This window comes from Bradyrhizobium sp. Gha (assembly GCF_900113735.1).
Taxonomy (GTDB): domain Bacteria; phylum Pseudomonadota; class Alphaproteobacteria; order Rhizobiales; family Xanthobacteraceae; genus Bradyrhizobium.
This window is the reverse complement of the sequence record NZ_FOQM01000001.1, coordinates 397,858-626,946: the sequence shown is the minus strand read 5'-3', so window position 1 is coordinate 626,946 and position 229,089 is coordinate 397,858. Positions and strand designations below refer to the sequence as shown.

The 229,089-nt window shown below is 64.5% G+C and carries 206 protein-coding genes, 6 pseudogenes and 2 riboswitches (2 of these 214 cut by a window edge); of the genes and pseudogenes, 114 read left to right on the top strand and 98 right to left on the bottom strand.

Translation table 11 applies throughout. From position 1 onward, the window contains the following. On the bottom strand, positions 1–694 hold the 5' portion of the coding sequence (locus tag BM222_RS02985; protein WP_092226760.1) for a DUF2336 domain-containing protein. Its footprint begins 284 nt before the window's first position; the window shows 694 of its 978 coding nt (coding positions 1–694); the start codon lies at positions 692–694; the stop codon falls past the left edge of the window. 283 nt (positions 695–977) lie between these two features. On the opposite strand from BM222_RS02985, the gene BM222_RS02980 reads away from it, so the two are divergent. From BM222_RS02980 to BM222_RS02955, 6 genes are all read left to right on the top strand, one after another. Next, a complete protein-coding gene (locus BM222_RS02980) occupies positions 978–1,166 on the top strand; it encodes a hypothetical protein (RefSeq protein ID WP_092226759.1) in 189 nt (62 codons plus the stop codon). A gap of 15 nt (positions 1,167–1,181) precedes the next feature. After that, the gene (locus BM222_RS02975) at positions 1,182–1,943 is read left to right on the top strand and encodes a hypothetical protein (RefSeq protein ID WP_092226758.1); all 762 of its coding nucleotides are present in this window, start codon (positions 1,182–1,184) and stop codon (positions 1,941–1,943) included. 492 nt (positions 1,944–2,435) lie between these two features. Next, the gene (locus BM222_RS02970; RefSeq protein WP_092226757.1) at positions 2,436–5,855 is read left to right on the top strand and encodes a CHAT domain-containing tetratricopeptide repeat protein; all 3,420 of its coding nucleotides are present in this window, start codon (positions 2,436–2,438) and stop codon (positions 5,853–5,855) included. A 25-nt stretch (positions 5,856–5,880) separates the two neighbouring features. After that, positions 5,881–6,324, top strand: coding sequence for a hypothetical protein (locus tag BM222_RS02965; RefSeq protein ID WP_177242967.1), 444 nt, complete (start codon positions 5,881–5,883; stop codon positions 6,322–6,324). Beyond that, entirely contained in the window at positions 6,321–6,518 is a 198-nt protein-coding gene (locus tag BM222_RS02960) for a hypothetical protein (protein ID WP_092226756.1), read from the top strand. The genes BM222_RS02965 and BM222_RS02960 overlap by 4 nt, the downstream gene beginning before the upstream one ends. A gap of 2 nt (positions 6,519–6,520) precedes the next feature. After that, on the top strand, positions 6,521–7,285 hold the full coding sequence (locus BM222_RS02955; protein WP_092226755.1) for a hypothetical protein: 765 nt from the start codon (positions 6,521–6,523) through the stop codon (positions 7,283–7,285). A gap of 32 nt (positions 7,286–7,317) precedes the next feature. Here the strand turns inward: BM222_RS02955 and BM222_RS43215 are convergent. Both BM222_RS43215 and BM222_RS02950 read right to left on the bottom strand, forming a co-directional pair. Then, positions 7,318–7,425: pseudogene (locus BM222_RS43215) on the bottom strand (L-2-amino-thiazoline-4-carboxylic acid hydrolase); the annotation flags it as partial. Between the two features lie 168 nt (positions 7,426–7,593). Continuing rightward, positions 7,594–7,740, bottom strand: a complete 147-nt coding sequence (locus tag BM222_RS02950; protein WP_244546989.1) for a hypothetical protein — start codon at positions 7,738–7,740, stop codon at positions 7,594–7,596. Positions 7,741–8,058: 318 nt separating this feature from the next. Here BM222_RS02950 and BM222_RS02945 point away from each other — a divergent pair, with 318 nt between their 5' ends. Both BM222_RS02945 and BM222_RS02940 read left to right on the top strand, forming a co-directional pair. After that, positions 8,059–8,484 carry a hypothetical protein gene (locus tag BM222_RS02945; RefSeq protein WP_092226753.1) on the top strand — a complete coding sequence of 142 codons (426 nt, stop codon included), beginning with the start codon at positions 8,059–8,061 and terminating at the stop codon, positions 8,482–8,484. 122 nt (positions 8,485–8,606) lie between these two features. Further along, entirely contained in the window at positions 8,607–10,568 is a 1,962-nt protein-coding gene (locus BM222_RS02940) for a hybrid sensor histidine kinase/response regulator (protein WP_177242979.1), read from the top strand. 32 nt (positions 10,569–10,600) lie between these two features. On the opposite strand, the gene BM222_RS02935 is transcribed toward BM222_RS02940, so the two are convergent. After that, positions 10,601–12,691 carry a LuxR C-terminal-related transcriptional regulator gene (locus tag BM222_RS02935; protein ID WP_177242966.1) on the bottom strand — a complete coding sequence of 697 codons (2,091 nt, stop codon included), beginning with the start codon at positions 12,689–12,691 and terminating at the stop codon, positions 10,601–10,603. A gap of 310 nt (positions 12,692–13,001) precedes the next feature. On the opposite strand from BM222_RS02935, the gene BM222_RS02930 reads away from it, so the two are divergent. The 4 genes from BM222_RS02930 to BM222_RS02915 all read left to right on the top strand — a co-directional run bounded on the left by BM222_RS02930 (position 13,002) and on the right by BM222_RS02915 (position 16,952). Further along, on the top strand, positions 13,002–13,820 hold the full coding sequence (locus tag BM222_RS02930) for a chromate resistance protein ChrB domain-containing protein (protein ID WP_092226750.1): 819 nt from the start codon (positions 13,002–13,004) through the stop codon (positions 13,818–13,820). Between the two features lie 187 nt (positions 13,821–14,007). Beyond that, positions 14,008–14,868 carry a DUF1259 domain-containing protein gene (locus tag BM222_RS02925; protein ID WP_244546997.1) on the top strand — a complete coding sequence of 287 codons (861 nt, stop codon included), beginning with the start codon at positions 14,008–14,010 and terminating at the stop codon, positions 14,866–14,868. A 50-nt stretch (positions 14,869–14,918) separates the two neighbouring features. After that, the gene (gene chrA, locus BM222_RS02920) at positions 14,919–16,103 is read left to right on the top strand and encodes a chromate efflux transporter (protein ID WP_092226748.1); all 1,185 of its coding nucleotides are present in this window, start codon (positions 14,919–14,921) and stop codon (positions 16,101–16,103) included. Positions 16,104–16,208: 105 nt separating this feature from the next. Continuing rightward, positions 16,209–16,952: a sulfite exporter TauE/SafE family protein gene (locus BM222_RS02915; protein ID WP_092226747.1), complete on the top strand. Its 744-nt coding sequence runs from the start codon at positions 16,209–16,211 to the stop codon at positions 16,950–16,952. A 76-nt stretch (positions 16,953–17,028) separates the two neighbouring features. Here the strand turns inward: BM222_RS02915 and BM222_RS02910 are convergent, their stop codons facing one another. Beyond that, the gene (locus BM222_RS02910) at positions 17,029–17,268 is read right to left on the bottom strand and encodes a DUF1127 domain-containing protein (RefSeq protein WP_092226746.1); all 240 of its coding nucleotides are present in this window, start codon (positions 17,266–17,268) and stop codon (positions 17,029–17,031) included. A gap of 188 nt (positions 17,269–17,456) precedes the next feature. On the opposite strand from BM222_RS02910, the gene BM222_RS41675 reads away from it, so the two are divergent. Next, the gene (locus BM222_RS41675) at positions 17,457–17,984 is read left to right on the top strand and encodes an ABC transporter permease subunit (RefSeq protein ID WP_210188485.1); all 528 of its coding nucleotides are present in this window, start codon (positions 17,457–17,459) and stop codon (positions 17,982–17,984) included. Positions 17,985–18,445: 461 nt separating this feature from the next. Here the strand turns inward: BM222_RS41675 and BM222_RS02895 are convergent, their stop codons facing one another. Together BM222_RS02895 and BM222_RS43210 are read right to left on the bottom strand one after the other, a co-directional pair. Then, the gene (locus tag BM222_RS02895; protein WP_092226745.1) at positions 18,446–19,273 is read right to left on the bottom strand and encodes a hypothetical protein; all 828 of its coding nucleotides are present in this window, start codon (positions 19,271–19,273) and stop codon (positions 18,446–18,448) included. 455 nt (positions 19,274–19,728) lie between these two features. After that, positions 19,729–20,370 (bottom strand): Crp/Fnr family transcriptional regulator, encoded by a 642-nt coding sequence (locus tag BM222_RS43210; protein WP_502690863.1) that lies wholly within the window; start codon positions 20,368–20,370, stop codon positions 19,729–19,731. On the opposite strand from BM222_RS43210, the gene BM222_RS41860 reads away from it, so the two are divergent. Further along, positions 20,338–20,577: a hypothetical protein gene (locus BM222_RS41860; RefSeq protein ID WP_244546999.1), complete on the top strand. Its 240-nt coding sequence runs from the start codon at positions 20,338–20,340 to the stop codon at positions 20,575–20,577. The two genes, BM222_RS43210 and BM222_RS41860, sit on opposite strands and share 33 nt — an antisense overlap. Positions 20,578–21,102: 525 nt before the next feature. Here BM222_RS41860 and BM222_RS41850 read toward each other — a convergent pair. The 4 genes from BM222_RS41850 to BM222_RS02865 all read right to left on the bottom strand — a co-directional run bounded on the left by BM222_RS41850 (position 21,103) and on the right by BM222_RS02865 (position 26,312). Next, positions 21,103–21,669, bottom strand: coding sequence for a c-type cytochrome (locus BM222_RS41850; protein ID WP_244546988.1), 567 nt, complete (start codon positions 21,667–21,669; stop codon positions 21,103–21,105). A gap of 1,182 nt (positions 21,670–22,851) precedes the next feature. Continuing rightward, positions 22,852–23,436: a DUF1254 domain-containing protein gene (locus tag BM222_RS02875; protein WP_092226742.1), complete on the bottom strand. Its 585-nt coding sequence runs from the start codon at positions 23,434–23,436 to the stop codon at positions 22,852–22,854. Then, positions 23,433–24,011, bottom strand: coding sequence for a DUF1214 domain-containing protein (locus BM222_RS02870; RefSeq protein ID WP_092226741.1), 579 nt, complete (start codon positions 24,009–24,011; stop codon positions 23,433–23,435). Before BM222_RS02870 ends, BM222_RS02875 begins: the two co-directional genes overlap by 4 nt. Positions 24,012–24,020: 9 nt before the next feature. Beyond that, the gene (locus tag BM222_RS02865) at positions 24,021–26,312 is read right to left on the bottom strand and encodes a transglycosylase domain-containing protein (RefSeq protein WP_092226740.1); all 2,292 of its coding nucleotides are present in this window, start codon (positions 26,310–26,312) and stop codon (positions 24,021–24,023) included. Between the two features lie 290 nt (positions 26,313–26,602). Between BM222_RS02865 and BM222_RS02860 the strand changes: the two genes are divergently transcribed. After that, on the top strand, positions 26,603–27,118 hold the full coding sequence (locus BM222_RS02860; RefSeq protein WP_092226739.1) for a YcgN family cysteine cluster protein: 516 nt from the start codon (positions 26,603–26,605) through the stop codon (positions 27,116–27,118). A gap of 163 nt (positions 27,119–27,281) precedes the next feature. Further along, positions 27,282–28,859, top strand: a complete 1,578-nt coding sequence (locus tag BM222_RS02855) for an MDR family MFS transporter (RefSeq protein WP_092226833.1) — start codon at positions 27,282–27,284, stop codon at positions 28,857–28,859. Between the two features lie 6 nt (positions 28,860–28,865). On the opposite strand, the gene BM222_RS02850 is transcribed toward BM222_RS02855, so the two are convergent. From BM222_RS02850 to BM222_RS02830, 6 genes and pseudogenes are all read right to left on the bottom strand, one after another. After that, positions 28,866–30,515 carry an alpha/beta hydrolase gene (locus tag BM222_RS02850; protein ID WP_092226832.1) on the bottom strand — a complete coding sequence of 550 codons (1,650 nt, stop codon included), beginning with the start codon at positions 30,513–30,515 and terminating at the stop codon, positions 28,866–28,868. Between the two features lie 77 nt (positions 30,516–30,592). Next, on the bottom strand, positions 30,593–32,320 hold the full coding sequence (locus BM222_RS41845) for a GAF domain-containing protein (RefSeq protein WP_244546995.1): 1,728 nt from the start codon (positions 32,318–32,320) through the stop codon (positions 30,593–30,595). 161 nt (positions 32,321–32,481) lie between these two features. After that, positions 32,482–34,164: pseudogene (locus tag BM222_RS41840) on the bottom strand (GAF domain-containing protein); the annotation flags it as partial. Positions 34,165–34,259: 95 nt separating this feature from the next. Continuing rightward, positions 34,260–35,990: a thiamine pyrophosphate-requiring protein gene (locus tag BM222_RS02840; protein WP_283810217.1), complete on the bottom strand. Its 1,731-nt coding sequence runs from the start codon at positions 35,988–35,990 to the stop codon at positions 34,260–34,262. Between the two features lie 23 nt (positions 35,991–36,013). Beyond that, positions 36,014–36,403, bottom strand: coding sequence for a hypothetical protein (locus tag BM222_RS02835; RefSeq protein ID WP_092226737.1), 390 nt, complete (start codon positions 36,401–36,403; stop codon positions 36,014–36,016). Positions 36,404–36,489: 86 nt separating this feature from the next. After that, a pseudogene (locus BM222_RS02830) lies at positions 36,490–36,922 on the bottom strand (LysR substrate-binding domain-containing protein); the annotation flags it as partial. On the opposite strand from BM222_RS02830, the pseudogene BM222_RS02825 reads away from it, so the two are divergent. Further along, a pseudogene (locus BM222_RS02825) lies at positions 36,900–36,992 on the top strand ((R)-mandelonitrile lyase); the annotation flags it as partial. The pseudogenes BM222_RS02830 and BM222_RS02825 overlap by 23 nt on opposite strands. 117 nt (positions 36,993–37,109) lie before the next feature. Here the strand turns inward: BM222_RS02825 and BM222_RS02820 are convergent. The 4 genes from BM222_RS02820 to ku all read right to left on the bottom strand — a co-directional run bounded on the left by BM222_RS02820 (position 37,110) and on the right by ku (position 39,102). Beyond that, complete coding sequence (locus BM222_RS02820) at positions 37,110–37,274, bottom strand: Flp family type IVb pilin (RefSeq protein ID WP_092226831.1); 165 nt, start codon at positions 37,272–37,274, stop codon at positions 37,110–37,112. Between the two features lie 186 nt (positions 37,275–37,460). Next, the gene (locus BM222_RS02815; RefSeq protein ID WP_092226830.1) at positions 37,461–37,643 is read right to left on the bottom strand and encodes a hypothetical protein; all 183 of its coding nucleotides are present in this window, start codon (positions 37,641–37,643) and stop codon (positions 37,461–37,463) included. Positions 37,644–37,832: 189 nt separating this feature from the next. Then, entirely contained in the window at positions 37,833–38,069 is a 237-nt protein-coding gene (locus tag BM222_RS02810) for a hypothetical protein (RefSeq protein ID WP_092226736.1), read from the bottom strand. Between the two features lie 58 nt (positions 38,070–38,127). Then, a complete protein-coding gene (ku, locus tag BM222_RS02805) occupies positions 38,128–39,102 on the bottom strand; it encodes a non-homologous end joining protein Ku (protein ID WP_092226735.1) in 975 nt (324 codons plus the stop codon). A gap of 233 nt (positions 39,103–39,335) precedes the next feature. Here ku and BM222_RS40840 point away from each other — a divergent pair, with 233 nt between their 5' ends. The 13 genes from BM222_RS40840 to BM222_RS02745 all read left to right on the top strand — a co-directional run bounded on the left by BM222_RS40840 (position 39,336) and on the right by BM222_RS02745 (position 55,262). After that, a complete protein-coding gene (locus BM222_RS40840) occupies positions 39,336–39,491 on the top strand; it encodes a hypothetical protein (protein ID WP_177242965.1) in 156 nt (51 codons plus the stop codon). A gap of 232 nt (positions 39,492–39,723) precedes the next feature. Beyond that, entirely contained in the window at positions 39,724–40,398 is a 675-nt protein-coding gene (locus BM222_RS02800) for a response regulator transcription factor (RefSeq protein WP_092226734.1), read from the top strand. 94 nt (positions 40,399–40,492) lie between these two features. Further along, complete coding sequence (locus tag BM222_RS02795; RefSeq protein WP_092226829.1) at positions 40,493–41,869, top strand: ATP-binding protein; 1,377 nt, start codon at positions 40,493–40,495, stop codon at positions 41,867–41,869. Between the two features lie 148 nt (positions 41,870–42,017). Next, a complete protein-coding gene (locus tag BM222_RS02790; protein ID WP_092226733.1) occupies positions 42,018–43,421 on the top strand; it encodes a hypothetical protein in 1,404 nt (467 codons plus the stop codon). A 66-nt stretch (positions 43,422–43,487) separates the two neighbouring features. Next, a complete protein-coding gene (locus BM222_RS02785) occupies positions 43,488–43,790 on the top strand; it encodes a hypothetical protein (protein ID WP_502690859.1) in 303 nt (100 codons plus the stop codon). A 131-nt stretch (positions 43,791–43,921) separates the two neighbouring features. Beyond that, positions 43,922–45,037: a c-type cytochrome biogenesis protein CcmI gene (ccmI, locus tag BM222_RS02780; protein ID WP_092226731.1), complete on the top strand. Its 1,116-nt coding sequence runs from the start codon at positions 43,922–43,924 to the stop codon at positions 45,035–45,037. A 37-nt stretch (positions 45,038–45,074) separates the two neighbouring features. Then, entirely contained in the window at positions 45,075–45,584 is a 510-nt protein-coding gene (ccmE, locus tag BM222_RS02775; RefSeq protein ID WP_092226730.1) for a cytochrome c maturation protein CcmE, read from the top strand. Further along, the gene (locus BM222_RS02770) at positions 45,581–47,563 is read left to right on the top strand and encodes a heme lyase CcmF/NrfE family subunit (protein WP_092226729.1); all 1,983 of its coding nucleotides are present in this window, start codon (positions 45,581–45,583) and stop codon (positions 47,561–47,563) included. The genes ccmE and BM222_RS02770 overlap by 4 nt, the downstream gene beginning before the upstream one ends. A 4-nt stretch (positions 47,564–47,567) precedes the next feature. After that, the gene (locus BM222_RS02765) at positions 47,568–48,050 is read left to right on the top strand and encodes a cytochrome c-type biogenesis protein (protein ID WP_092226728.1); all 483 of its coding nucleotides are present in this window, start codon (positions 47,568–47,570) and stop codon (positions 48,048–48,050) included. Positions 48,051–48,301: 251 nt separating this feature from the next. Next, complete coding sequence (locus BM222_RS02760) at positions 48,302–49,879, top strand: Do family serine endopeptidase (RefSeq protein ID WP_092226727.1); 1,578 nt, start codon at positions 48,302–48,304, stop codon at positions 49,877–49,879. 286 nt (positions 49,880–50,165) lie between these two features. Continuing rightward, a complete protein-coding gene (locus tag BM222_RS02755; protein ID WP_092226828.1) occupies positions 50,166–50,846 on the top strand; it encodes a response regulator transcription factor in 681 nt (226 codons plus the stop codon). Then, on the top strand, positions 50,830–52,290 hold the full coding sequence (locus BM222_RS02750; protein ID WP_092226726.1) for a sensor histidine kinase: 1,461 nt from the start codon (positions 50,830–50,832) through the stop codon (positions 52,288–52,290). The genes BM222_RS02755 and BM222_RS02750 overlap by 17 nt, the downstream gene beginning before the upstream one ends. Further along, positions 52,287–55,262 carry a bifunctional [glutamine synthetase] adenylyltransferase/[glutamine synthetase]-adenylyl-L-tyrosine phosphorylase gene (locus tag BM222_RS02745; protein ID WP_092226725.1) on the top strand — a complete coding sequence of 992 codons (2,976 nt, stop codon included), beginning with the start codon at positions 52,287–52,289 and terminating at the stop codon, positions 55,260–55,262. Before BM222_RS02750 ends, BM222_RS02745 begins: the two co-directional genes overlap by 4 nt. Before the next feature lie 247 nt (positions 55,263–55,509). Here the strand turns inward: BM222_RS02745 and BM222_RS02740 are convergent, their stop codons facing one another. The 5 genes from BM222_RS02740 to BM222_RS02720 are packed head-to-tail and all read right to left on the bottom strand — an operon-like array spanning position 55,510 to position 61,496. After that, complete coding sequence (locus tag BM222_RS02740; RefSeq protein ID WP_092226724.1) at positions 55,510–55,749, bottom strand: formate dehydrogenase subunit delta; 240 nt, start codon at positions 55,747–55,749, stop codon at positions 55,510–55,512. Continuing rightward, positions 55,733–56,566: a formate dehydrogenase accessory sulfurtransferase FdhD gene (fdhD, locus tag BM222_RS02735; protein ID WP_092226723.1), complete on the bottom strand. Its 834-nt coding sequence runs from the start codon at positions 56,564–56,566 to the stop codon at positions 55,733–55,735. Before fdhD (BM222_RS02735) ends, BM222_RS02740 begins: the two co-directional genes overlap by 17 nt. Before the next feature lie 4 nt (positions 56,567–56,570). After that, positions 56,571–59,444, bottom strand: a complete 2,874-nt coding sequence (gene fdhF, locus BM222_RS02730; RefSeq protein WP_092226722.1) for a formate dehydrogenase subunit alpha — start codon at positions 59,442–59,444, stop codon at positions 56,571–56,573. Between the two features lie 10 nt (positions 59,445–59,454). Next, complete coding sequence (locus BM222_RS02725) at positions 59,455–61,011, bottom strand: formate dehydrogenase beta subunit (RefSeq protein WP_092226721.1); 1,557 nt, start codon at positions 61,009–61,011, stop codon at positions 59,455–59,457. Then, positions 61,008–61,496 (bottom strand): formate dehydrogenase subunit gamma, encoded by a 489-nt coding sequence (locus BM222_RS02720; RefSeq protein ID WP_092226720.1) that lies wholly within the window; start codon positions 61,494–61,496, stop codon positions 61,008–61,010. The genes BM222_RS02725 and BM222_RS02720 overlap by 4 nt, the downstream gene beginning before the upstream one ends. 225 nt (positions 61,497–61,721) lie before the next feature. Here BM222_RS02720 and BM222_RS02715 point away from each other — a divergent pair, with 225 nt between their 5' ends. Further along, entirely contained in the window at positions 61,722–62,615 is an 894-nt protein-coding gene (locus BM222_RS02715) for a LysR family transcriptional regulator (protein ID WP_092226719.1), read from the top strand. Positions 62,616–62,835: 220 nt separating this feature from the next. Here the strand turns inward: BM222_RS02715 and BM222_RS41835 are convergent, their stop codons facing one another. From BM222_RS41835 to BM222_RS40835, 13 genes are all read right to left on the bottom strand, one after another. Further along, positions 62,836–63,447: an integrase core domain-containing protein gene (locus BM222_RS41835; RefSeq protein ID WP_244546987.1), complete on the bottom strand. Its 612-nt coding sequence runs from the start codon at positions 63,445–63,447 to the stop codon at positions 62,836–62,838. Next, positions 63,345–63,989: a helix-turn-helix domain-containing protein gene (locus BM222_RS41830; RefSeq protein WP_244546986.1), complete on the bottom strand. Its 645-nt coding sequence runs from the start codon at positions 63,987–63,989 to the stop codon at positions 63,345–63,347. Before BM222_RS41830 ends, BM222_RS41835 begins: the two co-directional genes overlap by 103 nt. 167 nt (positions 63,990–64,156) lie before the next feature. Beyond that, positions 64,157–66,487: a PAS domain-containing sensor histidine kinase gene (locus BM222_RS02705; RefSeq protein ID WP_092226718.1), complete on the bottom strand. Its 2,331-nt coding sequence runs from the start codon at positions 66,485–66,487 to the stop codon at positions 64,157–64,159. 224 nt (positions 66,488–66,711) lie between these two features. Further along, a complete protein-coding gene (locus BM222_RS02700; protein ID WP_092226717.1) occupies positions 66,712–68,085 on the bottom strand; it encodes a cation-efflux pump in 1,374 nt (457 codons plus the stop codon). Between the two features lie 175 nt (positions 68,086–68,260). Continuing rightward, positions 68,261–69,229 (bottom strand): zinc-binding dehydrogenase, encoded by a 969-nt coding sequence (locus tag BM222_RS02695; RefSeq protein ID WP_092226716.1) that lies wholly within the window; start codon positions 69,227–69,229, stop codon positions 68,261–68,263. 233 nt (positions 69,230–69,462) lie between these two features. After that, complete coding sequence (locus tag BM222_RS02690) at positions 69,463–70,458, bottom strand: NAD(P)H-dependent flavin oxidoreductase (RefSeq protein WP_092226715.1); 996 nt, start codon at positions 70,456–70,458, stop codon at positions 69,463–69,465. 265 nt (positions 70,459–70,723) lie between these two features. Next, positions 70,724–71,377 (bottom strand): hypothetical protein, encoded by a 654-nt coding sequence (locus tag BM222_RS02685; protein WP_092226714.1) that lies wholly within the window; start codon positions 71,375–71,377, stop codon positions 70,724–70,726. Between the two features lie 57 nt (positions 71,378–71,434). Then, on the bottom strand, positions 71,435–71,638 hold the full coding sequence (locus BM222_RS02680; RefSeq protein WP_092226713.1) for a hypothetical protein: 204 nt from the start codon (positions 71,636–71,638) through the stop codon (positions 71,435–71,437). A 341-nt stretch (positions 71,639–71,979) separates the two neighbouring features. Next, positions 71,980–72,765: a fumarylacetoacetate hydrolase family protein gene (locus BM222_RS02675; RefSeq protein WP_177242964.1), complete on the bottom strand. Its 786-nt coding sequence runs from the start codon at positions 72,763–72,765 to the stop codon at positions 71,980–71,982. Then, positions 72,765–73,784 (bottom strand): 2-dehydropantoate 2-reductase, encoded by a 1,020-nt coding sequence (locus tag BM222_RS02670; RefSeq protein ID WP_092226711.1) that lies wholly within the window; start codon positions 73,782–73,784, stop codon positions 72,765–72,767. The genes BM222_RS02675 and BM222_RS02670 overlap by 1 nt, the downstream gene beginning before the upstream one ends. A gap of 101 nt (positions 73,785–73,885) precedes the next feature. Continuing rightward, a complete protein-coding gene (locus BM222_RS02665) occupies positions 73,886–74,311 on the bottom strand; it encodes a CBS domain-containing protein (protein WP_092226710.1) in 426 nt (141 codons plus the stop codon). A 189-nt stretch (positions 74,312–74,500) separates the two neighbouring features. Then, on the bottom strand, positions 74,501–75,835 hold the full coding sequence (gene oxlT, locus BM222_RS02660; protein WP_092226709.1) for an oxalate/formate MFS antiporter: 1,335 nt from the start codon (positions 75,833–75,835) through the stop codon (positions 74,501–74,503). A gap of 374 nt (positions 75,836–76,209) precedes the next feature. Continuing rightward, positions 76,210–76,347 carry a hypothetical protein gene (locus tag BM222_RS40835; RefSeq protein ID WP_177242963.1) on the bottom strand — a complete coding sequence of 46 codons (138 nt, stop codon included), beginning with the start codon at positions 76,345–76,347 and terminating at the stop codon, positions 76,210–76,212. Positions 76,348–76,645: 298 nt separating this feature from the next. Here BM222_RS40835 and BM222_RS02655 point away from each other — a divergent pair, with 298 nt between their 5' ends. Beyond that, positions 76,646–77,977 carry an Hsp70 family protein gene (locus BM222_RS02655; RefSeq protein WP_092226708.1) on the top strand — a complete coding sequence of 444 codons (1,332 nt, stop codon included), beginning with the start codon at positions 76,646–76,648 and terminating at the stop codon, positions 77,975–77,977. Positions 77,978–78,251: 274 nt separating this feature from the next. On the opposite strand, the gene BM222_RS02650 is transcribed toward BM222_RS02655, so the two are convergent. Next, on the bottom strand, positions 78,252–78,695 hold the full coding sequence (locus BM222_RS02650) for an SRPBCC family protein (protein WP_092226707.1): 444 nt from the start codon (positions 78,693–78,695) through the stop codon (positions 78,252–78,254). Positions 78,696–79,309: 614 nt separating this feature from the next. Between BM222_RS02650 and BM222_RS42780 the strand changes: the two genes are divergently transcribed. The 5 genes from BM222_RS42780 (at position 79,310) to rarD (ending at position 84,447) form a co-directional block, all read left to right on the top strand. Next, on the top strand, positions 79,310–79,432 hold the full coding sequence (locus tag BM222_RS42780) for a hypothetical protein (RefSeq protein WP_283810213.1): 123 nt from the start codon (positions 79,310–79,312) through the stop codon (positions 79,430–79,432). 451 nt (positions 79,433–79,883) lie between these two features. Beyond that, positions 79,884–80,726, top strand: coding sequence for a sugar phosphate isomerase/epimerase family protein (locus tag BM222_RS02635; RefSeq protein WP_092226704.1), 843 nt, complete (start codon positions 79,884–79,886; stop codon positions 80,724–80,726). A 155-nt stretch (positions 80,727–80,881) separates the two neighbouring features. After that, the gene (locus BM222_RS02630; protein ID WP_092226703.1) at positions 80,882–82,636 is read left to right on the top strand and encodes an FAD-dependent oxidoreductase; all 1,755 of its coding nucleotides are present in this window, start codon (positions 80,882–80,884) and stop codon (positions 82,634–82,636) included. Between the two features lie 28 nt (positions 82,637–82,664). Next, entirely contained in the window at positions 82,665–83,498 is an 834-nt protein-coding gene (locus tag BM222_RS02625) for an aldo/keto reductase (protein WP_092226702.1), read from the top strand. A gap of 55 nt (positions 83,499–83,553) precedes the next feature. Beyond that, a complete protein-coding gene (gene rarD, locus BM222_RS02620; protein WP_092226701.1) occupies positions 83,554–84,447 on the top strand; it encodes an EamA family transporter RarD in 894 nt (297 codons plus the stop codon). 306 nt (positions 84,448–84,753) lie between these two features. Here the strand turns inward: rarD and frc are convergent, their stop codons facing one another. The 3 genes from frc to BM222_RS02605 all read right to left on the bottom strand — a co-directional run bounded on the left by frc (position 84,754) and on the right by BM222_RS02605 (position 88,635). Then, positions 84,754–86,031 (bottom strand): formyl-CoA transferase, encoded by a 1,278-nt coding sequence (gene frc, locus BM222_RS02615; protein ID WP_092226700.1) that lies wholly within the window; start codon positions 86,029–86,031, stop codon positions 84,754–84,756. A 63-nt stretch (positions 86,032–86,094) separates the two neighbouring features. Then, positions 86,095–87,828: an oxalyl-CoA decarboxylase gene (gene oxc / locus BM222_RS02610; RefSeq protein ID WP_092226699.1), complete on the bottom strand. Its 1,734-nt coding sequence runs from the start codon at positions 87,826–87,828 to the stop codon at positions 86,095–86,097. Between the two features lie 75 nt (positions 87,829–87,903). Then, the gene (locus BM222_RS02605; RefSeq protein ID WP_177242961.1) at positions 87,904–88,635 is read right to left on the bottom strand and encodes a GntR family transcriptional regulator; all 732 of its coding nucleotides are present in this window, start codon (positions 88,633–88,635) and stop codon (positions 87,904–87,906) included. Between the two features lie 306 nt (positions 88,636–88,941). Between BM222_RS02605 and BM222_RS02600 the strand changes: the two genes are divergently transcribed. From BM222_RS02600 to BM222_RS02570, 7 genes are all read left to right on the top strand, one after another. After that, positions 88,942–91,071, top strand: coding sequence for an acetate--CoA ligase family protein (locus BM222_RS02600; protein ID WP_092226697.1), 2,130 nt, complete (start codon positions 88,942–88,944; stop codon positions 91,069–91,071). Positions 91,072–91,205: 134 nt separating this feature from the next. Beyond that, positions 91,206–92,045 (top strand): IclR family transcriptional regulator, encoded by an 840-nt coding sequence (locus BM222_RS02595; protein ID WP_177242978.1) that lies wholly within the window; start codon positions 91,206–91,208, stop codon positions 92,043–92,045. A 194-nt stretch (positions 92,046–92,239) separates the two neighbouring features. Beyond that, on the top strand, positions 92,240–94,042 hold the full coding sequence (locus BM222_RS02590) for an adenine deaminase C-terminal domain-containing protein (RefSeq protein WP_092226695.1): 1,803 nt from the start codon (positions 92,240–92,242) through the stop codon (positions 94,040–94,042). A gap of 152 nt (positions 94,043–94,194) precedes the next feature. Further along, positions 94,195–95,979, top strand: coding sequence for a glyoxylate carboligase (gcl, locus tag BM222_RS02585; RefSeq protein WP_092226694.1), 1,785 nt, complete (start codon positions 94,195–94,197; stop codon positions 95,977–95,979). Between the two features lie 11 nt (positions 95,980–95,990). Beyond that, complete coding sequence (gene hyi, locus BM222_RS02580) at positions 95,991–96,776, top strand: hydroxypyruvate isomerase (RefSeq protein ID WP_092226693.1); 786 nt, start codon at positions 95,991–95,993, stop codon at positions 96,774–96,776. Positions 96,777–96,787: 11 nt separating this feature from the next. Continuing rightward, positions 96,788–97,675: a 2-hydroxy-3-oxopropionate reductase gene (locus tag BM222_RS02575; RefSeq protein ID WP_092226692.1), complete on the top strand. Its 888-nt coding sequence runs from the start codon at positions 96,788–96,790 to the stop codon at positions 97,673–97,675. A 114-nt stretch (positions 97,676–97,789) separates the two neighbouring features. Then, the gene (locus tag BM222_RS02570) at positions 97,790–98,173 is read left to right on the top strand and encodes a DUF1236 domain-containing protein (RefSeq protein WP_092226691.1); all 384 of its coding nucleotides are present in this window, start codon (positions 97,790–97,792) and stop codon (positions 98,171–98,173) included. Positions 98,174–98,247: 74 nt separating this feature from the next. On the opposite strand, the gene BM222_RS02565 is transcribed toward BM222_RS02570, so the two are convergent. Both BM222_RS02565 and BM222_RS02560 read right to left on the bottom strand, forming a co-directional pair. Then, positions 98,248–98,844, bottom strand: coding sequence for a thiamine pyrophosphate-dependent enzyme (locus tag BM222_RS02565; protein WP_177242960.1), 597 nt, complete (start codon positions 98,842–98,844; stop codon positions 98,248–98,250). Between the two features lie 8 nt (positions 98,845–98,852). Further along, complete coding sequence (locus BM222_RS02560; protein ID WP_092226689.1) at positions 98,853–99,419, bottom strand: thiamine pyrophosphate-binding protein; 567 nt, start codon at positions 99,417–99,419, stop codon at positions 98,853–98,855. A gap of 242 nt (positions 99,420–99,661) precedes the next feature. On the opposite strand from BM222_RS02560, the gene BM222_RS02555 reads away from it, so the two are divergent. Together BM222_RS02555 and BM222_RS40830 are read left to right on the top strand one after the other, a co-directional pair. Then, a complete protein-coding gene (locus BM222_RS02555; RefSeq protein WP_092226688.1) occupies positions 99,662–100,711 on the top strand; it encodes a hydroxyacid dehydrogenase in 1,050 nt (349 codons plus the stop codon). Positions 100,712–100,886: 175 nt separating this feature from the next. Further along, entirely contained in the window at positions 100,887–101,099 is a 213-nt protein-coding gene (locus BM222_RS40830) for a hypothetical protein (protein WP_177242959.1), read from the top strand. A 3-nt stretch (positions 101,100–101,102) separates the two neighbouring features. On the opposite strand, the pseudogene BM222_RS02545 reads toward BM222_RS40830, so the two are convergent. The 7 genes and pseudogenes from BM222_RS02545 to BM222_RS02520 form a co-directional block, all read right to left on the bottom strand. Beyond that, positions 101,103–101,676: pseudogene (locus BM222_RS02545) on the bottom strand (GNAT family N-acetyltransferase). Positions 101,677–101,682: 6 nt separating this feature from the next. Next, positions 101,683–103,041, bottom strand: a pseudogene (locus tag BM222_RS02540) (Orn/Lys/Arg family decarboxylase); the annotation flags it as partial. Next, a complete protein-coding gene (locus tag BM222_RS40825; protein ID WP_177242922.1) occupies positions 103,023–103,220 on the bottom strand; it encodes a response regulator in 198 nt (65 codons plus the stop codon). The pseudogene BM222_RS02540 and the gene BM222_RS40825, both read right to left, overlap by 19 nt. Before the next feature lie 203 nt (positions 103,221–103,423). Next, complete coding sequence (locus tag BM222_RS02535; protein WP_092226687.1) at positions 103,424–105,628, bottom strand: xanthine dehydrogenase family protein molybdopterin-binding subunit; 2,205 nt, start codon at positions 105,626–105,628, stop codon at positions 103,424–103,426. Positions 105,629–105,635: 7 nt separating this feature from the next. Continuing rightward, positions 105,636–106,652 (bottom strand): FAD binding domain-containing protein, encoded by a 1,017-nt coding sequence (locus BM222_RS02530; protein WP_092226686.1) that lies wholly within the window; start codon positions 106,650–106,652, stop codon positions 105,636–105,638. Then, the gene (locus BM222_RS02525) at positions 106,649–107,140 is read right to left on the bottom strand and encodes a (2Fe-2S)-binding protein (protein WP_092226685.1); all 492 of its coding nucleotides are present in this window, start codon (positions 107,138–107,140) and stop codon (positions 106,649–106,651) included. The genes BM222_RS02530 and BM222_RS02525 overlap by 4 nt, the downstream gene beginning before the upstream one ends. Positions 107,141–107,285: 145 nt before the next feature. Further along, complete coding sequence (locus BM222_RS02520) at positions 107,286–107,765, bottom strand: Lrp/AsnC family transcriptional regulator (RefSeq protein ID WP_177242958.1); 480 nt, start codon at positions 107,763–107,765, stop codon at positions 107,286–107,288. Between the two features lie 133 nt (positions 107,766–107,898). Here BM222_RS02520 and ald point away from each other — a divergent pair, with 133 nt between their 5' ends. From ald to BM222_RS02505, 3 genes are all read left to right on the top strand, one after another. Continuing rightward, positions 107,899–109,014 carry an alanine dehydrogenase gene (gene ald / locus BM222_RS02515; RefSeq protein WP_092226683.1) on the top strand — a complete coding sequence of 372 codons (1,116 nt, stop codon included), beginning with the start codon at positions 107,899–107,901 and terminating at the stop codon, positions 109,012–109,014. Positions 109,015–109,310: 296 nt separating this feature from the next. Further along, a complete protein-coding gene (locus BM222_RS02510) occupies positions 109,311–109,529 on the top strand; it encodes a hypothetical protein (RefSeq protein WP_092226682.1) in 219 nt (72 codons plus the stop codon). Positions 109,530–109,640: 111 nt separating this feature from the next. Next, complete coding sequence (locus BM222_RS02505; protein WP_092226681.1) at positions 109,641–110,699, top strand: YeiH family protein; 1,059 nt, start codon at positions 109,641–109,643, stop codon at positions 110,697–110,699. A gap of 49 nt (positions 110,700–110,748) precedes the next feature. On the opposite strand, the gene BM222_RS02500 is transcribed toward BM222_RS02505, so the two are convergent. The 5 genes from BM222_RS02500 to BM222_RS02480 form a co-directional block, all read right to left on the bottom strand. Then, positions 110,749–111,621: an ABC transporter ATP-binding protein gene (locus tag BM222_RS02500; RefSeq protein WP_177242957.1), complete on the bottom strand. Its 873-nt coding sequence runs from the start codon at positions 111,619–111,621 to the stop codon at positions 110,749–110,751. Continuing rightward, entirely contained in the window at positions 111,618–112,529 is a 912-nt protein-coding gene (locus BM222_RS02495) for an ABC transporter permease (RefSeq protein WP_092226679.1), read from the bottom strand. The genes BM222_RS02500 and BM222_RS02495 overlap by 4 nt, the downstream gene beginning before the upstream one ends. Further along, positions 112,526–113,947, bottom strand: coding sequence for an ABC transporter substrate-binding protein (locus BM222_RS02490; RefSeq protein WP_177242956.1), 1,422 nt, complete (start codon positions 113,945–113,947; stop codon positions 112,526–112,528). Before BM222_RS02490 ends, BM222_RS02495 begins: the two co-directional genes overlap by 4 nt. A 181-nt stretch (positions 113,948–114,128) precedes the next feature. Next, entirely contained in the window at positions 114,129–114,902 is a 774-nt protein-coding gene (locus tag BM222_RS02485; RefSeq protein WP_092226677.1) for a Crp/Fnr family transcriptional regulator, read from the bottom strand. Positions 114,903–115,102: 200 nt separating this feature from the next. After that, a complete protein-coding gene (locus BM222_RS02480; RefSeq protein ID WP_177242977.1) occupies positions 115,103–115,399 on the bottom strand; it encodes a DUF971 domain-containing protein in 297 nt (98 codons plus the stop codon). Between the two features lie 210 nt (positions 115,400–115,609). Between BM222_RS02480 and BM222_RS02475 the strand changes: the two genes are divergently transcribed. From BM222_RS02475 to BM222_RS02325, 31 genes are all read left to right on the top strand, one after another. After that, a complete protein-coding gene (locus BM222_RS02475; RefSeq protein WP_092226675.1) occupies positions 115,610–116,383 on the top strand; it encodes a ferredoxin--NADP reductase in 774 nt (257 codons plus the stop codon). Between the two features lie 101 nt (positions 116,384–116,484). Next, on the top strand, positions 116,485–118,227 hold the full coding sequence (locus tag BM222_RS02470) for a fumarate reductase/succinate dehydrogenase flavoprotein subunit (RefSeq protein ID WP_177242955.1): 1,743 nt from the start codon (positions 116,485–116,487) through the stop codon (positions 118,225–118,227). 31 nt (positions 118,228–118,258) lie between these two features. Continuing rightward, a complete protein-coding gene (locus tag BM222_RS02465) occupies positions 118,259–118,492 on the top strand; it encodes a 4Fe-4S dicluster domain-containing protein (RefSeq protein WP_092226673.1) in 234 nt (77 codons plus the stop codon). A 2-nt stretch (positions 118,493–118,494) separates the two neighbouring features. Then, complete coding sequence (locus tag BM222_RS02460) at positions 118,495–119,472, top strand: HEAT repeat domain-containing protein (protein ID WP_177242954.1); 978 nt, start codon at positions 118,495–118,497, stop codon at positions 119,470–119,472. 113 nt (positions 119,473–119,585) lie between these two features. Beyond that, the gene (locus BM222_RS02455; protein ID WP_092226827.1) at positions 119,586–120,758 is read left to right on the top strand and encodes a fumarylacetoacetate hydrolase family protein; all 1,173 of its coding nucleotides are present in this window, start codon (positions 119,586–119,588) and stop codon (positions 120,756–120,758) included. A 336-nt stretch (positions 120,759–121,094) separates the two neighbouring features. Then, positions 121,095–122,060, top strand: a complete 966-nt coding sequence (gene ytfQ / locus BM222_RS02450) for a galactofuranose ABC transporter, galactofuranose-binding protein YtfQ (protein WP_092226671.1) — start codon at positions 121,095–121,097, stop codon at positions 122,058–122,060. A gap of 117 nt (positions 122,061–122,177) precedes the next feature. Then, on the top strand, positions 122,178–123,719 hold the full coding sequence (locus BM222_RS02445) for a sugar ABC transporter ATP-binding protein (protein ID WP_092226670.1): 1,542 nt from the start codon (positions 122,178–122,180) through the stop codon (positions 123,717–123,719). Further along, a complete protein-coding gene (locus tag BM222_RS02440) occupies positions 123,716–124,708 on the top strand; it encodes an ABC transporter permease (protein WP_092226669.1) in 993 nt (330 codons plus the stop codon). Before BM222_RS02445 ends, BM222_RS02440 begins: the two co-directional genes overlap by 4 nt. Further along, a complete protein-coding gene (gene yjfF / locus BM222_RS02435) occupies positions 124,705–125,685 on the top strand; it encodes a galactofuranose ABC transporter, permease protein YjfF (protein WP_092226668.1) in 981 nt (326 codons plus the stop codon). Before BM222_RS02440 ends, yjfF begins: the two co-directional genes overlap by 4 nt. Then, positions 125,682–126,449, top strand: coding sequence for a FadR/GntR family transcriptional regulator (locus BM222_RS02430; RefSeq protein ID WP_092226667.1), 768 nt, complete (start codon positions 125,682–125,684; stop codon positions 126,447–126,449). The genes yjfF and BM222_RS02430 overlap by 4 nt, the downstream gene beginning before the upstream one ends. Continuing rightward, on the top strand, positions 126,446–127,372 hold the full coding sequence (locus tag BM222_RS02425; protein WP_092226666.1) for a Gfo/Idh/MocA family protein: 927 nt from the start codon (positions 126,446–126,448) through the stop codon (positions 127,370–127,372). Before BM222_RS02430 ends, BM222_RS02425 begins: the two co-directional genes overlap by 4 nt. Before the next feature lie 3 nt (positions 127,373–127,375). Further along, positions 127,376–128,452 carry an aldose epimerase family protein gene (locus BM222_RS02420; protein ID WP_092226665.1) on the top strand — a complete coding sequence of 359 codons (1,077 nt, stop codon included), beginning with the start codon at positions 127,376–127,378 and terminating at the stop codon, positions 128,450–128,452. Continuing rightward, positions 128,452–129,330 (top strand): SMP-30/gluconolactonase/LRE family protein, encoded by an 879-nt coding sequence (locus BM222_RS02415; RefSeq protein WP_177242976.1) that lies wholly within the window; start codon positions 128,452–128,454, stop codon positions 129,328–129,330. The genes BM222_RS02420 and BM222_RS02415 overlap by 1 nt, the downstream gene beginning before the upstream one ends. A gap of 75 nt (positions 129,331–129,405) precedes the next feature. Further along, on the top strand, positions 129,406–130,482 hold the full coding sequence (gene chvE, locus BM222_RS02410; protein ID WP_092226663.1) for a multiple monosaccharide ABC transporter substrate-binding protein: 1,077 nt from the start codon (positions 129,406–129,408) through the stop codon (positions 130,480–130,482). Between the two features lie 160 nt (positions 130,483–130,642). After that, positions 130,643–132,220, top strand: coding sequence for a multiple monosaccharide ABC transporter ATP-binding protein (gene mmsA / locus BM222_RS02405; protein ID WP_092226662.1), 1,578 nt, complete (start codon positions 130,643–130,645; stop codon positions 132,218–132,220). Further along, complete coding sequence (mmsB, locus tag BM222_RS02400) at positions 132,217–133,407, top strand: multiple monosaccharide ABC transporter permease (protein ID WP_092226661.1); 1,191 nt, start codon at positions 132,217–132,219, stop codon at positions 133,405–133,407. The genes mmsA and mmsB overlap by 4 nt, the downstream gene beginning before the upstream one ends. Before the next feature lie 212 nt (positions 133,408–133,619). Further along, entirely contained in the window at positions 133,620–134,282 is a 663-nt protein-coding gene (locus tag BM222_RS02395) for an HAD family hydrolase (RefSeq protein WP_092226660.1), read from the top strand. 6 nt (positions 134,283–134,288) lie between these two features. Further along, positions 134,289–135,239: a sugar-binding transcriptional regulator gene (locus BM222_RS02390; RefSeq protein ID WP_092226659.1), complete on the top strand. Its 951-nt coding sequence runs from the start codon at positions 134,289–134,291 to the stop codon at positions 135,237–135,239. A 241-nt stretch (positions 135,240–135,480) separates the two neighbouring features. Then, on the top strand, positions 135,481–136,791 hold the full coding sequence (locus tag BM222_RS02385) for an ABC transporter substrate-binding protein (protein WP_092226826.1): 1,311 nt from the start codon (positions 135,481–135,483) through the stop codon (positions 136,789–136,791). A gap of 89 nt (positions 136,792–136,880) precedes the next feature. Next, positions 136,881–137,753, top strand: coding sequence for a carbohydrate ABC transporter permease (locus BM222_RS02380; protein WP_177242953.1), 873 nt, complete (start codon positions 136,881–136,883; stop codon positions 137,751–137,753). Positions 137,754–137,757: 4 nt separating this feature from the next. Continuing rightward, positions 137,758–138,588: a carbohydrate ABC transporter permease gene (locus BM222_RS02375; protein WP_092226657.1), complete on the top strand. Its 831-nt coding sequence runs from the start codon at positions 137,758–137,760 to the stop codon at positions 138,586–138,588. Between the two features lie 15 nt (positions 138,589–138,603). Further along, positions 138,604–139,611 carry an ABC transporter ATP-binding protein gene (locus tag BM222_RS02370; RefSeq protein WP_092226656.1) on the top strand — a complete coding sequence of 336 codons (1,008 nt, stop codon included), beginning with the start codon at positions 138,604–138,606 and terminating at the stop codon, positions 139,609–139,611. A 20-nt stretch (positions 139,612–139,631) separates the two neighbouring features. Then, positions 139,632–140,405, top strand: coding sequence for an SDR family NAD(P)-dependent oxidoreductase (locus tag BM222_RS02365; protein ID WP_092226655.1), 774 nt, complete (start codon positions 139,632–139,634; stop codon positions 140,403–140,405). Positions 140,406–140,443: 38 nt separating this feature from the next. Beyond that, complete coding sequence (locus BM222_RS02360; RefSeq protein WP_092226654.1) at positions 140,444–142,090, top strand: FGGY-family carbohydrate kinase; 1,647 nt, start codon at positions 140,444–140,446, stop codon at positions 142,088–142,090. A 5-nt stretch (positions 142,091–142,095) separates the two neighbouring features. Further along, positions 142,096–143,031, top strand: a complete 936-nt coding sequence (locus BM222_RS02355) for a carbohydrate kinase family protein (protein ID WP_092226653.1) — start codon at positions 142,096–142,098, stop codon at positions 143,029–143,031. A 112-nt stretch (positions 143,032–143,143) separates the two neighbouring features. Next, positions 143,144–144,565: an amidase gene (locus tag BM222_RS02350; RefSeq protein WP_092226825.1), complete on the top strand. Its 1,422-nt coding sequence runs from the start codon at positions 143,144–143,146 to the stop codon at positions 144,563–144,565. Between the two features lie 85 nt (positions 144,566–144,650). After that, complete coding sequence (locus BM222_RS02345) at positions 144,651–145,601, top strand: ABC transporter permease (RefSeq protein WP_092226652.1); 951 nt, start codon at positions 144,651–144,653, stop codon at positions 145,599–145,601. Beyond that, positions 145,598–146,491: an ABC transporter permease gene (locus BM222_RS02340; RefSeq protein ID WP_092226651.1), complete on the top strand. Its 894-nt coding sequence runs from the start codon at positions 145,598–145,600 to the stop codon at positions 146,489–146,491. Before BM222_RS02345 ends, BM222_RS02340 begins: the two co-directional genes overlap by 4 nt. A gap of 2 nt (positions 146,492–146,493) precedes the next feature. Next, complete coding sequence (locus tag BM222_RS02335) at positions 146,494–147,501, top strand: ABC transporter ATP-binding protein (RefSeq protein ID WP_177242952.1); 1,008 nt, start codon at positions 146,494–146,496, stop codon at positions 147,499–147,501. Next, a complete protein-coding gene (locus BM222_RS02330; protein ID WP_092226649.1) occupies positions 147,498–148,502 on the top strand; it encodes an ABC transporter ATP-binding protein in 1,005 nt (334 codons plus the stop codon). The genes BM222_RS02335 and BM222_RS02330 overlap by 4 nt, the downstream gene beginning before the upstream one ends. A 57-nt stretch (positions 148,503–148,559) precedes the next feature. Next, a complete protein-coding gene (locus BM222_RS02325; RefSeq protein ID WP_092226648.1) occupies positions 148,560–150,053 on the top strand; it encodes an ABC transporter substrate-binding protein in 1,494 nt (497 codons plus the stop codon). A gap of 326 nt (positions 150,054–150,379) precedes the next feature. Here BM222_RS02325 and BM222_RS02320 read toward each other — a convergent pair whose 3' ends face one another. The 8 genes from BM222_RS02320 to BM222_RS02285 form a co-directional block, all read right to left on the bottom strand. Next, positions 150,380–151,480 carry an SDR family oxidoreductase gene (locus BM222_RS02320; RefSeq protein WP_502690862.1) on the bottom strand — a complete coding sequence of 367 codons (1,101 nt, stop codon included), beginning with the start codon at positions 151,478–151,480 and terminating at the stop codon, positions 150,380–150,382. A 5-nt stretch (positions 151,481–151,485) separates the two neighbouring features. Then, positions 151,486–153,192, bottom strand: coding sequence for a GMC family oxidoreductase (locus BM222_RS02315; RefSeq protein ID WP_092226824.1), 1,707 nt, complete (start codon positions 153,190–153,192; stop codon positions 151,486–151,488). After that, positions 153,182–153,832 (bottom strand): gluconate 2-dehydrogenase subunit 3 family protein, encoded by a 651-nt coding sequence (locus BM222_RS02310; RefSeq protein WP_092226646.1) that lies wholly within the window; start codon positions 153,830–153,832, stop codon positions 153,182–153,184. Before BM222_RS02310 ends, BM222_RS02315 begins: the two co-directional genes overlap by 11 nt. Continuing rightward, positions 153,825–154,787 carry a hypothetical protein gene (locus BM222_RS02305; RefSeq protein WP_092226645.1) on the bottom strand — a complete coding sequence of 321 codons (963 nt, stop codon included), beginning with the start codon at positions 154,785–154,787 and terminating at the stop codon, positions 153,825–153,827. The genes BM222_RS02310 and BM222_RS02305 overlap by 8 nt, the downstream gene beginning before the upstream one ends. Continuing rightward, positions 154,784–155,890: an enolase C-terminal domain-like protein gene (locus tag BM222_RS02300; RefSeq protein ID WP_092226644.1), complete on the bottom strand. Its 1,107-nt coding sequence runs from the start codon at positions 155,888–155,890 to the stop codon at positions 154,784–154,786. The genes BM222_RS02305 and BM222_RS02300 overlap by 4 nt, the downstream gene beginning before the upstream one ends. Beyond that, positions 155,890–157,665, bottom strand: a complete 1,776-nt coding sequence (locus BM222_RS02295) for a thiamine pyrophosphate-requiring protein (RefSeq protein ID WP_092226643.1) — start codon at positions 157,663–157,665, stop codon at positions 155,890–155,892. The genes BM222_RS02300 and BM222_RS02295 overlap by 1 nt, the downstream gene beginning before the upstream one ends. A 386-nt stretch (positions 157,666–158,051) precedes the next feature. Beyond that, positions 158,052–158,672: an alpha/beta hydrolase gene (locus tag BM222_RS02290; protein WP_092226642.1), complete on the bottom strand. Its 621-nt coding sequence runs from the start codon at positions 158,670–158,672 to the stop codon at positions 158,052–158,054. Then, complete coding sequence (locus BM222_RS02285; protein WP_092226641.1) at positions 158,669–159,619, bottom strand: ring-cleaving dioxygenase; 951 nt, start codon at positions 159,617–159,619, stop codon at positions 158,669–158,671. Before BM222_RS02285 ends, BM222_RS02290 begins: the two co-directional genes overlap by 4 nt. Before the next feature lie 125 nt (positions 159,620–159,744). Between BM222_RS02285 and BM222_RS02280 the strand changes: the two genes are divergently transcribed. Next, a complete protein-coding gene (locus BM222_RS02280) occupies positions 159,745–160,668 on the top strand; it encodes a LysR family transcriptional regulator (RefSeq protein WP_177242951.1) in 924 nt (307 codons plus the stop codon). Here the strand turns inward: BM222_RS02280 and bluB are convergent, their stop codons facing one another. The 3 genes from bluB to cobU are packed head-to-tail and all read right to left on the bottom strand — an operon-like array spanning position 160,669 to position 162,593. Next, complete coding sequence (gene bluB, locus BM222_RS02275) at positions 160,669–161,301, bottom strand: 5,6-dimethylbenzimidazole synthase (RefSeq protein ID WP_092226640.1); 633 nt, start codon at positions 161,299–161,301, stop codon at positions 160,669–160,671. A 3-nt stretch (positions 161,302–161,304) separates the two neighbouring features. After that, positions 161,305–162,090 (bottom strand): adenosylcobinamide-GDP ribazoletransferase, encoded by a 786-nt coding sequence (cobS, locus tag BM222_RS02270; RefSeq protein ID WP_092226639.1) that lies wholly within the window; start codon positions 162,088–162,090, stop codon positions 161,305–161,307. Next, positions 162,087–162,593, bottom strand: coding sequence for a bifunctional adenosylcobinamide kinase/adenosylcobinamide-phosphate guanylyltransferase (cobU, locus tag BM222_RS02265; protein ID WP_092226638.1), 507 nt, complete (start codon positions 162,591–162,593; stop codon positions 162,087–162,089). The genes cobS and cobU overlap by 4 nt, the downstream gene beginning before the upstream one ends. Before the next feature lie 139 nt (positions 162,594–162,732). Here cobU and cbiB point away from each other — a divergent pair, with 139 nt between their 5' ends. Together cbiB and cobD are read left to right on the top strand one after the other, a co-directional pair. Beyond that, positions 162,733–163,656 (top strand): adenosylcobinamide-phosphate synthase CbiB, encoded by a 924-nt coding sequence (gene cbiB / locus BM222_RS02260; RefSeq protein WP_092226637.1) that lies wholly within the window; start codon positions 162,733–162,735, stop codon positions 163,654–163,656. A gap of 11 nt (positions 163,657–163,667) precedes the next feature. After that, the gene (gene cobD / locus BM222_RS02255; RefSeq protein ID WP_177242949.1) at positions 163,668–164,633 is read left to right on the top strand and encodes a threonine-phosphate decarboxylase CobD; all 966 of its coding nucleotides are present in this window, start codon (positions 163,668–163,670) and stop codon (positions 164,631–164,633) included. On the opposite strand, the gene BM222_RS02250 is transcribed toward cobD, so the two are convergent. Together BM222_RS02250 and cobO are read right to left on the bottom strand one after the other, a co-directional pair. Beyond that, positions 164,622–166,070 carry a cobyric acid synthase gene (locus BM222_RS02250; RefSeq protein WP_092226635.1) on the bottom strand — a complete coding sequence of 483 codons (1,449 nt, stop codon included), beginning with the start codon at positions 166,068–166,070 and terminating at the stop codon, positions 164,622–164,624. The genes cobD and BM222_RS02250 overlap by 12 nt on opposite strands. A gap of 5 nt (positions 166,071–166,075) precedes the next feature. Beyond that, positions 166,076–166,771, bottom strand: a complete 696-nt coding sequence (gene cobO / locus BM222_RS02245; RefSeq protein WP_092226634.1) for a cob(I)yrinic acid a,c-diamide adenosyltransferase — start codon at positions 166,769–166,771, stop codon at positions 166,076–166,078. 40 nt (positions 166,772–166,811) lie between these two features. Continuing rightward, positions 166,812–167,030, top strand: a riboswitch (cobalamin riboswitch). A gap of 96 nt (positions 167,031–167,126) precedes the next feature. Between cobO and BM222_RS02240 the strand changes: the two genes are divergently transcribed. Genes BM222_RS02240 through cobJ form a run of 7 tightly spaced genes read left to right on the top strand, consistent with a single transcriptional unit; the run spans position 167,127 to position 175,028 of the window. Further along, positions 167,127–167,501, top strand: coding sequence for a DUF1636 family protein (locus tag BM222_RS02240; protein ID WP_092226633.1), 375 nt, complete (start codon positions 167,127–167,129; stop codon positions 167,499–167,501). Next, positions 167,498–168,532 (top strand): cobalamin biosynthesis protein CobW, encoded by a 1,035-nt coding sequence (gene cobW / locus BM222_RS02235; RefSeq protein ID WP_092226632.1) that lies wholly within the window; start codon positions 167,498–167,500, stop codon positions 168,530–168,532. Before BM222_RS02240 ends, cobW begins: the two co-directional genes overlap by 4 nt. After that, a complete protein-coding gene (gene cobN / locus BM222_RS02230; protein ID WP_092226631.1) occupies positions 168,532–171,777 on the top strand; it encodes a cobaltochelatase subunit CobN in 3,246 nt (1,081 codons plus the stop codon). The genes cobW and cobN overlap by 1 nt, the downstream gene beginning before the upstream one ends. Continuing rightward, positions 171,774–172,934, top strand: coding sequence for a precorrin-3B synthase (gene cobG / locus BM222_RS02225; protein ID WP_092226822.1), 1,161 nt, complete (start codon positions 171,774–171,776; stop codon positions 172,932–172,934). Before cobN ends, cobG begins: the two co-directional genes overlap by 4 nt. After that, positions 172,934–173,563, top strand: coding sequence for a precorrin-8X methylmutase (locus BM222_RS02220; RefSeq protein WP_092226630.1), 630 nt, complete (start codon positions 172,934–172,936; stop codon positions 173,561–173,563). Before cobG ends, BM222_RS02220 begins: the two co-directional genes overlap by 1 nt. Before the next feature lie 2 nt (positions 173,564–173,565). After that, complete coding sequence (locus BM222_RS02215; protein ID WP_092226629.1) at positions 173,566–174,297, top strand: precorrin-2 C(20)-methyltransferase; 732 nt, start codon at positions 173,566–173,568, stop codon at positions 174,295–174,297. Continuing rightward, positions 174,294–175,028 (top strand): precorrin-3B C(17)-methyltransferase, encoded by a 735-nt coding sequence (gene cobJ, locus BM222_RS02210; RefSeq protein WP_092226628.1) that lies wholly within the window; start codon positions 174,294–174,296, stop codon positions 175,026–175,028. The genes BM222_RS02215 and cobJ overlap by 4 nt, the downstream gene beginning before the upstream one ends. Here the strand turns inward: cobJ and BM222_RS02205 are convergent. Continuing rightward, the gene (locus tag BM222_RS02205; protein WP_092226627.1) at positions 175,004–175,750 is read right to left on the bottom strand and encodes a cobalt-precorrin-6A reductase; all 747 of its coding nucleotides are present in this window, start codon (positions 175,748–175,750) and stop codon (positions 175,004–175,006) included. The two genes, cobJ and BM222_RS02205, sit on opposite strands and share 25 nt — an antisense overlap. Positions 175,751–175,772: 22 nt before the next feature. Between BM222_RS02205 and cbiE the strand changes: the two genes are divergently transcribed. From cbiE to cobT, 7 genes are read left to right on the top strand one after another with little or no spacing between them, the layout of a single operon-like run. Then, on the top strand, positions 175,773–176,954 hold the full coding sequence (gene cbiE / locus BM222_RS02200; RefSeq protein WP_092226821.1) for a precorrin-6y C5,15-methyltransferase (decarboxylating) subunit CbiE: 1,182 nt from the start codon (positions 175,773–175,775) through the stop codon (positions 176,952–176,954). Further along, positions 176,951–177,319 carry a cobalamin biosynthesis protein gene (locus tag BM222_RS02195; RefSeq protein WP_177242948.1) on the top strand — a complete coding sequence of 123 codons (369 nt, stop codon included), beginning with the start codon at positions 176,951–176,953 and terminating at the stop codon, positions 177,317–177,319. Before cbiE ends, BM222_RS02195 begins: the two co-directional genes overlap by 4 nt. Continuing rightward, positions 177,316–178,098: a precorrin-4 C(11)-methyltransferase gene (gene cobM / locus BM222_RS02190; protein ID WP_092226625.1), complete on the top strand. Its 783-nt coding sequence runs from the start codon at positions 177,316–177,318 to the stop codon at positions 178,096–178,098. Before BM222_RS02195 ends, cobM begins: the two co-directional genes overlap by 4 nt. Next, positions 178,098–179,408, top strand: coding sequence for a cobyrinic acid a,c-diamide synthase CobB (locus tag BM222_RS02185; protein WP_092226624.1), 1,311 nt, complete (start codon positions 178,098–178,100; stop codon positions 179,406–179,408). Before cobM ends, BM222_RS02185 begins: the two co-directional genes overlap by 1 nt. After that, complete coding sequence (gene cobA, locus BM222_RS02180; protein ID WP_092226623.1) at positions 179,405–180,136, top strand: uroporphyrinogen-III C-methyltransferase; 732 nt, start codon at positions 179,405–179,407, stop codon at positions 180,134–180,136. The genes BM222_RS02185 and cobA overlap by 4 nt, the downstream gene beginning before the upstream one ends. Further along, the gene (cobF, locus tag BM222_RS02175) at positions 180,133–180,882 is read left to right on the top strand and encodes a precorrin-6A synthase (deacetylating) (RefSeq protein WP_092226622.1); all 750 of its coding nucleotides are present in this window, start codon (positions 180,133–180,135) and stop codon (positions 180,880–180,882) included. The genes cobA and cobF overlap by 4 nt, the downstream gene beginning before the upstream one ends. Positions 180,883–180,892: 10 nt before the next feature. After that, positions 180,893–181,945 (top strand): nicotinate-nucleotide--dimethylbenzimidazole phosphoribosyltransferase, encoded by a 1,053-nt coding sequence (cobT, locus tag BM222_RS02170; protein ID WP_092226621.1) that lies wholly within the window; start codon positions 180,893–180,895, stop codon positions 181,943–181,945. On the opposite strand, the gene BM222_RS02165 is transcribed toward cobT, so the two are convergent. Further along, a complete protein-coding gene (locus BM222_RS02165; RefSeq protein ID WP_092226620.1) occupies positions 181,938–182,510 on the bottom strand; it encodes a histidine phosphatase family protein in 573 nt (190 codons plus the stop codon). The two genes, cobT and BM222_RS02165, sit on opposite strands and share 8 nt — an antisense overlap. Positions 182,511–182,580: 70 nt before the next feature. Further along, positions 182,581–182,784: riboswitch (cobalamin riboswitch) on the top strand. Positions 182,785–182,900: 116 nt separating this feature from the next. Here BM222_RS02165 and BM222_RS40820 point away from each other — a divergent pair. From BM222_RS40820 to BM222_RS02145, 3 genes are all read left to right on the top strand, one after another. After that, positions 182,901–185,249, top strand: a complete 2,349-nt coding sequence (locus tag BM222_RS40820; RefSeq protein ID WP_177242947.1) for a TonB-dependent receptor — start codon at positions 182,901–182,903, stop codon at positions 185,247–185,249. Positions 185,250–185,261: 12 nt separating this feature from the next. Continuing rightward, entirely contained in the window at positions 185,262–186,704 is a 1,443-nt protein-coding gene (locus tag BM222_RS02150; RefSeq protein WP_092226618.1) for a PepSY domain-containing protein, read from the top strand. Between the two features lie 135 nt (positions 186,705–186,839). Beyond that, positions 186,840–188,273: an NAD-dependent succinate-semialdehyde dehydrogenase gene (locus BM222_RS02145; RefSeq protein WP_092226617.1), complete on the top strand. Its 1,434-nt coding sequence runs from the start codon at positions 186,840–186,842 to the stop codon at positions 188,271–188,273. A gap of 51 nt (positions 188,274–188,324) precedes the next feature. Here the strand turns inward: BM222_RS02145 and BM222_RS02140 are convergent, their stop codons facing one another. Then, complete coding sequence (locus tag BM222_RS02140; RefSeq protein ID WP_092226616.1) at positions 188,325–189,461, bottom strand: MFS transporter; 1,137 nt, start codon at positions 189,459–189,461, stop codon at positions 188,325–188,327. Positions 189,462–189,764: 303 nt separating this feature from the next. Between BM222_RS02140 and BM222_RS02135 the strand changes: the two genes are divergently transcribed. The 3 genes from BM222_RS02135 (at position 189,765) to BM222_RS02125 (ending at position 191,317) form a co-directional block, all read left to right on the top strand. After that, positions 189,765–190,187, top strand: coding sequence for an OsmC family protein (locus BM222_RS02135; protein WP_092226615.1), 423 nt, complete (start codon positions 189,765–189,767; stop codon positions 190,185–190,187). 103 nt (positions 190,188–190,290) lie between these two features. Further along, the gene (msrA, locus tag BM222_RS02130; protein WP_092226614.1) at positions 190,291–190,806 is read left to right on the top strand and encodes a peptide-methionine (S)-S-oxide reductase MsrA; all 516 of its coding nucleotides are present in this window, start codon (positions 190,291–190,293) and stop codon (positions 190,804–190,806) included. A 55-nt stretch (positions 190,807–190,861) separates the two neighbouring features. Then, positions 190,862–191,317: an RbsD/FucU family protein gene (locus tag BM222_RS02125; protein WP_092226613.1), complete on the top strand. Its 456-nt coding sequence runs from the start codon at positions 190,862–190,864 to the stop codon at positions 191,315–191,317. A gap of 25 nt (positions 191,318–191,342) precedes the next feature. Here the strand turns inward: BM222_RS02125 and BM222_RS02120 are convergent, their stop codons facing one another. Then, positions 191,343–192,632: an ROK family protein gene (locus BM222_RS02120; RefSeq protein WP_092226612.1), complete on the bottom strand. Its 1,290-nt coding sequence runs from the start codon at positions 192,630–192,632 to the stop codon at positions 191,343–191,345. A gap of 253 nt (positions 192,633–192,885) precedes the next feature. On the opposite strand from BM222_RS02120, the gene BM222_RS02115 reads away from it, so the two are divergent. Genes BM222_RS02115 through BM222_RS02105 form a run of 3 tightly spaced genes read left to right on the top strand, consistent with a single transcriptional unit; the run spans position 192,886 to position 196,451 of the window. Then, on the top strand, positions 192,886–193,851 hold the full coding sequence (locus BM222_RS02115; RefSeq protein WP_092226611.1) for a sugar-binding protein: 966 nt from the start codon (positions 192,886–192,888) through the stop codon (positions 193,849–193,851). 57 nt (positions 193,852–193,908) lie between these two features. Then, entirely contained in the window at positions 193,909–195,435 is a 1,527-nt protein-coding gene (locus BM222_RS02110) for a sugar ABC transporter ATP-binding protein (RefSeq protein ID WP_092226610.1), read from the top strand. Further along, positions 195,432–196,451: an ABC transporter permease gene (locus tag BM222_RS02105; protein ID WP_092226609.1), complete on the top strand. Its 1,020-nt coding sequence runs from the start codon at positions 195,432–195,434 to the stop codon at positions 196,449–196,451. The genes BM222_RS02110 and BM222_RS02105 overlap by 4 nt, the downstream gene beginning before the upstream one ends. Positions 196,452–196,521: 70 nt before the next feature. Here BM222_RS02105 and BM222_RS02100 read toward each other — a convergent pair whose 3' ends face one another. From BM222_RS02100 to BM222_RS02000, 21 genes are all read right to left on the bottom strand, one after another. Beyond that, positions 196,522–197,280 carry an SDR family NAD(P)-dependent oxidoreductase gene (locus tag BM222_RS02100; protein WP_092226608.1) on the bottom strand — a complete coding sequence of 253 codons (759 nt, stop codon included), beginning with the start codon at positions 197,278–197,280 and terminating at the stop codon, positions 196,522–196,524. Positions 197,281–197,453: 173 nt separating this feature from the next. Next, positions 197,454–198,080 (bottom strand): FMN-dependent NADH-azoreductase, encoded by a 627-nt coding sequence (locus tag BM222_RS02095; protein ID WP_092226607.1) that lies wholly within the window; start codon positions 198,078–198,080, stop codon positions 197,454–197,456. 3 nt (positions 198,081–198,083) lie between these two features. Further along, positions 198,084–199,661, bottom strand: coding sequence for an isochorismatase family protein (locus BM222_RS02090; protein ID WP_092226606.1), 1,578 nt, complete (start codon positions 199,659–199,661; stop codon positions 198,084–198,086). A gap of 20 nt (positions 199,662–199,681) precedes the next feature. Further along, positions 199,682–200,530, bottom strand: a complete 849-nt coding sequence (locus BM222_RS02085) for an N-acyl homoserine lactonase family protein (RefSeq protein WP_092226605.1) — start codon at positions 200,528–200,530, stop codon at positions 199,682–199,684. A 30-nt stretch (positions 200,531–200,560) separates the two neighbouring features. Further along, positions 200,561–201,445, bottom strand: a complete 885-nt coding sequence (locus BM222_RS02080; RefSeq protein WP_092226604.1) for an amidohydrolase family protein — start codon at positions 201,443–201,445, stop codon at positions 200,561–200,563. Continuing rightward, complete coding sequence (locus BM222_RS02075) at positions 201,442–202,563, bottom strand: vWA domain-containing protein (protein WP_092226603.1); 1,122 nt, start codon at positions 202,561–202,563, stop codon at positions 201,442–201,444. The genes BM222_RS02080 and BM222_RS02075 overlap by 4 nt, the downstream gene beginning before the upstream one ends. Further along, positions 202,560–203,441 (bottom strand): AAA family ATPase, encoded by an 882-nt coding sequence (locus tag BM222_RS02070; protein WP_092226602.1) that lies wholly within the window; start codon positions 203,439–203,441, stop codon positions 202,560–202,562. Before BM222_RS02070 ends, BM222_RS02075 begins: the two co-directional genes overlap by 4 nt. Before the next feature lie 11 nt (positions 203,442–203,452). Continuing rightward, positions 203,453–204,475: a xanthine dehydrogenase family protein molybdopterin-binding subunit gene (locus BM222_RS02065; RefSeq protein WP_092226601.1), complete on the bottom strand. Its 1,023-nt coding sequence runs from the start codon at positions 204,473–204,475 to the stop codon at positions 203,453–203,455. Next, positions 204,476–206,068 (bottom strand): xanthine dehydrogenase family protein molybdopterin-binding subunit, encoded by a 1,593-nt coding sequence (locus BM222_RS02060; RefSeq protein ID WP_092226600.1) that lies wholly within the window; start codon positions 206,066–206,068, stop codon positions 204,476–204,478. Between the two features lie 12 nt (positions 206,069–206,080). After that, a complete protein-coding gene (locus BM222_RS02055; RefSeq protein WP_092226599.1) occupies positions 206,081–206,557 on the bottom strand; it encodes a (2Fe-2S)-binding protein in 477 nt (158 codons plus the stop codon). A 5-nt stretch (positions 206,558–206,562) separates the two neighbouring features. Further along, a complete protein-coding gene (locus BM222_RS02050) occupies positions 206,563–207,381 on the bottom strand; it encodes an FAD binding domain-containing protein (RefSeq protein ID WP_092226598.1) in 819 nt (272 codons plus the stop codon). Continuing rightward, positions 207,382–207,825 (bottom strand): SRPBCC family protein, encoded by a 444-nt coding sequence (locus BM222_RS02045; RefSeq protein WP_092226597.1) that lies wholly within the window; start codon positions 207,823–207,825, stop codon positions 207,382–207,384. 5 nt (positions 207,826–207,830) lie between these two features. Beyond that, the gene (locus BM222_RS02040) at positions 207,831–208,268 is read right to left on the bottom strand and encodes an SRPBCC family protein (RefSeq protein ID WP_092226596.1); all 438 of its coding nucleotides are present in this window, start codon (positions 208,266–208,268) and stop codon (positions 207,831–207,833) included. Between the two features lie 9 nt (positions 208,269–208,277). Continuing rightward, complete coding sequence (locus BM222_RS02035) at positions 208,278–211,178, bottom strand: flotillin family protein (protein WP_092226595.1); 2,901 nt, start codon at positions 211,176–211,178, stop codon at positions 208,278–208,280. A 26-nt stretch (positions 211,179–211,204) separates the two neighbouring features. After that, positions 211,205–212,038: a phosphoenolpyruvate hydrolase family protein gene (locus tag BM222_RS02030; protein WP_092226594.1), complete on the bottom strand. Its 834-nt coding sequence runs from the start codon at positions 212,036–212,038 to the stop codon at positions 211,205–211,207. A 3-nt stretch (positions 212,039–212,041) separates the two neighbouring features. Continuing rightward, the gene (locus BM222_RS02025) at positions 212,042–214,255 is read right to left on the bottom strand and encodes an ABC transporter permease (RefSeq protein WP_092226593.1); all 2,214 of its coding nucleotides are present in this window, start codon (positions 214,253–214,255) and stop codon (positions 212,042–212,044) included. Next, entirely contained in the window at positions 214,248–215,030 is a 783-nt protein-coding gene (locus tag BM222_RS02020) for an ABC transporter ATP-binding protein (RefSeq protein WP_092226592.1), read from the bottom strand. The genes BM222_RS02025 and BM222_RS02020 overlap by 8 nt, the downstream gene beginning before the upstream one ends. After that, on the bottom strand, positions 215,023–216,111 hold the full coding sequence (locus BM222_RS02015) for a branched-chain amino acid ABC transporter permease (RefSeq protein ID WP_092226591.1): 1,089 nt from the start codon (positions 216,109–216,111) through the stop codon (positions 215,023–215,025). The genes BM222_RS02020 and BM222_RS02015 overlap by 8 nt, the downstream gene beginning before the upstream one ends. Before the next feature lies 1 nt (position 216,112). Then, positions 216,113–217,123: a branched-chain amino acid ABC transporter permease gene (locus BM222_RS02010; protein ID WP_092226590.1), complete on the bottom strand. Its 1,011-nt coding sequence runs from the start codon at positions 217,121–217,123 to the stop codon at positions 216,113–216,115. A 198-nt stretch (positions 217,124–217,321) separates the two neighbouring features. Continuing rightward, a complete protein-coding gene (locus BM222_RS02005) occupies positions 217,322–218,149 on the bottom strand; it encodes an AraC family transcriptional regulator (protein WP_092226589.1) in 828 nt (275 codons plus the stop codon). A 127-nt stretch (positions 218,150–218,276) separates the two neighbouring features. Next, positions 218,277–219,527: an ABC transporter substrate-binding protein gene (locus BM222_RS02000; protein WP_092226588.1), complete on the bottom strand. Its 1,251-nt coding sequence runs from the start codon at positions 219,525–219,527 to the stop codon at positions 218,277–218,279. 322 nt (positions 219,528–219,849) lie between these two features. Here BM222_RS02000 and BM222_RS39775 point away from each other — a divergent pair, with 322 nt between their 5' ends. Beyond that, positions 219,850–220,032, top strand: coding sequence for a hypothetical protein (locus tag BM222_RS39775; RefSeq protein ID WP_143105890.1), 183 nt, complete (start codon positions 219,850–219,852; stop codon positions 220,030–220,032). 11 nt (positions 220,033–220,043) lie between these two features. Further along, positions 220,044–220,919, top strand: coding sequence for a hypothetical protein (locus tag BM222_RS01995; protein WP_092226587.1), 876 nt, complete (start codon positions 220,044–220,046; stop codon positions 220,917–220,919). Between the two features lie 43 nt (positions 220,920–220,962). Here BM222_RS01995 and fdhD (BM222_RS01990) read toward each other — a convergent pair whose 3' ends face one another. Continuing rightward, complete coding sequence (fdhD, locus tag BM222_RS01990; protein WP_092226820.1) at positions 220,963–221,733, bottom strand: formate dehydrogenase accessory sulfurtransferase FdhD; 771 nt, start codon at positions 221,731–221,733, stop codon at positions 220,963–220,965. A 178-nt stretch (positions 221,734–221,911) separates the two neighbouring features. On the opposite strand from fdhD (BM222_RS01990), the gene BM222_RS01985 reads away from it, so the two are divergent. From BM222_RS01985 to BM222_RS01960, 6 genes are all read left to right on the top strand, one after another. After that, positions 221,912–224,233, top strand: a complete 2,322-nt coding sequence (locus BM222_RS01985) for an FdhF/YdeP family oxidoreductase (RefSeq protein ID WP_092226586.1) — start codon at positions 221,912–221,914, stop codon at positions 224,231–224,233. Between the two features lie 43 nt (positions 224,234–224,276). Further along, positions 224,277–224,711 carry a PPC domain-containing DNA-binding protein gene (locus BM222_RS01980; protein ID WP_092226585.1) on the top strand — a complete coding sequence of 145 codons (435 nt, stop codon included), beginning with the start codon at positions 224,277–224,279 and terminating at the stop codon, positions 224,709–224,711. A gap of 12 nt (positions 224,712–224,723) precedes the next feature. Beyond that, positions 224,724–224,915 (top strand): hypothetical protein, encoded by a 192-nt coding sequence (locus tag BM222_RS01975; RefSeq protein ID WP_092226584.1) that lies wholly within the window; start codon positions 224,724–224,726, stop codon positions 224,913–224,915. A 76-nt stretch (positions 224,916–224,991) separates the two neighbouring features. Then, positions 224,992–225,717, top strand: coding sequence for a gluconate 2-dehydrogenase subunit 3 family protein (locus BM222_RS01970; protein WP_177242946.1), 726 nt, complete (start codon positions 224,992–224,994; stop codon positions 225,715–225,717). Positions 225,718–225,726: 9 nt separating this feature from the next. Next, positions 225,727–227,505, top strand: a complete 1,779-nt coding sequence (locus BM222_RS01965) for a GMC family oxidoreductase (protein ID WP_092226583.1) — start codon at positions 225,727–225,729, stop codon at positions 227,503–227,505. Beyond that, entirely contained in the window at positions 227,498–228,727 is a 1,230-nt protein-coding gene (locus BM222_RS01960) for a c-type cytochrome (protein ID WP_092226582.1), read from the top strand. Before BM222_RS01965 ends, BM222_RS01960 begins: the two co-directional genes overlap by 8 nt. 3 nt (positions 228,728–228,730) lie before the next feature. Here BM222_RS01960 and BM222_RS01955 read toward each other — a convergent pair whose 3' ends face one another. Together BM222_RS01955 and BM222_RS01950 are read right to left on the bottom strand one after the other, a co-directional pair. After that, the gene (locus BM222_RS01955; protein ID WP_092226581.1) at positions 228,731–229,006 is read right to left on the bottom strand and encodes a cytochrome C oxidase subunit IV family protein; all 276 of its coding nucleotides are present in this window, start codon (positions 229,004–229,006) and stop codon (positions 228,731–228,733) included. Beyond that, positions 229,003–229,089, bottom strand: partial view of a cytochrome c oxidase subunit 3 gene (locus BM222_RS01950; RefSeq protein WP_092226580.1) — the end only. It continues 558 nt past the right edge of the window; only the last 87 of its 645 coding nucleotides appear in the window; the start codon falls outside the window, past its right edge — the gene reads right to left on this strand; it ends in the stop codon at positions 229,003–229,005. Before BM222_RS01950 ends, BM222_RS01955 begins: the two co-directional genes overlap by 4 nt.

Genomic DNA, 229,089 nt, shown 5'->3' with positions numbered 1-229,089 from the left:
AGTTCGGGCTCGGCATGTCGATCGCGCGCGCAGCCACCGCGAGCGCCTCGCCGCCCGCATCGTCGGCGATCTGCGCCGCGACTCGTGAGGAGAGGATCAGGGTATCGCTGAGCTCGTAGGTGAAACTCTCGACGTCGCCGGCAATCGCGGCCATTTCCAGGATCTGGATCGCGCGCTTGGCGTGCACGGTCGGAATCCGCGGCGCGGCCTTGAGCGGCGACTGCGCCAGATTGTGCAGGATCTGCGCACGTTGGCCCGCATCGGCGCGGAAGAACATGTCGTGGATCTCGGCCGCTTCCTTCGGCTGCATCGCCATGTCGGCGGCCATACGCGCTTCCGCATCGGTTGGCGTGCCGGCAGGCCAGGGGACGGGCGCCGGCTTCGGGATTGCGCGCGCGAGCGGCACCCTGCGGCCTTCTTGCGCCGCGACCAGCCCCAGCTTCTGGAGCACGGGGACGGGGGTCTGCGGATAGATCGCAAGCTTCGCCTTGACGGAAGCGCGTGTCGCGTCGTCGACCTGGTCGATCAGCCGCGTCGCAAGCTCGATGAATTGCCGCTGCTCGTCCTCGCTGTGGGCGCTGGCCTGGACATACAGATCGGTCAACACGCGCAGCAGCGTCGGGCGAACATCGACGCCCTCACGGCGGGAGAGTGTCATCAGCCCGTCGAATCCGGGAAACAGCGACTTGGTCATGGAGGCGTACGCAACTCGGGAACATCTGTTGCCTCAGCCTATCAGCGCTTCGTTTAAAGGCTCCTTAAGGAAAACGAAGTGTGAAGCAAACCCGCTCATTTCGACCGTTTTCCTGCGGCTCGCGGGACGGCGATTTCCTGCGGCTCGCGGGACGGCGACGGGGCCCGGCCCGTGCGGTTACGGTCCAATGCCCGTGTTTACATCCCGTTAACCATAAACTGATCCTAATGACCGTCATGTTGCAGGGGCGCACGCTGGTCGCGCGGCAATTGAGAGAGCTGACATGGGGACCATCATCGAATTTCCGGCCGGTCGCCGGGTGGGCTCGTCGGGGGACGTCACACCGCGCGCGGACATGGGAACGATTTTGATCCTTCCCGTCGTCCGCATCGAGCGCGAAGCGGACGAGACCAGCGGCGATCGTGGGCCGGAAGCGGGCACAGCGCCGGGGCGCCGTCGCCGTCGCCGCTAGGTTGCGGTTTTTGCAATGCCGGACTCCATCCGCCAGGTTCGCAACCTCGCATCGGCCATCCTGCTCGCAGCTTTGGGCGCGACGCTTGCCGCGTGCAGCGGCGGTGATTTCGGCCGCACCCGCGCCGACATGCGCAGCGACGACATGCACCGCTGGCTTGGCCTTGAAGCCACCGGCAGCCTCGGCCTGCAGGCGTCCCAATTCCAGCTCACCGAAGAGGAGCGTCAGCTTCGCGACCTCGCCTATCCCATGATCGAGCCGCCGTTGTCGCGACCGGCCTGGAAGAGCGTGTTCGGCGACTACCAGGCCTTGCCGTCGCCATGGCGCCAGAAGGTCGTGTTCGACCGCACCATGTACGGGCGCACGCTGATCGATGAGCCGCATCGCTCGCACGCCTCGCGCTATGCGCAGCTGATCGAGGACGTCCGCAACGACATCACGCGTTTTGAACCGTTCTTTGCCTCGGCGATCCGCGTCATCGATCTCGACAGGAAGCGCGAGGCCAGCATGGCGCGCGTTTCCGAGCTGTCGCCGAGGGAGAAGGCGGACGCGGTCGCGCGTATGCAGGAGAATTCGCTGATCATCCAGTGGGTGCAGCTATCCCTCGAGCAGCGCGTCTCGTCCTATCGCTGGGCGCTGGAGCGGCTGGTGATCCAGGCGCCAGACGGCATGGCCGCCGACGCCGATCGTCTGATCGGCGAACTCGCCGCCCAGACCGCCAATCCCCCGGTTCAGTCGCAACCCGCCTACGGCCGCGCCGTCGTGTCAAAGGGCTGAGCCTCGGCTGTTACGGCCGTCCTGGCATGGCGATCGAGGAACTCGAACGGCCTGCGCCGGGAATCGTCTGTCACGTCCTCGCGAAAATGGTACTCGACCTGATCGCCGCGGACGTCGATCTTGCGCAAGCCGTCGCGTTGCCGGCAGTCCCAGCAATGTGGTGTGCCGGCATAGAGATGCCATTCGACCGGAGCGCCGCCGCGCCTCGGGACTGCGAGTGTCGAGACAGTCCTGGGCCGGGGTCTCGGTATCTGCATCGCCCGTCAGGACCAGCCATGGTCGTGAGACATCTTCATTGACCAGATCGAACGGCGGCCGTTGCTGCGTCGTGATGCGGAAGCAGCCGGGATAAAGGCTCGCGACAGCCGCAAATTCGCTGCTGCCAACCCTCTTGAGCATTCCGCCATCCTACTGATTGGTGATTGTCCTTCCGGGCAATAGGGGTAAAATTATCGCGTTTCTTCAAGTGATTTCACCAAAAGGCCCTTCGAGATGAGCTTGGACGCCGCGAGTCCGTTTAAGAGCCGCCTGGATGTCACCTTCCCGCGACAAGTGCTGGTCCTCGCGGTCCTGCTCGGATCGACCGGGTCCGCCGCCGCGCTGACCAAGGAGGCGGCGCTCGAGAACTGCCGGATGAGCGTCGGCAAGCCGATCGTGCAGGCCTGCATGCAGGCCCAGGGCGGTCGCAAGGCCGGTGCCGATATCGAGGGGTGCCGCGCCAAGGCCAAACCGCAGGTTCGCGCTTGCGTGATCGCTGCCCTCAATGCCGCGAACGGACGCGCCAACATCGCCGTCGAGGTGCCGAAGGAAGAGGCCCCCAAGCTGGCGGCAGGGACCGCACTGCCCAAGGACTTCATCGCGCCGCCGCGCACCATTTCCGACATCACCGCGATTCTCGACAGCGAAAAGCCGAACGAGAAGCTGATTGCGGAACTGAAGGCGGATGCGGATTCGACGCCCACGGGCAAGGAGTCCCGCGAGGATCTCGCCCAGTTCTATTTCGATCGCGCCAATGCGCGCGCCCAGCTTGGACGGCTTGCCGAATCCATCACTGACGCCAACAAGGCCGTCGAGGTGGGACGCGGCGCCGTCAGCGCAAGCATGATGGGTCGCCTGACGCAGCTTGCCGCCCTGCAATATTCGACCGTCGGCGATCCAAAGCGCGCACTCGAGATCATGCAGAGGCAGTTGCGCGAGGTCGCCACCATGCCGGGCGCGAAGGGGTATCTGTTCAACGCCAATCGCTCGATCGCCGGCATTCTCATTCAAATGGGCGACATCCCGCAGGCCGAAGCCTATCTTCGCCGCAGCTTGGCCGGCATTCAGGAGGCTCGCACCAGCGGTCTCCCCGGATGGCGGACCTCTTATGCGAAGTTGGGGCAGAATTGGGAGGCGGAAATCGAGGCCGCCCGCGCCATGATCTTCGAGGCGCGCGGCCAGTTCAGCGAAGCCGAAGTCTCCTATCGCCTGGCCGAGCAGCGCAAGCGCGCCGGCATGAAGGGCATCATGGACTCGGATAATCCTCCCGCTGAAACCGTCGTCTTGCAGTCAATCGACTTCATGGTTCTGAACCAGGCGCGCATGAAGGCGCGGCAGGGCAGGCTCGCCGAAGCCGAGGTCGATGCGCGCCGGGCGTTGTTGTCGCGCCTGAAGGACACCGGCAAGTATAATCCGGTGATGCCGCGCTATGTGATGGGATTGGCCGGCGTTCTGGTCGACGAGGGCCGTTACGAGGAAGCCGAGCAGCTCGGCCGCGTCGCGCTCGAGATCAACAAGACGGTCGGCGTGCCTGATGACTCGCAGTCGACCGTGCAGCTGCTGTCGCAGCTCGCCGGCATTCTGAACCTGCGGCGCAAGAATGCCGAAGCGAACGAGATGTTCGCGCGGATCGACAAGGCTATCGCCAATTGGGATCCGCAGCGCCGCCAGGTCATCGAGCTCAATCCGGGGCGCATTCTCGCGCTCTACAATTCCGGACAGCTCGACGCCGGCATCGCCGCCGCCGAGCAACTGGTCAAGAAGCAGGTCGGGCGGGTCGGCGAGAACCATTTTGATGCGGCTTCGGCGCGCGGCACCCTGGCGATCGGATTGATGCGCGCGCGGCGCGATGCCGACGCCATCCGGGAGTTCAAGGCGGCCATTCCCATCATGATGGCGAACGCGAACGAGAATGCCGACGACGAGAACACCACCGTGGTGGCCGCGCGCAGCCAGCGGCTGCAGACCATCGTCGAGAGTTACCTGCTGCTGTTCGCGCGGGCCGAGGGCACCGGCGGCGCGGTCGGTGAGGAGACCTTCAGTCTGGCAGATGCCATCCGCGGCCGCTCCGTGCAGCAGGCGCTGGCGGCCTCCAGCGCGCGTGCGGCGGCAAAAGATCCCGCGCTGGCCGAGCTCGTCCGCAAAGAGCAGGATCTGACGAAACAGGTCAACGCCCAACTCGGCACGCTCAACAACGTCCTCGCGATTCCTTCGGCGGAGCGTGACGAGAAGGGGGCGCAGCAGATCCAGGCGTCGATCGCCGCCTTGCGCGGTGAGCGCGACAGGGCGCGCCAGGAGATCAAGCAGAAGTTCCCTGTTTACGCCGATCTGGTCTCGCCGAAGCCGCCGAGCGTTGCGGAGATCCGTGCGACGTTGTCGGACAACGAAGCCATGCTGTCGTTCTATTTCGGACAGAACGGCAGCTTCGTCTGGGCCGTGCCGAAGTCTGGCCCGGTGGCGTTCGCCGCCGTCAACGCCAGGAGTGGAGACATCGAGACCAAGATCCGCAAGCTGCGCGAGGCGCTCGAGCCGCAGGCGGCGATGATCTCCGACATTCCGCCGTTCGATCTCGAGCTCGGTTACGAGCTCTACGCGCTGTTGCTGAAGCCGGTCGAGAGCGGATGGAAGCCGGCCAAGAATTTGATCGTGGTGACCAACGGCGCGCTCGGCCTGCTGCCGCTGTCGCTGTTGCCGACGGCGCCGGTCGAGGTGGCGGCGGACGAGGATCCACTCTTCGTCGGCTATCGCAACGTGCCGTGGCTGGCGCGGACCCACGCCGTCTCGACGGTGCCATCGGCTGCCGCGTTGCGCACGCTGCGGCAATTGCCGCCGGGCAAGCCAGGCCGCGGCGAACTCGTGGCGTTCGGCGATCCCTATTTCAACAAGGACCAGGAAGCCGAGGCCGAAGTGAGCGACGGCAAGGTTCAGGTGGCCGATGTCGGTGGCAACGTCACCCGCGGCATGCCGCTGAAGCGCCGCAGCAGCCCGAAGCTCGACGGCGTCGACAGCGCCGAGCTCGGCCTCTTGCCCCGCCTTCCCGATACGGCCGACGAGCTCAAATCGATCGCGCTGGCCTTGCAGGCAGATCCCTCGAAGGTGCTGTTCCTCGGGAAGAATGCGACCGAGACCGCCGTCAAGACGATGAATCTCTCCGGCTTCAGGATTCTCGCCTTCGCCACGCACGGTCTTGTCCCGGGCGAGCTCAACGGCTTGACGCAGCCGGCGCTCGCGCTGTCGTCCCCGGCGGTGACGGGTGAGGGCGGAGACGGCCTCCTGACCATGGAAGAGATTCTGGGCCTCAAGCTCGACGCCGACTGGGTCATCCTGTCGGCCTGCAACACCGGCGCTGGCGCCGGCGCCGGTGCCGAGGCCGCCTCCGGCCTTGGCCGCGCCTTCTTCTACGCGGGAACGCGGGCCTTGCTGGTGACGAACTGGTCGGTGCATTCGCAATCGGCCCGGCAGCTGGTGACCGATCTGTTCAAGCGGCAGGCCGACGATCCAAAACTGTCGCGAAGCGAGGCGCTGCGGCAGGCGATGATGGCCTTGGTCGATGGTCCCGGTTATCTGAACAGCGAGGGCAAGACCGAGTTCGCCTATGCGCATCCGCTGTTCTGGGCGCCCTATACGATCATCGGTGATGGCGGCGTGCGTTGATCGACGTGAGAAGGTTGGAAGGACAATGATGCGGAATGTCTTGCTGGGGCTGGTTGCGGCGGGTCTCCTGTTTTCGGGAACGTCGCGGGCCACGCAATTGATCACGGAGGAGGAAGCCAAGCTGCCACCGCCGAAGGGGGCGGTCGCGGCTGACCGGCGTGGTATCCTGCGCGGTCCGAAAGTGGAGTTCGTCTCGCCAGGCGAATCGGTCGCCTCACCCTTGAAACTTCAACTGAAGTTCGAGTCGTTCGGCGGCGCCAAGATCGATCCTGATTCGGTCAAGGTGACCTTCCTCCGCACACCGAACGTCGACTTGACGTCGCGGGTCAAGCCGTTCGTGCAGGCTGACGGGATCAACATGCAGGATGCGGAATTGCCACCCGGCGATTACACCGTGCGGGTCGACATCAAGGACAGTGACGGGCGGCCCGGCACCGCCATCTTCACCCTCAAGGTCGCACCGAAGTGACGTGTCCTTACTGCCAGGCCGAGAATGCGGATAAAGCGCTGGTTTGCGCGTCCTGCGGGCGCGACATCGCTGTCCCTGCGACGCTGATTGCGGAGCGCGACGATCTCCTGCGCAAGCGGGATCAGCTGCGCGACGAGCTGACGCGGGCCAGGGACGAGGTCGAAGCCCTCATGCGGCGCAGGAAGTCGCGCTGACGATGGAGTGTCCCTTCTGCGCCGAGACGATCAAGGACGAGGCCATCGCCTGCAAGCACTGCTCGCGCGATCTGCGCGTCGTGCGGCCGACGCTTCTGGAGATCGATGAGATCGTCGGCGAGCTGGACAGGCTGAGGCGCGACCTCGATCGCGTCAACGTCCGGCTCGAGCGCTACAAGAACCCGCTGCGCTATTTCGCAACGCATGCCTTTCTCTACGTCGTCACTCCGGCCGTCCTGCTGACGATCACCCATATTCTGATCACCATCACCTTCAACCTCTCTCCGATCCCGCTCCGGATCGCGTCGATCGTGGTCCCCCTGCTATTCGGGTTCGCAGCCTATCCCCTGCATCGGGTCTCGGCGCTGGGAGCGCTCGTGCTGGCCTTGCTGCTCGCCAGCGTCAGCATCCAGGCAATGCTGACCGTGACGGGCCTTCACGATGGCGTTCCGATCCTGCCGACGGTGTGGGTCGAATGGCGCGAAGTGTTCGAATACGGTGCAAGTATCCTGCTGGCCTTCGTGTCCGGAAACATTCTGGGAGTCGTGGTCTTCCAGGTTTTGCCGCGCGTTCTAGGCCAGGGCGGGAAACCCAATGCTTTCGCCTTTCGGCTGGCGCGCCTGCTCGGGCAGCATGTCGGCGAGGAGCAGCTCCGCCGCCGTGCGCGGTTGATCCAGGATCTGATGCAGACGGTCGGCCCGCTGGCCGGCGTCGCCGCGACGGCGGTCGGCTCGATCTATGCCGGCCTGAAGGGCTTGCTCGGATAGCAAGTCGCCGACGGGCGCTGTGGCCTCGGGCGTCAATCGTCCTGGTTGGACGGGAGCCGCGAGAAGCGGAAATTGCAATGGCTGGCGCCGCCGGCCAGCGTCTGCGTCCGTTCCAGATGGACGCCGCGCACAACGTAGGCGTAGCGCCTAGGCTTCGGTCGCCACAAGACGCGTCGTCTTGGCTAGCGCCACCTGACATTCGCAACGTGCAACGGGGGCGCACTGGCAGCCTGTGCGCGTCCAGGCCTTCTGCGGGTGCTTTTCGCAAACCCAACCCTGTCCCTCGCACACGCGGCAATTCGGATTGATCATTGCTGCCCTAGAAAAGCATTGAGGGGTATTTGCGCCTCGTACTGGCGAGCTTTTTCCAGAAGAACGTCTCGCAGCTGCCCCTTCGGCAGAAGCTCTGCCTGCGCGCGCGCTTCGCGAGCTGCCTCAGCGAGTCTCTCGCTCAAGGTCTTCTCCTGCCGAACTCTTCGTCGTACTTGGCTCATTTCGGCCTTAACGCAGTCGGCGTCTTCGGGTTCCTTCAGGGGAGGACGGCTCCGGGCCTGATCTCCTCGGCCTGGATTGGTGAGCCGAGTCGATAGTCTTACCCGCCTTGATCGCTGAACCACAGGAGCGGGTGATCGGAGCGTGGAGCGCCGCGACCGGGCCCCCGCGACCCGCAGCGTCCGTTGTCCACACCCACGATACGCAGTACCGGCTTGAGGATCCGACCTACCAGCCATCGATAATTTGCCAACGCGCCTCCGCGTCGCTTTGATCGCGGCATGAGCACCAAATCACGCGAAGTCATCTGGAGCGGCCGCATGATGGGCGCGGAAATCTCCGCCAAGCACGCCCGTGAAGAGGCGAAAAAGGCCGTGCGTGAGGCCGACCGGGCCGAAGCTGAAGCCTGGTCGGTCCGCATGGAAGGTTACGGCGGTCCCGCGCAGCCGTCGCCGACGGTGGCGCAATGTCTCAACGGCGGCCTGGGCTGGCTCGAGGTCGAGTGCGTCAGATGCAAGACGCGCGCGAGCCTGCCGCTCGACGCGATCCGTCGTCCGCGCGACACGCCGATCTGGAAGCTGGAGGCCTCGCTGAAGTGCCGGTCATGCCGGAAGGGACGGTCCGCGCCGCCCGTTCACATGATCAAGCTGACCGCAACGCGGAGCATCACGCCCTACAAATGGGTGCACCCGACCGAGGAGCGTTAGCACCGCGACCGCAACGCCATGCTGAACCATCGCCGGCCGCCGTGAGCGGTACCATTGTGTGTTCGGAAGGAACATTTGCCGAATGCGAAGCGTTTGGACCAATCCCTCCCTTGAGTTCGATCATGCAAATGACATCCGGCGAAGATCCCCGCAGCCTCGAACTGCTGATCAACGCGATTGTCGATTATGCCATCTTCATGCTCGACATCGGCGGTGTGGTCAGGACCTGGAACAAGGGAGCCGAGCGCCTCAAGGGGTATGCCGCCGAGGAGATCATCGGCAAACATTTTTCGACTTTTTATACCCCGGAAGACCGGGACAAGGGTTTGCCCGAGCGAGTGCTGGCAACAACCGCCGAGACTGGCCGCTTCGCGTCAGAAGGCTGGCGTGTCAGGAAAGATGGCACCCGGTTCTGGGCGCTCGTCGTTCTCGACGCCATTCGCGACGAGGAGGGCGCCCTGATCGGATTTGCGAAGGTCACGCGCGACATCACTGAACGACAGCAGGCTCATATCGATCTCCTGGAGAGCGAAAGACGATATCGCCGCCTTGTTGAAGCTGTGGTCGACTACGCCATTTTTCAGCTCGATCCCTCCGGGCGGGTCGCGACGTGGAATCCCGGAGCCGAGCGCATCAAAGGCTATCGGCCGGAAGAGATCATCGGCCGGCATTTCAGCACGTTCTACACGCCCGAAGATCTTGAAAAAGAAGTGCCGAAAAAGGCCCTGGCGGAGGCCGCCGAAAACGGACGGTTCGAAGCCGAGGGATGGCGCATGCGCAAGGACGGAACGCGCTTCTGGGCCTCCGTCGTCATCGACCGGATTACCGACGAGAGCGGTGCGATCGTCGGTTTTGCGAAAGTCACGCGTGATCTCACCGAGCGCAAGCAGGCCCAGGACGAACTTCAGCGGGTCCAGGAACAGCTTGTCGCGTCCCAAAAGCTGGAGGCCGTCGGACAGCTCAGCGGCGGCATCGCCCACGACTTCAACAATCTGCTGATGATCGTCCTGGGAAACCTCGAGAACGCCGAACGCAACAGCCGCAACATCGGAGGGCCCAACCTCCACCGCGCGCTGGCGAACGCGAAGCGTGGGGCTCAACGCGCCGCGGCGCTGACAAGCCGGTTGCTCGCTTTCTCGCGCCGCCAGGCTCTCGATCCCAAGCCGATCAACCTCAACGGCTTCCTGAGCGGCCTGCAGGAGTTCCTGCAACGCACGCTGGGCGAACGTATCGAGGTGCAGACAGTCGGCGGCGCCGGCCTTTGGCAGATCGAAGCGGACGTGAACCATCTGGAATCGACCATCGTCAATCTGGCGATCAACGCCCGCGACGCCATGCCGAACGGCGGAAAGCTGACCATCGAGGCGGCGAACGTCTCCGCTGACGAAGACTATTCGCGTGTCAACCCGGAGCTCGCGGCAGGCCAGTATACCGTGATCAGCGTGAGTGACACGGGCTCGGGCATGACCCCGGAGGTTCTAAATCATGCATTCGAGCCCTTCTTCACGACGAAGGAGCCGGGGCAGGGAACCGGACTCGGTCTCAGTCAGGTTTATGGCTTCGTCAAACAGTCCGGCGGACACGTGAAGATCTACAGCGAGGTGGGGGAAGGGACCAGCATCAAGATGTATTTCCCCCGCTACTTCGGCCATATGCAGCCAGCGCCGGACGAAACCGACGAGTTCATGGCGGAAGGCACCAGCGTCGAGACCATTCTCGTGGTTGAAGACGATGCCGATCTCAGGGGCTACGTTTCGGATGTGCTGCGAGACCTCAACTATCGGGTTTTATCTGCCGCAAGTGCTCAGGCCGCTTTGACCATCCTGTTGCAGGAGGATCAGCAGGTTGACCTCGTTCTGACCGATGTGGTCATGCCCGGCATGAACGGCCGCGAGATGGGAAGGCGAGCGCAGCAGATCAGGCCGCATCTCAACATTCTCTACATGACCGGTTACTCGCGCAACGCCGTCGTTCACCAGGGACGGCTCGATAAGGGCGTCGATCTCCTGGAAAAGCCGGTCACTCAGGCCAAGCTGGCGCTGAAGGTGCGCGAGATGCTGGATCGACGAAATCCGGGTGAATGACGCAACGCCCGCGTGCGGGAGCACGATGATCGCTACAAGAAGAGATCGTGCGCGTGTGCGTGATGAAGGGCGGCTTGCTCCGCGCCTGGAGGGCCAATCAGGTCGGAGGCCTGGACGGGCGGCAGAACGTCGTTACCGGCTGTGTGCGGACCATGGTCAACGAAATCCGGTGCGTGACTACCATGGACATCAGAAACATCTGAAGCTCCGGAAGCCGCATTTTCATTCTTGAAATGAAAGGAATCTCCAAGCTCCGGCGCGGCTGTCTTGTGGGCCTGACGGGAGTTATCGATCGTTGGGTCGTCGGCTCCAGCGTGCTGGCTCAAACTCGCGTGCGGGTTTCCAGGGGCATCTTGAGACGCCTGGTGCGACTCGCGGTGAGATTGGTCGGAATTCGTGCCGCCCGCCGGCTTCGCCTCATCATCGGCATGCTGCCCGGCACCGGCTGGACGGCCTTGCGAACCGTGTAAATCAGGCTGCGTTTGCCCAGGATTGGAGCCGCCTCCCGTCGTGTCGTGCTTGGAATGCTGCGTGGCAGTAACCGGGCCGTCTTTCGATTCGTTCAAATCACGCTGCGATTGTCCGTGAGTGGAATCGTCGTCCGCTAAGTCCTGCTTTGCGTCCTCCTTGCCGTCCTGCTTGGCGTCCTGCTTGGCGGCTTCGCCGCCGTCCTCACCCTGCGAACCCTGTTGCGATTGAGCGGGATTGGACTCGTCTGCCACGCTCGCTTGCATTCCGTCATGTTCGGTATTTCCAAGCACGCCGGTCGCGGCCACCTGCTCGAAACCGCCGTGATCGATCGGTGCGTCGATGAATCCGGATCCGACATGCGGATTGCCGTTGCCGCCCGCGCCATCGTCGCGCGCATCTGCGCCGATGATCCGAGGGGTGTCGTCATTTCTGACAAGGGTATCGTTCAGGGGGGCCACGAAAGCAAATGCTTGATGGTCTGTTTCAGGATGCCACCAGGCGAGGTTGTTGGGGCTGTCGAGATTTGCAGCGACGCTGCCAAGCGAACTGACGGGAGAATGGGGGGTTGCCAGTTCGCCCGTACCGCTTCCCGTCGCTGATGCAAGAACGGTCAGGCTATCGTCAACGTTGGACGCATGCACGACGCTGTTGAGCAGGTCGGAAATCCAGACCGCGGCCGCCGTCATCATGAAACTACCGAAACTGCTCAAGGCAGGTCGTGCAGAGCTGGCCGACGGCAGTGTGATCGTGCTGAAGGCACTATCGACACTGGATTGGATGGCTTTGCTGGCCCGCGCCGGCGTCTCAGCGATGGAATTCTCGATGCGGCCGCCCTTGAATAGGGATCTGGCCGTCTTGTCCGAAGCGGACGTCGTCGTTTTGGGGCTGATTTTGAGGGTGATGACGCCGGCGCTGCCGTCCGGGGTCATCATCGTGAACGTATCGGTGGGCTCGTGGCCGAATGCGGCTGCGTTGGCCGGCTGAACGTCGTCCAGCGCGGCGTAAAGCAAAGCCGCAAGCGCGCCGATTCCGCCGTAAAGCCGCGACAGTGCGAACACTGCCATCTCGGCGCGGGTTCTGATCTCGAGCTGTGCCGAGATGTGATCGAGCCGCGCCTTGATGATTTCCGGGGAGACGTTGAGCTGGCGTGCGATCTGCTTGTTCGACATGCCGTAAGCGACCAGGCGCATGATCTTGCGCTCCTGGTTCGTCAGCGCCGCCGCTCCATTTTCATATTCGCCCAACGCACCATTTTTCTTCCGGCCGGCAGTCGTCCGAACGGGCGTGGGTGCCACCAGCCGCAGCGATTGCACCAAGGTTTCGGGCTCCTCGCGCATCGAAATCGCGCAGCAAGAACCCGCTGCGATGGCGGCGGCGAGGTCGCCATGGGCAACGGATGCGGTGTAGAAGACCAGCCGTGTCGGAATATGTTCGGCCTTGACGATCGCGAGCAAGTCAGAGGCCGTCACGTCAGAAAATCCGTCCTCGACGAGCACCAGATCCGGCGTCAAGGTCCGAACTGCCTTGAGGCAACCGGCTCCATCGAGACACGACGCGACGATCGCGAAGTCGCGCTCTGCCGCAAACAGCGAGTCAAAGCCCTGCAGAACGATCGGGCGCCGATCTGCGATCACCAAACGGATGGGAGCCATGTGCGCTTTCATCGCCTGCAGCTCAATGAACGCGTTTTGAAGTTCAGCGGCGCGCCACTTTCAAGAACAGCGCGGCAACGTATGATATCCCTCGGGGTTCCTGAGGAAAAGCCCCCACCTTCGGGAAGGTGCCACGAGAGCGCGCCCCGACGCCGGGATCACGGACATCCTGGCCGTTGATTTGCCCTCTTTTGGCTGGAGCCGGGTTGACAGCCCGGTCATCAGGGCCTTTATTCATGCTACGGGGAATTGCGATCTCCCCGCGAGGCGACATGCCAAAGAATCGCGTCCTGTTCACCAAGGGCGCCGCATGTCATCATATACCTCTATCTCACCCGACAAACTTTCCCGCCTGATCGGCACGGCAAACGCGCCGACGCTCATCGATGTCCGCGTCGACGAGGATTTCGCGGCCGATCCGCGCTTGATACCCGGCGCGGTCAGACGCTCCCATCTCGATATTCAGGACTGGAGCTCGCGCTTGACGGGGCAGTCCGTGGTCGTCGTCTGCCAAAAGGGGCAGAAGCTCAGCGAAGGAACGGCCGCGTGGCTCCGCTATGGCAAGGTGGCGGCGGAAGTCCTGGAAGGCGGCCATCTCGCCTGGACGGAAGCGAAGCTTCCAACAGTTCCGACGGACAAAATCCCGAAGCGTGACGGTCGGGGCCGCACGGTCTGGGTCACACGGGCGCGGCCCAAGATCGACCGCATTGCCTGTCCCTGGCTGATCCGGCGCTTCGTCGATCCGGCCGCCGTCTTCCTGTACGTGGCATCCGCGGAAGTCGAGGCCACGGCCGAGCGCTTCAACGCCACACCGTTCGACATCGAGAACGTGTTCTGGAGCCATCGCGGCGAACGCTGCACCTTCGACGTGATGGTGCAGGAGTTCGGTCTGTCGACGCCGCCGATGGAACGGCTCGCGGAGATGGTGCGGGCCGCGGACACGGCGCGGCCCGATCTCTCTCCGGAAGCTCCAGGCCTGCTTGCCGCTTCGCTGGGCTTGTCGCGCATGTTCGACGACGACCTCGAACAGCTGAATGCAGGCATGCTGCTCTACGACGCGTTCTATCGCTGGTGCCGCGATGCCACCAGCGAGACGCACAATTGGCCGACCAACAAGGTCAAGCGATGACGGATATGGCTGTTCGTTTTCGCTGCAGCGTGCCGCCGTCGCCCGGGGCGCGGCGACACTGACGGAACCGGGCGGGAGCAACACCGGGAGAGCAACCATGCCGAAGCAGATCGTCTCGTTTGCAGCTCTGCTGCTGGTTGGCGCCTGTGTCGCCATCGTCGGCGCAGATGGCCAGATCAGCCGGGATATGTTCACGCCATTCGTTTCGACCGCCCGTGCGGCGGATGGCGTCGACTGGCCAAAAATCGACGAGACGCTCGGCCGCAAGCCGGTCGTCTCCGACGATGTCCACCGCTACGGCTTTCCCCGCACGGACCTCTCCGTGACTTTGGACGGTGTGACGATCAAGCCGGCGCTGGCGCTCGGCGGCTGGGTGGCTTTCAAGCCCGCTCACGGCGGCGCCATGGTGATGGGCGACCTCGTGCTGCTGGAGAGCGAGATCAACCCGGTGATGGCAAAGATGATCGCGAGCGGGCTCGAGATCACCGCTGTTCACAATCATCTGCTGCGCGCGAGCCCGGCAACCTTCTACATGCACATCGCCGGACATGGCGACCCCGTCAAGCTGGCCTCGGCGATCCACGATGCGCTCGCCGAAAGCAAAACCCCGCTCACCGTCGCAGCCCCGACGAGCCCGCCGCCATTTGTCGATCTCGACACCGCGAAGCTCGACCAGATCATCGGCGTCAAAGGTCAGGCGAATGGAGGCGTGTACCAGTTCAACGTGAAGCGGCGCGACCCGATCACGCAAGAGGGGATGCCGCTGACGCCCGTCGGTCCGATGGGCGTTGCTATCGGCATCAATTTTCAGCCGACCGGCGGCGGCAAGGCCGCGATCACCGGCGACTTCGTTCTGACGGGCGACGAGGTCAACCCGGTGATCCTGGCGTTGCGGACACACGGCATCGAGGTGACCGCACTCCATAGCCACATGCTGGACGAGCAGCCGCGCCTGTTCTTCATGCATTTCTGGGCGAACGACGACGCGGTCAAGCTCGCCGAAGGCTTGCGGGCGGCGCTCGACAAGACGGCCAGCACCAGGAGTTGAGGCAAAGGTCGGCGGCCGTAGGCTGCATATTACGGTAACGGGGACAAGTGATGACGACGACAGCGACTGACATCGAGCGTGGAAATATGGGCGAGTTGGTCCGCTATTTCCTGCGGCTGGGCTTTCTCGGGTTCGGCGGACCTGTCGCGTTGGTCGGCCAGATGGAACGTGAGCTCGTCGACGGCAAGAAGTGGCTCACCAAGGAGCAGATGCGCGAGACCATCGCCATTTGCCAGTCGCTGCCGGGGCCGCTCGCCATTCAAGTCGGCATCTTGATCGCCTATCTGCGCGGCGGATTCTGGGGGGCATGGGCCGGTGGTTGGGCCTTCATCCTGCCCAACTTCGTCATCGTCGCTGCACTCGGCGCGCTCTATGTCCACCTCGGAGATCTCAAGGCCGTCACCGGAATCTTCTATGGTGTCAGCCCCGCCGTGATCGCCTTGATCCTGCATTCCTGCTATCGGCTCGCCAAGCTCGGCATGGAAGACTGGCTGCAATGGGCGATCGCCGCGGTCTGTCTCGCCGTGACCGTGATCCTGAAGGCTGAGGTCGCATTTCTGTTCATCGGGGCAGGGATCGTCGGGATTATCTATTACGGACACATCAAGCGCGCGCCGGTCGCTCTCCAGCTTGCGGTGATCCCGGCGGCTGCACCCGCGGCGATGCCGGCTGCGACGGGCTCGACGCTCGGCAAGCTGCTGCTGTTCTTCCTCAAGGCGGGCTCGCTGACCTTCGGCAGCGGTCTCGTGATCGTGCCGTTCCTCGAACAGGGGCTGGTGCAGCAATATGGCTGGCTCAACGAGCGCGAATTCCTGGTGGCCGTCGCGATCGGCATGATGAGCCCCGGGCCGGTCGTGATCACGGCGACCTTCGTCGGCTATCTGGTCGCGGGCTTCTGGGGCTCGCTCGTGTCCACCGTCGGCATCTTTCTTCCGTCTTTTCTGCTCGTCCTGATCGTGGCGCCCTTGCTGGCGCGGCATCGCAAGAATCCGAACGTGCAGGGTTTCGTGAAGGGCGCCTACGCTGCCGCGATCGGAACCATCCTGGGGGCGAGCTTCCTGCTCGGCAAGATCGCGATCGGCGACTGGCTGACCGCGCTGATCGGCATCGTGTCGCTCGCCGTGCTGTTCCGCTGGAAGATCAGCAATCCATTGTTGATCGCCGCCACGGCGGTCATTGGGCTGATCGCCTATCCGATTCTTCAGCCGGCCTGGGTGCTGACCGGCCTCAAATGAGGACGATGCGCACGGTGAAATGGCTCACGGTTTGGGGATGTGCAGCCTCCCCATGAGATGGACCTCGATCCAAGTGCTGGTCACCTCGCCTGGGGAGAGCGAGCTATGGACGGATCCGTCTTTAGCGTTTTTGCGCTTGCCGCCCTTGTGGGCGGCTTCGTCAGCGGCTTTTCCGGTTTCGCGATGGGATTGGTCGTATCCGGTGTCTGGCTGCACGTCATCACGCCGATGCAGACTGCGTCTCTGATCGCAGGTTACGGCCTGCTCACGCAGGGCTATGGCATCTTCAAGCTGCGCAGGTCACTGGACTTGCGCAAGGCTTGGCCCCTTGCGCTCGGGACTGTCATTGGAATTCCCATCGGAGTGGGCATTCTCTCCTATCTGAACCCGTCCTACCTGCGGTTTGGCGTCGGTGTCTTGCTCATCGTCTACGCGATCTATGGTCTGGTCCGACCGGTGTTCGCCCCGATGAAGATCGGCACGGCCGCGGATATTGCGATCGGCATCGCGAACGGGCTGCTTGGCGGCTTGACCGGGCTCGGCGGCATCATCTCGACGATCTCCTGCCAATGGCGCGGCTGGCCCAAGGATCTGCAGCGAGCTGTGTTCCAACCCGTGTTGTTCGTTTCGTTCGTCGTCATTTCGATCTCTCAAGCTGCCGCCGGAAGCATCACGAAGGAGACGCTGGCGCTCTATGCCTTGGGTGTGCCTTTCATGGTTGCCGGCCTGTGGTCCGGTTTCCGGCTGTTCGGGAAGATCAATGACGAGACCTTCCGCAAGACGGTGCTGGCGCTGCTGCTGCTCGCCGGAGTGTCGTTGATCGCATCGACGCTTTCTTCTCTTCGCTAACTGTCAATGCGCGGAGAGGAGCAGGCACCGCCCCCGCACGGCAGGTGCGGCGCCTGATCGACGGAATGGCCTGAGATCACCGACTGTCGCGCCAATCAGAGAACGAAGACTTCCGCGCCTCCGCAATCATCGTTCTCGTCACACCAATGTCTGCGAGGAACCGGTCGTCGAGATCGAGAAGCTCGTTGTATTGGCGTCGCCGTTCTAGTCCGTTCAAAATCGCGAGCGGGATCTTCCAGAGCCAGCTCGGATTTGGAGAAGGGCGGTGGGTTGCGAGGGATGTGTCGGCCGGGCCGACGGCGCTATTGCAAGACATGTTTCACCTCCGTCGTGGAGCGAAACAACGCTTGGCTCGAAAGCTCGTCGGGCGGTTGTATGTGGCCCGAAGCCCGAAATTATCATGCGTCACCTTCGCCTACAAGCGATCCCGCTGTGCCGATTGCGACCACCTCGGCGCCGACCAGCAGCGGCTTCGCGGACGCGAGCCGCGGCCCGTGACTCGAGATGGAACGTTTCGGATTCGAGCGACTTCGTCCGTTCCTTCAGCCCGTCGCGCTCGAGCGCCACGCGCTGGTGCTGGTTTATCCGACCTTCACGATTCCGTTCTGTTCCTGGCTGCTGATGGGATTCTTCAAGGCACTGCCGGTCGAGATCGAGGAGGCCGCAATCGCCGACGGCTGCAGCTTGTTCGGCGCCTTCATCAAGAAGGCGGCCCCGCTGTCGGTACCGGCGATCCTCACGGTGGTGATCTTCACGTTCACCCTGCGTGGCTGTTGCCTACAACCTGCTCCTCGATCGCTTCATCGCCGGCATCACCGGCGGCGCCGTCAAGTAGCTGCAAGCGTTAAGACGCACACCGCGGTTGTTCCAGATTTAACCTTCTGCAGCGACATCAAGCTTAACCCGCGTCTTCGATTGCACCGGGATCACGAAAGGCTAACCTCTCCGCACCGGACATTGCCCTTGGTCCGGGTCCAACGTGGCGAAGCCGTTGCGCCAATATACTCGGCGCGGCGGCTTCGTTTGATGTAGGGCTTTTGCGCGAGCTTGATTTGAAAAAGCAGACGGATCACGAAACGCTCGATCTCATCGAGATGCGTCGGCAGCTCACAGCACTGCGTTCGCGATACTCGGACAATCTTCCAATTGTGTCGCTGTTGAACCGCTTCCTTGTGAAGGTCGCATTTCTGACCGAGCCAACAGATCTCGCGCACGAGCAGTATCTCCGATCGGAATTCGAAAGAACATTGACGAGGGTCCGAGAGATTTGTGCCCGGACAAAACCCGACTGAGCCACTACTGCCCAGGACTTGTCCCCGGTACCGATGTCTCCCTTAACTGCCGCCTATGAGCGCAGCTTAGCACTTAAATGGCAGCCGCCCGGTCTGCCGTTGTTCGCGAGTATCGGCGATCACGCACTGATCGCCGAGAACGACAATGGCACAGCGGCGAGAGGTTGAGGTTTCAAAAATCATACTCGTCAAATGTCGGGACTAGCGCTGAGACCATGGCCATGTCGGTGGCCGCGGCTTGCTCGCCTGCGGTCGCGCCGCTGCTGGCATTGGCTTGTGTGCCTGGGCGACATTGGTCGGCCGCGGACGCGGCACTGGGGTTTCGGGCACTGCCTTTGACTGTTCGGGACTGCCCTTCGGCTCCTCAGGGCTCACCTTTGGCTCCTCAGGGCTGACCTTTGGCTCTTCAGGGCTCACCTTTGGCTGTTCAGGGCTCACCTTTGGCTCTGAAGTGATGGCGATGACGCGCGCCAGCTGTCTCTGGCTTTCGTTGAGCCGCTCGGTAACCGCTTCGCTTTCGCGCTCCGCCTGTGTTTGATTAGCCTTGATCTGCTCGACGATAATGTTGTTGCGTGCGATTTGTGCCTGGCTCGCCTTGAGCTCGCTCGCGACATTTTCATTGTCGCGGACCAATTGTCCTTGCCTCATCTCGAGCTGTGCGACCGCTTGCCTCAAGGCGGCGAGATCGTGCTCTATCGGTTGGAGCTGCTGCGCCAGGTCGGGCGCCGGTGCGATCGGGGGCTGCGTGGCCTGTGTCAAAGGTGCCGGGTCTGAGCGGGCGATGGTTTCGGTATGAGCTGAGGACGACCACCATGCGGCGACACCGACGGATGCTGCCAACAGAGAACCGACGCAAGCCAGATAGCGCCAATCGGCCAATTCCTGAATCATTTGCCGAGGGCTAAACGTCCTCATGCTGGTCGGCGGCCCCGAAGGATTGACCCCGGCTTCGCGCGTCAGATTCGAAAGTTGCTCCTCCAAGCTCGCAAACATCCCTTCCGGGAGTTTCTCGTCCAGCGTAGAATCCATTGGATGCTCCGTATCAAACGCGCGGTACGACGATCTGACATTGAACGAAACGCAGAGATTTTTTGCAGCCGACGTCCCTTCGCAGGGATGAATCATGCGACCTGCTGCACGTCACACCCTCGTTTTTTTGAGGGCGCGCCCCTGAACTATTCCTGCTGTTTAACCCAGCCGACGAGGCAGAACTATGTTCTCGCCGGGAGAGGTACGAAATAACCGGGAACGGCCCGAGGCGAAGCCGAAGCTGGTCATCACCTCCGGACGCTTCCCCCACCGATGCGGAAGGCGAGTTTGGCGCGCCTGCTGGCGCGTCGTCCTTGAGGCGTCTGCGTCAATCCCTCTCTGTTCGCGCGGCCTGCAAATTACGGCCGGAAGGCTTGGTGTCCAGGCGGAGACCGCCCCTATCAGGCTCACCCGGCAATGGATCGAGGCGGCTTGTTCCAAGACGTCGTATCCGCTCAAGCGCTCACACCTGCTCCATCAGGCGGGCCAGATCGGGTCGTATTCATCGAGAAGACCTCCTCAAGTTCAAGGCGCATGGTGCCGTGGCATTCGCACGCCGCCGCTACGAGCTTTGATCGGTCGATCTCTATGTGGCCCCGCCGCTCGGATCTGATCGCTCCGGCGGCGCGCAGATTGCGCATCAGTAACGTCACCGTCGTCCGCCGCACACCGAGTATTTGCGACAGCGCTTCCTGGGTGAGCGGGAGGACATCGCCGTCCATGCGATCGCGAATGTGGAGAAGCCAGCGGGCCATCCGCGCCTGCGCCGGATGCAGAGCATTGCAGGCTCCGCTGCGTTGAAGCTGCACCAGCATTGCCCTGACGTGAATCTGGATCGCGCACCGGATCGCGGAGCTCTGGCTAAATGCGGCGTGAAATCGCGGTGCCGGGATTCGCGAGGCGAGACCTGCCGCACGGACGATCGCGGTGAGCCCCGAAGGTGCCGGTCCGAACACGGATAGAGTACCTATTGCTCCCTCCCGCCCAACTACGGCGGTAGCTGCCGTCTGGCCGTCCGCAAAGCCGACCATCAACGAGATGGCACCGCTATGTGGGAATAGGACATGGTCGACTGGGTCACCCTCTCGCGAGATCACTGCGTCCTGATCGAGCGCAATCGTCTCCAGCGCGGGCGCCAGCAAATCGAAGTCAGCCGGCGGCAGCGTTGCCAAAAGGCGGTTACCGATTGTGCCGACGCGCGTCACTTCGAGTGGCCCGCCGCGTTGTATCCGTCTTCTTCATTTCGCGTGTTGCGGACCGGCGGCGGCCTTAGCATGCGATTAGCTTCGCGAGGCAAACGATGATCCAGTTCGCTGACAAGTGCTCTCAATTGAAACGATAATCTGCTGCAAGACGACGTTCTCCGTTCGGGGCAGAGTTAGATGCAAGCGCTGCGGAGCGTACAAGTGCAAAATGGGTATGGGTAACACCGTATGGTTTGACGCGACGGCGTATGAAATTCCCGGATAGGGTTCGTTCAAACCCGATGTGAAAGGGGAAACGAAACCGAAGCAATGTGGTTGGACCGTCGGTTGGAACATTGAGCACACGCGTGCAAAAACATCGCAGCGACGAGCAGGGCAAGTTCCATACCTGCCCCGCGCCTGCCTTGATGATCCAGCTCCGTTATCCGGAACGGCGAAATTGGACTGAGATGAAGTTGATACGATGGGGTCGTGATACCGCGCCGCGCACGGGCGGGCCGCCTGTCACCAACGTGAGCAATGCGTCGACGCCTTACTGGCGCGGCTGGCTGAAGCCTGAGAGCCGCTGTCCGCAGATGATCGAAGGAGGGCGCGCCGGTCGTGCAAGGCGCCCGCGCTTTTCGTTTAGGGATCGAGTGAGCTGACGTAAGCCGCGAGGGCGATCATGTCGTCCTGCGACAGCTTCTCGACGGTTTGCTTCATCGGGGCGCTGGCGGCTCCGGATCGACCGCCGTGCTGGAATTCGTAGAGCTGGCGCATGATGTAGGTCGGCGATCTCCCTGCGATCGCCGGGATGGCGCCGCTGCCCTTCAAGTCTGGTCCGTGACAGAGACCGCACGCGGCAGTCGATCCCGATCCGCCAGTCTTCGCCAGCGTCTCTCCCTTCGCCAGGCTCCCGACCGGGACGTAAGCCGTGAATGTCGCTCGCGAGTCGGGAAGCTCGAACTGATCGACATTGTCGGGCATCTCGACGATGCGCTGGCCGAGCGGTTCGAGTCCGCCTTCCGGGCTCCTGACGTAAAACAGGCGCGAGGGTCCCGTTTTCGGTATCGTCTCCGTTTCGACGACCTTGATGATTGGTTTGCGTTTCAGCGCGGCGAAATATTCCGCCGCCGAGCGAATGTCGGCATCGGTCATGCTCTTGACCGAGGCCAACATGAATTGGGTGGACGGCCTCTGAGGGCCGGACATCGTTCTGGCTCCGCTTTTGAAGTCGGCAATCTGCGCGACAAGATATTCCACTGCCAGACCGGCGAGGCTTGCATTTCGGGGCCGCCAGTGCCCTCGACGCGATGGCATGATCCGCAAGCGCGAATGTCAGGTTTGCGTCCGTTCGCGACAATGTCCGGCATCGCCGGATGGGTATCAGGATGCCAGTCGGGCGCCACGAACAGATCGCGCGCCTGCTTCCAGCTGAACGCGGCGTTGCTGCCTGGAAGGGCGTTGAGCGTGTCGGTGGGCGTGGGCACCTGGACGCTCGGGTCCCACAGGAAGGCCCACGCTGGAAGTCCATCGGACCCCAGGGCGGCGGACGAGCCGACGCCACCTTGTGCGAAACCGCTGCCGTTGGGCGCAATCGCGACTGCCAGTGAGGTCCATGCCCACAACGAAATTCGATTCAGGAAGATCAAGACCATCTCCCAAGAGAGTGCCGATGCGAAAATCGAGGAGTTTCAGTGACCAGCGCCTTGTTGCCTGTCGGATGGTGCTCGCCGAAGCCTGCTCGTTCGTCGTCGGACAAAAAGCACGAGCTTCTTCAGGCTTTCGCTGAAGATCGCGAACAACATCATGAGCCACGTGGCAAGCGCAGCACACCACAGCAACGTCTCTACCGTCTCCGGCATGAACTCCTCCAAAAATGACTTTTCAAATACGCAGAAGATTGCCGAGCAAAATGCCGATCACAATGACGCTGATGAAAATTCTCAAGGCCGCCGCAACCCGGCTGGCCCCGGTCCCATTTCCCGGAAGCTTAGGAGGCCGATGCGATCTGCGCAATGTTTTCCACGGCGAGCAAGGCAGCAGCCAACATAGGGCAAGTTCTCGGACCCATTTCGAAGGTGCGTTCAAGGCCTTCGAGCAACCCCGTACAGCCGCCCTTGATAGTTCGGAAGCCCTCGTGATCTCATCACGGCAGCATCCATGCGGGCCCAAAAAAAACCGCGACGGATTTTCCGCGCGGGTCCGATGAGCTCTCGATCATGCCATCATGCCGGTGTTTTGCCCGACGTGTCAAAGCATTGGAAGCGGTCTTCTGCCGCCGCCGGGGGGCTGCCGATCGGACCTTCGAATTGACTGGTAGCTTCAACACCCCGCTACTGTGCATGGGGTTGTTTTCGGCTTTTGCTTTGAGAGCGTCTCGACGCCCGCGCTTCAGCGCCGGCCGCGCGGTGCTTCGGCCTTCGCCGGCGCTTCGGTCTGCGGCGCGCAAGTGGCAGCGGCGAGCGTTGCCTGGGCCTGCGGCATCAGGCCGGGCTCGGCGGCGAGCGCCTTCATCAGGATCAGGCCTGTCGTCGTCGGGGAATCGATGATCAGGCGGTCGGCCGCGGTGACCTCTTCGTCCTCGGGCAGCTCGTTGTGCTGCGCTTCCGTCATCAGGTCGAGCTCGATCACCTTCTTGCCGGCCGAGCGGTCGTTGATCGCGTAATAGGCGATCTCGTTGCGGGTGTAGAACGACACCGACGTATAGGCCTGACTCACCGGCACGGTGAGCTTGATCGGCCCGCCCGAAAGATCGTAGCGGCAGATCGCGAGCGCAAAGGCCGGATCCATGAACGGCATCGGCGAGGTCTGCGGATCGGCGAGCGGCAGCTGCGTGACGCCATTGAGCTTGGTCATCGGCGTCAGCCGCGAATAGGCGTCTTGCGTCGCGATCCGCGGCAGGGCCAGCACGCTGACGAGATGGACCACGAGGCCCAGCACCACGCCGGCGAGGATGGTGAAGGCGAGGCGGATCATGAGCAGCCCACCGTCGCGATGGCAGGCATCGGTGCGTCGCGCTTGGTGCGGGTCGCGACACCGACCGGGGTGTCGTAGAGGCGGAACATCAGCGCGTAGCGTTCGATGCCGCCGGTCGGCAGCCAGTTGCCGGCGCGCGAGCGCGCGGCGATGTGGATCTCGAACGAGCCGTCGGACTGGCGCACGATCTCCTGGCTGGTGAAGCCGTAGCGCTGCAGCGAGTTGGCGACGAGATGGCCTTTGCGGTCGTAGAGCGTCAGCGTCCAGAACCGCGCCGGCGGCGTCACGCCTGACACGACGACGTCGCAGCGGCCGTCGAGCGCCTTCTTCTTGTCATCCGTGGTTGCGGTGAAGGCGACGCCGTCACCGGTGCCGATCGGCAGCTCGCCGTTGCGCACGATGGTGGCGCGCGAATAGGGATCGACGTCGGCGGTGCCGGTGCGGGGGCGGGCGGTCCAGGCGCCGATGGTCAGCGCGCCGATCTCGGTGCCGCGCGTCGTCGTCATCCAGGTAGCGCCAACGCCGACCACGGTCGCGAGCAGGAGAGCCGTCAATATGATCAGGATCAGCCGCACGGGATCAGATCAGTTCTTGCGCGGGGTGGATGAATCCGCGTTCTCCTCCGCCGCATAATTCTGCGGGAAGGCGAGCGCGCTCGTCGACGACGCCGGCTTGACCGGGCCGCTGTCATCGGCTGCCGATTTGGTCGCGGTCTTGGCGGCGTCGTCGAGCATCTTCTCGACCCGCACCAGGACGTCGGCGCCGCGCTTGGTCAGCACCGGCGGCGGGCCGGGCTTGGTCTCCAGCACCTTCGGTGCCGCATTGGCCTGGGCGTTGGCAACCTGCTCGCGCGGCAGCTTCTGGCCCATGCCGACACCGGGAATTTCTCTGATCTCGACGCCCTGATGCGCCGCGACCATGATGTCGTGCCAGGTCTGCGCCGGCAGCGAGCCGCCGGTCATGCGGTTGGTCGGCGAATAGTCGTCATTGCCGTACCAGACCGCACAGGTGAAGTTACCGGTGTAGCCGACGAACCAGGCGTCACGATACGCATTCGTCGTGCCCGTCTTGCCCGCGGTCGGAATGCCGTCGAGGGCGGCGCGGCGCGCGGTGCCTTCGCTGACCACGTGGCTCATCATGCCGGCCATGTCGGCGGCGATATTAGGCGGAATCGCCTGCTTCGGCTTTGGGCCGTCGCGGTCCCAGCGCCAGACCAGATCGCCTGCGCCGGTCCGTACTTCGAGGATTGCATGCGGCGTCACCGCCTTGCCGCGGTTCGGGAAGGTCGCATAGGCCACCGCATGCTCGAGCACGGTGACCTCGTCCGAACCGATCGGCAGCGACGGCGTGTCGGGCAGCGGCGCCTTGAGGCCGAAGCGGCGCGCGACCTCGACGATCTTGGCCCGGCCGATCTTGGCCGGGTTCGGCGCCTTGGGTTGTTCCTTCTGGCCGATCGCGATCGACAGCTTCACCGGCACGACGTTGATCGAGCGCGTGATCGCCTGCGTCAGCGTCACCGCACCGGAATAGGAATGGCCATAGTTCTGCGGGCACCAATTGCCGATGCACACAGGTCCGTCGACCACGACCGAGTTCGGCGTGAAGCCGTTGAGGAGCGCCGTGGTGTAGACGTAAGGCTTGAACGACGAACCGGGCTGGCGATAAGCGTCGACCGCGCGGTTGAACTGGCTGGCGCCGTAGTCGCGGCCACCGACCATGGCGCGGATGCCGCCGTCGAGATCGGACACGACGGTCGCGGCCTGCGTCGCGTGATAGTCGCGGCCGAACTGGCGCAGCTGGTTCTCGATCGCGTCTTCCGCCGCCTTCTGCACGTTGGTGTCGATCGCCAGCCGAACCACGAACACGCGCTCGGTGTAGGACTTCGGGAAGGTGTCGACGAGCTTGCGCATCTCGTCGAAGGCGTAGTCGAGGTAATAGTTCGGCGAGGCCTCGTCGCGGCGGTCGACCGCGAAGGCGGGGTTGCGGCGGGCGCCGAACACCTGGCCCTCGGTCATGAAGCCGGCATCGACGAGATTGTCGAGCACGACGTTGGCGCGGGCGCGCGCGGCGGGCAGGTTGATGTGGGGGGCGTATTTGGTCGGCGCCTTGAACAGGCCGGCGAGCATCGCGGCCTCGGCCAGCGTCACGTCGCGCGCCGATTTGTTGAAGTAGAAATGCGCGGCGCCGTCGACGCCGAAGGTGCCGCCGCCCATATAGGCGCGGTCGAGATAAAGCTTGAGGATCTCGTTCTTGGTCAGGCGCCATTCCAGCCAGACCGCCAGAAAGGCCTCGTTGATCTTGCGCTCGATGGTGCGCTCGTTGCTGAGAAACAGGTTCTTGGCGAGCTGCTGGGTGATCGAGGAGCCGCCCTGGCGGACGCCGCCGGCCTGGGCGTTGGTGACGAGCGCGCGCGCGGTGCCGGCGACGTCGATGCCGAAATGCTCATAGAAGCGGCGGTCTTCGGTCGCGAGCGTCGCCTTGATCAGGACATCAGGAAAATCTTCCAGCGGGATCGAGTCGTTATGCTTGATGCCGCGGCTGCCGATCGGGTTGCCGTAGCGGTCGAGGAAGGTCACGGCGAGATCGGACTTCTTCAGCCAGTCCTCGTCCGCCGTCTCGCGGAAGGCGGGGATGGCGAGAATGAGCATGAGCACCATGCCGCCGAGGCCGATGGTCGCCGCTTCCGACAGCGGCTCGATGAAGACCCAGCGCTTCCACCGCCCGACATAGAAGCGGTCCATGAAGGTCGAGTAGCGCTCGTAGAGCTCGCGGATGCCCTTGGCCGAGGAAAACAGCGAGGAGTCGATACGCGCATCGAGGTCCAGGAAGAAGTTCCTGATGCGACTCTTCCAATTGGATGGTGTGTTCTGGACCACCTAGAACCCTTGAGGCTCGCTGTGAAAGCGTTCAAGCACCCGGCCGGGCGGCATCGAGACGTCTTGCGGGATTGTTGCGGCAAACCCAAGGCGCCCGTTTCGCGTCCGAGGGGACTTGCTGTTGTTCTAGCCGAGCAGGGCTTATAAACCAATGGTCAGGCTCGCAATTTTGAACAACAGGCTCAATTGAACCCCGGTTCACTACGGGCCTTCCGGGGACGTTCCTTGCAGCCTGACGGCTCGGCGCCCTAGATAGCCCGACCGTAGCTCTTTCGAACCGTAATAGGCGCATGACCGCAGCTCCCAAACGACCTTCAGACCAGGATGGATTCTTCTGGAAAACCAAGAAGATGGAGGACATGTCGACGGCCGAATGGGAAAGCCTGTGCGACGGCTGCGGCCGCTGCTGCCTGAACAAGCTCGAAGACGAGGATACCGGGGAGATCTATTTCACCGATGTCAGCTGCAAGATGCTCGATTCCTGCACGTCCGGCTGCAAGGACTACGCGAATCGCTTCGACCATGTTCCCGACTGCGTTGTCATGACGCCGGCGAGCGTCCGGGACCTGAAATGGCTCCCGCCGAGCTGCGGCTACAAGCTGGTCGCGGAAGGGCGCGATCTCTATTGGTGGCACCCGCTGATCTCGGGCGATCCCAATACCGTGCACGAGGCCGGCGTCTCCGTGCGCGGCCGGGTCGCCGGCACCGAGGTCGAGATCCCGGACGACAAGCTGGAGCACTATCTGGTGCAATGGCCAGGGCAGGTGCCGAAACGGGCACGCCTGAAGCGACGCCCCAAGGACTGATGCGTCCGCTCTCCCAGATCAATTGTTCGGGATGACCGCGGTGCGGGAGGCACCCATGCGCCGTGGTGGCTGCCCGAGAACAACTTTGCTGTCTAGATTGGCGTCATAGGACGAATCCTTCGCGGCTTTGCGCCGCAACACGCTCGATCTGACACGCCCCGAGATGAACCAGTTCACACGGCAGAGCAGCCAGTCTGCCGACATCCAGACATTGCCCGACGATATCGCGGAGGAACTGACCCGCCTTCCGGGGGAGGTCACGAGCATCCGCAGTTCGCCGCCAGCTACGCTGTCATCGGATGAAGTCCGCACCATCGTCATCAGCCTGATGCTGACGATGTTCCTGGCTGCCCTCGACCAGACCATCGTCGCCACGGCGCTGCCGACCATCGGGCGCCAGTTCCAGGACGTCTCGAACCTGTCCTGGGTCATCACCGCCTATCTGCTCGCCTCGACCGCCGTCGCGCCGGTGTTCGGGACGCTGAGCGACATCTACGGCCGTAAGGCCATGATCATCGTCTCCTTGAGCCTGTTCATCGCCGGCTCGATCCTGTGCGCGATCGCGCCGAGCATGCCGATGCTTATTCTTGCACGCGGTCTGCAGGGACTGGGTGGCGGCGGCATCATGCCTGTCGTGCAGACGGTGATCTCCGACGTCGTGAGCCCACGCGAGCGCGGTCAGTATCAAGCCTATTTCTCCAGTGTCTGGATGGTCGGCGGCATCCTCGGCCCCGTCATCGGCGGCGTGTTCGCCGAGCATTTGCACTGGTCGATGATCTTCTGGATCAATTTGCCGCTTGCAGCCGCAGCGCTCGCGTTGTTGCTGCCGAAGATGAAGAAGATCCCGGTGTTCCACCGCAAGCGCAAGGTCGACTGGCTCGGCGGCGTGCTGCTGATGGCTTCTGCCGTGGTCTTCATGCTGGTGTTGACCTGGGGGGGCACGCGCTATCCCTGGCTCTCGCCGACCGTGCTGTCGATGGTGGGCGGCGCAATCGCGCTCGCGCTCACCTTCGTCTGGCATGAGCGCCGCGCCGACGAGCCGTTCCTGCCCCTGCCGCTGCTCTCGGGATCGGTCGCGCCGTTCGCGCTGACTGCCGGCGGCTGCGGCCTCGGCGCCATCACCGGCCTCACCGTGCAGCTGCCGCTCTATTACGAGTCGGTCTATCACCTCAGCGCCAGCGAGGCGGGGCTTGCGCTGATTCCGCTCGCCGCGGTCTCGACCTGCGGTGCGGCGATCGCGGGCCGCACCATGGCGCGCGCCAAGCACTACAAGCGCGTCGCCATTATCGGCACCTCGTGGGCTGCGATCTGCGCCCTCGGCCTGACCGTCACCACGCTGCCGCTGTGGGGATTGCTGACGCTGATGGCCGCGTTCGCGCTCGGCCTCGGCACGACCTTCCCGGTCTGCGTGGTCTCGCTGCAGAATTCGGTGGCCCGTCCGCAGGTCGGTACCATCAGCGGCGCGATGAACTTCTTCCGCTCGCTGATGTCCTCGTTCACGGTCGCAGCGTTCGCCGCAATCCTGCTGATTGCGCTCGGCGCCGACATTCCGCTGGCCGGCGAGCATCGCGCCGCTGGCAGCATCCCTGCGATCCCCACTGAAGACATGCGCCACGCCTTCCGTTACGTCTTCGCGGCCGCGACCGCGCTGATGACGACGGCCTCGCTCTGTCTGATCATGATGGAGGAGCGGCCGCTGGCCGGTCCCACCACGACGCATGCCGTCGAGATGGCGGAGTAGGCGGCGCTAGCCGCCCCGGTCGGAGTAGGCGTTTGCGTCGGCATTGCCCGCGGCGCCTTTCCGCCCCTCCGCTGCAAGACGGCTCTTCAGCCGCGCCAGCGCCTCAGCGGACCAGTCATGGATATCGGTGACAGCGACCCAGGCATCGACGTAGTGCTCGGGTGCATAGACATGGCCATAGCCCATCGGTGTGCCGTTCGCGACCGCCATGTCGAGCGCGAGCTGCAGCATCGTCACGATCGGATACCATCGCAATTCCGGCGACACGTCGGGCCCGCGCGGCGTCGACATCCAGGCCGGCGCCTGGAACGCGTCGCGGTAGTCAAAGAACGTGATCGCGTCGCTGGCATATTGCAGATAGACCACGCGCATCGGCCCCCAGGGCGCATCTGCGGGCACTATCGGCCCATTCTGGTTCATGAAGCGGACCAAGCGGCCGTCGCGAAACTCCGGCAGCCACGCCAGCGAGCCCGGATTGCGGTTCGCAACGATCGAGCGCCAGATGCGGCTCGCGAACGGCGCCCCGCTCCAAAGCGCGCCTGCAATGGGATCGCCGATGGTCTCGAACAGCTCTGCGGATTTTTCCGAGTTGAGGGCGCCGAGGCTCAGCCCATGCAAATAAAGCTTCGGCCGCCTCTCTCGGGGTAGCGTGGTCCAGTAGCCGTAGATCTCTGCAAACAAGGCGCGCGCCGCTTCCGCGCCGTATTCGGGCTGAAACAGCAGTGACAATGGGCTGTTGAGATAGGAGTACTGGACTGCGACGCTCGCGACATCTCCATGATGGAGATATTCCACCGAATCCATCGCGGCCGGATCGATCCAGCCGGTGCCGGTCGGCGTGACGACGATGAGGATGGAGCGCTCAAAACCGTGCTGCCGCTTGAGCTCGTCGAGCGCAAGCCGCGCGCGCGCCTGCGCCGTGTCGGCCCCGGCGAGGCCGACATAGACGCGGACAGGCGCCTGCGCAGTCTGTCCGGTCACGGCGCTAATCTCGGCTCGGGTCGGGCCGGAGGCAATGAACCGGCGATCCATGCGCCCGAGCTCCGTCCACTTCACCAGCGATGCCGCGCTACCCGTCTTCCCGGGGCTGGTCGGTTGCGGCCGCTCGGGCTCGAACAAGCCGTCGAATTCGCGAAAGGACGAATCGAGCGCGCGAAACGCCGTGCTGATCAGGAGATTGTTGGCGATCGACCAGAACAGCAGGCCTGCCATCACGACGCCGAGGACATTGGCGACCTTTCGCGGAATGATGCGCTTCGCGCCGACGGCGAGGAACCGCGAGACGCGCACGAACAGCCGGCCCAGCGCCAGCAGCACCACGAATGTGATCAGGGCGACGGCAGAGATCTTGAGCGGGTGGGCGGTCTCGACCGGTGGCATCTTCATGACGGCGCGGATGGAGTTCTGCCATCCGGCGGCGCGCCAGAGGCAGACGATGACGACGATCAGGCAGCCGGCTGCGACCAGCGCATTCGCTCCGGATCGCAGCTGCGCCGAGGGCTCGGGCAGTTCGAGATAGTGCCACAACCAGCGCCAGAGATTTCCGGCGAGGTAGCCGATCGCAAAACAAGCGCCGGCGAGGGCGCCTTGCGTGAGATAGCTCCGCGGGATCAGGGTCGGCGTCAGCGCGGCGGCGAAGAACAGGGCGCCGAGCATGAGCCCGACGCCGGACAGCGACTGTATTTGCCGCCGGACCAGTCGCGCCGGCTTCTGGAAGGCTCCTGGCGGCAACGCTATCCCCTGCTGTTGTCTGAAAACCCACTTTTTCGCGGCAGCAGAATCGTAAACTCCGTGAACACGCCGGGCTCCGTCGCGACGTCGATGGTGCCGCCATGCTGCTTCACCACGATGTCGTGGCTCATCGACAGCCCGAGACCGGTGCCTTGGCCGGCCGGTTTGGTGGTGAAGAACGGATTGAACATCTTCGCCTTCACCGCATCGGGAATGCCGGTACCGTTGTCGCGGATACGGATCTCGATGCGGTCGCCGCGGTCGCGCGTCGTGGCGGTCACGACCGGCTCGAAAGCGCCGGCATCGCTTTCCGCCCGGCGTTTTGCCACTGCGTAAAACCCGTTCGAGACCAGGTTCAGCAACACCCGCGTGATCTCCTGCGGGAACACTTCGGCGAAGCCCGCCGCCGGATCGAGTTCGCGCTTCACCGTGACGTCGAAATGCGGCTGCTCGGCGCGGGCACCGTGATAGGCAAGGTCGAGGCTCTCCTCGACCAGCGCGTTGATGTCGGCCGCCCGGTGTTCGCCACTGCCTTCGCGCGAATGCAGCAGCATGTTCTTGACGATGGAATCGGCGCGCTTGCCGTGCTGCACGACCTTTTGCAAATTGTCCTTCAGCAGCCCCGTCAACTCGTCGACATCGTTGCGGACATCGTCGCCGAGCGGAACGGGCGCAAGCACCTCGTTCAGCTCGTCGGTGAGCTCAGTCGAAAGCGCGGCGAAATTGTTGACGAAGTTGAGCGGGTTCTTGATCTCATGCGCGATGCCGGCGGTGAGCTGGCCGAGCGAGGCCAGCTTCTCGGTCTGGACCAGCCGGTCCTGTGCCGCGCGCAGATCGTCAAGCGATCTGGCGAGCTCCTGCGTGCGGGCCTGCACTTCGTCGAAGAGGCGCACATTCTCGATCGCGATGACGGCCTGGTCGGCGAAGCTGGTCACGAGCTCGATCTGCTTTTCGCTGAACGGCCGGATTGCGCGACGTGCGAGAACAATTGCACCTACCGTGCTGCCTTCGCGCAGCAAGGGCACACCGAGGAAGCTACGCGGATTGCCGCTCAATTCCTGGCCTTCGAAGAAGTAATCGGGGTCTTCGAGCACGTCGGTGACATGGACCACCTTGTCGCCGAGCAAAGTCCGCCCCGTGATGGTGCGCCTGTCTGGCCTGACCGGGAGATCTCTTACATATTCGACGAATTTGGCCGGGAAACCGTAGGAGCCCGCCCGGAAATAGCTACTGCCGGACTTGCGGGTAATCGCCGCCATATCGGCTTCGCATAGTCGCGCCGCCGATTCGACCAGCGTATCGAGCACCGCCTGCAGGTCGAACGCCGAGCGGCTGATGACCTTGAGCACCTCGGCAGTCGCCGTTTGCTGTTGCAGCGACTCGGTCAAATTTTCGGTGCGCTGACGCAATTCGCCGAGCAGTCGCGCGTTCTCGATGGCGATCACGGCTTGCGCCGCGAACTGGTTCAGCAAGGTGATCTGCTTCCGGGAGAAGGGCCGGTTCTCCTGCCGGAAGATCATGACGTTGCCGACGACGCGCTCGTCCTGGAGCAACGGCACCGCGAGCAGACTGCGCGCGCCGCCGAGATCGACCAACGCCCGGCGGTTCGGCTCTCGCTGCGATAGACGTCCGATTCCAGAAGGTCGATAATTTCGACGAACGGTTCGCCCCTCAAGAGGCGCGCCGGTGCGGTGGCCGGACCATAATTGAGAGGCGCCTTGCGCCGGAATTCTTCGTAGGCGGGAGGCAAGCCGTAAGTGGCGGCTGTGTGGAATTGCGTGCCGTCATAGGTATTGAGCACGCCGAAACTGGCGCCGCAGAGCTGCATTGCCTTGCCGAGCATCGCCTCGAATACGGGCCTGAGATCGCCATTCGACCGGCTGATGACGCTGAGCACCTCCGATGTCGCGGTCTGTTGCTCCAGGGATTCGGTAAGCTCCCGCGTGCGGTCCTGGACTTCGTTGAACAGCCGTGTGTTCTCGATCGCGATCACCGCCTGGTCGGCAAAGGTCTTGAGCAGGCTGATCGCCTTGTCGGGGAAATGGCCGGCCTCGCGCCGCGTCACGCCGATGGTCCCGATCGCAACGCCGTCGCGCAGCATCGGGATGACGAGGATGCTGCGGTAGCCGCGGGTCCGGGCCAGCTCCCGCATGGCCTCGGTCAGGTCTGGCTCGTTCTGCATGTCGCTGCGGAAGGCGTACTTACCGCTGGTTGCGACGCGGCTGTGAATGCCTGACGCCGACAGCGGCGCCGGGAAGGAGCTGAGCAAATCCGCGTTGCCGGCCTCATTGTCGGTGGTGAAGGCGGCGAGGTGCAGCATGCCGTCGACGACGCGGGTGACGGCAGAGGAATGTCCGCCGACCAGCGCCTTGGCGCTGTCGGAGATCGCCTGGAACACCGGCGTGACGTCGGCGGGCGAGGCGGCAATCACCTTGAGGATATCGGCGGTCGCGGTCTGGCGTTCCAGGGCTTCCCTCGTGGCGTTGAACAGGCTGACGTTCTTGACGGCGATCACCGCCTGGTCTGCGAACGTCTGCAGCAGCCGCACATGATGCTCGGGGAATGCGCCGGTCGTGCGCCGCGTCGCGATGATGACGCCTCTGGCTTCACCTTCGCTCATCAGCGGCGTGAACAGCATGCTGCGAAAGCCACGGGCGCGCGCGATGTCGCGGGTGGCCAGCTCACGCTCGGTGTCGGGTACTTGCGCCGATTCACCGTTGGCCGTGAGCTGGTAGGCCGGGAACTGCGCGAACGGCACCGGGAAGGACGCTTGCAGCACACGGTCGCCCTCGGGATCGACGGGCGTGAACGCCGCAAGGTGCGCTGCGCCGTCGCTATAGCGCAGCACCGCGGTGGAGAAGCCGTCGATCAGCCTGTTGGCATTGGCCGCGATGGCATCGAACACCGGCTGCACGTCGGATGGTGAAGCCGCCATCACTTTCAGGATGTCGGCCGTCGCGGTCTGGCGCTCGAGCGTCTCGCGCGTCGCGTTGAACAGGCGCGCATTCTCGATCGCGATCACGGCCTGGTCGGCGAAGGTCTGCAACAACTGCACCAGGTCGGGCGCGAATGCGCCCGTTACGGTACGCGTGACGCTGATCATGCCGACCGCCGTGCCGCGGTTCATCAGCGGCATGAACAGCACGCTGCGGAAGCCGCGCAGTCGCGCCAGGTCACGGTTCAGCTCGGGGACGTCAGCGGCCTCGCTGTCCGGAAACTGGATCGTCTCGCCGCCGCGGACCAGCGCGAAGGTTGGAAAATCCTCGATCCGCCGCGGGAACGACGCCTTCAACCCTTCGTCGCCTTCCGGGCTGGTTGGCGTGAACGCCACCAGATGCAGCTCGTCGCCGATGAACTGGAGCACGGTGGCGGAGAAGCCGCCGAGCAGGCGCTTTGAGCTCGACGCGATCGCCGCGAATACGGGCCGCGCGTCCGACGGGGAGGCCGCGATGGTCCGCAATATCTCGGCGGTGGCACTCTGGCGATCGCGCAGCCGCGCGTTCTCGGCTGCGGCCGACAGCAGTTGCCGCTTGAGCTCGTCGATCCCGGCAGCATCGTTGGAAGGGGAGGTCATTCGCATTCCGGCTGAATGCCGCCGCAGGCGCGGCACCGGGCCGGATTATCACATCTCCTGCGGCGCGTGCCAGCGCCTGCGGCACTGCGGCTGGCTCAGGTGCCCGGCCGCGACACCTCGGTCTCCTTGCTGGTGATGAACTCCAGCAGCACCGGCACGCCTTCCGTCGTTTTCTGGATGCCGCGCTTGATCGCGGGGATGATGTCCTCCGGGTTTGTCACCCGCTCGCCATAGCCGCCGAAGGCGCGCGCCATCGCGGCGTAGTCGCCGGAAATGTCGGTCGAGCGGTACTTTTCGGTCGAAATCGGCATCACCTTCAATTCGATCGCCATCGAAAAATTGTTGAGCAGGATCGACATGATCGGGATGCGCTCGCGCACCGCGGTCTCGAAATCCATGCCGGTGAAGCCGATCGCCGCATCGCCCCAGACATTGATGCAGAGCTTGTCGGGCTTGGCCAGTTTTGCGCCCATCGCGAGGCCGAGGCCGTAGCCAAGCTGCGTCGTCTTGCCCCAGCCGAGATAGGAGAGCGGTGTGACCGCTTTCCAGAACGGCGAGAGCTGGTCGCGCGGGCTGCCGGCATCATGGGTGATGATGGTGTTCTCGATGTCGACGGTGTGTTGCAAGTCCCAGAGCACGCGATAGGGATTGAGCGGTGCATCGTTGCTTGTGAGTTTCGGCATCCACTTCGCCAGCCACTCCTTGTGCGAGGCCGCGATCTCGGCCACGACCGCCGAAGCATCGCGATCGGCGGTGACGGTGTTGCTGATCTCCTGCAGCAGCGCATCGAGCACGAGACCGGCGTCGCCGACGAGACCGATCCTGGCTTCCACATCCTTGTTGAGATGGTTCGGATCGAGCGTGGAGTGGATGATGGTCTTGTCCTTCGGCATCGCGATGCCGAAGCTGGTCTCGGTGAAGGAGCAGCCGATGCCGAAGATGACATCGGCTTCAGCGAGGAACTTCGGCACCGCGCGGGGCACCGCAAGGCCGCCGGAGCCGAGCGAGAGCGAATGCGTCTCTGGAAACGATGATTTGCCGCCGAGGCTGGTGGTGACAGGGATGGCGAGCCGCTCCGCAAGTCGCTTCAGCTGCGGCCACGCCTGCGCGTAATGCACGCCCTGGCCGGCGTAGATCACGGGGCGCTTGGCGTTGATGAGCAGGCGCGCGGCTTCTTTCACGTGGACGGGGTCGGCGCCGTAGCGCGTGCGCAGCACCGGCGTGTAGTTCAGCGGTTCCGGCACCTCCTCGTTCCACATGTCGGCAGGAATTTCGACGATCACGGGACCGCCACGGCCGTTCTTCAACCTGGTGAAGGCGCGTCGAAAGATGTTGGCGACCTCCGCCGCCAGGATGATCGGCTCGGACGATTTCGAGAACGGCCTCATCGCTTCGCTGGAATTGAAGTTCGGCTCGATATGCGCGAGCCGGCGCTGATAGCCCATCGGCAGCACCAGCACGGGCACGGATTCGCCAAAGCACTGCGCGACGCCGCCCATCGCGTTCTCCGCGCCAGGGCCGTGCTGCATGCAGAACGCGCCGATCGTGCGCCCCGAGGTCACGCGAGAGATCGCATCCGCCATGTGCAACCCGACGCGCTCCTGTCGCACCATCACGGGCCTGATCTCGGCCTTTGCCGCGTGCTCGATCAGATGATTGACGGGGTAACCACAGAGGATCTCGATCCCCTCTCGCCGCATGATTTCCGCAATGGCGGTGCCGAGCTTCATGGCGTCTCTCTCCTTGGCATGGCCGGTTGGTCCGGCTGTTGGGAAGAGAGGATCAGGAAATGCGGCAAGGGTAAAGCGTGAGCAAGTGACCGCCAGCTATGCAGCGAGCCGCCAGCCTGCTATTTGCAGTGCTTACAAATCGTCAGCTTGCGCTTCAGCGCCTCGTCTTCCTGGTCGACCAGCGTCTGCGCGTCGAGGCCGGTGTCTCTTGCTGCGCGCGACCTCGCAGGCGGCGTCAGCTGGCTCGGTGCGTCATTTTCGTCGGTGCCGGCGCTGAAGCCGTCGTAGTCGGCGGCTGGATTTGGCAATGCCGGCAGCCCGCCGATCACGGGTGGCGACGGCTCTTTGCCGGACGCAGCCGGCTTGGCGTGTTTGGCGCTCGCATGCGGCGGTGCATTGGGCGCCGCCAGCGAAACGGGCGGCGCGGTCGAACTCTGTCCTCGCGCGCCGTCCTGGGACGACACGCCAACCACCATGAGGCCAAGAGCCAGGAGCGCCACGCGTCTCATCCGCATCCTTCAAGCAGTTCTGGTCCAACGATTGACAGCAGAATATCAGGCCTCGCATGGCCGTCAAAGTCGACGGAAATGGGTCGCTATCTCTGTCGGTATCGAAGCGCGTCGACGAGCAGGGAGAAGGCCGGCGAGGGCCGGCGGCGGCTCGGATAATAAAGGTGATATCCGGAGAACGGCGGGCACCAATCGGAGAGCACGCGAACCAGCTGCCCGCGGGACAAGTAAGGCTGCACGTGTCCCTCCGTGAGATAGGCAAGGCCGAGCCCCTTCAGCGCGCCGTCCAGCAGCAGGCCCGCGCTGTTGAACACGAGCTGCCCTTCCGCGCACGTTGAGCTCGCGGCCATTCTTTTCGAACTCCCACGCATAGAGGCTGCCGCCGTGGGTAGGCAGGCGAAGGTTGAGGCAGTTGTGTTGGGTCAGGTCCTGGGGAGTTTTGGGCTTCTTGCGTGCGGCAAAATAGGATGGCGAGCCGCCGACGGCCATGCGCAGGTCGGGACTGACGCACATCGCGATCCAGGAATCGCTTGATGGCAAGAACGTCGACTGGATGGAAAAGGTCAGCGACGAGCAATATCGGAAGTGATCGGCAGCCGATCACTGGCCCCTGCGGCTTAACTCCGTCATTGCGAGCGCAGCGAAGCAATCCAGAATCCCTCCGCGGAAAGACTCTCGCTGCGCTCGCAATGACGAGGGGATGGCCTTACTTCATGGCCGTGCTGATCGAGTTGAACTTGTTGCTGAGGAGGGCGCTGCCCGTGTTGGTCACGACGGTGACGATGGCGAGGGCGATACCGGCGGCAATCAGGCCGTACTCGATCGCGGTGGCGCCCTTCTCATCGGCAAGAAAAGACCTGAGCACAATCATCGCCAACTCCTGTTCGTCCGGTCCAACGTAGGCGCGCGTCGTTATCAAACTGGTAAGGTGATCGGCGAGACGCTTCTCGCGCATCAAATTGCGGGTGCGGCCGACGTAGCCTGTCGTTTCTTAACGTAACAGCCGTTAAACGAACGTTTCATTATCCAATTCAAATGGACGGAAGCGGGGGCGTTCTCAACTCGAGGTGGTGCGCCCCGGCGCAGTCTTTGGAGGACGTCCCAGCGCGGCCGCAAGGCGACCGACCAGATAGTTGACGACATGCGGCTGCGCCTGCACCGCCGTGTCGGCGATGCGCTCGTCCTCGGCCGTGTCACTCACGATGCCGATGTAGTTCTTTCTGGCGTCCTGTTGCGGCACGGTCGTCCGATCCCCGGTTTTTCGACGGCCGGACATTGATGTAAGCAAGGGGAATCATCGGTTAATTTTGCGTCCCGTAGGAATACCCGGTGCGGCACGATGGCGCTCGTGGCGCGACAAGTGATCCGGCCGCTTAAGGGTTTGTTGAGGTTGTTCATCAAGCTGTCGGGCAAGCATGCCGAGCGCGGCTCATCGATGCCCGCTATCCGCGTTCAACGCGCGTAGCATGCCGATGCGAGCGAATATCAGCCAGCCGCCGCCGGCCTCGGCTGCGTTGATCAGCATCTCGATCGCGGTCTGCCAGCGCGGCTCCTGCTGCTCAGCCTCGGGCAGCTGCATGATGAAGTCGGCAGCTTCTTGCAAGGTGCGCAGCTTGGCGCCGCCGCGCAGGCCGATCGGATCGTCGAACGGCGTCGACCAGGGCATGTCAGGATGCCCGATCGGTGAGGGAAGACGTCACGGCGCGATGGGAGATGCGATTTCGTCAGCCGGCCTTCTTCGCTCGCGTTGTCGCACGCACCGGCTTGTCGGCCTTCTTGGGCGCCGCTTCCCTGCCAGCCGCGTCCTTGCCGCCTTTGCCCGAGATCGGCAGCAGCATCTCGCGCTGCCCGGCCACGCGCTTCTTCGGCTTCTTGCCCTTGACTGTCTCGTTGGCGACCTTCGCGGCGGGCACCGCTTCCTTTTCGCTGGCGAGGCTCTTCTTCAGCGCGTCCATCAGGTTGATGACGTTACCGCCGCCCTTCGGCGTGGACTTGGCCGCGATCGGCACACCGCTGCGCTTCTTGTTGATGAGATCGATCAGAGCGGTCTCGTAATGATCCTCGAACAACTCCGGCTCGAACGCCCCGGACTTCTTCTCGACGATGTGCTTGGCGAGGTCGAGCATGTCCTTCGTCAGCTTCACGTCCTGGATCTCGTCGAAATATTCGGTCTCGCTGCGCACCTCGTAGGGATAGCGCAGCAGCGTGCCCATCAGCCCGCTCTCGAGCGGCTCGAGCGCGATGATGTGCTCGCGATTGGTCAGTACCACACGGCCGATCGCAACCTTGTCCATGCTGCGGATGGTCTCGCGGATCACCGCATAGGCGTCGTGGCCGACCTTGCCGTCGGGAACGAGGTAGTAGGGACGGATCAGATAGCGGTTGTCGATGTCGGTCTTCGGCACGAACTCGTCGATGTCGATCGTGTGGGTGGAGTCGAGCGCGATCTCGTCGAGCTCGTCCTTGGTGACCTCGATGTAGGTGTCGGTATCGACCTTGTAGCCCTTGACGATGTCCTCGGAGGTCACCTCGTCGCCGGTCTCGGCGTCGACCTTCAGATATTTGATCCGGTGGCCGGTCTTGCGATTGATCTGGTTGAACGAGACCTTCTCGGTATCCGATGTGGCCGGATACAGCGCGACCGGGCAGGTCACGAGCGAGAGACGCAGAAAACCCTTCCAATTGGCGCGGGGGGCCATGGGCTACTCCAAACGCAACGGGGACAGACCTATGAGAATACCATCGGGGAACACCGAATCATACACAGGTTGGATCGGAATCTTGCAACTGCGTTAACCAGTCGCTGCCCCCTGCGGTTCTGGTCGATTCAGTCCAAAAACCGGAACATCAAATCGGATCGGGCGTTGGCTTCCGACACTGGCCGCGAGGGGCTCGCGGTCACCGGGGGCGGCACCGAGAGATTGAGGGCGTCATGGCAACCACGCGAGAGCAGAACCGGATCGTCGAAACCGCGACCGAGGCACGCCAGGGCGAACCCGGGCCGTCCGTGGCCGCGCTGCTCGCCATCTCGACCGGGCTTGCGATCCTGATCCTTGCCGTCATCTGGTTCGTATTCTTCAGGACCTGACGGCTCAAACAGCGGGAAGGGCGGACCTTCCGACCAGCCGCCATCAGCGGCAGATCGCGCCCGTCATGCCTCCGGTTCATCCGGTGGGCCTGGCGGGCGTAGTCGCGTTTGTTCCCAACACGTCGTATATGACCAAAAAGTAACGCCGGTGGTTCCCCGCGTTCATATCCAGTTCACGCCGGAATTGTTCATCTCCGGCAATCGATCGTGCAGTCTATTTCTGGAGAGAAGCGTGCGCCTGCTTGTTGTTGAGGACGACCCCGATCTCAATCGCCAGCTCACAAAGGCGCTGACGGACGCCGGCTATGTCGTCGACCGTGCCTTCGACGGAGAGGAGGGGCACTATCTCGGCGACAACGAACCGTACGACGCCGTGGTGCTCGACATCGGCCTGCCCAAGAAGGACGGCATCTCGGTGCTGGAGGCCTGGCGCCGCAACGGTCGCACCATGCCGGTTTTGATCCTCACCGCGCGGGACCGCTGGAGCGACAAGGTGCAGGGCTTCGACGCCGGCGCCGACGATTACGTGCCGAAACCGTTCCATCTGGAGGAGGTGCTGGCGCGCATCCGCGCGCTGCTGCGCCGCTCCACCGGCCATGCCCAGAGCGAACTCAGCTGCGGCCCCGTCACCCTCGACACCCGCACCGGCCGCGTCAGTGTGTCGGGGAATCCGGTCAAGATGACCTCGCACGAATATCGGCTTCTGGCCTACCTCATGCACCATTCCGGGCGGGTCGTGTCGCGCACCGAACTGGTTGAGCATCTCTACGACCAGGACTTCGATCGCGACTCCAATACGATTGAGGTCTTCGTCGGCCGCATCCGCAAGAAGCTCGATGTCGACATCATCCAGACCGTCCGCGGCCTCGGCTATCTCCTGACCCCGCCGCCGACGCCGGGTGCTTGAGCGGTGTGGGCTTGACGGGCGGCCCGACACGGGCCTTGGTCCTGATATGACCGCCGACGCCATGCCGCCATCTCGCGCCTCCGGGATCATTCCGATGCCCGCCAGCTCGCTTGCGAACCGCCTGTTCCTGTCGGCGACCGCCTGGCTCGTGGTCATTCTGGCCATAACGGGCGTGGTGCTGTCGTCGGTCTACAAGAATGCGACCGAGCGCGCCTTCGATCGCCGGCTCAACCTCTATCTGCGCACCCTCATCGCGGAGGTCGCAACCCCCGATGAACCGCCGGATCGCCAGTTCCAGTCGCTGGGCGAGCCCCTGTTCGAGCTGCCGTTGTCCGGCTGGTACTGGCAGATCACACGCACCGACACCGAGAAGCCGGAGGTGCGCTCCTCACGCTCTCTCTGGGACAAGAAGCTGCCGAAGCTGGAAGACCAGGGCGCCGAGCTCACCGCAGCCGGCATTCGTCTGGCTTATGTCGACGGGCCCGAGGGGCAGAATCTGCGCATGGTCGAGCGGCCCGTCGATCTCGGCGCCGACGGCAAATACCTCGTCAGCGTCGCCGGCGACGACACCGAGATCTTCGATGAGACACGCAGCTTCGACTACTATCTTGGCGGCACCTTCACCGCGCTCGGCATCGTGCTGCTGCTGACGACCGTGTTCCAGGTCCGCTTCGGCCTCGCGCCGCTCAAGCGCATCTCCGAATCCATCGCCGATATCCGCTCCGGACGGGCCGAGCGGCTCGAAGGCGAATTCCCGGTCGAGATCGCGCCGCTGGCGCGCGAGACCAATGCGCTGATCGATGCCAACAGGGAGATCGTCGAGCGCGCCCGCACCCATGTCGGCAATCTCGCCCATGCGATCAAGACGCCGCTGTCGGTGATCGTCAACGAGGCCGGCGCGCACGCCGCCGATCCGTTCTCGGCCAAGGTGATGGAGCAGGCCGATGTGATGCGTAACCAGCTCGCCCACCATCTGGAGCGCGCTCGCATCGCAGCCAGGGTCTCGATCGTCGGCACCGTGACGGAGGTCGCGCCTGCCATCGAGGCGCTGCGGCGGACCATGGAGAAGATCCACCGCGGCCGCGGCATCACCGTGGAGGCCAAGGCCGATCCGGGCGCGAAATTCCGGGGCGAGAAGCAGGATTTGGAGGAGATGGTCGGCAACCTCGTCGACAATGCCTGCAAATGGGCGACCTCGCGCGTCGTCGTCGAGGCGCTGGTGGAGCCCCCGGCCCATGCAGGCACAGGCCCCAGGCTGCGGCTCATCGTCGATGATGACGGGCGCGGCCTCTCCGAGGCCGAGCGCGCCCAGGTCTCCCGCCGCGGCCAGCGGCTTGATGAATCCAAGCCGGGCTCGGGACTTGGGCTGTCCATCGTGACCGACCTCGCCGCGCTCTATGGCGGCAGTCTTTCGCTCGGCAGCGCGCCGATCGGCGGCCTGCGGGCCGAGCTGGTGCTGCCCGGAATATAATCCTCTGTTCCCAAACCACTATTTGGGCTGTCCGGCGAAACCGGAGCGGTTTCGGAGCGACGTCCTCAACGGCTTCTTAAGGCGCGCCCGCCTATGATCGGGGAGGACGCATCCTACGTCGCCATTTTACCGTGCATGACCCGGGCGCATGAGCCAGACATCGATCGAGCGGCTGAGGGAATATCTCGCGCAGCTCCCGCCGCAGGCGCAGGCGCTGCTGATGCGGGAGTTCGAGCGCGCGCTCGAGCGCGGCCAGGACACGGCTGTGGCGACCCTGGTGCTCGAGCAGCTTCGCAAGATCGTGCGCAAGACGGAGGCCGACGAAGCAGCGCCGCCGCGCACCGACGACCTGTCACGGCTGCTGTTCCAGATTGTGGAACCCTTCCTGGTCGAGGCCGGCGCTCCGATCCGCGTCGGCCAGATCCGGCGGTCGTCGTTGCATCCAATCTGGCAATGGCTTGGCCGCGACGGCGCTCCGGACAAGATCAACGAGTTCGAAGCAGCCCTGGCGCGCATGCCGGCAACTGACAGCTCGGGGCAGGTCGAGGCGCTGACGCTCAAGCTCCAGGCCGTGGCTGCGGACGCCATCTTCGAGCTGACGGGGCCGGGCGGCGGCGACAAGTCGCGCGCGCTCGCCCGCGTCGGTCCGCCCAACGTGATCGAGGACCTCTATTCGATCGGCGCGGTGCTCGCCGTTCGCGAGGCCATGGCCACGCTGAACGAAAAACTGCCGCGCTTCCTGCGTACGTTCGGCGATCCCCAGATCGCCTCGGTGACGTCAGCGCTGAATATTCCCGTGCTTCAGACCCCGCAGATGCTGCCCTTTGCGCTGTCGGTTGTGGTTCAGCGCATGACCGCGCCGTGGCAGATCATCCGCCTCGCCATCAAGATCGCCGCGTCCGATGACGAGATCCGCGTCGCGGCCACGCCCTATGGCGTCGCCGTCACGATCGCCCTGCACGATCTGTCCCGCGTGGCCGCCAATCTGCGCATGGACATCAAGCGCGGCCGTTTCGAGAGCGTCGCCGACAATCTCAAAGCGCTGCACGACGGCGTCCGCGGCCTGCGCACGGAGCTAGACCTGCGCAACGATTCCACCTGGGGCAAGCAGCTGACCTCGATCCGCGCCGACATCTCCAATGCCCTGCAATCGGAGATCGACAGTGTTCCCGGGCGCGTGCGCCGCATCCTGCGCCAGCGCCCGGAGAAGGACATTCCGCCGGGCGCCCGGGTCGATGCCACAGAAGTCGAGGAAACCGTCGCGCTGATCGACTTCGTCGCGACCTGCCGCAACTACGCCAGCGAGCTTGCGATCAACGAGGTGACGCTGCGTACCTATTCCGACCTGCAGCAATATGTGGAGCGGTCGACCGAGCAGGCGGTGCAGTCGCTGCGCGGCGCCGACCACAAGGTCCGCACCTACCGTCAGCAGCAGGTGCAGGCCGCGATCCGCTTCTGCCAGGTGTTGTTCGGCGACGATTACGCCTCGCTGATGAGCCGCGCCGCGGAGAACGCGGCAACGGGCGAGCGGAAATCGACGCGCGCAAGCTGATCCAAGTGCATCTTTTTACAACGACAATTTGTAGTTGACGGTGCCGATTGAGAGCCCTACGGTCCGGTGCAAGTTTTTGGAATTGCTATCTACGGGCGCATGAAACCCATTATCAGCTCCATCGAAATCGAAAACCGTATCATTGTTGCCAAATATCAGCGTCTGATGGTCGGCGCGAAGCTGGTGCTGGTCGAGAAGGCAAGCGGTCGGCGGCTGACCGAGACCGTCACACGGATCACATCCCAGGTTCCGCTGGGCGCGCTGCGCATTCGCCTGCCCGACCCAATCGCGCCCGGAACATACTTCCTGAAGGCCATCAACGGGCACGGCGCGGACGCCGCTCAAAGCGCCGACTTCGAGATCAGCTAAGTCGTTGGATTATCACCATTTCGGGACTGTGCGCGCTCGCGCCAAATTGACAATTGTCAATTGCCGCATTGTCCGGCCGTGGTGTAAAGCCACCTGTAGGCGCGGATCGCGCGCCCCCGGAAGCTTGCCAGATGACGCTATGGTTCGTGTTCGCGCTGATGACGGTCGCGGCGATATTCGCCGTGCTCTGGCCGCTCGGCCGTGGCGGACGTCCCGACAATCAAGGCAGCGAGGTCACGGTCTACAAGGACCAGCTGGCCGAGATCGAGCGTGATCTCGCCGCAGGACTGATCGCGCGACCAGAAGCCGAGGCCGCGCGCGTCGAGATCAGCCGCAGGCTGCTCGCCGCCGCGGGCAGCGAGGCGGCGCTCGTGCCGGCCTCCAGCCTGAAATGGCGCCGCGCGGCTGCCGTGCTGGCGCTGCTCGGTCTGCCTTTGGTGGCGGTCGGGATCTACGTTCCGCTCGGCTCGCCCGCGCTTCGCGACTTCCCGCTGGCGCAGCGCGAGCGCGGGGCCGGCTCCAACATGGCGCAGTCGCTCGAGAACCTGGTCGAACAGGTCCAGCAACACCTGGAGAAGAACCCGACCGACGGCCGCGGCTGGAACGTGCTTGCGCCGGTGCTGGAGCGGCTCGGCCGCTTCGACGAGGCCGTGCGCGCCTATCGCAATTCGATCACCTATAACGGCGAGAGTGCGGAGCGCCGCTCCGACCTGGGCGAGGCGATTGCGGCCGCAGCCAGCGGCGTGGTGACGGCAGAAGCCAAGTCCGAGTTCGAGCGCGCGCATGCGCTCAATGCCGACGACCCCAAGGCGAACTACTTCCTGGGCCTTGCTGCCGAGCAGGACGGCCGCAAGGATGACGCGGCCGATATCTGGCGCGCGCTGCTGGCGAAAGCACCGGCGAATGCGCCGTGGCGCCCCCTGGTACAGACCTCGCTCGCGCGGGTCGGCGGTGGCGGCGTGACGATGCCGGCACTGTCCGACGAGACCATCGCGGCATCCAAGGACATGAATGACGGCGATCGCAACGCGATGATCCGCGGCATGGTCGAACGCCTCGCCACGCGCCTCAAGCAGAACGGCGACGACGTCGAGGGCTGGCTGCGTCTGGTGCGTGCCTATCTGGTGATGGGCGATCGCGACAAGGCGATGGGCGCCTCGGCCGATGCGCGCCAGGCGGTCGCCAAGGATTCCGATCGGCTGCGCCAGCTCAACGAAGGCCTCAAGACTCTCGGGCTCGACGGATGACGGTTGCAGCACGAGACGAGCGGAGAACGGATACGCCATGACGCGCAAGCAGCGACGTATGACCATCATCGGCGGTTCGCTTGCCGTGCTCGCGCTCGCGGCCGCGCTGGTGCTCAACGCCTTGCGCGATTCCATCGTGTTCTTCTCGACCCCGACCATGGTGGCCGAGAAGCACGTCCAGCCCGGCAAGCGTTTTCGCCTCGGCGGATTGGTGCAGCCGGGTTCGCTGCAGCGTGGCGACAATCTCGCCGTGACGTTTGAAGTTGCCGACGGCGGCGCCAAGCTGCCGGTCGCCTACAAGGGCATTTTGCCCGATCTGTTTCGTGAAGGGCAGGGCGTGGTCGCCGAGGGCGCGCTCGACGCCAACGGCGTATTCAAGGCCGACACCGTGCTCGCCAAGCACGATGAGACCTACATGCCCAAGGACGTGGCAGACGCCCTGAAGAAGCAGGGCCATTGGAAGGACGATTACGGCGCCAAAGCGTCTAATGGCATCACGCCTGCGGCGACGACCGCGCAGGGCAATTCGCAGGGAGCCGTGCGGTGATCGCGGAAGCCGGACATTATGCGCTGGTGCTGGCGCTCGCGCTGGCATTGATCCAGTCCTTCGTGCCTGTCATCGGCGCACGTTTGCGCGATCCCGCGCTGATGAACGTGGCGCGCTCGACGGCGCTCGCGCAACTGCTGTTCGTCGGTGCCTCGTTCATCGCACTCGTGACACTGCACGTGATCTCGGATTTCTCCGTCGCCAACGTCTACGAGAACTCCCACTCCATGAAGCCGCTGATCTACAAGATCACCGGCGTGTGGGGAAACCACGAAGGCTCGATGCTGCTGTGGGTGTCGATCCTGGCGCTGTTCGGCGGGCTCGTTGCGGCCTTCGGCAACAATCTGCCGCTGTCGCTGCGCGCACACGTGCTGGCCGTGCAGGCCTGGATTGCGAGCGCCTTCTATCTGTTCATCCTGATCACCTCCAACCCGTTCCTGCGCATCGTCAACCCGCCGATTGAGGGGCGCGACCTCAATCCGGTGCTTCAGGACATTGGTCTGGCCGTGCATCCGCCGATGCTCTATCTCGGCTATGTCGGCTTCTCGATCTCGTTTTCCTTTGCGATCGCGGCGCTGATCGAGGGGCGGATCGATGCGGCCTGGGCGCGCTGGGTGCGGCCGTGGACGCTGGTCGCCTGGATCTTCCTGACGCTCGGCATCGCGATGGGATCCTACTGGGCCTATTACGAGCTCGGCTGGGGCGGCTGGTGGTTCTGGGATCCGGTCGAGAACGCCTCGCTGATGCCCTGGCTCGCCGGCACTGCGCTGCTGCATTCGGCGCTGGTGATGGAGAAGCGCGACGCGCTGAAGGTCTGGACCATCCTTCTTTCCATCCTGACCTTCTCGCTGTCGCTGCTCGGCACTTTCCTGGTGCGCTCGGGTGTCATCACCTCCGTGCACGCCTTCGCCAATGATCCGACCCGCGGCGTCTTCATCCTGCTGATCCTCTGCCTCTTCATTGGCGGCAGCCTGTCGCTGTTCGCGGCTCGTGCGCCGTCCTTGAAGCAGGGCGGCCTGTTCGCGCCGATCTCGCGCGAGGGCGCGCTGGTGCTGAACAATCTTCTGCTCACCGTCGCCTGCGCAGTCGTGCTGTTCGGCACGCTGTATCCGCTGGCGATGGAAGTGCTCTTCGATTTCAAGATGTCGGTGGGCGCACCGTTCTACAATCTCTCCTTCGTGCCGTTGTTCGCTCTGCTGCTGATCGCCGTCCCGTTCGGGCCGATGCTGGCGTGGAAGCGAGGCGATTTGCTCGGGGTCACCCAGCGCCTGCTCGCGGCAGGCGTCGCTGGCCTCGTCGTGGTTGCCATTGTCTGGGCCTGGACCCGCGGCGGCAGTGCGCTCGCGCCATTGGCCATCGGGCTTGGTGTCTTCGTCGTCGCTGGCGCCGCAACCGACCTGGCCGAGCGAACCGGCCTGTTTCGCCTGCCGTTCGTCACGGCGCTGCACCGCGCCCGCGGCCTGCCGCGTTCGACCTGGGGGGGCGCACTTGCGCATGCCGGTCTCGGCATCGCATTGATCGGGGTCGTCTGCGAGACCACGTGGAACAGCGAATATATCGCGACCATGAAGCCGAACGACGTCGCGCAGGTGGCTGGCTATGATCTGAAGCTCGACGGGCTGCTCGAGCGGCAGGGGCCGAACTACCGCGAGATGGTCGCCCAGTTCAGCGTCAGCCGGGGTCGGGATGCTCTCAGTGTCATGACGCCGTCAAAGCGCAGTTTTACCACGCGCGGCTCCTCGACCACCGAGGCTGCGCTGCTGACCCGCGGTGCGAGCCAGCTCTATATCTCGCTCGGTGACGTCACCGCTGATGGCGCGATCGCCGTGCGCATCTATCACAAGCCGATGGTGCTGCTGATCTGGTGGGGGCCCGTGCTGATGGCATTCGGCGGCATCCTGTCGCTGTCCGACCGGCGCTTGCGCGTCGGCGCGCCGAAACCGGCGCGCGCCAAGCAACGCCTGCAACCGGCGGAGTGACCCGATGCGCCGGATGATGGCCGCGATCGTTGCGCTTGTGCTGCTGGCTGCGCCAGCGGTGCATGCCGTGCAGCCCGACGAGATCATGTCGGATCCCGCGAAGGAGGCGCGCGCGCGCGAATTGTCGCGCGAGCTGCGCTGCATGGTCTGCCAGAACCAGTCGATCGACGATTCCGATGCGCCGCTCGCGCGCGATCTGCGGCTGCTGGTGCGCGAGCGGATCGCAGCGGGCGACAGCAATTCTCAGGTGGTGGACTTCCTGGTCGCGCGCTACGGCGAGTTTGTGCTGCTGAAGCCGCGCTTCGAGCGGCAGACCATGCTGCTGTGGCTGCTCGCGCCCTTGCTGCTGGCTGGCGGCGGCGTTGCGCTGTGGTGGCAAAACCGGCGCCGCGCGCGCAGCGGCGCTGCTGGTGCAGCATCGCCACTCACGCCCGACGAAGAGGCGCGGCTCGCCGCCTTGATGTCCGATGACGCCACATCGCGATAACGGCGTCGGCTCGTTGGCGGGGCCCGTGGACCGGCGACAAGAGCGCTCCGGCGGCGGTTGCCGGAACCCTCATAAGTTCCTGTAAATCAGCCCTTTTTAACCTGCGCCAAACTGCCGCATCGCCGGCAGCCTTCATTACAAAAGTTTAACCCCGCAGCCAGCCCACGGTAAGCCGGCGATCCCCATGTTCAAGTCCGTAAGGTGCCACTGTCAGGGCACCGCATGGATTTCAAGGCCCTGGAGACCTCCGTATGACCGACCGTCCCGACCTCACGAACCTTCCGTCTTACCGGCAGCCCCGCCGTTCGGTGTTTTCCGCGCGCAGAATTGCGCTGATGGCCTCGGTCGTCGCCGGTCTCGGCGTCGCCGTTCATGGCTTCAGCCCGTCGACGTCGCCCGCCGATTTGTTCTCAAGCCCGGCGCATGCGCAGGTCAACAATGAGGTCAAGAAGGTCGAGCGTCCGATCGGCTTTGCCGACATCGTCGAGCGGGTGAAGCCGTCGGTGATCTCGGTGAAGGTCAACATCAAGGAGAAGACCGCGAGCAATGATGACGGCGATGATTCCGCCTCGCCGTTCCAGCCAGGCTCGCCGATGGAGCGCTTCTTCCGGCGCTTCGGCGGTCCCGATGGCATCCCCGGTCTGAAGGGCGGCCGTGGCCGCGTCGTGCAGGGCCAGGGCTCCGGGTTCTTCATCTCGGCCGACGGATTTGCCGTGACCAACAACCACGTCGTCGACGGCGCCGACAAGGTTGAGGTCACCACTGACGATGGCAAGACCTACAGTGCCAAGGTGATCGGCACCGACCAGCGCACCGACCTTGCCCTGATCAAGGTCGAGGGCGGCTCCAACTTCCCATTCGCGAAACTTGCCGACGGCAAGCCGCGGATCGGCGATTGGGTGCTCGCGGTCGGCAACCCCTTCGGCCTCGGTGGTACCGTGACCGCCGGCATCGTCTCGGCCAGCGGCCGCGACATCGGCAACGGCCCGTATGACGATTTCATCCAGATCGACGCCCCCGTGAACAAGGGCAATTCCGGCGGCCCGGCGTTCAACACCGACGGCGAGGTGATGGGCGTCAATACGGCGATCTACTCGCCTTCCGGCGGCAGCGTCGGCATTGCGTTCTCGATTCCCGCCAACACCGTGAAGAGCGTGGTCGCCCAGCTCAAGGACAAGGGCTCGGTCAGCCGTGGCTGGATCGGCGTGCAGATCCAGCCCGTGACATCCGACATCGCCGACAGCCTCGGCATGAAAAAGGCCGAAGGTGCGCTGGTGGCAGAGCCGCAGAAGGATGGCCCGGCTGCAAAAGCTGGCATCGAATCCGGCGACGTGATCACGTCGGTCAACGGCGAATCCGTCAAGGATGCCCGCGAGCTCGCCCGCACTATCGGTGGCATGGCACCCGGCGCGTCTGTGAAGCTCAACGTTCTGCACAAGGGGCAGGACAAGGTCGTGAACCTCACCCTCGGCCAGCTGCCGAACACGATCGAGGCCAAGGCCGACACCGATAACGACAGCGGCAAGGGCGCGAGCAAGGGCACCGATGTGCCGAAGCTCGGCATGACGGTTGCGCCCGCCAACTCCGTCGCCGGCGCCGGCAAGGACGGCGTCGTGGTCACCGAAGTCGACCCGAAGAGCGCCGCGGCGGAACGCGGCTTCAAGGAGGGGGACGTGATTCTCGAAGTCGGCGGCAAGAGCGTGAGCACTGCCGGCGACGTGCGCGAGGCCATCAACACGGCCCGCTCAGACAACAAGAACAGCGTTCTGATGCGCGTGAAGAGCGGCGGCCAGTCGCGCTTCGTCGCGGTCCCCATCGCCAAGGGTTGATAGGGACCAACAGCCTCAGGAGGCTTACGAGATGAAGGGTGTCGCCGGCATCAGTCGCCCCCGCCGCCGGCACTCTTCCGGGGAGCAGCGCAGTGCTTGCTCCCCACGCCTACCTTCCGGTGGAATTACGCCCCCCTCCGTCGGAAGGCCTAGGGCGGTGAGGTCCCCCCAGCTTCACCGCCCGCCCTTTTTGCCTGGCCAGGTCTGGTTCGCCTGGCTTGCATGCGATTGCCGCTCGCGCCATGTTTAGAGAAGGTTGACCTCCTTGACCGCCGCCGAACGCACGATGCGCCTCCTCATCATTGAAGACGACCGCGAATCCGCCGACTATCTCGTGAAGGCGTTTCGCGAGGTCGGGCACATTGCCGACCACGCCGGCGACGGCGAGGAGGGCCTCGCCATGGCCGAGAACGGCGATTACGACGTGCTGGTGGTCGACCGCATGCTACCCAAGCGCGACGGGCTGTCCCTGATCGGTGCGCTGCGCGACAAGGACGACCCGACGCCAGTTCTGATTCTCTCCGCGCTGGGCCAGGTCGACGATCGCATCAAGGGCCTGCGCGCCGGCGGCGACGACTATTTGCCGAAACCCTATTCGTTTGCCGAGTTGCTCGCCCGCGTCGAAGTGCTGTCCCGCCGCCGCGGCGGCCCGGCGGAAGACACGCTCTACCGTGTCGGCGACCTCGAGCTCGACCGGCTCTCCCACCGCGTCGCCCGCGGCAAGGACGAACTGACGCTGCAACCGCGGGAATTCCGCTTGCTCGAATATCTGATGAAGCATGCCGGCCAGGTTGTTACGCGCACCATGTTGCTGGAGAACGTCTGGGACTATCATTTCGATCCGCAGACCAACGTGATCGACGTGCACATTTCGCGACTGCGCTCCAAGATCGACAAGGGATTCGAGCGGCCGCTGCTGCACACGATCCGCGGCGCCGGATACATGATCCGTGACGGCATTCGGTAAACTCGTCCGCACCACGGCATTCCGGCTGACGCTGGTCTATCTGCTGCTGTTCGCGATGTTTGCGGCCTCGCTGCTCGGCTATTTCGCCTGGAACACGCGGCGGCTGATCACCGAAGAGATCACCCAGACGGTCAATTCCGAGACCGCGGAGATCAACGAGATCTACGGACGCCGCGGCCTGTTCGGCCTCGTGCGCACGATCGAATATCGGGCGCTGCGACCGGGCGCCAATCTCTACCTCGTGACCACGCCGACCGGACAGGCGGTCGCCGGCAATGTCGGCTCGCTGGCCCCTGGCGTGATGGCGACGCCCGGCTGGTCGGAGACCGCCTACCGGCGCCTCGAGGATGCGGACGACCGCGACCATCGCGCGCTGGTGCGCGTCACCGAATTGGAAAACGGCTTCCGTCTCCTGATCGGCCGCGACCTCGCCGAGCGGCGACGCTTGTTCAGCATCGTCGCCAAGGCGGCGCAATGGTCGATCCTGATCGTTGTCGTGCTTGGTCTCGGCGGCGGCGTCTTCGTCGCGCGCCGGGTGCTGACGCGCATCGACGCGATGTCAGGTACGGCGCATCGCATCATGACCGGAGATCTCAGCGAGCGCTTGCCGGTCGGGCGCAGCGGCGACGAGCTCGACCGCCTCGCCGAGAACCTCAACGCCATGCTGGAGCGGATCGAGGCGCTGATGGCGGGGTTGAAAGAGGTCTCCGACAACATCGCCCACGACCTCAAGACGCCGCTGACGCGCTTGCGCAACCGCGCCGAGGAGGCGCTGGCGAAATCGGGTTGCGAGACCGATTATCGCGCGGCGCTGGAACGGACCATCGAGGAATCCGACGGGCTGATCCGCACCTTCAACGCGCTGCTGATGATCGCGCGCGCGGAGTCCGGCCAGGCGCGCGGCAACATGGATGATTTCGATGCGGCCGATGTCGCCGGCGGAATCCACGAGCTTTACGAGCCGCTCGCCGAAGACGACGGCATGACCTTGAAGGTCAAGACGGAAGCAGCGCCCATTCACGGCAATCGCGAATTGATCAGCCAAGCCCTCGCCAATCTCGTCGAGAATGCGATCAAGTACGGCAAGCCCGCCACCCAGCCGGCGGGGTCAGTGATCAGCATGGACGCGCGTCAGATCACGATCGAGGCCAGGCGCGAAGGCGATCAGGTGCTGCTGAGCGTCACCGACCACGGCCCCGGCATCCCCGAAGCCGACCGCAAGCACGTCGTCGAACGGTTCGTGCGGCTGGAGGCGAGCCGCACCATGCCGGGCTCGGGCCTCGGCCTCAGTCTCGCGTCTGCCGTCGCCACATTGCATGGTGGCGAATTGCGGCTGAGCGACGCCCAGCCCGGTCTCGTCGCCACGCTGCTGCTGCCGGCGCGCGCCGGTGCCGGCGACAGGGTTGCTCCTCCGGTAGCGGATGTGCCACAGAAGGTGGCATGAACCACTCCGCGCCGGGAAACGCGGACAAGCATGGTGAGAGCCTCGCGGCGCGCTTCGCACAGGCTCCCCATATTGCCGCTTCCGCATCAGACGAACGACCTTTTCAAAGCTGGCTGACCGAGCTCGAGCCGGCACAACGGGCCCGCGTCGGAGCGCTGCTGGTCCATCGCTTTGCGCGGCCTGTTCTCGACGGAATCGCGGAATTCTCGCCTTATTTGTTCGATCTGATCCGCGCTGATCCATTGCGCCTGATCCGGCTGCTCGAATGCGAGCCGGATACGCATCTCGCTGCCTTGATCGCGGAAGCGAGGGCCGCTGTGCTGGCCGCACCTGACGAAGAAGAGGTGATGCGTCTGCTCCGTCGCATGAAGGCGGAGGCGGCGCTCCTGATCGCGCTGTGCGACATCGGTGGCGTCTGGCCGGTGATGCGGGTGACGGCCGCGCTGACCGACCTCGCTGTCTCCGCGGTGCAGGCTGCGCTCCAATATTTGCTGCGACAGGAAGCCGCACGTGGAAAAATCCACCCGCCAAATCTGGAGGCGCCGGAAGAGGGCTGCGGCCTGATCGTGCTTGCCATGGGCAAGATGGGCGCGGGCGAGCTGAATTATTCCAGCGACGTCGATCTGATCGTGTTCTTCGACCCCGATGCCACGACGCTCGCGCCGGACATCGAGCCGCAACCGTTCTTCGTCCGGCTGACGCAGGGCATGGCGCGCATCCTCCAGCAGCGCACCTACGAGGGTTATGTGTTCCGCGTGGACCTGCGGCTGCGGCCCGATCCCTCCTCGACACAAGTGGCGATCTCCCGCGACGCGGCGTTGAACTATTACGAGCGGGAAGGGCGCACCTGGGAACGCGCCGCGATGATCAAGGCGCGGGCCTGCGCCGGCGACCCCAAAGCGGGCGAGGCGCTGCTGGCCGAAATCGCGCCCTTTGTCTGGCGCAAGCATCTCGATTTTGCCGCGCTTGCCGATGTGCACGATATGAAGCGGCAGATGCAAACCTATCGCGGCCAGAGCGAGATCGCCGTCGAGGGCCACAACGTCAAGGTCGGCCGGGGCGGTATCCGCGAGATCGAGTTCTTCGCCCAGACCCAGCAACTCATCGCCGGTGGCCGTAATCCGGAGCTGCGGGTGCGGCCGACGCTCGCCGCGCTCGACATTCTCGCGTCCAGCAACTGGATCACGGATTGCGCACGTGACGAGTTGACCGCCGCCTACGAATTCCTGCGCCGGGTCGAGCATCGCCTCCAGATGATCGCGGACGAGCAAACCCATGCGCTGCCCGATGACAAGGAGGCGGTCGAACGTTTCGCCTGGTTCTTCGGTTATGACAGCCGCGAGACGTTCGCGCGCGATCTGCTGCACCAGCTCGAGATCGTCCAGGGCCATTACGCAAAACTGTTCGAAGGCGACGATCCGACCGGCTCAGCGAGCCTGCCTCCCATCGACTATCGGGCTGGTCCGGACGATCCGCGCCTGCTTCAGCATTTGGCAACGCTCGGCTTCAAGAAGCCCGCTGCCGTGGCGCAGACCATCTGCGACTGGCTCGTCGGCGACTATCGCGTGTTCCGCAACGAGCAGACGCGGAACGCCTTTGTCGAGTTCGTGCCGGCGCTGATTGACGGTCTCGCGCATGCCGAGGAGCCGGACCGCGCCGTCGTGGCGTTCGACCATTTCCTCCGGGCGCTCCAGCGCGGCGGCCGGCTGATCACGCTGCTCGGCCAGAACCGCGACCTCGTCGCGCTCGTGGCTCTCGTGCTTGGCGCTGCGCCCCGGTTGGGCGAGATGCTGGCGCGGCAGCCGCAGCTGATGGATGGCCTGATCGATCCGCGCTTCTTCGGCGCGATGCCGAACAAGCAGCAATTGTCGGCGCGGTTGGCGACCACGGTGCAGGACGCGGGCTCCTACGAGGAGTTTCTGGACCGCCTGCGTCTGTTCGGACAGGAGAGCCTGTTCCTGATCGGCACGCGCATTCTCTCGGGTACCGTCTCGGCGCAGCAGGCGAGCACGGCGTTTGCGGATGTCGCGGAAGGCATCGTCGACACCGTGCACGGCCTCGTCGCTGAGCGTTTCGCCGACCAGCACGGGCGGATCAAGGGCCAGCAGACCGCCATCATCGCGATGGGCCGGCTCGGCAGCCGCGAGATGACGGCGTCCTCGGATCTCGATCTGATCCTGCTTTACGATTTCGACAGCGACAATCCGGACTCGGACGGCGAGAAGTCACTCCAGGGCGCACATTATTTTGCCCGCTTCACCCAGCGTCTGATCAGTGCCTTCACCACCCGCACCAATTACGGCGTGCTCTATGATATCGACATGCGGCTGCGGCCCTCGGGGCGCGCAGGTCCGGTGGCGTCGAGCCTCGTCTCCTTCGCGGACTACCAGGCCAATGAGGCCTGGACCTGGGAGCACATGGCATTGACGCGCGCGCGCGTGGTCTCGGCGTCACCCGAATTTGCAGCGCGGATCGAGCGGACCATCCGGGAGGTCCTGACCCGCCGCCGTGACCCCGTGATCACCGCCAGCGACGTCGCCGACATGCGTCGTGCCATCGCGCAGGAGAAGGGCGAGACCGACCATTGGGACCTGAAATACGCCTCCGGCGGCATGGTCGATATCGACTTCATTGCGCAATATCTCCAGCTCGTGCACGCCCATGACAAGCCTGACATTCTCGACGTCGGAACGGTGCAGGTGCTGGAAAATGCCGCAAGGCTCGGCGTGCTGTCGCATTCGGAAGCGGAAATCCTGCGCGCGGCGGCGCGGCTCTATCACGATCTGACGCAGATCCTGCGGCTCTGCGTCAGCGAGCGCTTCAAGCCGGAGACGGCGGGCACCGACCTTCAGCGCGTGATGGCACGTGCCGGCGATGCGCCGGATTTCTCCTCGCTGGAGGCGCGGGTGCGGGAAACGCAGGCCGAGGTGAGAAGGGTATTCCGAGGGATCGTGGACGGCGGCGCATCATAGGCGGCGGCATTGCATCGCCGCGCTGCAGCGAACCATCCAAGCGTCCGTTTGCTGCGACGTCTCACGGCGCGCTTTTCGCTTCGACATCGAGGCTCAAGGGCGCGCGACCTCGATCTTGTCGAAGGCACGAAGCAAGGCCGTTGGCTCTCCCGAGGCTTCGGGATAGGTGACGTAGAGTTGAGGAACGGCGGCGCCTTTGACCCTGCTTGCCCCATCCTTTTGGTGCCCGGTGGGGTACGGCGCGTGTTCAGTGCGCTTCCGGAAGGGACGTCGCCTGCTTGAGCGAGGTCAGGGCTTCGAGCACGTTGGGCTCGAGGCCCGCGCCGCCGGCATCGAGATGCGCGAAGATCGCGCGCTTCATGCGGGGATCCCAGAACTTCCTGATGTGGTCGGCGATCCCGGGCACGGCCTTGTCGTGGCCCTGGCTGCGAAAAAACGTACCGATCTGGTTGGCCATGTAGATGAGGCGGTCAGCAGGCGACGACATCAATGATCTCCGGAGCACGATGAGCCGTGATGCGGCCCGGGTGCGTGAACACTTCAAACCCGTCGCTGCGGGCAATTGCAATCAGCGTGATGCCGGCAGCAGCCGCGGTGCGCACGGCAAGCGCGGTGGGGGCCGAGACCGCGACCATGACAGGCGCGCCAATGGCGGCCGTCTTCTGCACCATCTCGACCGAGATGCGGCTCGTCAGCAGCACGACGCCGGCGCTTGCGTCCGTCCGGCTACGCGCCAACGCGCCGGCGAGCTTGTCGAGCGCGTTATGGCGGCCGACGTCCTCGCGCAAGGCGCCCATGCCGTTCGCGGGCGACCAGAAGGCCGCCGCGTGCACCGCGCGGGTCTGCATGTTGATCGATTGCAGGGGCGCGATCGCCTGCATCGCCGCCATGATCTGGTCCGGCGTGAGGGTCTGCCCCTGCGGCACGACAGCGGCCGGCCGTATGGCTTCGGCGATGGAGTCGATGCCGCAGATGCCGCAGCCGGTGGGACCTGCAATGTGCCGCCGGCGTTCGCTGATGCGTGCGGCGTTGTCCTGCTCGAGCCACATGCGCAGCTCGATGCCGTCATCGAGGCGGACGACATCGAGGGACTTGATGTCGTCAACCGAGCTGATGATGCCCTCGTCCAGGCTGAAGCCGACGGCGAAATCTTCCAGGTTCTGCGGCGTCCCCATCATGACGGCGTAGGTGCCGCCATTATAGGTCAGCGCCAGCGGCGTCTCCTCGGGGATCAGCCGCGTGCCTTCGGACGCGACACGGTCGCGCCAGATCTCGCGGTCGATCGCCTGGACCGGCACGTGCATGCGGCTACTCCGCGGCCTCGGCCGGCGCGATGCGGCGGGACTGCCGCGCCTGCTCGTCGTAGCTCTTCTGCCAGTCGGACGGGCCGTTCGACGGCGAGATTTGCACGGCCGTGACTTTGTACTCGGGGCAGTTGGTCGCCCAGTCCGAATAGTCCGTCGTGATCACGTTGGCCTGCGTGTCCGGGTGGTGGAAGGTGGTGTAGACGACACCAGGCGACACGCGGTCGGTGATCTCGGCGCGCAGCGTGGTCTCGCCGGCGCGGCTCGTCAGCCGCACCCAGTCGCCATCGCGCACGCCGCGCAACTCGGCGTCGTGCGGATGGATCTCCAGCCGGTCCTCGGCGTGCCAGACCACGTTCTCGGTGCGCCTTGTCTGCGCGCCGACATTGTACTGGCTGAGGATGCGGCCTGTGGTGAGCAGCAGCGGGAAGCGGGGGCCAGTGCGCTCGTCGGTCGCGACATATTCGGTGATGATGAACTTGCCCTTGCCGCGGACGAAGCCATCGATATGCATCACCGGCGTGCCCTCCGGCGCCTTCTCGTTGCAAGGCCATTGCACCGAGCCGAGCTCGTCGAGCTTGGCGTAGGAGACGCCGGCGAAGGTCGGCGTCAGGGCCGCGATCTCGTCCATGATCTCGGAGGGATGGCTGTAGTTCATCTCGAAGCCCATCGCCTTGGCAAGTCCGATGGTGACCTCCCAGTCGGCCAGGCCGTTCTTCGGCGACATCACCTTGCGGACGCGCTGGATGCGGCGTTCGGCGTTGGTGAAGGTGCCGTCCTTCTCGAGGAAGCTCGAGCCGGGCAGGAAAACGTGGGCGTAGTTCGCGGTCTCGTTGAGGAAGAGGTCGTGAACGATGACGCATTCCATCGCCGACAGCGCCGCCACCACGTGCTTGGTGTTGGGGTCGGACTGGAGAATGTCCTCGCCCTGCACGTAGAGACCCATGAACGTGCCTTCGATCGCGGCATCGAACATGTTGGGGATGCGCAGGCCCGGCTCGGGGTTGAGCTTGACGTCCCACATCGCCTCGAACTGCTCGCGCACGGCATCGCCGGCGATGTGACGATAGCCGGGTAGCTCGTGGGGGAACGAGCCCATGTCGCAGGAGCCCTGCACGTTGTTCTGGCCGCGCAGCGGATTCACGCCGACGCCCGGGCGGCCGATGTTGCCGGTCGCCATCGCAAGGTTGGCAATCGCGATCACGGTGGTCGAGCCCTGGCTGTGTTCGGTGACGCCGAGGCCGTAATAGATCGCACCGTTGCCGCCGGTGGCGTAGACGCGAGCCGCTTCGCGCAACGTTTTCGGATCGACGCCGGTGAGGATGGCGGTGGCTTCCGGGCTGTGCTTCGGTTGCGCGACGAAGGCGGCCCATTCCTCGAACTCGCTCCAGTCGCAGCGCTCGCGCACGAAGGCTTCGTTGACGAGGCCCTCGGTGACGATGACATGCGCCAGCGCGGTGACGACCGCGACGTTGGTGCCGGGCATCAAGGGCAGATGCAGCGCCTTCACGTGCGGCGATTCCACCATTTCGGTGCGGCGCGGATCGATCACGATCAGCTTGGCGCCCTGGCGCAGCCGCTTCTTGAGGCGGGAGGCGAAGACGGGGTGAGCCGAGGCCGGATTGGCGCCGATGATGACGGCGACATCGGTATCCTCCACCGAGTCGAAATCCTGCGTACCGGCTGACGTGCCGAAGGTGACGGAAAGCCCATAGCCGGTCGGCGAGTGGCAGACGCGGGCGCAGGTGTCGACATTGTTGTTGCCGAAGCCGGCGCGGATCAGCTTCTGCACCAGATAGGTTTCTTCATTGGTGCAGCGGGACGAGGTGATGCCGCCGATGGCATCGCGCCCGTACTTCTTCTGGATGCCGCGCATCTTGGCCGCCGCAAACGAGAATGCCGCGTCCCATGATACTTCGCGCCAGGGGTCCTCGATCCGCTCTCGGATCATCGGCTTGAGAATGCGTTCGCCGTGGTTGGTGTAGCCCCAGGCAAAGCGTCCTTTGACGCAGGAGTGGCCGCGATTGGCCTTGCCGTCCTTGTACGGCACCATGCGCACCACTTCCTCACCGCGCATCTCGGCCTTGAACGCGCAGCCGACGCCGCAATAGGCGCAGGTGGTGACGACGGAGTGCTCGGGCTGACCGATCTCGATGACGGACTTCTCCGTCAGCGTCGCGGTCGGGCAGGCCTGCACACAGGCGCCGCAGGAGACGCATTCCGAGCCGAGGAAACTCTCGTTCATCCCGGGGGAGACGCGGCTGTCGAAGCCACGGCCGGAGATGGTCAGCGCGAAGCTGCCTTGCACTTCCTCGCAGGCGCGCACGCAGCGGGAGCAGACGATGCATTTGGAGGGATCATAGGTGAAGTAGGGATTGGACTCGTCCTTCGGCATCCAGGCGGCATTGATCTCGCCGTTGGATTTGGCGAAGACGTGGTTCTCGCCCTCATAGCCGTAGCGCACCTCGCGCAAGCCCACGGCGCCGGCCATGTCCTGCAATTCGCAGTCGCCATTGGCGCCGCAGGTGAGGCAGTCGAGCGGATGGTCGGAGATGTAGAGCTCCATCACGCCCTTGCGCAGCTGCTTCAACCGCTCGCTCTGGGTGTGGACCACGAGGCCGTTCATCACAGGCGTGGTGCAGGAGGCCGGCCTGCCGGCGCGGCCCTCGATCTCGACGACGCAGAGCCGGCAGGAGCCGAACGCGTCGACCATATCGGTCGCGCAGAGCTTTGGGATCTGGTGGCCGGCGTCCATCGCGGCGCGCATGATCGAGGTACCCTCGGGCACCGTGACCTCATTGCCGTCGATGGTCAGCGTCACCATCGTTTCCGACTTGGAGCGCGGCGTGCCGAAGTCGATTTCTTCGATCATGGACATGGTCGTTCTCCTATTCCGCGGCCTGAAGCGTGGTCGGGGCGGGGGCGAAATCTTCCCGGAAGTGCTTCAATGCGCTGAGCACGGGGTAGGGCGTGAAGCCGCCGAGTGCGCAGAGCGAGCCGAACTTCATGGTGTTGCAGAGGTCTTCGACAAGCGCGAGGTTTTCGGTGACACGCTCGCCGCGGATGATCTTCTCGATGGTCTCGACGCCGCGGGTCGAGCCGATGCGGCAGGGCGTGCACTTGCCGCAGGACTCGACGGCGCAGAACTCCATGGCGAAGCGCGCCTGCTTGCGCATGTCGACGCTGTCGTCGAACACGACGATGCCGCCATGGCCGATCAGGCCGTCGCGCGCAGCGAAGGCCTCATAGTCGAACGGGGTGTCGAACAGCGCGCGCGGAAAGTAGGCGCCGAGCGGGCCGCCGACCTGCACGGCGCGAACCGGGCGGCCTGTGAACGTGCCGCCGCCGATATCGTCGACGAGCTCGCCGAGCGTCACGCCGAACGCCGTCTCGAACAGCCCGCCCTGTCGGATGTTGCCGGCAAGCTGGATCGGCATGGTGCCGCGCGAGCGCCCCATGCCGAAATCGGCATACGCCTTGGCGCCTTCGGTGAGGATGAAGGGGATGGCGGCGAACGACAGCACGTTGTTGATGACGGTCGGCTTGCCGAACAGGCCGTGATGCGCCGGCAGCGGCGGCTTGGCGCGCACCAGGCCACGGCGGCCCTCGAGGCTTTCCAGCAGCGAGGTCTCCTCGCCGCAAACGTAAGCGCCGGCGCCGACGCGCACTTCCATATCGAAGCTGTACGTCGAGCCGCCGATCTTGTCGCCGAGATAGCCGCCCCGCCTTGCCGCCGATATCGCGGCCTTCATCGCTTCGACCGCGTGCGGATATTCGCTGCGAATGTAGATGTAGCCCTTGGTGGCGCCGACCGTGATGCCTGATGTCGTCATGCCCTCGATGACGAGGAAGGGATCGCCTTCCATGATCATGCGGTCGGCGAAGGTGCCGCTGTCACCTTCGTCGGCGTTGCAGACGATGAATTTGCGATCGGCTTTGGCTTGCGCCACCGTCTTCCACTTGATGCCGGTCGGGAACCCGGCTCCGCCGCGTCCGCGCAGGCCAGAGGCCGTTACTTCGTTGAGGATCGCGTCCGGGCCCAGCGACACCGCGCGCTCGAGACCCTTGTAGCCGCCATGGGCACGGTAATCGTCGAGCGAACGCGGATCGATCACGCCGCAGCGGGCGAAGGTGAGGCGGGTCTGGCGCTTCAGCCAGGGAATTTCGTCCGCAATGCCGAGCCGCAGCGCGTGCGGTCCATTGCTCGCCATGGCCTCGAGCACGGAGTTGACGTCCTCCGTGCCGACAGGACCGAATGCGGCCCGGCCTTTGGGCGTTGCCACCTCGATCATCGGCTCCAGCCAGCAGAGCCCGCGCGAGCCGGTCCTGATGATCTCGACAGGCAAGCCGCGCTTCGCTGCAACCTGCTCGAACGCGACGGCGATGTCGTCGGCGCCGACGGCCACAGCGGCGGCATCACGGGGAATGAAGATCTTCATGTTCATCGCCGTGCCTCCGCGACCAGCGCATCGATGCGCTTCTCGTCGAGCCGGCCAATGAGGCGGCCATCGAGCATCGCGGACGGCGCGGTCGCGCACAGCCCGAGGCAGTAGATCGGCTCCAGCGTAACGCGATCATCCGCCGTGGTGTTGCCGAGCGAGACCCCAAGCTTCGCCTCGGCGCGCGCCGCCAGCGCGTCTCCGCCCGCGGCCTGGCAGGCCTCCGCGCGGCACAGCTTCAGCACGTGGCGGCCGGCCGGCTTGTGGCGGAAGTCATGGTAGAAGGTGAAGACGCCGTGGACCTCGGCGCGCGACAGATTCAGCGCCTGCGCCACCATGGGAATCGCGGCCTCCGGCACGTAGCCGAATGCCTCCTGAAGCGCGTGCAGAATCACCAGGGTCGCGCCTTCCTGACCGGCATGTTCGGCGATGATCTCCGCGCCGCGCGTCTCTTCCCAGGAGTCGTAACAAGGCTCATAAACCGCTGTCATTCTTCGTTCTCAAATTGAGCGTCCCTTTCGCGCAAACTATTTGGAATCGTTCGAAGATCAATAAAGCTGTCTCATGCTGCGATTGCGAATTCAGATCGATTGGAGATCGCAATCGATCGATACGATCGGGTCATGAAACTTGAATCGTTTGCCGGTTTTTGCGTGTTGATGCAGGTCCCGGCGTGATAGCTTGCATGCGACGACAGATGTGCAGGGGACGGACGGTTGATCGACAAGCTTGAACTGCTGCTGGCGCTGGCCAAGGAGCGGCATTTTGGACGGGCCGCAGAGGCCTGCGGTGTCACCCAGCCGACCATGTCGACCGCGCTCAAGCAGCTCGAGGAGATTCTGGGCGTGATGCTGGTCCAGCGTGGGTCCCGGTTTCAGGGATTTACCCCCGAAGGCGAGCGAACGCTCGACTGGGCGCGGCGGATCGTGGGCGATGCGCGCGCAATGCGCGACGAGATCAACGGACTGAAGCACCAGCTCTCCGGCGAGATCCGCATTGCGGCGATTCCGACCGCGCTCGGCATGGTCGCGTCGCTGACGACGCCGTTCCGCGCGCGGCATCCCGAGGTGCGTTTCAGCATCCGCTCGACGACCTCATCGGAGGTGCTTGGGCTGCTCGAAAACCTCGAGGTCGATGCCGGGCTGACCTATATCGAGAACGAGCCGATCGGGAAGGTACGTACCATTCCGCTTTACAACGAGAGCTATCGCCTGCTCACCGCGCCCGATGGGATGTTCGGCGACCGCGAGACGGTGACCTGGACCGAGGTCGGGCAGGTGCCGCTGTGTCTGCTGACACCTGATATGCAGAACCGCCGCATCATCGACCGTGCGCTGCGCTCGGTCGGCGCCGAGGCGACGCCGACGCTGACCTCGAACTCGCTGCTGGTGCTGTTCACCCATGTCAAGACCGGGCGCTGGGCCAGCGTGATGCCGGCCAAGCTCGCCGAGACGCTCGGCCTCTCCGACAAGGTCCGCACCATCCCGATCGTCGACCCCGAGGTCAATTACAGCGTTGGCCTGGTGATCCCGCAGCGCGACCCGATGACGCCGCTGATCGCAGCGCTGGTCAACGTCGCGCGCGAAGTGGCTCCGAGCCTGCAGTCGTAAAGCCGAATGCCTATGGCGTGCACGATGTAACGGCAGCGGCACTGGGCTCCCTCTCCCGCTTGCGGGAGAGGGGTGGGAGAGGGTGTCTCCGCAACGGGACAATCCCCAAGAGGAAAGAACCCTCACCCGCCACGCGCCGGACGGTGCTTCGCATCGCTCGGCCCGCTGTCCAGCGGATGGATTGGTAACAAATTAGACCGGATGGATGGGTAACACTTGTTCATGATTTGGTCAGCTGCGGCGCTGCGCTAGCGCAGCGCCGCAGCTTGCGTGTTTGCCGGTCGATAATGCCGATCGGCACGTCGAAGAAGCGCACCTGCCAGGATCCGTCCTCGATTTCCTCGACGGCAACAGCTTCGCCGCCAAGAGCGCTGCAGATGTGGATGAAGTCACCACGCCACTTGATCTCTCCGGTGGAGCGGACCTGGCGAACCGCGGCTTCGGATGGATAATCAGGCTTGGGAAGCCGCCCTGGCATCGCACGCATCGAGGGCTGATAGACGCTGGCAGGTGGGCGCTGGCCGAGCGCCTCGTGCGGCCGCTCTTCGTTGTAGTCGCGCGCAAATGCGGTGAAGCGACGGGCCTGCGCCATCCGGGTCGGCGGCGGTGGCCGCATGGCTTCCAGAAGCGTGAGGTGAAAGCGCTCGTGCCGGCCGTTCTGCTGCGGATGGCCGGGATCAATCCGTTCGTGGCGAATGCCGAGCTTGATCCACCATACCGACAGCGCCGTCAGGCCAGTGGTTCCGGTCGAGACAAACGGCGAGCCTTGTCGGAACGGATGATCTGCGGCAAGCCGTACTCGCGAAACGCGCGCTCCAGCAGCGGTTGGCACTCGGCATGCTGCGTGCTTCCCGTCGCCGCCAGACTGATCAAATAGCGGCTGAAGCCATCGGTCGCCGTAAAGGGCTCGACCCGGGAGCCGTCGCCCAGTCGAATCCAACCCTTGTGATCGAGCGCCCAGACATGATTGGCATGCTGAGGCACCGTCAGCTCTCCCATCCGCGGCGGCGCACGGCGACGGACCTTGCGGCCGTCAATAAGCCCTGCTCGCTTGAGGATCGCGCCTGCCGTTGATGCTGACGGCCATTCGATATCCCTTTGCCGAGCCTCGAGCTTGCTCACGATCTTGCGCGGTCCCCAGCTCGGTCGCTCGAGCCTCAGTCCGACAATCGCATCCACCATGTGCTGGGGCGTTGCGCGCCCATGCACCCGTGCGGCGTGGGAACGTTCCGCAAGCCCTGCCGGCCCTTCCAAATGGTAGCGTTCCAACCATTTGTAACCAGTCTTGCGGCTGATCTCGTAACGGTCGCAAAGCTCCGTCATCGTCCACAATCCGCTTCGCTGATCCGCGATGAAGTTAACCCGCTGGTCCATTGCGCAGCTCTCTCGCCAAGGCATCGGCTGGTCCTCCCAGCCGACAGAGAACTGTCACCCATCCATCCGGTCTATTGTGTTACCTATCTATCCGGTCTGGACACGCGTCGGCCTCTCCCGCAAGCGGGAGAGGCGGGGAGCAGGCCCGCAGACCGTCTTCGTGAAGTTCAAGCCGCAGCCGAGATCCCAGGCGCCGCCTTGATCGCATCGCGCGGCAGCGTCACGCGGACGACGGTGCCGACTTCCAGCCTGGAGCGCAGCCGCATCGAGCCGCCGTGGAGCTGCGCCAGCGAGCGGGCGATCGCAAGGCCAAGGCCGGAGCCGTGATAGGTCTTGGTGAGCTGGCTTTCGACCTGCTCGAACGGGCGTCCGAGCCGCGCCAGCGAGTGCGGCGCGATGCCAATGCCGGTGTCGGCGATCATCAGCACGATCTTGTCCTCGAGCTGCCGGCTGCGCACCACGATGCGTCCGCCGTCGGGCGTGAACTTCACCGCGTTGGACAGCAGGTTCACGACGATCTGCTTGGTCGCGCGGCGGTCGGCGACGACGGAGATGGATTTCTCGATGTCGGCATCCAGCGTCAGGTTCTTGTCCTCGGCCCGGCCGGAGACGACGCGCAGGGATTCGGCCAACGTCCGCGACAGGTCGAGCTCTTCCATGTCGAGCTTCATCCGGCCGGCCTCGATCTTGGACATGTCGAGGATGTCGTTGATGACCTCGAGCAAATAGTGCCCGCTGGTCAGGATGTCGTGGCAATATTCCTGGTACTTCTCTGAGCCGAGCTCGCCGAACATGCCCGAGCCCATGATCTCGGAGAAGCCGATGATGGCGTTGAGCGGCGTGCGCAGCTCATGGCTCATATTGGCGAGGAACTTCGACTTGGTCTGGTTGGCTTCCTCGGCCCGGGTCTTCTCGCGTTGGTACTTCTCGGCGAGATCGGCGAGCTCGATGGTCTGGCGTTCCAGCGCCGCCTGGGAGCGCCTGAGGTCGATGACGGTGGCGCGCAGGCGCAGATCGTTGTCGACGAGCTTCTGTTCGTGCTCCTTGATCCGGGTGATGTCCGTGCCGACAGAGACGTAGCCGCCGTCCTTGGTGCGGCGCTCGCTGATATGCAGCCAGCTGCCGTCGTCGAGCTGCGCCTCGAAAGTGCGTGCGCCCGGGCCTTGGGCCGCGATCTCGTTGTGACGGGTACGGACTTCGGGCATGCGGCCGACTTCCAACACGGTCTCGTAGGAGGTGCCCGGGATCACGGCCGTGTCGGGTAGCTTGTGCAGGCGCTGGAAGTGCGAATTGCACAGCACCAGGCGATCGCTCGCGTCCCACAGCACGAAGGCTTCCGGAATGGTCTCGATCGCGTCGCGCAGGCGAAGGTCGGCTTCCACGGTGCGCTCGGCGAGGCTCTTCTGCTCGGTGATATCGACCGCGATGCCGATCAGGTGCATGCCGGCATCGCTGGCGCCGCGGGTCCGCTCGCAGCGGACGCGCAGCCAGATCCAGTGGCCATCGACGTGCTGCATGCGGAAGATCTGGTCGATGTGGTCGATCTTCTCGGAGATCAGCTGGTCGGCGATCTCGAACAGGTCGATGTCGTCGGACTTCACCAGCGCGTTGACCTCACCGAAGGTGAGGAGCTCGTTGCGGCCGTCGAGGCCGAGCATCGAGAACATCGATTGCGACCAGAAGATCCGGCCGCGCGACAAGTCCCAGTCCCACAGCCCGCAGCGGCCGCGATTGAGCGCAGTGTCGATTCGGCCGCGCACGGCATCGTTGATGAGGTCGCCTTCGCGGGCGCGGGTCGACTGCCAGTGGAAGGCGAAACCGAGGATCAGGACGACGAAGCCCGTCGTCGCGGACAGCGTCACCGACAGCGCCGCGTCCGAGCCCCAGATCGGCTCGTTGCGCTCCTGGATCACGGTGACGAGGCCCGGCAGCGACGTGATCGGCCGCGAGGTCGCCATCGCGGCGTTGCCATCAGGCAGCGTCATGCTGGAGACGTCGTTGTCGCGCGGCGGCGCGGCGAGCAGCTGGGCGGTGGTGATCGCATCGAGCAGGCGGTCGTTGCCGGCGGGATCATTGTCGATCGGGATGCGGGCAAGGATGCGGCCGTTGACGCCCGCCGAGGTGACGACGACATGGCGGCCCGAGATCCTGGCCCGCGACGGGATCATGTCGGGGAGCAGTGCCGGCAGGTTCTCGATGTTCTTCAGTCGCTCGCCGCGCACGGCGCTGACGCGGTCGATGCGTTCGGCGAGCAGCTCGGCGAGGGATGAAATGTCGTTCTGGATGACCAGGCGCTTCTGGCGCGTCTGGTCGACGACCTGGACGAACGCGCCGAGGCAGATCGTGATGAGGAAGGCGATGATGAGCGTCGGCACGGCGCGACGCAGCGCCGGCTCTGCGATCAGGAGCCGGTGATAGGCAGGTTTCGCGATCGATTGCGCCAATCCCTTGATCGAATCGGATTGGACACACGCGTTCGCGGCGTCTGCGCGCGCCATGCCTTCGGCCCCCTGAAAACCTGCTTGCGACGAATTTCGAAAGCAGCCCCACGTCGCTCTCGAATCACAGCGATTTGAATCCACTTTGCGCAGGCTGTCGAGAGTCAACGAAACGTTAACGCGAAATAATTCTTATCCAATGGAGAGTTTCGTGCTGCGAGCCCGCAAACTCACGTGCACGGGGAGTCCGAAACAGGAACGCGTGATCCCTCACACGCTGCGCGTCACGCGCGCGGCGGCTCGGCGTGGCTGATGACGCGCTTCACGCTCGGGAATGCGCGACGCAGCCGGCGCTCGATCGCGTCGACGTGCTCGTGCACCTTGATCACGCTCATCGACGGCGTGGCGCGGCAGTGGAAGTTGACGATCTCGCCGGCTTCGGTGTTGCGAACGCGCACGTTATGGATGTCGTGGATCTCGCCGCCGGCGGCATATTCGGTCAGCGCCGCGGCGATGGTCTGCACCCTGTCAGGCGCAACGTCGACGCCGAACGGCAGTTCCGGTTCCAGCGGCTCGATATGGACGTCGACCTCGACGTCCGCACCGAACTCTTCCTGGATGTTACGTTCCAGCATGTTGGCGACGTCATGGGCGGCGTCGAGCCGCATCTCGGCGTCGACTTCGAGGTCGATGCTGACGATCAGCTTGGTGCCGAGATCGTGCACCGTGACGTGGTGGATGGCGAGGGCCGAATTGCGCGCGATCACCATGATGCGGTCGCGCACGGTCTCGTTGTCGCGGGCAACGGGGACGGCCGCGAAGGAGAGGTCGGCATCGCCGAACGCCTTGCTGAGGGCGGCCTCGGCGTTGCGCTTGATGTTCTCGACGCGGTCGATCGGGTAGGTCCTGGGCACCTTGACGATGCTGTCGATGAAGGTGGTCGCCCCGACCATGCGCACGCGCAGCCGCTCGACGTCGATCACGCCGGGCACACTGCGGATCGCCGCCGTGGCTTTTTCCAGTGCACCTTCCGGCGCGCGGTCGACCAGCGTGTGCACCGTGGAGCTTGCCATGCGCAGGCCGAGGCCCGCGATCATCACGGCCACGGCGGCAGCTGCCGCAGCGTCACCCCACCAGAAGCCGAAGGCTGCGAGAATCAGACCCACGATCACGGCACATGAGCCCATCACGTCTGACGCAAAGTGCAGCGCGTCCGCAGCGAGCGCTTCGCTCCTCGTCGCCCGGGCGGCGCGGTGCAGGGCACGGGCGCGCCAAAGATTGACGAGGATATCGACGACGAGCACGACGAACGGCACGGCCGAAATCGTCGGCGGCGGGGTTCCCTCGCGCAGATGGCTGTAGGACTGGACCAGAATGCCGCCGGCGAGCACGTAAAGCAACGCGGTGACGCCCAGCGCCGAAATGCTCTCGAGCTTGCCGTGGCCGTAATGGTGCTCGTCGTCGGCCGGCTTGTCGGAGACCCGCACCACCGCCCAGGTGATGATGGTCGCGACCAGGTCGATCGAGGAGTGCAGCGCCTCCGAGACCAGCGCCAGCGATCCGATCGCGATGCCGACGATGAATTTGGCCGCCGCCATGCCGCCGCTGGCCAGGATCGAAATGGCCGCGACCGATGTCTTGTCGTGTTGTCCGCTCATGGCGGGGGATTTAGCAGGGCATTCGCGAACATCAAGCGATGATCCACAGACGTAGTCGCGAGTGAGTTGCAGGAGCGAAGCAGGCACTGTCATTCCGGGACGATGCGAAGCATCGAACCCGGAATCTCGAGATTCCGGGTTCGTCCTTTCGGGCGCCCCGGAATGACGGTGGTCGCTAGAGCGTCACCACGATCTTCCCCAGATGCTTGTTCGCCTCCATGTGCTCGAACGCCTTGTCGATGTCGGAGAACGGATAGACCTTGTCGATCGGCAGCTGGAGTTTTCGCGATTCCACCGCGCCCCAGATGTCCTTCCTGACCGCGTCGAAGATCGCGCGGACTTCCTCGAGGCTGCGGGTGCGGAAGGTGACGCCGATATAGCTGATGCGGCGAGCCGCATGCAGGTCGAAGTTGAAATCGGCATGGGTGCCGCCGAGCCGGCCGACATTGACGATGCGGCCGAGCACCTTCGCCGCGGCGAGGTTCTGGTTGGCGACCTGGCCTGAGACCTGGTCGACGATGAGGTCGACGCCTTCGCCGCCGGTCGCCTTCAGCACCTCGTCGACCCATTTGGGGTCGGAGGAGTCGATTGCGAGGTCGGCGCCATATTCCTTCAGCCGTCCGCGGCGATAGGCATCGGTCGAGGAGCCGATCACGAGCCTGGCGCCCTTGAGTTTGGCAATTTGCATCGCCATCAGGCCGACGCCGGAGCTGGCGCCCTGGATCAACACGGTCTGGCCGGGCTGCACGCCGCCGACTGTGACGACGGCGTTGTGCATGGTCGTGAGCCCGACGGGCAGGGTCGCGGCCTCCTCGAAATTCATGCTGGAGGGCACGTGGAACAACCGGCCGTGGTCGGCGAGCGTATACTCCGCGAACGCCGCGCCGCCCGAACCCATGATGCGATCGCCGATCTCCAAGCCCTTCGCGTCCGGTCCGAGCTCGGCAACTTCGCCGGCCCATTCCATGCCAAGCACGGTGCCGGCGCCGCCGGCCGCACCGTGCGCGTGGCCCTTGCGCATGCCGGTGTCGGCGCGATTGAGACCACAGGTGCGGACCTTGACGAGCACCTGCGTGCCCTCAGGCTTTGGTTGAGCGACGTCGGAAATCCGAGCGCCTTCAGGACCATAGACATAAGCCTTCATGCGTTACCTCGACCTGAATTGCGTTTGTAGATGAAGTTCGATGTCGTTCGCCTCGCCCCGCTTGCGGGGAGAGGCCGACGCGCGGAACGCGCGGCGGGTGAGGGGGACTCTCCGCGAGTCCAACTGCTGCCGCCCTCGCGGAGACTCCCCCTCACCCCAACCCTCTCCCCGCAAGCGGGGCGAGGGAGTAGACCCTCGGCGTAGCGAGCTCCGCGGTCAAATCACCTTAATGATCATTCCGCGGCCTGCGCCGCAGGACCCGCGATCATGCCCTCGAGCCTGGAACGAATGATCGCCTCGGCTTCGCGCACGATGCGGGAGATGAGCTCGCCGCAGCTCGGGATGTCCTGGATCAGGCCCTGCACCTGGCCGGCCGACCAGATGCCTTCATCCGAATTGCCTGTCGCGTAGACCATCTTGCCGCGGGCGCCGGCGACGAGCTCGCGGATGTCCTCGAACTTGGCGCCTTCCTTCTCCATCGCAACGACCTTGGTCGAGATCTCGTTCCTGGCGACGCGCGAGGTGTTGCGCATGGTGCGGAAGATCAGCTCGGTCTCGCGCTCGTCATTGGCCACGATCTTTTCCTTGATGAGCTGGTGGATCGGGCTCTCCTTGGTCGCCATGAAGCGGGTGCCCATGTTGATGCCCTCGGCCCCCAGCGCCAGGGCGGCGACGAGGCCGCGGCCGTCGGCAAAGCCGCCGGAGGCGATCATGGGGATCTTGACCTTGTTGGCGGCGGCCGGGATCAGGATCAGGCCGGGGGTGTCATCCTCGCCGGGATGGCCGGCGCATTCGAAGCCGTCGATCGAGATGGCGTCGACGCCCATCCGCTCGGCCGACAGCGCATGGCGCACGCTGGTGCATTTGTGCACGACCTTGACGCCGTGCTTCTTGAATTCGTCGACATGCTCCTGCGGCTTGTTGCCGGCGGTCTCCACCACCGTGATGCCGCTTTCGATGATGGCGGCGCGGTATTCGGCGTAAGGCGGCGGCTTGATCGCGGGCAGGATGGTGAGGTTGACGCCAAACGGCTTGTCGGTGAGGTCGCGGCAGCGCGCGATCTCCCTGGTCAGGTCCTCCGGCGTCGGCTGGGTCAGCGCGGTGATGAAGCCGAGCGCCCCGGCGTTGGCGACCGCGGCAACCAGCTCGGCCCGCCCGACCCATTGCATGCCGCCCTGGACGATCGGGTGCTCGACCCCGACGAGCTTTGTGAACCGTGTCTGCAGCATGATGCTTCCCCCGCCTGCGTGGCAGGCTCTGTTACCAGTTGATGGGGAAGAGGATGCCGCCGGGGTCGGGAAATGTCTATTGTTGGGGCGTGCGGTGAGTCATGCGGGCGGTGGGAGTGATTCCGCGAGGCGGACAATTGGAGCGCGCCGCTGCATCAACACCGTCATTGCGAGCGTAGCGAAGCAATCCCGGCTGTTTCCGCGGACGGACTCTGCATTGCTTCGCTATGCCCGCAATGACGGCGGCGGTGGCGAGTCTGGCGGGCTACTCCGCCGACAAACGCACCATCTGCCGGCCGCCGTTCATCTCTTTCAGGCTGTTGACGAAGTTTTCCGGGCGCTGCCAGCGATTGGGGACTTTCAATCCCATATACTCGGCGATATCGCCGATGAAGCCCGTGCAGTTGGTGGTCTCTGCGTTCCAGACCGGAGAGCTCGCTTTCAGCTTCTCGATATAGGCGAACACCCGCTTGGCATCGGCCTCGTTGAGATACACGCGATAGCTCGCGGTCAGATAGTCGGGATCGAGATCGCCGTAGCTTGCGCCGGTCTCCGACGGCACCCAGGTGAAGTAGCCGAGCACGTAAGTCCAGGTGTCACCGGCCGGCGTGAGGCCGGCAACCTCGACGGCGCGCTCGCTGGTCTTGCCGTACCAGACGAAGGCATGTCCCCAGCTCGCCGCCGTGCGCGCGCGGAAGTCGACGTAATAGGGGCCTTTCTCCGTGCGCGGGAGCGAGCGCCGCGCCCCTTGCGGTGAGGAGCGCGCCGCGGTGTCGGTCGTGACAAGCGCACTGGCATCATCGGCCATGCGCTTGTTCGTTTGGTGAGCCGAGACAGAGGACATCATGCATGCGAGCATGGTCGCAAGCGCGAGGCCCGCAAGGATGCAGGATCCCGATCGATCAGGTTTGTTCGTCACGTTGAGCCCCTCGACTGTCGGCCGCCTGCGCAGATCCTGCGCGTCGTTTGCGGCGCCTCAGTAGCGCGCGGCGACCGGGGCGGGCGCCTTGCCGATCGGAGCCTTGCCAACGGGGCTCTTGCCGATTGGCATCTTGCCGATCGGGGCCTGCTCGGCCGGATAGACCGGCACGGGCTGGCGGCGCGGCAGATCCGCAGCGTTTGCAGCCGTCACCAGAGCAAGCGTCGCACCCAGAACAATTACAATCTTCTTCACAGTCATACCCCTAGAAGGTTTGGTCCAAACACGGCTGGGCCGTGCCCCCAGACACGCCTGACAAAAGGGCTGCCGAATGCGTCCACAGTGCGGCATCCCTGCGACAAGTTGGCGGCATTGATCGGCGCGCGCAGATGTGAAGTGTGTCGGAATGTTTCGGCGCGCGTCGCGCTTCAGCGGTCGGCGCTCAGCCGAAAATGCATCTCGATCTTCGACTGCGATCCGTCGCTGGCAACGCGCCACGGCGAGAAGCCGGGCGTGGGATCGGGATCGGAGGGAAGGTCGATTGACCAACGCTGCGTGGGCACATGAGGCAGCGTCAGGCTGACGGAACACCGCCCGTGCAACTACAACCTGAACTCGTTCGTGAGTTCGCCGATGCCGTCGATCGCGACGGTCACAATGTTCACCGGCTCCTTCATGACGCCGACGCCGACCGAGGTGCCGACGGCGATGAGGTCGCCGGGGAGCAGGGTCATGTCGTGGGAGATCTTGCTGACGAGGGCTTGCGCGCTGAAGATCATGTCGGAGATCGGATAATTCTGCCGTTCCGCGCCATTGAGGATGGTGCGAACGGTGAGCTTGGCCGGATCGAGGCCGGTCGAGATCACGGGGCCGAACGGGCCGTAATCGTCGATGCCCTTGGCGCGGGCCCATTGCGGGAAGCTGGGATCGCTGGTCAGGATGTCGTTGGCGGTAATGTCGTTGACGCAGGTGTAGCCGAAGATGAAGCCGTCAGCTTCGTCGGGCGAGACGCGCGCGCAGGTCTTGCCGATGACGATGCCGAGCTCGCCCTCATAGGTGGTCTTGCCCTCGTAGTAGGAGGGACGGCGGATCACGGCACCCGGCGTCGTGATGGTGGTGGTGGCCTTGAGCAGATAGAGCGGCTCCGGTGGCTCGGGCTGGTTCAGCTTGGCGGCGAGCGCGTGAAAATTATTCCAGAGCGCGACGATCTTGCTCGGAGCGCAAGGTGCGAGCAGCTCGACCTCGGGCAGCGCGAGAGTCCTGCCGGTCGCGGCGTTGCGGCCGAACATCTCGCCCTCATGCACGCTGATTTCAGATGCGGTCAGCGTGCCGAAGCCGGTGGTGCCGGCGTGGCGGAAGCGCAGCCATTTTTTCGTCTCGGTGCTCATCACGCCACCGCCAGCGCGCGAGGATCGGACCGCGCGGAGACGCCGTCATAGAGCCCGGCGATACGGGCACGCTGGGTCACCATCGCCAGCACGGAATCCAGCGCCGGGGTGGGGATTTTGGTCAACCGGCCCATCTCCTGCACCACGGTGACGAGAGGGTCGATCTCCATCGGACGGCCGCGCTCGAGATCCTGCAGCATCGAGGTCTTGTGCGCGCCGACCTTGCGGGCGCCCTCGATGCGGCGCTCGACGTCGACGCGGAACTTGATGCCGAAGGTTTCGGCGATGGCTTGCGTCTCCAGCATGATTGCCCGCGACAGCGCCCGCGTGGACGGATCGGTGCAGATCACGTCGAGCGTTGCATGGGTGAGCGCGCTGATCGGGTTGAAGCAGACATTGCCCCAGAGCTTGAGCCAGATTTCGTCGCGGATGCGGTCGAGCACCGGTGCCTTCAGGCCGGCCGCGACGAACAGGTCGGCGAGGCGCTGCACGTCCGAGGTGATCTCGCCGGAGGGCTCGCCGAGCGGGAAATTGGTGCCGTAGACGTGGCGGATCACGCCGGGCGCCTCGATCTCGGTGGCGGGATAGACGATGCAGCCGATGGCGCGTTCGGCCCCCAACTCGCGCCATTGCCGCCCGCCGGGATCGATGCTCTCCAGCGTCGAGTTCTCGTAGTCGCCGCCATGCTTGTAGAAATACCAATAGGGAATGCCGTTGACGGCGGTGACGATGCGGGTGTGGGGCCCGAGCAGCGGCGCCATCTTCTCGATCACGCCGGTGATCGAATGCGCCTTCAGCGTGACGATGACGTAGTCCTGCACGCCGAGCTCGGCCGCGTTGTCGGTGCAGCGGGGATGGACGGTGTGCGTCTCCTCGCCGGCGCGCAGCGTCAGGCCGCGCTCGCGCATGGCGGCGAGGTGCGCGCCGCGCGCGACCAGGCTGACGTCGGCGCCTGCGCGCGCCAGCTGCACGCCGAGATATCCGCCGATCGCGCCGGCGCCGTAGATGCAGATCTTCATGAAATCCTCGCGGGGGTAGCGGAATTTGGCGACGAGAGATCCGGTCCGGCCCGGATGTGTCCGAGCCGGCCAGGCAATCGCAGGGAAGAGGCGTGGCCGCTTTAGGCGGCTTGCGGCGTGCTGTTGGTCGCCTCGTCGACGGCAGCCGCGATGTCGCGCATGCTGATGACGGAGACGAGGCTGTAGTCGTCGATCACGGGCAGGTGCCGGATGTGATTCCGATTCATCAGATGCCGGACATGCTCGATCGTGTCGGAGGAGGTGCAGGAGACGAGCTGCTGCACCGACACGAGCTGCGAGACCTTCACGTTGACTGCATTGGCGCCGTGCTCGGCAACCGCACGCACCACGTCGCGCTCGGTGAACATGCCGACCGCGGTGTTGCCTTCCGAGCGGACCACGTCCTTCACCACCAGCGCGCTGATGTTGTTGGCCCGCATCAGCTTGGCGGCAATACCCACCGTTTCGTTCATTCGCACCGTGACAACGCGCGGCGTCTTCTTGCGCAGAATGTCTCCGACCAGCATGGCAACCTCCCTGGGGTGAACGTCGCAGGAAGTGTGGTATACATAATGCCAATCGTCAAGCGTTGGATTTGGTTCATCCGAAAAATCTTGCGGCAGGGATGCTGACGTTTGTCGTCGCTGCAGAAAGGTGCGGCAAAGAAAAAGGGGCGCATCGCTGCGCCCCTTTGACCAACTTGAAAGCGTGGCGGCTCACGCCGTCCCGGTCTTGGCACGGGTGTCGGCATTGGCGGTTGCGGGAGTTGCGCTCTCGGCCTCCTTGCCCAGGATGAACGAACGGCGCATCGGCTTGATCACGAGCAGGGCCATCAGCGCGGCCGTCGCATTCAGCGCCACGGCCACCACGAACACGGCCTTCCAGCCATAGGCGGTCGAGATCACGCTCGCGAGCGGCACCAGAAGGGAGGCGGTGCCCTTCGCGGTGTAGAGCATGCCGTTGTTGGTGGTCGCGTATTTCGAGCCGAAGGTGTCGCCCGAGGTGGCGGGGAACAGCGAGTAGATCTCGCCGAACACGCCGAAATAGACCGCCGTCGCGAGCACGAACACGAGCGGGACGTGACCGTAGGCCGACAGCGTCAGCAGCATCAAGGCGGCGGTGCCGAACGCGATGAACATGGTGTTCTCGCGACCGATCGTGTCGGACACGAAGCCGAAGAACGGGCGACCGAAGCCGTCGAAGATACGGTCGAGTGAGATCGCGAAGGTCAGGGCCGCCATCTCGAAGCCGGCGAGCGAAACCGGCGTGTTGGCGATCTTGAAGTCATGCGCGATTGGCGCGATCTGTGCCGCGGTCATCAGACCGCCCGAGGCGACCATCACGAAGACGAGGTACATCACCCAGAAAATGGGCGCGCGCAGCACCTGCGGCGGGGTGAAGTCGATCTGGGTCTGCGGCAGATTGAGCTTCTTCTTCTTCGGCGGGATCGAGATCCGCGGCGGCTGGATGAAGAAGGCGAGCACGAACACGATTACGCCCTGGCCGATGCCGAAGGTGAGGAAGGCGTGCTGATAGCCTGAAGATGCGATCATGGTCGCGATCGGCACCACTGTGAGCGCCGCGCCCGCGCCGAAGCCGGCCGCAGTCGCACCGGCGGCAAGACCGCGGCGATCGGGAAACCATTTCAGCGCGTTGCCGACGCAGGTGCCGTACACCGCGCCCGCGCCCATGCCGCCGACAACGGCCGCGGCGTAGAGCAGGGGAAGCGAGTCAGCGTAGGAGTTGAGCACCCAGGACAGCGCGATCATCACGCCGCCGAACATGATGACGATGCGCGGACCGTATTTGTCGACGAACCAGGCCTCGACCGGCACCAGCCAGGTCTCGGTGACGACGAAGATGGTGAAGGCGAGCTGGATCGCGGCGCGACCCCAATGGTACTTGGCGTCGATCGGATCGACGAACAGCGTCCAGCCATATTGCAGGTTGGCGATCATCGCCATGCAGACGATGCCCATCACGAGTTGGAGCCAACGGAAACCTGTGCGAAGAGGCGCGGCCGTGACGGCGCCATCCGTGCCTGAAGTCATCAACAACCTCCCAAGCGCCTGTCTGTCACGACGGCGCCGCCATATGGCGGGTGTCGCAAATATTGTGGCTTATGGTGCAAGCGCCGCGAGGAGCTTGGTATACCATATTCCAGAATGCAAGCCCTATCTCAGGCGCAAGCTCAAGAAAAGTGCAGATTCTCCGGGTTTCCGGGTATCGGGGTATATTTGGGAGGGTGAAACGCCGGGCCATGAGGCGGGCGCGATGGGCGAGATGAGAGCGAGGCCGGATGTTGATCGCGCCGCCACCATCTTGCGCCAGCGCTTGAATGCCACGAGCGCCGGCAGCCGCGAGGATGAGCACATGGATCTCGCGGCGGAACAGACTACGAATAAATCGATCCTGGCCCCCGCGCTTACAGGCCGAAACGGGGGAGATCGCCATTGTGGTTGGAAATCTCGGCGCTAGCCATCAGGAAGCGGTCGACGGCCGCCATGAAGCGGGCGAACAACGAGGCGGAGGGTGCAAGGGCGACGAAAGCGGTCTTGGACATCGGAATTCCCTATTCTAAGACAGTCATGAGTGCTGTCCTATCTCGAAATTTTTTATGTATGCCAGATGCCAGTGTCCATACGCGGCCTTGCATAGCAGCATGTGAATTGCCGCATTGCAGCATGGCGCTTCATCATCAAAGCGCACCGTCCGGGTCCGGAAACATCGCCTTTTCCGCCTCAGAACTGCGCAACACGCAGGTTCGGGCTGCTCGGACGGGGTCTTGTCAGGCTCTTGGCACCGCAGTGCAAAACGGTTAGTGCTTCGCCCCCTTTCCCCGTCATCAGTCAGAGTGGTTCATGTCGAGCGCCTCGCCCGCCGTCTCGATCGGCATCGATTTTGGGACCAGCAACACCGTCGTCGCGCTTGCCGCCGACGATCGGCGGGTCGAGGCCCTCAGGTTTGACCACGGCGGACAACGCCACAGCACTTACGTCTCGGCACTCTGCTTCTGGGAGGACCGGCCGGGCGCCGGCGCCCAGGCCGAAGGCGGACCGTGGGCGATCGAGCAGTTTCTCGAGGGGCGCCACGTCTATCGCTTCCTGCAGTCGTTCAAGACCTTTGCGGCAAGCTCGAGCTTCAACACCACGCAGGTGTTCCGGCAGCGCTTCAAGTTCGAGGACATTCTGGCGGCATTCCTGCGCACGCTGGCGCGCCATGGCGGCGACAGGTTCGGATTCGAGGCAGCCAACATCACCGTCGGCCGTCCCGTGCGCTTTGCCGGCGGCAATCCCGACGACGACCTCGCCATGCAGCGCTACCGCGCCGCGTTCGAGCGCTTGGGCGCCGGTCACGCCCGCTATGTTTACGAGCCCGTCGGCGCGGCGTTCTCCTTCGCCCGGCGCCTCGAGCGCGACGCCACCGTGCTGGTTGCGGATTTCGGCGGCGGCACCAGCGATTTCTCGGTGATGCGGTTCTCGCGCGCCGGCGGCCATTTGCGCGCCGAGCCGCTGGGACACGCCGGCATCGGGATTGCGGGCGACACGTTCGATTATCGCATCGTCGACCACGTGGTCTCGCCGCGGCTCGGCAAGGGTTCGAGCTTCCGCTCGTTCGACAAGGTGCTGCCGATCCCGAACAGCCACTACACCAACCTCGCACGCTGGCATCAGCTCGCGCTGATGAAGAGCAACGGCGATTTGCGCGAGCTCAGGGAGCTTGCGCGCACGGCGGTGAAGCCTGAACAGCTGGAGCATTTCATCACCATCGTCGACCTCGACCTCGGCTTCTCGCTGTACCGCGCGGTGTCAGACGCCAAGGTCGCGCTGTCGGCCAAAGACGAGGTGGATTTCCGCTTCAAGGGCGGCGGCGTCGATATCGGCTCCGCCATCACCCGGAAGAAATTCGATAGCTGGATTGCCGACGACATCGCGCGGCTGGGGGCTACCGTCGACAAGGTGCTGGGCGAAGCCCGCATCACCGCGCGCGAGGTGGAGAAGGTGTTCTTGACCGGCGGCACCTCCTTCGTGCCGGCGGTGCGAAAACTGTTCGCCGACCGGTTCGGCAACGAGCGGCTGATGTCGGGCGACCAGTTCGAATCGATCGCGTACGGCCTGGCGCTGATCGGACACAGTGCCGAACCGGATCGCTGGACCGCGGATGGTGGGCTGAAGTCGAGGGCGGGTGCATAACAGTCGTTGCGATCAGTCGCCGCAGACCCGGTGCGAGTTAGTCTCGCGGAGGGCTCCTCGCTTTCCGTGATTGCGAGGAGCTCATGCGACGAGGCAATCCAGGCTGCCACCGCGGAGGGATTCTGGATTGCTTCGCGGAGCCCGTCATCGGGCGGCGCTTCGCGCGGACCCGTTGGCTCGCAACGACGACGTGGGCAGATGCGCGCATCCGATCGAACAGATCGACCCGCGGCTTTCATTCGGATCGCATCCGACCGCGCGACCCGGCTACGAGCTACTGATTGATCTCGGGCTCGACGAGCTTGGCAAGGTTGCGCAGCGATTCCTGCCAGCCGAGATAGCAGGCCTCCACTGGAATGGCGTCGGGCAGGCCGGCCTGCGTGATATCGACTTCGGTGCCGACCAAGACCTTCTTCAGGATCACGGTCACCTCGATCACGCCAGGCAGGTCGGGGTCGTCGAATCTGTCCGTGTAGCGCAGGCGCTGGCCGGGGACGAGCTCGAGATATTCGCCGCCGAACGAATGGCCGTTGCCCGTGGTGAAGTTCCGGAAGGACATCTTGAACGTGCCCCCGACCTTCGGCTCGAGATGATGCACGGTGCAGGTGAAGCCGTTGGGCGGAAGCCATTTCGCGAGTGCATCCGCCTCCACGAAGGCGCGGTAGACCTTTTCCGGGCTGGTTGCGAGAACGCGGTGCAGGCGCACGGTGCCGGGCATGTTTGTCATTCCTTATACACTGATGGGCTCGACATGATCGTCTGTTGCCCCTTCATAACCGAGGACGAAGGAGAGGCTCTCGATCCGACAAAGCATTGCAGAAAAAAGAGCCGCCGGAACCGGCGGCTGCTGTTGTCGCCCGGCCGATCTGCGGCTTATCGCGTCCGATCTTCACCTGCACACAACGTTCCCATGCGGCGTTCCCATGCCGCCCTGGACGTTGAGATTGCCTGAGGGCAGCAGGGTCACCGTGCTCGCGTAGGTCTTGCCATCATCCGCATTGTAGATCCGCCCGGCTACTTGTTTGCGCCGGCCGCATGCATGTCGATGAAGAGGGAGATGCCGACGATGTTCCACGGCCGCGCAGCGCCGGATCGGAAATCTCGCCGCAGTCAAAATCCCTTTCCAGCTCTGATGGTCCGGCAAAGCAGCCCGCACGCGGCCCGCAATAGCGCCGGTTATTTACATTGACACTCTTCAAAATTGCATGTCACATATAAGCAAGTAAAGGTTGCAGTGCGCCAGCCGTGCTCGCTATAGAGCGGTAGTACCAGAGGTAAGAAAGCGTGAAGCAGCATTGGGCACTGAACCAAAGAAGCAGCCGAGAGAAATGCATGTGGCTTTTGCTGAATGCGCTTGATGTGGAACGCCCGACATCTTCAGGAAATCTCGGCGAATGTCGCGCCTCGCCCGTGAAGAAGGCGCTGACAGCCGACGCAGGGCGCACGACGGGCTGATGAGTTCGCCGTCAAAGTGAGCCGATGGGCCATCAAAATGTGGGAAGCCGCGGCATGACCATACTTACCCGTGATCCCAACTCTCGTTGCCGCTGGTTTTCGGCTGATGGGATCGTTGCACCTTTGGGTTGTGTTTCTGAGTCCCTCCGGGTCATCGGATGATCCGCGATCTGCTGGCGCCTCGTGAGTTCATCCTTTCGCAGAACTATTGCGGACCGAACGGTTTGGCGCGGATGTTTCCGGCACTCTCCAGAAGCGAGCAGCCCTCGGTCGCCCGGGTCACGATCGCGAACAATCTCCAATCGCATCGCCTCCCGCGACAGCAATTCCGAACTCCGGTGCAGACGACGGAGACGCGCGTCACGATGGACGGTCCCGCGATTGTCCCGCCTGATTTGCAGATGACTGAGCAAGGCCTACGTGGTCAAGCGGTGCGCGGGGGGAGGACACCATGAGCAATCCCTATTCACTCGCACACCTGACGGCCTTGGGACTCGCTCCACCCCAGTTGATCGAGGCGGCAAGCGATGCCGGTTATCAATATGTGGGCCTGCGGCTCAACCGGACGACACCCAACGAACCTTTGTACGATCTGCTGAATGATCCGAAGCTCATGAGGGAAACAAAGGCGAGCCTCGCAAATTCCGGGTTGGAGGTGTGGGACATTGAGGCGGCCCGCATGGATCCTCCACGTGATCATCTGCACTATCGAGAGTTTCTCGAAGCCGGTGCCGAACTCGGAGCTCGGCACATCCTCGCCCAGTTGCCGGATCCCGAAAAGAATCGCGCGATCGACCGCTTTGGGTCCTTATGCGAGATGGCCAAGCCGCTCAATCTGAATGTCAGTCTCGAGTTTGTGTCGTGGACGGAGACGCCGGGTCTCGCCGATGCCGCTCATATCGTACGCGAGGCCAATCGTCCCAACGCCAGCATCTTGCTCGACACGCTGCACTTCGCCCGTTCTTGCTCGAGCCTGGAGCTTCTAAGGGCGCTCCCGCCCGAATGGTTCAAGTGGGTTCACGTTTGCGACGCTCCGGCGCATCATCCGCCTGATCCCGAAGGGGTGATCTATGCGGCACGGTGCGAAAGGCTTGTTCCCGGTGAAGGAGGAATAGACATCAAGCGTATCCTCGCCTGCTTACCGGACGACATCGTATACGCTCTCGAGATACCCAACGACGCCTCCGTGTCGAAGATCGGATTTCATGAACATGCTCGCCGAGCAATAGGTGAAACCAGGTTTCATTTGGAAGACGATCGAGTCTCCAAAAAGTTCGATGCTGCAAGACGGTAGTGCAAACACTCGGTGCTGAGCTCATTCATGTTGCTGCGTCTGCAATCGCAATCGAACCGACGTCGAGCCGATACAGATCAAGCGTACACCCCGACATCGACGAGCATCTGCGGACCTCTGCCATGCAGAGGCTCTGGCGGTAAAGAGTGCAACACATGAACCATGAACGAATACTCGAATGTGACGTGCTGGTGCTTGGCTCCGGCGCGGGCGGCTTGTCGGCGGCGGTAACGGCCGCAACGCATGGCCTGCGTGTGATGGTGATGGAGAAGGAAGATGTGTTCGGCGGAACGAGCGCGTGGTCGGGAGGCTGGATGTGGATTCCTCGCAATCCGCTGGCGACGCGCGCAGGCATCCGGGAAGAGATTGATGCGCCACTTACGTACCTGAAAAGTGAATTAGGAACACAGTTCGATGCCGCTAAGGCAACCGCGCTGCTTGAACGTGGCCCCGAAATGGTTGATTTCTTCGAGCGTCACACCTCAGTGCGCTTCGTCGAAGGCAATATTCCGGATTTCCACCCGACACCTGGTGCCGCGACAGGGGGGCGGTCGGTTTGTGCCATGCCATTCGACGCGCGCGAACTTGGCCCATTGCTCCACAAGCTACGCGAACCCCTATCGGTCATTACGATCAAGGGCATGGGGATTGCGGCGGGGCAAGACATCACACATTTTTATCGAGCGACGCGCTCGATCAAGTCCGCGCTCTACGTAGCTCGCCGGCTGCTTGCATTTGCTTGGCATAAGCTCTGGTACGGACGTTCGATGCACCTCGTCAATGGCAACGCGCTAGTCGCCCGCCTGCTGAAATCGGCGGTCAACCGCGAAGTCGACTTGCGCACTCGTGCCCGCGCTGTTGCCTTGCTGAGGAATGATCGCCGCGTGACGGGGGCAATTGTTGACATCGCCGGTACCAGGCATGAGGTGCGTGCGACGCGCGGCGTCGTGCTTGCCTGTGGTGGCTATCCATACGACGTGGAAAGAAGGGCGCGGACGTTTGCCTATACACCCTCTGGTCTCGACCATTGGTCTGCGGCGCCACGCACAAATACCGGAGACGGCATCCGTCTTGGGGAGTCCGTCGGGGGGCGCTTCAACAATACACTTGACGCGCCTGCCGCGTGGGCGCCCGTTTCGCTGGTTCCTCAGCGCGGGGGCGCGGATATCGTCTTTCCACACCTGATCGACCGTGCAAAGCCCGGCGTGATTGCGGTGACGCGCGCTGGCAGGCGTTTTGTCAACGAAGCCGCGTCATATCGAGACTTTATCTCCGCGCTGCTGGCAAGCACGCCATCCGGCGAAGAGGTGTGCGCCTGGCTGATCTGCGATCATCGTTTCCAGCGACGCTACGGCCTCGGCTTCTCCAAGCCATTTCCCTTTCCTGTAGGCCCATATCGGCGCTCGGGATATCTCGTGCAGGCCGCGAGCTTGAGTGAACTGGCGATGAAATGCCACATCGACGCGCAAGCGTTGAAGAACACCGTGGAAAGCTACAACACGCATGCCAAGGAAGGCACTGATCCCCAATTCAACAAAGGCTCTACAGTCTATAACCGCGCGCAGGGAGATGCCGAACATCAGCCGAATCCCTGTCTCGCCCCGATCGAAAAGAGTCCGTTTTACGCAGTCAAACTGTTGCCCGGGAGTCTTGGCACGTTCGCGGGGTTGGCGACCGACATCGACGCGCGGGTGCTCGATGAGAACAATTGCGCTATTCCCGGCCTGTATGCGGTAGGTAACGACAGCGCCAGCATGATGGGCGGCTTTTATCCGAGCGGCGGCATAACTCTGGGGCCGGCAATGACGTTCGGATACCTCGCGGGGCTCGTGCTTGCCCGCAGAAATCTGGCGCCGCAGGGCGATTTCTTCGCGGCCAAGGAAAAAGCGGCTGCCGACAGCCCAGTTTGATTTCGATCGCCAAGTGGAAAGACGAACCATGAACAATACTGTCATCAAATCCCGCCAGCTGAACATGCCGAAACTCGGCTTGGGGACGTGGCCAATGGTCGGCGAAGAGTGCACCCGAGCCGTGCTTCAGGCGCTCGAGGTTGGATACCGTCACGTGGATACTGCGGCGGCCTACCAAAACGAAGATGCGGTGGGCCGAGCGCTCGTCGAAACCGACGTGCCGCGCGAAAAGATCCATGTGACAAGCAAGGTCTGGTGGGACAAGTTGGCCCCAGACGACATGCGTCAGTCCTTTGACAACACGCTCCGTGCGTTGCAGAGCGAGTACGTAGATCTGTTTCTGATTCACTGGCCGGGAAAAGGTTGCGACCTGGCGCGCTCGATCGAGACGCTGGTCTCGTTCAAAGAGCAGGGGCGCGCGCGCAACATCGGCGTGGCAAACTTCCCCCTGCCATTGCTGCGCCAGGTTGTTGAGGGGATGGGCGCTCCCTTGGCCGCCATCCAGGTCGAGTATCACGTCACATTGGGCCAGAGAAACTTGCTTCAATTCGCTCGTGAACATGAAATGGCATTGACCGCCTATAGTCCACTCATGCGCAACAAAGCGCACGAAATACCGGAGCTTGTTCGCATCGCTGAGAAGCACGGGGTGCTTCCGACCCAGGTGGCCCTCAAATGGCTGCTCGATCAACCGAACGTTGCCGCGATTCCCAAAGCCAGCAGCCGGAAAAACCAGTCAAGCAACCTGGCGTCCTTCAACGTGCAACTCGACGATGAGGATCGTGCATTGATTGCTACCTTGCCGAAGAACCGGCGGGTCGTTAGTCCGGAGTACGCACCGCAATGGGACCCGCCGGTCTGATCTGCGGTCCGGGGAGCGCCTCGGCAGCAGGTCGTCAATCTCGCAGTCGGGTACAATGAATTTGGGATTTCTTTACGCGCTGATCGCCTTCACGATTTGGGGGCTTTTTCCCTTCTATTTCAGGTTGCTGAAGGTCGTCCCACCTCTCGAAGTGCTTGCGCACCGGATGGTATGGTCGCTCATCTTCGTAGCCGTTGCGCTTGCGATACGACGCGACGTTCGTTGGCTCGTCACCGCGCTTCGCGAGCCAGGCAATTTGGTGCGTTTCGGAGCGTGCGCTGGGCTGCTGTCTGCGAATTGGGGCTTATATATCTGGGCGGTCAACAGCGGCCGCATCGTCGAGGCGAGCCTTGGATACTTCATCAATCCACTCGTCAGCGTGCTATTCGGGTTTGCGTTCTTGCACGAGCGTCTGCGGCCTCTGCAATGGGGGGCAATCGCGTTCGCAGTAGGGGGCGTTCTATGGCTGACGTGGGAAAATAGCGCACTGCCATGGATCAGCCTCGTGCTCGGGGTGACGTTCGGTGCATATGGCCTGTTGCGCAAGACCGCGAAACTCGGTCCCCTCGATGGGCTGGCATTGGAAATCACGCTGCTCTTTCCCGCCGCGTTTTTCTATTTGTTGTGGCTCGCAGCGCACGGCGACAGCCATTTCGGCAGCGCGCATGCCGGCATGCAGCTGCTGCTGGCCGGAGCCGGTCCCGTGACGGCAGTACCATTGTTGTTGTTCGCGGCGGGAGCACGCCGCATCCCGCTGTCAACACTGGGGATCATGCAATACATAACGCCTACGCTGCAGCTGCTCCTCGGCGTATTTGCTTATGGTGAGCCGTTCGGTCGTGTGCAGCTCATCGGCTATGGTGCGATCTGGATAGCGCTCATGTTGTACTCGGCCGAAAGTCTGTGGCCTCGGGAAGCGAAGGTGGAGGCGAGGGCGCACCGATCCTGAAGGGTGGGGCGAGCAGCCTCGGAAACACCTTCCCCAAGGCAGAGGTTCTTCACGCCGAGCACGTCCAGTTTGTAAGCAGGACGAAGGCGGACATCAGCCTTTTCGAGTGACGGCATAATGCCCCTGTTTTGCCCGACGCGTCAACGAAAGATTCGAAAAATGCGAATCTGTGCTTGGCGCGGGGGCTACTGTGCATGGGGTTGTTTTCGGGTTTCGGTTTGAGCCCGTGCTCGGACGGTCTCATCGCACGCAAAAAAAGGGCCGCCCGGAAGGCGGCCCTTTCGTCTTGGCCGAAGCGGCGCCGCTTTACTCGGCAGCCTGCTTCTGCGGCGGGTCGAGTGCGCCGGACTTGTGGATGTCGGCGACCTGGTGGTCGCTGAAGCCGAGCACGCTGCGCAGGATCTCGTCGGTGTGCTCGCCGAGCAGCGGAGAGCGGGTGACCTCGGCCGGGCTATCCGACAGCTTGATCGGGTTGCCGACGGAGATGTACTTGCCGCGGGTGGGGTGATCGACCTCGACCACGGTGCCGGTCGCGCGCAGCGACTGGTCCTCGGCGATCTCCTTCATCGACAGAATCGGGCCGCACGGAATGTCGTCCTTGTTGAGGATCTCCATCGCCTCGAACTTCGTCTTCGTCATCGTCCACTGTTCGATGCGGGCGAAGATCTCGTTCAGGCGCGGCAGGCGCGCCGCCGGCTTGGCATAATTCGGATCGGTCTTCCAGGTCGGCTCGCCGATCACGTCGCAGATCTTTTCCCAGACCGGCGCCTGGGTGATGAAGTAAATGTAGGCGTTGGGATCGGTCTCCCAGCCCTTGCACTTCAGGATGCGGCCGGGCTGGCCGCCGCCGGAGTCATTGCCGGCGCGCGGCACGGCATCGCCGAACGGAATGCCTTCGCCGAACTGGCTGTACTCCTTGAGCGGGCCGTGGGCGAGGCGCTGCTGGTCGCGCAGCTTGACGCGGGCGAGGTTGAGCACGCCATCCTGCATCGCAGCCGTGACGCGCTGGCCCTTGCCCGAATGCGTACGCTGATAGAGCGCGGTGACGATGCCGAGCGCCAGATGCAGGCCGGTGCCGCTGTCGCCGATCTGCGCGCCGGTGACGAGCGGAAGGCCATCGCGGAAGCCGGTGGTCGAGGCGGCGCCGCCGGTGCATTGCGCGACGTTCTCATAGACCTTGCAGTCTTCGTACGGTCCCGGGCCGAAGCCCTTGATCGACGCGACGATCATCTTCGGGTTGATCGCCTGGATCTTCTCCCAGGGGAAGCCCATGCGGTCGAGCACGCCGGGGCCGAAATTCTCGACCAGCACGTCGCACTTCTTGATCAGCTCGGTCAGGACTTCCTTGCCCTTGGGGTTCTTGGTGTCGAGCGTGATCGAGCGCTTGTTGTGGTTGAGCATGGTGAAATACAGGCTGTCCACGTTCGGGATGTCCTGCAGCTGGCCGCGGGTGATGTCACCCACGCCCGGGCGTTCCACCTTGATCACGTCGGCGCCGAACCATGCCAGCAGCTGCGTGCAGGTCGGCCCTGACTGGACGTGGGTGAAGTCGAGAATGCGAACGCCCTTGAGCGCCTTGGTCATGATGTTGCTCCGTACTCTGTCTACCCCTGCAAACCACAGGGAATAAGGGTTGAAGGGGAGGACTTACTTCTTCTTCTGCAGAACGCTCTGCGGATTGAGGTTGCCGATGCGGCCGCTCTCGGAACCCGCGGCCGGATCGATCACCGCGTTGATCAGCGTCGGCTTGCGTGACGCCATCGCCTCGACCACGGCGCGCTTGAGCTCGTCCGGTGAGGTCGCATTCACGCCGACGCCGCCGAAGGCTTCCATCATCTTGTCGTAACGCGCGCCCTTGACGAACACCGTCGTTGCCGGATCGGCGTTGGCACCGTTGACGTCGGTGCCGCGGTAGATGCCGTCATTGTTGAAGATGACGACGCAGATCGGAAGGTTGTAGCGGCAGATCGTCTCGACCTCCATGCCGGAGAAGCCGAAGGCCGAGTCGCCTTCAACCGCCAGCACGGGATGGCCGGTCTCGAGCGCAGCCGCAATCGCCTGGCCCATGCCGATGCCCATGACGCCCCAGGTGCCGACGTCGAGACGCTTGCGCGGGCGGTACATGTCGATGACGCCGCGGGCGAGGTCGAGCGTGTTGGCGCCTTCGTTGACGAGGATCGCTTCGGGATGATCCTTGATCACGTTCTTCAGAACGCCGAGCGCGCCGTGATAGTCCATCGGCGATTTGTTGTTCATGAGCTTCGGCGCCATCTTGGCGACGTTCTCGTCGCGCTTGGTCGCGATCGCCTTCGTCCATTCGGCGGGCGGCGCCGTCCAGCCCGAGGCGATTGCCTGATTGAAGGCGGAGACCACCGAACCGATGTCGCCGACGACGGGCGCGACGATCTCGACGTTGGAGTCCATTTCCTTCGGCTCGATGTCGACCTGGATGAACTTCTTCGGAGCTTCTCCCCAGCTCTTGCCCTTGCCGTGCGAGAGCAGCCAGTTCAACCGCGCGCCGATCAGCATGACGACGTCGGAATCCTTCAGCACCGTCGAGCGCGCAGCGCCGGCGCATTGCGGATGCGTGTCGGGCAGGAGGCCTTTGGCCATGCTCATCGGGAGGAACGGCACGCCGCTCTTTTCGACGAAGCTCCTGATCTCTTCATCGGCCTGCGCATAGGCCGCGCCCTTGCCGAGGATGATGAGCGGACGCTTCGCGTTCTTCAGAACATCAAGCGCGCGCTTGACCGAAGCGGGCGAGGGAATCTGCGCCGGCGCCGCGTCGATCACCTTGACCAGCGACTTCTGGCCGGCATCGGCGCTCATCACCTGGCCGAACAATTTTGCCGGCAGATCGAGATAGACGCCGCCCGGACGGCCCGAAACCGCGGCGCGGATCGCGCGGGCAAAAGCGATGCCGATGTCTTGGGCGTGCAGCACGCGATAGGCCGCCTTGCACAGCGGCTTTGCAATCGCGAGCTGGTCCATCTCTTCATAGTCGCCCTGCTGGAGGTCGACGATTTCGCGCTCGGAAGAGCCCGAGACCAGGATCATCGGGTAGCAGTTGGTGGTGGCGTGGGCGAGCGCGGTGAGACCGTTGAGGAAGCCGGGCGCTGACACCGTGAGGCAGACGCCGGGCTTCTTGGTGAGATAGCCGGCGATGCCTGCGGCGTAGCCGGCGTTCTGCTCGTGACGGAAGGAAATCACGCGAATGCCCGCAGCCTGCGCCATGCGGCCCAAATCGGTGATCGGGATGCCCGGCACATTGTAGATGGTGTTGATGCCGTTCAGCTTGAGCGCGTCGATGACGAGATGAAAGCCATCCGTCAGTTCCTGCTCGGTGCCCGGTGCTTCGGACTTGGTCGCGGTGTTCAGCATGGGCCTTGTCTCCCTGGTGTCAGGATAGCGGGGCGAGTGCTTCGCCCTTCTGGTGAATGTTTGCTAGGTGAAGAGTTACGTGAACAGTTCCTGACCGTGCTCTTCGACGTAAGCGGCAAGCCCAAGGGTGTGGTCGCGGGCGCGCTTCTCGGCGAGTTCGGTGTCGCGCGCTTCCAGCGCCTCGATCATGGCAAGATGCTCGGGCAGCGACACCGCGATGCGGTCCTTGCGGCCGATGGTCAGCTGGCGATACCCGCGCACGTGCAGCAGCAGGTCGTTGGTGAGATCGACAAGAACAGGGGATTCCGACAACGAGATCAGCGACTGGTGGAAGGCGATGTTGGCGCGCGAATATTCCTCGACGTGGTCCTCGGGCAGGCGGTCCTTGCCGAAGTCCTTGAAGAAGTCGCGCAGCGCCGAGATGTCCTTCTTGCGAGCGGTGGTGGTGATGAGGCGCGCCGCCATGCTCTCCAACGCCGCCCAGGCGCGGATCATGTCGACGATCTCGCTCTTGGTCCTTCGTACCACCATGATGCCGCGGCGCGGCACGGTCTTCACGAAACCGTCCTGCTCCAGCATCGCGATGGCTTCGCGGATCGGGGTACGGCTGACGCCCAGGCGTTCGGACAGTGCGCGCTCGTCCAGCATCACCGGTTCGGGCGTCGAGTAGATGTCCATCCTGAGGATGGCTTCCTTCAAGGCGTCATACGCCTTGTTCTTGAAGCTGCTCTCCGGGGCAATACGAACGATTGCGATGTCTGCCTCGGCCATGTTCGGCAACGCCTTGGTTGTTTTCTGCAGTGACACGACGATTCTCCTCCAGTGGGAGTCGTCTTTTACAGGAATATTTGCAGGAAAGTTTTTGGCATACCACATGCCAGAATGTCAAGCCGGCTATTTTTTGCGGCGTTCTGGAGGGTGCTGTGACTTGACAAGTTGGCTTCTGGCATACCAAATGCCATCGCTAGCCGTTTTTGGTCCAGGGCTGGCGATTAATCAAGGCATTTCGCCGTTCCGTTCCGCTGGAGGGAACAGAGCGCGTCGACGGCAGATAACGGCAGCCGCGTTACGCGCGCTTTGCCAAGCAAGAAGTGAAGGTCAAGGGAGAAGCTCATGTCCAATTCCAAAGACGTCGTCCGCAAGGTCCTTGACCAGGTCAAGGCCGACAACCGCACCAGCCTGACCGCGCCGGAAGGCAAGGTCGTCTGCGACGCCTATGGCATTCCGGTGCCGAAGGAGGGCGTGGCGAAATCGGCGGGCGAGGCGGGCCAGATGGCGTCCTCGATGGGCTTCCCGGTCGTCATGAAGATCGTCTCGCCGGACATTCTCCACAAGACCGAGGCCGGCGGCGTCATCGTCGGCGTCAAGACGGCACAGGATGCCGAGAAGGCCTACGAGACCATTCTTGGCAACGCCAAGAAGTACAAGGCGGACGCCAAGATCGAGGGCATCCAGGTGCAGCAGATGTTGGCGGGCGGCACCGAGGTCATCGTCGGTTCGATCACCGACGGCTCGTTTGGCAAGCTGGTCGCCTTCGGCCTCGGCGGCGTGCTGGTTGAAGTGCTCAAGGACATCACCTTCCGCCTGGCGCCCGCGACGAAGGAGGACGCGCTGTCGATGCTCGATGGCATCCAGGCACACGAAATTTTGAAGGGCGTGCGCGGCGGCGAGCCGGTGAACCGCACGGCGCTTGCCGACGTCATCGTCAAGGTCTCGCAACTTGTCACCGATTTCCCTGAGATCGTCGAGCTCGACCTCAACCCTGTTTTCGCCACCGCGAAGGACGCGATCGCGGCCGACGTGCGCATCGTCGTCGACTTCGCCTATGTGCCGAAGCCGAAGCCGCGTCCGACCGAAGAGATTGTCGCAGCCATGAGCCGCATCATGCAGCCGAAGGCGGTCGCCGTGGTCGGCGCCTCCGCTGAGGACGGCAAGATCGGCAACTCCGTGATGAAGAACCTCATCAACGGCGGCTACAAGGGCGAGATTTATCCGATCCACCCCAAGGCGTCCGAGATCCTCGGCTACAAGGCGTACAAGAGCGTCAAGGACGTGCCTGGCGTGATCGACACTGCGGTGTTCGCAATCCCCGCCAAGCTCGTGGCGGCGGCGCTTACCGAATGCGGTGAGAAGAAAATCCCGGGCGCGGTACTGATCCCGTCGGGCTTCGCGGAGGCCGGCGCGCCGGAACTCCAGGCCGAGATCGTCGAGGTCGGCAAGAAGTACGACATCCGCCTGATGGGGCCGAACATTTACGGCTTCTATTATACGCCGGCGAATCTGTGCGCGACCTTCTGCACGGCGTACGACGTCAAAGGGCACGCAGCGCTTTCGTCGCAGTCGGGCGGCATCGGCATGGCCATCATCGGTTTTTCGCGCTCGGCGAAAATGGGTGTGTCGGCGATCGTCGGCCTCGGCAACAAGTCCGATATCGACGAGGACGATCTGCTCGCCTTCTTCGAGCAGGATCCGAACACCAACCTGATCGCGCAGCACTGCGAAGACCTCAAGGACGGCCGCGCCTTTGCGGAAGCCGCCAAGCGCGTCTCCAAGAAGAAGCCGGTCGTCGTGCTCAAGGCCGGCCGCACCTCGGCGGGCGCGAAGGCGGCCTCGTCGCACACCGGCGCGCTGGCGGGTAACGACAAGATCTATGAGGACGTGCTGGCGCAATCGGGCGTGATCCGTGCGCGCAGCTTGCGTCAGCTGCTCGAATTTGCCCGCGGCGTGCCGGTGCTGCCGACGCCGAAGGGCGAGAACGTGCTGATCATCACCGGTGCCGGTGGCTCGGGCGTGCTGCTGTCGGATTCCTGCGTCGACAACGGCCTGTCGCTGATGTCGATGCCGCCGGATCTCGATGCGGCCTTCCGCAAGTTCATCCCGCCGTTTGGCGCTGCTGGAAATCCTGTGGATATCACCGGCGGCGAGCCGCCGATCACCTATGTCAACACGGTGAAGCTCGGTCTGTCGGACGAGCGCATCCACTCGCTGATCCTTGGCTACTGGCACACCATCGTCACGCCGCCGATGGTGTTCGCCCGCAACATGGTCGAGGTGAAGAAGGAGATGGAGGCCAAGGGCTTCGTGAAGCCGATCGTCGCCTCGCTCGCCGGCGACGTCGAGGTCGAGGAAGCCGCCGAATATCTCTACCAGAACGGCATCCCGGCCTATGCTTACTCGACCGAGCTTCCGGTCGAAGTGCTCGGTGCCAAGTACAAATGGGCCCGCGGCGCGGGCCTGCTCTGAGCTAAACTCTCCCGTCATCCCGGGGCGTCGCGAAGCGTCGACCCGGGATCTCGAGATTCTCAGGTGCGCAACTGCGCACCACCGTTCGCGCTCATGCGCGCCCCGGAATGACGCCAACCAAGCGGCAGGTCGCGATGGGCAAGAACGTGATCCGGCGTAAATCCATCGAGCCACGATCGGCATCCGAGGCCGACCGGGACGGCGGCGTGCAATCCGTCGACCGCGCGCTGTCGATCTTGGAGACGCTGGCTGAGGACGACGAAGGCTATCGCCTCAGCGATCTCGCCGTCCGCACCGGCCTGTCGGCCTCGACGGTGCATCGCCTGCTGGCGACGCTGGAAAGCCGCCGCTTCGTGCAGTTCGACCGCGTCGAATCCAAATGGCATGTCGGCGTGCGCAGCTTTACCGTGGGCGCAAGCTTTGCGCGGCGGCGCAATTTTAGCGCGCAGGCGATTCCCTATTTGCGAAAGCTGCGCGATCTCACCCGCGAGACCGCCAATCTCGCTGTGGTCGACGACGAGTTCATCATCGTGCTGACCCGCATGGAGAGCCGCGAGATCATGCGCTCGCTGACCAAGGTCGGCGGCCGTGTCGCGATGGTGACATCGGGCGTCGGCAAGGCGGTGCTCGCGACCTATTCCGACGAGGACGTCAGCGCCGTCATTCGCCATCACGGCATGCCAAGGTTGACAGAAAAATCCATCGTGCGACCGGGCGATCTGTTCAAGGAGCTCGCAACGGTTCGCAAACAGGGATTTGCGATTGACGACGAGGAGGCGGAGATCGGTCTGCGTTGCGTCGCCGCCGTCGTCTATAGTGCGCTCGCTGAGCCGCTCGCCGCAATCTCGGTGTCCGGGATGACCAGCCGCATCACCGACGCGCGGCTGCCGGAGATCGGCCGCGTGGTGCGGGAGGTCGCGGCGGAGCTCACGGCGGCGCTCGGCGGCGTCGTGCCAGCGATGAAACAGGGGTGAGCTAAGGGAGCGGATTTGGGTCAAGCACCCCGCTGCACCACGGCCGAGAGGCGGAACCCGCGCAGATCTGCGAGGCCGGGGACAGCCGGCGGTTCGCCGCCTACGGCTTAAGCAGGCGTGCTGCTATATTTGAGCTTGCCCGCTGTGGCGCAGCGCGTAACCATCGTGGGGCGTAAAGCCACGCGAGGGTTCTAATGACCAAACTCACCCGGTTTGCCGTCGCGCCACTGCATACGATGACACGGCGCCTTGCCGATGTCGCCTCCGCGCGTATCGCGCCCGACCTTGTCATCACGGGCGCGCGGGTGCTCTCGACCTATTCGGAGCGGATCCACCCGGGCCGGGAGGTCTGGATATCAGGCGGCCGCATCGCCGCGGTGAAGCCGTCAGGGACGGCCAAGAAGGCGTGGAACGACGTGCCGCTGTATGACGCCGCCGGTGGCATCATCGCGCCGGGATTGGTCGATCCGCACATCCACATCGAATCGTCGATGGTGACGGCCTGCGCCTACGCCGAGGCCGCGCTGCTGAACGGCACCACCACGATTTTCTGCGATAGCCACGAGATCGGTAACGTCATGGACGTTGCCGGCGTCGAGGCGATGCTGGAGGACGCTCGCGAGGCGCCGCTTTCGATCTTCTTGACGGTGCCGAGCACGGTGCCGGCGACCTCGGCGGAGCTCGAGACCGCCGGCGGGGACCTCACGCCCGACAAGATCGCCGGCCTGTTCGATCGCTGGCCTGAAGCTGTCGCCCTCGGCGAGAAGATGGATTTCGTCCCCGTGACTATGGGCGACGAGCGCAGCCACGCTATCCTCGCGGCGGCCTTGAAGCGCGGGCGGCCAGTGTCCGGCCATGTCTACGGCCGCGAATTCGTCGCGGCCTACGCAGCCTCCGGTGTCACCGACACCCATGAAGCGATCGACCGCGACATTGCCGACGATCTGCTCGACGCCGGCGTCTGGGTGTTTTTGCGCGGCGGACCACCGACCACGCCGTGGCATTCGTTGCCGCAGGCGATCCGGACGATCACCGAGCTTGGGGCATCGCACAAGCGGACTGCTGTTTGCACCGACGACCGCGATGCCGACGATCTGCTGCTGTTCGGCCTCGACTGGGTGGTGCGCGAGGCCGTGAAGGCGGGGATGTCGCCGGAGCAGGCCTGGTCGCTGGGCTCGCTGCACGGCGCCACGCGTTTCAACATGGACGGCGACATCGGCGGGCTCGGCGGCGGCCGCCGTGCCGATCTCGTGCTGATGGACGATCAGCTCAAGCCGCATTGCACCTGGTATGGCGGTGAGCCCGTGGTCGAGCACGGCAAGATTACGCCGCTTCTCGACGGAGCGCTGTCGCAGCGCTATCAATATCCCAAGGCGGCCTACGCCACCGTCAAGCTGCCGGACAAGCTGAAGCTGACGCCGGAAATGCCGGCAAAGGCCTGCACCGTCAATGCGATCAAGACCGCGCTGCCGGGCATCACGCTGATTCACGAGAAAGTCGCGATCGAGCCCGCGAAGGACTGGCCGTCGCTGTTTGCGCGTTACGGAATGTGCTTCGTCACGGTGGTCGAACGGCACGGCAAGTCGGCCGGCAACGTTGCTTATGGCTTGCTGAAGGATTTTGGCCTGAAGCGCGGCGCGGTCGCTTCCAGCGTTGGGCATGACAGCCACAATATCATCGTCGCCGGCACCAACGAATCCGACATGCAGCTAGCGATCTCGGCGATTAAAGAGCAGCAGGGTGGCGTCTGCGTCGTCGCTGATGGCAAGGTGAGGGCGCTGGTCCCGCTCCCCATCGCCGGCCTCTTATCCGACAAGCGCGTCACCGAGGTGGCCGAGGAAGTCAAGGTGTTGAAGAAGGAATGGGCGGAGGCGGGTTGCACCATCCCCTACATGGGCTTCAATCTGATTCCGCTATCGGTGATTCCGGAAATTCGCATTACCGACAAGGGCCTCGTGTTGGTGCCGCAGATGGAGCTGGCGCCGCTGTTCGAATGATCTTCTTTCACGTATTTATCGATCTAACTGCTTGAGACTGCCGCGGTTTTTCCGCGGCTGCCGCATCGTGGAAAATAAAATCGATCTCGTTGAGATCGGCTTCCACGCACCCGATGATCTTGCTCGCTGACTTAAACCGAGCGAGGTCCGATATGGCGAAGATGCGAGCTATCGATGCAGCCGTGCGCATCCTGGAGAAGGAAGGTATCTCGACGGCCTTCGGCGTCCCCGGGGCTGCAATCAATCCGCTTTACTCGGCACTGAAGAAGCGCGGCTCGATCCGTCACATCCTGGCGCGGCATGTCGAGGGTGCCTCGCACATGGCCGAGGGCTATACGCGGGCCAAGGCCGGCAATATCGGTGTGTGCATCGGCACGTCCGGGCCGGCGGGCACCGACATGATCACCGGACTCTATTCGGCGATCGCCGATTCCATTCCGATCCTCTGCATCACCGGACAGGCGCCCCGTGCACGGCTCTACAAGGAGGATTTTCAGGCGGTCGATATCGAGTCGATCGCGAAGCCCGTGACCAAATGGGCCGTGACGGTGCGCGAGCCGGCGCTGGTGCCGCGTGTGTTCAGCCAGGCCTTCCATGTGATGCGCTCGGGCCGGCCAGGGCCGGTGCTGATCGACATGCCGCTCGACGTGCAGCTTGCCGAGATCGAGTTCGACGACGAGACCTATGAGCCGTTACCGGTCTACAAGCCGACTGCAACGCGCAAGCAGGTCGACAGGGCGCTGGAGATGCTCAACGCCGCCGAGCGGCCGCTGATCGTGGCGGGCGGCGGCATCATCAATGCGGATGCCTCGGAGCTGCTGGTCGAGTTCGCCGAAATCGCGAACGTGCCTGTCGTGCCGACGCTGATGGGATGGGGCGCGATTCCCGACGATCACGTCCTGATGGCCGGCATGGTCGGCCTTCAGACCAGCCACCGTTATGGTAATGCCACGATGCTTGAGTCGGACTTCGTGCTCGGCATCGGTAACCGCTGGGCTAACCGTCACACCGGATCGGTCGAGACCTACACCAAGGGCCGCACCTTCGTGCATGTCGATATCGAGCCGACCCAGATCGGGCGCGTGTTCAATCCTGATCTCGGCATCGTCTCGGACGCGAAGGCCGCGCTCGAACTCTTCGTTTCCGTCGCCAGGGAGTGGCGACGCTCCGGCAGGCTCCGCGAGCGCCAGGCGTGGCCCGCGGCCTGCCGTGACCGTAAGAAGACCATGCTGCGCAAGAGCCATTTCGACAACGTTCCGATCAAGCCGCAGCGCGTCTATGAGGAGATGAACGAGGCGTTCGGCCGCGATACCTGCTACGTCTCCGTGATCGGCCTGTCGCAGATCGCTGGTGCGCAGTTCCTCGGCGTCTACAAGCCGCGCAACTGGATCAATGCGGGGCAGGCGGGGCCGCTCGGTTGGACCCTGCCGGCGGCGCTCGGTGTGCGCGCGGCGTGCCCCGAGCGGGAGATTGTCGCGCTCTCCGGCGACTACGATTTCCAGTTCCTGATCGAGGAGCTCGCGGTCGGGGCGCAGTTCAATCTGCCCTACATCCACGTCGTCGTGAACAATTCCTATCTCGGCCTGATCCGCCAGGCCCAGCGCGGCTTCGACATGGACTATCACGTCCAGCTCTCGTTCGAGAACATCAACGCGCCGGAGATCGGCGGCTACGGCGTCGACCATGTCGCCGTCGCCGAGGGGCTCGGCTGCAAGGCGATCCGCATCACCCGCCCTGAGGACACGCAGGCGGCATTCGCCACCGCGCGTGAGTTGATGAAGAAGCACCGCGTGCCCGTGGTGGTCGAGTTCATCCTCGAACGCGTCACCAACATCGCAATGGGGACCGAGATCGACAACATTGTCGAGTTCGAGGAGGTGCTGGACCTCCCGCTCGACGACGTCGGTGTCGCGCGCGTGTTGCAGCCGGCAGAATAGGGGAGTGCATCATGCCGAAATTCGCCGCCAACCTGACCATGCTGTTCAACGAGATGCCGTTCATCGACCGCTTCGCTGCGGCCAAGGCGGCAGGCTTTGCCGGGGTTGAATACCTCTTCCCTTACGATTTCGACAAGGCGCTGTTGCGCGAGCAGCTCGAAGCCCACGGGTTGACGCAAGTTCTACACAATCTGCCCGCCGGAAATTGGGGCGCCGGCGAGCGTGGCATCGCGATCATGCCCGATCGCGCTGCCGAATTCCGCGAAGGCGTTTTCCGCGCCATCGACTATGCCAAGGCGCTCGATTGCGACCAGCTCAACTGCCTCGTCGGCATCGCGCCTGCGGATGCCGATCCGCGCGAGCTTCAGGAAACGCTGGTTGGAAACCTGCGTTTCGCGGCCTCGACGCTGGCGCGCGAGAACATCAAGCTGCTGGTCGAGCCGATCAATACGCTCGACATTCCCGGCTTCTTTCTCAACGGCACCGGGCAGGCGGTGCAGCTGATCTCCGAGGTGCGGTCGAGCAATCTGTTCGTCCAGTACGACATCTACCACATGCAGGTCATGGAGGGTGATCTCGCCCGCACCATGCAGAAATATCTGCCGGAGATCGCGCACATCCAGCTCGCCGACAATCCGGGCCGGCATGAACCGGGCACCGGCGAGATCAATTATCCCTTCCTGTTCCGCCATCTCGACGCGATTGGCTATCGCGGCTGGATCGGCTGCGAATACAAGCCGCGCACCACGACGCTGGAAGGCTTGTCCTGGCACGCGGCGCAGACCTTCGAGACCTGAGGACATCTGACATGATCGACATCGGCTTCATCGGACTTGGCACCATGGGACGGCCGATGGCCGGCCATCTTCTGGCCGCTGGCCATCGCGTTCTCCTGCATGACGTCGCGCCTGTCGCGCCGGATCTGATCGCCGCCGGCGGCATCGCGTGCAAATCGGCCAAGGAGGTCGCGGAGGAGGCGGATGCCGTCATCATCATGGTGCCGGATACGCCGCATGTCGAAGCCGTGCTGTTCGGCAAGGACGGCGTCGCGGCCGGCATCTCCAAGGGCAAGATCGTGGTCGACATGAGCTCGATCTCGCCGCTGGCGACCAAGGAGTTCGCGAAGAAGATCGAGGCGCTCGGCGCGGACTATCTCGATGCGCCGGTGTCGGGCGGCGAGGTCGGCGCCAAGGCGGCGAGCCTCACCATCATGGTCGGCGGTCCCGTGCGGGCCTTTGGCACCATGAGGCCTGTTTTCGACAAGATGGGCAAGAACGTCACCCACGTCGGCGCCAATGGCGACGGTCAGACCACGAAGGTCGCCAACCAGATCATCGTGGCGCTGACGATCGAGGCGGTGAGCGAGGCGCTGCTGTTTGCGTCCAAGGCTGGCGCCAATCCCGCGCTGGTACGCAAGGCGCTGATGGGCGGCTTCGCCTCGTCGCGGATCCTCGAAGTGCATGGCGAGCGCATGGTGAAGCGCAATTTCGAACCCGGTTTCCGCATCGAACTGCACCAAAAGGATCTCAATCTCGCGCTCGAAAGCGCGCGTGCGCTGGGCTTGTCGCTGCCGAGCACGGCAGTGGCGCAGCAATTGTTCTCGTCCTGCACCGCGCATGGCGGCAAGGGCTGGGATCATTCGGCGATGGTACGTGCCCTGGAACTGATGGCAGGTCACGAGATCGCTGCGTCCTGAACTGTTACACCGTAACAGTCGCCAGTGTTGTCGTGCGTTTCATCATGCGGGAACCGGAACAATGATCCGGTCCCGCGGTTGATGGCGCATAACAATCACTGGAGACATCAGGACATGAAAACCCGTTTTGCGATTTCGTTGGCTGCCGCGTCGCTGCTGGCGTCGAGTGCAGCCTTTGCTCAGTCGACGACCGCCGAAGGCGCAGCGAACGGCGCACGTGCGGGCGGCGACATCGGCGGCCCGGTTGGCGCGATGGTCGGCGGCACTGTCGGTGCGGCCGTCGGCGCCGGCCTTGAAATTCCGAATGCGATTCTTGGCGGCATCCCGCGCGACGATTCCGTCGTGGTGCACGAGCGCGTCGTGGTCGGCGAACCGCTGCCTGATACCGTGGTGTTGCGCCCGGTGCCGAATTACACCCAGTATCGCTATGCGGTCGTGAACGATCGCCGCGTGATCGTCGAGCCGCGCACGCGCCGGGTCGTCAAGATCATCGACTGACCGGCAAGCTAGGTAATTGGGAATTAGAGGCCCCGCGGAGATGCTCCGCGGGGCTTGTCGTCGACGATGAAGGTCTAAAGCGGCTCGCGCACGCCAAGACCGTGCATGAAGCGCTCCCGAATCTGCACTGGATCCCGGCGGGTGGTGCCGACGCCAGGCTTGTCGTCGATGCGCAGTGCGATCAGGCTTGGCCCGTCGGCCGCCATGGCCTCGTCGACGAGCCGCTCGAAATCCTCCTCGTCCGCAGCCCAGGCGCTGTTGGTGAGTCCCGAGCCCGAGGCGATTGCGACCAGATCGGCAACGCCTGCGGCCGGCGTCGGCTGCGCACCGGTGATCTGGTAGATGCCGTTGTCCATCACGATCATGATGAGGTTCTTCGGCTTCAAGGCTGCGATGGTCGAGAGTGCGCCGAGCTGCATCAGCAGCGAGCCGTCGCCTTCCAGCGCGAACACGCGGCGTTCGGGCTGCGCCAGTGCTACGCCAAGTGCGATCGGGAAGGCGAGGCCCATGCTGCCCAGCATGTAAAAATTCTGCGGGCGGTGGCCGGCAGCCCAGAGATCGAAATTGGTGTTGCCGATGCCGCCGATCACCGCTTCCTCGCGCTTGAGTTTCGCGATCAGGCGCGAGGTCACATCGAAGCGGTTCATCACCTTGGTGTTGCGCGTGGTCATGACCGGGCTCACTTGTCGAAAACCTTGCCGCCGGTGAGCAGCGGACTGAGGATCAGCGCCACCGGCGCCTGCGTGGTGACGGCCTGCTTGATCGAGCGGTCCGCGATGAATTCGAGCTCGTCGAACCGGGTGATCGTGTGATGCTCCAGCGCCAGCGAATCCAGCACCGGACGCATGGTACGGCAGACCAACGACTGGCCGTAATTGAATTCGCCGAGCGTGCCGCGCTCGGAGACGAACATGATCAGGGGGATCTGGTAAGGCACCGCGAGCGAGGCGAGCGTATTGGCGAGCGTCGCAAAGCCCGAGGTCTGCATCAGCACCGCGCCGCGGCGTCCGCCCATCCAGGCGCCGGACACGATGCCCACAGCCTCTTCCTCGCGGGCGGTGGCAAAGGTCGTGAAGAAGGGATCGGCGTGCAAATTCTTGATCAGCGGCGTCAGCACGCGATCGGGCACATAGGGGATGAGGCTGATCTCGTTCCGCTTCAGGGTTTCCAGGACGATGCCATGCCAACTTCTGCCGCCGGGCGCCTGCGTCGCTTGGGACGAGGTCTGCTGTTCCGCAATCGCCATCGCGCTCTCCCTTCAGCCACGCATGCTTCTTCTTGTTTGGCGCAGCGACCCGCCGAACTTGACGGAGAGCGGGCGGGATTGTCAACATGTCCGCGCCGGCACCGTGATCTGCGCCAGACGGCCTGCCATAGCCGGCACCGCCATGTCATAAGCGGGGCAATGAGAAAGCGGAGAGAACGCGGGAACGGGGCGCGCATTGCGCTGACCTTGCGGGTCTCCATGAGAGAGCCGGAAGGGTCCTGATGTCAGCCAACAGCAAGCGCGTTTTTTACGTCAAATACCTTGCCAGCCCCGTTTATATCGACATCCTGAAGGCGCGGCCCGACGTCCGGCTCGACCGCATCGAGAACGACAGTCCTGAAGAGTTCTACGCCCCGACCCTGAGCGCGGCGCATGTCTACCAGATTGGCGCTGCCCGCGACGAGCTGGCGCCGCATTTCCACGTCGACGCCACGTTCCTGAAGCGCACGCCGAACCTGCTGCTGGTCTCCAGCAATGGCGCGGGCTTTGATCCCGTCGACGTCGAGGCCTGCACGGATGCGGGCGTGCTGGTCGTCAACCAGTCCGGTGGCAACGCGCATTCCGTGGCCGAGCACGCGCTGGCGATGATGCTGACGCTGTCCAAGCGCATCATCCAGTCAGATCGCAAGCTGCGCAGAGAATCCAACGTCAACCGCAATGAGCTTATCGGTAACGAGGTCGAGCACAAGATCGTCGGCATCATTGGCCTCGGCAATGTCGGCCGCCGCATCGCGGCGTTGTGCAAGGGTCTGCTCGGCATGAAGGTGCTGGCTTACGATCCCTATCTCTCGAAGGAGGTGATGGCCGAGCGTGGCGGTGAGAAGGTCGAACTCGACGAGCTGCTGCGCCGCGCCGACTTCGTCTCGATCTCCTGCCCGCTGAACAAGGGCAGCCGCAACATGATCAGCGTGCGCGAATTCGGCCTGATGCAGCCGCATGCCTATTTCATCACGACCGCGCGCGGTTTCATCCACGACGAGGACGCGCTGCTTGGGGCGCTGCGCGACAAGCGGATCGCGGGTGCCGGCCTCGACGTCTGGTCCAAGGAGCCGCCGCCGCCGGAGCATCCGCTGCTGCAGTTCGACAACGTGCTGGCGAGCCCACACACCGCGGGCGTCACCATCGAGGCGCGCCAGAACATGGGCCGCATCGCCGCCGAGCAGGTGCTGGAGACGCTCGACGGCAAGCGCCCGCCGCGCATCATCAATCCCGAGGTCTGGCCGGTTTATGCCGAGCGCTTCAGGCGGGCGTTTGGTGTCACGCCCGGGTAGCGGCGCTTTTCGATCCTTGGCGAGAAGGATAAAAGCAGAAATCGGCGGATTTTGCCGGTGGCGTGAGCTTGGGCTGCGGGAACCTTGCTCCAGGCTTTCTGATCCACCTCAAAATCTCCTTCCCTCATTCGGTCTAAATGGGATTAGAGTGCCGTCGGGGCAGCAGGGAGGTCCCATGTCCACTTACGTCGTCAAGTTCATGAAGGACGTGCTTGGTCAGTACGGTCGGCAGATCGAAGTTTGCCAGGGTGCACTCGAGATCGACGCCGCCGACGAGGACGAAGCCAGGGAGCGGGCGAAGGCGAGGTTTTGCAAGGACCAGGCGTTGCATCACTGGTCCCTGCACGCCGACCGCATCCAGGTCAGACCGGCTGACTTTCCTTCGTGAGGTTTAGCGGCCGGGAGCCGTGAGCGATGGCGGCGCCGCCGGCGCCCAGCGAGCGCTGCACCATGGCCGTGTCCGACCAGTGGCCGTGCCGGTAGGCCACGCCGCAGAGTAGGCCGACGCGCGCAAATCCGAACTTTTCGTGTAGCGCCAGCGACGGCGCATTGTCGGCGTCGATATAGCCGATCATCTGGCGGAAGCCGGCGGCCGCACAGGCGTCGATCAACTCCTGGAGCAGCAGCCGTCCGACGCCGCAGCCGAGATGCTCGTGGTGGACGTAGATCGAGTGCTTGGCGGTGTAGCGGTAGGCCGGGCGCTTCCGAAACAGCACCGCATAGGCATAGCCGACAACATCGCCGCGCCAGGTCGCGACCAGATGGGGCAGGCGGGTCTGTTTCAGATTCTTACGCCGGTCGTGCAGGTCGTCCGGCTCCGGCGCGCCGGTTCCTTCGACGTCGCGCGGCACGCCATTGCGGACGTGATGACGATAGATTGCCAGCATCGCCTCGACATCGCTCTCGCGTGACGGCCGGACCAGGACCGGCTCGTCCTCGGAGCGTGGACTCGCTGTTTGGTTCATCGGCACCTACTCGGCAACGACATAAGTATAGAGCCCGATGCGACCGCGCGCATCCACCTCCTTGTAGACGCCCTGGATTTCCACATCGAAGCCGGGAAACCTGTTGAAGCAGGTCTCGAACATCTTGAGATAGTCAACCATGGGCTTGGCCCGCTCCGTCAGCCGCTCGCCGGGCACGATGGTGGCGATCCCTGGCGGATAGACCACGAAGGGCGTGGTGGCGATGCGGCCCTCAATCGTCTCGATCGGCAGATAGTCGACGTCGTTCCTGAACAGATAGCGCGCCGCATCGCGTGGCGACATGGCGATCTCGGGCATCTGCTCGGGCTTGAACTGCCGCGCCTGGAGTGCGCTGACATCGGCTGAGCGGAAGAAGCGGTGCATCTCGCCGCAGAGATCGCGCAGTCGCGCACCTGCATAGCGCGCCTGCCGCCGCTGATAAAATTCCGGGATTGCATCCGCCAGCAGGGCATTGTCATCGTGCAGCCTCTTGAACGCGACGAGCCCGGAGATCAGCGTTCCGGCCTTGCTCGCCTCCACGCCGGGGGTGAGCAGGAAGAGCAGCGAGTTGAGGTCGTTCTTTTCGGGCACGATGCGGTTTTCGCGCAGATATTGCGCGACGACCGGGGCTGGGATGCCGTGCTCGGCATAGGCGCCGGTGGCGCGGTCGAAGCCGGGCGTGAGCAGCGTCAGCTTGTTCGGATCGGTCATGGCAAAGCCTTCCACGAGATCGGGAAAGCCGTGCCAATTGCCGTCGGGCGAAAGCTGCCAGAGCAGGGGATTGGTGGCGAGCTCGTCGGTCGACAGAGTTTCCCAGGCGACGTTGTGCGCGGCGCCGGGGCGGCTGACGTCGGGGATGGAGATGCGATCCGGAACGAAAGGTTCGAAGAACCAGCGCCGGTCGGCGTTCTGCTCCTTCTCCTCGAACTCCCGGCGCATGGCCCGGATCTTTTTGCGGAGCTCGATGCCGAGACGAATCGTGTCGTCCCACAGCACCTCGCCGGAGCGGCCCTTCATCATCTGCGCACCGACATCGAGCGACGCGAAGAGGGGATAGAACGGCGAGGTCGATGCGTGCTGCATGAAGCTTTCGTTGAAACGGCGGTGCTCGACGCGCCGCTTCTGGCCGCGGATGTGGCGGTCCTTGATGTGGATCTGCGAGGCCTGTGAGAAGCTCGCGAGCTGCTTGTGGGTCGATTGGGTCGCGATGATACCCGGCGCCTCGGGGGGAAGGTTGGTCAGGCCCATGGCGAAGCGGCCGGCATAGAGAGGGTGGAATTTCATGAAGCCAGCCCACGCTTCGTCGAACAGGATGTATTCGCAGAGATGGCCGATGCGCTTCAGGATCATCTCGGCATTGTGCAGCCGATCGCGGCATCGGTTTGCACCGCGATTTCGGCGTCCTCCAGCTTGCGGGCCCGGACCACTTCGAAGCCGGAGCGCTGGATCTCCTCGATGATCTGGTTGAAGCGGATGCCCTCGAGATCGTCGGCGTCGAACACGGGTGCGGCGAACAGGAAGTTGAAGCGCTTGAAATAGTCCATGGCATGTCCCGAATGAGCGAGACGGACAGGTCTCGGCACATTCGATGACAGTTGGATGACATGAGCGGGGCTGGCCGCGCCTCACGTCGATCCGTCGTCTTGGGGGCGAGCGGTGGCGCTCAAGGCGCGCCATTCGCGAGCCTCGAAGGGGGACGGTCGGCGATCGGAGTTCGTGGAGATTCGCAACATCTCGACAGGCGCCCTCAGTCCAGCAGTTTGTCCACCGTGATCGGAAACCGCCGGATGCGCTTTCCGGTGGCATGGTAGACCGCATTCGCGATTGCCGCCGGCACCCCGACGATGCCGATTTCCCCTAGGCCCTTGACACCCAGCCTGTTGATTCGGTGATCGGGTTCGTCGACGAAGATGATTTCGATGTCGTGAACGTCGGCGTTCACGGGGATGTGGTATTCGGCGATATCAGCGTTCATGATCCGGCCGAAGCGGTGATCCATGACCGTCTCCTCGTGCAGGGCCATCCCGATTCCCCAGACCACGCCGCCCATGATCTGGCTGCGGCCCGTCTTGGTGTTCAGGATCCGTCCGGCTGCGACGGCGCTTACGATCCGTGTGACACGGATGACGCCGAGCTCTTCGTCGATCTTGACCTCTGCGAAAACCGCCGAGTGCGTGTTGCGAGCGTGCGACTTGTCTTCCGCGAACTGATTGAGCTTTTGCTTCTCGACCCGCTCGAGCCGGCTGTGGCGCATCACGTCGGCGATCGAGACGGCACGGCTCTTGTCATTGCCGTTGGCGATCATGCCATCGACAAGAACGAGGTCGGGTATGTCGACGCTTCCGACGGGCGAGCCGGGCATCGCCTTGGCGAGGCGCGCGAGCTCTTGGCGAATGTCCTCGGCGGCCGCGAGGACCGCGTGCGCGCTCGATGCCGCCATCCAGGAGCCGCCCTCGACGGGCGCTTGCGGAAAGGTCGAGTCGGCGAGCTTCACGTCGATGGTCTCGATCGGCAGCCCCAGCGCATCGGCGGCCACTTGCGCCACGATGGTGTATGTACCAGTTCCGATGTCTGAGGCCGCGCAGGAAACCTCGGCGTGGCCATTGGCCGTCAGCACGATCCGGACAGCGACCGGCATTTGGAGCGCCTCCCAGACGCCAGTCGCCATACCCCAACCGACCAGCTCCTTGCCATCCCGCATCGAGCCTGGGGCAGGATTGCGCCGGTTCCAGCCGAACGATTCCGCGCCCCGGGCGTAGCATTCGCGCAACTGCTTGCTGGTGTAGGGCAAATCCTCGCCCTGGTCGCGCTCCGAGTAGGATTTCAGCCGCAACTCGATCGGATCGAGCTTGAGGGCGACGGCGAGCTCGTCCATGGCGCATTCGAGCGCGCAGACGCCGGAGGCGGCGCCCGGCGCGCGCATGTCGCACGGCGTCGAGACATCGAGGTGGACAAGCTTGTGGGACAAGAGACTGTTCGGGCTCCTGTAGAGTTGCTCTGCCCAGCCGGTGTCGTTACGTGCAAAATCCTCGTGACGTGAGGTCACGGCGATCGCCTCGTGCACGACGGCATCGAGCTTGCCGTCAGCGCTTGCACCCAGCGCGACATGCTCGATCGTCATCGGGCGATAGCCGAGCCCGTACATCTGATGCCGCGTCAGCACGACGCGGACGGACCGCTCCAGCGCGAGCGCGGCAAGCGTTGCCAGAACGACCTGGTGTTGCGGCCGCAGGCCGGACCCAAACGCGCCGCCGACATAGGGCGAGACCACGCGGATGTCCTCCGGCTTCTTGCCGAACACGCTGCACAGATACTTGTGAACGTTCTGGACGCCTTGCGTCTTGTCGTAGACCGTGAGCCTGTTGCCACCTTCCCAGACCGTCGTGGTCGCGTACAGCTCCATCGGGTTATGATGCTCGGTCGGAATGACATAGTCCGCCTCGTGGCGTACGGCCGCGCCGTTGAGAGCCGTTTCGGCATCACCGCGTGGCTTGTGTGGCTTGTCCAACTCGATGGCATGGCCGCGCTTGGCGTCGAGGTCGGTCGCAAAGCCGTCTTGCTCATAGTCGATCCGCACGAGCGTTGCGGCGAACTTCGCGGTCTCCCAATTCTCCGCGACGACCAGGGCGACTGGCTGGCCATTGAATCGGATCACGTCGTCATAGAGCGGGCGGAAAGGCGAGCCCTTCTCCGGCGCCACCTCGTCCTTCCAGGCATCGTCATCGTCGGCGAGCGGCGGGCGGTTGGCGTGCGTAAGCACGTCGACCACGCCTTTCACCCGCAACGCTTCGCTTGCGTCGAGGCGAACGATGCGCCCGCGCGCAATGGTGGCGGTGACGACGAAGCCATGGAGCAGCCCGGCGGCCTGGAATTCGCCGGCATATTGGGCAGCACCGGTGACTTTGGCGCGGCCGTCGACGCGGGACGTTGGTGTTCCGACATAGGCGTTCATCGGTCCCTCATGCGATCTTCTTGTGGGCTTGTGATTGCGGCGTGGCGCGGGCGGCCTGCATCAGCGTGCGCACGACGGCACGGCGTGCGAGTTCGATCTTGAAGCCGTTATGCGCACGAGCCGCTGCCCCCTGGAGCAGTAGATCGGCTGCGCGTCCGAAATGATCCGGCGTCGCCGCCTGGCCACGTAACGCCGCTTCGGCCTCAAGGCTGCGCCAGGGCTTGTGGGCCACACCGCCGAGTGTCAGGCGCGCTTCACCGATCACATTGCCCTCCAGGTCGAGTGCGGCCGCAACCGCGACCAAGGCGAACGCATAGGAGAGCCGGTCACGGATCTTCAGATAGCTGTAGTTTTGGGCAAAGCCGCGCGGCGGCAGCTCGATCGCGGTGATGATCTCACCGCTGCCGAGATTTGTGTCGATGTGGGGCCTGTCGCCCGGAAGCCGATGAAAATCAATCAATGCAACGGCACGCTCGCCGGAGCGGCTGGCGATGTGCACGCGCGCGTCGAGTGCGGCCAGTGCAACGCTCATATCGGACGGGTTGGTGGCGATGCAGGAACTGCTCGTGCCGAGGATCGCATGATTGCGGTTGAGGCCGTCGATGGCCGAGCAGCCGGTCCCGGGACTTCGTTTGTTGCAGGGCGTCGCCGTGTCGTAGAAATAAGCGCAACGTGTTCGCTGCATCAGATTGCCGCCGACGGAAGCCATGTTGCGCAATTGCGCGGAAGCGCCGGCCAGAATGGCGCTGGCAAGCAACGGATAGCGTTGCTCGATTTGCGGATGATAGGCGAGGTCTGAATTCGGCACGAGGGCGCCGATGCGTAAGCCCCCGTCGGCTGTTTGTTCGATGTCGCGGAGCGGCAGTCGGGAGATGTCAACCAGCCGCGAGGGCCGCTCGACGTTCTCCTTCATCAGGTCGATCAGATTGGTGCCGCCGGCGATCAGCTTCGCATCGGGATCGGCGGCAAGCAGCTGGATAGCGTCTGCGACGTTGCTGGCACGGGAATATTGGAAATTGTTCATGAGCGGCTCATTGCCTGCTGGATCGCAGCCACGATGTTGGGGTAGGCGCCGCAGCGGCAGAGATTTCCGCTCATCAGTTCCCTGATCTCGTCGGCATCGCGAGCTCGGCCCTCCGCGAGTAATCCGGCCGCCGAACAGATCTGTCCGGGGGTGCAGTAGCCGCACTGAAAGGCGTCGTGGTCGATGAAGGCCTGTTGCACTGGGTGAAGCGTGCCATCCTTGGCCAGACCTTCGATGGTCGTGACCTCGGCGCCATCCGTCATGACCGCGAGCGTCAGGCACGAATTGACCCGGCGGCCCTCGATCAGCACGGTGCATGCGCCGCATTGACCATGATCGCAGCCCTTCTTCGTGCCCGTCAGCGCGAGATGGTCCCGCAGCGCATCCAGCAGCGTGGTCCATGGCGCGAGATCGAGCGTGTGGCTGACACCATTGACGATAACGTGAACTGGCGTGCGTTCGGGAATGTCATGCGTGGCATCGCCCATGTCCTGCTCCCTGCGAAGGCGGCCAATCCGAGAATGTCAGCCGCACTGACGCGGAGGCGCGGTGCCTCCGTTGACCAATGCCGTCAAACGGACAACCGCCCGCTAGGTTCCTTGCAGGAATGACGGCAACTCGCGGCGAAAACCGTTAACGCTTCGCTTCGCCGAATACCACGGTCGGCACCGCGCGATTGACGACCTCGCGCAGCGCGAAGCTCGATTGCACACGCGCCACGCGCGGCAGGCGTGACAACTCGGTGCGGTGAATGCGCTCGAAATCCTGGATGTCGCGAGCGAGCACGATCAGAATGTAGTCGTCGGTGCCCGACATCAGGAAGCAGCGCACGACCGAGGGGCATTTCACCACCTCCGCCTCGAACGCTTGCAGCGCCTCGTCGCTCTGGCTCTCCAGCGCGATGCGCACCAGCACCGTCGTGGTGAGCCCGAACTGCGCCAGATCGAGCGCCGCCTGATAGGCCTGGATGTAGCCTTCGTCCTCCAGCGCCTTCTGCCGCCGCGCGAGCGCCGTGCTCGACAGGCCGATCTTGTTGGCGAGCTCCGTATGACTGGCTCGTGCATTGGCGGTGAGTTCCGCGAGGATTGCGAGGTCTTTCCGGTCGAGGGCCAAGGTTTCGTTTCCAGCGTGAAAGGGCGTTTGCGCGCTCACAACCGGCGCGGAGAGGTCGAAGCTAGCGGATATTTGCACGAAACCAAACCCGCGACGTCGTTACGATCATCGGGTGAATCGAAAGGAGCCCAGGATGCGCATCGGTGTGCCCAAGGAGATCAAGGTCCAGGAATATCGCGTCGGGCTCACCCCGGGCGCTGTCCGCGAATATGTCGCGGCCGGGCACGAGGTGACGGTTGAGACTGCCGCCGGCAGCGGTATTGGCGCCTCCGACGAGGTCTACAAACGGGCAGGGGCTTCCATTGCTGCGAGTGCGAGCGACATCTTCGCCAGCTCAGACATGATCGTGAAGGTGAAGGAGCCGCAGAAGAGCGAATGGGGCCAGCTCCGCGAAAACCAGATCCTTTTTACTTATCTCCATCTCGCGCCGGACCCTGATCAGGCCAGGGGTTTGCTTGCGTCCGGCTGTACTGCGATCGCTTATGAGACCGTCACTGACGTGGCCGGTCACCTTCCCCTGCTTGCGCCGATGAGCGAAGTCGCCGGCCGCCTCGCCATCGAGGCCGCTGGCGCCGCGCTCAAGCGATCGGCCGGCGGTCGCGGCCTGCTGCTTGGCGGCGTGCCCGGCGTGCAGCCCGCGCGCGTCATCGTGCTGGGTGGCGGCGTGGTGGGAACGCAGGCCGCGCGCATGGCCGCGGGCCTTGGCGCGGAGGTCTCTGTGATTGATCGCTCGATTCCGCGGTTGCGCGAGCTCGATGATCTCTTTGCCGGACGCGTGCGCACGCGCTTCTCGACCATCGAGTCCGTCGAGGAGGAGGTGTTCGCGGCCGACGTCGTGATCGGCGCGGTGCTGGTGCCGGGCGCGAGCGCGCCAAAGCTCGTTACGCGTGCGATGCTGAAATCGATGCGGCCGGGCGCCGTGCTGGTCGATGTCGCGATCGACCAGGGCGGCTGTTTCGAGACCTCGCATGCGACCACGCACGCGGAGCCGACTTACGAGATCGACGGCGTCGTGCATTATTGCGTCGCCAACATGCCGGGCGCGGTGCCGGTCACGTCGAGCCAGGCGTTGAACAATGCGACGCTGCCGTTCGGGCTGATGCTGGCCAACAAGGGCTTTGCCGCCGTGTTGGAGAACCCGCACTTACGCAACGGGCTGAATGTGCATCGCGGGCGCATCACCAACAAGGCGGTGGCGGAAAGCCTCGGGCTGGAATTCGCGCCCGTCGGTGGTGGGCTGGCGGCGTAACTTACTTCCCTTCTCCGGTTGCGGGAGGAGGTGGCGCGAAGCGCCGGATGAGGGGTATCTCTTCCACTCGCAACACTGCTCGTAAGGATAGATACTCCTCACGCGGCTTCGCTTCGCGAACCGGCGGGCATCCGGCGGCGCTTCGGTGCCCGAATTGGGCGGAAGAAGAAAACTATTGTCACAGCACCGTTCCACGGAAGGACTTTCCCCTCGGGAGGACAAAAACGCCAATCGCTTCCATTGCCGTTTAGGCCCGAAACGACGACATTCAACCAGCATTTGATGGATTGACGGCGATGGAACGCACTGGATTTGAGCCCTTCGGCGAGCAGCTGGTGTCCGCAACGGACACCCAGCCACAGTCGCGCACATCAAAGCTGCTGCTGCGGGCCGGCACGGGCGTGTTCTGGACCCTGGTGGCAGGCATCGTGCTCGCGCGCGCGGCGTTCTTCCAGCCGGGCGTCTACGACAGCTTCAGCCACGTGGCTTCCCTGGCCAAGAACCTGCTGTTCTGAGCCCGATTATTCCGGGTTGAGAATACGACTTCCCTCGGCCCTGATATGCCGAAAACTTATTCCCCAACGCGAGCGCCCTGCGTATAAATCTTTCTCCTCTGGGAGAGATTTGTGTCGCAGAATCAAGCATCCAGCCCAGCCGGCGCCAAGCCGACCACAGCTTTTGGCCGTGTCGTCGCGCTGATTCCCGGCATTCTCCTGTGCATCGCGGTTGCCGGCGTCTCGGCTCTTCTGGAACGGGCAGAACTCGGCGTGTTCGAACATCCTTACGTCGAGGCGCTGGTCATGGCGATCCTGCTGGGGATGGCCTTGCGCAGTTTCTGGAAGCCGGCGCCGCGCTGGCAGGCCGGCATCGCCTTCAGCGCCAAGCAGCTGCTCGAAGTCGCGGTCATGCTGCTGGGCGCCTCCATCAGCTTTGCCGCGATTGCGGCCTCGGGCATTGCGCTTCTGGCATCGATCGCAGCTGTCGTCGTGATCGCGCTCTCCGTCTCCTTCGGCCTCAGCCGCCTGCTGGGCCTCTCCACGCGACTGTCGATCTTGATCGCTTGCGGCAACTCCATCTGTGGCAATTCCGCGATTGCGGCAGTCGCGCCGATTATCGGCGCCAACAGCGACGAGATCGCATCCTCGATCTCCTTCACCGCCATTCTCGGCGTGATGATGGTGCTGGGCCTGCCGTTGTTGATTCCGCTGTTGCAACTCACCGCCACGCAATACGGCATCCTCGCAGGGCTGACTGTCTATGCCGTGCCGCAGGTGCTCGCGGCGACGGTGCCGGCGGGGCTGATATCCACGCAGATCGGCACGCTGGTCAAGCTGATGCGTGTGCTGATGCTGGGACCCGTGGTCGTCGGTCTCTCGCTGATCGCCTCGCGCTGGCAGACCGGCGCCAAGAAGACCAATGTCGGCTTCTTCCGCCTGGTGCCCTGGTTCATCCTCGGCTTCCTCGCCCTGGCGACGTTGCGGTCGCTCGAGATTGTCCCGGGCACGGTGGTTGGTCCCGTGACGAAGATCACGAGCTTCCTCACGGTGGTATCGATGGCGGCGCTGGGCCTTGGGGTTGACGTTCGCGTGCTCGCCAATGTTGGAGGCAGAGTGACCGCGGCGGTGACGCTGTCGCTGATGCTGCTGCTCGGCGTCAGCATCGCGCTGGTGCATTGGTTCAAGTAAGGGACGCGAAGCGCGTGCACTCGCTCTCCCTGCAAGCAGGGCGGGTAAGCTAAATCACATCCGCCAGCGAATGGCCGTGCAGCTCTATGTTCAGCCCCTGCATGCCCATGTCGTTGATCTCGCCACCCATCGCTTTCAGGCTCTCCTCGCGAATCAATGACATCAGCCCGCGACGCAGCGCCAGAAATTCAGACGACATCATCATCGACTGCTGCCGCGGCCGCTCCAGCGGAATCGGGATCTCCGCCTTGATCGAGCCGGGGCGGGCGGTCATGCAGTAGACGCGGTCGGACAGGAAGATCGCTTCATCGATGTCGTGGGTGACGAACAGCACCGAGATCTTCAGTCGCTGCCACATGTTGGTGAGGATCTGCTGCATGATGACGCGCGTCTGCGCGTCGAGCGCCCCGAAGGGCTCGTCCAGCAGCAGCACTTTCGGGCCGGTCGCGAGCGCGCGGACGATGCCGACGCGCTGCTTCATGCCGCCGGAGAGCTTTTCCGGATAGTGCTTTTCGAAGGCTTCGAGCCCGGCAAGCCCGAGCAGGGTGCGCGCGGCACGCTCGCGCTGCGAGCGAGGCATGCCGCGCATCTTCAGGCCGAATTCGACATTCTCCCGCACCGTCTTCCAGGGAAACAGCGAATATTGCTGGAACACCATGCCGCGCTCGGCGCTCGGGCCGTTCACGCGCTCGCCATCGACCGTGACAATACCCGTGGTGGGCTTGAGGAAGCCGGCGACCGCGTTGAGCAGGGTCGACTTTCCGCACCCGGAGGGACCGACGATCGAGACGAACTCGCCGGGCTTCACATGGATCTGCGTGTCCGTGACGGCCTGGACGGGCCCCTCGATGCTGTCGTAACTGAGAGAAAAATTCTTGACCTCGATGTGGCCTTTCGGTTCGCTCGCAAGCATCTCGCTCATCTCGTCGACCTCCACGGCATCACCAGATGTCCCGCGCCCCTGATCAAGAGGCTCGATCCGAGACCAAGCACGCCGATCGCGATCATGCCGAGTGCGATGTCGGCATACTGGACCAGCGAATAGGCCTCCCAGGTGAAGTAGCCGATGCCGTACTGGCCGGAGATCATCTCGGCGGCGATCAGCGACACCCAGGCGACGCCCATACCCACGGTGAGACCAGTGAAGATGTGCGGCAACGACGCCGGAAAATACACCTCGCGGAAAATCGCGCGTTCGCGTGCGCCGAGACATTGAGCCGCGCGCACCAGCACGGGATCGACCAGCGTCATGCCGTGCAGCGTGTTGACCAGGATCGGGAAGAACGAGCCGAGGAAGGTGATGAAGACGATGCTCTGCTCGTTGGTCGGCCACAGCATGATCGCCATCGGCACCCAGGCAATTGCCGGAATCGGCCGCAGCACTTCCGCGACCGGGAAGATGACCTCGTGGACCAGCTTGAATCGACCCATGATCAGGCCGAGCGGCACGCCGACGATGGCCGCGAGGGAGAAGCCGACGAGGATGCGCCGGCAGCTCAGCACGATGTGCATCAGGAATTTGGGATCGTGGATCGCCTTGGTGAAACTCCCATAGACTGCGACCGGCGAGGGCACATTGGTGAAGCGCACGAAGAACACGACGCGATAGGTCGTGAGCAGGTGCCAGACCAGCAGGAACGCAAGCAGCGAAATGATGCCGATCGCGGTCGCGCGGAGCCGGCCCTGGTTCAGCCGGTACCAGCGCAGCGCGAGCGTGCCGAAGGAGGGCGGAGCCACCGGGGGCGTGACGGCGGGCACGCGCTCCGCCTCGGCAATCGCTGCCGGCATGTTGCTGTCCTCAGGATGTCTGACGAGGGCGGGACTGCTCACGTCTTGCCTCCGCCGACTGCCGCCTTCACCGCATCGTCGAAACCGAGCACCTTGCCGCTGATCTTGGCGGCGTAGGCCTCCGCGTCCGTCTTCAGCAGGAACGGCGCGACCTCGCCATTGCCGACCGCGAAGAAGGCCTGGTCGGCGAACAGCTTGATGCCGCGGGTGGTGTCGAAGACGTAGGCGACGTTGATCTTCTTGCCCTTTGCCTTGAAGTCGGCATAGGCCCCCAAGGTGCAGGCGGCGGATGAGAACGGCATGATGCCGGCCTCATCCACCCAGACTTCACCGGCCTTGCGCGGATCGGTGATCGGCTTCTTGCAGAAAGCGTCTTCGCCCGAGATTTCGTAGTTCTTGGTGCTGCCAAGCTGCGCGTCATAGTCGAGCTTCATCTCGGCATAGGCCTTGCGGATGTAGCTGTCGTCGACCCATTTCTTCGGATCGAACTCCTTCATGCGTCCGAGGTTTTGCAGCACCTTGACGTCGGTGGCGGCCGCATCGACCAGCGCCGGCTTGACCGTGGGATCGGTGGTCATGTTGCCACTCGGGCCCAAGAAGATGTAGACGACCTCCTTGTTGATGCCGGTCCATTCCTGGATTTTTTCAGATGCAACCTTGGGATCGTCGCGTAGCCATTGATTGGCGGCGATCAGCGCCTTCATGTAGGCCACGACGACTTCGGGGTACTTTTCGGCGAAGTCGGTACGAACGACGATGCCGTGGAAGGTCGGCAGATTGGTCTCGACGCCGTCAAAAATCTTGCGCGCAAAGCCGCGGAACGGCAGCAATTCGGCGAAGGGAACGAAGTCGGCATGCGCGTCGATCTTTTTTTCCTGGAGATTGGTTGAGCCGACTTCAGGGCTCTGGCTCACGAGCTGGAAGAAATCCGAGGAATAGCCGCGGTCCTGCATCGCCTTCAGCACCATGCCGTGCGCGGCGGAGCCGAAGGGCACGCTGACCAGCTTGCCCTTGAGATCGGCCAGATCGTAGTACGGCGAGTCCTTGTGGACGACGATGCCATTGCCGGAGCCGGAGAGGCTGTAGGCCGCGATGCCGATCAGCCGGCTCTTGCTCTCGGGATTGCTGTCGAAAGTGAAGCCGTTCACGATCAGCGGGTAGTCGCCCATCATGCCGATCTGCAGCTTGTTCGCCATCATCGCGTTGGTGACGGGCGGACCTGACGTGAAATTCTGCCACTCCAGCTCGAACTTGATGTTCGCGTATTTGCCGTCCTTAGGCAGGTATTTTTCCAAAAGATGAAGCCGCCGGATGACGACGCCTGCGGTCACCGTGTTGGTCGTTGTGTCCTGTGTTCCGATACCGAGCGTGACGGTTTCCGCCGTGGCCGGCTGCGCAATGAGAAGCGCCAGCGACGTCACCGACATCGCGATCGAGAGCGTGGGAAGATGGCGGACCATTCTCATCCTCATCAGGTTGGATGTGCTGTGGTTGCCATGATTGGGGGAGGGCGTGGACAGGGCAAATCCGGAATGTTGACCGCAGTCGATTAGTTGCCGGGAAAAGCTGATTGCATACTCCTTGAGCAGTCCTGCACTATAAAGCCGCTTGCCTGTGCAGTGATCTTGCCGGCAAACTCGTTCAGTCGGATGCGTGGCCGCGCATCTCGTCCAGTACGTCTGTCCGACAGACCACGATCTGGGACCGCTTGGTCACGACGATTCCCTTCTCCTGCATCCGCTTCAGGCTGATCGTGACCCATTGCCTGGTGGCGCCGACCATGTGGGCGATGTCGGCATGGGTGAATGCAGCCGCGATCACCCGGCCATCGGCATCCTCCACGCCATAGAGCTCGACGAGGTGCAGCAACAAATGTGCAAGGCGCTGCGTAATCGAGCGCGTTCCCAGCATCTGCGCCAGTGCCGAATAGCACTTGCCCTTGAAGGTGAGGCCTTCGATCAGACCGATCGCAAGGTTTGGGATCTCTGCAGCAAGGGACCGCAGTTCCTTTCCGGGCAGGTGCACCACGCTGCAATTGCTGGACGCGACGCCGGACCATTGATGGACGGTGCCCTCGAACACCTCGGGGCCGCCGACGAAATTCCCGGCGTGCCAGTAGGCCAGCGTGATCTCGCGCCCGAGCGGGGAGCTGTAGAACACGCGGATGCGGCCACTTTCGATGAGCCAGATACCGTCATGCTTGCCGCCCTGGCTGAACAGAGTCTGGCCGCGGTTAAGCACCTTTCGCCGGCCCTGCTTCAGCACCAGCTCCCGCTCGCGCGGTGAGAGCTTGTCCATCAGAGGTGGTGGCCCACCGATCCATTGCTGGTTCTCGGTCAGCAGCAGCGAGGAGCTGCCCGCAGGCCGGACTGCCGGGGGAACAGTCCCGCGAACCGCACTCGCCGCCTGCAACATCGTCTGTCTCCGGAACGTTCAAGTCGTTCCAAAGAGGAGCAATGTCCGTGCCAGATGGCAGCCACTAACACCGGTGTCATCGCCCGCGAAAGCGGGCGATCCAGTATTCCAGAGACAGCAATGGGATGCGGATGGGCCCGGCGTACTGGATTCCCCGCTTTCGCGGGGAATGACAGCGGAGTGCGAGGGGAGATCGAGCCCTACGGCCCCGCCAAACTCAGCAGATACGGCTTTGGGTAAATCCCCCTGTTATGCCCGTCCGAGAACGAGATGTTGAGCCCATAGCCGAGATCGCCGATCTCGGTGATGGCAATTCCCGGAAACCGTTCGGGAAAGCGCTCGTCGAAGCGCGCGCGGGTGCAGTGGGCGCACCTGCAGGATAAACGGAGCCGCTCGGCAAGAACGCTGAGCGTTTTGCCCTCGGTGGTCCGCACGAGAAGTGTCGCCAAATCGGTGCTTGCTTCGTAGCCGGTCACCGTCGGTGCCACCAGGGTCATGGTCATGACGAACCTCCGGCTCCTCCATAGGCGGTCGTCGACGCGCGCGGATAGCAACTAATTGCCGTCGCAAGTGTGCATCGACACGGCGGTGTGCCTCCGCTTCGATCATCGCCCACGAAATGTGAAACTAATCCACCGGGAATTTCACTTCCGAATTGCCGGGTTCCGCTCTCTCCGAAACTTTGTGCGTCATTGAGAGGAGAGACCATGAGCGCATTTCAGAAGGAAACGGTTCTGTCGGTCAGGCACTGGACCGAGTCCCTGTTCAGCTTCACCGCGACGCGCGATCCCGGCTTCCGCTTTCAGAACGGCCAGTTCGCGATGATCGGGCTGGAGGTGGAGGGCAAGCCCATGATGCGCGCCTACAGCATGGCGAGCGCCAATCACGAGGAAGCGCTCGAATTCTTCTCGATCAAGGTGCAGGACGGTCCGTTGACCTCCCGCCTGCAAAAGATCAGGGAAGGCGACATCATTCTGGTCGGACGCAAGGCGACAGGCACGCTGATCACCGGTAACCTCCTTCCAGGCAAACGCCTGTTCCTGCTCTCGACCGGCACGGGACTCGCGCCGTTCGCGAGCCTGATCAAGGACCCCGATGTCTACGAGAATTACGAGACAATCGTGCTCGCTCACGGCTGCCGCCAAGTCTCCGAGCTCGCTTATGGCGAGCACCTGGTCGATGGTCTGCGCAACCACGAGTTCTTCGGGCCGCTGATCCGCGACAAACTCGTCTACTATCCGACTGTCACCCGCGAACCGTTCAGGAATCGCGGTCGCATCACCGATTTGATCGCTTCCAGCCAGCTGTTCGACGACATCGGCCTATCGGGCCTGGATATCGAGACCGACCGCATCATGCTGTGCGGCAGCCCGGCGATGCTGGAGGAACTGCCCGCGATGTTTTCAGCGCGCGGCTTTGTCGAGGGCAACCACAGCCAGCCCGGCCATTTCGTCATCGAGAAGGCTTTTGTCGAGCGCTGAGCGCAAATCGCGGCCCGGCGACAACTAATTGCTATCGGCGGGACGCCACCTGAACAAATCTGATGCAAAGGCGCCGGCTATCGGCGAACCAGGAGCAAGTGATGGCACTAGATCAGATCGTCGATGGGCTTTCGGAGGTTTCTTGCGACGTGCTCGTGATCGGCGGCGGCACGGCCGGCCCGATGGCGGCGCTGAAGGCGAAGCTGAAGAACCCGAAGGCCAATGTCGTCCTGCTCGAAAAGGCCAACGTCAAGCGCTCCGGCGCGATTTCGATGGGCATGGACGGACTGAACAACGCCGTCATCCCCGGCTACGCGACGCCGGAGCAGTACACCAAGGAAATCACCATTGCCAACGACGGCATCGTCGACCAGAAGGCGGTCTACAAATACGCGCAAAACTGCTACAGCATCATCGAAGAGCTCGATAGTTTCGGTATTCGTTTCCTGAAGAACGAGAATGGCGACTACGCCGTCAAGAAGGTGCACCACATCGGCACCTATGTTCTGCCGATGCCGAACGGCGAGACCGTGAAGAAGGCGCTGTACCGCCAACTCCGCCGCGCCCGCATTCTGATCTCCAATCGCTACATGGCGACGCGGCTGCTGAAATCGTCCGACGGCCGCATCGCCGGCGCAATCTCCGTCAACACCCGCACCGCCGAGATCCTGGTGATCAAGGCCAAGGCCGTGATCCTCTGCATGGGCGCCGCCGGCCGCCTGGGCCTGCCGACCTCCGGCTACATGTTCGGCACCTACGAGAACGCCGCCAATTCCGGCGACGGCTATTCCATGGCCTATCACGCCGGGGCCGCGCTCGCGAACCTCGAATGCTACCAGATCAATCCGCTGATCAAGGACTACAATGGCCCGGCGTGCGCTTATGTCGCCGGTCCCTTCGGCGCCTTCACGGCCAACAACGAAGGCTCGCGCTTCATCGAATGCGACTATTGGTCGGGCCAGATGATGCTGGAATTCTACAACGAACTGCTGTCAGGCAAGGGCCCCGTGTTCCTCCAGCTCAAGCACCTCCACCCCGACACCATCTCGGAGATCGAATCCACGCTGCACAAGGTCGAGCGTCCCACGCGCGGGCTGTTCCAGCAGGGGCGTGGCGTCGACTACCGCAACGACTCGATCGAGATGCACATCTCCGAGATCGGCTTCTGCTCCGGCCACAGCGCCTCCGGCGTGTTCGTCGACGACAATGCCCGCACCACCGTGCCGGGCCTTTACGCCGCTGGCGACATGGCGAGCGTGCCCCACAATTACATGCTGGGCGCCTTTACCAACGGCTCGGTCGCCGGCATCGACGCCATGGAATTTGCCGAGAACCATGACTTCGCGGAGTTCGATGCGCAGGACGTGGCCAGGGAACGAGATCGCGTGATGGCACCGACCAAGCGCGAGGACGGCATCCCACCGAACCAGGTCGAGTACAAGACCCGCCGTTTGGTCAACGACTATCTCCAGCCGCCGAAGGTCACGCGCAAGTACGAGCTCGGCATGCGTCGCCTCGCCGAAGCCCGGCAGGACATGCAGGAGCATATGATCGCGCGCAACGCGCACGAGTTGCTCCGTGCCCTCGAAGTACAGTCGATCATGGATTGCGCCGACATGGCGGTGCATGCCTCGTTGTACCGTGAAGAGAGCCGCTGGGGCCTCTACCACTGGCGCACCGATTTTCCGGAGAAGGACAACGCGAACTGGTTCTGCCACACGCTGCTCAGCAAGCAGAACGGCAAGATGACCAGCCAGAAGCGTGCCGTAGAGCCCTACGTCGTGCCGATCGCCGACGACGAGAAGGACCTCTACGACAAGCAGCGCATTCGCGCCACCGCCTGATCCACCGCACGATAGCAACAGGAGACATGATATGCCTCTCGCGTCCCATCAGACATCGGTTCCGGTCGTCGTCGACGACGCCAAATGCATTGCCGACAAGGGCTGCACCGTGTGCGTCGACGTCTGTCCGCTCGACGTGCTGCGCATCAGCGATATGACCGGCAAGGCCTACATGGCCTATGACGAGTGCTGGTACTGCATGCCCTGCGAGGCCGATTGCCCGACCGGTGCCGTCACCGTCAATATTCCCTATCTGTTGAGGTGATCATGTCGAGCCCGTTCGAATCCTACGACGATCTCGAAGACGCCGACGAGCGGCTTCAGGCGGCAGATCCCGCCGAACGCCGCGTCGCCATCATCGCGCTCGGCCATTCCGGCGATCCCGCAGCCGTGGTCCATCTCACCAAGATGGTCGCCGATCCCGACGCCGGCGTGCGCCAGCAGGTGGCGATGGCGCTCGGTGAGTTCGACGGGCCGGAAGCCGCAAGTGCGCTGGTCAAGCTGCTGGTCGATCCGGAACGGATCGTGGCGGCGGCGGCGGCCGACAGCATGGCCGAGTTCAAGGATCCCGCTTGCGCCAATGTCATCCTGCCGCTGGTCAAGCATGCCCATGCCTTCGTTCGCATGGGGGCGCTGCGTGCGCTGAAGGAGCTGCGCTGCAAGGATACGCTGAAGCCGGCGCTGGAGGCGCTGCAGGATTCCGATGCCGCGGTGCGCGTGCAGGCGATCGGCGTGATCGGTTTCCTCAAGCTGGAGGAATCCATCCCCGCGCTGACCGCGCTGATCAACGATCCCGACGCGCATGTCCGCCGCGCCGCGGTTAGCGCGCTGGCATTTTCGCAGATGAAGCCCGCAGCCGAGACTATCACGCGTGCGCTGAAGGACAGCGATTGGATGGTCCGCGAAATGGCCGCGGAGACGCTCGGCCTCAACGTCAACGGCTCGCTTGCCGCCGACCCGCTCGTGAGCTCACTCTCCGACGACTACTGGCAGGTGCGGTTGAAGGCGATCCGCAGCCTCGGCAAGATGAAAATCGAGCGCGCGGTGCGCCCGATCGGCAATTGCATCAACCACGATCAGGCGAATCTGCGGAAGGAAGCGGCCGCCGCGCTCGGCGAGATCGCCCATCCCGACGGTGAGGCATTTTTGGCCGTCATCGCCGACGATGCCGATCCCGATGTCCGCAAGAACGCGCGCTGGGCGTTGCAGCAGATTGCCGCCCGGAAGGCACGCGCAGGCGCATAGCAGCGGGCATCCTGCCGCTCTGGACTTCCCATGCCAGACGTTTATTGGTCTTCGCCAATGTGATCGGCCGCCATTCGAACGCGGCCGATCCAAGAACAGCGAGGACGCCGGCCATGACCATTTTGACGGTTGCAGATCTTCTCCCCGAGGATGGAACGAAGGGAACGCTGGTCGGTCGGGTCTGGCTGCCGCAGGCGAACGGTCCGGCCGTTGTCGCCGTGCGCGGCGATGGCGTCTTCGACGTCACTGCGACGTTTCCGACCATCAGCGCGCTCTGTGAAGAGGACAATCCGGCCAAGGCGCTCGCCACGACCAAGGGCGAGCGCATCGGCGATCTCGAGGCGATCGTCGCCAACACTGCGCCGGATGGCCGTGATCCCAGGAAGCCCTGGCTGCTCGCGCCGGTCGATCTCCAGACGTTGAAAGCTGCCGGCGTCACCTTCGCGATCTCAATGCTCGAGCGCGTGATCGAGGAGCGGGCAAAGGGCAATCCGGCCTCGGCCGAAGCGATCCGCAAAGAGGTTACGCGGTTGATCGGTGATGACCTTTCAAAACTCAGGCCGGGCTCGGACCAGGCGATGCACCTGAAGCAGGTGCTGATCGATCAGAACGCCTGGAGCCAGTATCTCGAAGTCGGCATCGGCCCCGATGCCGAAGTGTTCACGAAGGCGCCGACCTTGTCCTCGGTCGGCACCGGCATGGATGCCGGCCTGCATCCGAAGTCGACCTGGAACAATCCGGAGCCGGAGCTGGTGCTGTTCGTATCGAGCCGCGGCAACATCGTCGGCGCGGCGCTTGGCAACGACGTGAATTTGCGAGACTTCGAAGGCCGCTCGGCGCTGCTGTTGTCGAAGGCCAAGGATAACAATGCGTCGTGCTCGATCGGTCCGCTGCTGCGCCTGTTCGATGACGGCTTCACGCTGGATGATGCGCGCAAGCTCGACATCAGCCTGAACGTGAAGGGCACGGACGGCTTCGTTCTCGACGGCCATTCCTCGATCAGCAAGATAAGCCGCGATCCGACCGACCTCGTCGCGCAGACCATCGGCAAGGTGCACCAATATCCCGATGGGTTCGTGCTGTTCCTGGGCACCATGTTCGCGCCCGTGAAGGATCGCGATGCGCCGGGGCAGGGGTTCACCCATAAGCGCGACGACATCGTCACCATTGCTGCCCCCCAGCTCGGCAAGCTCGTCAATCGCATGCGCACCAGCGACGAGTGCGAGCCGTGGACCTTCGGCATCGGCGCCCTGATGAAGAATTTGGCGCAGCGGAAACTGATCTAGCGCCTCGCCTCTGCCTCTCGCGGCTGCAGACTGCGCGCCCTTCCTTTTGTGAGGGCGTTATGCCCGGGCTTGTCCGGGACATAACGCGTTTGCCGAGTGGCTGGACCGCACAAATATCATCTTCATCTTCGCGTTGCATTATCAGGAAAATTCCTGCTAAGCGTGTATTTGTGCGTACCCTCCCTGTCTCCACATCATTCGTCTCAATAGTCAAATAATATGACTATACAGCAGCGAACTTCCGTGAAATGGTGCCTTCCGCCGCCGAATGGGCCGGCCCGAGGGTGCCATATTACCGAGTGGTGCCTCGGATAACATTTTTGGGAGATACGCCTGATGACCCTCAAAGCCCTTTTTGCGGCCAGCGCCACGGCCGCGTTGCTGCTCTCGCTGCCGGCCAATGCCGCCGAGCTGACTGTCGGCTTCTCTCAGATCGGATCGGAATCCGGCTGGCGCGCAGCGGAGACGTCGGTCACCAAGCAGGAGGCGACCAAGCGCAAGGTCAACCTCAAGATCGCCGACGCGCAGCAGAAGCAGGAGAACCAGATCAAGGCGATCCGCTCCTTCATCGCGCAGAACGTCGATGCGATCTTCCTGGCGCCGGTCGTCGCGACGGGTTGGGATGCGGTGCTGAAGGAAGCCAAGGAAGCCAAGATCCCGGTCGTGCTGCTCGACCGGGACATCGACCCGTCGGGCAAGGACCTCTATCTCACCGCCGTCACCTCGGACAGCGTGCACGAAGGCGAGGTCGCCGGCGACTGGCTGGCCAAGACCGTCGGCGACAAGGCCTGCAACATCGTCGAATTGCAGGGCACGGTCGGCGCGAGCGTCGCGGCTAACCGCAAGAAGGGCTTTGACACTGCCATCGCCAAGCACGCCAACCTGAAAATCGTGCGCAGCCAGACCGGTGACTTCACCCGCGCCAAGGGCAAGGAAGTCATGGAGAGCTTCATCAAGGCCGAAGGCGGCGGCAAGAACATCTGCGCGGTCTACGCCCACAACGACGACATGATGGTTGGCGCGATCCAGGCGATGAAGGAAGCCGGTCTCAAGCCGGGCAAGGACATCCTCACGGTGTCGATCGATGCAGTGCCTGACATCTTCAAGGCGATGGTGGCCGGCGAGGCCAATGCGACGGTCGAGCTGACGCCGAACATGGCGGGTCCGGCCTTCGATGCCGTTGCGGCGTTCAAGGAGAAGGGTACCGTTCCGCCGAAGTGGATCCAGACCGAATCCAGGCTGCTCACCGCAACCGACAATCCGCAGAAGGAATACGACAGCAAGAAGGGCCTCGGTTACTGAGGCGGGCGTCTTGCCGGACCACGCCCTGTGGTCCGGCAACCCCCTTCGCAATCGTTGCGCGAGCGAATAGGCTGGGTGTCCGCAGCATAAGCGGGCGCCGGTGGGAGTGACGTCGTTATGGAGAACAGCCTTGATCCTGCTCCGCCCCTCCTGGAGGTGCGCGGGATCAGCAAGAGCTTTGGCGCGGTGCGCGCGTTGCAGGAGGTCGACTTCACGGTTCGCGCCGGCGAGATCCATGCACTGCTCGGCGAGAACGGTGCGGGCAAATCCACGCTGATCAAGGTCGTTACCGGCGTGTTCCCGCGCGATGCCGGTGTTGTCAGGCTGGGCGGTGAAGAGGTCGCGCCGCGTTCGGCCAAGGCGGCGGTGCAGGCCGGCATTGCCACCGTCTACCAGGAAGTCAATCTGCTTCCAAACCTTTCGGTGGCACAGAACCTGTTTCTCGACCGCCAGCCGATGCGCTTCGGCGTCGTGCGCGAAGGCGAGATGCGCCGTCGCGCCAAAGCGCTGCTCACCGAGTTCGGCCTGGATATCGACGTCGCGGCATCGCTCGGCGATTATTCGGTGGCCATACAGCACGTCACTGCGATCGCGCGTGCGGTCGATCTCTCCGCACGCGTGCTGATTTTGGACGAGCCGACGGCGAGCCTCGACCGCCACGAGGTCGAGATCCTCTTCCGCATCATGCGACAGTTGGCCAAGCGCGGCATCGGCATCGTCTTCGTCAGCCATTTCCTCGATCAGGTCTACGAGATATCCGATCGCATTACCGTCTTGCGCAATGGCCGCCTGGTCGGCGAGCGCGAGATCGCATCGCTGCCACGGCTCGAGCTGATCCAGATGATGCTCGGCCGGGAGCTCGCCGAGACTACCAACGCACGGGCTGCCGCCGGCGAGCATAAGGTGCGCGAGGTCTGCGCGCGGTTCGACAATTACGGCAAGGCCGGCTATGTCGCCCCCTTCAATCTCGAGCTGCGCCATGGTGAGGTCGTCGGCCTCGCCGGGCTCCTCGGATCGGGTCGGACCGAGACGGCGCGGTTGGTGTTCGGTGCCGAGCGCGCTGACGGTGGGCAGGCGAGGGTTGAGGGCGTCCCCGTGCGCCTTCAGTCGCCGCGCGACGGCGTGCGCCACGGCTTTGGCTATTGCCCGGAGGAACGCAAGACCGACGGCATTGTCGCCGAGCTCACCGTGCGCGAGAATATCGTACTCGCGCTTCAGGCCAAACGCGGCCTGCATCGGCCACTATCCCGTCGCGAGCAGGACGAGATTGCACGTCGCTACGTGAAGATGCTCGACATCCGTCCGCCCGATCCCGAGCGTCCGGTGGGCCTGCTCTCCGGCGGCAATCAACAGAAGGTTCTGCTGGCGCGTTGGCTCGCGACTTCGCCGCGGCTGCTCGTGCTGGACGAACCCACCCGCGGTATCGATGTCGGCGCGCATGCCGAGATCATCCGCCTGATCCGCGAACTCTGCGACGACGGGCTGGCGCTGCTTGTGATCTCCTCCGAGCTGGATGAAATCGTGACTTATTCCGACCGCGTGGTCGTGCTGCGCGACCGCGCCCATGTCGAGGAGCTCTCGGGCGAGGCAATCGACGTCACCAACATTCTTGCGGCGATCGCCGCCGATGGCGCCGCGATGCAAGAGGCGCGGGCATGACAGCGCTGTTGCCGCGCCGCGGCCTTGCCCAGATCCTGGCCTTGATCGTCATCCTCGCGGTCGACCGCCTGGTGTCGCCGCAATTCTTCGACCTGCGCCTCCAGGACGGCCGTCTGTTCGGTAGCCTGATCGACGTGCTTAACCGAGGCACGCCGGTGGCGTTGCTCTCGCTCGGTATGGTGCTGGTGATTGCGACGCGCGGCATCGATCTTTCCGTCGGCGCGGTGATGGCGATCTCCGGTGCAGTCGCTGCGAGCCTTGCCGACAGCCACGGCTTGCCGGTGGTGCTGGCCGCGGCGCTCGGTATCGGCATCCTCTGCGGCCTCTGGAACGGTTTTCTTGTCGCGGTCCTTGGCATGCAGCCGATCGTGGCGACGCTGATCCTGATGGTGGCGGGGCGCGGCATCGCCCAGCTCATCACAGAAGGGCGGATTGTGACCTTCTCGTCGCCGGACCTGGTCTGGCTCGGCAACGGTGCCATTCTCGGCGTGCCGGTTCCGATCACGATTGCGGTCGGAATGTTGATCCTCACCGGCGCCATCGTACGTGGCTCCGCGCTCGGTCTCCTGATCGAGGCGACTGGTGGCAACGCCCGCGCAAGCGAGCTTGCCGGTGTCGGCACGCGCGCGATGATCTTGGCGGTCTATGTCTGGTGCAGCGTCTGTGCCGCGCTCGCCGGCGTGATCGCCGCGGCCGACATCATGGGCGCGGATGCCAACAATGCCGGCCTGTGGCTCGAGCTCGACGCCATTCTGGCAGTCGTGATCGGCGGCACCTCGCTGTTCGGCGGGCGCTTCAGCCTGATCCTGGCAGTGTTGGGCGCGCTGATCATCCAAACCATGAACACCGGTATTCTGCTATCGGGCTATCCACCGGAGTTCAACCTGCTGGTCAAGGCCGTGGTGGTGCTCGCGGTGCTGCTGCTGCAATCGCCGAAGCTGTCGGGCTTTTCCGGCATCATGGCGCGGCTGCGGGGGACGAAACCATGAAAGGCCTGCCGCCCGTCCTGATCACGGCCATCGTGCTGGTCGCCGGCTTCGCAGCCTGCGCCCTGCAGTTTCCCAACATCGCCTCGACCCGCGTCGTCGGCAATCTTCTCACCGACAACGCCTTTCTCGGCATCGTCGCGACCGGTATGACCTTCGTCATCATCTCCGGTGGTATCGATCTCTCGGTCGGCTCCGTGATTGGCTTCACCACCGTGTTCGTCGCGCTTGCGATCGAGCGCTGGGGCATGCCGCCGCTGGTCGCGTTTGTCGCCATCCTCGTGCTCTCGGCGGCCTTTGGCGCTGCGATGGGCGCCATCATCCACGTATTTGATCTGCCGCCGTTCATTGTGACGCTGGCCGGGATGTTTCTGGCGCGCGGCGCGAGTTTTCTGCTTTCGACAGAATCGGTGCCGATCACCGCGCCGGTCTATTCGACCGTGTCGGATTTTGCGCTGCACATGCCCGGTGGTGGGCGGCTGACGGCGATAGCGATCATCATGCTCGTGATCGTGATCGGCGGCATTCTGCTGCTGCGTCTCACCCGGTTCGGCGCCAATGTCTATGCGCTTGGCGGCGGCCGGGCCACCGCAAGCCTGATGGGGGTTGCGGTTGGCAAAATGACGGTGAAGATCTACATGCTCTCGAGCCTGCTGGCGGGCATCGCCGGCATCGTGTTTTCCTTCTACACCAGCGCTGGCTATTCGCTCTCCGCCGTCGGTGTCGAGCTCGATAGCATCGCGGCCGTGGTCATCGGCGGCACGCTGCTCACGGGTGGGCAGGGCTCGGTGATCGGCACCTTCCTCGGCGTGCTGATCCAGGGCATGATCCAGACCTACATCAATTTTGACGGCACGCTGTCGAGTTGGTGGACGAAGATCGCGACCGGCATCCTGCTGTTCGCGTTCATCGCACTTCAGCAGGGGCTGGTCGCGCTGGCGCGCCGGCCGGTGTCGAACCGCGCGGGAGCCGCCCCATGACCTCGCGTATCGTCGTCATCCCGACACGGCGGGCCCATTCGAACCATGCGGAGGTGGCCCGCTCGATCGGCGTCGACATCATCGCCGGCCGCTATGCGGAAGGGGTGCGGCTTCCGGGCGATGCCGAGCTGACGGCAATGTTCGGCGTGTCGCGGCCGGTGTTGCGCGAGAGCGTGAAGACGCTGGTCGCCAAGGGGCTTTTAACCACCAAGGCGCGGGTCGGTACGGTCGTGCGCGGGCGCGCGGCCTGGAACATGTTCGACGCCGACGTGCTGGCCTGGCATCTCGACGCCGGCATCGACAGACACTTTCTCAACGATCTCGCCGAGATACGTCTTGCGGTCGAGCCGCGCGCCGCGGCGCTTGCGGCCAAGCGTCGTTCCGAAGACGACATCGCCGAGCTTCAGCGCAGCATGGATTGCATGCGGCAGGAGACGTCGGAATCAGTCGGCTTTGCCGAAGCCGATCTCGCCCTGCATCTTGCGGTCGCGCGAGCGTCCGGCAATCCGTTCATGCGTTCGATCGGTCACGTGATCGAGGCTGCGTTACGTACGGCTTTCATGCTCAGTGCACCGGCCGGTTCGGAAGACCGCGAGATCGCCTTGATCTGGCACCAGAAGATCGTCGATACGATTGCAGCCGGGGATGCGGACGGGGCGGCCGAGGCCATGGCCTTCGTCATTCACAACGGCATGCGCCGGCACAAGGGGATGGCGGCCGAAACAGCTCCGGCGGCACCTGCAGAACCTGGAGACAATTCGTGACAGCCCTTCGTATCGCCATCGTCGGATTCGGTAAAATCGCCCGCGACCAGCATGTCGGCGCTATCGCTGCGACACCTGGCGCGACGCTTGCCGCCGTTGCCAGCCGCAACGCCTCGCTACCGGGCCTGCCGCATTTTGCGACGATCGAGGAACTGCTGGAAAAGGGTCCGGAGATCGATGCGGTGTCGCTCTGCACACCGCCTCAGGTGCGACGCGCCCAGGCTGCTGCAGCGCTCGCGGCCGGCAAACATGTCATGCTGGAGAAGCCGCCCGGCATCGGCGTGGCCGAACTTGATCCGTTGACCGCAATGGCGGCGGATGCAAAGCGCACTTTGTTTGCGACCTGGCATTCGCGCCATGCGCCGGCGGTCGAGCCGGCCCGCGAATGGCTGGCTACGCGTCGGATCAACTCGGTGCACATCAATTGGAAGGAAGACGTCCGCGTCTGGCATCCCGGCCAGACCTGGATTTGGGAGCCCGGCGGGCTCGGCGTGTTCGACCCCGGCATCAACGCGCTCTCGATCCTGACCCGCATCCTGCCAAAGCCGGTGTTCGTCACCGCGGCCGAGCTAGCCTTTCCGGCCAATTGCCAGTCGCCGATTGCCGCCAATCTGACGCTGACCGACATCAGCGGCCTGCCGATCACGGCTGAATTCGATTTCCGCCAGACCGGGCCGCAGAGCTGGGATATCGTCGCGGAAACCGACCAGGGCCGGATGACCTTGTCCCGCGGTGGCAGGATCATGGCGGTCGACGGCAATGTTGTTGCCGACGCGCCCGATGAGGAATATCGAGAACTCTACCGGCACTTCATCAAGCTCGCGGTATCAGGCGCGAGCGATGTCGATCTGGCACCGCTTCGTCTCGTCGCCGACTCTTTCCTGCTCGGCAAGCGCAATATCGTCGAACCGTTCGTGGACTAGGCAATGGTTGGTGCGAAAATTGCAAAGGACGTGTTCGGAACGCTGCCGGACGGGCGCAATGTCGAGCGTATCGTGCTGCGCGGGGAGGGCGGGTTTGAGGTCCGCATCATCACCCACGGCGCGGTGATCCAGGCGCTGGTCGCGCCGGACGCCAAAGGCGGCTACGACGATGTCGTGCTCGGTCATGACGCCTTTGCCGGCTATCTCGCCGAGCGGAAGTTCTTTGGCGCGACCGTCGGCCGCTATGCCAACCGCATCGCCGACGGGCAATTCTCGCTCGATGGCGAGACCTTCCAGCTTGCAATCAATAACGGTCCGAATGCGCTGCATGGCGGCCTCGACGGCTTCGACCGCAAGCTCTGGGACGTTGCCGAGATCGACGACGGCGCTAACCCTGCGGTCACGCTGACCTATACGAGCCCGCATGGCGAGGAGAATTATCCCGGCAAGCTCGACGTGCGCCTGACCTATCGCGTCACCGGCCCGACAGAGCTGTCGCTGACGATGGAGGCAAGGACCGATCGGCCCACCATCGTGAACCTGACCAACCACAGCTTCTTCAATCTGGAAGGCGCCACGTCAGGCACGTCTGCGCTCGATCATAAACTGACGGTCGCGGCCGAGCATTTCCTGGCCATTGACCCCACTGCCATTCCGTTGCCGGAACCGCCCCGTGAGGTGGCTGGCACACCGTTTGACTTCCGACACGCTCACGCCGTCGGCGCTCGCATCCGCGAGAGCGATCAGCAATTGCACCACGGCAAGGGCTACGACCACACTTATTGCCTCGCGCGCGACGGCAAGCTCGCGCTCGCAGCCCGGCTGGAGGCCCCGCGCTCGGGGCGGATCATGGAGCTGTTCACCAACCAGCCCGGCTTGCAAGTCTATTCCGGCAACTATCTCGACGGCTCGATCTCGGGCAAGGGCGGCAAGCTGATCCGCCAATCGGACGCGTTGTGTCTGGAGCCGCATATATGGCCCAACTCGCCGAACCGGCCGGACTTTCCGAGCCCTCGCCTCGATCCCGGCGAGGTCTATCACCATCACACCGTTTATCGCTTTGCGGTGAGGTCGCCATGATGGACGAGGTGCCGACATCCGTTCTTTCGGATCATCCCTGCCATCTTGGCGAGGGGCCAACCTACGACGTGACCACCGACACGGCCTGGTGGTTCGACATTCGCGAGGGGAAGCTGTTCGAGGCGCATCTTGGCCGCGGTGAGATCCGAATCCATGCCCTCGGCCGGATGGCGAGCGCGCTGGGGCGGATCGATGCGGCACGGCAGCTGGTCGTTGCAGAGGATGGTTGTTACGTCCGTAACGTGGCCGATGGCGCGATGACACTGTTCTGTCCGCTCGAAGCGGATGATCCCACCACGCGCTCCAATGATGGCCGCGTGCACCAATCCGGCACGTTCTGGATCGGCACCATGGGGCGCAAGGCCGAGCGGGGGGCGGGGGCGATCTACGCGCTCCACCGCGGCAAGATCTCGACGCTGTTTCCGGGCATCAGCATTCCGAACTCGATTTGCTTTTCGCCGGATGGCGCGACCGGCTATTTCGCCGACACTGCCCGCGCCGTGCTCTATGCCGTGCCGCTCAATCCCGACACGGGGCTGCCGCGCGGCGAGCCGGAGGTATTGCTGCGCCACACCGGCGTCGGGGGGCTCGACGGCTCGGTGTGCGATGCCGACGGGCAGATCTGGAACGCCTGCTGGGGCGCAGGCCGCGTCGACGTCTATTCTCCGCAAGGCGAGCGCCTGCGCTCGCTGCGTGTGCCGGCCAGGCAGGCGAGCTGTCCCGCTTTCGTCGGTCCGGATCTGTCGCGCCTGCTCGTCACGTCTGCCTGGCAGGATATGGATGCGGAGGCGCGCGCCGCCGATTCGCTGGCCGGCTCCACTTTTGTGCTACAAGCCTCCGCGCACGGTCGCGCGGAGCCCGACGTCAAGCTTGCATAGGAGATCCGAAACCGACCTCTACCTGCGTACTGGACTAAACCCAACAAACAGTCTGACACCCAAAGGGAGTGAAGCATGTTGAAATTGAAGACGACGTTTCTCGCGATGGTGCTGGCCGGCGCCGCAACCATGGCCTCGGGCCTCACCGCCTCCGCGCAGGACAAGGCAACTGTCGGCATCGCCATGCCGACGAAATCATCCGCGCGCTGGATCGCAGACGGCGACAACATGGTGAAGGTGCTGAAGGAGCGCGGCTACAACACCGACCTGCAATACGCCGAAGACGACATTCCGAACCAGCTCTCGCAGGTCGAGAACATGGTGACCAAGGGAGCCAAGGCGCTGGTGATCGCCGCGATCGATGGCACCACGCTGTCGGACGTGCTCAAGCAGGCCAAGGCCAAGGGCATCACGGTCATCGCCTATGACCGCCTGATCCGCGGTACGCCGAACGTCGATTACTATGCGACCTTCGACAACTTCCAGGTCGGCGTGCTCCAGGCGGAATCGATCGTGAAGGGGCTCGGCCTGAAGGACGGCAAGGAAGGTCCGTTCAACATCGAACTGTTCGGCGGCTCGCCCGACGACAACAACGCCTTTTTCTTCTACAACGGCGCGATGTCGGTGCTTCAGCCCCTGATCGACAGCAAGAAGCTCGTCGTCGTCTCCGGCCAGATGGGCATGGACAAGGTCGCGACCTTGCGTTGGGACGGCGCCACCGCCCAGGCCCGCATGGACAACCTGCTCAGCGCCTACTACGGCAACAAGAAGGTCAACGCGGTGCTGTCGCCCTATGACGGCCTCTCGATCGGTATCATCTCCTCCCTGAAGGGCGTCGGCTACGGCAGCGCCGATCAGCCAATGCCGATCATCTCGGGTCAGGACGCCGAAGTGCCCTCGATCAAGGCGATGCTGCGCGGCGATCAGTACTCGACCATCTTCAAGGACACCCGCGATCTCGCCAAGGTGACCGCCGACATGGTCGACGCCGCGCTCGCCGGCAAGCAGGTCACGGTAAACGACACCAAGACCTACGAGAACGGCGCCAAGACCGTTCCGTCCTATCTCCTGAAGCCGGTCGTGGTGTACAAGGACAATTGGGAGAAGGTCCTGGTCGAGAGCGGCTACTACAAGAAGTCGCAGTTCCAGTAAGACTTTCTTCCCTCTCCCCGCGTGCGGGGAGGGGTTAGGGTGAGGGGCTCTCCAAGGGGGTGACAGCCGCTCTCGCGGGGCCTGCGCCTCACCCGTACCTTCGGCCGCGACCTCTCCCCGCAACCGGGGAGAGGTGAATTGAATAGACGGGACGAAAACAATGACCGCCATGCTGGAGATGCGCAACGTCAGCAAGAGCTTTGCCGGTGTGCAGGCGCTGCGCGACGTCAACTTCTCGGTCGAGGCTGGCCAGATCCACGCCCTGGTCGGCGAGAACGGTGCCGGCAAATCGACCTTGATGAAGGTGCTGAGCGGGGTCTACCCCGCAGGCAGCTACGAGGGGACCATCGTCTTCGAGGGCGAGGAGCGCCGCTTCCGCGACATCAACGATTCCGAGGCGCTCGGCATCATCATCATCCACCAGGAGCTGGCGCTGATCCCGCTGATGTCGATCGCTGAAAACATCTTCCTCTCGCATCCGCCCTCCAAGCTCGGCGTGATCGATCGCGACGAGGTTTACCGGCGCACGCGCGAGCTGCTCGCGCAGGTCGGCCTCAAGGAGTCGCCGGATACGCTGATCACCGATCTCGGCGTCGGCAAGCAGCAGCTGGTCGAGATTGCGAAAGCGCTGTCCAAGCGGGTGCGGATGCTGATCCTGGACGAGCCGACCGCGAGCCTCAACGAGGCCGACAGCGCCGCGCTGCTCGAACGCCTGATGAAGTTTCGCGAGCAGGGGATCGGCTCGATCCTGATCTCCCACAAGCTGAACGAAGTCGCCCGCGTCGCCGACCACATTACCGTGCTGCGCGACGGCCGCACGGTCGACGGCATCGACTGCCGCGCCGAGCCGATCCAGGAAGACCGCATCATCCGCAGCATGGTCAACCGCGATCTCGCCCATCGCTTTCCCGAGCGCAAGCCTCAGATCGGCGGACCTGTGCTTGAGGTGTCGAACTGGTCGGTCTACCACCCCATTCATCCCGAGCGGCAGGTGATCAAGAACGTCAATTTCGGCGTGAAGCGCGGCGAGGTCGTCGGCATCGCCGGGCTGATGGGGGCAGGCCGCACCGAGTTCGCCATGAGCTTGTTTGGCCGCTCCTGGGGCACCAATATCAGCGGCCGGATCGTGCTTGAGGGCCATGAGATCGCGCTGCCGAGCGTTGCCGCCGCGATCGACGCCGGCCTTGCCTATGTCACCGAGGACCGCAAGCAGCTCGGCCTGATTCTGGCCGACGATGTCCGCAAGAATATTACCCTGGCAAGCCTCGACCAGGTCGCGCCGCGGAGGGTGATCGACGATATCGCCGAGCTGAAGGTCGCCAGCGACTACCGCAACCGCATGCGGATCCGCTGTTCCGACGTCTACCAGGAGACCGGCCAGCTCTCCGGCGGGAACCAGCAGAAGGTCGTCCTGTCGAAATGGCTGATGACCGACCCCAAGGTGCTGATCCTGGACGAGCCGACACGGGGCATCGACGTCGGTGCCAAATACGAGATTTATTGTATCATCAACGAGCTTGCGGAGGCCGGTCGCGGCGTGGTGGTAATCTCTTCGGAGATGCCCGAGCTGCTCGGCATCTGCGACCGCATCTGCGTCATGAACGACGGCGCCTTCGTCGGCGAGTTCCGGGGCGCGGATGCGACACAGGAAAAGATCATGCGTGCCATCATGCGCAACGAACGAAGCAACGGTAACGGCGCGGTCGAAGCCGCGGGGATGGGAGGGTCGCAGCCATGACCGACAAGACGGTTTCGCTGCCTGAGGAGCGCCGGCACGGAAGCTTCATCAAGAACAATCTGCGCAACTACGGCATGCTGATGTCGCTGGTCGCGATCATGCTGTTCTTCCAGGTCATGACCAGTGGCACGCTGCTGCAGCCGCTCAACCTGACCAACCTTGTGCTGCAGAACAGCTACATCGTCATCATGGCGCTCGGCATGCTGCTGGTGATCGTCACGGGGCACATCGACTTGTCGGTCGGATCGGTCGCCGGCTTCGTCGGCGCGGTCGCCGCGCTCCTCATGGTGACCTACAAGGTCGACTATACCGTCGCCTTCATCGCCTGTCTCATCGTCGGCGCGGCCATTGGTGCCGCGCAGGGCTATTGGGTGGCCTATTTCAAGATCCCGTCCTTCATCGTGACCTTGGCCGGCATGCTCGTTTTCAAAGGTCTCGCGCTCGCGGTGTTGCAGGGCCAATCGCTCGGACCGTTCCCATCGACCTTCCAGAAACTGTCCTCGGGTTTCATTCCGGAACTGCTGCCCGAGACCGGCACGCTGCATCCGACATCGATGCTGATCGGCGCGTTGCTGGCGCTGGCCCTGGTCTACGCCAGCGCCAAGAGCCGCACGCGCGAGGTCTCGCACGGCATCGAGGTCGAGCCCTACGCGTTCTTCCTCGGCAAGAGCGTGGTGCTCGCCTGTGCCGTGCTGTACTTCACCTATCTGATCGCGACCTATCGTGGCCTGCCCAACGTGCTGGTGATCATGAGCGTCCTGATCGCCCTATATGGCTTCGTCACCCGTCGTACCGTGATCGGCCGGCATATCTATGCCGTCGGCGGCAACGCCAAGGCGGCTGGCTTGTCGGGTATCAAGACCGAGCGGCTGACCTTCTTCACTTTCGTCAACATGGGCGTGCTGGCCGCGCTTGCTGGGCTCGTGTTCGCCGCACGCCTCAATACCGCGACGCCGAAAGCGGGTCTCGGCTTCGAGCTCGACGTCATCGCCGCCTGCTTCATCGGCGGTGCCTCGGCCTATGGCGGCGTGGGGCGCGTCGGCGGCGCCGTGGTCGGCGCCATGATCATGGGTGTGATGAACAACGGCATGTCCATCCTCGGCATCGGCATCGACTACCAGCAGGTCATCAAGGGCCTGGTCCTGCTCGGCGCCGTGTGCATCGACGTGTATAACCAGCGGCGGTAGGCGGTCTCGGGGCAGGGCACAGGCGCGCGGCGCCGTGCCCACCGCTTTCCCCGATTGAAAAAAGTGGTGGGCGCGCTTCTGCCCTCGCTCCTTCGAGCGACGGCGGACAAGTTGTTCTGCTCGGCCCACCCAACGGAGAGGCTTACCAAGGCCCGCGTTCTGCTCCCTTGTGAACTATTGCTCATCATCTGGGTATATGATCGAATGCGGGGATGGACCAGCGCCGGCCAAAACCCGATCTGATCATCTTCGATTGCGACGGCGTGCTCGTCGACAGCGAACTGCTCAGCTGTCACTGCCTGTCCGACGTCTTGGCGGAATTCGGCTTTCGGCTCAGTGTGGAGCAGGCGCTCGAACTTTTTCTCGGACGCAGCACCAAGGCGATCGAGCAGCACTATGGCGATCTCGGGCAGGCCTTGCCTGATGACTTTCTTCCGCGCCTGAAGGCGCGTGTGCTCGAGACGTTTGCGGGGGCGCTCCAGCCGATCCCCGGCGTCGGCGCGGTGCTGTCCGAATTGGAGACGCCGCGATGTGTTGCATCGTCGAGCGACCTCGACCGCGTCTCGTTGTCGCTTGACGTCACCGGCCTCGCGCCGCATTTCGGCGATCGGCTCTATACCGCGCAGATGGTCAGGCACGGCAAGCCGGCGCCGGATCTCTTTCTGCACGCTGCCGGGAAGATGCAGGCCAGCCCTTCGCGCACGCTGGTGATCGAGGACAGTGTCAGCGGCGTGCAGGCCGCCAAGGCGGCGGGCATGACGGTCTGGGGATTTGTCGGCGGTGGCCATTATCGCGCCCGCGATGGCCGGGCTATATTATCCGCAGCCGGAGCCGATCGGGTCTTCGCGCAAATGAGCGATTTCTGGGAGGCGTGAGGCCGTATGGCCGCGGAGAACGAAAAATCCAGGCTCGATGACGCCGCCCGTGCCGGCTGGCTCTATTTCATCGCCGGCCATACCCAGGACGAGATCGCAAAGATGCTGCAGGTATCGCGCGCCTCGGCGCAGCGGCTGGTGTCGCTGTGCCTCGCCGAGCGGCTCATCACCTTCCGACTCGATCATCCGATCGCGGCCTGCATGGAACTGGCCGCACGGTTGAAGGAGCGCTTCGACCTGAGCCATTGCGAGGTCGTGCCGGCCGACTCTGCTGCGCCACAGGCGACGGCCGGCATCGCCGAGCGCTGCGCCAACCTGCTCGATGCGAAGCTCCGTTCGGAGACGCCTGTGATCGTCGCGCTTGGCACGGGGCGGGCGGTGCGCGCCGCGGTCGAGCGCGTCACGCCGATCGACCGGCCCAACCATCAGATCGTCTCGCTGGTCGGCAACATCTCGGCCGACGGGTCGGCGAGCTTCTACGACACCGTCGGCCGTCTCGCCGACCGGACCGGCGCGCGGCACTATCCGATGCCGCTACCGTTCCTGATGTCGTCCGAAGACGAGCGCAACAAGATGGTACGTATCGAGCCGATCGCCAAGGTGAAGGCGGTCGCGGCCAAGGCGGATCTGCGCCTCGTCGGCATCGGCCAGATGGACCAGAAGGCGCAGGTCCATGTCGACGGCTTCGTCACCCGTGACGAATTGTTCGAGATGATGCGGCAGGGCGCCATCGGCGAGATCACCGGCTGGGCCTATGATTCCAAGGGGCGCCTGCTCAAGGCCGGCACCAACAAGCGCCTCACCAGCATTCCGCCGGAGGTGCCGGCGAAGACCACGACCATCGGCGCTGCAATCGGTGCGGCCAAGGTGCCGGCGATCGCGGCCGCGCTGAACGGGCGGCTGATCAACGGCCTGATCACCGACGAGACCACCGCCAGGTCGATCCTGGAGCGCTGAGCTAGCGCGGCAACGGGATTCGGCTCCCTCTCCCGCTTGCGCAAGAGGTCGAGCGAGCCGTGGGCGTGCGGCTCGCATAATGATCATCCGCGCACGGACTAGTCTAGGCGTCCGCTCCCGCACCGCAGCACTCATAAGTTGCCGGGATGCGTGCGCGCCTGCTTGACATCTGCCGCACCTCGGCCGAACATACGCTCAACGCGTGGGCATATGCTCAAAGCGCGAGTTGAGGGAGGACACCGTGAAACACGTTCTGGGCGCCGTCTGCGGCGCATCCGTACTGCTTGCCGTCCCCGCGATGGCTGAAACCACCCTGACGATCGCCACCGTCAATAACGGCGACATGATCCGGATGCAGGGCCTGACTGGCGAATTCACCAAGGCAAACCCCGACATCTCCGTGAAATGGGTGACCCTTGAGGAAAACGTCCTGCGCCAGCGCGTCACCACCGATATCGCGACCAAGGGCGGCCAGTTCGACGTGCTGACCATCGGCACTTACGAGGTGCCGATCTGGGCGAAGAAGGGTTGGCTGGTGCCGCTTGCCAATCTCGGCGCCGATTACGATGTCGCCGACCTCCTGCCGAAGATCAGGGACGCGGTCTCCGTTGACGGCAAGCTCTATGCCGCGCCGTTCTACGGCGAGAGCTCGATGGTGATGTACCGCACCGACCTGTTCGAGAAGGCCGGCCTGAAGATGCCGGAGAAGCCGACCTGGGATTTCGTCATCGACGCCGCCAAGAAGCTGACCGACAAGAACGCCGGCGTCTACGGCATCTGCCTGCGGGGCAAGGCCGGCTGGGGCGAGAACATGGCCTTTCTCTCGGCCATGGCCAATTCCTACGGCGCGCGCTGGTTCGACGAGAAGTGGGAGCCGCAGTTCAACACGCCGGAATGGAAGACGACGCTCACGACCTACGTCAATTTGATGAAGGAGGCTGGACCTCCCGGCGCGAGCTCGAACGGCTTCAACGAGAACCTGGCGCTGTTCAACGCCGGCAAATGCGGCATGTGGATCGACGCCACGGTGGCGGCGTCCTTCGTCACCAATCCGAAGGACTCCAAGGTCGCCGACAAGGTCGGCTTTGCGCTCGCGCCCAACGCCGGACTCGGCAAGAATGCCAACTGGCTGTGGGCGTGGAGCCTCGCCATCCCCGCCGGCTCGAAGAAGGCCGAAGCCGCCGAGAAGTTCATCGCCTGGGCGACCAGCAAGGACTACACCAAGCTCGTCGCCTCGAAGGAAGGCTGGGCCAACGTGCCGCCGGGCACGCGCACCTCGCTCTACGAGAATCCTGAGTACCTGAAGGCGGCGCCCTTCGCCAAGATGACGCTGGCCTCGATCGACGCGGCGGACCCGAACCATCCAACCGTGAAGCCCGTGCCTTATGTCGGCGTGCAATATGCCGCGATCCCCGAGTTCCAGGGTATCGGCACGCAAGTGGGGCAGCAGTTCTCGGCCGCGCTGGCTGGATCGATGACGGTCGATGCGGCGCTTGCTGCCGCGCAATCCGCAACCGAGCGTGAGATGAAGCGCGCCGGCTACGTCAAATGAACCCGAGCTCTCCCTGAGCTCAAACTCGCGGCCATCCACTCCTTGCGCGATGGATGGCCGCCTTCTTCCTCCAAGCGGAGAGCCTGAGGATGGCAACCCGGCAGACGCAATTCCTGGCGCGGTCGCTCCTGACCCCGGCCGTCGGACTGCTGTTCATCTGGATGATCGTTCCGCTCGCGCTGACGATCTATTTCGCGACGCTGCATTACAGCCTGCTCGATCCCGGTTCGGAAGCCTTCGTCGGGCTGGAGAATTTTCGCTACTTCCTCACCGATCCCGCCTTCCTCGCCTCGCTCGAGAACACGCTGGTGCTGGTCGGCTCGGTGCTGGCGCTGACGATCCTGCTCGGCATTCCTCTGGCGCTGCTGCTCGACCAGCCCGTCATCGGCCGCAACTTCGTGCGGTTGATGGTGATCGCGCCGTTCTTCGTGATGCCGACGGTGAGCGCGCTGGTCTGGAAGAATTTGCTGATGCACCCGGTGTCCGGCCTGTTCGCCTGGCTCGCCAAGCTGGTAGGGCTGACGCCGATCGACTGGTTCAACGACGTCCCGCTGTTCTCGGTGATCCTGATCGTGGCCTGGCAATGGCTGCCGTTCGCGACCCTGATCCTGCTCACTGCGCTGCAATCGCTTGACGAGGAGCAGAAGGAGGCAGCCGAGATGGATGGTGCCAGCGCCATCTCGACCTTCATCTACATCACATTGCCGCATCTGGCGCGCCCGATCACCGTGGTGATCCTGATCGAGACCATCTTCCTGTTGACCGTGTTCGCCGAGATCTTCGTCACCACCGGCGGTGGGCCGGGCCTGCAAACCACCAACATCGCCTTCCTGATCTATTCGCAGGCGCTGATCCAGTTCGACGTCGGCAGCGCATCCGCCGGCGGCCTCGTGGCTGTGGTCATCGCCAATATCGTCGCCTTCTTCCTCGTCCGCATCGTCGGCCGCAACCTGGAAGCCTGAAATCATGGCGCGCAAGTCAACCACACAGCAGGTGGCGATTTCGACGATCGGGGCATGGTTCTTCGGTTTCCTCATCTTCTTCCCGATCCTCTGGATGGTGCTGGCGAGTTTCAAGACGGAGCTCGAGGCCTTTGCCGTCCCGCCATCCTTCCTGTTCTTCCACTGGACCACGGAAAACTATGCGACGGTGCAGGAGCGCAGCGACTATCTGCTCCACGCCATGAACTCGATCATCATCGCCGGCGGCTCGACGCTGGTTGCGCTCCTGATCGCGATCCCCGCTGCCTGGTCGATGGCGTTCTCGCCGACCAAGCGCACCAAGGACATCCTGCTCTGGATGCTGTCGACCAAGATGATGCCGCCGGTCGGCGTGCTGGTCCCGATCTACCTGATCTACAAGTCCTTTGGATTGCTCGATTCCCGCATCGGCCTCGTCTTCATCCTTTGCCTCGGAAATCTTCCGATCGTCATCTGGATGCTCTTCACCTATTTCAAGGAGATCCCGCGCGACATCCTGGAAGCCGCGCGCATGGACGGTGCCACGATCGGCCGCGAGCTCGTCTATGTGCTGACGCCGATGGCGATCCCGGGGCTCGCATCGACCTTGCTGCTCAACCTGATCCTGGCTTGGAACGAGGCGTTCTGGACGTTGAACCTATCGACCTCGAATGCCGCGCCGCTCACGACGTTCATCGCGTCCTATTCCAGTCCGGAAGGACTGTTCTGGGCAAAGCTGTCAGCGGCATCCACGCTGGCGATCGCGCCCATTCTCGTCCTCGGTTGGTTCAGCCAGAAGCAGCTCGTGCGCGGGCTCACCTTCGGCGCGGTGAAGTAAAGGGGCTGCCGGAACATGGGTCAGATCACTCTTCAGGGCGTACAGAAATCGTTCGGCCCGGTGCACATCATCAAGGGGGCGGATCTCGATATCGCCGACGGATCTTTCGTTGTCTTCGTCGGTCCATCCGGCTGCGGCAAGACTACGCTTCTCCGGCTGATAGCGGGCCTGGAGGACGTCACAGGCGGCGCCATCCTGATCGACGGCAAGAATGTCGTCGACACGCCGCCCGCCAAGCGCGGGCTGTCGATGGTATTCCAGTCCTACGCGCTCTATCCGCACATGAGTGTGCGCGGCAATATCGGCTTCGGCCTGAAGATGGCGGGATTGCCCAAGGACGAGATCAACCGCAAGGTCGAGGCCGCCGCTGCGACGCTGAACCTCACGCCCTATCTCGACCGCAAGCCGCGTGAGCTCTCCGGCGGCCAGCGCCAGCGCGTCGCGATCGGCCGTGCCATCGTTCGCGAGCCCAAGGGGTTCCTGTTCGACGAGCCGCTGTCCAATCTCGACGCCGCATTGCGCGTACAGATGCGCATCGAGGTGACGCGGCTCCAGAAGCAGCTCGGCACCACCGCGATCTACGTCACCCACGACCAGGTCGAAGCCATGACCATGGCCGACAAGATCGTCGTACTCAACGCCGGCAAGATCGAGCAATACGGCTCGCCGCTGGAGCTCTACGAGCGGCCTGCCAACCTTTTCGTCGCCGGCTTCATCGGCTCGCCCAAGATGAACTTCGTCACCGGCGAGCTCGCCCAGCAGCAAGGCGCGACCACGATCGGCGTGCGGCCGGAGCACCTCAAGATCGAGCGTGACGGCGCTGGCGGCTGGCAGGGCACCATCTCGGTCGCCGAGCATCTCGGCAGCGATACTTTTCTCTACGTCGACGCCGGACCGCTCGGGATGTTGACGGCGCGCTACATCGGCGAATTGAGCCTGCATGCCGGCGACCGCGTGTCGCTGGTGCCGGACCCCGCGCGCATTCACCGCTTCGACACCAGCGGCAATGCGATCAGGAACTAACAAGAAACGGGACGACGACCATGTACCTGGAAAAATTCAAGCTGAGCGGCAAGACCGCGTTCATCACCGGCGGCGGACAGGGCATTGGCCTGGCCTGCGCCGAAGCGCTGGCCGAGGCTGGAGCCAAGGTGATCATCGGCGACCGCGACAGCAAGGTCGCGAGCGATGCCAAGGCCAGCCTGAAAGCGAAGGGTTTCGAGATCGAGACCGCGATCATGGACGTCACTGACACCAAGCGCGTGGCGGAGGTCGCCAACGATCTCGTCACCCGCCACGGCAAGGTCGACATCCTCGTCAACAATGCCGGCATTGCCCGCAGCGAGACGCCGGCCGAGACGGTGACCGACGAGCACTGGCTCAATGTCATCGACGTCAACCTCAACGGCACCTTCTGGTGCTGCCGCGAGTTTGGCAAGCACATGCTCAAGGCCCAGAGTGGCGCCATCGTCAATGTCGGCTCGATGTCCGGCTTCATCGTCAACAAGCCGCAGGAGCAGTGCTTCTACAATGCCTCAAAGGCCGGCGTGCACCATCTGACCAAGTCGTTGGCCGCCGAATGGGGCGCGCGGGGCATCCGCGTCAATGCGGTGGCGCCGACCTATATCGAGACGCCGCTCAACGCATTCGTGAAGAGCAACGCCAAGATGTATGATGCCTGGATCGGTGGAACCCCGATGGCCCGAATGGGGCAGGTCGAGGAGATCGCCTCGGTCGTTCTGTTCCTGGCATCCGAGGCTGCCAGCCTGATGACCGGCAGCATCGTGCTGGTGGATGGCGGCTACACTTGCTGGTAGGCTTGCGTCAAGATTGACGGAAGCGACCGGGAGCGACAATGCCGCGAGCGTATATCGGCGTCGACGTAGGGACCACGAGCACGCGGGCAGGGGTGTTTGACGAGGCGGGAACGCTGCTTGCGACCGCCAGGCATCCGATCCGGATCTGGCACGAGGCCGGCGACATCGTCGAACAGTCGTCGGAAGATATCTGGGAGGCCTGCGTCAAATCGGTGCGGGCGGCGATCGCGGAAGCAGCGATTGCGCCTGACAGCGTCGGCGGCATTGGTTTCGACGCAACCTGCTCTCTGGTGGTGCTCGATATCAGGGGCGAGCCGGTCACGGTCAGCGCCTCCGGTGAGGCGCAGCGCAACGTCATCGTCTGGATGGATCATCGTGCGATCGCGGAAGCGCGGCTGATCAACGAGACCGAAGACGCCGTGCTGCGCTATGTCGGCGGCTCGATCTCGCCCGAGATGGAGATGCCGAAACTGTTGTGGCTCAAGCGTCACATGCGTGCGAGCTTTGACGCCGCCGGGCATTTCTTCGATCTGGCGGACTATCTGACCTGGCGCGCGACAGGATCGCTGCAGCGCTCGACCTGCACCGTGACCTGTAAATGGAACTACCTCGCGCATGACGGCGGCGGCTGGAGTGCCCCGTTCTTCAAGCGCATTGGACTGGCCGATTTCGTCAGCGAGAACTACGCCCGCATCGGTACCGAGATCGTCGCACCCGGCACACGGCTCGGCACTGGCCTCACCCGCGCGGCCGCCGCCGATCTCGGCTTGTCCGCAGGCATTCCGGTCGGTGCTTCCTTGATCGATGCCCATGCCGGCGGCATCGGCGCGATTGGCGGCCGTGACGGGTCGGGCGGAACGAGCGATGTCACCGACCGCCTGGCCTACATCATGGGGACGTCGGCCTGCATCATGGCGACCACGAAGGACCCGTGCTTCGTGCCCGGCGTCTGGGGTCCTTATTATTCGGGCATGGTGCCGGACTTCTGGCTCAACGAGGGAGGGCAGTCGGCCGCCGGCGCGGCGATCGACCATCTGCTCAAGTCGCATCCGGGACACGTGAAGGCGAGCGCGGCGGCGAAGAGCGAGGGCGTCGACCTCATCGAGTTCCTCGAAAGCCGCATCATCGCGCGTGCCGGCGATGCCAGCCGCGCAGCGCTGCTCGCCCGCGACGTCCATGTGCTCCCCGAATTCATCGGCAATCGCTCGCCTTACGCCGATCCCGATACGCGCGCGGTGATCGCGGGCCTCGATCTCGACACGGATGTCGGTTCGATGGAACGGCTGTTCATCGCGGGTCTGTGCGGACTCGCCTATGGGCTCGCGGAGGTGATCGAGGCCTTTGCCGCACATGGCGTGCATGCCGGCATCATGATCATGGGCGGCGGCGCCAGCCGCAGCCCGCTGGTGCGGCAGATCATGGCTGACACCACCGGCCTCACCGTCGCGCTGCCCCAGACCAAGGAGCCGGTGCTGCTGGGTGCTGCGATGCTCGGCGCGGTCGCCGGTGGCGCCTATGCCTCGATCGGCGAGACCATGGCGAAGATGTCGGCGCTCGGGCGCAAGAGCGAGCCGACGACGCCTGACATGGCGGCGTTTCACACGAGGAAGCGCGAGGTGTATAAGCTGCTGCGCGACGTCGATCGCAGCAGCCGCGCGGCGATGCGCGATATCGTCAAGGGTTGAGAGACATGCTGATTTCCTGCGGCGATGCGCTGATCGATTTCGTGCCGACGAGAAACGCGGAGGGACGCGAGGCCGTGATGCCGGCGGTTGGTGGCTCCTGTCTCAACGTTGCGATCGGGATGGCGCGGCTCGGCGCTCCGACGGGTTTCGTCGGCGGCATCTCGACGGACATGTTCGGACGCATGATCGCGGAGCACGCCGTGGCGTCGAACGTCGATCTAGGTCTCGCCACCCGCGGCGATCATCATACCACGCTTGCCTTCGTGCGCATCGTCGCCGGCGAGTCCAATTACGCCTTCTATGACGCCGAGACCGCGACGCGGAATTGGACGTTTCTGCGTGGGACCATTCCGTTCAATAAGGTGGAGGCTGTCCATGTCGGCTCGACCACGCTGGTCAATGACCAGGGCGCTGCCGAAACGAAGGCCTTGATTACGGACGCGAAGGCCTCGTCGACGATTTCCTTCGATCCGAACTGCCGGCCCAACCTCGTCAAGGATAAGCCGGCCTATCTCGCACGAATGAACGAGTTCGCTGCCAGCGCCGATCTCATCAAAATGTCGGACGTCGACTTCGCCTATCTCTTCGGCGAAGAGTCGTATCAACAGCGCGCGGGCGCGATGTTGGGGCGGGGTCCGAGCCTTGTCGTGGTCACCCGGGGCAACAATGGCGCCATTGCCTGGCATGCAAAGGCCGGGCAGATCGAGGTCGAGGCGCCGAAGATTGAGGTCGCCGACACCATCGGCGCCGGCGACAGCTTTCAGGCTGCCTTGCTGTTCGCCCTGTACAAGCAAGAGCGTATCGCCCGGGCGCAATTGAAGGACATTGGCCCAGACGAGCTCCGCCGCGCGCTGTCCTTTGCCGCCAACTGCGCCGGCCTGACCTGCACCCGCCCCGGTGCCGATCCGCCCTGGAGCCACGAGATCAGCTGGAGCTGGTAGTCGGCGCACTTCCCCGGGGATGTCCCGGCGGATTGCGGCCATGCGTCGGCAGAAATGGACAGGTGAGGTGCGCGCTGGCAAGGTCCGCACGTCCCGAAGCGAGCCTGCCCTGATGAGCGACGACCTCTGTTTCCTCTCTGCCACGGAACTGCGCGAACGTATCGCCCGCAAGAAGGTGTCGCCGGTTGAAATCACCAGCGCGGTGCTCGCGCGCGCCGAAGCGTTGCAGCCGGAGTTGAATTGCTTCATCACGCTGTGCGGCGAGGAAGCGATGGCCGCGGCGCGCGAAGCCGAGCGCAAGGTCATGTCTGACGAGCCACTCGGCCTGCTGCATGGGCTGCCCGTCACGGTCAAGGACATCGTCAACACCAAGGGGGTGAAGACGACCTTCGGCGCCGTTCCCTACAAGGACAATGTACCCGCCGAGGATGCCGTCGCGGTCGCGAAGCTGCGCAGCGCAGGTGCGATCCTGATCGGCAAGACCACGACGCCGGAATTCGGGAGCAAGTGCCTGACCGACTCGCCGCTGTTCGGCCGCACCCGCAACGCCTGGGACGCGCGGCGCTCCTCCGGCGGCTCCAGCGGCGGCGCGGCGGTGGCCGTGGCGAGCGGCATCGCGCCGCTGGCGATTGCCACCGACGGCGGCGGCTCGACGCGGATTCCCGCGGCCTGCAACGGCGTGGTCGGGCTGAAGCAGAGCAACGGCGTGATCGCGCACAGTCAGGCGCTGGATGCGTTCGGAAACCACACCTATGTCACGCCGACCACGCGGACCGTCGCCGACACCGCGCTGATGATGCAGGCAATGGCCGGCGAGGATGCCTGCGATCCCTGGTCGATCGGCGTGCCCGTGCCCGACTTCATCGGCACGGCCGCCCCGCGCGGCGATCTGCGCGGACGAAAGATACTGTTCTGCGCGTCGCCGCCGGGCCGGCCCGTGTCCTCGGATGTTACCACGGCGTTCAGGGCGAGCCTTGATCGCCTCGCGGGCCTGGGCGCGGAGCTCGAGGAGTTTTCGGGCGAGGGATACGACGTCGAGCCGATTTGGCGCGCTATCAACCACACCGTCTGGCGCTCGCGATTTTCGAAGCTGGTGGCCGAGCATGGTGACGTCCTCAGCGAAGCCTTCGTCAAGCAGATCGCGTTGGCGACCGATGTCAGCGGCGTCGACTACCAGGACGCGATGTTCGCGCGCACGGCGTTGTTCCGTCGCGTGCAATCCCTGCTTGCGCGCGGGCACCTTCTGGCGATGCCAACCCTCACCCGCACCGCGCTGCCGATCGACCAGGACCTGTTCGGCCGGATCGAGATCGACGGCCAGCAGTTTGACAGCGTCCGGCCGCACTGGTTCCCCTGGACGATGCCGTTCAACATGACCGGCCACCCCGCGATCAGTCTACCCTGCGGTTTTGGTCGCGACGGAATGCCGATCGGGCTCCAACTCGTGGGCCGCTTCCGGGGTGACGCGGAATTGCTGCACGTCAGCGCGCTGTTTGAGGCCTCGTCCGATCTCCTGTCCCGCCGGCCGGCTTAGGAGGGGACGATGGGCCGCAAAGGGCTTGCGTCCGGCGTCCGGACATGTTGATCGTGCCGCGGATGAGCCCTGAAGCCGAGCGCGCATGAGCGTATTTGTCCTCCGACGTGTCCTGACATTGCTGGCGACGCTGGTCGGCGCATCCGTCATCATTTTCCTGGTGTTGGACGCGCTGCCGGGTAATGCCGCGCAGATGCTGATGGGTGCCGATGCGTCGCCTGATGCGGTGCGCGCGCTCACCGTCAAGCTCGGGCTCGATCAGCCGCTGGCGGTTCGTTATCTGCACTGGATCACGGGTCTCCTCGTCGGCGATCTCGGCAACTCCTATGTCTACGGCACGCCGGTCGCGAGCCTGATCGCGGAACGGCTGGTGCTGACCATTCCGCTCGCGATCATGTCGATGCTGATCACGGTGGTGCTGGCGCTCTCGGCCGGGATCTACACTGCCGCCAACCATAACAAGCTCGGCGATGTCGGGGTGATGTCGCTAACCCAAATCGGCATCGCGCTGCCGAATTTCTGGTTCGCCATTCTCCTTGTGCTGCTGTTCGCCGTGCGGCTGCAATGGCTCTCCGCCGGCGGTTTTGCCGGTTGGGACGATGGCATTTGGCCCGGCGTCAAGTCGCTGCTGCTGCCGTCGATCTCATTGGCTGTGGTGCAGGCCGCCATTCTTGCCCGTGTCACGCGGTCCGCGGTGCTGGAAGTGCTGCGCGAAGACTTCGTCCGCACGGCGCGCGCGAAGGGGCTCGGCAAGCGCGAGGTGCTGTGGAGCCATGTGCTGCGCAACGCCATGATTCCCGTCATGACGGTGATGGGCCTGCAATTCGCCAATCTGCTTGCGGGCACCATCGTGATCGAGAACGTGTTCTATCTGCCGGGGCTTGGCCGGCTGATCTTCCAGTCGATCGCCAACCGCGATCTGATCGTGGTGCGCAACTGCGTGATGCTGCTGGCGGCCATGGTCGTCATCGTCAATTTCGTGGTCGACGTGCTCTATGCCTTCATCGATCCTCGCATCAAGGTGCACGACCTGTGAGTGCGCCCCTGACCACCTCTGCCGACGCCCCGGTCGCGACGCGACCCTTGTCGGCCCAGACGTTCTGGGGTCGCGCGCTGCGGCATCCCAGCTTTGTGCTCGGCGGCGCGCTGAGCCTCTTGGTGGTCATCTCCGCGCTGCTCTCGCTCGTTTGGACACCGTGGTCGCCCTATGAGATCGACATCGCCTCGAAACTCCGGCCCCCGTCGGCGGCGCACTGGCTCGGCACCGATTCCTTCGGCCGCGACATCGTATCGCTGCTGCTCGCTGGCGCGCGCTCGACCATCCTGGTCGGCGTCATCGCCGTCAGCATCGGTCTGACCTTCGGCGTCTGTCTCGGCCTGATCGCATCGGCCAAGCGCGGCTGGACCGAAGAGATCATCATGCGCTTCTCCGACTTCACTTTCGCCTTTCCGGCCGTGCTCTCGGCCATCATGCTTGCCGCGGTCGCAGGTCCAGGCATGGTGACCTCGATCATCGCTATCGGCATCTTCCAGATCCCGACCTTGACCCGGCTGACGCGCGGTTCGGCAAACGCGGTCTGGGCGCGCGAATTCGTGCTGGCCGCGCGCGCGTCAGGGAAGGGCGCCTTCCGCATCACCGTCGAGCATGTGCTGCCGAACATCCTGTCGATCCTGATCGTGCAGGCGACCATTCAGTTTGCGCTGGCCATTCTCGCCGAAGCCGCGCTGTCTTATCTCGGCCTCGGCACGCAGCCGCCGCAGCCGTCCTGGGGCCGCATGTTGAACGATGCGCAGACCATGCTGTTCCAGTCGCCAATGCTCGCGGTGTATCCCGGTGCTGCGATCGCCGTCGCCGTGCTCGGCCTCAATCTGCTCGGCGACGGATTGCGAGATTTGCTTGATCCCAGACTGGCGCGGGAGCGGTGACGATGGCTGATCCCGCAACCCTGATCGAAGTCGCTGGTCTCGGCGTCCGTCTCAGCACCAGCCGCGGCCCGGCACAGGCGGTGCGCGGCGTGAGCTTTGCGCTGAAACGCGGCGAGACGCTCGGCCTCGTCGGCGAATCCGGCTGCGGCAAGTCGGTCACGGCGCTGTCGCTGATGGGGCTGTTGCCCGACAGTGCGGTCGTCTCCGGCAGCATCAAGCTCGATGGACGCGAGCTCGCGCGCCTCCCGGACGCGGATTACTGCAAGCTGCGCGGTAACCGCATCAGCATGATTTTTCAGGAGCCCATGACGGCTCTGAACCCGATGCACACGATCGGCCATCAGGTGGCCGAGCCGTTGCGGCGTCACAAGAATTATTCCGCCGCGCAGGCTCGGAAAGAAGCGATTGCGTTGCTCGATCGCGTCGGGCTGCCCGATCCGGCCAAACGCATCGATGCCTATCCGCATCAGTTCTCCGGCGGCCAGCGCCAGCGCGTCACGATTGCGATGGCGCTCGCCTGCGAGCCCGATCTCTTGATCGCAGATGAACCGACCACCGCGCTTGATGTCACCATCCAGGGCCAGATCCTCGATCTCATCGCCGACCTCGTCGAGGAGCGCGGCATGTCGATGATCCTGATCTCGCATGATCTCGGCGTCATCGCCGAGAACGTGCAGCGCATGATGGTGATGTATGGCGGCACCGTCGTCGAGAGCGGGCCGACCGACCAGGTGTTTCAACGCATGGGCCATCCTTACACGCAGGGCTTGTTCCGCGCGCGCCCGCGACTCGGCACGCGCAGGGGGACGCGGCTGACGACGATCTCGGGCACGGTGCCGGAGCTCGCCGATCTGCCTGTCGGTTGCAGGTTCGCCGATCGATGTCCGCTCGTCATCGACGCGTGCCGGGCCGCGCTGCCGCCGATGGTCGAGGTCGGAGCCGGGCATGGCGTCCGCTGCATCAGGACCGATGTCTCCATGGCTGCGAATGTCGGGGCGCTGTCCGCATGACCGCAGCGCCTCTTCTCGACGTGAGGAATCTCGAGCAGCGCTACACGCTGCCGCGCGAAAGCCTGTTCCGTCCGCCCGGGCAGGTCCGCGCCCTCAACGGCGTCAGCGTGCAGGTTGAGGCCGGCAAGAGCCTCGGCATCGTCGGCGAGTCGGGCTCCGGCAAATCCACGTTCGCCCGCGTCGTGATGGCGCTGGAGCGGCCGACAGCGGGGGAGGTCACGCTGCTCGGGCGCGATCTCAACCGCATCCCGCCCGGCGAATTGCGCCGCGCCCGGCGCGATTTCCAGATGGTGTTCCAGGACCCTTACGGATCGCTCGACCCGCGCCAGACCATTGCGCGTGTCGTCGCCGAGCCGCTCACCGTGCTCGACGACGCCGACCGCACGATGTTCCGCACTCGCGTCGCGGCGGTGCTGAAGCAGGTCGGTTTGCGCGAAGCGGACATGGACAAATATCCGCACGAATTCTCCGGTGGCCAGCGCCAGCGCATCGCGATCGCGCGCGCGTTGATCACGCAACCGAAACTGATCGTCGCGGACGAGCCGGTCTCCGCGCTCGACGTTTCCGTCCAGGCACAGGTCCTGAACCTGATGCAGGACCTCCAGGCGCAGTTCGGGCTGAGCTACATCCTGATCAGCCACGACCTCGCGGTGGTCGATTATCTCTGCGACGAGGTTGCGGTGATGTATCTCGGCCGTATCGTCGAGCAGGGGCGGCCTGAGGATCTGTTCGAGCACTGCGCACATCCCTACACGCGGGCGCTGCTGGATGCCGTGCCGCGGGCGCGTGCCGGTGGCGGCCGGCGCCGGCGCGGCGCCCAGGCGATCGCCTCGCAATCGGCGGCCGCGACGGGGTGCCCCTATGTCGCGCGATGTCCGCACGCCGACCAGCATTGCCGCGAGGTTCCGCCCTTGCTACGCAAGGTGGGCGAGGGACACCTTGCCGCCTGCCACAAGGCGGAGGCCGTCATGGCGTTGCCGCAGGCGGCCATGGAAGGTTAATGTCGGCTACAGACTTGGCGTAGCCTCAAGAAGCAGAAGAAGGCCCGGGAGTTAGGCATGTTGAAGAAGCTATCGATCGTCGCTTTCGCCGCAGCGTTGGCCGCGGCGCCGCTGCCGGTGCTGGCACAGAGCAAGAAGGACAGCGTCGTCATGGGCATGACGCTGGAGCCGCCGGGGCTTGATCCCACCAACGCAGCCGCCGCCGCAATCGCCGAGGTCACGCTTTACAATATCTACGAGACCCTGACCAAGATCAACGAGGACGGCTCGGTCTCGCCGCTGCTCGCCGAGAGCTGGACCGCATCGCCCGATCTGAAGACCTACACGTTCAAGCTGCGCAAGGGCATCAAATTCCAGAACGGCGAAGCCTTCGATTCCGCCGCCGTCAAATTCTCGTACGAGCGCAACGCGGCCGCGAACAGCACCAACAAGGACAAGAGCCTGTTCCAGGCCTTCGAGAAGGTCGACGCGCCCGATGCCGACACGATCGTGCTCACGCTGAAATATTCCGAGCCGAACCTCCCGTTCCTGCTGGGACAGGCGAGCGCCTCGATCGTCGAGCCGAAGAGCGCGGCGACCAACGTGACGCAGCCGGTCGGCACCGGCCCCTACCAGCTCGGCGCCTGGGTCAAGGGCTCCTCGCTCACGCTCAACAAATGGGCCGACTATCGGAGCGCCTCAGCGATCAAGCTCGCGAAGGTGACGATCCGCTTCATCTCCGATCCCGCCGCTCAGGCCGCGGCTCTCCTGTCGAACGACGTGGATGCATTTCCGCGCATCGCAACCCGCGTTGTCGCCCAGTTCAAGGCCGACCCGCGCTTCACGGTGCTGGTCGGCGGCTCCAAGGCCAAGACCATCGTCGCCATCAACGAGAAGAAGAAGCCGCTCGACGACGTGCGCGTGCGCCGCGCGATCCTTGCCGCGATCGATCGCAAGGCGATCATCGACGGCGCCGTGGAAGGTTTCGGCACACCGATCGGCAGCTTCTACACGCCGGGCTCGCTCGGCTATGTCGACACCACAGGCATCAACCCTTACGACCCGGAGAAGGCGAAGAAGCTGCTGGCCGAGGCCGGCGTCACCACGCCGCTCGAGCTCAGCCTGAAGCTGCCGCCGCCGCCTTACGCGCGGCAGGGCGGCGAGATCCTCGCAGCGCAGCTGGCCAAGGTCGGCATCGTCGCCAAGATCGAGAACGTCGAATGGGCGCAGTGGCTGTCACAGGTGTTCGCGCCCAACGGTCCGCACAATTACGATCTCACCATCGTCTCCCATGTCGAGCCGTTCGATCTCGTCAAGATCACCGAGCCGGACTACTACCTCGGCTACAACAACGAGGCGTTCAACGCGCTCTACAAGCAGATCGTGTCGACCCCCGACGAGGCGGCCCGCGCAAAACTGCTCGGCGATGCCCAGAAGATGCTGGCGACCGACGCAGTGGCCGGATTCCTGTTCCAGCCGCAATGGCCGACGGTCATCAACAAAAAGCTGAAGGGCGTCTGGAAGGAAGTCCCGCAGTTCGAGAACGATTTCTCGACCTGGTCCTGGGAGTAGGGTTCGAACCATTACGGAGTCCGTTGCTGCGCCCTCTCCCCTAGTGGCAGAGGGCATCTCCGCGCACAGACAAGGACCCGGGGTGAGGGGCATGCTTCCGCGTGTGACACGCTCCCATTCTTGAGCAGCTTCGTCCGTTTATAGAGACGCCTCATCCGCCGCTTCGCGCCACCTTCTCCCACAACGCGAGAAGGAAGAGCGCAAAACAACCCCATGCACCGTAGCCGGGGTCAGTTCTTTCAATGGCTTGCGCGCCCGATTCTGTAAATTGCGCAAAAACCGAATCTTTTGATTGACCCGTCGGGCAAAACACCGGCATGATGTCATCATTGCAGTCGGGGTGACCGGGGCGCGAGATCGGGGGCGGCTCTCGGCCAATGGTGGCGCCCAGCCATCCCACGTCCTTCGGGTTGAGGTCGTCCGATCCGGCCCGTCCGTGAGCCGAGCAGAAGGCCGGCTGCGAAAGCCATGAGAGCGCCGACCGCCAGCGGCACGACGCGGGCCAGGGGGCCGTCGACGACGACCGCACGATCGTCCGCCTCCGCGCCGAAGCGCCCCCGCGTGCGGTGCAAAGACCGAACCGAATGCATCAGATTGTCGGCACGTTCGGACCCCACGGGCTTGGGCGTTTCCTGCGCCGAAAACGCCACCTTCGCAAGATAGCGGTCGAGCCACGCCGGAAGCACGGTATTGCCCAGGATGACCTTGAGCGTGCTGAGTCCGATCCAGTATTCGCGGCCCGGACGGAGGACAGCCTGATAAACCGCATTCGCGATGACTTCCGGCTGCACCACGGGCGCGACCGGACGAGGTTCTCGCGGCATGTGGGTTCGCGCCCAGTCGAATTGCGGTGTGTTGACCGCGGGCAGCTCCATCATGGTGAGCCGGATGCGGCTTCGGTCGTGGATCAACTCGGTCCGCAATGAATCGGTGAAGCCGCGGATGGCGTGCTTGGCGCCGCAATAGGCCGATTGCAGCGGGATGCCGCGATAGGCCAGTGCGGACCCGATCTGGATGATATGCCCGCGATCAGCCGGCCGCATGTGACGCAGCGCCGCCATCGTGCCATGCACGAAGCCGAGATAGGTCACCTCTGTGACGCGGCGAAACTCCTCGGCGGTCATCTTCCATACCGGCGAGAACACCGTGACCATGGCATCATTGATCCAGACGTCGATCGTCCCGAACGTCCGGACGACGCGGTCTGCCGCAGCGGTCATGGCGTCCGCGTCGGCGACGTCGGACGGTAGGGGCAGCGCCGCTCCACCCATCTGCTCGACCTCGCGCCGGGTTTCCTCGAGCGCCTCGGCATCACGCGCGATCAGGCCGATGCGCCAGCCGTCGCGGGCGAAGCGATGCGCGATGGCCCGTCCGACGCCCGCCGAAGCTCCGGTGATGACGACGACCCGGCCTGAATCAAGTGGCACCATGCTCATGATCTGTGCACCTCCGTTGAACGTTGATGGCGTGAGGTCCGCCGTGGGACGGCGGCGTTGAGTTCGCCCCGTCGCGCTAGAACGCGAATGCGGTCCGCGGTCCTGCACGCAATCGCTTGAATCGTCAGTGACGGATTGGCGCCTCCGACCGTCGGAAAGACCGAGCCGTCACAGATCCACAAGTTCGGAATGTCCCAGCTGCGACAGTCCGCATCGACGACGCTGGTCCGGGCATCGCTGCCCATGCGCGCGGTTCCGTTGAGGTGGCAGGTATCGTCGTCCTGGATCCAGATGTCGTGTGCATCGATCGCCTCCAACGCGCGGCTCATGAACTTGAGGGAGTGATCGATCAGGCGCTTGTCGTTGTCGCACCAGGAATAGGTGATGCAGGGAATTCGTAAGCCATACTGGTCGACCTCGTCGGCCAGGGTGACCCGATTGGATTCCTGAGGCAGCATCTCGCCGACGATCTTGAGACCGACCACGTGATTGTAGTCTTTCATGGCCTCGACCAGGCTCTCCCCCCACAGGCCGCGCGCGCTGAACAGCGTGTTCGCCCAGAGCTGCGGTAGCGGGCCCTGGCTCATGTAGGAATAGCCGCCGAAGAAATCCTTGCCCTTGTCTTCGTAGTTCCAGTGCTCGGTCATGGCGAGCGACGGCGGCCCCTTGTAGGAGCGCACCTCGTGCTCCAGCCGCCCCCACACCGCCTGATTGGACTGCGCCATCAGGTTCTTTCCGACCAGGCCCGAGCTGTTGGCGAGGCCGTCCGGAAAGCGAGACGTCGCGGAGTTCAGGAGAAGGCGGGGCGTTTCGATGGCATAGCCGGCGACCACGAGGTTGCGGGCACGCTGAAAGCGCCATGCGCCGTCCCTATGATAGTGAACCCCGGACACGAGCCCCGACGGCTCGACCTCGACACGACCGACCATCGCGAGATCGCGGATTTCCGCGCCCGCGGCGATCGCGCGCGGAATCCATGTGACCAGCGCGCTCTGCTTGGCGTTGGTCGAACAGCCGCTGACGCAGAAGCCGCGATAGACGCAAGGATGGGCCAGACCTCGCGGCGCCGACAGCGTCGCGAGCGGCGTCTCGGTCCATTTGATGCCCAGCGCCTCGCAACCTTTGGCCAGCGCTCGCGCCGCGCCGTTCAACGGATGGGCGCGGTAGGGGTAGCGCGGACGCGGCGGGCCCCAGGGGTAGGTTACCGGACCCGATATCTTCAGGGCCTGCTCGACTTCGGCGTAGTAGTCCCACATCTCGCGCCAATCGAGCGGCCAGTCGGCGCCGTAGCCGAGCAGGGTGCGTGACCTGAACCATTCGGGGCGGAAGCGCAGCGAGACCATTGCGAAATGCACCGTCGAGCCGCCCACGGCCTTGCCGCTGTTGTTGCTGCCGAGATGGAGCGGATTGGCGCCATCGACGATGCGGTCATCGGTCCAGTAAAGCTTGGTCTGCTCGGATTCATCGGAGGCGAAATCCTCCAGCGGCCTGAAATAGGGGCCGGCGTCGAGGGCGACGACGGAGAAGCCGTATTCGGCAAGCTTGCAGGCGAGCGTGCCTCCGCCTGCGCCGGTCCCGACGATGGCGAAATCGACCGGCTCGCTCTCGCGGTATTGCCGCATCGGCGTCCAGCCGCCCGGACGGAACACGTCCGGCGCCCGGCCATCGTGCGCCCGCGGCGCATGGAGGGGATCATCGGACACGGCGATTGCTCCGGCGGGCTGTGGCATCATTGCCGTCTTTCGCCTCCGCGGCTTCCCAGGGATCGCGCTCGTCGATACCGAGGCGCACATAACCGCGCGGACTCGCAGGGCCGCCCCAGCCGATCTCGCTCCAGGCGGTCGGGTGGGCGTAATAGGCGAATACGATGTCCCGCCCCATGCGCGCCTTGAAGAAGACGTCGCAGCGCAAGCCGCCCCATTCGGCCGCTTTCAACTCGCCGCATTGGGCGGCGCGCAGCAGCTTATCCTGCAAGGCTTCCGGCAACTGCGCAAAGCGCTTGCCGTATGCCGCTGAGGCCTCGGCGTTCAGCGCCTTCAGGCCGAGACGCCAGGCTTCGCCGTCCCTGGGCATATCGGGCACGCGAAACCCGTCCATGATCCGGTCGTGCAGCTTGCGGTCGACCAGCGCGGCAATCGGCACGGGCGGACGATCGGATGGCTGCGGAACGATGCGGCTCGCGATCGCCACGACAGTCTCGTATTCGTCGCGTGTGAAGAAGCGCGGCTCGGGCGCGATCGACAGCCGTCGCGTGATGACCTCGCGCGTCTTGTCGTTCCAGGATGGTCCCGACCATTTGGCGAGAACATCATAGTCGGGATAGCGGTCGCGCCTTTCATGCATCGGGATGCGCCCTCATGAGATCGAGTGCAGCAAGGCCGGCCAATGCGAGGCCGGCGAAGCTCGGCGGCGCAGGGATCGGCGGTCCGTTCAGGATGTTCTGACTCCAGTTGCGCCAGCCGCCCATGTTTCGTGACACGCCGTACGCGTGGAAGCCGACACCGGCCACACCCATGGCCGTCAGCACACGCATCCACCAGCGGGTGAAGCGGTGCGTCCTGCCGGAACCGCCCCCGGCCGCCGACAACAGCAGGGCTGCGCCGATTGGGGGCAGCGTCACCGGGAGAAGCATGAACGGGTTATGATAGGCGCCCCGGAAATGCAGCAGGCCGGCCTCGCCGGTCGTGCCGAGCAGGCCTGCGCCCGCGACCGCGGCAATCGTGCGTCCCGCCGGCAGACCGAAGATGCGCGGCCGCGTTCGTCGCGCTTCCCGCACCCGTTCCGAACAGAAGCCGAGCAGGCCCGAGAGCAGGATCGCCATCGGCGCGCCGATCGGCGCACCGTAAAACAAATTCTGCCAGCTGAAGCCGCCCACGCGCTTGCCGACGTTGTAGAGATGGAATCCGGAACCGACCAGCCCGGTCGCTGCCGCCAGCAGGTAGGTCGCGTCGCGCGCCTTATGGGCGAGCGGACGCACATCGGCCGTGCCGTGGAGGCTTGTCGCCAGTGCCAGCGCCGAAACGGCGAGGGGAGTGTACATCGCCTTGTTCTTGAACGAGCCGCGATAATGCTCGACGCTGGAATCGGCGAGCACGGAGGCGGCGAGCGTTCCCGCTGCCCGGTTGAGCTCCCGCGCGGTTTTGACCGTCGCTGCGCGGCTGGCACGAATGCGATGCGGCGCGAGGCGCGAGCCGGAGCTGCGAGCCGACGCGGTTGCCGAAAGCAGTGAAACAAGCGCCACGCCGGATGCAGCGATCCCGGCCAGAGCAACCAGATCGCGTTCCCCGGGAAGCTTCATGCTGCCTCCGACACGGCGTAAGCGGCGGCATCGCTCCGCTTGAAGACCAACCCGTTACCCGGCACCGTCAGATCGGGTGCGATCCGGCCATCGCGCGGCTGCGGCGCGCCGTCGAAAAACATGCGCTCGATCCGGACATGGTCGTGAAACCATTCGAGATGCCGCATGCGGGGGGCAGCACAGGCGACAGCGACATGCAGCGCCGGCGCGCAGTGACCGGAGAGGTCGATGTGAAAGGCGTCACACAGCGCCGCAATCCCGAGAAAGCCGGTGAAGCCGCCGCAGCGCGTCGCGTCGGCCTGCTGCACGTCGACGGCACCGGCCGCAAGCATGGCGCGCACATAGTCGACAGTGTAGGCATATTCACCGGCCGCCACGTCCATTCCATCAGGTGCGTGCTGCCGCACCATGGCCAAGCCGGGCAGATCGTCCGACGACACGGGCTCTTCGAACCAGCTGACGCCCTGGTCGCGGAAGATGTGCGCCAGCCGGATCGCCTGCCTGGGGGTGCAGGCGCCATTGGCATCGACGAAGAGGTCCGCATCGCCAATCGCGCGCTTGGCCACCGCGACCCGATGTGGATCCCGCTCCGGCTCGGACCCGATTTTCATCTTGACGTAAGCGCAGCCGTCCTTCGCGACCCAGCCCCCGAGTTGATGCTCCAGCTCGTCGTCGGAATAGGTGGTGAAGCCGCCGCTGCCGTAGATCGGAATGGAGGTGCGGCGCGCGCCGAGAGCAACGACGAGCGGCAGCGCGAGCAGACGCGCTTTCAGATCATGCAAGGCGGTATCCACCGCGGAGATGGCCGTCGCCGCAAGGCCTTCACGTCCAAGATTGCGGACTGCGCGTTGCATCGCCTCGAAACAGGCCTGTGGCGCCAGCGCGTCCTTGCCCGCGATCACCGCGGCGAGCTTGTCGCGGATCAGTCCAGCAATGCAGGCACCGGCATAAGTGTAGCCAAGCCCGACACATCCTCCGCCCTCGACCTCGACAAGCACGAGGGTGGTGGAATTCCAGGCGATGGTGCCGTCCGCCTCGGGACGATCGGTCGGCACCGTGTACGCCTGCGCGCGCACGCTCCGGATTGGGACCTGGCACAGCATCAGTCTTTTCCAGGCAGAACACCCGTCAGCAACTCCTTGGCGCTGTTCTTCAGCACGCTTCCCAACTCTGGCTCGGACGGGATCATGCTGACGAAATTCTTGGCCTCCTTCAGGGTGATGTGCGGCGGAAGCGGCGGCACGTTGGGGTCGGTATAGGCCTCGAGGATCACAGGCCGATCGGACGCCAGCGCTTCGTCCCAAGCCGCACCGACGCGATCGGGATTGTCGACGAAGATGCCTTTCAGGCCGAGCAGCTCGGCGTAGCGATGATAGGGGAAATCCGGAATGCTCTGGGTCGACTCGGTCTTTCCGGCACCGAGCTGGATGCGCTCCTCCCACGTCACCTGGTTGAGATCACGGTTGTTGAGCACCAGCACGATCAGCCGCGGGTTCGACCAACGTTTCCAGTATTTGGAAATGGTGATCATGACATTGAGGCCGTTCATCTGCATCGCGCCGTCGCCCATGCAGGCGATCACGGTGCGCTCAGGGTAGGCCATCTTTCCTGCAAGCGCGTAAGGTGTGCCGGCGCCGAGCGACGCAAGACCGCCGGACAGCGACGCTTTCATGCCGCGCCGCATTCTGAGATCGCGGGCATACCAATTGGCAACCGAGCCGGAATCCGCGGTGATGATGGCGTTGTCAGGCAGACGGGGCGACAACTCCCAGAACACCCGCTGTGGATTGAGCGGTTCGGCGGAATCCATCGCTCTTTCCTTCAGCGTGTTCCACCAATCCGCCATGCCTTTCTCGATGTCGCGCCGCCAGGATGACGGCTTCTTCTGCGTGAGCAGCGGCAACAAGGCGCGCAACGTCGTCGCGCTGTCGCCGACCATATTGACCTCCATCGGATAGCGCAGACTGAGCCGGCTGCCGTCGATGTCGATCTGCACGCCGCGCGCATCGCCCGGCTTGGGCAGGAACTCGCTATAGGGGAAGGCGGAACCCACCATGAGGAACGTGTCGCAGTTCTTCATGAGATCCCAGCTCGGGCGGGTTCCCAACAGCCCGATCGAACCGGTGACAAACGGCAGATCGTCGGGCACCGCGGCTTTACCGAGCAGCGCCTTGGCGACGCCCGCCTGCAGGCGCTGGGCGACTTCAATCACCTCGTCCGTTGCATCGAGCGCGCCGGCTCCGACCAGCATGGCAACCTTGCTGCCGGCGTTGAGGACATCAGCGGCAGCCCGAAGCAACGCCTGGTCCGGCAGCTTCGCCGGCCCGGCATAACCGACGCCCGTGTGGGTGGCGCCATGCGCCATCGGCGGATCCTCGTAGTCGAGCTCCTGCAAATCGTTGGGCAGGATCACGCAGGTGACGACACGCTTGGTGTGCGCGATGCGTACCGCGCGATCGATCAAATGTCGGACTTGCTCGGGGACACTGGCCATCGCCACGTATTCGGTGACACCCTGGAACAAGGTCTGGAGATCGACCTCCTGCTGATAGCTCGCGCCGATTGCGCTCCGCGCCTGCTGACCGACGAGCGCGACCACGGGAACGTGATCCATCTTGGCGTCGTAAAGCCCGTTGAGCAGGTGAATCGCGCCGGGCCCTGATGTCGCGTAGCAAAGCCCGACTTCGCCCGTGAACTTGGCGTGGGCCGAGGCCATGAAGGCTGCCATCTCCTCATGGCGAACCTGCACGTACTCCATTTTGTCCTTGGCCTTTTCGAGGGCGACATCGAGGCCGCCAACCCCGTCGCCGGGATAACCGTAGACGCGCTTCAAACCCCATTCGGACAGGCGATGCCAAACATAGTCGCTAACATTCATCGGAAGGGTTCCCGTATGTCGATCGACGATGACCGGTTGGATATGAAGTCAAACGGGAAGCAACCTCGAATGTTGCAGGCTAAATGATTGTTTAGGTTCACGAGCGGCTGACCGCCGACGAGTGCGGCCAAACGAAGCTCGCTCCGCGACGCGAATGGAATCAGTTCATCGCAGGGCAAAGCCTTTGCTTCCGCGAATTCATGCTGCGCGGAGTGCGATGGTTCCTAACGAGGTGAGATATAGTCTGAGATCGTCCGGGCCGATCTCCTCGATGCGAACGCGGAGGAGAAGTGGCTCGCTGAGAAGCGGCTGAAGGTTCGTGTTCCGCCCGCAAGGTCGAAAAAAGATCGCGGCGCAGGGTCCGGAAACGATGCGCCGCTGCTCGCTCACGCCGCCTTCGCCTCGACGTCGCTGATCCAACTGCGGGCCAGCGTCACGTCGGCTTGCGACAGCTGATGCCCTGCTGGAAGCACCTTGTGGTCGACGCGCGCTCCCGCTTCGGACAACAACGCCGCAAGCTTCGTCGAATTGCTCGCCGGCACGATCGGATCAGCCTGCCCGGACAACAACAGAACAGGCTCGCCGTTGAGGCTGGCCTCGGGTGGTTCGGACAACGGCACCATGGCCCGCAGCAGGATCGCGCCGGCAAGCACATCCGGCTGCAGCAGCAACAGCGCGGCGGCGATGTTGGCGCCGTTGGAGAAGCCGACCGCAATGGGTGCGGCGATGCCGTAGCGCCTGCGTGAATCCGCGATGAACTCGCCGAGTTCGACCGTGCGCCGGCGCACATCGTCCTCGTCGAACACGCCCTCGGCGAGGCGACGGAAGAAGCGCGGCATGCCGTGCTCGAGTACGCGGCCGCGCGGCGAGAGCAGCGCCGAGCCCGGTGAGATCATCTTGCCGAGCCCGAGCAGGTCGTTCTCGTCGCCGCCGGTGCCGTGCAGCAGCAGGAGCGGAGGGGAGCCCGCGCTGGTCGCGGGCTCGAAACGATGGATGAAGTCGGTCATGAGGCGGTCTCTTCCAGGTTCGGCAGCACGCCCTCGATCTGCCTGCGATGCTGTTCGAGGAAAACAGGCAGCTTCAAATCGCGTCCGAGCGTCTCGACGGGCTCGTCTACGGCGAAGCCGGGGATGTCGGTTGCGATCTCGAACAGCACGCCGCCGGGCTCGCGGAAATAGATCGAGCGGAAGTAGTTGCGGTCGCGCTGCTCGGTCGGATGCAGGCCGTGATTGCTCACGAGCTTTTGCGCCATCCTGCCCTGTTCGGCATCGTCGGCCGCGCGGAAGGCGATGTGGTGCACCGAGCCGCCACCCTGATGCCCGCGCAAAAAGCCCTTGGCCTCGTAGATGTCGACGACGCTGCCGAGGACACTGCCTTGGGCATCGCCTCGTGCCTTGAAGCGGATCACCGAGCCTTCGCGCCCCGTCTCTTCGAAGCCCAATACGTCGGTGAGGACGGCAGCCGTCTTCGCCGCGCTGTCGAGCAGCAGGGTCACGCCATGGAAGCCACGGATGGCATGCTCGGCCGGTACGTCGCCATTGCTCCAGCCGGGCTCGTTCTCCGCGCCTGATATCCCGACCAGCGCGAGCGCCATGCCGTCAGGGTCGGTGAACGGCAGCACGGACTGGCCAAAGCGCTTCTCGAGCGCCTCGTAAGCGATGCCCTTTTCGATGAAGCGCTGCGTCCAGTAACCGAGCGAGCGCTGCGGCACGCGGAACGCAGTCTGATGGGTCTCGCCGACGCCTCGGCGCCCGGGCGACACGCCGGCCCAGGGGAAGAACGTCAGGATCGTGCCGGGGCGGCCGGTCTCGTCGCCGTAATAGAAATGATAGGTGCCGGGATCGTCGAAATTGACCGTCTTCTTGACGAAGCGCAGGCCGAGATCCCTGGTGTAGAATCCGAAATTGCGGATGGGATCGCCGGCGATCGCGGTCACGTGGTGCAGTCCAGACATTGTCGTCCTCCAACTCAGGGGAGCGGTCTTGCTCTGGGTGGAAATATCGTTCCGCTTTGGATTGGAGACAATCCATGCAAGTATGACGTCTATGTCTATGATTTGGAAACAATCGGGGCGGGCCCTTGGATAAGGTCGCCAGCCTCCGCGCCTTCGTGAAGGTGGTCGAAAGTGGCAGCTTTGCCGAGGCCGGCCGGCAGTTGCGGCTATCGCGGTCGGCGATCAGCAAATACATCGCCGACCTCGAGGAGAGCCTCGGCGTCCAGCTCCTGAACCGGACCACCCGCCACGCCAGCCCGACCGAGAACGGCCAGCGCTATTTCGAGCGTGCGGTCGTGATCCTCTCGGAGATCGAGGCCGCCGATCAGGCGGTGACGCAGGCGCAGTCATCGCCGCGGGGACTGTTGCGCGTCAATGCGCCGATGTCGTTCGGCACGATGCGGCTCGGGCCTGTGCTCGCTGACTTCATGGAGGCGTATCCGGAGCTCCAGCTTCAGATCGTGCTCAGCGACGACCTGCTCGATCCCGTGCAGGACGGCTTCGACGTGACACTGCGCATCGCGGAGCTGGAATCCTCGAGCCTGATCGCGCGAAAAATCATGCCGGTGCCGCGCATGATCTGCGCCTCGCCTGATTATCTCGCGCGTCACGGCACACCAAGGCATCCGCAGGATTTTCGTGCGCATGCCTCGCTGACCTATGGCTTCCTGCTGACGGGCAATCAGTGGAAGCTTACAGGCGCCGACGGCGACCACTGGATCCAGCCGGCCTGGTCGCTCTGCGTCAACAATGCGGAGGTGCTGCGCGATGCCGCGATCAAGGGCAGGGGGCTCGCGCTTCTGCCTGATTTCATTGCGGCGGAGGCCTTGCGGACAGGCGCGCTGCGGACGGTGCTGGACGATTATTCGGCACCGCCGCTTTCGCTCTATGCGGTCTATCCGCCGACGCGACATTTGTCGGTGAAGGTGCGGCTGTTCATTGATTTTCTGGTGGAGCGATTTGGGCGGGAGGAGACGGGCGCGGCCAACGCGCGCGCCAGCCCGATCTGACTAGCGCCGTAGCGTGAATTCGCCCGCACCGCGCCGGTGTTCCCACTTCGCCCGTTCGAGCTCGGGCTGATCGCACTCCGCTTCGGGATAGCCGATGCAGAGATAGGCGATGAATTTCCAGGCGGCGGGCACGTCGAGCACGCCGCGGATGTGCTCGGGATCGAGGATCGAGACCCAGCCGAGTCCGATTCCCTCGGCACGCGCGGCGAGCCACATCGCGGTGATCGCGGCGACCACGGAATATTCAGTGGTCTCCGGCATGGTCATGCGGCCGAGGCCGTGGCCGATGTCGCTGGCCTTGTCGGCGAACACGGCGAGATGGCCGGGAGCCTGTTCGAGGCCGGAGAGCTTGAGCGTCGCGTAGCGGCCGGCGCGCTCGCCGGAGTAGCAGTTGAGCGCCTCGGCGTTGCAGGCCTTGAAATCGTCGATCACAGCGCGCCGCCGTACCGCATCATCGACGATGACGAAGCGCCATGGCTGGCTCAGGCCGACGGAGGGCGAGAGGCAGGCCGTCTCGATCAACCGCTCCACGGCGCCGCCTGGCAATGGATCGCTGCGAAAGCGGCGCACATCGCGGCGCCACACGAAGAGCTCGCGCAATTGCCGGCGGAAGGTGTCGTCGAACGCGGCCATGATCTATCCTGCCGTGTGAAGGAAGGCGGCGGCGACCAGCAGGATCAGGATCTCTCCGACCTGTTCGAACGCGCCGAGGATGTCGCCGGTCTGTCCGCCGATCTGACGGATGGCGAGCCGCGCCAGGATCAGCCCGGCCAGCGACAGCAGGACCAGGCCGACCAGCGCCTTGGCCGGCCCGAGCGCCAGCGCCAGAACGAGGGTTCCAACCGCGAACGCGATGGCCACGCTGCGGCCCGGCGGCGATCCGGCGCTTGCCGACAATCCGTCTGGCCGCGCCGGCGGCACGAGCGACATGAAGGCAGGCACGCCCGCGCGCGCCGCGGCATGTGCCGCGATCAATGCGAGCATCACGCTCCACGGACTGGCGATCGCGGCAAGCGCGCTCCAGCGCAGAGCGAACGACAGGATCAGCGCGCAGACGCCGTAGCTGCCGATCCGGCTGTCGCGCATGATCTCGAGCTTGCGCTGGCGCGTCCGGCCGCCGCCGAGACCGTCGGCGGTGTCGGCGAGCCCGTCCTCGTGCAGCGCGCCGGTGATGAGGGCCGTCGCGGCCAATGTGAGCAAGGCGGCGAGGTTGGGCGCGAGGCCAAGGCGGGTCGCGATCTTGTAGGGCAGTGCGCTCGCAAGCCCCACCAGCAATCCCGCGATCGGCAGCGCCCAGGTTGCGCGTGCGATGGCGCCGTCGCCTGCCGGTTTCGACGAGGCCATCGGCACGATCGTCACGAACGACGCAGCGATCCTGAGATCAGCGACGACGTCTTTCAGGATGTCGGCGCGCGGCGTCATTTCAGCTTCATCGGCAGGCCGGCGACCACGAACTCGACCTTGTCGGCGACACCAGCCATTGTCTGGTTCATGATGCCGGCGGCATCGCGATAGCTGCGGGCCAGCGCGTTCTCCGGCACGATGCCAAGTCCGACCTCGTTGGTGACAAGGATCACGGGGCTCTTGAGACGGGGCAGGGCGGCGGCGAGCTCGCTCACCTCGCGCTCCCAATCGCGCTTCGCGTGCATGAGGTTGGAGAGCCACAGTGTCAGACAGTCCACCAGTCTTGCGCCGCCGCCATCGCTTGCGATGAGCGCTGGCACGAGATCGAGCGCCGCCTCGCGCTCGATCCAGCCGGTTCCGCGTCGCGCGCGATGCCCAGCGATGCGTGCTTCCATCTCGGTATCGAGCGCCTCGGCCGTCGCGATGTAGATCGGCGGCTGTTCCGGAAAGCTGCGCGCAAGCGCTTCCGCGCGGACGCTCTTGCCCGATCGCGCTCCGCCCGTGATCAAGATGACGGCCATCAAAGTCTCCTGGGGTCCTGACTAATCACCAATCGCGGCCAAAGACAAAGCCGAAATCAGGCGGCGAGGGGCTTGCGCTCGCCCCCTGCTTTGCGCAACAGGGGCGGGACGGGAGGCGGGTGTGGGCTTTGCAGGCGCTATGGTGGTGGCGATGGCGGTAGATGCCCTCATGGGCTGGCCCTCGCCGCTATTTGCACGAATCGGCCATCCCGTGACCTGGCTGGGCCGGCTCATCGCTGCCATCGACAGTGGCTGGAATCGCGCGTCTGATCCGCCGGGCCTCCGCCGCGCGGCAGGCCTTGCCGGCGCGTTTCTCGTGATTGCGATCGCGGTTGTGCTCGGTCGGGTGCTCCAGTCCGCGCTTGCCTCGGGCTGGATCCAGATCGTGCTGGTCGGCATCCTGGCCTGGCCGCTGGTGGCGCTGCGCTCCCTGCATGATCATGTCGCCGCGGTCGCCGATCCTCTGCTGGGCGGTGACATCGCTGCGGCGCGCGGAGCCGTGTCGCGCATCGTCGGCCGCGATCCGGCTGCGCTCGATGAGGCCGGTATCGCACGTGCGGCGATCGAGAGCCTGGCCGAAAACGCCTCTGACGGCATCGTCGCGCCGGTGTTCTGGGGCGCGCTGTTCGGCCTGCCGGGAATCCTCGGCTACAAGGCGATCAACACGCTGGACTCCATGATCGGCCATCGCAGCGAACGCCACCAAGCGTTCGGCTGGGCCGCCGCCCGCATCGACGATGTCGCCAACTTCGTTCCGGCACGCCTGACCGGGTTTCTCTTCGTGCTGCTCGCGCCGCGGCGATCGGAGGCGCTGTCGTGCATGACGCGCGATGCGCGGCGCCATCGCTCGCCCAATGCCGGCTGGCCGGAGGCGGCGATGGCCGGCGCGCTCGGCGTGCGCCTCAGCGGCCCCCGGATCTATCACGGCTGCGCGACCGACGAGCCCTGGCTCAACGACGGCGCGCGCGATCCGCAGGCCTCCGACATCATCGAGGGATTGACGGTCTACCGCCGCGCCATGCTGCTGCTCGCAGGCGTCCTTGCGGTCCTCGCCTTCGCGTGAAAGAACAGGGCATGCGCGAGCACGGTGGAAATCTCGATCTGGCCCAGCAGCGTTTTGGCGGACGCGCTGAAGACTGGATCGATCTGTCGACCGGAATCAACCGGCGGCCTTATCCCGTGGGCGAGATATCAGCACGTCATTGGCAGGCTTTGCCGTCGCGATCCGAGATCGAGGCGCTGCACCAGGCGGCTCAACGCGCCTATGGCACGATCGCGCCCGTTGTCGCGACGGGCGGTGCGCAGGCCGCCATTCAACTGCTGCCGCAGCTCGCGCCGCGCGGACGGGCGCGCATCCTCGGGCCGACCTACAACGAATATGCCGCCGTGCTGTCGGCCGCGGGATGGGAGGTCGAGGAGGTCGGGGAGCTCGATGCGCTCGCCGGAGCGAGCCTCGCCATCGTGGTCAATCCCAACAATCCCGACGGGCGCCGTGCCTCGTCGAAGGAATTGCTCGCGCTGTTGCCGCGCGTCGGTCATCTCGTCGTCGACGAGAGTTTTGCCGATGCTGTTCCCGAGCTCTCGCTCACTTCGGAAGCGGGGCGACCGGGGCTCTTGATCCTGCGCTCGTTTGGCAAGTTTTACGGGCTTGCCGGCCTCCGGCTCGGGTTCTCGATTGGCCATGCGACTGACATCGCCAAGCTCGCGGCAGCATCAGGTCCGTGGCCTGTGTCAGGCGCGGCGATCGCGATCGGCTGCCGCGCCTTGCGCGATGATGCCTGGGCCAAGGCGACGTCGGCGCGGCTCGTACGTGACGGCGCTCGCCTCGACGACATGGTGCAGTCGCAAGGCTGGCGGCTCCTCGGTAGTGCGCCGCTGTTTCGCCTCTATGAAACACCTGATGGGCGTGCCGCGCAGGAGAAGCTCGCGCGCAACCAAATCTGGTCGCGCGTCTTCGCGCAAGATCGGACCTGGTTGCGCCTCGGTCTTCCGGGCGCCGAGTCCGAATGGAGGCGCCTCGCCGAAGTGTTAGCGCGCTAACCCGAGCAGGCCTTCGACGCCGAGGTGCTTTTCGATGTGATCGGCCAGCGCATCGAGCGCGCTCTCGACCCGGGCGCCATACGGTTCCTCGCCCGAGGGAATGTCGAGCCGTGCAAGAAATGCCTTGCGGAACTCGTCCGACGTGAACAGGCCATGCAGATAGCTGCCTTGCACGCGCCCATCGCGCGAGATCGCGCCTTCGAGCTCGCCATTCAGCCTGGCGAATGGACGGGCACGATCAGGCCCGTCGGTACGGCCGATGTGGATTTCATAAGCGTGGATCGGTTGATCGGTCGCCGCGTGCACAGCCGCGACACGTGTCAGCGTCTTCTGCGGGCTCATCAGCGTTTCCACATCCAACAGCCCGAGGCCGGGCGTGTCGCCCGCAGGACCTTCGATGCCGCCGGGATCGGCAACGCTGCGTCCGAGCATCTGATAGCCGCCGCAGAGGCCGAGCACATGGCCGCCCCTGCGGTGATGCGCGAGCAGGTCGATGTCCCAGCCCTGCGCGCGCAGGAACGCGAGGTCGCCACGCGTGGACTTTGAGCCGGGGATGATGACGAGACGCGCGTCGCCTGGAATGGCTTCGCCCGGACGCACCATCACGAGATCGACTGAAGGCTCGAGCTTCAGCGGATCGAGATCGTCGAAATTGGCGATCCGCGACAATGCGAGGCAGGCGATCTTGCGCTGGCCCGGCTTGCGGGCATCGCTCAGGCCCAGCGCATCTTCGGCCGGCAACTCGCCGGCCCGTGCGAACCAGGGCAGTACGCCAAAGCCGCGCCACGCGGTCCTTTGCTCGATCAGTCGGTAGCCGTCATCGAACAGCGTGGGATCGCCGCGGAACTTGTTGATGACAAAACCCTGGATCATCGCGGCATCGTCGGGTTCGATGACCGTCTTGATGCCGACGAGCTGGGCGATGACGCCGCCACGGTCGATGTCGCCGACCAGCACGACGGCGACGTCGGCCTTGCGGGCAAAACCCATGTTGGCGATATCGGCCTTGCGCAGGTTCACCTCGGCGGGGCTGCCGGCGCCTTCGACCAGCACCAGATCGCTGCGCGCCTTCAACCGCTCAAAGCTCTCCAGCACCGCGTCCATCAGCTGTGGCTTCATCGCCGCATAGTCGCGCGCTCGCGCGGTTGCGATGCGCTTGCCATGCACGATGACTTGCGCGCCGACATCGGTCTCGGGTTTCAGCAGCACAGGGTTCATGTCCGTGTGCGGCTCGACGCCCGCGGCGAGCGCCTGCAGCGCCTGGGCGCGGCCGATCTCGCCGCCATCGACGGTGACGGCGGCATTGTTCGACATGTTCTGCGGCTTGAACGGGAGCACGCGCAAGCCGCGCCGCGTAAACGCGCGCGCGAGGCCGGCGACGATGAGCGACTTGCCCACGTCCGAACCGGCCCCCTGGATCATCAGCGCGCGTGCCATCTCGTTCAGAACTCGACGCCGGCCTGCGCCTTGATGCCGGAGCGGAACGGATGTTTCACCAGCGTCATCTCGGTGACGAGGTCGGCGATCTCGATCAGCTCGTCCTTGGCGTTGCGCCCGGTGAGCACGACATGCGTCATCGGCGGCTTCGATGTCTTGAGGAAATCGACGATCTCGGCGATGTCGAGATAATCGTAGCGCAGCGCGATGTTGATCTCATCGAGCACGACCATGCGCAGATTGGAATCGAGAATCAGCTCCTTTGCCTTCTCCCAGCCGGCGCGCGCAGCCGCGATGTCGCGCGTGCGGTCCTGCGTCTCCCAGGTGAAGCCTTCGCCCATGGCGTGGAACTGGCACAGTTCGCCGAAGTGGCCGGTGAGCAGGCGTCGTTCGCCGGTATCCCAGGCGCCCTTGATGAACTGCACGACGGCGCAGGGGAAGCCATGGGCGACGCAGCGCACGATCATGCCGAAGGCGGACGACGATTTGCCCTTCCCGGCGCCGGTGTGGACGATGATGAGGCCCTTTTCGCCGCTCTTGGTCGCCATGATCTTGTCGCGGGCGACCTTGATCTTCGCCATTTTTGCGGCGTGCTTCGCATCGGTCTTGGCTTGGGTCTTGGCCTGGGTCTTGGCCTGGGCCTTGGCCTGGGTCTTGGCGTCGGTTTCGTCGGCCGTTTGGCGATCCGGTTCAGGCGTCATCTGACAGGGTCCTTCGGCTTGACAAGTGGCGGCCGGGGGCAAATGGTGGCCCGGCGTTGGTTCCTGTCCTATGACAGGCGAAGAGGGAATGCGATAGGGTCCGAATCGGCAAGATTTTGGTCCAAAATGCAGCCGCCCCCGCGACCGTGACCGGAGAGATGCCCAAGGCCACTGATCCCCCAAGGATCGGGAAGGCGGGGATCGAAGGGCAAAGCCCTGCTCCGCAAGCCGGGAGACCTGCCAGCGCGGACGATTTTTGGACCGGCGGACGGGGTGTTCCGCGACGGGGAAACGAGCCTTCGCAAGAACGGTTCGTGGGCCTCTTCGCCTCCCGCCGATACTTCTGGAAGAGGCGATGACCGTCACACTGCACGTCTGCATCACCTGCCGCGCCGGCCAGACGCTAGGCGAAGGCGAGGTCACGCCCGGCAAGCGTCTGCATGGCGCGATCCTCGAGGCCGGTGTTCCCGACGGCGTCAAACTGATTCCCGTCGAATGCCTCTCTGCATGTAGCCAGGGTTGCTCGGTCGCGCTCAGCGCGCCCGGCCGCTGGTCGTATGTCTATGGCCGGCTCTCGGATGCCAACGCGCAGGACGTCGTCGCCGGCGCCGCCGCGTATGCCGCCGCGCCCGATGGACTCGTGCCTTGGCGCAGCCGTCCTGAAATCTTCCGCAAGCAATCGCTTGCCCGCATTCCCCCCATTGTCGCGTTGCCGGAGGCCGCCGAATGAACTCGCTCGCAAAAGTCCCGGTGACTGTCGTCACCGGCTTTCTCGGCTCCGGCAAGACGACGTTGATTCAGCATCTGCTCAGCAATCCCAATGGCAAGAAGCTCGCCGTGCTCGTCAACGAGTTCGGCAGCGAGGGTGTCGACGGCGAGATCCTGAAGTCCTGCGCCGACGAGAACTGTCCGGAAGAGAACATCGTCGAGCTCGCCAATGGCTGCATCTGCTGCACCGTTGCCGACGATTTCATTCCGACCATGGAGAAGTTGCTCGCTCGCCCCGTGAAGCCCGATCACATCCTGATCGAGACCTCGGGCCTGGCATTGCCGAAACCGCTGCTGAAAGCATTCGACTGGCCCGAGATCCGCTCGCGCATCACCGTGGACGGTGTGATCGCGCTCGCCGATGCCGAGGCTGTCGCCGCCGGCCGTTTTGCGCCGGACCCGGATGCCGTCGAAGCGCAACGCGCGGCCGACGAGAATCTCGATCACGAGACGCCGCTGTCGGAGGTGTTCGAGGATCAGATCGCCTGCGCCGACATCGTGCTGCTCACCAAGGCTGATCTTGCGGGTGCTGCGGGCATCGAGACCGCCAAGGCCGCGATCACGGCCGAGATGCCGCGCCGCGTGCCGATGCTGCCGATCACCGATGGTGCGATCGATTCGCGCGTCATCCTCGGGCTCGGCGCTGCCGCCGAGAACGATCTTGCCGCGCGTCCTTCGCATCACGATGGCGAGGAGGACCACGAGCACGATGATTTCGCCTCTCTCGTGATCGATCTTCCCGAGATTGCTGACGTCGATGCGTTGGTCGCATCGGTCCAGAAGCTGGCGCGCGAGCAGAACGTGCTGCGCGCCAAGGGCTACATCGCGGTCGCGGGCAAGCCGATGCGGCTGCTGCTGCAAGCGGTCGGCGAGCGCGTGCGCCACCAGTTCGACAGGCCCTGGGGCGCAGGTCTCAGGCAATCAAAGCTCGTCGTGATCGGCGAGCACGGCGATATCGACGAGGCTGCGATCAAGGCGGGATTGGGAGTCTGATGCACGTCGTCTTCCGCGAGAGCCGCGGCTTGGAGGAGACCGCGACGCCAAGGGACATCGGCCAGGACCCGGCCGATCTCGTGGTGCTCTCGTTCTCGGATTCCGACCTTGCCGCCTTTGCAGCCGGCTGGCGGCGTGGCCGTGACAGCCTGCCCTCGTTGCGGCTCGCCAATCTCGCGGAATTACGCCATCCGCTCTCGGTCGACACCTATATCGAGCGCACACTTTCGCAGGCGCGTGGCATTCTGGTGCGCTTGATTGGAGGCGAGTCTTATTGGGCCTACGGGCTCGCGGCACTCCGGCAACTGGCAAAAGATCGCAATATCGTCCTCGCCGTGCTGCCGGCCGATGGCCGCGACGACATCAGGCTCGATGCTTATTCGACTTTGCCGGTCTCGACGCTGCGCCGGCTCAAGGTGCTGTGCGACACCGGCGGTCCCGTTGCGGCGCAGGCGGCGATTGCGCAGCTCGCGCTGGCCTCGGGTCTCTATGCCGGGCCCGTCGTCGGCGAAATGACCGTGCCCGAGATGGGTTTTTACGATTCCGCGCGGGGCGTGACCGCTGCGCCGGTCGCGAGCGGGGGGAAGCCGTCCGCGCTGGTGACGTTCTATCGCTCTTACCTCACTGCCGCGGACACGCGGCCGATCGACGAGTTGATTGCTGCGCTGCGCGAGAAGGGGTTTGACGCGTATGGCGTGTTCGTCACCTCGCTGAAGGCCGCGGGCGTCGCTGACTGGCTGCGAGACCATCTCGCCAGGAATTCGCCTGCCGCGATCGTCAACGCCACGGCGTTCTCGGCGAGGGGCGACGACGGCACGACGCCATTCGATTCCGCGCTCTGTCCCGTGTTCCAGGTCGCGCTCTCATCGGCGCAGCGCGAGGATTGGGCGGACTCGCTGCGCGGACTGTCACCCGGCGACCTCGCCATGCATGTGGTGCTGCCCGAGGTCGACGGCCGCCTGTTTGCGGGCGTGGTAAGTTTCAAATCGGCAGGGATGCGCGATCCCGATCTGCAGTTCTCGCATCTGGCTCATCGGCCGGATGAGGAGCGCGTGAGGGCCGTTGCGGCACGTGTTGCGGCCTGGCATCGGCTGGCCAAGAAGCCCGCTGCCGAGAAGCAGCTGGCGATCGTGCTTTCGAACTATCCGGGACGTCCGCACCAGATCGCACATGCGGTTGGTCTCGATGCGCTGGCCTCGGTCGAAGCCTTGGCGTCTGATCTTGCCGATGGTGGCTTCAACGTTTCGCCCGTCGCAGCGCTTGGCGAGAGGCTGATCAAGCAAAAATTGACGTGGAGCGTCGCCGATTACCGCGCGGCGCTTTCGCGCCTGCCGCGAGTCTTGCAGGACGATCTCGCGCAAGCCTGGGGCGCGCCGGAGAACGATCCGAGCTGCCGTGACGGCGCGTTCCACTTCGCCGCAATCCCGTGCGGCCGATCGATCATCGCAGTCCAGCCCGAGCGCGGCGATGCGGCTACGCGCGATTCCGACTATCACGATCTCGCCCGCACACCCCGCCATGCCTATGTCGCGTTCTATCTCTGGCTCCGCGGGCAGGGGATCGACGCCGTCGTGCACATGGGCGCGCATGGCACTCTTGAATGGCTGCCGGGGAAATCCGTGGCGCTGTCCTCACACTGCTGGCCGGAAGCGCTAGTCGGCGATCTGCCCGTCATCTATCCCTTCATCGTCAACGATCCCGGCGAGGCCGCGCAGGCCAAGCGGCGCGTGGGTGCTATCACCATCGGCCATCTGCCGCCGCCGCTGGAACGATCCGCGGTGCCTGACGGCTTGCGCCGGCTCGAACGTCTGCTCGACGAATATTCGACCGCCGATGGTCTCGATCCCGCGCGTCGCCAGCGCCTGATCGCGGCGATCCGCGAGGAGGCGCGTGCGGCGGGTCTCGAAGACGATCTCGGCCTGGACGCATCGGCCGCTCCGGCTGAAGCCATCCCGCGCATCGATCGCTTTGTCTGTGATCTCAAGGAAAGCCAATTCGGCGCCGGCCTGCATGTGTTCGGCCGCGGCGCCTGCGGCGACGCCGAGCGGGATGCGCTGCGCGCGGCGCTCGCAGGCCAGCGAATCGCGTCGGGCCCATCAGGCTCGCCGTATCGTGGGCGGCAGGACGTCATGCCGACGGGGCGCAATCTCTTCGCCGTCGATCCCCGCGCGGTGCCGACACCGTCGGCGCATGCGCAGGGGATCAAACTCGCCGAAGAGCTGCTGCGCCGTCACCTGCAGGATCACGGCGATTGGCCGAAGGGTCTGGTCGTCGATCTCTGGGGCTCGGCGACCATGCGCACTGCGGGCGAGGAATTCGCGATGGCGCTGCATCTCGCCGGTCTCGCGCCGCGCTGGGATCATGCCTCCGGCCGCGTCACGGGCTACGACATCATCGCGCCGGCCGAGCTCGGCCGTCCCCGCATCGACCTCACGCTGCGCGTCTCGGGCCTGTTCCGCGACGTCTTCTCAGGCCTTGCCCAGATGTTCGAAGCCGCCACCGAGGCGCTCGCATCGCGTGAGGAGGGCGAGGAGAATCCGTATCGCCACCGCGCCTCCCGCGTGTACGCGCCGCGCCCTGGACAATACGGCGTCGGCGTTTCGGCGATCCCCGATGCCTTCTCGCCCGAGACGCGCGATGCCGCCGGTGAAGCCTGGCTGTCGGCCTCGTCGTGGGCGTTCTCCGCCGATGGCGAGATCAAGCCGGATCGCGCGGGCATCGAGCAGCGGCTCGCCTCCGCCGATGCGTTCGTTCACCTCCAGGATCTGCCGGAGACCGATCTGCTGCACGCCGCCGACTATGCCGCGCATGAGGCCGGCATCGCCGCGGCGGCGGCGCATCTCGGCGCAGCAGGGCCATCGCTCTATCACCTCGACACCACGCGCCCCGACGAGCCACACGCGCGTACGCTGACCGAAGAAATCTCCCGCGTCGTGCGCGCCCGCGCCACCAATCCGGCCTGGATCGCCGGCATGATGCGGCACGGTTTTCGCGGCGCGGCCGAGGTCACTGCGACGCTGGAGCACATGGCGGCCTTCGCCCATCTCGCCGGCGCCGTGCCGCCGCATCTGTTCGATCTCTATTATGACGCGACGCTCGGCGACGCCGATGTCCGCGCCTTCATGGCGCGCGAAAATCCATCGGCACTCGCAGCGATGGAGACCTGCTTCACCCGCCTGCACGAGGCCTCGCTGTGGCGAACGCGCCGCAATTCGATCGCGGCCGCGCTGAAGGAGGCCTCATGAGCGTGGCGTCAGTGAAGGGCTGGTGCCCCGGTGCGATCAGGCCGATGCAATCGGGCGACGGGCTCGTGGTCCGCGTGCGCCCGTTCGGCGGCCGGCTCGACGCGGAACAGGCCGCCGGGCTCGCGCGTCTCGCCGAGCGCCATGGCAATGGTCTGATCGACGTGACCAGCCGCGCCAATCTCCAGATCCGAGGCGTCAGCGAGAGCAGCCATCGGCGGCTGCTCGATGGTCTCGCACAGCTGGCGCTGCTGGACCCTGACGCCGATACCGAATCCCGGCGCAACATCCTGGTCACCCCGTTCTGGCGCGGCGGCGACGAAACCCAGGCGCTCGTCGCAGAGCTCGAAGAGGCGCTGGCGGACTCTGCACTCGCGTTGCCGACCAAATTCGGCTTCGCCATCGATGACGGCACCTCGCGCGTGCTCGCGGGCAATTCCGCCGATGTGCGGATCGAGCGTGACACTGCTGGCGGTCTCATGGTGCGCGCCGACGGCGCAAGGTTCGGCCGCAGCGTCGCGCGCGGCGAAGCGGTGACCACCGCACTTGCTGTCGCTCGCTGGTTTATCGCCTCCGGCGTCAGGGATGGTCGCGGGCGGATGGCAACGCATCTTGCCGCGGGCGCAAAACTGCCTGAGGCGCTGCGCGGCGAGGCGGAGCCTGCGCCGATCATGGCAGCTGTGCACCCCGGTCTCTATCCGCAAGGGGCGATGGTCGGGATCGCCTTCGGGCAGATGCCGCATACGACCCTCGATCAGCTCTCCGGCTGCGGGCATGCGCTGCGGATGACGCCGTGGCGGATGGTTTTGAGCGAGGGCGAGCGGACGATGCCATCAGCTTCAGGCCTCATCACCGAGGCTTACGATCCGGCGCTGCGCGTCATCGCCTGCAGCGGCGCGCCGCGCTGCCGCGAGGCCCACGCCGACACCCGCGCGCTGGCCGCGGCGCTTGCGCCTGATATCGGGGCGGCTGCCCAGCTGCACGTCTCCGGCTGCGCCAAGGGCTGCGCCCATTCCGGCGCCGCCGCGATCACGCTGGTGGCGACGGCGACCGGGTTCGATCTCGTGCGCGGCGGCTCGACCCATGACGAGCCGATCCTGCGTGGGCTCGACCGCGACGACATGATCAGCAACCCCTCGATCCTGATGCGAGGGCACTGATGCCGCATACTTACGAGACGGATGGCGCTGCGATCTATCGGCAATCCTTTGCGACCATCAGGGCCGAGGCCGATCTGGGGCGCTTCACCGCAGACGAAGAACAGGTCGTGGTGCGGATGATCCACGCCGCCGGCATGGTTGGTCTCGAAGCGCATGTCCGCTTCACGCCTGGCATGGCGACCGCCGCGCGCGCGGCCTTGCAGAAGGGCGCGCCGATCCTGTGCGATGCGCGCATGGTGTCCGAAGGCATTACGCGCGCGCGACTGCCCGCGGCCAACGCGGTGATCTGCACGCTTGGCGACGAGGCCGTTCCTGCGCTGGCGCAGTCGATGCGCAACACGCGCTCGGCCGCGGCGCTGGAGCTGTGGCGCCCGCATCTCGACGGCGCGATCGTCGCGATCGGCAATGCGCCCACGGCGTTGTTTCATCTGCTCAACATGCTCGAGGACCGCGACTGCCCGCGGCCGGCGGCCATCATCGGCTGTCCGGTCGGTTTCGTCGGCGCGGCCGAATCCAAGGCCGCGCTGATGGCCGATCCGCCCGTGCCGGCGCTGACGGTCGAAGGCCGCCTCGGCGGCTCCGCGATCACGGTCGCTGCCGTGAACGCGCTTGCGAGCCGGAGCGAATAGAGATGGGACGCATCATCTGCTGCGGTCTCGGACCCGGTGATCCTGATCTGATGAGCGTGCGCGCCGATCGTACCGTGCGCGGCGCGAAGCACGTCGCCTATTTCCGCAAGAAGGGCAGGCCGGGCCAGGCGCGGCGCATCGTCGAGGGGATGCTGGCCGCCGACGTCACCGAATACGCAATGGAATATCCGGTGACCACGGAAATCGCGTTCGATAGCCCGGACTATCTCCCGCTGCTATCAGGCTTCTACGACGAATGGGCCGAACGCCTGGCGCGGCTCTCGCGCGCCGTCGACGTCATCGTGCTGTGCGAGGGCGATCCTTATTTCTACGGCTCCTTCATGCATCTGCACACGCGCCTGCAGGGCCGAGTCGAGATCGAGGTGGTCGCCGGCATTCCCGGCATGGTCGGCTGCTGGAACGGCGTGGGACAGCCGATCGCGCTCGGCGACGACGTGACGACGGTGCTGATGGGCACGCTGGCCGAAGAGGAGCTCGTACGGCGCATGCGCGATTCCGATGCGCTCGTGATCATGAAGACTGGCCGCAATCTCGCGAAAGTGCGCAGCGCGCTTGCATCCGCTTGCCGGCTGGACGATGCCTGGCTGGTCGAGCGTGGCACCATGCCCGGCGAGCGCGTGGTGCGGCTTTCCGAGATCGATGCCGCTGAGTGTCCTTACTTCGCGATCGTGCTCGTGCACGGTAAGGGCCGGCATCCGGACGCCGCCGAATGAGTGGCACGCTGACCATCGCGGGCCTCGGCCCTGGCAGTGACGCGCTGGTGACGCCGGAGGTCTCCACCGCGCTTGCTACCGCGACTGACATCCTGGGCTATGCGCCTTACGTTTCGCGCGTGGCGCCGCGGCCCGGGCTCACCCTGCATCCGTCCGATAATCGCGCGGAACTTCAACGGGCCGCCGAGGCTCTGCGGCTCGCGGCCGATGGCGGCGAGGTGGTTGTCGTCTCCTCCGGCGACCCCGGCGTCTTCGCGATGGCCTCCGCCGTGTTCGAAGCGCTCGAACTGGCGCCGCAATATCAGGACCTGCCGATTCGCGTGCTCCCGGGGATCACCGCGATGCTGGCGGCGGCGGCGCGCGCCGGCGCGCCACTCGGCCACGATTTCTGCGCGATCAATCTCTCCGACAATCTCAAACCATGGGCGGTGATCGAGAAGCGGCTGCGGCTCGCCGCGGAAGCTGATTTTTCGATCGCGATGTACAATCCCCGCTCGGCGAGCCGGCCGGACGGATTTGGCCGCGCGCTCGCGGTGTTGAAGGACGCCGGCTGCGGTGAGCGCCTCGTGATCTTCGCGCGAGCGATCAGCGCTCCCGACGAAAAGATCGTGACGCTTACGCTAGACGATGCGACGCCGGAGATGGCCGACATGCGCACGCTCGTCATCGTCGGCAATTCGCAGACGCGCCGTGTCGGCCGCTGGGTCTATGCGCCGAGGCAGGTCCGATGATCGAGCCACTCCATCACCTCGGCGACGCTCTCGACCCGCAGCCGCTCAGGCAATTGCGGCCGCGAGATCATGATCACGGGCAGGCCAAGCCTGCGCGCGGCGTCGATCTTGGCGTGGGCGCCGTCGCCGCCGGAGTTGCGGGCGACGATCCATGCGATGCCGCGTGTGCGCAGCATCTCCAGCTCGCCCTCGAACGTGAATGGCCCGCGCGATACGATGACATCGGCCGCGAAGGGCAAGGGCGCTTCGGGCGGGTCGACGAACCGCAGCGTGTAGGCATGCTGCGGCTTCGCCGCGAACGGCGCGATGTGCTGGCGGCCGATGGCGAGAAAGACGTTTGCCGGCGCTTCGGGCAGTGCAGCGGCCGCGGCATTGACGTCGCTGACCTCAATCCAGATGTCGCCGGGCGTTTTGCTCCAGGGCGCGCGCTCCAGCGCGATCAGGGGCGTGCCGGTCTCAGCGCAGGCTTCGATGGCGTGCCGGCTCATCTCGGCCGCGAAGGGATGCGTGGCGTCGATCACATGGGTTATGCGTTCGCGCTTGATGTAGCCGGCAAGGCCGCTCACGCCGCCAAACCCGCCGATGCGGGTCGGCAGCGGCTGATCCGCCGGGACCCGCGTGCGGCCGCCATAGGAATACACCGCGTCAATGCCTGCGCGCACGATCTCCGCGGCGAGCACGTTCGCATCGGCAATTCCGCCCAGAATGAGGGCGCGCGTCATGGCTGATTCCTTGGCTGATTCCCTGGGTGATCCCTGGCTGAGCATCATCGGTATCGGTGAAGATGGCCTTGCCGGGCTGTCGGAGGCAAGCCGAAAGGCGCTTGCCAGCGCGGAAACCGTGTTCGGGGGCGAGCGCCATCTTGCACTTGCAGATGCGGGAAGCCGCGGCCGCGCATGGCCGGTGCCGTTCGATGCCGACATCGTGTTGAGCTGCCGAGGCCGGGCAACGGCGGTGCTCGCCTCCGGCGATCCCTTCTGGCACGGCGCCGGCGCGGGCCTCGCCGAGAAGCTCGGCAGCGACGAGTGGATCGCGTATCCGGCGCCATCGACCTTCTCGCTCGCGGCCGCGCGGCTGGGCTGGCGGCTTGAAGCAACGGTCTGTCTCGGGCTTCACGCCGCGCCGTTCGAGCGCCTTGTGCCGCATTTGGCGCAAGATGCGCGGATCATTTGCCTCCTGCGCGAGGGAAAGACGGTCGGTGATCTTGCGCGATGGCTGACGCAACGCGGATGGGGTGCCTCGCTCGTCTGGACCCTCGAGGCGCTTGGCGGCCCGCGCGAATACATCGACCAGCACCGTGCCGATCTCTTTACCAAGGATATTGCCGGGAATCCCGTTGCGGTGGCGGTTCTGGCTGTAGGGGGGCAGGGCATTCCCCGCAGCTCAGGACTTCCAGACGATCTCTTCGTCCATGACGGCCAGATCACCAAACGGCCGGTACGCGCGCTCGCGCTCTCCGCGCTGGCGCCGCGTCCCGGCGAGCGGCTGTGGGACATCGGCGCCGGCTCCGGATCGATCTCGGTGGAGTGGGCGCTGTGCGGGGGGGCGGCGACTGCGATCGAGGCGCGCGAGGATCGTGTTGCGAACATCCGCAGCAATGCGGCGGCGTTCGGGCTGGCGCACAGGATCACCATCATCACGGGAACGGCGCCCGAAGCGCTTACCGCGTTGGAGGCGCCCGATGCCATCTTCGTCGGTGGTGGCCTCGATCGCGCAATGTTCGATGCGATCTGGTCGCCTCTTTCACCGGGCGCGCGGCTGGTCGCGCATGCCGTGACGCTGGAGACCGAGGCGCTGCTCGGCGGATTGCACCAGCAGCATGGTGGCGAGTTGATGCGGATCGAGATCGCGCATGCCGCTCCGCTCGGCCGCTACCGCTCGTGGGAGGCGGCACGGCCCTTGCTGCAATGGAGTACGGTCCGATGAAAGTCGCCGGGCTCGGATTCAGGCAGGGTGTGACGCTGGGCTCGCTGCGCGAGGCGCTGATGGCGGCCGGCGGTCACGAAGGTCTCACCGCCGTGGCAACTGTCAGCGAGAAGGCCGATGCGGAGGCGTTGAGACTGCTCGCGCTGGAATGTGGCGTTCCGATCAAGGCGGTTCCGGCCGACATATTGGCTCGCATCGACACGCCGACGCAATCGGAGCTGGTCGCCGAAAAATTCGGTACAGGATCGGTTGCCGAAGCGGCGGCGCTAGCTGCTGCCGGGCCGGGCGCGCGATTGATAGGGACACGCGCGATCTCGCAGGATCGCACCGCGACGGCTGCGATCGCCGAAGGAGACGGCCCATGACGGTGCATTTCATCGGCGCCGGGCCGGGCGCTCCGGACTTACTGACGCTGCGTGGCCGGGACTTGATCGCGGCCTGTCCGGTCTGTCTCTATGCCGGCTCGCTGGTGCCCGAAGGCGTGTTGGCGCATTGCCCGCCAGGTGCGCGTATCGTCAACACGGCGCCGCTGTCGCTCGAGGAGATCATCGCCGAGATCGGCGCCGCGCATGCGGAGGGCAAGGACGTCGCTCGGCTGCATTCGGGCGATCTCTCGATCTGGTCGGCGATGGGCGAGCAGCTTCGCCGGCTGCGCGCGCTCGGGATTCCCTTCACGGTCACGCCCGGGGTGCCGTCCTTCTCCGCAGCCGCCGCCGCCCTCGAAGCCGAGCTGACCTTGCCGGGTCTCGCCCAGTCGGTCGTGCTGACGCGCACGCCGGGCCGCGCAAGTGCGATGCCGGATGGCGAGAAGCTTGCCGCATTCGCCGCGACGGGCGCGGTGCTCGCGATTCATTTGTCGATCCATCTGCTCGACAAGGTCGTCGCCGAGCTCACGCCGCACTACGGTGCCGGCTGTCCGGTCGCCATCGTCTGGCGCGCGAGCTGGCCGGACCAGCGCATCATTCGCGCCACGCTGGCAACGCTCGAGGGCGCCGTCGGCAGCGAGATGGAGCGCACCGCCTTGATCCTGGTCGGCAAGACGCTTGGCGCTGCGGAGTTTGACGAGAGCAGGCTCTATGCTGCCGACTATGATCGCCGCTATCGGCCTGTTGGCGCCGAGCCGCGCTATCCGGAGGCGCCGTGATGCCGGCCGGCCTCGTCATCTCCGCGCCGGCCTCCGGCGTCGGCAAGACCACGCTGACCCTGGCGCTCGCGCGCGCCTGGCGCAGTCGTGGATTGAAGGTGCAGTGCTTCAAGAGCGGCCCCGACTACATCGATCCGGCCTTCCATGCCGCGGCCACGAGCCGCGCCTCGGTCAATGTCGACAGCTGGGCGATGGACCGCGCGACCATCGCGCATCTCGTCAGCCGCGGCAGCGATGCCGACGTCGTGCTCGCCGAGGGCTCGATGGGCCTGTTCGACGGCGTTGCCGCGCGCGGTGTCTCCGGCACCGGCGCCACCGCTGACATCGCGGAGATGCTGGGCTGGCCAGTGGTTTTGGTGATCGATCCCTCCGGACAGGCGCAGACTGCGGCGGCGATCGCGGCGGGCCTGCGCGATTACCGCGCCGGCGTGCGCCTTGCCGGCGTCGTGCTCAATCGCGTGGCGAGCCCGCGCCATGAAGACCTCGTGCGGCGTGCACTCAACGAGGTCGGCATCGCCGTGTTCGGCGCGCTGCCGCGCCATGCCGAGATCAGCCTGCCGAAACGGCATCTCGGCCTGGTGCAGGCCGAAGAGCAGGCGGAGATCGGAAAGTTGATCGACGAGGCCGCGCGCTTCGTCGCCGAGCATGTCGATCTCGATGCGGTGCTGCGCTCGGCTGCCGACTGGTCGGTGCGATCAGCCACCGATGGCCTGAACGTGACGCCGCCCGGCCAGCGTATCGCACTTGCCCGCGATGCCGCATTCTCCTTCGTCTACCCGCACATGCTGGAAGCCTGGCGCGCGGCCGGCGCGGAGATCTCGACATTCTCGCCGCTCGCCGATGAAGCGCCGGATGCGGACGCCGATGTCTGCTGGCTGCCCGGCGGCTATCCCGAGCTTCATGCCGGCAAGATTGCCGCCAATGCGCGCTTCCGCGGCGGCTTGCGCAGTTTCGCCGAGACACGGCCGGTGCACGGCGAATGCGGTGGCTATATGGTGCTGGGCGCCGCTTTGACCGACGCCGACGGTGTCAGGCATGAGATGACGGGTCTGCTCGGACTGGAGACGAGCTTTGCCAAGCGCCGCATGCATCTGGGCTATCGTCTCGCCACGCTCTCCGGGCCGATGCCGGGCCATCAGGCCGGCGCGCGGCTGCGCGGGCATGAATTCCACTATTCGACGATCCTCGCCCAGCCCGATGCGCCGCTGGCGGTGGTGCACGACGCAGCCGGTGCCGTCATCGCCGAGACCGGCTCGCGGCGCGGCCACGCCACCGGCACGTTCTTCCATCTGATCGCGGAGGACCGGTGAGCGGCTTTGTCTCCTTCGTCTCCGCCGGCCCCGGCGATCCCGAGCTTCTCACGCTCAAGGGCGCCGCGCGGCTGCGCGAGGCCGACGTCGTGCTCTATGACGATCTCGCCTCCGGCGCGATTCTCGATCTGGCGCGGCCCGGCGCCAATCTCGTCGCGGTCGGCAAACGGGCAGGGCGTCCCTCGACCAAGCAGCACCACGTCAATCGGCTGCTGGTCGATTATGCCGCCACCGGGGTCCGCGTCGTGCGGTTGAAGTCGGGCGACGCCGGCATCTTTGGCCGGCTCGAGGAGGAATTGGAGACGCTGCGCGAGGCGGGCATCGGCTACGAGATCATCCCCGGCGTCACTTCGGCCTGCGTGGCCGCCGCGCAAGCCGGCATTCCCTTAACGCGCCGCCACACCTCGCGCCGGGTGCAGTTCGTGACCGGGGCCGATGTCACGGGCGAGCTGCCGCCAAATCTAAACTGGGCGGCGCTGGCCGATCGGGATGCGACGACGGTGGTCTATATGGGCCGACGCACCTTTCCGGCGCTGGTCGCGAAATTGATCGAGCACGGCCTCTCACCTGACACTCCGGCACTGTTCGCGGAATCGCTTGGCCGCGCCGACCAGCTGATAGTGCGCACCACAATCGCCGAGCTGGCCGCGCAACTCGCGCGCGGCGGCGCGGCGTCCACGGCGGCCGTCATCATGTTCGGCGCGCTGGCGGAGGGCGGATCGTCATGATGACGCTCTCGCTGATCGGCATCGGTTGCGGTGATCCCGCGCAGCTCACACGCGCGGCTGTTCAAGCCATCAACGCTGCCGACCTCGTGCTGATCCCGCGCAAGGGCACCGCGAAGTCTGATCTCGCCGATCTCAGACGAACGATTTGCGCCGACGTGCTCACCAACGCCATCACGCGCATTGCCGAATTCGATCTTCCCGTGCGCGACGCGCGAGAAGCCGACTATCGCAAGGGCGTGGACGATTGGCACGATGCGGTCGCCGCCACCTGGTCGCAGACGATCGCCGATCATCTGGGCGGTGACGGCAAGGTCGCGCTGCTGATCTGGGGCGATCCCTCGCTCTACGATTCCTCGCTGCGCATCGCGCGGCGGCTCGATCCCTTGCCAAAAATCGAGGTGGTGCCCGGCATCACCTCGATCCAGGCGCTGTGCGCGGCGCATGCGCTGCCGCTCAATGACATCGGTGAGCCATTCCTGGTCACGACGGGACGGCGCCTGTGCGAAGGCGGCTGGCCTGAAGGCGTCGATACGGTCGTTGTGATGCTCGACGGCGGCACCGCGTTCCAGTCGCTCGATCCTGACAGAATTCACATCTGGTGGGGCGCCTATCTCGGCATGGCCGATCAGATCATCATGTCTGGCGCGCTGGCCGATATTGGTCCGCGCATCGTGACGGCGCGGCGGGATGCGCGCGAGCGGCACGGCTGGATCATGGACATTTATATTCTCAAACGCAGGCCATAAGCGAGGCAGCATGCTCCCCGAATGGATCACTCAAGAGTGCCCTGAGACATCAGCTGTTCATCGTGACGCGGCGATCGCGCGGCAGGCGCAACTGACAAAGCCGACGGGTGCGCTCGGCCGGCTCGAGCAGCTCGCGATCGAGCTTGCGGGCTTGCAGGCAACCGAATGCCCCCGCGCGGCACGCGTGCCGATCATCATCTTCGCCGGTGATCACGGCATTGTCGCCCAGGGCGTCTCGGCCTATCCGCAGGCCGTCACCATTGCGATGATGGCGAATTTTGCCTCAGGCGGCGCTGCGATCTCGGTGCTGGCGCGCGAGCTCGGCTCGAAGCTTGAAGTTGTTGACGCTGGAACACTGGCGCAAGAGCCGTTGATCGATATCATCACGGACAAGCCGCGCCACGGCACGCGCGATTTCAGCGTTCAGCCTGCGCTCACGCTCGCCGAGCTGGCATTCGCCTTCGAGGCCGGTCGGCGCGCAGTCACGCGAGCGAAGGCCGATCAACCCGATCTCCTGATCTTTGGCGAGATGGGCATCGGCAACACCACGACGTCTGCGGCGATCGCCGCGAGCCTGCTCGGCATCAGCGCGGATGAGATCGCAGGCCATGGCACCGGCGTCGATGCGGCGGGGCGCGTGCATAAAGCGCGCGTGATCGATGCAGCGATCGCGCGTCATGGCGTGGCCGGCGCCGCGCCCGAAAAAATCCTGTGCGCCGTGGGCGGTCTCGAGATCGCGGCGATCGCAGGTGCCATCATCGCGGCCGCGCAAGCGCGAATTCCCGTGCTGATCGATGGATTCATCGTCTCGGTTGCGGCGCTCGCGGCGGTGCGGCTGAACCCGTCGTGCCAGCCGTTCCTGCTGCCGTCACACCAGTCGGCGGAACAGGGGCATCGGCTGGTGCTGCGCGCGCTGAACGTGCAGCCGCTGATCAGCCTCGATCTCCGGCTCGGCGAGGGGTCGGGCGCCGCGACCGCCCTGCCGCTGGTGCGTTCGGCCTGCGCGCTGCACAATGACATGGCGACGTTCGCGCAGGCCAATGTGCCGGACAGAGCTAGCTGACCTGCTGATTGACCGACACAACGCGCCAGCCGGCCGCGAGCCGGTCGATCCGGGTCAGCGACAGCGGATCGATCACGAAGCGCAAAGCTGCTTGCGGCGTCAAGCCGAGCGCGATGCAGAGCGCAGCGCGGATGGTGCCGGAATGCACGACGAGCGTTGCGGGGCCGGCACCTATCGGCGTAAGTCCGCGCCGGACGCGGGCGACCTGATCCTCAAAGCTCTCTCCGCCAGGTGGCCGTCGGCGCGCCGGATCGCTCCAAAACTGCGCATAGGTTTCGGCCCCGCTGGCTGCGAGCGCGTCATGCCGGCGGCCGGTCCAGTCGCCAAAATCCTGCTCGCCGAATTCGGGCATCAGCTCAGGCTCAAGCCCCAGGGCCCGTGCCGTCTCAACCGTGCGACGCGCCGGGCTGGCGTAGCTCGCCGCATCCCGCGGCAGACGCTGGCGCAGGGCCTCGAGCTGCGCGCGATCGCCGAGATCGGCCGGCGCATCATTCGCGTGGACGGTCCCTGCGACGCCGTCTACAGGGGCATGGCGTATCAACCAAAGGAAGGTCTCGCCTTCCATGCAGATCTCCCAAGGAAATTGGCCGCTGTGGCGTAGCGCCGCGCCTGGCACATTGACTCTGTCTTCGCCGTAATCCTAGATGGCTGGGACGGTTTCCCCGAAAGGGGATGAAAAGGGAATGCGGTGCGGGGACGTTGTCCCCAATGCTGTAGCTGCCCCCGCAACTGTAAGCGGTGAATCCTTCGTCAGAAGCCACTGGGTCCTCGGTCCCGGGAAGGCGACGAAGCGGTCACGACCCGCGAGCCAGGAGACCTGCCGTCAGCCGTGGTCACACGCGAAGATGTCGGTCGGGGAGTACAGACATTCGGCTTCATCGGAAGGCTGACGGCCTGATGGTGGGACCTTGGTTCGCGGTGACGTGCCACTGACGTCACGCCGAGGTTCAGGACCGTGTCTTCCATCCGTATTGTGCGAGCGCGCCGCTTTTTGCTGGCGTCCGCCGCTCTCACATCTTTCGCTGCCATCGACATGACAGCTGCCCTGGCGCAGCAGGCCCGCGAGCCGCTGCCGCCCGTGGAGGTGTCGCCCCCGCAATCGCGCAAGCAGGCCAAACCCAACGGCCAGAGTGCAGAGAGCGCGCGCCGTAGGGCTGTGCGGCGACCCTCGATCGCATCGGCCGCGTCCAAGCCGGTCGCGCCGAACTCCGCAGGGCCAACGCCACTCAACAGCAACGCCGTTGCCGAGAGCGGCTCGCGCCTCGGCCTGACCGTGCGCGAGACGCCTGCGACTGTCGAGGTGATTTCCGCCGAGACCATCCGCGAGCAGGGCTACCGAACCGTCTCCGACGTGGCTCAGGGCGCGGTCGGGGTCACTGCGGGAGACAATCCGGCCGAGCCGTCCGCGTTCTCGATGCGTGGCTTCACCAACAGCCAGATCAACACACTCTACAACGGCATCAAGATCGGCCCGCAGAACATGACTTCGCGGATCATGGACACGGCCAATCTCGAAGCCGTGGAAATCCTCAAAGGTCCGGCCTCGCTGATCTCGGGCGAGGGTGCCGCGGGCGGTGCGATCAATTTCGTCACGAGGCAGCCGCACACCGGGCCCGTCAAAAACGAGGCTGACTTTTCGTATGACTGTCTGAATTCCTTGCGCGCGCATTATGGCTCCGGCGGCAGCACGAGCGTCCAGGGGCTAGACTACCGTTTCGACGTCAGCCGGTCCTCGCTCAACGGCTTTGCCGACGACACCAATACCAAGACACTCGACGTCTCCGGCCAGCTCAATTACCGCATCTCCGACAGCCTCAAGGTCTGGGGCGCGATCGAGTATCGCGAGGACCGTTCAAAAGCCTATTGGGGCGCGCCGCTGGTGTCGGAGGCCTTCAGCGGTTCGCACGCGACGAGCGGCATCGTCTCCGGCAGCTATTTCAACAGAACCGACCTTGGAGCCGTCGCGATCGACGACCGTACCTTCAAGACGAACTACAATGTCCTCGACAATAAAAACCTGGCGCAGGAAGTGTGGCTGCGCGGCGGTTTTGAGCTGAAGCTGGCGCCTGACCTCACTTTGAAGAGCCAAGCCTATGCTTACGGCGCTGAGCGCAGCTGGTTCAACAACGAGATCGAGGCGTTCGATTCGACCAGGAACGAGGTGTATCGCGAGCGCTTCTATGTCGCGCACAGCCAGCGCCTCGTCGGCAACGTCACTGATCTGGTCTGGGACGCCAACATCGCGGGCTTCGATAACCTGATGGTCACGACGCTGTCGTCGAGCTACCTCGACTTCGCCCGGCCGGGCGCGGCAAACTTCCCGAACGATTTCGTCTCGCTGGTCGATCCCGAGCGCGGTTTCTACGGCTCGCTCACGACGCAGCAGCAGACGGCGCGCATCGACAACGAGGCGCTGTCGTTCGAGGACCGGCTGAAGCTGACGCGGACCTTCTCGCTGATCGGCGGCCTGCGCGTCGAGCATATCGGGCTCGACCGCAACTCAACCGACGTCAACGGCCTGGAGAAGGCGAGCTTCCCGTTCACAAAGGACTGGGCGCCCGTCACCGGTCGCATCGGCTACACCTGGGAAGCCGTTCCCCGCCTGACCTTTTTCAGCCAGTACGCCACCGGTGCCGACATCTCGGCCAACAACATCTTCTTGCTCGCGCCGACCCAGAATCTGGATCTGACCACCGCGCGCACCTACGAGACCGGCGTCAAGCACGTGTTGTGGGACAACAAGGCGGAGTGGTCGTTTTCGACCTACGACATCTTGCGCAAGAATGTCTATGCGGCGGCCGGCGGCATGACGCTCAACATTGCGGGGCGGCAGGAGTCCAAGGGCGTCGAACTCGCCGGCTCGATCCGCCCGATCGAGCCTTTGCGTCTCTGGGGCAGCGTCGCTTATGTCGATGCGCGCTATGCCGACTATGATTTTGCCGGCGGCTCGTTCTCCGGCAACACGCCGCCGAATGTGCCGCGCATCGTCGCCAATGCCGGCGCATCCTGGCGCTTCGCGACGTCGTTGCCCGTGGAGCTCGGCATCGTCGGCCGCCACGTCGGCGACCACTACAACAGCGATGCCAACACGGTGACGATGAATGCCTACACGGTCGGCGATGTCTACGCCTTCGTCGACGTCCCCAAGACGGTCTTCAATGCCGTCGACCAGGCTCGCCTGACCTTCCGGGTCCGCAACTTCACCGACAGGCGCTATGCGATCTGGGGCGACCCATTCTATCCCGACCAGGTCCTGCTGGGCGCGCCGCGAACCTACGAAATCGCCGCGGCTTTCAAATGGTAGGGCGCTGACCGCATGATGGGCGCGATCGTCCTCTCGCACCGCTGGCTCGGGATCGCGTTCTGCCTGCTGTTCGCGATGTGGTTTGCGAGCGGCATCGTGATGCACTTCGTTCCGTTTCCGTCGCTGACGGAAGCGGAACGGTTTGCCGGCCTGGCGCCGGTGGGGCGCACAGAGCCGATCATGCCGGTTGCCGACGCAGTGGCCGCGAGCGGGATCGCTGAGGCCACGCGCGTTCGCCTGATCCAGCGCAGCGACGGGCCGGTCTATGTCGTATCCGCGCCGTCGCATCTGCGCGCAGTCCGCGCATCCGACGGGGCCGATGCATCGGTGGAATCTCAGGACCTCGCGCTCGCTATCGCCCGGGATCACGCCCGCAGCCGAGGGCTTGATGCCGTTCATGCCACGGTCGTCGCACGCGCCGATTACGATCAATGGAGCGTGCCGAACGGCTTTGACCGGCACCGGCCCCTGTTCCGCATCACGCTCGGGGACGCGGCGGGAACCGAAGTGTATGTCTCCTCGCGCACGGGCGAGGTCGTGCTGGATACGACACGCAGCGAGCGTGGATGGAATCTTGTCGGCAGCGTGCTGCACTGGATCTATCCGACGGTCCTCCGCAGCAACTGGGCGCTATGGGACCAGATGGTCTCGTCGATGTCGCTGATGGCGCTGATCGCGGCTATGTTGGGGGCGATCCTTGGAATTCTCAGGCTCCGAATTCACAGGGACAGAATTCACGGAGGCCTGATCTCGTCGCCTTATCGCGGTTGGCACGGCCTGCATCACGTCATCGGTCTCCTATCGACCGTTTTCGTGTTGACCTGGATCTTCAGCGGCTGGCTCTCGATGGATCACGGCCGGCTGTTCTCGCGTGGCCAATTGACCGCAGCCGAGCTCGGCCTGACGAACGCCGCGCCGGACTGGCGCGCGGCTCCAACGCTTGACCGGCAGCCGCTATCGACTTCAGCCCGAGAAGTCGAATGGTTTGCTTTCAATGGCAGCGTCTATCGGCGCGACCGGATCGGACTTGGCAGGCAGAGCTTGACCAGAGCGGGTGAGCCGGCCCGCTATCGGCAGACGGCGTTCCTGGACGGGCAGGACGTTCTCAAGCTGACGGAGCGCCTGACGGCAGGCTGCGGGGCGCCCTCCGTTCTTGCCGACAACGACGACTATCCCGCTCGGTCCATCCTTGCCGGCGCGCCGGTCTACCGCTCCCGCTGCGGCGGTCTCTGGTTCGACATCGACGGCGCGGACGGCCGCATCCTGCAACGGCTCGATGCCTCGCGGCGCGCCTATCGCTGGGCCTACAGCGCGCTGCATACGCTCGACTTTCCCATTCTGATGGCGCATCCGCACGTCCGCGATGTCCTGATCGTCGGGCTTTGCGCGCTCGGGCTGTTGTTCTCCGTCACCGGCGTCGTGATCGGCTGGCGGCGCCTGCGCCTGTCGATCTGAGCCGCCCCTTGCGCATATCTTCCGCGCGCGGCTGCAGCGGCATTGATCCCTTTCCGCCGGCCGCCTTTCAGTGTAGCTCTGCGCCCGCCCAAGCGGCAGCCGTCAGTCGGGCCGCCGCAATCATGCAGGAGAGCCATGTATCCGAAAGTTCAGATGTTCATCGCCGGCGAGTGGACCGACGGCACCTCCGGCAAGTCGGAGGACATCCTCAATCCCGCAACCGGACAGCCGATCGGCAAGACCCCGCACGCCTCGCGGGCGGACCTCGATCGCGCCCTGGAAGCCGCCAGGTCCGGCTTCGAGGTCTGGCGCAAGACCTCGCCTTTCGACCGCTACAAGCTGATGCGCAAGGCTGCGGACATCATCCGTTCGCGCGCCGCCGAGATCGCGCCCGTCATGACCATGGAGCAGGGCAAGCCGGTCGTGGAAGCGCAGGGCGAGACCATGCTGGCCGGCGACCTCATCGACTGGTTCTCCGAGGAAGCGCGCCGCGCCTATGGCCGCATCGTGCCGCCGCGGATCGGCAACGTCTCCCAGCTCGTGACCAAGGAGCCGGTCGGTCCGGTCGCCGCGTTCACGCCCTGGAATTTCCCGATCAACCAGGCGGTCCGCAAAATCTCGGCTGCTCTCGCCGCCGGTTGCTCGATCATCGTCAAGGGCCCGGAAGAGACGCCCGCAAGCTGCATGGAGCTGGTGCGCGCCTATGCGGATGCCGGCATTCCCCCCGGCGTCGTCCAGCTGGTGTTCGGCGTGCCCTCGGAAGTCTCGGAATATCTCATTCCGCATCCGATCATCCGCAAGATCAGCTTCACGGGCTCGACCGCAGTCGGCAAGCATCTGGCCGCGCTCGCGGGCCTGCACATGAAGCGTGTCACCATGGAGCTCGGCGGCCATGCGCCGGCGATCGTGTTCGCAGACGCCGATCTCGACAACGCGGCGAAAATCCTGTCGACCAACAAGTTCCGCAACGCCGGCCAGGTCTGCGTTTCGCCGACGCGCTTCCTCGTGCACGAAAGTGTTTACCAGCCCTTCGTCGACAAGTTCGTTGCCGCGGCCGAGGGCCTCAAGGTCGGCAACGGCCTCGACAAGGACACGCGAATGGGGCCGCTGGCCAATCCGCGCCGGGTCGATGCCATGGAAGGTTTGGTCTCCGACGCGGTTCAGCGCGGCGCCAAGATCCAGGCCGGCGGCAAGCGCATCGGCAATGAAGGCTTCTTTTTCGAGCCGACCGTCATCACCGACGTGCCGCGCGATGCCCGTATCATGAACGAAGAGCCGTTCGGACCTCTTGCCCCGATTACATCCTTCCGCAGCTATGACGAAGTCGTGGCCGAGGCGAACCGTCTGCCTTATGGCCTGGCGGCCTATGCCTACACCACGTCGACCAAGACGATGCAGGCGATCGGCGCCGACATCGAGAGCGGCATGGTCTCGATCAACCATCATGGCCTCGCGCTGCCCGAGGTGCCGTTCGGCGGCATCAAGGATTCCGGCTACGGATCGGAAGGCGGCCTCGAGGCGATCGAGGGTTATCTCAACACCAAGTTCGTGACCCAGGCGAGCGCGTAAAGCCTGCACCACGTTTGCAAGGCGCGTCACGGCATGCCGTGGCGCGCCTTGTTATTTTGCGGTCACGGCATGTGCGGACAGGGTGACGACGCACATCATCGCGGCCAGCATCCAGAATGCCATTGGCAGGCTGACGGCGTGGGCGACAAAGCCGATGCCGGCGGGGCCAACCAGAACACCAGCATAGCCGGCGGTCGTGATCGAGGCGACCGCAAGCCCCGTAGGCATTGCGGTCTGCCTGGCGGCGCGCCGGAACAGCACGGGCACGAGGTTCGAGGCGCCGAGACCGATGAGCAGGAAGCCGGCGATGGCGACGGCCGCGCTCGCTGCCAGCAGCAGCACCGCTAGGCCCGCGACCGCGAGCAGGCTTCCACCGACCAGCGTTGCCCGGTCGCCGACACGCGCGACGACGATGTCGCCACCAAGCCGGCCGGCTGTCATCGCGATCGAGAACACGATGTAGCCGATCCCGCCTTGCGCCTCGCTGACGAGGCCCTCGCCGATGACGAGCAGTGCGCCCCAGTCGAGCATCGCGCCTTCGATCAGGAAGGTGATGGCCGCCAGCAGCGCCAGCAGCAGCACGATGCCATGCGGCAGCACGAACAAAGGTCCGTCCTGCGCTTGTGACGAGCGCCGCAGCAGGCGCGGCCAGGCGAACGCCATCGCGATCAGCATCAGGACGGAGCAGATTAAAGCGCATGCGAGCGGGCCAAAATGGAACGACAGCAGCGCCGTCATCACCGCGGAGCCGGCAAACCCGCCGATGCTGAAGAGGGCGTGAAAGCCCGACATCAACGGTACCCCTGCCGCGCGCTCGACCTCGACGGCATGGATGTTCATGGCGACGTCGATGGAACCGAGCGCCGCTCCGAATGCGAGCAGGGCAAGGGCCAATGTCACGGGTGTCCCGGCGACCACCAGCAGGGGCAAGACCAAAGCGAGGCCGATCCCGCCCGCGATGATGATCGGCTTGGTACCGTGACGGGCGCTCAGGAGGCCGGTGGCGAGCATCGCGACGACCGAGCCGATGCCGAGGCTGAGCAGCAGCAGGCCGAGGAGGGCGTCATCGACGGCGAGCCGCTCCTTCGCGAACGGCACCAGCGGCGCCCAGCAGGCGAGGCCGAAGCCGGCAACCAGGAATGAGAGGCGCGTAGCGAGCCGCGTCGCCGGCCGGTCGGCTGACGTCATCGATGAAACTCCGGGGGAAAACGCGCGCGATTGCGGCAGAAGCGGGTGCTTAGATCATCAACCAGGAGCGAACGCCAGAGTTCCGCCCGTGCCATCAGTTGACGAATTGTATCGTTGCATGTCAGCCATAATCCCTTCCTGAGATCGGCGTGCGGGGCGGCAGCTTGGCGTGTCAGGAGTTACGGACATCCTCTAAAAAGACACTTCAGGAGCACAACTTGTGACTTGCTCCGGGCCGCCACGCCGGCGCTATTCTCCGTGGCGCGGACGCCATTGGGCGACCGAACAAGCAAGGAGAACGACATGATCCGCAAGGCAAAAGCAGTTTGGCAGGGCACTGGCCGCGACGGCACCGGCCATCTGTCGAGTGAATCCGGCGTGCTCGCCGAGACGCCATATTCGTTCAAGACGCGCTTTGAGAACGAGAAGGGCACCAATCCCGAGGAATTGATCGCAGCAGCGCATGCCGGTTGCTTTACGATGGCGCTGGCCTTCGGTCTTCAACTCGCGGGCTTCACGCCGACCGAGCTATCCACCGAGGCCGCGGTCACTCTCGATCCCGAGGGAAAGGGATTCAAGATCAGCAAGTCGGCGCTGACCTTGCGCGCCAAGGTGCCGAACCTCGACGACGCCGGTTTCGCTCGCATTGCCGGCGAAGCCGAGAAGAACTGTCCGGTGTCGAAAGTGCTGAACGCCACAATCACGCTCGATGCCAAGCTGATCTGAACGCTGCGAACCGTTGCCAGGACTTATTCCCCGGGACTTGCCAGCATCGGTCCGATGAAGGCAAAGTCCTGGGCGAGACGGCGGAGCAAAAGGAACCCATCACATGACGACAGAACGCGCAGTTTTGGCCGGAGGCTGCTTCTGGGGCATGCAGGATCTCATCCGCAAACAAACGGGCGTTGTCTCCACCCGCGTCGGCTATACCGGCGGCCGGGTGAAGAACGCCACCTATCGCAATCATGACGGCCATGCCGAAGCGATCGAGATCATGTTCGATCCGGCGAAGACCAGCTTCCGGACCATGCTGGAATTCTTCTTCCAGATTCACGATCCCACCACGATCAACCGTCAGGGCAATGATCTCGGCACGAGCTACCGCTCCGCGATCTTCTACACGTCGGACGAGCAGAAGCGCACCGCCGAAGAGACCATTGCCGACGTCGAAGCGTCGGGTCTGTGGCCCGGCAAGGTGGTGACGGAAGTCGCGCCAGCTGGCGAGTTCTGGGAGGCCGAACCCGAGCATCAGGATTATCTCGAGCGCTATCCCGACGGATACACCTGTCATTTCATCCGGCCGGACTGGAAGCTGCCGCGACGCGCGAGCGTTGCGGGCGGCTAGGCTGGGCCGAACGTCGGAGTTCGGTGTTTCCTGAAAGACAAGGGAGGGAGGCAATATGCTCAAAGGCATCAATCCGCTGCTCAATGCCGACGTGCTCTACGCCTTGCGCGCGATGGGGCATGGCGATCGCCTGGTGGTGTGCGATACCAATTTTCCCGCTGACTCGATCGCGCGCCAGACCGTGTTCGGCGAATTGCTTCGTATCGACAATGTCAGCCCTGCGAAGGCCATCGAGGCCATTCTTTCGGTGATGCCGCTCGATACGTTCGTCGAGGATGCCGCGATTCGCATGGAAATCGTCGGCCAGCCTCAGGAGGTGCCGCCGGTGCAACGCGAGGTGCAGTCCGCGATCGACCGCGCCGAGGGGCGCTCCTGGCCGCTGGTCGGGGTCGAGCGCCATGCCTTCTACGAGAAGGCCAAGGCGGCGTATTGCGTGATCGCCACCGGTGAGCGGCGCTTCTACGGCTGCTTCCTGTTCTCCAAGGGTGTCATCGCGCCGGACGCAGAGTGACCTTCATCTCGCGGATCGGCGAACTTTAAACCAGGGCCGCAGCGCCCGGTGTTCGCTCGGTCGTCTCCGTGTAGTTGCGGTCGACGACCCGCAGCGTCTGCAGCACCATGCCGTCGACGATCGCCGCCGACTTGCTTGGACGGACATATATCGCGGTCGATTTGAGCAGCCACGGCAACACCGCCTCCTTGAGCCGCTCTTCGTAGGCGTTGCGCATCATGTCGAAGGCCTGCAAGCCGGGACCGGCTAGGACGACGTGATGCGGTCGAAGCACCGATATCGTTGCGGCGACGGCCTCGGCGAGCGCGTTGCCGGCCTGCCGGAACAATTGCGCGAGATGGGGATCGCCGTTCCGTGCCCTGTCTCGCAGCAGGGCCATCTGTGCCTCCGATGGCTGTTGCGAGATCGCGGGCGGCAGGTCGATGAAGGTGCGAGCGTCACGGTAGAGCGCGTAGTCGGCGAGATGGGCCTCGATGCAGCCACGTTGACCGCACCGGCATTGCGGCCCGTTCGGCGCCAATTTGACATGGCCGATCTCGCTGCTGGCGCCGACGCCCCAACGTGCTTCACCGTCGACGACCACGCCCATCCCGACGCCGTGGCCGACCATGATCGTTGCCGCCACGCCCTCCGCCAGTATCGGTTCGACGGCTGCGAGAGCCAGCGCAACCGGGACGGCGTCGTTTGCCGTCACGACATCGGCCCTGAACACCTTGCGGATCGGCGTCGCCAGATCGACATCGGTGACCGACAATGCGGGACTCCACAGCTGGATGCCCGTGTCGGCATTGACGATGCCCTGCAGCGCAATTCCGATTCCCAGCAATCGCTCCCGCGGGGTGTCCGTCGCGGTCAGCATGGCCTCGATTTGCGCGATCACGATGTCGCAGAGAGCATCTGCGCCGAGTGCGCGGGTCTCGAGCGCGAGCCGCCATTGTGCCAGGCCGGAGCCACTGAAATCCGCAAGCAGGGTCTCAATCAAATTCATGCGCAGCGAGACCGCGATGATCCGGCCAAACTCCGGATTCAGCGTCAGCTGTATTGCCGGTCGGCCGCGACGACGACCATTCAGGCCGTCCGGGTCGTCTTCGTTGGCATCATCCGGCGCGGACATCGCCGCATCCGTTTCGGACAGCAGATCCTCCGCCAACATTCGCGATGTCATGGCCGAAATTGCCGGGAAGCTCAGCCCCGTGTTTCGTGCAAGCTCCACGCGCGGCATCGGCCCCTGACGCCGCAAGGCTTCGATGAGGCGGCCGCGATTCGATACGCGGGGCGGACTTGAGGCCCGCGTCGGCTTTGGCTCATCGTCCATAGGCCATCCTTTAATTCATCTATTGAAATTATCTCGCCTGTTCGACTTTCGATGCATGCAGTGCGATGCCATGGTGGGGCGGAAGGCAGCGCTCATTTTACCGCGATGACGATCGATGCGGGAAGTTGTCATCAAAATCACGCTTGACGAGCCGATTTCTCCTTCTTAATTTATTCACGCTCAAAATAAAATAAAGGCGCAACAAGCGCCGGACGTCAACCCCGGATATCGGCATGACGATAGGGAGGTGCATATGAACAGTTCACTGAAGAAATGGATCTTGCCGTTCTGCGCGGGCGCAGCTGTGCTCGCGATGACCACCAGTGTGACCCAGGCCCAGCAGAAAAAGACCATCGCGCTGGTGACCAATGCCGCGGCCGATTTCTGGACGATTGCGGGCCGCGGGCTCGAGAAGGCTCAGAAGGAGCATCCGGAATACGATATCCAGTTGATCGTCACCAACGATGCGACCGCTGCGGGCCAGCGGCGCGAACTGGACGACCTGCTGGTGCGCGGCGTCGCCGGCATCTCCATCTCGGTCGACGACGCGCCGCACGCAACCGAAGAACTCAATAAGGTCGCGTCTCAGACCATATTGATCACCACGGACAGCGACGCGCCGCAAAGCAAGCGTCTTGCCTATATCGGCACCGACAACGTTGCGGCCGGACGCCAGGCAGGCGAGGAGATCAAAAAGGCGCTCCCGAACGGCGGCAAGATCGCGTTGTTCGTCGGAACCATGGATGCCGACAACGCCCGCGAGCGAGTGCAGGGCATCAAGGATGCGATCGCCGGCACGAAGGTCGAGTTGGTCGACGTGTTCACCGACCAGGTGGACTCCGCCAAAGCCAAAGCGAACATGGAGAACGTGCTCGTCAAATATCCCGATATTGCGCTGCTGTCCGGGCTGTGGAGTTACGAAACGCCGCTGATCTACGACGCGGTCAAAGCGGCCGGAAAAGCCGGGAAGGTCAAGATCGTCGGCTTCGACGAGGACCAGCGCACGCTGCGAGGAATCTCCGACGGCACCATCGAATCGACGGTCGTGCAGCAGCCGTACGAATTCGGGTATCTCTCCGCCACCAACATCATCAAGACGTTGAACGGCGACAAGTCCTGGATTCCGGCGGATAGCAAGCTGATCGTCCCGACCAAGGTGATCAACAAGTCCAACGTCGCGGAGTTCTCCGCACAGATGAAGGAATTGCTCAAGAAGTGAGTGCTTCGAGACCCGGCGGCCACTGGCCGCCGGGTGTCGTGCCGGAGGAAACGCCTGATGGCGGAGATGCTGCTGGAGCTTGCTGGGATCGGCAAAACCTATCCCGGCGTCAGGGCCCTCGACGATGTCAGCCTCTCGGTGCGCCGTGGTGAGGTGTTAGGCCTGATCGGCGAGAATGGCGCCGGCAAATCCACGCTGATGCGCGTGTTGGGCGGTGTGATCGCTCCGACCCAGGGCGTGATCCGCGTCGGCGACGTCGAGTACGGCCAATTGACCGTGCGCGAGGCGACGCGGGCCGGCATCGCTTTCGTGCATCAGGAACTCAATCTGTTCGAGAACCTCGATGTTGCGGCCAATGTGTTCATAGGCCGTGAGAAGCTCATGGGCGGCCGGCTGAAGCTGGTGAACAACGCACAGATGCGGGCCAGCGTCGCCCCGCTGCTGGCGCGGCTCGGCGCCGATTTCTCGCCCGATACGCTGGTCGACAATCTGTCGATCGCGCAGCGCCAGATGGTGGAGATCGCGAAGGCGCTCTCGATCGATGCGCGTGTGATCATCATGGACGAGCCGACCTCCAGCCTCACGATTTCGGAGACCGAGCGGCTGCTGGAGGTGATTGCCGATCTGAAGGCGCACGGCATCTCGGTCATCTACATCTCTCACCGGCTGGGTGAGATCATGACCTGCGCCGACCGCGTCGTGGTGCTGCGCGACGGACGCACCGTGGGAGAGTTGGCGCGAAACGAACTCAGCCATGCCGCGATGATCCGGCTGATGATCGGCCGTGATCTGAAGGCGCTGTACACGCCGCCGAAGCGGGCGTCGGAAGCGGGCGGCTGTGATATCGCCAATCTTGTGACCACCGCATTTCCCGACAGGCAGATCAGCTTGTCCGTCCGTCGGGGCGAGATCCTCGGTCTTGCCGGGCTTGTGGGTGCCGGCCGCACCTCGCTTGCTCGCGCCGCTTTCGGCATCGACACGATATTGGGCGGCGAAATCAGGATCGACAATGCGCGGGTCAATGTGGCCTCCCCGCGAGATGCGATCAGGCACGGAATCTATCTGGTGCCGGAGGACCGCAAGAAGTCCGGGCTGGTGCTGGAGCTGCCGATCCGCGAAAATATGACATTGGCGAACTTGTCGAATTACGCCCGCATGTGGCTGATTGATGGAGCTGCCGAACGCAAGGTCGCGAAAGAACAGGCCAAAAGTCTGTCCATCAAGGCGCCGAGCGTCGACATCGAGGCGGTAACGCTCTCGGGCGGCAATCAGCAAAAGGTCGTGCTGGGCAAGTGGCTCTCGATGAAGCCGCGCGTGATGTTCTTCGACGAGCCGACCCGTGGCATCGACGTCGGTGCCAAAAGCGAGATTTACGCCCTGATGCGCGACCTTGCCGATCGGGGCGTCGCGATTGTGATGATTTCATCCGACATGGAGGAGGTCATCGGCGTTTCCGATCGCGTGGCGGTGATGCACGAAGGGGGAATCAGCGGCGTGCTGGAGCGAGATCAGTTTAGCGAATACAACGTGTTGCGGCTAGCGATAGGGCAGACGCTGGAAACCACGGAAGGTGCCGCGACATGAAGAAGGAACTCTGGCTCTTCCTGCTGCTGGCGGTGATCTCCGTGATCACGGGCATGATCAATCCGGCCTTCCTGTCGCTTGTGAACCTGCTGAATTTGGCCAATCTGATCGGCCTGTTTGGCGTGTTTGCGCTCGGCGAGGGGCTTGTCATCATCACCGGTGGCATCGACCTTTCACTCGGCTCGATGTTCGCGCTCCTCGGCGTCGTTTTCGTTGATCTTCTGACGACGTACCAGGTTCCCTGGCCCTTGGCGTTACTGGCCGTATTGCTGGGCGGACTGGTGCTGGGGGCTATCCAGGGGGTCCTGATCACACGGTTGAAAATGCAGCCCTTCATCGTGACCTTGTGCGGGTTGCTGATCTATCGCGGGGCCGCGCGCTACTACACGACCGACTCCACGCGAGGCTTCGGCTACGGTGACGAAGCCGCGACCCTGAGCAACATTGCTTCCGGCAATCTGGGGGGCATCCCGAATACCTTCATCCTCCTGATCATCCTTGCGCTCATTCTCGGTGTCCTGCTGCACCGCTCGGTGTACGGACGCTGGCTTTATGCCGTCGGCAAGAACGAGGAGGCGGCACGCTTCTCGGGCATCAACACCGATTTCGTGATTGCGACCGCCTATATCATCAGCGGCGGACTGGCCGGTATCTCGACCGTGATGTTCGTATTCTACACCAACTCGGTCTCACCGAGTTCTTTCGGCAATTTCTACGAACTCTATGCGATCGCCGCTGCCGTCCTGGGTGGGTGCAGCCTGCGCGGCGGCGAGGGCTCCATTCTCGGAATCGTGCTGGGGACGGCGTTGCTGCAGGTTCTGCAGAATCTCGTCAATATCCTCGGCATTCCCAACTCGCTCAACTTCGCGGTCATGGGGTCGGTCATCCTGGTCGGTGTGCTGGCAGATCGGCAATTGCAGAGTCGGCGACAGCGCAAGATGGCGCTCGCCAGCCTGGCGCGGACGCCACCGAAAACGACGGTTTTGCAGGGAGAGCCGAGCGCGCCACGCGGATAGCTTGGTCGCACCCGGGCTACTTGGGCGCATTCGCGCTCGCCGCTCTCACGGGCTTGGCGCGGCGATGGTCTCAGACCCAGCCGCCATCGACGACATAGTGCTGGGCTGTGCAAGCGGAGGCCTCATCGGACGCGAGGAAGACGGTGAATCTCGCAACCTCGTCCGGCACGAGCCGGCGCTTCAGGCACTGTCGCTGCTGCAGCTCGATCTCGCCGGCCGGCGTCATCCATTTCTCGAGCTGGCGCTCGGTCATGATCCAGCCCGGCGCGATCGCGTTGACGCGGATATTGTAGGGGCCGTAATCGCGCGCCAGAGAGCGCGTCAAGCCGATCACCCCTGATTTGCTGGCGGTATAGGCGGCCATGCCGCCTTGTCCGGCCATCCACGACACCGATCCGAAATTGATGATGGCGCCGGCGTTCGCGGCTTTCATGTCCGGCAGCACGGCTTGCGATGCAAAGAACTGGTGCTTCAGATTTACTGCGATCCGGTCGTCCCAATATTGCGGGGTCATCTCCTCGGTGTTGTGCCGTTCGTCATGGGCGGCGTTGTTGATGAGGATGTTGATCGCGCCGTGCGCCTCGCGGGCTTTCGCCACACCGGCACGCAATGCGGGGATATCCGTCAGGTCGACCTGCTGGAAATGCGCAGCCAGTCCCCGGTCTGACAGTTCCCGCGCCAGGCGCTGGCCCTCGTCGGCCTTGATGTCGAAGAACACGACCTTGGATGTCTGCTCAGCGAAGCGCCGAACGATTGCAGCACCAATTCCCGCGGCGCCCCCGGTGACGAGCACGACCTTGCCGGCGAGGTCGGAATAGATCGCAGCCATGGGCACCTCTTTGGTTTGTCAAGGGCGGCGCGACAGGCTGCCCGATTCTTTTCGGGACCTTAGTCATTCCTTCCGTGAGGTGCTAGGTCCTGCAGCGGCCTGGCTCATGCCGCAAATCGACGCGCGGCACGCGCCGAAGTCAAGTTCAATCAAAAATAAAACGAGAATACGGCTCAGAACCGCTTCGCCATCTCGGCCAGCCGGCGGTGGGCGGAATCGCGGGCAGCGCGGATCGCTTCGGCCGGACCCGCGGTCGGGCCGATTGGCACGAAGCGCACGTCACTGACGCCGATGAAGCGGAGCGCTTCGCGCAAATAGGGCGTTGCCATGTCGGTGCGGCCGCGATTCATGCCGGTGGCAAAGTCGCTGCCGGAGGCGAGAATGACGATCGTCGGCCGGTCCTTCAGCAGCGGAAGATAGCCTTGCGCCGGGTCGAAACGGAACGTCAGGCCGGGCTGGATGACGACGTCAAACCATTGCTTCAGCTTGTAGGGGATGCCGAAATTCCACATCGGCGTCGAGATCAGCACGCGCTCGGCCAGCGAAAAGCGCACCGCCATCCGCTCGGCCTCGGCAAAACCATCCCGCTGCGCGTCATTGAAGGCCTCGCCATTCATGCGCGCGTATTTGGCCTGGACGATGGGACCGGCAAATTCCGGCATGCGGTCGCGCCAGAGATCGACGACGTCGATGTCCCAATCGGGGCGGGCTTGGCGAAAGCCGTCGAGGAATATCCGCGCGCCAGCGCTCGACTCCGAATCGGCACGTGGCGAGCAGGAGAGGTGCAACAGCTTCGCCACCGTTCATCCCAGCGCTCTGATGACGGCATCCGCGCGGGTCACCACGGCCACGTTTTGCATGGCAAAGTTGATCGAGGCGGAGTGCCAGTCGGCATTCATCGTCGAGCAGCAGTCCTCCGGCACGATCATGAAATAGCCCTTGTCGGCGCCGGTGCGCGCGGTGTGCTCCACCGACATGTTGGTCCAGGCGCCGGTATTGATGATCATGTCGCGACCGGTGGCTTTCAGGATGGTCTCCAGCCGCGTGCCTTCCCAGGCGCTCATCCGCATCTTCTCGACCACGAAATCGCCGGGACGCGGCTCGAGGCCAGAAACCGGCGCCGCGCCCCAGCTTCCGCGCACCATGGCCTTGCTGTCGACGAGCCCTTCGAACAACGGCGCATTCAGTGTCACGCCGGGCGCGCCGGGCTCGACCACGAACCAGACGTGGATGATGGCAACGCCGCGCGCCCGCGCGGTCTCTGCCAGGCGCCGGACGTTCTCGACGACATGCTGTTGCTTGGCGTGGCCCGGCGCACCGGAGTCAGCGAAGGCGCCGCCGTCCATGATGACGTCGTTCTGGAGATCCTGAATGATCATTGCGCAGCGGTTTGGATCGAGCCGCAACTCGCCATCAGCCAGGATCGGTGCAGCGGCCGCGGGGCCTGTGCTCGCCGCGCCACCACTGCTGCGCCTGCCGCTCATATAGGGCTCATGGCGGGGTCCAGTCCTGGTCGGGATGGCATAGACCGAATGCGTCGAGGTCAGATAGAGCGTGCGGAAATCGGGCCCGCCCCAGGCGAGGTTGGCGACGAGCTCGGGGACGCGGACTTTTCCGAGCAGCTCGCCATGCGGCGAGTAGACCCAGACGCCGCCGGGCGCGGTGACCCAGACATTGCCGTGCTGGTCGCATTTCATGCCGTCGGGCAGGCCGGGCTCCAGCTCCGACCGGATGCCGCTCGCGAACACCCGCGGATTCGACAGCGTGCCGTCGCTGTTGACGTCGAACACGCGGACCAGCGCCTGAACGGTGTCGTTGACATAAAGCAGGTGTTCGTCGGGCGAGAAGCACAGCCCGTTGGGCTGGTCGAACAGGTTGCGCTCGACCACGAGCCTCGGTTCGCTGCCGGGCACCACGCGATAGACGCCCTGGAAGCCGAGCTGGCGCGGCCGCTCGACGCCATAGACCGGCATGCGGCCATACCAGGGATCGGAGAAATAGATTGCGCCGGAGGAGTGCACGCAGACGTCGTTCGGGCTGTTGAGCTCCTGTCCGCCAAAGTGCGAGGCCAGCACCTCTCGCCTCCCGTCCGGCCTTTCGCGGATCAGTGACGAGGTCGCGTGCTCGCAGACGATCAAATTGAGCTCGGCATCGTAGGTCATGCCGTTGCACTTGTTGGAGGGGCGCTTGACCTCGGCGACGCCGCGCCGCGCATCCCAGCGCCGGCGCACGTCGCCGGGCATGTCCGAGAACAACAGATAATGATCCACCGGATGCCAGATCGGTCCTTCCGTGAACTCAAAGCCTGTGCAGACCTGGGCAACGGGTGCGTAGGGGTCGATCAGGGTCTCGAATTCAGAACGCAAGGTGACGTGTGTCATCGGACGATCCTCACATCTTGCTAGGCCGGAAACCAGTTGCGGGCGGGCAGGGACTGCACGATTGGTCCCGGGACCTGGTCGTGCAGCCGGCCTACGACGTTGCCGCCTTCGATCTTGGCGGGGCGGTCGTGCACCGGCAGCAGATAGCGCGAATTGCTGAGCAGCTTCTTGATCGAGGCCTTCTCGGCGCGTTTGCTGGTGCCGTGATTGCCGGTGGTGCGTGGCTCCGCGTCGTGGATCTCGTTGAAGGGCGTGACGATCTGGTCGTTGAAATCGTAAATGACGTCGCCGCAGATGGTGGCGATGCCGTCGGCGGTCTCGACGATGATGTTCATCGAGCCCTCGGTGTGGGCGTTGGCCGCGTCGCAATAAACACCGGGCATCAGCTCGACCGGGCCGGTGATCTCGAGGTCGAGGAAGCGCAGCGCACTCTTGGTGTGCAGGCGGTCGATCAGGTGCTTGATGTCTGGCGCAGGGTATTGCGGATGCATCAGGCCGGAGACGGAGTATTCGAGTTCCTTGCGGTTGAGCACGACGGTCGTATTCATCGGGAACAGATCGTCCTTGCCGGCGTGATCGATGTGCAGATGGGTGTGGCAGACGAAACGGACGTCGCCCATGCGCACGCCGTGGCGGGCGAGCTGGTTCTCGATCATGTTCTCGTGGTACTGCAAGCCGCGCATGCCCAGCGTCTCCATGATCTGGTTGGAGCGGTAGCCGGTGTCGACCACGACAGGATATTTGCCGCCCAGGATCAAAAAGCCCAGCGTGAGGACGCGGCGGGTGCGGCCGCAATCGCGGCCGAGCACGAGGAAGCTCGATTCCAGCTCGATATCGCCATAGTCCAGGATCTTGATCTCCAGCGCCATTCGTTTCCCTCCCTGTGCTCTTTTTGTCTGCTAAAGCCGATAGAGGCGCGTTGCGGTGCCTCTCAAGATCGCGGCCTGCTGCTCAGTGGTGAGTGGTGCGACAGCCGCGCGAAACGCGTCGACGAGTTCGCGATAGCTGGTCCATAATTTCTCGATCGGGAAATTGGAGCCGAACAGGCAGCGCTCGGCGGCGAAGATCGCGACGGTATCCATGACCACCATCGCGATATGCGCGGGGTCGTTGCGGTGAATGAAAGTGCCGAGTCCGGACAGTTTTGACACGACGTTCGGGCAGATTGCGAGCCGGGCCATCCCGGCGCGCCACGCGGCGCGACCCGCCGGCGACAAATCTTCGAGCATGCCGGCATGCTGAAGGATGAAGGTCACCTCGGGGCAAGACTCCGCGAGCTGGGCTGCGTCGGGCATCTGCGGCGTGAACACCTGGAGATCAAAGCTCCAGCCGTAGTCGGCGAGGTGCGCAACGTTGCGGCGGACCATGGGATCGACACAGAGGTCGGGCTTGGCCGCGAAGCGATAGAGCGGGTTCTCGTGCCAGTGCAGCTGCATGCGCACACCACGCACCAGCGGATAGCGCTTCAGGCGGTCGAGCTGCGGGCGCACGTCATCGGCAGCGAAATTGGCATAGGCGACGATGGCGTGTGGCCAGCCATGCTCGTCGGCGGTCTGCTGCACCCAGGCCGCCTCGTCCTCGAAACGGTCGTTGGCCCAGTTGGTCTGGACGTAGACCGAGCCGCTGACGCCGCTGCCTTTGAGGTCGTCGAGATATTCCCGAATCGGATAGTCGCGCCTGATGGCCTCATAGGGTCCGAAGATGCGCGGCTGCATCGGGCCGGCCAGCCAGGGCAGGTCGGTCTGCCGCCAGATGTGATGATGGCCGTCGACAATCCCGGTCACGCAACTCTCCTTCGTCCCAGTGCCAGTACATGCGCGACGATGGACGCGGTGGATCCACCGTCGACGAGATCGTCGAGGAAGCGCTCGACGGCAACGAGGGCTTCGGTCTGCGGACGGAACCCCGGTCCGGTGGCGAGCGGGGTCAGCCAGCTCACGCGCCAGGCCCGCCGCGACAGTTTTGCCACGGCATCGCGCAGTGCATCTGGCTCGCCACGCTCGAGCCCGTCCGAGACGACAACGACCGCGGCTCCGCGTGCGTAGCCGCCGAAGCGGGGCACGGCGAGGAAGGCCTGCAACGCGTCGCCAATGCGGGTGCCGCCGTCCCAGTCGCTGACGAGATGGGCGGCCGCATTCAGGGCCTGCTCTCGGCGCTTCAGCCGCAGCGCGCGGGTGACCCGGGTCAGTCGCGTGCCGAAAGTGAAGACCTCGACATTGGAGGCCGCCTGCATCAGCGCATGCGCCAGCTTCATGTTTTCCTCGCTGCGGCTCTTCATCGAGCCGGAGACGTCGATCAGCAGCAGGATTTTTCGGGGCCGCTGGCGCCGCTTCATGTGGCCGAGCCGAAGGATCTCGCCGTCGCTGCGGACGGAGTCGCGCAAGGTGCGGCGGAGATCGGCGAAGGCCCCGCGGCGTGCGCGCATGCGGCGGTGGCCGCGTCGTCGGGGCAAACGTCGGGGAGCCTCGCGCGACAGGCGACGGAGCGCATCGTTGGTGGAGAGCTGTGCGAACCGGCGCTCGACCAGCGCCTCGGTGCGCGTCGCGGTCAGACCCGACTCGTTGGCGTCGTCGGAGAGAAGTGGCTCCTCGTCACCGCGGCCTTCTTCCTGAAGCCGGACGGTCTCGTCGTCCTCGCCTTCGTCGGCGTGCTCGATGGCCTCATGACCGCGAAAATGGAGATCGAACAGCCGGTCGAAGGTCACCCGCCGCTCGGGCGGCGGGGCGAGGGTGGCCAATGCGGCTTGCCTGATGTCCCCGAGGTCGCGGGGCCCGAGTAGCTCGATCGCGGTCAGGAACGCGGTGGTCTGCTCTGGCGCGACGGCGAAGCCATTGGCGCGCATCAGGGCGACAAAGGAGACGAACGGGCGCGCGGCCTGCGGCAGTTGAAGCTCGGTGCTCATGCGGTCGCCTCCGCGAGCATGGCGTCGAGCCGCGGCGAGATGAAGTGCAGATCCTCCTCGTCCTTCAGGGCTACGCCGATCGACCGCCTGAACGCATCTGGCCAGCGCGCGCCGCCCTTGTGAAGGAGCGTCGCGGCTTCGGCCCAGTCGACGGCTTCGGCGATTCCGGGCGCCTTGCTCAGCGGCTCGCGCCGAAGCTTGCCGACAGCGGCAACGACAGCGCGGGCGGTGGCTTCGGCGACGCTGGAGGCCCGCAGCATGACGATCCGGGCTTCGCGCTCTTCGCTGGGATAGTCGATCCAGTGATAGACGCAGCGGCGGCGCAAGGCCTCGTGCAAATCGCGCGTCCGGTTCGACGTCAGCACCACCACAGGCCGCTCGGCGGCGCGCACCGTGCCGCGCTCGGGGATGGAGATCTGGAAGTCGGAGAGAAATTCGAGCAGGAATGCCTCGAACTCCTGGTCGGCGCGGTCGATTTCGTCGATCAGGAGCACGGTGGAATCTGGCGCACGCAGCGCCGCGAGCATGGGACGCTCGATCAGGAACGTCTCGCCGTAGATGTCGATGCTGTCGTCGCCGGCCTGGCGGATCGCGAGCATCTGTCGCGGATAGTTCCACTCGTAGAGCGCGGCCGAAGCATCGATCCCTTCGTAGCATTGCAGGCGGATCAGGCGGCGGCCGAGCACGGCGGCGATGGCCTTTGCCGCTTCGGTCTTGCCAACTCCCGGCGCACCTTCGAGCAGCAGTGGCTTGCCGAGCGCAAGGCCAAGATAGGATGCGGTCGCAAGGCCGTCGTCGGCGAGGTAATAGGCCGCGCGCAGCGCCTTCTCGAGCGCCTCCGGGCTGTCGATACCGACGATGGTGCTGCGGACCGCCATCAGCGAGACCTCTAGCGCCGCGCCTGCGGCCGCGCGCCGCCTTGCGCCTTGATCGCGCGCAGCACTTTTTCAGGCGTAATCGGAAGATCGTCGATGCGGACGCCAACCGCGTTGAAGATCGCATTGGCGACGGCCGGCAGCACGGGATTCGCGCACATCTCGCCGGGACCCTTGGCGCCGAACGGCCCGTCGGGGGCAGGACGCTCCAGCACGGCGATATCGTGCGGGCAGATGTCGCCGGGGCCGGGCATCAGATATTCGACGAAGTCCCGCGGACCATGCACTGGCTCGGGGTAAGCAGGCTCCGTCGTCTCGTAGAGCGCGTGGCTGACGCCCATCCAGGCGCCGCCGACGAGCTGCTGTTCAACGAGGCGCGGATTGAGCGCGCGGCCAAGCTCGTAGGCTGAATCCATCCTGATCATCGCGACTTCGCCGGTCTCGTCGTCGACATCGACCTCGGCGACGAGGCAGGCGTGGGCGTAGCAGGTCGCGGGCGACATCTCGCCCGTTTCCGGATTCACTTCGGAAAGCGGCACCAGGAAGATGCCGCGCCCCGAGATGGTCTTGCCCTGCTTGAATTGCGCGGCGATGGCGACGTCCTTGGTCGAGATCGAGCGATGCGGCGCGCCCTTGACGTGAATGTTGCCGCGGCCGTCGGTCTCGAGATCGGCGGCGTTGACCTCCAGCTCTTCGGCCGCAGCCTCCATCATCACGCCGCGCGCCTCGCGCGCCGCCGCCATCACGGCGTTGCCGACGCGGTGGGTGCCGCGCGAGGCGAACGAGCCCATGCAGTGCGGGCCGGTGTCGGAGTCGGCTGTGTCGACATAGACGTCCTCGACCGGCACGCCCAGCGTCTCCGCGCAGATCTGCCGGGTCACCGATTTCATGCCTTGTCCGAGATCGATGGACGACAGCGCCACGGTGAATTTGCCGCTCGGGTTCGAATGCACCAGCGCCTGGCTGGGGTCGCCGCCGAGATTCATGCCGATCGGGTAGTTGATCGAGGCCATGCCGCGTCCGCGATGCCGGGTCATCTAGCGCCTCCTGGTGCCGAAGACGGAGGAGAAACGGGTGGCGCCGTGTGAAGGCGCAGCCGGCCGCGGCGAGGGCGGCGGAGCAGGAGGCGGCGGTTCGCGCGGAGGTTCGCGGGTCACGGTGGGCGGGAGCCGATCGTAGCTGGTGCGCTGCTGCGCCGGCGCCATTGGTCGTGCGCGGGAAGAGTCCGTCGGGGTCGGCGGAATCACCGCGCGACTTCCGCCGCCGTCCTTGCGTGACGACGCGCGCCTGAATTCGTCACGAAGCGGCCACTTGGCCTTTTCGGCCGCGACCTGGACGCATTCGATCAGCGCCGTGTTCTTGGCCTCGCGCCGGTGCGCCTTCATGTCACCATCGCGATAGGCGTTGAGGATGCGGAATTCCATCGGATCCATGCCAACGAGATTTGCCAGCTTGTCCATTTGGCACTCGATGGCAAAGTCCATCGCGGTGACGCCAAAGCCGCGCATGGCAGTCGCCGGCGTGCGGTTGGTGAAGACGCAATAGACGTCGCCATAGACGTTCGGGATGGTGTAGGGCCCCGGCAGATGCGCGGCGCATTTCACCGCGGCGTAGCTCGACAGGCGCGTATAGGCGCCGCTGTCGAAAAGGGCGCGGATCTTGCGCGCGACGATGCGGCCGTCGCGCATCACGCCGTCCTTGATGTAGATGCGCTCGGCGCCGCGCGGCGGGCCGTACTGCATCTCCTCCTCGCGCCCGAACACGTAGCGCACCGGCTTTCCGGTCAGCATCGCGCCCAGAATCGCGAGCGGCTCGGTCAGCGTGTCGACCTTGCCGCCGAAGCCCCCGCCGACGGTGCCGCCGATGAAATGGAAGGTGTTGGAGGGCACGTCCAGAATTTTTGCGCAGGTGTCGACGGAGAAGAACAGCGCCTGGGTCGAGGTGTACACGACATAGCGGCCGTTGGTGTCCGGCGCGGCGATCGCCCCGTTGGTCTCGGTCGGCGCGTGCTCGATCGGCGACATCTGGTAGCGCTGTTCCAGCACGTGATCGGCGGTCGCCAGCGCCGCATCGGCGTCGCCGAAGCGCAGCCGCTGGTGATCATAGGTCTCGTGATAGGTGAAGGTGTTCTTCGGGTAGGTCTCATTGACGACGGGCGCGCCGGGTTTAAGTGCGTCCTCGACGTCGAACACCGCCGGCAGCGGCTCGTAGTCGATCTTGACCTTGGCGACCGCCTCGAAGGCTTCGCGCTCACTGTCGGCAACGATGGCGACAACAGGTTCGCCCTTGTAGCGGACCTTGTCGACGGCCAGCGATGGCTCGTCGTCCTTGCCGAAATTGATCAGGCTGAGCAGCGTGTTGAGATTCACCGGCACGTCGGTGCCACGGATGATCCGGCGCACGCCGCCGGAGCGCTCGGCCTCCGACGTGTCGATGCGGCGAATTCGTGCATGCGCCTGCGTCGATCGCACGACCTTCAAATGCAGCATGCCTTGCAGTTTGTGGTCGTTGAAGTAGCTGGACGTGCCCGTGACGTGCCCGAGCATATCCTGGCGCTGGGTGCCCCTGCCGATTTCCTTTAAGTTATCGTCGCGCTCGTCGGCGAAGATGTCCTTGCGCAATTCCAGCATGGTCGCGTTCCCTTACGCGCTGGCCCGGCCGCCGGCGGCGGCGAGGATGGCATTGATGATCGGCTCGTAGCCGGTGCAGCGGCAGATGTTGCCGGAGATGGCCTCGATCACCTCGTCGCGGCTCGGCCTTGGATTGCGGTCGAGCAGGGCCTTTGCGGCCATCAGCATGCCCGGCGTGCAATAGCCGCACTGCGCGGCGAAATTGTCGGCAAAGGCGCGCTGGAGTGGGTGCAGATTCGGACCCTGCTTCATACCGTCGAGCGTTTCGATCGAGCGTCCAGCCACGGTCTCCGCCAGCGTCAGGCAGGACAGGTGGAGCTCGCCGTCAACAAGCACGCTGCATGTGCCGCAACCGCCCTGGCCGCAGCCGAATTTCGGCGTCATGTCGCCGATCAGCTCGCGCAGCGCGACCAGCAGGTTGGTACCGCCATCGACGAAGATCGCGACGTCGTGGCCGTTGTGACGAAATTGCAGGGGGATTTTCGACATGGGATCTATTCCTGTCCCGACAGCAGACGGCGCAGATGGACGCCGACGATCTCGCGGCGATACCAGGCGCTGCCGAGCGCGTTGTCGGAGGGCGTTGTTCCCTCGGTGGCAGCGGACGCCGCGGCGGCGATGGTCGCGGCATCGAGCGAGCGTCCCTCCAGCGCACGCTCGGCCGCGCGGGCGCGAATCTGCGTGGGGGCCATCGAGCCGAGCGCGATCCGCGCGCCTGCGATGCGTCCGCCTGAGATCGGCAGGTACGCGGCCAGCGTGATCACCGAGCCGCCCTTCGGCTTGATCCGCGCGATCTTGCGATAGCGGAAGGCCTCGGTGCTGGCAGGCCGGGTGCAGGAGACGGAAAGCACCAATGTGCCGGCCTGCCGGTCGCGCGCCTGCAAGAATGCCTCGATGGGGATGTCGCGCGCCCCGAACCCGCCCGCGACGGCCACGGTGGCATCGAGCGCCAGCAGCGCGACGGTGAAATCGCCATAGGGATTGGGCGCGAACAGATTGCCGCCGACCGTCCCCATATTGCGCACGGCGGGGCCGCCGATCGAACGGGCGGGGCCATGCAGGAAGCCAAGGTCGCGTTCGGCGAGGACGCGCGCGAAGGTGACGCCGGCGCCCAGCGTGATGCGAGGGCCGGAGGCATCGATCCGGGTCAGCGCCTGATCCTGGGCGCGGACCACGGTGGAGATCGACACATCGCCCTCATTCAGCGCCCGCATCACCAGCGTGCCGCCGCCGAGATATCGCGCGGTGCGGTCCGAGGACAGCGCCCCGGCCGCCTCGGTGGCGCTCGCAAACGTCTTCACTGTCACGGCCATCTAGACGGCCTCCTTGAGATGCCGGCGGATCGCTTCGAACCCGGCCTGGTAAATGTCCTCCGCAACCATGTGGGTGATGCGGTCTCTGTCTTCCGGTCTGGTGGTGAAACGCGACTCCCAGTGCCAGAAGGTGCGGTCGCCGTCGGTGACCGGCAACAAGCGAACATGGGCGACGTAGTTGAACATCGGGATCGGGGTGTCGAGCAGACAGTAGCTGAAGCTCTGCTCGAGGTCCGACAGCGCCAGCAATTGCTCGCGTAGCTCGGCGCCGTCCTTGAGCTTGAAGCGCCTGACGCAGCCGATCTTGTCGGAGGAATGCGCGCGCTCGATCGAGGAGGTCGCAACCGCCGGGTGCCAGCGATCATGCCCGTTGAAATCGCGCAGCACCGACCACGCCGCATCGGTCGGCGCGTCGAGGACGGTGCTCTTGACGATATGCGGCACCAGAGTCAGCCTCCAAACACGCGCTTCAGCGCATCGAACCCGCCCTGGAACACGCCGGCGCCGATATGGCCGACGAGATCGGTCTCGCGCTCCGGCGCGCAGTCGAACTCGGCGGTCCACTCCACGAAGGTCTGGTCGCCGTCGGTGACGGGCGTCAGCCGCAAGGTCGCGACGTAGTTCTCGACGCCCATCGGGGATTCCAGGATCGAATAGGTGCAGAACATGTCGTAGTCCGAGAGGCCGAGCAGCTTCTCGCGGATACGGTCGCCGTTGCGTAGGCGGAAGTCCCTGATACATCCGATCTTGTCGGAGGGCTCGCCGCCCTCGATGCGGCTTTCGGCGATCGCGGGGTGCCAGTTCGGCATTCCGTTGAAGTCGCGCACCCGCGCCCAGACGCGGTCGTTGCGCGCGTTGACGACGGTAGAGACGTAGACGCGGGGCATGGTCAGACCTCAGCTCTTCTTGCGCGGACCGCGCTCGGCCGACGGCTCGCCGCCGCCCTCGGCAGCGGGCGGGGATGTGGCCTGCTTCTCGCCGCCGCCTTTGCGCGCGGACTCCTTGATGCCCTGCATGTCGCGGGCTTCTCGGATCAGGCCTGGCATCTTTGCGAGGCTGCCGCCTTCGACCCCGATGTCGGACAGGATGGAGTCGATCAGCGGCGCCTGGACGCGATAGCGCAGCGCCGAGTCGATGACCTCGTCCGTGGCGCTGCGGCCGCCATTGCCGCCATGGCCATTGCCGTTGAGGCCGTCGACCTGGAGGATACGGATGCCCTCGATCTTCTCCATCGGCTTGACGCTCTCGCGCACGATGCCCTCGATGCGGTCGAGCAGCTTGCGGCGGAACAGCGAGTAGCGGGCCTGATCGGTGAGCACGTTCTCGGCCTCGTTGAGCATCCGCTGCGCCTCGGCCTCGACCGCGGCGCGCACCCGCTCCGCTTCGGCGGCGATCCGGGTCTCCTCGGCCTGCTTCTCGGCCAGCAGCACCTCGACCGTCTTGCGGCGCTTTGCGATCTCGCTCTCGCGGGCGGTGATGACGCGCTCGCTCGCTTCCGTGGCTCGCATCCGCGCCTCCTCGGCCATTGCCTTGGCGGCGGACTCCTCCAGCGACTTCTGGTGAATGGCGATCGCCTTCTCCATCAAAACAGTCTCGACCTCCTTCTCGCGGTTGACCTCCAGCTTGCGCAACTCACGCTCGCGGCCGATCCGGGCCTCGTCCAGTCCCCGGTCGGAGGCGATGCGCGCGCGCTCCACTTCCTCGCGGGAGGCGATCTCGGCCTCCTGCAACGACTGGACGCGGGCGACCTCCAACTGTTCGATCGCGCGGCGGCGCTCGAGCCGGGCGGCTTCGAGAGCCTGCTCGCGCGAGACGTCGGTGGTCTCGACCTCCTTGCGGGCGACGATCTCGGCCTGCCGCACCTGGCGGTCGGCGTCGATCCGCTCGGACTTCTTGGCGGAGAGAGCGATGACGCGGTCTTCGTCCGCGAGCTCGATCGCCTTCTTCTGCTCGATGTTGAGCACCTCGCGCTTCTTGGACGAGCTGATGCGCTCCGCTTCAAGCGCCAGATCGACCACGATACGCTGGCGCTCGATGGCGTCGCGCCGCTTCAGTTCGGCGGCTTCCAATATGCCGGTCCGCTCGATTTCCAGTGAGCGTGTATCGCGCTCGGCCTGGATACGCTCGGCCGCCACAGCCTTCTCCTGGGCGATGCGGGCGGCCTCGATGGCCTCGCGGGAGGCAATGTCGGCTTCCTCGACGGCGCGGTTGCGGGCAATCTCCAGCGAGCGGACGCGCTCTTCCTGGGCAATGCGCGAGGCCTCGGTGGTCTCGCGCGCGGCGATGCCGGCGACTTCGAGGGTCTGGTTGCGCTCGATCTCGAGCTGCCGCGTGTTCTGCTCGGCAGCGATGCGCTCGGCAGCGAGCGTCCGCTCGCGGGCGATGCGGGCGGCCTCGACCGCGCGCTGCGCTTCGATCTCGGCCTCCTGGATGGTGCGGACCTGCTGGATCTCCAGGGCACGGGTCCGTTCGTCGGAGGAGATGCGCTCGACATTGACGATCAAGGTCTGGGCGATGCGGGCCTTTTCTGTGGCTTCGCGGGCGGCGATCTCGGCCTCGTCGACGGCGCGGGTGCGCTCGATCTCGCGGCGGCGCGTCTCCTCTTCGTTGGCGATCCGGGCATCGGTCACGACGCGGTCCTGCTGGATACGGGCCTTCTCGATCGCCTCGCGGGCCGCGATCTCGGCTTCCTCGACAGTGCGCATCCGTTCGATCTCGCGCTGGCGGACGTCGCGCTCTGAGGCGATCCGCGTCGTATCGATCGAGCGCTGGTTGGCGATCCGGGTCTTCTCGATCTCCTCGCGTGCCAAGAGCTCCTTTTCCTCGATGGTGCGGGTACGCTCGATTTCCTTCTGCCGGGTCTCGCGCTCCGAGGCGATGCGGGCTTCCGCAATCGCTTGCTCGTTGGCGATCCGGGAGCGCTCGATGGCTTCGCGCGCGGAGATCTGGGCCTGCTCGGCCTGGGTCTCGCGCAGCGCGCGCTCGCGGGCGACCTCGGTGCGCTGAAGCGCGCGGCGCATCTCGATGTCGCGTTCCTGCTCGAGGCGCGCGGTCTCGCTTTCGCGCTCGATCTCGAGTGCCTGCCGCTCGGCTTCGAGATTGCGGGTGCGGATCTTGATCATCGAGTCCTGCTCGATGTCGTTGCGCAGCTTGCGTCTGGCCTCGATGTCCTCCATCAGCCGGGTCAGACCCTCGGCGTCGAAGCGGTTCGAGGGGTTGAAGAATTCGAGGTCAGTCTGGTCGAGATCGGTGATGGCGACGGATTCGAGCTCAAGGCCGTTCTGGGCGAGCGCTTCGGCGGCATTGGTCTTGACGCGCGCGACATAGTCGCCGCGGCGCTCGTGCATTTCCTCCATGGTCATTTCGGAAGCGACCGAGCGAATCGCAGAGATGAACTTGCCGGCCAGCAAGGCGTGCAGCTGCTCCGGCTCCATGGTACGGCGCCCCAAGGTGGCGGCTGCGATCGAGACGGCGTCGCGGGTCGGCTGCACACGGACATAGAAGTCGGCTTCGATGTCGACGCGCATGCGGTCGCGGGTGATCACGGCGTCTTGCCGCGACCGCACGATGCCCATCGGCAGCACGTTCATGTTCACGGGCGTGTAGTCGTGGATGAATGGCAGCACGAAGGCGCCACCGTTGATCACCACGCGCTCGCCGAGGAAGCCGGTGCGGACGAATGAGACCTCCTTGGAGGAGCGGTGGTAGAGCCAGTTGACGATGTAGACGCCGACCACGATCACGATAACAGCGATGATCAGCCAGAGGATGAGCTCGCCGACCAGGATCCCTGACATGTTTCCCTCCCTCAATCTGACAGGCGTCAGCGCGCGCCGATCGCCTTGAATTGACGTACCTGCTCCGTCAACGCCCGCTCCACCGGCAGCCGCTCCATCGAGGAGGCGCCGTAGAAGCCGTGGCAGTAGCGGGTGTTCTTCATGATGAAATCGGCGTCCGCCGGATCCGCGATCGGACCGCCATGAGCCAGCACCAGAATGTCCGGATTGACGCTGAGCGCGGCCGAGGCCCAGGTGTCGATCCGAGCTGGGCAGTCCTTCAGCTTCGGCGCGGTCTGCGCTCCGACCGTGCCGCCGGTGGTGAGCCCGAGATGGCAGACGATGATGTCGGCGCCGGCGATTGCCATCGCGGCGGCTTCCTTCTCGCTGAAGACATAAGGCGTCGTCAGCAGGTCCTTCTCACGTGCCTTGGCGATCATGTCGATCTCCAGCGCATAGGACATGCCGGTCTCTTCGAGATTGGCACGGAAGATTCCGTCGATCAGACCGACGGTCGGAAAGTTCTGCACGCCGGCAAAGCCGAGCGCCTTGAGCTGATCGAGGAACATGTCCATGTCGCGGAACGGATCGGTGCCGTTGACGCCGGCCAGCACCGGCGTCTTGCTGACCACGGGCAGCACCTCGCCGGCCATCTCGACCACGATGGCGTTGGCGTCGCCATAGGGCATCAGCCCCGCGAGCGAGCCGCGGCCCGCCATGCGGTAGCGGCCGGAATTGTAGATCACGATGAGATCGACGCCACCGGCTTCCTCGCACTTGGCCGACAGGCCGGTGCCGGCGCCACCGCCGACGATCGGCTCGCCACGCTTCGCCATCTCGCGAAATCGCCGCAGAAGTGCTGCGCGTTCAAACCGGGCCATCGGTCACCTCGCTCCTCTCCGGCGCGCCCCGGCGCGTCCGAACAGCGTTCGGAACGCGGCTGTGATGGTCGAGGCGAACTCGGGATCGTTGATGTTCTGCTTGACGCGGATGAGCTGGCGGTTGCCGGTCCCACGAACGGTGCGCTCCAGCGCGCGGAACAGGGCGGCATCGGCCTCCTGATCCCAGAACGGCTGGCCCCGGGCATCGAGCGCGGAGACACCGCCCTCCGGCAGGAAGAAGCGCACCGGCCCGTCCATCTGGTTGAGCCGTTCGCCGATCCAGCGGCCCATGCGCTCGTTTTCCTCCGCCGTCGTCCGCATCAAGATCACCTGCGGATTGTGGACGTGGAATTTGCGTCCGCGATAGCGCTCGGGAATGGTGTCGGGCGCGCCGAAGTTGACCATGTCGAGCGCGCCGACCGAGCCGATATAGGGCGCGCGGGTACGGATGATCGCGCCGAAGCGATCCTCAGTTGCCGGAAACACCCCGCCCATCAGAAGGTCGCAGATCTCCGTCGTGGTGAGGTCGATCACGCCAGCGAGCTGGCCGGAATCGACGAGCTTCTCCATCGAACGGCCGCCGACGCCGGTGGCGTGGAAGACGAGACATTCGAAGTCATCCCGCAGATCGGCCTCGATCTTCTGCACCGCCGGTGTGGTGACGCCAAACATGGTGATGCCGACCGACGGCAACCCGGCGCTTGCTGCTCGCTCTGTGGTCTCACGCTGATCCAGCCGTGCCTTGACCATGCCGACGACGGCATTGGCGCCATTCGACAGCACCGCGCGCGAGATCGAGTTGAGGCCCTGCACGTCGGTCACTGAGTACATCATGGTGATATCGGCCGGACCGACATAGGGCGCGACATCGCCTGAGGCAATCGAGGAGACGATCAGCTTGGGCACGCCGACGGGGAGGGCGCGCATGCCGGGGGCGACCAGCGACGCCGCGCCCGAGCCGCCGGCCGAGATCACGCCGGCGATATTGCCTTGTCGCTTGATCCAGTTGGCGAAGGCGTCGGCCATCGCGGTGACGGCAGCACCGCGATCGGGGCTGAACACCGCCGAGCCGCCGCGACCGTGGTTCAGCGCGATCTCCTGGGCCGAGACATCGCAGGTTGCGTGCTTGCCGCTGGTGGAGACGTCGACGAGCCGCGCCCGCAACCCGCTCTCGGCGATGATGTCCCTGATAAAGCGGAGTTCCGTTCCCTTGGTGTCGAGCGTGCCGACGACCAGCACCGCCGGCGGTCCCGACGTCTGCGCCGTCACCGGCTCGCGCTTTCGCCGTGCGGTCTCGTCGAGGCGCGCGACTTGGGTGGAGAGCGTCCGCGCGGCGGCTTCGATACGGCCAATCGGGACGGGCTGGGACCAGCGGGTCGGCGGGGTTGGATTGGAGACGTAGATCCGGATCGGGCCGCTCGTGCGTGCGGGTTGTGGGGCGGGCTTGGTCTCACCGCCCGCGGCGGGCGCATCGATGTCGGGGTCGAGCTCGGCATGCAGTCCGACACCAAGCAGGCGCTGCTGGAGCTCGCGGTCGGCGGACAGGCGCACCGAGTCGATGATCCGGTTGATGCGGCCATTGACCATGATCGCGACGTTGCGCGAAATCGCGGTGGCGACGCCGATGTTCTGCTCGATCACGAGGACGGACATGTCGCCGTCCTCGCCAAGCTGCAGCAGCATTTCCTCGACCTGGGCGACGATGACGGGCGCGAGGCCCTCGGTCGGCTCGTCCATGATCAGCAGCTGCGGATTGGTCAAAAGCGCCCGCGAGATCGCGAGCATCTGCTGCTCGCCGCCGGATAGCTGGCCGCCGCCATGATCCCGGCGTTCGGCGAGCCGCGGGAAAGTGTCGTAGATGCGCTCGACGGTCCAGGCGCCGGAGCGCATGCCACCGGCAAGGCGAAGATGCTCGTCGACGCTGAGCGAGCGCCAGAGCCGGCGGCCTTGCGGCACATAGCCGATGCCGAGCCGCGCGATGTGTGCCGGCGGCCGCCGCGTGATGTCTTCAGCGCGGACGCGGATCGAGCCACCGCTCACCGGCACCAGGCCCATGATCGCCTTGCACAGCGTTGTCTTGCCCATGCCGTTGCGGCCGACCACGGAGAACACGCCGGCGTCCAGCGAGAGGTCGACCCCCTGCAGCGCGTGCGAGTGGCCGTAATAGACGTCGAGGCCGCGGACCTCGAGGGCGGCGGCGCGGCGGGCCTCATTCATGGCCGCCTCCGAGATAAAGCTCCTGCACCTCGGGGTCGGACTGGATCTCTTCCGGCAGACCTTCCTTGAAGATGCGGCCGTTGTGCATCATCGTCACGCTTTCGACGACGCGCAGCGCCACGTCCATGTCGTGCTCGATGATGATGTAGCCGATATGAGCCGGCAGCGAGGTCAGGATCTCCACCAGCTCGGCGCGCTCGGTCGGCGACAGGCCGGCGGCCGGCTCGTCGAACAGCACGAAGCGCGGCGCGCCGGCGAGCGCCAGCGCGATCTCGAGCTGGCGCTGCTGGCCATGTGCGAGTTCAGCGACGCGCTGGTCCTTCACGGCTGCCAGGTGCACGGCTTGGACCAGTCCGTCGGCCGCGTGCATCAGCGCGTCGTTCTGCCCCGGACGCAGGAACGAGAACCGGCCGCGCGAGACGCCGCGGCAGGCGAGATAGACATTGTCCTGCACGGTGAGGCCGGGAAACAGCGCAGAGATCTGATAGGTTCGTCTGAGGCCGCGGCGGATGCGCTCATAGGGCGGGTAGTGCGTGACGTCTTCGCCGAAGAAGCGGATTGTGCCGGAGGAGGGCGGGAAGTCGCCGGTGATGCAGTTGAACAGCGTGGTCTTGCCGGCGCCATTCGAGCCGAGCACGGCGCGCCGCTCGCCGGGACGCACGGTGATGGTGACGTCGGTCAGCGCCGCCAGAGCCCCGAACAGCCGGGTGACGCCGCGCAGCTCGAGTGCTGAACCTGATCCGACGACGGAAAGGCGTTGCGCAACGCTATCCATGACCGCCCCTTCCGCTCGGGCGATCCGTCTGAGGACGCTGGCTCTGCCGCCAGCGCTGCCACAGGCCGATCACGCCGTCCGACGACCAGAACACGATGGCGAGGAAGCCGAGCCCGATCAGCAGCCGGAAGCGGTTGCCGTCGAGCCCGATCTTGACCAGGAAGTCGAGCGCAAACGTGCGCAGGAGGACGAACACCAGTGCGCCGATATAGGGGCCGATCGGGCGCGTAATGCCGCCGACGACGGCGATGATGAGGATGTCGATGCAGGCGCCGACACTCACCGAGCCCGGCGAGATCTGGCGATAATTCCACACTTGCAGCACGCCGGCGAGACCCGCAATGAAGGAGGCGAGGGCGTAAGCCGCGACACGGTGGGCATTGACGTTGAAGCCGAGCGCGGCCATGCGGCGCGGATTGTCACGCACGCCCTGGAGCGCGAGGCCAAACGGCGCGCGGGAGACGTAGTCGACGGCGAAATAGCAAAGCGCGGCGACCGCGAGCACGAGATAGTAGAACGGAATGTCCGCCCGCCAGTTGACGCCCCAGAAATGCGGCGTCGCGACGTTGTTGATGCCGGTGTGACCGTTGAAGATCGCCCAGTTCTGGTTGGTGAAGTAATAGAATGCCGCCCCAATCGCGAGCGTGATCATGATGGTGTAGATGCCTTCGGTGCGCACCGCGAGCGCGCCGCCCAGCGTGCCGAAGACCGTTGCGAGCGTCAGCGCCATCGGCACGGCCAGCCACCAGGGCCAACCCAGGCTGATATTGGCGTTGTCGCTGGTTCCGAACACCGCGACCATGTAGGCACAGAAGCCCGCGATGGTGAGCTGCATCAGGCTGACCATGCCGCCATAGCCGGCCAGCAACATCAGGCTGAGCGCGATGGTGCCGAGGATCAGCGTGGTCGCAAAGATCTCGATCAGGAAGAAGCCGTTGGCGATCAGCGGCATGATCAGGAGGATGGCGGCCACGATCCAGGCCGCGGGATTGTTGACGTCGGGCCAGCCACGCACGGATGGGCGATGTGCCGCGGTGGCGGGCTTGTGAACCTGAATGCGGGCATCGTGGGTGACGGACATGTCAGCGCCTCGCCAGCAGGCCCTGCGGCCGAAGCGCCAGCACCAGCACCATGATCAGGAAGGTCACGACGATGGCGTAGGTCGGGATGTAGACCGAGCCGAGCTGCTCGGCGAGGCCGATGATGAGCGCGCCGAGCGCCGCCCCCGGAATTGAGCCCATGCCCCCGACGATCACGACCACGAGGGATGCGAGCAGGAAGCGGATGTCCTCGCCGGGCGAGAGCGACTGGAAGGTGCCCCCCACGACGCCCGCGATACCGGCAAGGCCGGCGCCGAGCGCGAAGACCAGCACGAAAACGATCTGGATGCGCACGCCGGTTGCGGCCAGGATGTCGCGGTCGTCGACGCCGGCGCGGATGATCATGCCGATCCGGGTGCGGTTGAGCGCCAGCCACATCGCGATGCCGATGATGACGGAAGCCAGGAAGATGACGAGCCGCACCAGCGGGTAGCGCAAATAGACCGGCTCGCCCGAGGATTTCACGGCGGTGATGAGCGGCAGCTCGATCGGGCCGATCAGCCAGGTCGGCGTCTGGATCTGGTAGAAGTCGCCACCACAGGCCCACAGCATGAGATCGGCGAACACGATTGAGAGCCCGATCGTCACCATGGTCTGGCGCAGATCCTGTCCCTCCATGCGGCGGAAGACCAGCACCTGGAGCAGGACGCCGACCAGCGCCGTCAGGACAAAGGCGACGATGAAGGAGAGGATCCAGGATCCGGTCGAGGCGCTGATGGCGTAGCCGACATAGCCGCCGAACAGATAGAGCGAGCCGTGCGCGAGATTGACGTTGCGCATCAGGCCGAAGATCAGCGTGAAGCCGCTGGCGACGAGGAAATAGAGACCGCCGAGCGTGATGCCGTTGAACAGGGCGTTAAGAAACACCCGCTTGCGACCGATGGCTTCTTCGAGGCCGGGCGGCCACACCGCGAAGATCAACCAAAGCGCCAATGCGATCGCAATGATGACGACAAGTGCCCAGGCGGGATGACGCTCCACAAAGCGGGTCATGGCGTCACCTCGCTCCGCTTGCGACGGTCGCCATCACACCTCGGATCCAGGTCAGACAGCCCCGTACAGGCTGCGTACCTCGCCATGGATTTGCGTCCTCCCGGGACTGAAGCGATCCTCTTGCCGGAATCGCGTTCCACCCATCCTAGTGGGACGGCGCGGGAGGCACTTGATCGTGAGTATCTTTTCGCGCGCCCGTCAGCCGCGCAAAACCTTGGCCGCGCGACGATAATCGGTTGGCGCCATGCCGACATTGGCCGCAAAGAAGCGGGTGAAGCCGCTCTGCGAGGAGAAGCCGAGATCGAAGCCGATGTCGGCGATCGGCGCTTCGCTCGCCACCAGCGCCTCCAGCGCCTGCTCCATCATCAGCGTGTTGAGATAGAGGTGAGGGGTAACGCCGGTCTGGGTGCGGAACAGCCGGTAAAAATGCGGTCGCGACAACCCGGATTCGCGTGCGATGGTGTCGAGCTCGATTTCAGCGCCAGGGCTCTCCGACATCATCTTGATGCACTTGCGCACGCGAAAATCGGTAACGGAGCCGTTGGCGCGTGGATCGCGCGAAAGTTCGGCCTGCTGCCAGCTTTCGTCGTAGCAGACGTCGATCAATCGCCGCAGCTCGCCGTCGAGACTGTTCAGCGAGGGTGCGCCGCACACAAGGGCGGCGGCATGTCTGATGTGCTTGTCCAGAGCGACCGATCGCCTGAATTGAGTGCGCCCGAAGCGCAGGCGTTCGGCGCCCGGCGTATCGGGGGCGAACCACTCCGGATTGACATAGAGGACGAAGAAAACGGCGCCCACGTCAAGGTCTGACGGCAGGAAATTATGCGGCTCCCACGGATTGACCGCGACAACGGAACCTTCAGCCAGTTCGTAACGTCCATCGTTGACATCGATGCATGCGGCACGCCCGCCGACATGGAAGATCAAATGACCTTCGCGATGCGCGTGGATGTTGAAAGGGCGGTTCAATTGATAGACCGTCGCCCGGCCGAAGCGGCCGTGGAAGACGGCGAGCGCCCGGCTCATGCCTTCCCCTCCCTGAAGCTTTTATCTTTTTTACAGCCTTCAACAACCTGGGAGAGAATGCAAGAGCGCGCGATGTCGGCGCTTTGCAAATCTCTCCCATCAGTCACAGTGTCGCAATACGATTACGTCAATACTTCTTACATTCTGGCACCGTACGGCTCGGCAAACCGATCTTGGCGAACACTGCAGGGTCGTAGCCCAGTGTCTGGTTGACGTTCGGGATCACCTTCACGACCTTCGAGAACAATGCGCCCTTCCCGTCGTCGACGACCTCGGTGACGAAGTTGGTGCCGATGGCCTGGCGGTTCGCGTCGAGCTTGATCTTGCCGTTGGGCGCGTCGAGCTCGATCTTGGCGAGGGCTTCCTTGTACTTCGCCTGATTGTTCGACAGGTCGCCATTGACCTGACGCAGCGCCAGGATCAGCGCCATGGTCGAGCCGTAATAGTTGGTGGCGAGCAGCGATGGGCTGGGGAAGCGCTTGTTGGGCGGGAAGGCGTCCTGATAGTCCTTCACGAACTTCTGCCAACCTGGATCTTCCCAGGTATCGGCCTGGCCGCTCGCGGCCAGCGTGCCGACCAGCGCGTTCTTGGCGTTGCCCTTGGACGACAGGATGGTCTGGTCGATCATGATCGAGCCGCCCATCAGATGCGCCTTGCCGCCGGCCTGCTGGTACTGGTTGAGGAAGTTGACGGCGTCAGCGCCGCCCAGCCCGAGATAGATGGCATCGACGTCATCAGGCAGCGCTGCAATCACCGAGGCAAAGTCCTTGGTGCCGAGCGGCACCCATTGCCGGTTGGTCACCTGTCCGCCGGCACCGCAAAACTCGAGCACGAGGCCGAACACCTGGGTGTAGATGAAGGAGTAGTCCTCGCCGACGGTTGCGATCTTGCGATAGCCCTTGGTGTCATAGGCATATTTGCCGAGACCCACCTGCCACTGCGCACCGTCCATGTTGTAGCGGAAGAAGTTCGGAGCCGGATCGACATAGGTCGTCTCCTGGGCGCCGGAGGCCGCATTGATGAACGTCAGCTCCGGATGGGTCTTTGCAAAGTTCTTGACCGCGATGCCTTCGTCGCCCGAGAGCGGCGAAAGCAAGATCTGCACCTTGTCCTGCTCGATCAGCTTTCGCACGGCACGGACCGCGGAGTCCGGTGTCGCGTCGGTCGAGGCGATGACGAATTCGAGCTCCTTGTCGCCGACCTTCTTGCCGAGCACGTTGAGTGCCGTCTGGAAGCCGCGGATGCCATCCTCGCCGAGCACGGTGTAAGTGCCTTCGAGCGTCGCGGTGACGCCGACCTTGATCTTCTCCTGCGCGAAGGCGGTACCCGACAACAACAGGCTGCTCAACGCGATCAGTCCTAGACTGCTTTTCAACATTGCTCTCCTCCCTGGGGCGTTCTTGTCGCTGTTTTTCACCGCTCCCGGCGCGTCCGCCGCGCGGTGCGGCGTCCTGGCGAGGCGACGGTTCTTCGACCGGTTTCTTGGGATGAAGGCTAACCGAACTCGGATGCAGCGCACGCTTTGGAGCCCCGCGCGGCTTAACGGGCAGTCTCATTTTGAATGGTGCGTTGCAAATCATCCCGCGGTGCAATCGCTCGCCGATCCGACGATGCCACCAAGTCGCGCGGCTCCACGAGCGCGGTGCAGCAGGGGGCGGTCCGTCGCGCGCAAATGTTCGTTTCGGGAGCAGAGTAAACGATTGAAATTGGACGACTATGCGCGTCCTGCGACACTATCAGGAATCCTGCAGGAACTATCCGGGAGAGCTGCAATTGTCATGCCGGAAGGGATTTGGAGGAGAACTGAAATGAGCCAACTGATCTATTTGATCGGCCTGATCGTCGTGATCATGGCCATCTTGTCGTTTTTCGGATTGCGCTGAGGGCATCGACCATGACGATCGAAGCCCCCACACTCGTCGAGGACGAAGCGCTGACGATCCCCGAACAAGGGCGATATATCCAATGGACCCCTGTTGTCGCCGGGGCTTTCGCTGCGACGGCATTCGGCTTCATTCTGGTGACCTTTGGCGTCACGATCGGCCTGGGCGTCAGTTCGGCCTCGCCGACATGGCGAGACGCGTCTGCCGCGCTCTCGCTGCTGTCAGGACTTTATCTGATCCTACAAGCGATCGTCAGTTTCGGCCTCGGCGGCTACATCGCAGGGCGCGTTCGCCGTGGCGTAGTTGCAACGAACGCCACGGAACGGGAAGCGCGCGACGGGCTGCACGGGCTTACGGCATGGGCGCTTGCAGTCCTGCTGGGCGCGACGCTGGCCGGTATCGTGAGCGCTGCCACGGTCAACCGCCTGTCTTCGTCGGCGACTTTGGGCAACAGGACTGCTGCCGAGCCGCTGCTGAGCTACGAACTCGATCGGCTGTTCCGGGCGCCGCGGCGAGCGGGAAATGCCGATATGACCGGCGAGCGCGCCGAGGCTGGTCGGATCCTCATGACATCGTCGAGCCATAGCGGTGTCGCTGCGGACGACCGAACCTATCTGGTGCAGCAGGTCCAGGCGCTGACCGGATTGCCGGCCGGTGATTCCGAACGGCGCGTCGATCAGGCGATTGCGAACGCGAAAACAGCGATCGGTCACGCGCGTCGCAGCACGGTCATTCTCGCGTTCTCATTGGCTGCTGCCACGCTGCTCGGCGCCATCAGCGCGTGGGCCGCGGCCGTCGCCGGTGGGCGACACCGGGATGGCGAGCCGCTCCCGGCGTGGATGGCATTTGCCGATCGCTTCGAGCCAAGGAAAACGGCGGTGCCTTAGCTCAAAGCCGCCGTTGCGCTGCAGCTGACCCGATGACGTATCGCTATTGGTCGTGAATTCCGCCGAAATGGCTGAAGACCTCGAAGTCTGGCCCGCGTGCGATCCCGATCAGCGTGATGCCGCTGGCCGCGGCCGTGCGTATGGCAAGCGCCGTTGGCGCCGAAACCGCAACGATGAAGCCAGCGCCGATCGCGGCCGTCTTCTGGACCATCTCGACGGAGATCCGGCTCGTCAGGATGACGGCCCCTGAATGCCCCGGTATTCCCGCTGCGGCGAGGGCGCCGGCGAGCTTGTCGAGTGCATTATGGCGGCCGACGTCTTCGCGGACGATCATCTCGTCGGCGTCAGGCTGAAAAAATCCAGCGGCATGGGTCGCGCGGGTCGCCTTGCCCAGGATCTGTGATGCGGCGAGGGTTTCGACCGAGCGACGAATGTGTTGCGGCGTGAGATCGATATGCCGCTCGAGGCGCCGAACCTTCGCGCTGACTTCGCGCAAGCTCTCAATGCCGCACAGGCCGCAGCCGGTCGGCCCGATCAACCGCCGCCGCCGCTCTTTCAGCTGTCGTCCAGCCCTCGGCCGCAGCCATAGACGCAGCTCGATTCCGTCGGGGCCGGGAACGACCGTGAGTTCGTTGATCTCTCCCAAATCCTCGATGATCCCCTCGGTCAGGCTGAAGCCGATTGCGAAGTCGGCGAGATCGGCAGGCGTCGCCATCAGCACCGCGACGGTCGTGCCGTCGTAGACCAGTGCGATCGGGCTCTCCTCGGCGACCGAGCGGTGGCCGAGGATGTGGCCTGATGTGAGCCGAAGCATGTTGACGGAAGATGGGGAGGCGGGCAGGCGATCGCGCCTGCCGATTTGCGAGCCGTACATGATGTTCATCCTAGCGACGGTCTATCGACGCGCGGTCCGCGCCATGGTTCCGAAGGCTTAGGAACCAGCGATCGCTTGTCATGTTCTGCGAAAGGGGCTTGCAGCTGAAGGGCCCGGCATGCGGCAGAAAGCAAAAATCGAGACTTACGATGCTCCGGCCGGCGGCTGGGGATCGGTCAACGCAGTCGTTCACATTCTCACGCAGGAAGAAGTCGCGATCCTCGGCAGCGAGATCCTGATGAAGCAGAACAAGCCCGGCGGCTTCATGTGCGTGAGCTGTTCCTGGGCCAAACCCGCAAACCCGCATCCATTCGAATTCTGCGAGAACGGCGCCAAGGCCACCGCGTGGGAAGTCACAGGCAAGACGGTCACGCCGGAATTCTTCGCCCAGCATACACTGTCCGAGCTACGAACCTGGTCCGATCATCGATTGGAAGAGCAGGGGCGGCTGACCCATCCGATGCGCTACGATTCCGGCAGCGACAAATACGTCGCGGTAGAGTGGAGCGAAGCGTTTCGCGACATCGGCGCCGAGTTGAACAAGCTCGATCCGCATTCCGTCGTCATGTACACGTCCGGCCGGGCCTCGCTGGAGGCCAGCTACATGTACCAGCTGTTCGGCCGGATGTACGGCACCAATAATTTCCCCGATAGCTCCAACATGTGCCACGAGACGACGTCCGTGGCGTTGCCGCAGGTGATCGGGGTGCCGGTCGGCACCGTGCACCTGAAGGATTTCGACCACACCGACTGCATATTCTTCTTCGGACACAACACCACGACGAATGCACCGCGGATGCTGCATCCGCTCCAGGAGGCAGTCCAGCGCGGCGTCCCGATCGTGACCTTCAATCCGCTCCGCGAGCGCGGACTGGAGCGGTTCGTCAATCCGCAAAACCCGGTTCAGATGATCGCGGGAGGCACACGTATCAGCTCGCAGTATCATCAGGTCCGCGTCGGCGGTGACGCCGCGGCGATATCTGGGATTTGCAAATGGGTGATCGAGGCGGACGACCGCGCCATCAAGTACGGTGAGCCGCGCGTGGTCGACGTCGATTTCATCGAGCAGCACACCTCCGGCTTCGACGAATTCGCCACGTTCTGCCGCGGCCAGGACTGGAACGACATCGAGCGGGCGTCGGGCCTCACGCGGTCGGCCATGCTCGAAGCCGCGAACGTCTATATGAAGGCCAACGCCGTGATCGCCAATTACGGCATGGGCGTCACGCAGCACAAGCACGGCGTCGAGACCACCAAGATGATCGTGAATCTGCTGCTGCTGCGGGGAAACATCGGCAAGCCGGGAGCCGGCATCTCGCCGATCCGCGGCCATTCCAATGTCCAGGGCCAGCGGACGGTCGGCATTTCAGAGAAGACGAAGCTCGTCCCGCTCGACAAGCTCGCGGAGCTCTACGGGTTCGAGCCGCCACGATGGGACGGTCTGTCGACGGTGGATGCCTGCGAGGGCATTTTGAAGGGCGATGTCCGTGGCTTTGTCAGCCTGGGCGGCAATTTCGTGCGCGCAATTCCTGACCGCTCTTTGATGGAGCCGGCTTGGTCGGGCCTGCGGCTGTCGGTGCAGATCGCGACGAAGCTCAATCGCAGCCACATCGTGCCCGGCGAGGTGACCTATCTGCTGCCGTGCCTCGGCCGGATCGAGATCGATGAGCAGGCCAGCGGCGCCCAGGCCGTGTCGATGGAGGATTCCACCGCCTGCATTCACGGCTCACGGGGCCAGCGCAAGCCCGTGACCGAGCACGCCCTGTCCGAGCCGGCGATCATCGCCGGTCTCGCCAAGGCAACCCTCAAGCCGAATCCCGAGATCGACTGGGACGCCTGGATCGCCGATTATTCGCGCATAAGGGACGCGATCGAACGAACCTATCCCGACCAATTCAAGGATTTCAACCAGCGCATGTTCGAGCCCGGCGGCTTTCCGCGGCCGCTGGCGGCGCGCGAACGCAAATGGAAGACGCCGAACGGCAAAGCCAATTTCACCGTTCCCAAGGCGGCATTCGCGCCCCCGGGAGAAAACGACGGCGTCTATGAACTGATGACGATGCGCGCCGACGGACAGTTCAACACGACGATCTACACCGAGGACGACCGCTTCCGCGGGATCCAGGGCAGCCGTTACGTCGTGCTGATGAATCCTGCGGACATGGAGGCGGATGGACTGAAGGCGGGCGACACCGTCACGCTGGTCACGGAGGCCAATGACGGTGTGGAGCGCAGTTTGAGCGAACTCCAGGTCGTGCCCTACGACATCCCGCGCCGGAGTCTTGCCGGCTACTATCCCGAATGCAACGAGCTGATCCCGCTGTGGCATTATGCGGAGGGCAGCAAGGTGCCGGCCGCAAAATCCGTTCCGGTGCGACTTTTCAAGGACATCGTGCCCGAGATCATCGAGGGCGGAGAGATGCCGATCTCGGCGACGTAACCGGGACCGGAACGTGTTCGCAACATCACGAAACAGGGTTCAAATGAAATCGAAGACGTTCAACGACGGCGCCGAACGAACCTTTGTCCTGATTCTGGACCAGGGCGAGGAGGCCTTCAAATCGATCACGGAATTCGCCGATCGCGAGAAGATCACGGGCGCCTCAATATCGGCGATCGGGGCATTCTCGCAGGCGAAAGTCGGCTGGTTCGATTTCGCGGCCAAGACATACAAGCCGATCGAGGTTCGCGAGCAATGCGAGGTGCTGAGCCTGCTGGGCGATGTCGCTCAAGGCGATGACGGCAAGGCCAACGTGCACCTTCACGCCGTGCTCGGCCTGCAGGACGGCACGGTGCGCGGAGGCCATTTGCTGTCGGGATCGGTGCAGCCAACACTGGAGGTGACGATCACTGAGGCTGTGGTTCATCTCCGCCGCAAGAAGCGACAGGACCTTGGGATTGCGCTGATCAGCATCTAGTCCGGAACCAGCATGTACGCGCTGTTTGAAGGCGAAAGACAGATTGGAGATCCGTTCGCCACGGAGAAGGAGGTCTGGGAGGCTGCCTTGATCGAGGGGCTTGTCACGGATGTTCCGGTGGCGGATGAAGAGGGCGGTCGCCTCGTGCCGGCCGGCTATCACGTTCGGCCCGTCCACAAGGGGGCTCGGCCCCGGCGCGGATGAGATACGGCCCCCGCTCGGGCAAATAGGAACATTCAAATCCGGCTTACGTTGGCTGCACGGGCTTGATGGATGTCCCATGCAGCGCAGAACCTTTCTTGCACTCGCGGCCTGGCTCGTCGGCACGACGTCCCTGACGCGCGCGACCGTGATCCACAATCACGTGCCATGGTCGCCCCATCCGAACTCGCCGCCGGAGATCGAGCGGCTGGGTCCTTGGCAGTTCTTCACTCTCGATGAAGCCCGCGCGATGGAAGCGATCGTCGATCGCATCATTCCGCCCGATGCGGAAACGCCCGGCGGCAAGATCGCGGGCTGCGCCGTCTTCATCGATCGCCAGCTCAAGGGGCCGTATGGCTCCAACCAGGGGCTTTACACGCTTGGGCCTCACACCAAAGGCACCAAGCAGCAAGGCCCCCAATCGGCGCTGACCCACGCCGAGCTCTATCGCACGGCGCTGGCCGCGCTCGACAAGCATTGCAAGTCAACGCAGGGCGGAAAGTCCTTCGCAGAGCTCGATGCCGCCGCGCAGGACGACGTGCTGCGCAAGATCGAGTCAGGCGAGGTCAAGTTCGACAGGGTGGACGCTCAGGGCTTCTTCTCGGCTCTGCTGAAGGACGTCCCGGAAGGTTTCTTTTCCGATCCGATCCACGGCGGCAATAACGACATGGTCGGCTGGAAGATGATCGGCTTTCCCGGCATCCGCTACGATTATCGCGACTGGGTCAATCGTCACAACGAGCGCTACCCCTATCCGCCCGTCAGCATCGCCGGGCGGGCCGACTGGACCCCTGCAAAATCGTGAGCGCCGCACATGGCTCGTAAGCTCCCGCGCAAGGACGTTGTCATCATCGGGCTCGGATGGACCGGTTCGATCATGGCCTATGAGCTTGCCGATGCCGGGCTCGACGTGATCGCGATCGAGCGGGGTCCCTGGCGCAACACGGCGACCGACTATCCGCCGGGCTACGCGGCCGACGAATTGCGTTATCGCATTCGTCATGAGCTGTTCCTGAGCCCAAGCCAGACGACCTTCACTTTCCGCAACAAGATGAGCGAGGCGGCGCTGCCGATCCGGAGCTGGGGCGCGTTCATGCCGCCGAACGGCGTCGGCGGCGGCGGCGTGCACTGGAATGCGGAGACATGGCGCTTCCTGCCGTCGGATTTCGTGCTGAAGACGCATTTGACCGAGCGCTATGGCGCCGGCTTTCTGCCTGACGACATGACCATCCAGGATTGGGGCGTGACCTATGATGAGCTCGAGCCGCACTACGACCGGTTCGAATATCTCTGCGGCACGTCCGGCCAGGCCGGCAACATCAAGGGCAAGATCATGGAGGGTGGCAATCCCTTCGAAGGGCCGCGCTCGCGCGCCTATCCCAACCCGCCGCAGGACCAGCCGTTCGGCCATACGCTGTTCGGCAAGGCGGCGCGCGAACTCGGCTACAAGCCGTTTCCGCAGCCCTCCGGCAACATGTCGCGGCCGTACCAAAATCCTCTCGGCATTCGCCTCGGGCCATGCACCTATTGCGGCTTCTGCGAATGGTTCGGCTGCGGCAACTACTCGAAGGCCTCGCCGCAGACAACGGTGCTGCCCGCGCTGGTGCGCAAACCCAACTTCACGGCCCGTGACAACAGCGAGGTCACGCGGATCAACGTCGACAGCTCCGGCAAGCGGGCCACCGGGGTGACCCTCGTCGATGCCTCGGGTGATGAATGGGAGCAGCCGGCTGATCTCGTCGTGCTCTCGGCCTACACGATTTTCAACGTCCAGCTCCTGCTGCTGTCGGGCATCGGCAAGGCCTATGATCCCGCGGCCAATACCGGCGTGATCGGCCGCAATTTCACTCACCAGACCATCTCTGACGTCGTCAGCTTCTTCGATCCGGCAAAATTCGTCTTCAACCCGTTCATCGCTTCCGGCGCGATCGGAATGTGCATCGACGAGTTCAATGGCGACAATTTCGATCACGGTCCACATGGTTTCGTCGGCGGCGGCTACATGGGGAATGTGCAGACCAACGGTCGGCCGATCGAGACCACGCCCGTGCCGCCGGGAACGCCGCTGTGGGGCGCCGAGTGGAAGAAGGCCGTCAAGGAAAACTATCAGAGCGCGATCAAGCCGGGGACTGGCGTGCACGGCAGCATGTACAGCTACCGCGACGTCTATGTCGATCTCGACCCCACCTACAAGGACCGCTTCAACCGGCCGCTCGCGCGGATCACGATGGATTTCCACGACAACGAGATCAAGCAGAACAAATTCCTGACGGACAAGTTCGCCGAGATCTTTCAAGCCATGGGCGCAAGGCAGGTCCACAAGGAATATCGCAAGGCGCCCTACGACATTACCAAATACCAGACGACGCATCTTTGTGGCGGAGCGATCATGGGAACAGATCCCAGCACCAGCGCACTCAACCGCTACCTCCAGAGCTGGGACGTGCCGAACCTGTTCGTGACAGGCGCGAGCGCATTTCCGCAAAACGCCGGCTACAATCCGACCGGAACGGTTGCGGCGCTCGCCTATTGGGCGGCCGATGCGATCCGCTCGAAATATCTCAACAACCCGGGGCAGCTGATCAATGCGTAGAGCTGCACAACTCGCCTTGGTGACGCTGACGTTTGCTGCCGGCGTCGGTGAGGCCACGAGTGCGGGTCTGCAGGATTTTGCCGCCGTCGAGCGCGGACGTTATCTGGCTGCCGCCGGCGATTGCGGGAGCTGCCACACGGTTCCGGGCAGCGACCATCCTCTGAGCGGCGGCCGGCCCATCGAAACGCCCTTCGGCGTGCTGGTCGCCCCCAATATCACGCCTGATCGGGAGACCGGGATCGGCGCGTGGAGCGACGAGGAGTTCGACGCGGCCGTGCGGAAGGGAATGCGCCGCGACGGCAAGCGGCTCTACCCGGCCATGCCATATCCCTATTTCGCGCGGATGACACGGGAGGACGTCAAGGACATCCGCGCCTACCTCGATACGGTCGAGCCAGTCCACAATCCCGTCACCGTCAACCATCTGCCGTTCCCGCTGAACCAGCGGATGGCCATGATGGTGTGGGACAAGCTGTATTTCACGCCGGGCGAGTTCTGGGAGCGGGCGGACAAGTCGAAGCAGTGGAATCGCGGCGCTTATCTCGTCGAAGGCCCCGGCCATTGCGGCGCCTGTCATACGCCGAAGACGGCTTTGGGCGGCGACAAATCCGGCAAGCGGCTTCAGGGCTACACGCTGCAGGGATGGGTCGCACCCGACATCACCAGCGGGCAGGGACCGCTTGCCGATTGGTCGATCGACGATCTCGCGCAATATCTCAAGACCGGGCACAACCGGTTTGCGGCCGCAGCCGGCTTGATGGGCGAAGTGGTCGAGCTCTCGACGTCCAAGCTCAGCGACGACGATACCACGGCGATCGCCACCTATCTGAAAGACGTGTCGGGGCCGAAGCCTGCGGCCGACAGTTCCGCCGATGCCCACGTGCTGGCCGCGGGCGGTGCGATCTATCAGGATCTCTGCTCGGCCTGCCACAAATCGGACGGGACGGGGGTTCCCAATCTCATTCCGAACCTCACCCACGCCGCGACCGTCAACACGGGAGATCCGACGACGGTGCTGCGCGTGATCCTGCAGGGCGCACAGAGCGTGGCGACGGACAAGGAGCCGACAGGTCCCGCCATGCCTGCCTTCGGTTGGCAATTGAGCGACGCGCAGGTCGCGGCGGTGGCCACCTATGTCCGCAATCATTGGGGCAAGGCGCCGCCGGTCAGCGAGGACGAGGCGAAGAAGGAGCGTGCGAAGCTCGATGCCAGGACCAACTGATCGTCAGGTTCGGGTCAGGAAATCCATCGAACCAAGGTAGAGCAGGATTCCGAGCCAAAACAGTCCGGCGCCGGCAAAGACGAGCGTGAGACCGCGCCGATGCCACAGCTCCATGAAGATAGTTGCGACGAGTCCTGCCTTGATGGTGCCGATCGTGAGGGCCACGACGGCATTGCCGGCTCCCAGCGGCACATAAGCGAGGGTGACGGTCAGCGCCAGCAAGGCTAGCAAACCAAGCCATGCTCCGATCAGGGCAAGCGGTGGCCGCCAGTCCGTCATGATGCCGACCTCCCGGGCAGATAGATCAGCGCGAACAGGAAGATCCAGGCAACGTCGACGAAATGCCAGTACAGCGCGGCGCT

Coding starts and splice junctions, on each gene's coding strand:
- BM222_RS02670 (WP_092226711.1), bottom strand. CDS start 73,784: ATGAAGATCTGCATCTACGGCGCCGGCGCGATCGGCGGATATCTCGGC.
- BM222_RS01955 (WP_092226581.1), bottom strand. CDS start 229,006: ATGACGGACTGGCGGCCACCGCTTGCCCTGATCGGAGCATGGCTTGGT.
- BM222_RS02070 (WP_092226602.1), bottom strand. CDS start 203,441: ATGGCGGTCCGCAGCACCATCGTCGGTATCGACAGCCCGGAGGCGCTC.
- BM222_RS02590 (WP_092226695.1), top strand. CDS start 92,240: ATGACCAAACTCACCCGGTTTGCCGTCGCGCCACTGCATACGATGACA.
- BM222_RS02935 (WP_177242966.1), bottom strand. CDS start 12,691: ATGGCTCCCATCCGTTTGGTGATCGCAGATCGGCGCCCGATCGTTCTG.
- BM222_RS02205 (WP_092226627.1), bottom strand. CDS start 175,750: ATGACGCGCGCCCTCATTCTGGGCGGAATTGCCGATGCGAACGTGCTC.
- oxlT (WP_092226709.1), bottom strand. CDS start 75,835: ATGACTTCAGGCACGGATGGCGCCGTCACGGCCGCGCCTCTTCGCACA.
- BM222_RS02575 (WP_092226692.1), top strand. CDS start 96,788: ATGATCGACATCGGCTTCATCGGACTTGGCACCATGGGACGGCCGATG.
- BM222_RS02725 (WP_092226721.1), bottom strand. CDS start 61,011: ATGAACATGAAGATCTTCATTCCCCGTGATGCCGCCGCTGTGGCCGTC.
- BM222_RS01975 (WP_092226584.1), top strand. CDS start 224,724: ATGTACGCGCTGTTTGAAGGCGAAAGACAGATTGGAGATCCGTTCGCC.
- ytfQ (WP_092226671.1), top strand. CDS start 121,095: ATGACCCTCAAAGCCCTTTTTGCGGCCAGCGCCACGGCCGCGTTGCTG.
- hyi (WP_092226693.1), top strand. CDS start 95,991: ATGCCGAAATTCGCCGCCAACCTGACCATGCTGTTCAACGAGATGCCG.
- BM222_RS02120 (WP_092226612.1), bottom strand. CDS start 192,632: ATGGACGATGAGCCAAAGCCGACGCGGGCCTCAAGTCCGCCCCGCGTA.
- BM222_RS02790 (WP_092226733.1), top strand. CDS start 42,018: ATGAGCCAGACATCGATCGAGCGGCTGAGGGAATATCTCGCGCAGCTC.
- BM222_RS02380 (WP_177242953.1), top strand. CDS start 136,881: ATGGCAACCCGGCAGACGCAATTCCTGGCGCGGTCGCTCCTGACCCCG.
- msrA (WP_092226614.1), top strand. CDS start 190,291: ATGACGACAGAACGCGCAGTTTTGGCCGGAGGCTGCTTCTGGGGCATG.
- BM222_RS02915 (WP_092226747.1), top strand. CDS start 16,209: ATGGACGGATCCGTCTTTAGCGTTTTTGCGCTTGCCGCCCTTGTGGGC.
- fdhD (WP_092226820.1), bottom strand. CDS start 221,733: ATGCTTCGGCTCACATCAGGCCACATCCTCGGCCACCGCTCGGTCGCC.
- BM222_RS01995 (WP_092226587.1), top strand. CDS start 220,044: ATGACGATCGAAGCCCCCACACTCGTCGAGGACGAAGCGCTGACGATC.
- BM222_RS02285 (WP_092226641.1), bottom strand. CDS start 159,619: ATGTCTGGACTGCACCACGTGACCGCGATCGCCGGCGATCCCATCCGC.
- BM222_RS02220 (WP_092226630.1), top strand. CDS start 172,934: ATGCCGCATACTTACGAGACGGATGGCGCTGCGATCTATCGGCAATCC.
- BM222_RS02570 (WP_092226691.1), top strand. CDS start 97,790: ATGAAAACCCGTTTTGCGATTTCGTTGGCTGCCGCGTCGCTGCTGGCG.
- BM222_RS02480 (WP_177242977.1), bottom strand. CDS start 115,399: ATGACCCTGGTGGCACCGACGGTGACCGGCTACGAAGCAAGCACCGAT.
- BM222_RS40835 (WP_177242963.1), bottom strand. CDS start 76,347: ATGTCCAAGACCGCTTTCGTCGCCCTTGCACCCTCCGCCTCGTTGTTC.
- BM222_RS02295 (WP_092226643.1), bottom strand. CDS start 157,665: ATGAATGTTAGCGACTATGTTTGGCATCGCCTGTCCGAATGGGGTTTG.
- BM222_RS02240 (WP_092226633.1), top strand. CDS start 167,127: ATGACCGTCACACTGCACGTCTGCATCACCTGCCGCGCCGGCCAGACG.
- BM222_RS02030 (WP_092226594.1), bottom strand. CDS start 212,038: ATGGCCCGGTTTGAACGCGCAGCACTTCTGCGGCGATTTCGCGAGATG.
- BM222_RS02420 (WP_092226665.1), top strand. CDS start 127,376: ATGGTTGGTGCGAAAATTGCAAAGGACGTGTTCGGAACGCTGCCGGAC.
- BM222_RS02015 (WP_092226591.1), bottom strand. CDS start 216,111: ATGTCCGTCACCCACGATGCCCGCATTCAGGTTCACAAGCCCGCCACC.
- BM222_RS02115 (WP_092226611.1), top strand. CDS start 192,886: ATGAACAGTTCACTGAAGAAATGGATCTTGCCGTTCTGCGCGGGCGCA.
- BM222_RS02530 (WP_092226686.1), bottom strand. CDS start 106,652: ATGAACAATTTCCAATATTCCCGTGCCAGCAACGTCGCAGACGCTATC.
- BM222_RS02065 (WP_092226601.1), bottom strand. CDS start 204,475: ATGACCCGGCATCGCGGACGCGGCATGGCCTCGATCAACTACCCGATC.
- BM222_RS02765 (WP_092226728.1), top strand. CDS start 47,568: ATGCGCCGGATGATGGCCGCGATCGTTGCGCTTGTGCTGCTGGCTGCG.
- BM222_RS02600 (WP_092226697.1), top strand. CDS start 88,942: ATGTCCAATTCCAAAGACGTCGTCCGCAAGGTCCTTGACCAGGTCAAG.
- BM222_RS02165 (WP_092226620.1), bottom strand. CDS start 182,510: ATGGAAGGCGAGACCTTCCTTTGGTTGATACGCCATGCCCCTGTAGAC.
- BM222_RS02700 (WP_092226717.1), bottom strand. CDS start 68,085: ATGAGCGGACAACACGACAAGACATCGGTCGCGGCCATTTCGATCCTG.
- BM222_RS02500 (WP_177242957.1), bottom strand. CDS start 111,621: ATGAGCGAGATGCTTGCGAGCGAACCGAAAGGCCACATCGAGGTCAAG.
- cbiB (WP_092226637.1), top strand. CDS start 162,733: ATGGTGGTGGCGATGGCGGTAGATGCCCTCATGGGCTGGCCCTCGCCG.
- BM222_RS02430 (WP_092226667.1), top strand. CDS start 125,682: ATGACCTCGCGTATCGTCGTCATCCCGACACGGCGGGCCCATTCGAAC.
- cobF (WP_092226622.1), top strand. CDS start 180,133: ATGATGACGCTCTCGCTGATCGGCATCGGTTGCGGTGATCCCGCGCAG.
- BM222_RS02325 (WP_092226648.1), top strand. CDS start 148,560: ATGTTGAAGAAGCTATCGATCGTCGCTTTCGCCGCAGCGTTGGCCGCG.
- BM222_RS02625 (WP_092226702.1), top strand. CDS start 82,665: ATGAACAATACTGTCATCAAATCCCGCCAGCTGAACATGCCGAAACTC.
- BM222_RS02560 (WP_092226689.1), bottom strand. CDS start 99,419: ATGGCGATTGCGGAACAGCAGACCTCGTCCCAAGCGACGCAGGCGCCC.
- cobD (WP_177242949.1), top strand. CDS start 163,668: ATGCGCGAGCACGGTGGAAATCTCGATCTGGCCCAGCAGCGTTTTGGC.
- BM222_RS02390 (WP_092226659.1), top strand. CDS start 134,289: ATGGCCGCGGAGAACGAAAAATCCAGGCTCGATGACGCCGCCCGTGCC.
- BM222_RS02535 (WP_092226687.1), bottom strand. CDS start 105,628: ATGAACGCCTATGTCGGAACACCAACGTCCCGCGTCGACGGCCGCGCC.
- BM222_RS02855 (WP_092226833.1), top strand. CDS start 27,282: ATGAACCAGTTCACACGGCAGAGCAGCCAGTCTGCCGACATCCAGACA.
- cobM (WP_092226625.1), top strand. CDS start 177,316: ATGACGGTGCATTTCATCGGCGCCGGGCCGGGCGCTCCGGACTTACTG.
- BM222_RS41830 (WP_244546986.1), bottom strand. CDS start 63,989: ATGGACCAGCGGGTTAACTTCATCGCGGATCAGCGAAGCGGATTGTGG.
- BM222_RS40840 (WP_177242965.1), top strand. CDS start 39,336: ATGGCAACCACGCGAGAGCAGAACCGGATCGTCGAAACCGCGACCGAG.
- BM222_RS02680 (WP_092226713.1), bottom strand. CDS start 71,638: ATGACTGTGAAGAAGATTGTAATTGTTCTGGGTGCGACGCTTGCTCTG.
- BM222_RS02440 (WP_092226669.1), top strand. CDS start 123,716: ATGACAGCGCTGTTGCCGCGCCGCGGCCTTGCCCAGATCCTGGCCTTG.
- BM222_RS02140 (WP_092226616.1), bottom strand. CDS start 189,461: ATGACGTCAGCCGACCGGCCGGCGACGCGGCTCGCTACGCGCCTCTCA.
- fdhF (WP_092226722.1), bottom strand. CDS start 59,444: ATGTCCATGATCGAAGAAATCGACTTCGGCACGCCGCGCTCCAAGTCG.
- BM222_RS02445 (WP_092226670.1), top strand. CDS start 122,178: ATGGAGAACAGCCTTGATCCTGCTCCGCCCCTCCTGGAGGTGCGCGGG.
- BM222_RS02330 (WP_092226649.1), top strand. CDS start 147,498: ATGACCGCAGCGCCTCTTCTCGACGTGAGGAATCTCGAGCAGCGCTAC.
- BM222_RS02105 (WP_092226609.1), top strand. CDS start 195,432: ATGAAGAAGGAACTCTGGCTCTTCCTGCTGCTGGCGGTGATCTCCGTG.
- BM222_RS02635 (WP_092226704.1), top strand. CDS start 79,884: ATGAGCAATCCCTATTCACTCGCACACCTGACGGCCTTGGGACTCGCT.
- BM222_RS02705 (WP_092226718.1), bottom strand. CDS start 66,487: ATGGCGCGCGCAGACGCCGCGAACGCGTGTGTCCAATCCGATTCGATC.
- BM222_RS02955 (WP_092226755.1), top strand. CDS start 6,521: ATGGAGTGTCCCTTCTGCGCCGAGACGATCAAGGACGAGGCCATCGCC.
- BM222_RS02460 (WP_177242954.1), top strand. CDS start 118,495: ATGTCGAGCCCGTTCGAATCCTACGACGATCTCGAAGACGCCGACGAG.
- BM222_RS01980 (WP_092226585.1), top strand. CDS start 224,277: ATGAAATCGAAGACGTTCAACGACGGCGCCGAACGAACCTTTGTCCTG.
- BM222_RS02745 (WP_092226725.1), top strand. CDS start 52,287: ATGAACCACTCCGCGCCGGGAAACGCGGACAAGCATGGTGAGAGCCTC.
- BM222_RS01985 (WP_092226586.1), top strand. CDS start 221,912: ATGCGGCAGAAAGCAAAAATCGAGACTTACGATGCTCCGGCCGGCGGC.
- BM222_RS02250 (WP_092226635.1), bottom strand. CDS start 166,070: ATGGCACGCGCGCTGATGATCCAGGGGGCCGGTTCGGACGTGGGCAAG.
- BM222_RS02050 (WP_092226598.1), bottom strand. CDS start 207,381: ATGGCCGTGACAGTGAAGACGTTTGCGAGCGCCACCGAGGCGGCCGGG.
- BM222_RS02655 (WP_092226708.1), top strand. CDS start 76,646: ATGTCGAGCGCCTCGCCCGCCGTCTCGATCGGCATCGATTTTGGGACC.
- BM222_RS01970 (WP_177242946.1), top strand. CDS start 224,992: ATGCAGCGCAGAACCTTTCTTGCACTCGCGGCCTGGCTCGTCGGCACG.
- BM222_RS02010 (WP_092226590.1), bottom strand. CDS start 217,123: ATGACCCGCTTTGTGGAGCGTCATCCCGCCTGGGCACTTGTCGTCATC.
- BM222_RS02035 (WP_092226595.1), bottom strand. CDS start 211,178: ATGTCAGGGATCCTGGTCGGCGAGCTCATCCTCTGGCTGATCATCGCT.
- BM222_RS02375 (WP_092226657.1), top strand. CDS start 137,758: ATGGCGCGCAAGTCAACCACACAGCAGGTGGCGATTTCGACGATCGGG.
- BM222_RS02555 (WP_092226688.1), top strand. CDS start 99,662: ATGTCAGCCAACAGCAAGCGCGTTTTTTACGTCAAATACCTTGCCAGC.
- BM222_RS02395 (WP_092226660.1), top strand. CDS start 133,620: ATGGACCAGCGCCGGCCAAAACCCGATCTGATCATCTTCGATTGCGAC.
- BM222_RS02795 (WP_092226829.1), top strand. CDS start 40,493: ATGCCCGCCAGCTCGCTTGCGAACCGCCTGTTCCTGTCGGCGACCGCC.
- gcl (WP_092226694.1), top strand. CDS start 94,195: ATGGCGAAGATGCGAGCTATCGATGCAGCCGTGCGCATCCTGGAGAAG.
- BM222_RS02510 (WP_092226682.1), top strand. CDS start 109,311: ATGGAACGCACTGGATTTGAGCCCTTCGGCGAGCAGCTGGTGTCCGCA.
- BM222_RS02665 (WP_092226710.1), bottom strand. CDS start 74,311: ATGCTGGTCGGAGACATTCTGCGCAAGAAGACGCCGCGCGTTGTCACG.
- cobJ (WP_092226628.1), top strand. CDS start 174,294: ATGAGTGGCACGCTGACCATCGCGGGCCTCGGCCCTGGCAGTGACGCG.
- BM222_RS02755 (WP_092226828.1), top strand. CDS start 50,166: ATGCGCCTCCTCATCATTGAAGACGACCGCGAATCCGCCGACTATCTC.
- BM222_RS02455 (WP_092226827.1), top strand. CDS start 119,586: ATGACCATTTTGACGGTTGCAGATCTTCTCCCCGAGGATGGAACGAAG.
- cobN (WP_092226631.1), top strand. CDS start 168,532: ATGCACGTCGTCTTCCGCGAGAGCCGCGGCTTGGAGGAGACCGCGACG.
- BM222_RS02365 (WP_092226655.1), top strand. CDS start 139,632: ATGTACCTGGAAAAATTCAAGCTGAGCGGCAAGACCGCGTTCATCACC.
- BM222_RS02975 (WP_092226758.1), top strand. CDS start 1,182: ATGCCGGACTCCATCCGCCAGGTTCGCAACCTCGCATCGGCCATCCTG.
- ccmE (WP_092226730.1), top strand. CDS start 45,075: ATGACGCGCAAGCAGCGACGTATGACCATCATCGGCGGTTCGCTTGCC.
- BM222_RS02595 (WP_177242978.1), top strand. CDS start 91,206: ATGGGCAAGAACGTGATCCGGCGTAAATCCATCGAGCCACGATCGGCA.
- BM222_RS40830 (WP_177242959.1), top strand. CDS start 100,887: ATGTCCACTTACGTCGTCAAGTTCATGAAGGACGTGCTTGGTCAGTAC.
- mmsB (WP_092226661.1), top strand. CDS start 132,217: ATGACCGACAAGACGGTTTCGCTGCCTGAGGAGCGCCGGCACGGAAGC.
- BM222_RS02350 (WP_092226825.1), top strand. CDS start 143,144: ATGAGCGACGACCTCTGTTTCCTCTCTGCCACGGAACTGCGCGAACGT.
- BM222_RS02415 (WP_177242976.1), top strand. CDS start 128,452: ATGGACGAGGTGCCGACATCCGTTCTTTCGGATCATCCCTGCCATCTT.
- BM222_RS02345 (WP_092226652.1), top strand. CDS start 144,651: ATGAGCGTATTTGTCCTCCGACGTGTCCTGACATTGCTGGCGACGCTG.
- BM222_RS02075 (WP_092226603.1), bottom strand. CDS start 202,563: ATGAGCACCGAGCTTCAACTGCCGCAGGCCGCGCGCCCGTTCGTCTCC.
- BM222_RS02860 (WP_092226739.1), top strand. CDS start 26,603: ATGACCGCAGCTCCCAAACGACCTTCAGACCAGGATGGATTCTTCTGG.
- BM222_RS01965 (WP_092226583.1), top strand. CDS start 225,727: ATGGCTCGTAAGCTCCCGCGCAAGGACGTTGTCATCATCGGGCTCGGA.
- BM222_RS41860 (WP_244546999.1), top strand. CDS start 20,338: ATGGTCGACTGGGTCACCCTCTCGCGAGATCACTGCGTCCTGATCGAG.
- BM222_RS02465 (WP_092226673.1), top strand. CDS start 118,259: ATGCCTCTCGCGTCCCATCAGACATCGGTTCCGGTCGTCGTCGACGAC.
- BM222_RS02055 (WP_092226599.1), bottom strand. CDS start 206,557: ATGTCGAAAATCCCCCTGCAATTTCGTCACAACGGCCACGACGTCGCG.
- BM222_RS02810 (WP_092226736.1), bottom strand. CDS start 38,069: ATGCCCTGGTCGACGCCGTTCGACGATCCGATCGGCCTGCGCGGCGGC.
- BM222_RS02875 (WP_092226742.1), bottom strand. CDS start 23,436: ATGATCCGCCTCGCCTTCACCATCCTCGCCGGCGTGGTGCTGGGCCTC.
- cobU (WP_092226638.1), bottom strand. CDS start 162,593: ATGGCCGTCATCTTGATCACGGGCGGAGCGCGATCGGGCAAGAGCGTC.
- BM222_RS02125 (WP_092226613.1), top strand. CDS start 190,862: ATGCTCAAAGGCATCAATCCGCTGCTCAATGCCGACGTGCTCTACGCC.
- mmsA (WP_092226662.1), top strand. CDS start 130,643: ATGACCGCCATGCTGGAGATGCGCAACGTCAGCAAGAGCTTTGCCGGT.
- BM222_RS02360 (WP_092226654.1), top strand. CDS start 140,444: ATGCCGCGAGCGTATATCGGCGTCGACGTAGGGACCACGAGCACGCGG.
- BM222_RS02185 (WP_092226624.1), top strand. CDS start 178,098: ATGCCGGCCGGCCTCGTCATCTCCGCGCCGGCCTCCGGCGTCGGCAAG.
- BM222_RS02085 (WP_092226605.1), bottom strand. CDS start 200,530: ATGGCGCTGGAGATCAAGATCCTGGACTATGGCGATATCGAGCTGGAA.
- BM222_RS02150 (WP_092226618.1), top strand. CDS start 185,262: ATGATGGGCGCGATCGTCCTCTCGCACCGCTGGCTCGGGATCGCGTTC.
- BM222_RS02145 (WP_092226617.1), top strand. CDS start 186,840: ATGTATCCGAAAGTTCAGATGTTCATCGCCGGCGAGTGGACCGACGGC.
- BM222_RS02930 (WP_092226750.1), top strand. CDS start 13,002: ATGTCATCATATACCTCTATCTCACCCGACAAACTTTCCCGCCTGATC.
- BM222_RS02820 (WP_092226831.1), bottom strand. CDS start 37,274: ATGATTGTGCTCAGGTCTTTTCTTGCCGATGAGAAGGGCGCCACCGCG.
- BM222_RS02490 (WP_177242956.1), bottom strand. CDS start 113,947: ATGGTCCGCCATCTTCCCACGCTCTCGATCGCGATGTCGGTGACGTCG.
- oxc (WP_092226699.1), bottom strand. CDS start 87,828: ATGCTGAACACCGCGACCAAGTCCGAAGCACCGGGCACCGAGCAGGAA.
- BM222_RS02290 (WP_092226642.1), bottom strand. CDS start 158,672: ATGACCGACTTCATCCATCGTTTCGAGCCCGCGACCAGCGCGGGCTCC.
- BM222_RS02470 (WP_177242955.1), top strand. CDS start 116,485: ATGGCACTAGATCAGATCGTCGATGGGCTTTCGGAGGTTTCTTGCGAC.
- BM222_RS02025 (WP_092226593.1), bottom strand. CDS start 214,255: ATGAATGAGGCCCGCCGCGCCGCCGCCCTCGAGGTCCGCGGCCTCGAC.
- BM222_RS02475 (WP_092226675.1), top strand. CDS start 115,610: ATGAGCGCATTTCAGAAGGAAACGGTTCTGTCGGTCAGGCACTGGACC.
- chrA (WP_092226748.1), top strand. CDS start 14,919: ATGACGACGACAGCGACTGACATCGAGCGTGGAAATATGGGCGAGTTG.
- BM222_RS42780 (WP_283810213.1), top strand. CDS start 79,310: ATGTGGCTTTTGCTGAATGCGCTTGATGTGGAACGCCCGACATCTTCA.
- BM222_RS02630 (WP_092226703.1), top strand. CDS start 80,882: ATGAACCATGAACGAATACTCGAATGTGACGTGCTGGTGCTTGGCTCC.
- cobT (WP_092226621.1), top strand. CDS start 180,893: ATGCTCCCCGAATGGATCACTCAAGAGTGCCCTGAGACATCAGCTGTT.
- BM222_RS02965 (WP_177242967.1), top strand. CDS start 5,881: ATGATGCGGAATGTCTTGCTGGGGCTGGTTGCGGCGGGTCTCCTGTTT.
- BM222_RS02060 (WP_092226600.1), bottom strand. CDS start 206,068: ATGCTGGAATTGCGCAAGGACATCTTCGCCGACGAGCGCGACGATAAC.
- yjfF (WP_092226668.1), top strand. CDS start 124,705: ATGAAAGGCCTGCCGCCCGTCCTGATCACGGCCATCGTGCTGGTCGCC.
- BM222_RS41850 (WP_244546988.1), bottom strand. CDS start 21,669: ATGTCCGGCCCTCAGAGGCCGTCCACCCAATTCATGTTGGCCTCGGTC.
- BM222_RS02690 (WP_092226715.1), bottom strand. CDS start 70,458: ATGCTGCAGACACGGTTCACAAAGCTCGTCGGGGTCGAGCACCCGATC.
- cobW (WP_092226632.1), top strand. CDS start 167,498: ATGAACTCGCTCGCAAAAGTCCCGGTGACTGTCGTCACCGGCTTTCTC.
- chvE (WP_092226663.1), top strand. CDS start 129,406: ATGTTGAAATTGAAGACGACGTTTCTCGCGATGGTGCTGGCCGGCGCC.
- BM222_RS02910 (WP_092226746.1), bottom strand. CDS start 17,268: ATGTCTTGCAATAGCGCCGTCGGCCCGGCCGACACATCCCTCGCAACC.
- BM222_RS02135 (WP_092226615.1), top strand. CDS start 189,765: ATGATCCGCAAGGCAAAAGCAGTTTGGCAGGGCACTGGCCGCGACGGC.
- BM222_RS02850 (WP_092226832.1), bottom strand. CDS start 30,515: ATGCTCGGCGCCCTGTTCTTCGCCGCCGCGCTGACGCCGACCCTGATC.
- BM222_RS02020 (WP_092226592.1), bottom strand. CDS start 215,030: ATGGATAGCGTTGCGCAACGCCTTTCCGTCGTCGGATCAGGTTCAGCA.
- BM222_RS02090 (WP_092226606.1), bottom strand. CDS start 199,661: ATGACACACGTCACCTTGCGTTCTGAATTCGAGACCCTGATCGACCCC.
- BM222_RS02215 (WP_092226629.1), top strand. CDS start 173,566: ATGGGACGCATCATCTGCTGCGGTCTCGGACCCGGTGATCCTGATCTG.
- rarD (WP_092226701.1), top strand. CDS start 83,554: ATGAATTTGGGATTTCTTTACGCGCTGATCGCCTTCACGATTTGGGGG.
- BM222_RS02100 (WP_092226608.1), bottom strand. CDS start 197,280: ATGGCTGCGATCTATTCCGACCTCGCCGGCAAGGTCGTGCTCGTCACC.
- BM222_RS02980 (WP_092226759.1), top strand. CDS start 978: ATGGGGACCATCATCGAATTTCCGGCCGGTCGCCGGGTGGGCTCGTCG.
- frc (WP_092226700.1), bottom strand. CDS start 86,031: ATGACCAAGGCGCTCAAGGGCGTTCGCATTCTCGACTTCACCCACGTC.
- BM222_RS02370 (WP_092226656.1), top strand. CDS start 138,604: ATGGGTCAGATCACTCTTCAGGGCGTACAGAAATCGTTCGGCCCGGTG.
- BM222_RS02335 (WP_177242952.1), top strand. CDS start 146,494: ATGGCTGATCCCGCAACCCTGATCGAAGTCGCTGGTCTCGGCGTCCGT.
- ccmI (WP_092226731.1), top strand. CDS start 43,922: ATGACGCTATGGTTCGTGTTCGCGCTGATGACGGTCGCGGCGATATTC.
- BM222_RS41675 (WP_210188485.1), top strand. CDS start 17,457: ATGGAACGTTTCGGATTCGAGCGACTTCGTCCGTTCCTTCAGCCCGTC.
- bluB (WP_092226640.1), bottom strand. CDS start 161,301: ATGGCCGCGTTCGACGACACCTTCCGCCGGCAATTGCGCGAGCTCTTC.
- BM222_RS02895 (WP_092226745.1), bottom strand. CDS start 19,273: ATGGATTCTACGCTGGACGAGAAACTCCCGGAAGGGATGTTTGCGAGC.
- cobG (WP_092226822.1), top strand. CDS start 171,774: ATGAGCGTGGCGTCAGTGAAGGGCTGGTGCCCCGGTGCGATCAGGCCG.
- BM222_RS02945 (WP_092226753.1), top strand. CDS start 8,059: ATGAGCACCAAATCACGCGAAGTCATCTGGAGCGGCCGCATGATGGGC.
- BM222_RS02740 (WP_092226724.1), bottom strand. CDS start 55,749: ATGTCGTCGCCTGCTGACCGCCTCATCTACATGGCCAACCAGATCGGT.
- BM222_RS02675 (WP_177242964.1), bottom strand. CDS start 72,765: ATGAGCACCGAGACGAAAAAATGGCTGCGCTTCCGCCACGCCGGCACC.
- BM222_RS02300 (WP_092226644.1), bottom strand. CDS start 155,890: ATGCTGTGCCAGGTCCCAATCCGGAGCGTGCGCGCGCAGGCGTACACG.
- BM222_RS01960 (WP_092226582.1), top strand. CDS start 227,498: ATGCGTAGAGCTGCACAACTCGCCTTGGTGACGCTGACGTTTGCTGCC.
- BM222_RS02355 (WP_092226653.1), top strand. CDS start 142,096: ATGCTGATTTCCTGCGGCGATGCGCTGATCGATTTCGTGCCGACGAGA.
- BM222_RS02970 (WP_092226757.1), top strand. CDS start 2,436: ATGAGCTTGGACGCCGCGAGTCCGTTTAAGAGCCGCCTGGATGTCACC.
- BM222_RS02040 (WP_092226596.1), bottom strand. CDS start 208,268: ATGCCCCGCGTCTACGTCTCTACCGTCGTCAACGCGCGCAACGACCGC.
- BM222_RS02565 (WP_177242960.1), bottom strand. CDS start 98,844: ATGACCACGCGCAACACCAAGGTGATGAACCGCTTCGATGTGACCTCG.
- BM222_RS02650 (WP_092226707.1), bottom strand. CDS start 78,695: ATGCCCGGCACCGTGCGCCTGCACCGCGTTCTCGCAACCAGCCCGGAA.
- BM222_RS02485 (WP_092226677.1), bottom strand. CDS start 114,902: ATGTTGCAGGCGGCGAGTGCGGTTCGCGGGACTGTTCCCCCGGCAGTC.
- cobS (WP_092226639.1), bottom strand. CDS start 162,090: ATGACGCCGCGCGCCGACATCCTGAAAGACGTCGTCGCTGATCTCAGG.
- BM222_RS02110 (WP_092226610.1), top strand. CDS start 193,909: ATGGCGGAGATGCTGCTGGAGCTTGCTGGGATCGGCAAAACCTATCCC.
- BM222_RS02760 (WP_092226727.1), top strand. CDS start 48,302: ATGACCGACCGTCCCGACCTCACGAACCTTCCGTCTTACCGGCAGCCC.
- ald (WP_092226683.1), top strand. CDS start 107,899: ATGCGCATCGGTGTGCCCAAGGAGATCAAGGTCCAGGAATATCGCGTC.
- BM222_RS02305 (WP_092226645.1), bottom strand. CDS start 154,787: ATGAAGCTTCCCGGGGAACGCGATCTGGTTGCTCTGGCCGGGATCGCT.
- BM222_RS02720 (WP_092226720.1), bottom strand. CDS start 61,496: ATGACAGCGGTTTATGAGCCTTGTTACGACTCCTGGGAAGAGACGCGC.
- BM222_RS40825 (WP_177242922.1), bottom strand. CDS start 103,220: ATGGACTATTTCAAGCGCTTCAACTTCCTGTTCGCCGCACCCGTGTTC.
- BM222_RS02925 (WP_244546997.1), top strand. CDS start 14,008: ATGTTCACGCCATTCGTTTCGACCGCCCGTGCGGCGGATGGCGTCGAC.
- BM222_RS02525 (WP_092226685.1), bottom strand. CDS start 107,140: ATGGGCGATGCCACGCATGACATTCCCGAACGCACGCCAGTTCACGTT.
- BM222_RS02000 (WP_092226588.1), bottom strand. CDS start 219,527: ATGTTGAAAAGCAGTCTAGGACTGATCGCGTTGAGCAGCCTGTTGTTG.
- BM222_RS02835 (WP_092226737.1), bottom strand. CDS start 36,403: ATGAGACGCGTGGCGCTCCTGGCTCTTGGCCTCATGGTGGTTGGCGTG.
- BM222_RS02310 (WP_092226646.1), bottom strand. CDS start 153,832: ATGCATGAAAGGCGCGACCGCTATCCCGACTATGATGTTCTCGCCAAA.
- ku (WP_092226735.1), bottom strand. CDS start 39,102: ATGGCCCCCCGCGCCAATTGGAAGGGTTTTCTGCGTCTCTCGCTCGTG.
- fdhD (WP_092226723.1), bottom strand. CDS start 56,566: ATGCACGTGCCGGTCCAGGCGATCGACCGCGAGATCTGGCGCGACCGT.
- cobO (WP_092226634.1), bottom strand. CDS start 166,771: ATGACGCCTGAACCGGATCGCCAAACGGCCGACGAAACCGACGCCAAG.
- BM222_RS02005 (WP_092226589.1), bottom strand. CDS start 218,149: ATGAGCCGGGCGCTCGCCGTCTTCCACGGCCGCTTCGGCCGGGCGACG.
- BM222_RS02195 (WP_177242948.1), top strand. CDS start 176,951: ATGAAAGTCGCCGGGCTCGGATTCAGGCAGGGTGTGACGCTGGGCTCG.
- BM222_RS02940 (WP_177242979.1), top strand. CDS start 8,607: ATGCAAATGACATCCGGCGAAGATCCCCGCAGCCTCGAACTGCTGATC.
- BM222_RS02695 (WP_092226716.1), bottom strand. CDS start 69,229: ATGAAGGCTTATGTCTATGGTCCTGAAGGCGCTCGGATTTCCGACGTC.